Below are 219,414 nucleotides of genomic sequence, written 5' to 3'. Positions count from 1 at the left end.
GTCGTTCGCCTCAACGACAAGGTTGAACGTATCGGTCTCGGTGAAACCACCGAATACGTCATTACCGGTGTTGAAATGTTCCGTAAGCTCCTCGATGACGCTCAGGCCGGTGACAACGTTGGCCTCCTCCTCCGTGGCGCTGAAAAGAAGGACATCGTCCGTGGCATGGTGCTCGCAGCTCCGAAGTCTGTCACTCCGCACACCGAATTTAAGGCTGAAATCTACGTTCTCACGAAGGACGAAGGTGGCCGCCACACGCCGTTCATGAATGGCTACCGTCCGCAGTTCTACTTCCGCACCACCGACGTTACTGGTACGATCCAGCTCCCGGAAGGTGTTGAAATGGTTACTCCGGGTGACACGGTCACGATTCACGTGAACCTCATTGCTCCGATCGCTATGGAAAAGCAGCTCCGCTTCGCTATCCGCGAAGGTGGCCGCACGGTTGGTGCAGGTTCTGTAACCGAAATCATCAAGTAATCAGGATAAAAAATGCCTAGAGAACTCATCGTGCTTGAATGCACAGAATGCAATCAGCGCAACTATGATTGCGACAAGAACAAGCGTCTTCATCCTTCCCGCGTGGAATACAAGAAGTACTGCCGCTTCTGCCGCAAGCATACTGTTCACAAGGAATCCAAGTAAGGAAGTCCGAATAGGTCGATAGCTCAATTGGTAGAGTCACGGTCTCCAAAACCGTTGGTTGGGGGTTCGAGTCCCTCTCGACCTGCTCACTTCCCGGAGAAAAAATGCGTAAGGTTCAGCAATATGTATCAGAATCTGTCCAAGAACTGAAACAGGTTACTTGGCCCACCTGGGAAGAACTTAAGGGTTCTACTCTTGTTGTAATGCTTTTCAGCGTTATCATGGGATTCTATATTGCAGGGCTCGATTTTGTGCTCTCTTGGATTGTAAATTTCATTATGGGTAGAGGTTAATGTATGGCCATGCAGTGGTATGCAGTTCACACCTTTACCGGTCAAGAAAACAATATCAAGAAACGCCTTGAGCAAATGATTGAGCGCGAAGGCGTTCAAGATAAATTTGGACGTATACTCGTACCTATCCGCGAAGTTGTTTCCAACGTTCGCGGTAAGCGTCGTGTTAGCGTCCAAAATTTGTTTCCTGCATATATTATTATTGAAATGGAGCTGGACGAGCTCACCCAGCACCTGGTGTCCACCATCAATGGTGTCACCCATTTCGGCGGAATGACTCGCGCTTCTCGAGTACCTATTCCGCTTCGTCAGAGCGAGGTCGATCGTCTTCTGGGTGTTGATCCTGAAAACTCCATTGAAGGCGAGATCCAAATTCCGTACACAATTGGCGAAAATGTCTGCATCAAGGAAGGTCCTTTCAAGGGCTTTGTGGGCGTCGTAGATGAAATTATGGAAGCCAAGATCAAGGTCATGGTTTCCGTTTTTGGTCGTTCTACGCCAGTCGAACTCGCTTTTAACCAAGTCGAATCCGCCGACGCATAATTGATACGGTCTTTGAAACGGAGATAATACAGTGGCAAAGAAAATCACAGGTTATATTAAGCTCCAGATTCCCGGTGGCGCAGCTAACCCAGCTCCTCCGGTAGGTCCTGCCCTTGGTCAGAAGGGCGTGAACATCATGGAGTTCTGCAAACAGTTTAACGCTAAGACCCAGAACGACAAGGGCATGATTGTGCCGGTTGTCATCACGGTCTACGCTGACAAGAGCTTCACCTTCATCACGAAGGTCTCGCCGGTTCCGGCCCTCATCAAGAAGGCTACTGGCGTGCAGAGTGGCTCTGGTGAACCCAACCGTAAGAAAGTTGGCAAGATCACTCAAGCCCAGATCACGGAAATCGCCCAAAAGAAGATGCCGGATCTAAACACAATCGACCTCGAAGCCGCCAAGCGCATGGTTGCGGGCACTGCTCGTTCCATGGGTATTGAAGTGGTTGACTGAGGCAGGTAATTCACCGTTACGTATCTGACAGGAAAATTTCATGTTCAGAGGAAAAAAATACAAAAAGATTGCTGAATCTTTCGATCGCACCAAAGCGTACGATTTGAAGGAAGCAATCGAAATACTCAAAAAGTCCGAATTGAAGTTCGACCAGACGGTCGAAGTACACTTCAATCTCGGTGTGGACCCAAAACATTCCGACCAAGTGGTTCGTGGCACAGTCGTGCTTCCGCATGGTACCGGTCGTCAGGTCCGCGTCTTGGTGTTCTGCAAGGATAACAACCTTGAAGTTGCCAAAGCCGCAGGTGCTGACTACGCTGGTGGTGCCGACTTGGTTCAGAAGATTCAGGAAGGCTGGCTGGACTTTGACGCCGTCGTTGCTACTCCCGACATGATGCCGGTGATTAGTAAGGTCGCACGTGTCCTCGGTCCTCGTGGTATGATGCCGAGCCCCAAGGCTGGTACGGTGACTGTTAACGTCGCTCAGACCGTCAAGGAACTCAAGGCCGGTAAGATTTCCTACCGCGTTGACAAGGGCGCTAACGTCCACGCTCCGGTTGGCAAGCTTTCCTTCACTGCCGATCAGCTCGTTGAAAACACGAAGTCTGTTATCGACTCTGTTGTGAAGAACAAGCCTCAATCTTCTAAGGGCACTTACATCAAGAGCCTCACTTTGACGGCTACGATGGCCCCGGGCATCAAACTTGATATGGCACTGACGCGCTAGGAGAAACCATGAAAGCTGTAGTTAAAAAACAACAGACCGTGGACGCGCTCGTCGAGTCCTTCAAGGGCGCTACCGCCGTCTATCTGCTCAATTTCCAGGGCATCACTGTCGATAAGGACAATGCCCTCCGCAAGGCCCTCGCTGCTAAGGGTGTCAAGTACCACGCTGTGAAGAACACTCTTCTCAAGCGCGTGCTCGAAGCTCTCAAGGTTGAAGGTCTCAACGACTCCCTCACTGGCGCAACGTCTGTGATGGTCGGTTTCGAAGAAGACCCGCTCCTGCCGGCTCGCGAAATTGAAGCATTCCACAAAGCAAACCCTGATTTCTTGGTTGCCAAGAGCATTTACCTTGATGGCAAGGCAATGCCGGGCTCCGAAGTCGTGAACCTCTCTAAGATTCCGGATCGTAAGGGCATGATCGCAATGATCGTCTCCATCGCTCTCGGACCGGGCTCCACGATTGCCGGTCAGCTCAAGACCCTCCAGGAAAAGCTGGAAAAAGAATCGGGTTCCGAAGCAGCCCCTGCTGCAGCGGAAGCTTAACAACAAACCACAAACCAAAAATTTTAAACGGAATAATCGGAGAAACACATCATGGCAACTGATATCAAGGCATTGGGCGATCAAATCGTTGGTCTTACCCTTCTCGAAGCCAAGGCTTTGGCTGACTACCTTAAAGAAACCCACGGCATCGAAGCCGCTGCCGGTGGCGCTGTAGTTATGGCTGCAGCTGCTGCAGCTCCTGCTGAAGAAAAGACCGAATTCGACGTCATCCTCGCCGAAATCGATCCGGCTAAGAAGATGGCTATCCTCAAGGAAGTTCGCGCTATCACGGGTCTCGGCCTCGCTGAAGCTAAGAAGGTCGTCGAAACTGCCAACAGCGTCATCAAGGAAGCTGCACCGAAGGCTGACGCCGAAGCTCTCAAGAAGAAACTCGAAGAACTCGGAGCAAAGGTTACCCTTAAGTAATGCTTTTGCTGCATTAATTCTTCCTTACCAATTGCCTGCACGACAGTGCGGGCTTTTGGTGTTTTTTGACTATTATTAGGCTCTTCACCGGATGAGGTATTTCTAATGACGACGGAGCGAAAGTCTTATTCCTCCAACAAGTTCCACCTGGAACTCCCGTACCTGATCGAAGTCCAGAAGGCTTCGTACGAGCAATTCCTTCAAAAGGACATTCCGCAAGAAAAAAGGATGAACGTCGGGCTTGAACGCGTGTTCCGCGATATCTTCCCGATCACCGATGACAAGGATTTGTATTCCTTGAAGTATGAAGGATATTATTTCGGCATCCCGAAATACAGCATCCCCGAATGCCGTGAGCGTGGTCTCACGTATTCCATGGAACTTTTCGCAACTCTCTCCCTCCAGGTGTTTGAAAAGGACGGAGAAGAAAGCAAGCTCAAGGAAGAAATCAAGAACGATGTCTTGGTTTGCGAACTTCCTATCATGACCGAGAACGGAACGTTTATCATTAACGGCGCCGAACGCGTCGTCGTTTCGCAGTTGCACCGTTCTCCTGGTGTGAGCTTTGACGAAGAAATGCAACCCAACGGCCGCTCCGACTACAAGAGCCGTATTATTCCGCATCGCGGCGCATGGGTTGAATTCAACACCGAAGGCGACATCCTTTACCTCATCATTGACCGCAAGAAGAAGCTCGCCGCTACCGCTATGCTTCGCTGCATCGGTTTCGAAACGACTCAGGACATCTTGAACCTCTTCTACAAGAAGACCGATGAAATTGTCCTCGACGATGCCGCATTTAACGACTTTGACAAGGAAGGTGTCTGCACCCTCATCAACCGCATCATCTTCAATGATGTGATTGACGAAGAAACGGGTGAAATCATCCTCGAAGCCAACACTGTTATCGACGACAAGAAGCTCGAACGTCTCCGTGAAAGCAGTGTCGAAAAGATTACTGTGCTCTCGAAGGAAGAAGACAACCTCCTCATCCACTACACTCTCGCTGCCGACAAGACCAAGTCCCGCGAAGACGCTCTCAAGGCTGTCTACTCCGTGACCCACCAGCAGCAGGAAGAAGCTCCGAACCTCCAGACTGCCGAACGCTATTTCGACGAACTCTTCCTCAACGACCCGCACAAGTACGATCTTGGCGAAGTCGGTCGTTACCGCTTGAACGCAAAGGTCTATACCGCTGCTATTCTTGCCAAGGTTAAGGAAGTTGCCGAACGCTTCGATCGCGTCAACGAATTCAAGATGCCGTCTGTGACCCAGATGACGATGAGCAAGACTGACTTCCTTGCTATCATCGAATACATGGTCGGCCTCTTCAACGGCGACGAAGGCTATACTCTTGACGATATCGACCACTTGGGCAACCGCCGTACACGTTCTGTGGGCGAACTCCTTGCCGGTCAGATTTCCGTCGGCCTTTCCCGTATGTCTCGCGTCATCCGCGAAAACCTTTCTCTCCATTCCGAAGAAGAACAGACGACTCCGCGCGAACTTGTCAATACCCGCATGGTTTCTACTGTCGTCCAGGCATTCTTTGGCCAGAGCCAGTTGTCCCAGTTCATGGACCAGATGAACCCGCTTTCTGAACTTACTCACAAGCGTCGTCTCTCCGCTCTTGGTCCTGGTGGTCTTACCCGTGAACGTGCAGGCTTCGAAGTCCGTGACGTTCACTACACGCACTATGGCCGTCTCTGCCCGATTGAAACTCCGGAAGGTCCGAACATCGGTCTTATCAACTCCCTCGCTTCTTACGCCGTGGTGAACCACTTCGGCTTCATCGAAACTCCGTACCGTATCGTGGGTCTCGTTGAATTCAAGGACGCTCAGGGCAACAAGTGCTACTTCCCGGAAGAAAAGTGGCATTTCGGTATCTTCAAGGGCTTCGTTCATGATCCGCACCTCTTCGTGGAACTCGAACTCACCCAGAAGGAAATCGACACTGTTCGCTTGAACCTCGACAACCGCCAGCGCGAATTGTTCGAAGGCTTCGTGAACAAGGTCTTCCAGATCAAGGATGCCGACGGTAACGTTTCTTACAGCAAGAACGGTTTTGCTCTCGATGATTTCGACGGCACTCCGGACTACGTGCAGGTGGGCGACGTCGTGGAACAGATCGTTTCCGACTACATCAGCTATCTCACTGCTGACGAAGAAGACTCCTTCAAGGTTGCTCCGGCTTCTACCGAACTCGACGATGACAACCGCTTCAAGGGCGACATGGACGGCTACGTCATCGTCCGCGACAAGAGCGAATACCCGCACTTGATGAAGCAGGATTCCATCGCTATCGGCGACACCGAAACTGAACGTATCGACCTCATGGACGTGGCTCCGATGCAGATCGTGTCTGTCGCAGCAGGCCTCATCCCGTTCCTTGAACACGATGACGCTAACCGTGCTTTGATGGGTTCTAACATGCAGCGCCAGGCTGTGCCTCTGCTCCGCGCCGAAGCTCCGGTCGTGGGTACGGGTCTCGAACGCCGCGCCGCTCTCGACTCGGGTACGGTTGTCCGTGCTAAGCACGACGGTCGCGTGACCTTCGTTGACGCTCGCAACATTACTGTGCAGCGTGGCAAGATGGTGAACGGTGTATTTGAACCGCTTACCGGTCTCGGTGAAAATTATGAATTCCTCGGCAAGGATCCGATTGACGAATACAAGCTCCGCAAGTTTGAACGTTCCAACCAGGATTCCTGCATTAACCAGAAGCCGATTGTGAACGTTGGTGACTTTGTGAAGGTCGGCGACGTCTTGGCTGACGGTGTTTCTACTGACCACGGCGAACTCGCTCTCGGTAAGAACATCCTCATCGGCTTCCTCCCGTGGAACGGTTATAACTACGAAGACGCTGTCATTATTTCCGAAGAACTCGCTATCAAGGACACGTTCACTTCTATCCATATCGAAGAATACGAAATGGAAGTGCGTGACACCAAGCGCGGTCCGGAAGAATTGACTCGCGAAATTCCGAACGTCGGTGAAGACGCTCTCCGTAACCTCGACGAAAACGGCGTTATCCGCGTCGGTGCTGAAGTCGGTCCGGACGATATCCTCGTCGGTAAGGTTACCCCGAAGGGCGAAACCGAACTCACTCCGGAAGAACGTTTGCTCCGTGCAATCTTCGGCGAAAAGGCCGGCGATGTGCGCGATTCCTCTCTCAAGGCTCCTCCGGGAATGAAGGGCGTCGTGCTCGAAACCCGTATCTTCAGCAAGAAGGACAAGGCCGACAAGAAGAGCAAGGAAAAGGATCAGGAAACCATCGAAGAAATTCGTATGAATTTCCAGAGCCAGATTGACCGCATCAAGGATGCATGCCGTGAACACTTGTTCGACCTCCTCGCAGGCAAGTCTGCTGGCAAGGTCATGGACAACGAAACTCATGAACTCTTGATCCGCGAAGGTCAGACTTATAACGAACAGAACCTCAAGTTCATCGACGTCACGAAGGTTTCTCCGCTCTCCACGTTCGTTGTGGATGACGATGACCTCCAGGACAAGGTGCTCTCTCTCGTTCTCGTTGCCCGCGACAACCTCGATACCCTTACCCGCACGATGGAAAAGGAAATCGACAAGGTCACGAAGGGTGACGAACTCAAGCCGGGCGTTCTCAAGAGCGTCAAGGTCTACATCGCGAAGAAGCGCTGCCTCTCCATTGGTGACAAGATGGCTGGTCGCCACGGTAACAAGGGTGTCGTTTCGAGAATCGTTCCGGTCGAAGACATGCCGTTCACTGAAGACGGTCGTCCGCTCCAGATTCTTCTGAACCCGCTAGGCGTGCCTTCTCGTATGAACATCGGTCAGGTGCTTGAAGTTCACTTGGGCTGGGCTGCAAAGACTCTCGGCTTCAAGGTGACGACTCCTGTGTTCGACGGTGCTAAGTTCGAAGATATCTGCAAGGAACTCGAAAAGGCTTACCAGAAGAACCCGATCGTGAACTACGAAATGGATCCGGAAAACAACAAGATTATCGGTAAGGCCAAGCTTTACGACGGCAAGACCGGTGAAGCCCTCCTCAACCCGGTGACCATCGGTTACATGTACTACCTCAAGCTCGGTCACTTGGTCGACGACAAGATCCACGCACGTTCTATCGGTAGCTACGCTCTCGTGACGCAGCAGCCTCTCGGCGGTAAGAGTCAGTTCGGTGGCCAGCGCTTCGGTGAAATGGAAGTGTGGGCTATGGAAGCTTACGGTGCCGCATACACGTTGCAGGAACTCCTCACCGTCAAGTCTGACGATGTGCAGGGCCGTTCCAAGGTCTATGACGCCATTGTCAAGGGTCAGAATACGCCGAAGCCGGGTATCCCTGAATCCTTCAATGTTATGATTCGCGAAGTTCATTCTTTGGGTCTTGATATCGAGACCACTGGAGACAAGTAATTATGGCTGAAGAAATGACTGAACAGTTTGGCGACATTTCTATTCATCTCGCCTCTCCGGACCTGATCCGTTACTGGTCCTATGGCGAAGTGACAAAGCCGGAAACGATTAACTACCGTTCCTTCAAGCCTGAAAAGGATGGTCTTTTCTGCGAAAAGATCTTTGGACCGGTTAAGAACTGGGAATGCAACTGCGGTAAGTTCAAGCGCATCCGCTACAAGGGCGTTATCTGCGACCGTTGCGGCGTTGAAGTGACTCACTCCAAGGTCCGTCGCGAACGCATGGGCCACATCGAACTTGCTATTCCTCTGACCCACACTTGGTTCGTCCGTAACCAGCCGTGCGTCATTGGTGCACTTCTCAACCTCAATACTAAGGACCTCGACCATATCATCTACTACGAAAAGTACGTGGTGATTGATCCGGGTACGACCGACCTCGAACCGAACTCCCTGATCGACGAAGCTCAGTATCAGGACCTCGTTGCCGAAGGCCGTGAATTTGAAGCCAAGATGGGCGCATCTGCTATCAAGCAGTTGCTCGACCGTGTCGACTTGACCAAGCTTTCCGAAGAACTCCGCTTGCAGGCTACTTCCAAGTCCAAGACCAAGCAGGACGATGCCGTGAAGCGCCTCAAGGTTGTCGAAGCCTTCAAGAAGTCCCAGATGGAAAGCTTCCGCAGCTACTACAAGAATCCGGATCCGGCCCGCGACGCAAGCAAGGCTTGGCTCAAGGGTCTTGCCGAAGCTGTTGCCGAATTCAAGGTAGATTACGAAGCCAAACACTCTGACTTTGTGCTTGCCGACGCCTACGAAGAATTCCGCCACAAGTATCCGAACGAAGCTCGTTTGCTCGCTAACCAGCCGTCTTGGATGATTCTCGACGTTCTTCCGGTTATCCCGCCTGATCTTCGTCCGCTCGTACCGCTCGAAGGTGGCCGCTTTGCTACCTCCGACTTGAACGAACTCTATCGCCGTGTCATCAACCGCAACAACCGCTTGAAAAAGTTGATCGACATCCGTGCCCCTAACGTGATTCTCTGCAACGAAAAGCGTATGCTCCAGGAAGCTGTCGACCAGCTGTTCGATAGCGGCCGCCGCACCGCTCGTGCAGGTTCTGCACGTCCGCTCAAGAGCCTCGCCGAACTCCTCAAGGGTAAGCAGGGCCGCTTCCGTATGAACTTGCTCGGTAAGCGTGTTGACTACTCCGGCCGTTCCGTGATTGTCGTGGGACCGGAACTTCGCATGCACCAGTGCGGTCTCCCGAAGCGCATGGCTCTTGAACTTTACAAGCCGTTCATCATCCAGCGCTTGGAAGAAGAAGGCATTGTCTACACGCTCAAGTCTGCTAAGAAGTACGTTGACGCAGAACGTCCTGAAGTTTGGGACATTCTCGAACAGATTATTGAAGACCACCCGGTCATGTTGAACCGTGCTCCGACGCTTCACCGCTTGGGTATCCAGGCATTCTATCCGAAGCTCATCGAAGGTAACGCGATTCGCCTCCACCCGCTCGTCTGTACAGCATTCAACGCTGACTTCGACGGTGACCAGATGGCTGTGCATCTTCCGCTTTCTTTCGAAACTCAGCTCGAATGCCGCGTGTTGATGCTTTCTTCGAACAACATTCTTCACCCGGCTTCCGGTCAGCCGATTGCTGTGCCGGGCCAGGACATCGTGCTTGGTCTGTACTACCTCACTAAGCCGCGTCCGAACCGCAAGGGTGAAGGCATGCACTTCTACGACCCGGCCGAAGCCATCCGCGCTTACGAAAACGACGTCGTGGATTTGAACGCCAATGTTTACCTCAAGCTCCCGGCAGGTCGCAAGATCTATATGGGCGCTGTCGAAAAGGACTGCACCTGCATCCGCGAAATGGCCGACGACAATGGCAACATCGAAGTCCAGGTCAAGGCTGGCGAAAAGGTCAAGTTCCTTACCCTCAAGGAAGACAACGTCATCAAGACGACTGTCGGCCGTATCATCTTCAACGAATTTGTTCCGAACGCTCTTGGCTACGCCAACGAAACCTTCGGCAAGAAGGTGATTGCAAAGTCCATTGACGATCTCTATCGTCGTACCGGCAACCGCGTGACTGTCGACTACCTCGACGATCTCAAGGCCAACGGTTACAAGTGGGCAACGCGCGCTGGTTCCTCCGTGGCTATCGCCGAAATGGTTATCCCGAAGGAAAAGCAGGAAATGCTTGACAAGGCTGCCGAACAGGTTTCCAAGATTCGCGCCCTTTACGAAGACGGTGTCATTACTGACGGTGAACGTTATAACCAGACGATTGACGTGTGGTCCAAGACAACGTCCGACGTTGCTGCCAAGCAGTGGGACTTGCTCTCTCACGACCGTGACGGTTTCAACCCGGTCTATATGATGGCTGACTCCGGCGCTCGTGGTAGCCGCGAACAGATTAAGCAGCTGTCCGGTATGCGTGGTTTGATGCAGAAGCCGATCAAGCAGCTCGGTGGTCAGGAAGTTATTGAAAACCCGATTAAGTCCTGCTTCCGTGAAGGCTTGAACGTGATGGAATACTTCATTTCGTCTCACGGTGCTCGTAAGGGTCTTGCTGATACCGCTCTTAAGACGGCTGACGCTGGTTACCTTACCCGTCGTCTCGTTGACGTGGGCCAGGACCTCGTGATTACCGAACCGGACTGCGGAACTACCGATGGTATCGAAGTTTCTGCATTCAAGGACGGTGACGATACTGTCATTCCTCTTGAAGAACGTCTCCTCGGTCGCGCTCCGGTCGAAGACATCAAGCACCCGGTTACCGGCGAAGTGATTGTCAAGGCTGGCGAACTCGTTACCGAACGTGACCTCCCGAAGATTTCTGCTACAGGTCTCGAACACATCAAGATGCGTTCTGTGCTTACCTGTAACTCGAAGACAGGCGTTTGCGCCAAGTGCTACGGCCGTATGCTTGCTTCCGGTCGTCCGGTTGACCTCGGCGAAGCTGTTGGTGTGCTCGCTGCACAGTCCATCGGTGAACCGGGTACGCAGCTTACCCTCCGTACGTTCCATATCGGTGGTGCTTCCTCCCGTCTTACTGTCGAAAGCGACAAGAAGGCAGCAGTCGATGGCCACGTCGAACTCGAACAGGTCGAAACGGTGGACCACGAAGGCCAGAAGGTCGTCGTCTCCCGTATGGGCGAACTCGTTATCTTCGACAATACCGGCATCAACAAGGGCCGTTACCAGATTCCGTACGGTGCAATCTTGCACGTCGAAAACAATGCTACCGTCAAGAAGGGCGAAAGCATGTTCGAATGGGATCCGTATAACAGCCCGATTATCACGAACGTGTCCGGTACGATCGCATTTAGCAATCTTATTGAAAACAGAACTTACCGTATTGAACGCGATGAAATGACCGAAGTCGAAACTTGGATCGTCATCAGCGACAAGCAACACGGTAAGAACCAATTGCGTCCGGTCATCATCATCAATGATGAACGTGGCGAAAAGGTTGGCCACTTCATGTTGCCTGACGGCGCTATCCTCGCCGTGCATCAGGGTGACCGCGTTACTTCCGGTCAGGTTATCGCAAAGCTTCCGCGTGCAGCTGGTAAGACCCGCGATATTACCGGTGGTCTTCCGCGCGTCGCTGAACTCTTCGAAGCTCGTGTTCCGAAGAACAAGGCATTCATCGCACCGGTTGACGGTCTCGTCAAGTACGGTAACGAAGTGCGCAACAACCAAGAAGTTATTATTCAGCAGATGGATGGCAACGAAGTGAAAGTGCTGGTTCCGCGTGGTATCCATCTGGCGGTCAATGACGGTGACCGTGTCCGTGCTGGTCAGAAGATCAGCGAAGGCAGTGTGGACCCGCACGATATCCTCGACGTTCTCGGACCCGAGGATGTGCAGCGCCACTTGGTGAACGAAATCCAGGCAGTTTACCGCCTGCAAGGTGTGGCTATTGCAGATAAGCACATCGAATGTATCGTTCGTCAGATGATGCGTAAGGTCCGCATTTTGGATCCGGGTGAATCGGATCTCTTGCCGGGCGAAGAAATTTCCAAGACCCGTCTCCGTACCGAAAACGAACGTCTGCGCGCTCTCGGTAAGGCTGAAGCTAAGTATCAACCGATGCTCCTTGGTATCACTAAGGCTTCCTTGGCAACGGACAGCTTCATTTCTGCAGCTTCCTTCCAGGAAACCCAAAAAATCCTTACCCGCGCCTCCATCGAAGGCTGCGTGGATCCGCTCATGGGTCTTAAGGAAAACGTGATTATGGGTCGACTTATTCCGTGCGGTACTGGTGCCCGTCACTTGAGGAACGTCCAAGTGATCGATGCCGATGCCGACGAAATGGAAGAACGCTCTCGTTTGCAGAATGTACAGGCTGAAAATTACGAATCTGGTTCCGGAATCCAGCTCTTGGATAACGAAATCGGCTCTTCTGACGAGGAAGATTCAGATAATTAACAGCTAAGTACTTGAAATATTTGGAAATAAAACTATATTTGCACTCCAAAATCTAGGAGATTAAACAGTGCCAACTATTCAACAGCTCGTCCGTAACGGACGTGAACAGATCAGCAACAGGACCGCTTCCGTAGCTTTGAAGTCCTGCCCCCAGAAGCGCGGCGTTTGCACCCGTGTTTACACCAGCACCCCGAAGAAGCCGAACTCCGCTCTTCGTAAGATTGCCCGTGTGCGCCTCTCCAACAAGATGGAAGTTACCGCTTACATCCCGGGTGAAGGCCACAACCTCCAGGAACACTCCATCGTGCTCATCCGCGGTGGTCGTGTGAAGGACGTTCCGGGTGTTCGTTACCACATCATCCGTGGTACGCTCGATACCCAGGCAGTCAACGGCCGTCAGAACGGTCGCTCCAAGTACGGTGTTAAGAAGAAAGGTGCCGCTCCGGCCAAGAAGTAAGGAAGTAATCTATGTCTAGAAGAAGAAAGGCTCTCCATCGCTCCATCCTCCCGGATCCGCGTTTCCACTCCACGCTCGTCACTGAACTCGTCGGTGTCGTGCTCAAGCAGGGTAAGAAGACCATCGCTGAACAGATCGTCTACACCGCTCTCGACCTCCTCGACAAGAAGGTTGAAGGCAAGGAAACCCCGCTCGAAAAGTTCGAACTCTGCCTTGAAAACATCAAGCCGCGTGTCGAAGTCAAGTCCCGTCGCGTTGGTGGTGCAAACTACCAGGTCCCGATGGAAGTTGCTCCGGATCGCGCCAAGGCTCTCGCTCTCCGCTGGCTCCTCGATGCAGCTCGTAACCGCAACGAAGCCAACATGGCAGAACGTCTTGCAGCAGAACTCGTTGCCGCTAAGAACAGCGAAGGCAACGCAGTCCGTAAGAAGAACGATACGCACAAGATGGCCGAAGCCAACAAGGCTTTCGCCCACTTCCGTTTCTAATTCTTGCGCGCAAGCACAGAATTATCCTAGAGGAAGGTCCGCGACAAAATCGCGGACCTTTTCTGCTTTTGTTGGATAAATTTTGTATTTATGTTGTATATGAAGTTTCTACGAAATTTTTGTTTGCTGGCGGTGACGTTTGTAGCTCTCCTTTGCGGGTGCTCTGAGTCTAATGAAGATGATTTGAAAAGCGCAAAGCGGTTTGAAGAGCTGAAGGTTCTGCCTCTGGATACGGTTCTTTCGCGTGCGTTTGCGTTTTACGAGCAGTATCAGGCGACGAATGACACGTTGCTTCGCGATTCCATGGACGATTACAAAAGTCATTTCATTGCAAGGTGGAAAAGGTCTACGGATTCTCTTTGCGGAACGATTCCGGCAGATGATTCCCTGGCGGCTGATTTACGCGAAATCAATGAAGCGGTTTCGAAATATTTTTTTGAATATCATATTAAACACATGTATTGGTTTATGCTTGATACAGCAAAGCGTGAATCCCTTCTTGGGAAGGTAGATAGTACACAAAAAGTAGAACTGACGGCGCCTGGGTGGAGATGGGATACTAGGGAAGAAGATGAAGCGACGATTATGGGTATTCCGTTTGAAGAGGCTTTGTCGGTCTTGAAAAAGGATTCTACTAGTGTATTTAAAGTCGTTTATTTTATTCAAACGCTGCAGGTGCATTATGTTGATACTGTAGCCGCAGATATGAATGCTTTGCTGAAGATAAATCCGTTCGGTATAAAGCAGAGTGAAAGGAAAGAAGCGAAATCTGCCTGCATGGAAAAAACTCCGATAGGCCAGCAGGTTCTTGTTCTAAACAAGGAATATGAATCGCTATTGAACATTTTTATGAAAACGAAAGCCCATGGGGATCGCCGTTTTTTGATGTGGGAGATTCCCGTTTTGCCGTATATTGATGATGATGATGATTTTTTCTTTCACTCATACCCGGCCGTATCGAGTGCGGTATTTAACAAGGGCCGGGATATGGTAAACTTGAGTGTGAGTGACGGCTATGGCCGAGGAAGCTTTTACTACCTATCCAAGCAATCAGGAAAATGGGAAGTTGTAATGATTCGAAACGGCTGGATATCGTAAAATATCGATTTATCTCTTTTTGCCCTTAGAATTCGCCTTCATCTTCTTGATTCCCGCCTTCCAGGCGTTGACGGCATCTTGTGAGGTGTTGAGCGCCCAGTCGCCTTCGTAGTCTTTGCTTTGGCTGAACCACATCACGGCGAAAACGCGTGAGTAGTCGGTGCGGAAATGCTCGAACATGTCGGCAATCCATTTGGCCTTGCTGCCGCCTTTTTCGGAGCTGGAGATTTCGGCAATGAAGAGCGGCTTGTTTATATTTGCGAGAGCCTTGTAGGCATCGTCGAAGACTTGTGCAAAGGACTTCCAGCTGGACCAGCTTTGGCTCTTGCCCCAGTTGTACCCGTCAATGGAAATGTAATCCACAAATTCGTCGCCGGGATAGTTGCCCGTGAGCGTGGCGCCTTCGCCGTGGTTCGTGACGTTTGTGGTCCAGACCCACTTGACGTTCTTCACGTTTTCTTCGCGAAAAATCTTGACGATGCGGCGGAATGCTTCGGCAACATTTGCATCGGTATTCCCGGCGCCTTTTTTGCCCACGCCCCAGTCGTACCAGTCGCCGTTCGCTTCGTGCAGGGGGCGCAACCAGATTTCTTCACTGTAATTTTTGACGCCCTTTGCGAACTCTCGGATGTAGTTGTCCGTTTTACCGTCTACAATTTCTTGGGCGCTGTAGCCTTTGGGCATCCATGTGACGACTAGCGTCGATCCGTTTTCTTTTGCGATGTCTGCGTAAACTTGCACCCGCTTCCAGTCGTCCACGTCGAAAACTGCAAAGTAGCTGATAAGATCAAGATGAGCATCTTGCAAGTCTTGGAACGCCCGTACATTCTCTTTGGTGGGCTGCGGGGATTGTCCGGGGCCTCCGACCCAAGCGCCGATTTGGATCGCCATCGCTGCAACTGGCGCGGCGCAAAGAGACGTGAATAGTTTGTTGTTCATAAAGGCTCCGTTAAGTTTCTTGAACTGTTATATTTAAAAGATACTTTGAGCGCTTTCGAAGAGCCCGAACAAAAGCGCATAAAAAATTCAAAGTGTCTCTAGTGTTTGGCTTTGCGCGAGTTTGGTGCTGCGGAAAATCAGAATTATTGGTGATGTTCCCTTTTGCGTGCATACAAATAAAAAATCCCCACTCTAGCGTTTTGAAGGAGCTAGAATGGGGGTTGTCCAAGGAGTTTTATGAATAAGTTTTGTTTAGCGCTTCACGGATAACTTGTAAATGCTTCGCGTGCTTGCCTTGGGGGCGTCGATAGCGTGCACACCCGTGGTAAAGTGCTGCACCGGGCTCTGCCACAGGACGCGGCCCTGGTAGTCGAACTGCACGACGCTTGCCTTTAATGCTTTGCCGGTTTGCATGTAGAGCTTGCCGTCTTGCAGGCGAAAGGAACTGCTGGATGCCCTCCCGGCTGGCTTGATAGATGTGCTGCCTTCCAAGGCCTTCATCTTCGCGATGCCGGCTTTCCATGCATCAACTGCAGCCTGTGAAGTGTTGAGCGCCCAGTCGCCTTCGTTATCTTCCTTGCTCTGGCTGAACCACATCACTGCGAATACGCGGGAGAAGTCTGTAGCAAAGTGCTCGAACATGTCCGTAATCCATTCGGCCTTGTTACCGCCGAGTTCGGAGCTGGAAATTTCAGCAATGAAGAGCGGCTTGTTGATGTTCGCGAGTGCGTTGTATGCCTTCTTGAATACCTGCGAGAACGTCTGCCAGCTAGACCAGCTTTGGCATTTGCCCCAGTTGTAGCCGTCAATGGAAATGTAGTCCACGTATTCGTCGCCAGGGTAGTTGCCCGTAAGCGTGGAACCCTTTCCTGAGTTCGAAGCGTTCGTTGTCCAGACCCATTTGACGTTCGTAACGCCTTCTTCTTTGAAAATTTTCACGATATGGCGGAATGCTTCGGCGACATTTGCATCGGTGTTGCCGGCGCCTGCCTTGCCTACACCCCAGTCGTACCAGTCGCCGTTCGCTTCGTGGAGCGGCCTGAGCCAGATTTCTTCGCCATAGCCTTTAACACCCTTGGCGTAGTCGCGGATATATTCGTCGGCCTTGCCGTCCACCAAATCTTGCGCGTTATAGCCGTTTGCCATCCAGGTCACCACCAGCGTGGAACCATTGTCTTTCGCGACGTTTGCGTACTCTTCGGTTGCGTTCCAATCGTTGATGTCGAAGAGCGCAAAGTAACTGATGAGGTCGATATGTGTACCCTGCAAATCCTGGAATGCCTGCACGTTTTCTTGGGTGGGCTGCGGGTATTGGCCGGGGCCACCGACCCAGGCGCCGACTTGGAATGCTAAAGCGGTCATAGGCAAGATCCCCAATGTGAAGAGTAACGATTTGAACATGATAGCCTCGATTTTTGAAATGAGTTTTGTTTCCTTACATAAATTAGCTTACTAGGGGTTCCTTGTACCTGACATTTATGTATGTTTGTGCTATAGTGTATCTAGTGTTATATTTTTGAGGAGGGGGAGGTTTCCCCCTCGCTTCAGCCTTGCCCTGTGTCATCCTGAGCGAAGTCGAAGGATCCAGGGCAAGTCTTTCGCTACCCTCTCGCCTAAGGGGCTCCGCCCCCTAAAACCCCGGACGCATCAAAAAAATCGCACCCCTCACCCCCATTTATATATATTTACGAAACAAACTAACCCCCTCTCTACCTAGCGTTTTTATATGGCTATCAAGAAGAACGAACTCTACTCTTCTCTCTGGGAATCTTGTGACAAACTGCGCGGCGGCATGGACGCAAGTCAGTACAAGGACTACATTCTGACGCTCCTTTTTGTGAAGTACGTGACCGATAAGTTCAAGGGGCAGAAGTACGCCGATATCAACGTCCCGGCAGGTGGAAGCTTTGACGATCTCGTGGCACTCAAGAACAACAAGGACATTGGCGAAAAGATGGACAAGGCCATCGCGAAACTCGCCGAAGCGAACAACTTGACAGGCGTCATCGACAACGCAAAGTTCTTCGATAATTCCAAGTTCGGTAACGGCAAGGACATGGTCGACACCTTGACCGGCCTCGTGTCTATCTTTGAACGCCCGGAATTTAATTTCAGCAACAACAAGGCGGGCGGCGACGACATTCTAGGCGATGCCTACGAATACCTGATGCGTAACTTCGCTACCGAAAGTGGCAAGAGTAAGGGGCAGTTCTACACCCCGGCAGAAGTGAGTCGCATCTTGGCGAAAGTCATCGGCCTTGGGAAAGTCAAGAACAGAAACACTACCATTTACGACCCCGCGTGCGGTTCGGGCTCGCTCCTCATTCGCGCAGCCGACGAAGCCCCTTTCGACATCGCTATTTACGGCCAGGAAAAAGAAACCACGACGGCGGGCCTTGCAAAAATGAACCTGGTTCTTCACAACAAGGCAAGTGGCGAAATCAAGTCGGGCAACACGTTCTCGAACCCGCAATATTTGGACAACGGCGCGTTGAAGCGTTTCGACTTTGTCGTCGCGAATCCTCCGTTCTCGCTCAAGAACTGGACCGACGGCTTGCAGGAATTTGGCCGCTTCGACGGCTATGACGATCGCCCGCCCGAAAAGAACGGCGACTACGCCTGGCTTTTGCATATTCTCAAGTCGCTCAAGCCCACCGGCAAAGCGGCAGTGATTTTGCCCCACGGCGTGCTTTTCCGTGGCAACGCCGAAGAATCCCTCCGCAAAAACATCATCGACCGCGGTTACATCAAGGGCATTATTGGGCTCCCTGCGAACCTTTTCTACGGCACGGGCATTCCCGCCTGCATCATCGTGATGGACAAGGAAGACGCGGCTGAACGCCAGGGGAACAATGGCGGCATCTTCATGATTGATGCAAGCCATGACTTTGTGAAAGACGGCCCCAAGAACCGCCTGCGCGAACGCGACATCCACAAGATTGTGCAGACCTTCGTGAACCGCATCGAAGACGACCCCAAGTACGCGCGCTTTGTCCCGATGGAAGAAATCAAGGTCAAGAACGGCTACAATCTGAACATCCCGCGTTACATCGACAGCGGCGACGCCGAAGACGAGCAGTCCATCGACGCCCATTTGAACGGCGGCATCCCCGCGGGTGACGTGGATTCCTTAAAACGCTACTGGGATATTTTCCCGGGCCTCAAGAACAAACTCTTCAAGAAATTCCGTGCGGGCTATTACCAGCTCAAGGTAGAAAAAGACGAAATCCGTAGCGCAATCTTCAACGACGAAGAATTCAAGGCCTACGCCGAACAGATTGACAACGCCTTTGACACATGGCTCAAGAAGTCTTCCAAGAAGTTGATGAACATCGACGGCACGGTAGATGTGAAGAAGTTTATCATAGAACTTTCGGAATCGCTGATAGACGAATTCCGCCACATTGAACTCGTGGACTTTTACGACGTTTATCAGGTGCTGCTCGCCTATTGGCAAGAGACCATGAGCGACGACGTTTTCGTGCTCAAGTACGACGGCTACATGGCCGGTGCCGAAATCGTGAAAATCTTCAAGAAAGAATCTAAAAAGGACGACGGCAAGAAAAAGGCCGAGCCCAAGGAAATCGGCTGGGAAGGCAAACTCTTGCCCAAGACCGTCATCGAGCGCGTTTACTTTGCCAAGGAACAGGCCGAAATCGAACGTGCCGAACAAGTTGTCGCCGAAAGCGAATCCAGGCTCGAAGAATTCGTGGAAGAAAACAGCGGCGAAGGCAGCGTGCTGGCCGACTATGCCAAGGAAGAAAGCGAAGACCTGGACGCAAAGAAAATTGCCGTCAAGCTGAAGGAACTGAAAAAGCAGAAAACGACCGGCGAAGAATTTGAAGTACTCGCCAAATACACCGAACTTGCCACCACCGCGAAAAATCAGGCAGGCATTGTAAAGGAACTGAACAAGGCGCTGGACGAATCCGTCAAGGGCAAGTATGCAGAACTCACCGAAAAAGAAATCAAGGACCTGCTCGTGAAACAGAAGTGGAGCTTTGACATCTTTGAAGGAATCAAGAGCCTTTACGACACCACCAGCCACAAGATTGCAACCCGTGTGAGCGAACTCGCCGACCGCTACGAAAACACGCTCTCCGACCTAGAAACAACCGTCGCCGACTACGAAACCAAAGTCAAGAACCACCTCAAAGAAATGGGATTTGAGGTTTAAGTAGTATGAAAGAAACGAAATTCAAACAGACTTTGGTTCAGACGAAAAAAGGCTCTCGTCATTGCAAGCGTAGCGAAGCAATCCAGGGCGGTTTTAAAATGACCGAAATCGGGTTGGTACCGAATGATTGGAATGTTGCAAGCATGGGAATGTTGGTTGATTTTCAGGGAGGAAGTCAACCTGATTTAAAATATTTTAGATCTTCATATAAAGATGGTTATATTAGACTAATTCAGATTCGAGATTACAAAACAGATAAATATATTGTCTACATACCTGAAAGTATGGCTCGGAAGAAATGTCTCACTTCAGACATTATGATTGGTCGGTATGGACCCCCAATATTTCAAATTCTTCGTGGAATAGAAGGTGCTTACAATGTAGCACTTATAAAGGTTATCCCTAAATCTGACCGAATTAATCAGGAATTCTTATTTTATACTTTAAAAAGGGATGATCTATTTGCCATTATTGACAACCTATCTCGCCGATCCTCCGGTCAAACAGGAGTAGATCTTGTAGCTTTAAGAGAATGGCTCTTTGCATTACCCACAATCGAAGAACAACAACGCATTGCAAGCGCCCTCTCCGACGTTGACACCCTAATCGCAAACCTAGAAAAACTCATCGCCAAAAAGAAAAACATCAAACAAGGCGCAATGCAACAACTCCTCACCGGCAAGAAACGCCTCCCCGGATTCGGCTCAGACGAAAGAACGGGCTCACACCCTACAGACGAAAGACGAAAGGAGTGTCATTCTGAGCGAAGCGCAAAGCGCGAAGTCGAAGAATCCAGTGGCTACAAAATGACCGAACTCGGAATGATACCCAGTGATTGGGAAGTGAAGAAATTAGGACATTTGTGTTCTCTTTGGGGAAGGATTGGTTTTAGAGGGTATACTCGTGAAGACCTCGTTGAAGCTCATAAGGGCGCTATAACATTTAGTCCTTCAGATATACATAATCAAAAAATAGATCTTGAAAATTGTACTTATATCAGTTTAAAAAAATATGAAGAATCTCCTGAAATAAAGGTATTTAATGGAGACATCATTTTTGGCAAAACTGCATCTATTGGGAAATGCGCTTTAGTCGAGGGACTATCTGAAAAGGCTACTATAAATCCTCAGTTTGTTTTAATGAACAATTTTAAATGCAACAACCGCTTTCTATACTATCAGTTGATTGACAAGCCTTTTCAGACCAATATTTGGACTATATGTGGAGGAAGTACTATTCCTACAATGTCCCAAGAAAAATTGAAGCAGCAACAGATTGCATTTCCTTCTACATATGCCGAACAAACCGCCATCGCAAACGTCCTCAGCGACATGGACACCGAAATCTCGGCCCTCGAAACCAAACTCGCAAAATACCGCAAACTCAAAACCGGCATGATGCAACAACTCCTCACCGGAAAAATCAGGTTAGCGTAATTTTATTACCGCCCGATGATAAAAAAATCTATCTAGCTAGCCGAATAAAATATAGGTATCAATATGCTAAATAAAATATATCCTATAATCACAAAAGGTTTTGGTTGGCTAGGGGAAAAAATACAATCAAGAAAAACTAGAAGAGCTTTGTTTCAAATGTGGTTACAGTCTAAAATAAAAAAACCTTAAAATCCTCTTTAATCAAATTAATTATTAGCATATTGGCCGTTTACCTGGCAATTTCTGTGCCTTTCGGAAATCCCATATCCTTATGGGTATCCTCATTTTTGTTTATTGGTGTATTATTGTGGTCGTTTGTTGATTTTATCTATTTTCTAGTTGAATTCTATAAACTCCCAATAATGATTGTGCAAGAATGTAGTGTATCTAACGGAATAAGCGAATTCGTCAAGGCGAAATGGCCTAAAATAACTGGAGGATACGAAATCTTTCGAGTCGTTGGTCCGATATTCTCTTTCAAGTGTAAAGGCCTTCCTTCGATTAACGAAATGGTTCAAGATCTTGTGACCTATTTTGCAAAAGAAGCAATTCAACTTGTGGTATTTTTTTCTACATATACCTCTGTTGTTTATTATTTTTTAAAGCCACTCATTCTTGTAAAATATACAGGTTTAACAACTATGCAGATTTATCTTTTCCCGATAACGCAAATTTCGCAGGAATTAGGTTGATTAAAAAGGTCTATTGCTATGCAACTATGGAATAATATTGAAAAACGAAGTGAAAAACTAAAGCTCGACACCGTCTCGGTCAGTGAATTAATGGGAAATAAGTTTTATATTCCTGATTATCAGCGTGGATACCGATGGACTCATTTTGAAGTAACCAAGTTATTGGAAGACTTAAAGGAATATAAAGAAAATCGAACCAAGGATAGCAACAATTTTTATTGCATGCAGCCTCTTGTCGTTTTTTATAATAAAGAAAAAGAGGCTTGGGAGGTAATTGATGGTCAGCAAAGATTAACAACATTATATCTGATATTAAAATCCAAAATTAATAGTATTAAAGAGGACTTTCCCGAATTAGATCTCTACCAATTGTCTTATCAAAGTAGACCCGATAGTGAATCCTTTTTGCAAAGCATTGATGAACAGCAAAAGAACAGAAATATTGATTATTATCATATTTACAACGCATCCAAAACAATCACAACTTGGTTGAGCTCAAAAAGGTTAGGAAGTTCCTTTGTTAACGCCATATTAAATTATTCCGAATCAAGTGATGAGCCTTTAATAAAATTTATTTGGTATGATGTAACTGAGGAGATAGAGAACAGTAAAATATCTAGCGAAGAAGTTTTTTCTCGACTTAATGTAGGTAAAATCGGTTTAACCAATGCAGAATTGGTTAAGGCCTTGTTTTTAAACCAAGTCGATAAAGAAGTAGATCTTTTAAAAAAAGATGATGGGTCGGCACAAGACATTTCTGTAAAAAAACAAATTTCTACGCCTCTAAAAATCCGAATAGCAACAGAATGGGATTCTATAGAACACACATTGCATGACGGTGATTTCTGGTCATTTATTTACGGCAAAGACAATAACAAGTACGATACTAGAATAGAATTTTTATTAGATATTGTAAAACAAAAAAACAATAATAGCAATAGAGATGACGTTTACTATACATTTAATGAATATGTAAACGATTTTACCCAAAAAAGCCCTCCAAAAACCGTAGAGACGGCGTGGAAGGAAATTACCGATACATTTAATCTATTCAAAAACTGGCATGAAGACAGGCAAATATATCATTTAGTTGGATTCTTAAGATATAAAGGCGTTGATATATCAAGGATTTTTGCCATCCAAGATATGGCTGATACAAATGGTTACGAAGACTTTATCAACAAATTAAAAGAAGAAATAAAAAATGTTATGAAAGATCAGTTATCGGACATAGATGGATTGAATTATAAGGGAAACAGGAAAGCTATATTTGATGTTTTGCTCCTTCATAACGTAATGTCAGTTTATAACTGCAATGAAAAAAATGTTCGATTTTCCTTTAAGGATTTCTACGCAAACACCTTTGATCTGGAGCACGTTAGGTCGCAAACGCCTAAAGATATATCAGGAGACAAACGAAAGGATTGGCTTATAACCAACCTTGAATATTTTACTGGTGTTGAATATGACAAAATTGAAATTGAAAGGGGTTCTGCAGAAATATCAAAGAAAGAAGAAACCGTACAAAAAGATCAAAAGTTTCGCTCACTCGTCGAAGGGATGAAGGACAATCTTTCTGAAGAAAAAATTGATGACGAATGGAATTTGTGGGATGTCTGCTCTGATTTATTGAAATTGTGGGGCGAGCGAACAGATGTAACCACATCAAAAGTGTACAAATTATTGAGAGATTCCGTTTTTAAGGAATCTAGTTCATTTAGATACGAACATAGTATATCTAATTTAGTTCTTTTGGACTCTGGAACAAACAGAGGCTACGGGAATGCATTTTTCCCAGTAAAACGAAGAACTATTGCACAAAGAGAGAAAAATGGGGTCTTCTTTTTGCCCTGTACAAAAAACGTCTTTGCAAAAGCATACAGTTGTAAATTGTTAGATCTAATGAATTGGAATGATTCCGATGCAGAATCTTACATGAAGGAGTTGAAAGCATGTCTTTTAAACATCTAAGTTTCGTTGATCTTTTTGAACAAGAAGGATTGTGCGTTGAAATCCCTATGCTTCAACGAGATTACGCCTATGGTCGCGTTACAGAATCCGAAAAAAGAAAGGAGTTTCTGAAGAACATAAGAAAATATCTTTTATCAGACAATTCAAATCATGAGTTGGATTTTGTTTATGGATCGGAACAGGAACTTAATAGAAAAAAAACTTTAACTCTGCTTGACGGCCAACAACGCGTTACGACTCTTTTCTTGATGCACTGGTATTTTGCGTTGGCTGCTGGTGAAGAGAGTTTCGTTCGATTTAAGAGTATTTTGTGGGATGGGAGTCATTCCAAATTCTCATATAACACCAGATTTTCTGCTTCTGATTTTTGCGACAGTTTATTAAAATTAAGTAACAGAAGTTTTGATGCAGAAAATCAAGTTGTTGAGAACGATCGTGTAAAAGTTTTTATCGATTTAATAAAAAGTAATACAAAAAAGGGTTTTCTTTCATCGGCAATTCGAAATGAAAAATGGTATTTTTTGCATTGGAATAATGACCCGACAATTTTCAATATGCTGAACATGTTGGACTCAATTGCAGAAGAATTTCCATATGAAACTGCAAAAACATTGTTTGAAAAATTGGATAGAAAAGGTGAAAACGCAAGCATCACCTTTAATTTTCTCAATTTAGACGATTATAAGCTTACAAATGATTTGTATATTAAGATGAATTCAAGAGGTCGTCCTCTTACGCGATTTGAAAATCTAAAATCTAAAATTCTAAAAGAATTAGACCTAAGAAAAGATCAAGACGCGTATAAAAATGTTCTCAGGGAAATCAATGCCATAAGCGGGAAAGAGTACAATTCCTTAAGAGAATATGTCGGCTTAATGTTTGATACCAAATGGACCGATTTGTTTTGGAATTTAAATCAGCAGAGCGGGCTTGATGGAAATCCGCCTGTTGACGATATGATACTTAGCTTTATATGTAATTATTGCGTTTGTTTTGGCGCACTCCAATGCATGCAAGGCCAAATGTCAGTTACAAAAAACGGCGATGAACGTAAGTTTATCGATGGATTAATGGATCAGAAAAATTCTATTGAATATGAAACACTTATAGAAATATTATGCCATCAAGACGCTTCATGTTTGTACAATCTAATTAAAATATTTGATTCATTATGCGAAAAACAAAATTCAGAAATTACATTAAAGAAATATTTCAGTCCCTCTTTTTACATTTTTGATGAACTCAAGTCCTTTCAGAGCATTGCAAGGGATTATTGTACAGAGGGAAAAAATTATGATACGAAAGTACTGTATTTCGGCTACATGCTTTACATATCGCGCAGTCCTTACAATGGGGTAAACAATGCTCATTTTGAAGATTGGATGCGTTTTGTACACAACATCGTAATGAACAGTTATACATTAAGTAACGCGGGACATACTTTCTGCAATTCTTTGGCGGGCATTAATTATTTATTTGATTTAGATATTGAAACAGCCTTGCCACAGAAAGACATATCAAATATCTATACGTTAGATCGTTTCCAATTAGATGAAGAAATTTTAAAGGCAAAATTGAGTAAAAATATCTCGTGGAAACAGAGCCTCATAGACGCATCAACAAATTTAAAGTATTTTGAAGGACATCTCCATTATGTACTTATTGATTACTCGAAAGTTTTAGAATCAGATGTTCAAAATACTGCAGCTATTGATCGTTTTAATGCAAATGTTGCCAAGATGGTATCTATTTTCAATTCGAACGGATGTCTTTATGAGCCTGAGTTGATATGTGCTCTTTTATCCAAAGGCGATTATACTCCATTTTTTAATAGCAGCAACTCGTTGTTACAGAATTCTGGACGTGATACCAGTTGGAGACGATTCCTTAAGATGAGCCAGGAAAATGAAGGCGCTGATGATAAACGAAGGTTCTTCACTGATGTTATCTGTGACATTGATTTTGATGAACGAAATCCGAAGGACTCTCTAAAAAAGATTGCCGCAAAATATCCGCAAACAATTGACAATTGGCGTAAAAACATTATAGACTACCCCATTGCAATCGCCTATCTTGGTGCCGATCGATATATTAGGTGGAATGAAAAATCAGGGAGAGCTCATTCCAAAGTAACTCGAGATGACTACGAAATAGATTTATTGAAAAAGAAACAAATTTTCGGGAAGCATGCGGAACTATTTACTTATTGTCTATTCAATCAAATGAAGTCAAAAACCTTAAAAATAAGCCTTGATTATGAATATACAAAGTTAGAAGATGATCAACCTTTCATGAAGTGTTCTTTCATATCAACTCAAAATCCTTCATCAAAAATAGAGAGTAAGATTTTTTATGAGGATAAATCAAAATATACCATTCTTATTTATGTGCAAAACAAACCGATAGTTGAAAGAACGCTGTCGCAAAAGGGATTTTCTATCCAAGGAGATTATTACGAAAAGAAATGCGTTTCTGATGCAATAATTGAACAGGAATTAATCGGTTTGCAAAATACCTTGGAACCAATACTATAGTGATAGATGTACACTATGAAAAACAAATGCTATAGAGAACAGATTACTGAATACGATTGTGGTCCTACCGCTTTCGTGAATGCTCTGATTTATCTATTTAAGCGTAGTGACATTCCTTCACTGGCGATTCGTCATATCTATAAAGATACCTTAGATAGACCAGCATCATTTGGCACGTCTTTTGATGCTATGACAAAGTTGACGAAATGGCTTAGATCATACAAAAAAGAAAATTTTTCATTAGAGGCACAAATAATAAAAAAGGATGATGTAGTGTTTGAAGGGCACTTCCTGACAACCAAAGCATTGTGTGGAGTTCTTTTTGTTTATTTCGACCGTACATATGGGCATTTCATTACCGTTATTTATGAGAAGGGAGAATATATTTATTGTTTTGATCCTTATCTTAGGGTAGAAAAAAGGTCAAAAAACAAAGAATGGGAATGGCTTAACCCGCATAAATTTAATGGATGCAATTTAAGAATTAAACGTGATTATATCAACGAATTTAAATCGCATGAAACTTTTCGTGCAGGAAAATTAAGTGAACGATATTTTATATTGATTAGACGATGTAAAAAATAGTGCAGAGATTGGAATTAAAAAAGTGATGAAAGACGACAAAAAATACAAACGCGACTTTCTTAGGACAATTATCCTTTTGAAAGAAATTAAATTCTTCTCTGACCATTTATTCAAGGAACAATACAGATCAAATGATGCGGCAGCGATGCTGCAAAAGCATATAGATAATCAGATTTATCTAAAGTATGATTTTATACCTTTAAACCTGTTGAGGGAATCCCTTGATGGTTTTTCGATTTATTGCAAAAACAATCCTGAACTGACTGCGCAATCCAAGAAACTGAAAAAGGATTTAGACTTCGTTAATCATCTTAGGAATAAAGTTGGAGCTCATTTATCCGATGAAGCCTTGGATAAAATGATTCAATGGAATCCTGATATTTATGATGATAGGGCTAGAACGGATGTACTCTTTCAAGAATATCAGATTTATCGCGCGATGATGGAAGTGGCGATAAATTCGTATCTAGACACGAATGGGCAACAAAAGCAGTTTGGAACAGATTTAGATATAGAATTGGAAGCAAAAGTTTTTTATACCTATCTTTTAAATACGGTCAATTCGTCTATTCTTTTTTTAGAAAAAATCCAAAATGTCATTAGGCCCAACATCAAGTACATAAAGTTGTCTGAATCCACTGTACGTGAAGACGAACGGGAGGATTATTTCAAAGAGGCAATTCGGATAGCACTTGAAATTGGAAATGATTCGTCGAAAAAAGAAAAACTGCTTCCGCGGATGGCGGAAATTCTTAGGATGTTCGGTATTGATCCTGAACCGTATGGAGAAGCTGGCCATACAGATTTTAGATTTAAGACAAAACATAGGTGAAAATCGAATTTTTACCTACAATTACTGAATTCCGCCATAAAGGTTTCTGCCCCCTGACGTATGTCTTCCAAGATTTCCTTGTGCGACATCTTGGAATGCCGCAGGGAGTTGTATTCGCGCAATTTGCGGATGTCTTCTGCATCAAAGCGGCTACTTAAGTTAGGGAATTCTATGGTCATGTTTACTCCAGCGTCTCTTTTGTCCAGTACATTCCTAGCCTATCACGAATCAAATTCATTACGTCTTCAAAATTCAATGGATTTGTGTATTTGATTTTGTGCAAAAAGTTTTTCCAGAGTGCAAGTCTTGATTCGTCACGGGCGAATTTGGCGGAAAAAAGGTTTGCATTGGAAGAGTATTCTGTTTTTCTTGCATGGAATGTCGCCTTGATCGCAGACTCGAGAACATGATTGTCTATCTTGTGATTTGTCAAAATCTGATAGACATCAAAGAAATCCTTCATACGACTATTGCTTTCGTCGCGGGCAATCATGGCATGAAATTTTTCGGCGACAACCGATTCAATTGAATAGACGAAAATATTCGCTATGGGTAAATTATCAAGTAGTGTGGGGTACGACATCTCATTTACGCCAACAACCGAATCTCCGAAACCAACGTCGATGGCAACCCACTGGCGAATTGAATCCAGATTTGCTTGTATTTTCACATGAAGTCCGAGATATTCCTTGTCGTTCATGATGTCTTCAACTTGAATGGAATCGATGTCAAAAGTAATGCCATCTTCAGGACACGTTTGCGAACATATATCTGCAAACATGGAGCGGAGCAGTTCTGGCTTTGAAGGGAAATTTATGCCAAGCAAGTCCACATCCAAAGTCGGGCGTGCAATTATAGGATTCAAAGCGAACAGTAATGAACCGCCTTTCAAATAGAACGAAGACCTGTGCTTGCTTTTTGCGAGCCGATACATCAAGCGTTCATGAAAGAAGCGTATGAGAACCTGCTGGTAGTTCCCATGCGTTTTTCTTGTCTGCTCTAGTAGGCGATTCCGCACTGATTTTGCAATATCCTGAACCATCTTAAATCCCAATTTCCAAATATGTTTTCAGGGTTGCGGCGACTCTAAGTTTTTTTGCATATTCTATGAGTTTCGCGATGTTCCTGTCAGCGCGATGCAGGTATGCTTTAAGGATTTCGGCACATACATCCAGACCGATTTTGTTGCGGTATTTGATGGCGTCGCAGACGGAGCGTTCCAAGTCGGTGACGCGCACCTTGTGACCATGAACCTCCGCTGTCGTGGTTCCAAACTCCAGCAGATGATCTGACCAGTAGTAAAGCGTCACGGGAGGGAATTCGGGCAATACGAGTTTTCGTTTGCGTGGGATGGCGATACAAAATGCAGAAGGTATTTGCGTAGTGAGTTCGTAATGCTCCCATGCAGAATACATGCACAGTACACCGCCAGGCACAAGAACATCTATGTCGAGCATCGTATCTGCCAGCGCTGCAGGCTCCGCAAACACTCCGGGGCGCAGGCGAAGCAGTTCGCCAGACTGGACTTTTTGCAAGGCCTGATGATACTGATAGGCGCTCATGTTTTCGCGAACCATGAAGCCTTCGGTATTGCCTATTTCTTTTCCGTCGTATTTGGGCATGTTCTTAATATAATAAAATTACGGCAATTTTACAAATATGCCGTAGAATTTTAACATTTGGCAATGTTTTTTTCAACCAAAACATGCGTGTAGTGTGAAATTTGGTTTATATTTTGATAAAATTGGAATTAGACCATGGCCGAACCGAATATCAACATTCCCGAACGCAAGACGCAGGCAAAGGTAATCAAGTTCTTCAAGGACGAATTGCATTACGATTACCTGGGCAATTTGTGCGAAGTGGCGAATAAAAATATTCGCTATGATGATCTGTTTGCGTTCTTGGTGGGAAAGCAGCACTATTCGGAAACGGTTGCACGCAAGGCTATCGCAGATTTGCAACATGCGGCGGGCGACTTGCAGCAGGGTATATATTCTGCGAATAAGACTGTGTATAATTTGCTGAAGTATTCCCATTCTGTTTCTGATATGGATGGTGAAAACTTCAGCGTCTATTACATTGATTTTGATAATCCGGCCAATAATCATTTTGCCATTGCCGAAGAAGTGACAGTCAGTTCATCTTGCAGTACCAAGCGGCCTGACCTTGTCATTTATATAAACGGCATTGCAGTTGCGGTGATCGAACTCAAGAAGAGTTCTGTTTCTGTTGCCGATGGTATTCGTCAGAACTTGACGAATCAGAAGCCGGAATTTATCGAGTCGTTCTTTACCACGGTTCAGTATTGCTTGGCAGCAAACGAGAGTGAAGGTGTCCGCTACGGGACAATTGCCACTCCAGAAAAGAAGTATTTGACATGGAAGCAGGAGGCGTTTCGCGAACGCCTGCAGGAACTGGACGACAACGATTTGATTATCGATGATAAGAGTTCGTCGTTTGACGGCGTTCTCTTCGAGAGTCTTTATTCGCTGTTCAACAAGGTCCGCTTCCTAGACTTGATCCATAACTTTATCTTTTTTGATAATGGTATAAAGAAGGTCTGCCGCTACAATCAGTATTACGCGATTCACCGCACGTACAACAGGATTACCACGCAAAAGAAGGGCGGTATTGTATGGCACACGCAGGGCTCGGGCAAATCACTCACGATGGTCTGGCTTGCCAAGCGCCTGTTGCTGAACAATCCGAGTCGCAGAATTTTGATTGTCACGGACCGCGATGAGCTCGATGACCAAATAGAGCAGTTGTACAAGGGTGTGGAAGAAAAGATTATTCGCACCAAGAGCGGTCGTGATTTGCTGAATCGCTTGAATTCTACCGAAGGCTCTATCATTTGTTCGCTGGTTCACAAGTTCGGTCGCCGTGGCGGTGAAGTTACTGACGGCGATTACGAGAAGTTCTTGAAAGAAATCAAGGATTCGCTCCCGCCTAACTTTAGCGTGAAAGGTGATTTCGTCGTATTCGTGGATGAGTGCCACCGCACACAATCGGGCAAGTTGCACAAGGCGATGACGGCTTTGATGCCTAAGGCGATTTTCGTGGGCTTTACTGGCACGCCGCTTTTGAAGAAAGATAAGAAGACGAGTCTGGAAGTTTTCGGAAGCTACATTCATACATATAAATTTGATGAAGGTGTGCGCGACCACGTGATTCTTGACTTGCGTTACGAAGGTCGCGATGTCCCGCAAGATTTGCGCTCCCGTGAAAAAATTGATGAATGGTTTGACTTGAAAACGCGTGGCATGACGCCTGTCGCTAAAGCGAAATTGAAAGCCCGCTGGGCGAACATGCACACGGTTTATTCGTCTTACGACCGCCTGAAAGCGATTGCGAACGATATCATCCTTGATTTTGCAAAGGACGCCCGTTTGGCGGAAGGTCGCGGAAACGCTATCCTTGTCGCGGATTCCATTTTTACGGCTTGCCGCTTCTACGAAATTTTTCAGGCATTGGGTTTTAAGAAATGCGCTATCATTTCTTCTTACACGCCGAATCCGGGCGACTTGCGTACCGATACGGTTAGCCTCGATGAGGATACGGAAACTTTCAGGAAATACCAGATTTACTTGAAGATGGTTGGAGTCGAAGAAGGCGACGATACTTCCCGCATCGACAAGAAGGTGGAGGCCTTTGAAAAAGAGGCCAAACGCAAGTTCGTTGAAGAACCGGCTAACATGAAGTTGCTCATTGTAGTCGATAAGCTGTTGACTGGTTTTGATGCTCCTCATTGCACATATCTGTATATCGACAAAAAGATGCAGGACCATGGCCTGTTCCAGGCGATTTGCCGCGTGAACCGTTTGGATGACGAGACGAAGCCTTTCGGTATCATTATCGACTATAAGGAACTTTTTGACGATGTAACCGACAGTATGAACAAATACACATCGGGGGCATTCGAAGGTTACGATGACAGCGATGTCGATGGTTTGATTAAGGACCGTGCGACTGAAGCCGAGAAATATTTCAACAAGATTCTTGAAGAAATCGAGACGCTTTGTGAAGACGTGAAGCCACCTAAGGAACAGCCGGACTACATTCACTTTTTCTGTGGCGAAAATATCAGTTGGTTGAACAATCCGGAAGAATTTGAGGCACTTGCCCGCCTGCGTGAACGATTCTATTCGTTGGCGAGTAGTTTGGCGCGCGCGTTTGCCGAGTTGAAATCGCAAATTCTGTCGTTGCCCTATACCGAAGCCGAATGGAACGAAAAAGAAAAGCGTACCAATGATTACGTGAATTTGCGTCAGGTGATTATGCAGGCGAGTGGCGACTTTGTTGATTTGAAAGCTTGTGAACCCGATATGCGGCATCTCATTGACAACTACATTGCTGCCGGCGATTCCACAAAGATTATTGAATTTGATGACACGACTTTGCTGGATATCATTGAACTTTGCAAGTTTGATTTGACGGCTGGCAAAAAGAAGGTCCGTGAAAGTGCTGCCGAAAAAATTGAAAATAACATCCGCCGCAAAATCGTTGACCAGATAAATGTCAACCCTGCGTACTACAACAAAATGTCAGAAATTCTTGACCAGTTGATTGAAGAACGCAAGAATGGCTTGATTGAATACAAGAAGTTGCTGGAACGCTATATTGAACTTGCTAAGAAGGTGAATTCTTCGGCGGCAAACGAAGATTATCCGGCCTCCGTCAAGGGAAGTGCCGCAAAGCGTGCGATTTATGACAACTGCGGAAGTGATGAGGATTTGACAAATAGAATTTACGACGCCGTCATGAGCAGCATGCAAGCCGATTTCCGCAACAGCCCGGTGAAAATCAACAAGATTAAGCGAGCCTTATTCGATGTTCTGCAAGATGATGCCGAAGTTGACCGCGTCTATGAACTCATTAGCAAGCAGAGCGAATTCTAATGCGGATGCAAGTGTCGGGCATTACAGTTGCCGTTACAAAAAAGGATATCAAGAACATTCACCTCTCGGTGATGCCGCCCGATGGTGCTGTGCGAATTTCTGCACCGCTGAACCTTTCTGATGAATCCATCAAGATTTTCGTGCGTACCAAGGTTGCCTGGATTAAGCGCCAACAAGAGAAATTTGCAAATCAGGCTCGCTTGAGCGAACGTGAATATGTTTCCGGCGAATCCATTTTTATTTTCGGCCGTCAGTACTATTTGCGAGTAGAACATGACCGCGTAAATGGGTTTGTAATAGACGGGCAAAATGTGGTTCTGACTGTTCGCGAAGCAAGTACCGCACAACAGCGCGAAAACTACGTGAACGAAAAACTCCGCGAAATGCTTGTCGCCGAAATTGAAAAACGCTTACCCGCATGGGAAAAGAAAACGCACCTAAAGTGCAACGGCTGGCAGACAAAAATTATGCAGAATAAATGGGGCAGTTGCAACCCCGCAGGGAAACTCTGGTTCAATCTGCATTTGGCTCACACACCCATCCGCTGTCTGGATTACGTGATACTGCACGAACTCCTGCACCTGAAAGTCCGCCATCACAACAAAGATTTCATCGCCCTGCTCGACAAGTACATGCCCTTCTGGCAAGAAGTCCGCAAGGAACTCAACGACTTTGTCCTCATGCCGATGAAATAAATTAATTCCCCCGCATCTTCCTTTTGGTGATTCTTATAAATCCTATATTTCTTCTAAACTGTATCTAGTGTTATAAAAGAGGCGGGCGAGTTTTTATGACAGTCGAAGATTTTTGCAAGTGGATTGGATCGTCTAATTTCAAGGATGGGGACCGGCTCCCGTCCGTGCGCGAGGTGGCGGCGTCTTCGGGGGCGTCGACGTTCACCATTTTCCGTGCTTACAAGAAGCTGGCGTTTCAGGGGAAGATTTATGCAGAACACGGCAACGGCTACTTTTGGGGTGCAAAGCCAAAAATCGAGGTGTCTGCGCATGAACTCGAAACGGAACGCGTAGAGCGATTGCTGCTGGAGGACTGGAAGTCGGGAAAGATTTCGGTTAATCGCCCGCTTCCATCAATCAAGGACATGTGTCAGTCTTATGCGACGACGTTGGGGACCATGCGGCGTACACTGGAATCATTGCATGCAAAGGGAATTTTGGAACGCAGGGGGCAAGGGCGTTATTATTTTGTCGATGCCCGGTTGGCGGTTTCTAAGACAAAAGAAATCCTCCTGATTATGCGTTGCAACCCTAACGGGGATTTTAATTGTCTTGGCGAACGCGAACTTTCGTTTATGCAAAAAGTGTATGTGGAGGCGCATCGCAATAACTTGAACGTAAAGGCGCTGGGCTATTTCGAGGAGGAAGGCGCATTCCTGGATGCTAGCGGTAGCCGCATCAGGCTTGAAGATTGCCGTGAATGTTTTGGCGCGATTGTCTCGACGATGCTTGTGTTCAATATTAATAAGTTATTTGCAAAACTTGCGACAACGCGTTTTCCTGTGGCTGTGTGGTGGGAACATCCGCTGTACGACATCCCGCGTGCGCTAAAAAAAGAAAAGCGGTTTGCTTTTTTTAACCTCGCTTTTGGTGAATTTCCGGGACGCATTGTCGGGCGTTTTCTGAAGAAAAAAGGCTTGACGCGGATAGCCTTTGTTTCTCCGTATCACATGAGCATGTGGTCGAGGGACCGCTTGAAAGGTCTCAAGAATGTGGGGCTTGAGGTGTTCGAAGCGACTGATGCCTCGCATGCGAGCCCTTATGACTTTATGCAGGAACCGCGTGCACATGCCCGTTATAGACAAATTTTAATGTCGCTCGTGAAAAAAATCCCGCCTGTGGATGCGTGGGTTGTTTCTAACGACAGGGTCGGAGTCGAGCTTATTTCGCTTGCGAATCAGGGCAAGATTTTGCACCCGCCTTACATGGTTTCGTTCGACAATTCTACGGACAGCTACCGCAATCGTCTGGATTCCTTTGAGTTCAACGTGGAAACGCTTGCAGAACAGTCCGTGTTTCATTTGGTTTCGCCTGGAATTACCTTGTATAAAACAGGCGATTTCCGTGAACTCTCGGGGCATGTTGTCGAAAAGTAAAATTTTTTTGTTCTTATATGGTGTAGGTAAGATTATATTTGTAAATAAGGGAGAGATATTCCGATGGATTGGGAATAGTTTTATGAAACTTTGTAGTATTTTCATCTTTTTTATTGGACTTGCCTTGTACGCCTTTGCCGCCCCGGCGGGCGTTGCGGAATACTGTGCAGAAATCCTGAATGACAGTACGTATCGCCCCCTGCTTGTCAAGGACTTGAATGAACCGATAAAGGAATGGAATTATCCGAAGAAGATTCCTTGCGAGCAAACTCCGTGCGAAGCCAAATGGGAAACAGAAAGCAAGCTCTATTTTCCGAATGATATCCGTTGTCAGGATGGCAGGCTTGTTGGTGGCCTTTGTGGTGGAGGCGGAGGTATTAGCACCTGTATTCATTGCCCGTATCATCCGATTGAACTTGCACGAATCGAGAGCGTGAAGTTGTACGGAAGTAAAGTGGTTGGAGGCGACAGGTGCTCCGGTGACCGGTGGTATTTGCGCAACGCTCGTGAGACCTTGAAGGCTTTTTACGGCAAAACATTCAAGGGCGAGTGGACTGGAGAGTGGGAAACCAACGGAAATGCGGAACTCCCGCAGATGAAGGTCGATTTTTCGGCAAAGCTCGTGGGCGAGTGCAGCGAAACCATTCCCGCTCTGGACTATTGCGTGGCGGGCGGCAAGGATGCGGAACTTTATCTGTTGAATCGTTACGACAATTTGCCGGAGCCCCGTTTTGTCGAGAAGAACGACAAGATAGATTGCGAGGGGGCGATGCGCGTGGAAAAATCGTACGAGATGGATTTCGGCAAGTACGGGAAGCGCCTGCTTTCGCATTTTGTGGAAGAGGATACCTGCCATGCAACAAGCAAGATTGCGGTAAAGGTCTATATGCCTATCCCGCAGCATATCGATGCGCAAGCCCTCAAGGGAATACCTGCAAAGAGTTTGTACGGGAAAACGTTTTTCGTGACATCAAAAAACTCCCTGACCTGCAATTTCGATACGGTCGAGAGGAATGTGCGTTTTAGTGTGCGTGTTGTGGGCAAGTGCGGCAAACGCGACATGCAGGGCAAGAAAAAGCTGAACATCCTTGAACTAGAACAGGTCGAAGATGTTAAGGCTTATGGGCACTCTATTGCGGGATATTGGGAAAAGTGCGGTGAAGAATACGTCTGCCCGACAAACTGTATCGAAGTGAAGGACTTGCTAAAATGAAACGTCTAGGTGTCTTGTTCTTGCTTTTGGCTTCGGGAATCTCTTGGGCGAAGGGACCTTCGACGGCACATTTTTGCGTCCTGCATTTTTCGAAGACTGAAAACAGCTATGAAATGGTAATCTGGAATGTAGGGGAGGCTGTTGCCGATAGAAAATGGAAATGGCCCGATTCGCTTGCGTGCGGCAATGCTTTCTGGAAAAACGGTTTTGCGCTAGAATACAAGGGCGAACGGATTGAATTTAAGGGAGATTACAAGGATGCCCCTAGAGGGCGCGTCTGCAAGATTTGCACGGACGAAGCTCGCTTGCGGAACAGCGCCGTGCCGGCACCGTCTATGGATAAACTAAGCGCCTACGAATATTACACCTCGCACGAAATTTCCGAGAAAAATAAGCGACCAATCGAAAAGTCCTTTATCGAAGAACTTTACGGGAAAAAGTTAAAGGTGGAATGGAAAAGTTCGCTTTCATGTTCGTGCCCCAAGTATGAAGTTTCTACCCTGAAGACGAAGCTGAATGTGGTGATTGACGGGGAATGCGCACCTGCTGCCGCAGATTCGGTGGACAACGATGAGGGTGAATGGCTTGGAGGTTGCTCCTGCTCCGGGGGCGAGAAATGCGCTTCGGATGACGACGCGAAAGAAACGAAAAAGGACACGGTGCCTGCGCCGGGAATGTTCCCCTGTTATTCTTTTTATTCGACCTACGAACATCCAAAAGTAAATTATTACGGAAGCTCTAAAGTGATGAATATGGATGGACACCCCGAGGGAAGGGGAACGAGTCTGGGCTGTTTCAATATCCAGGGCAAAAACTACCTGGTGCTGGGTTCCAATGTGCCCGCTCAAATCCATACCGCCTTTGATGACGAGAATTATAACTATTGCTATGACAGCGTGAAAAATCTCAAACAAAAGAAGCGGGTGGAGACTCCGTTCTATTCTTGCTATGGTGGCAAGTCATCACCGAAGGGGTGCTTGCCTAGAGAAGATGGTTTCAATCTCGTATTCGATTCTAAGGGTAAATTTACCGGCAGGGAATACACCGGAAAAGAAATGAAGGATATCCTGTTGCCGGCGAACGTTTCGGAAAAGGTTCTGGCTGAAATCGGCGATGATGCAGCCCGTAAGACTGCGGGTATGGCGTTCTATTGCGGGGATGAGAGAGTCGGCTACAAGAAGTTTGTGCGGAATCAGTTGCATTCGCTGAAGGAAGCATTTGACGAATGCAATGCGAGGACGGATTCGGATGTATGTGACGCGATACGCGCGAAGAAGGATTCGATTTTGGTCGAAGAGGCCTTGCGTCAAAAAGAGTGGGAAGAAAAGCACCGCAAGGAAGTCGAAAAAATTGAAAAAGAGAAGAAGGCTTTCTACGATAGCGTGGAGGCTACCAAGAAACGATTGGAAAATGATTCCGCCTTTATCAAGTTGAACCAGGCCTACGCGATTTTCAAGCGCTATGAAAAATTGAAATATTGGGATTTGGAGGGCAAGGAGATTGCCAACCCCGATTCTGTCCATCCCCTTGAGATAGCGAAACGTAAATGGGTCGTAAGCATAGAGGATTCGGCGAAATATGCAAAGGTGATGGATTCCATCAAGACATTGAATAGTCCGTTCTTTGAGCGGATTCATGCACGGTCCGAGTCCATTTGCAAGGGAAGGCCCGCGAAGAAAGGTGTACAGAAGGAATTGAACGATTTACTTTTGGCATGGTACAGGAAAGAAGGCGGAAAGGATTATTTTGTAGAAAATAGGTCTGTTTCTTATACGACGGAACCCTGTGGAGTTGACAAGAATTTTTCGCAAACATTCGGTGTGGTTGTGGAGACGGGCTGCAAATATACGACAATCGATACCTTCTGCGTCGATACGAAGGGAGCGAATTTCAAGAGGTTGTTCTTGACAGGTGAAGACTGGGAAGCCCTTGACGTGTTTTCGGGTTGTGACCGCTGGACAGGGACCATGAAGCATGAAGAAGACAGATACAACAAAACGGAATTTTTGCCGATAGAAATCAGCTGGAATGAGTTTGATATGTGTTTTGATTATGGTGCGGATGGGCTTGGTGATATTTATCTGGATTTAGAGAATGGGGTGGCGACCGCGTCTTGGAATTGCTTTGAGCACCACTTCAAAAAGATAGACGGTGTCTGGAAATACGAGGACACGTCCGTAACGTGCTGGCATTGAATTTTTTATAAAGGATGTTTCAATCATGAAAGGAATCAAGAAATCCATCGTACTTCTATTTTCAGCTTCGTTGCTGTTCCTTGGCAGTTGTGCCAAGAACCATAACGATATCATTCTTCATAAGACAACGTCTTTTTGGACGGGGAGCCCGGTGATTAAATTGGATGTCCCGTATCCTGAACCGCTCACTTTTGAACTCCCGTCTGCTGAATGGGTGCCTCTTAAAATTCAAAAGAAGGAAGGTGTAAATACGCGGATAGAGCTTGCAGAAGGTGCGGCTGATTCGTATGTGAAGGTGGCGATTGATGGTCAGACTAAGAGCTTGTTCGAAAGTCTTGAAACCGAAAGCGGTGTGGATTTTGGCCAGTCGGATTCGTTGATTCTCATGGGCCTTTTCGGTCATTACAAGACGATGACTAAAGCTGAAAATTCCGATAAGCCGATTCAGTATAGCGAAACGAAATTCGAAAGGCAAGATGGCGATGCGTTTGCTTGGATGGTGACTTCAAATGGCTCTTATGGTGTCGCGTATGCGGTGCTCATGACGAAGAACAATAACTATTTCACGATTGAAGTCAATCAGAAAAATCGCGAGACGGATATTGAGAAAATTTTGATAGATATCGTGAAAAGTCACAAGACGTATTAACAATTGAATGATGAAAATGTGTTGGCTGCCGGTTCTATTGATGGCGATGTTCCTTTGCGGGTGCTCGCAATCCAATGAAGATGAAGTGCGAAAAGCAAAACGGTTTGAGGCGTTAAAAGGGCTGCCGTTGGACACGGTCCTTACGCGTGCGTTTAAATTCTATGAGCGGTTCCAGGCGACGGGTGATACGCTGTTGCGCGATTCCATGAACGATTACAGGGACCACTTTTTTGCGAGATGGGAATTGTCATCGGATTCTCTTTGCGGGACGGTTGCGCCGGACGATTCTTTGGCGGCTGAATTACGCGATATTTATGAAGTTGTGTTGGAGTTTAATGCTAAACGTATGTATCGCTATATTCTTGACAGGGAAAAGCGCGAAGCCTTTGAGAACACTGTATATGAAACGATAAAGAACACTAAGCATATTGACATTACTGATGTTCTTGCTGATATAGAAAAATGGAAAGAAAATCCGGACTCGATACGAGCGCTTCATAATCAACGAGATAGCGTCGAGAGTGCCGACATTTGGAGTATTCCGCTTGAAGAAACTTTGGCGGGCTTGAAAAATGATTCAAACAATGTTTTGAATCGTGTATATTTTGTTCAAACGATGGATTTGGTTTATATGGATACATCTGCTTCTGATATGAATGATTTGGATAGGATTAATTTCTTCGATATAGAGCAGAAAGCTTGGAAAAAAGTGAAATCTGCCTGCTTGAACAAAACTCCAATGAATCAGCAGGTTCTTGTTCTAAACGATGATTATGAACCTTTATTGAACAATTTTATGAAAGCGAATATCCATGAGAGCCGCCGAGAGCGAAATACGTTATTGCCAAATAAATACCCCTTCTGGTATCCGATGATTTCTGTTGTGCCGTGTCATTCAGGCGACGATTTTTATTTCAATTCGTTCCCGACTATATGGAGTGTCGTGTTTAACAAAACTCATGATATGGTAATGTTGAATGTAGGGGAGTCCTTCAATAATGGAGGTTACTACTATTTATCCAAGAAAAACGGGAAATGGAAATTGGTAATGCATAAGCATGGCTGGGTATCATAGAATGAAATTATTTTCTTTGTTCTTCATGTTAATGTTTGCGGTATGTGTTTTTGCACAGCCGTCTATGCAGCTTGTTGATGCGAACGAGCCGATTTTGCAGGACTCGTTGGTGACTGATTCGCTTTCGAAAATATCGTTATCGAATGATGTTGATACAAACACCATTGTCGATACGAATAAAGTTGAAAGTGTTAATGTCGGGTTTGAAAGGCGCAATTTCCGGTCAAAGGATTTTTTTCCGGACGGCTTTGTTTTTGAGGTTGGGTATCCGGCACTGACTGCGTTACATTTGTCCCTTTGGGGAATTAGGATGGATCCGTGGGATGATGGTCGTGCTTTGAAAAAATACAATTTTTTGTTCGGTGTCCCCATTGTATCTTTTGATGTAGATGAAAATATGGTTTCTGATGAAGGAATCTTGGCTTTGATACTCTTTTTTGCGTCTTTGGAAAGAAGCGAGTCTACGATGAAAACGTTATTCAAACTGGACTATCTGTTGTTTGGCAATACGTATTTTTCTTTATCGGATAATGGACAATTTGGCTTGTTTGAAAAACATCGCATTTTGGATTATGGAATTTATAGTTTGATGACTGATGGAAAACCTTGGGAGTTTGGATTTTCGGAGGCGCTCGGCTTGAGGCTTGTCTTGTCGAAAAATTATAAGGGTAGTGGGTATTATATTGACTTGGGCGGTCATGTGAGGATTACGAACCAGCGTTTTCGTTATGGCGTGTTTGTTCAATTGGGGGCGTTTGGCAGTGGTAAGTAAAAACCATTGGATCCTATCGGTCGCAAACAACTAACAACTAAATCTTCACATTTTTTCTTCTTACTGTCTACTGCTTACTTCCTACTTTTCTATATTTTTTACATCAAAATTTTCACTCTAAAACAAAAGGCTAAAAATGGCTTCTTTAATTAAATCCGTTGTTGCCCGCCAGATTCTTGACTCTCGCGGCAATCCCTCTCTCGAAGTTGATGTTACCCTCGAAAACGGTGTGACCGGTCACGCTGCTGTTCCGAGTGGTGCTTCCACCGGTGAACGCGAAGCATGCGAACTCCGCGACGGTGACAAGAGCAAGTTCCTCGGCAAGAGCGTTTACAAGGCCGTGGATAACGTGAACAAGAAGATTGCAAAGAAGATCATCGGCATGGATCCGTCCAAGCAGACTGAAGTTGATGATGCCATGATCGCTCTCGACGGCAACCGCATGCTCAAGAACAAGCTCGGTGCAAACGCTATCCTCGGCGTTTCCATGGCTGTTTGCGTTGCTGCTGCTAAGGATGCTGGCCTTCCGCTTTACCAGTACATCGCTAACCTCCACGGCACCACGAAGCTCACGCTCCCGTGCCCGATGTGCAACGTGATCAACGGCGGTGCTCACTCCTCCGCTCCGATCGACTTCCAGGAATTCATGATCGCTCCGGTTGGCGCAAAGACTTTCTCCAAGGGCCTCCAGATGGTCACCGAAATCTTCCACGCCCTCAAGGCTGTGTTGAAGAAGGCTGGCTTCGACACCACCGTTGGTGACGAAGGTGGCTTCGCTCCTGGCGTTTCTATCAAGCCGGCTAAGAACAAGTTCGGTTACGAAATCACTGGCGTTATGACCCTCGAAAAGGCTCTCGACGCTCTCAAGGCTGCAACGACCAATGCCGGTTACAAGTTCGGCACTGACATCAAGATCGCTCTTGACGTTGCTTCTTCTGAATTCTGCGACAAGAACACCAAGGCTGGCAAGCCGGAAACCTACACCTTCAAGAAGAGCACCAAGAAGACTGTCAAGTCTGCTGACATGGTCAAGCTCTATGAAAAGCTCATCGACAAGTATTCCATCTTCTCCATTGAAGACGGTCTCGATGAAGCTGACTGGGCTGGCTGGAAGGTCATGACCGACAAGCTCGGTGGCAAGATCAACCTCGTTGGTGACGACCTGTTCGTTACGAACCCGACCATCTTCGACGAAGGCATCAAGGCTGGCATCGCTAACGCTATCCTTATCAAGGTGAACCAGGTCGGTTCTGTTTCTGAAACCCTCGCTGCTATCAAGCGCGCTCAGGTTGAAGGCTATGCTCCGATCGTTTCTCACCGTTCTGGCGAAACCGAAGACACCTTCATTGCTGACCTCGCTGTCGGTACTGCTGCTGGCCAGATCAAGACTGGTTCTCTCTCTCGTACGGACCGCGTCTGCAAGTACAACCGCCTCCTCCGCATCGAAGAAGAACTCGGCAAGGCTGCTGTCTACGCTGGTGACCCGCGCAAGAACTGCAAGGCTGCTCCGGCTGCCAAGAAGGCTGCTTGCAAGAAGGCTTGCAAGAAGGCCTAATAAGGCGAGTGTCGCAGAAACAAGCTTGCTTGTTTCTATGACTGAGCCGCTTAGGACTGCGCTACGAAGTAGCGCAACGCTAAGTAATTAGCTTCTTTTAGAACAAAGTATCTAAAAAAGAGCCTCGGCGGAAGCCGGGGCTTTTTTGCTTTTGGTGATTTTCTTGCCCTAAAACTTGAAACGTGGATAGATTCTAACTATATTTGGCAATAACACAAAAAACAACCCTTCAATCAAGGCAAAAATATGTCAGATCGTTTTATCGTGACCGGTAACTTTACCGATGATCCGTTTGCCATCGACATGGCTCAGTACATCGGCCTCCGTGAAGATATCTCCGACGTGGTCTCCCTGAAGACTTTCGCCAACTCCGAATTCTGCCCCCGCTACATGCTGGATGTGGACGATATGGAACGTATCGGCCGCCGCTTGGAAGGCAAGATTGTCTTGATTTGCTCGGTTTCGAACCACGAACGCAGCCGTAACGACTACGCTATGCGTAACTGCATCCTCGCTCGCGCCGCTAAGGATAACGGTGCCGAACAGGTCGTTCTCGTGGAACCGGATTTGTTCTATAGCGCTCAGGACCGTGGCCCGCACCGCATTGGCGAACTTGAAAAGGATCGCCCGGACATCGACCTCAAGAAGTTCGACGGTCAGGCATTCACGAGCCTCCTTTACGCCCAGCTTTTGAAGACCGCTGGCGTCGATGCCGTTGTGACTTGCCACAACCACAGCATCAAGGTCCAGAATCTTTTCAACGACGTTTTCGAAGGTCACTTCCACAACTTGATTCCGACCGACGTTTATGCTCACTACATCAAGAACAGCAACTTTGTTCAGACCGGTAAGGATGGCAACAACCTCGTTATCGTTTCCCCGGACAAGGGCGCACGTCCGTTCATGAACGCTGTATACGATGCTCTCCAGCTTCCGGAATGCAAGCGCGTTGTTATGGACAAGGTTCGTACTGGTGAACGCGAAATTTCCATGACCTTCAACCCGGAACTTTCCGACATCAGCATCGAAGAAATCGAAGGCAAGGACGTGATCGTATTCGACGACATGGTTCGTACCGGTACAACGATCGTTCAGTGCTGCGAACACATCAAGAAGGGCCACCCGAACCGCGTTTGCTTCGGCGTGACGCACTTCCACACCAGTGCCGAAGCCCGTGAAAAGCTCAATAGCCCGGCTATCGACGAAATTCTCACGACCTCCACGCTTCCGGATATCATGAACCGTGACTGCCAGGGTCGTCTCCGCAAGAAACTCACTGTCTTGAAACTTGGCAAGTGGATTGCTCGCCACGTGATGCAGATGTACGGCATGGACGACGGACGTTTCGAGAAGGACTTCTACAAGATTGATATGTCCTCCAAGAACCCGCGTTGGCCGCCTGCATTCTTCTAATTTTGGCTGTATATGGGAATGAAATCCGGATATCGAAAGATATCCGGATTTTTTGTACTTTTTTCGGGAAATGTGGTTCGAAAATCGGTATAAAGTGTTGTTTGCCTTGACATATTTATTTTCGTTGGTTTGAAATATTGATGATAAAACGTATTATTTTTATAAGGTAGTTATGGTAAATGTTTATGGCTGAAAATTTGATTCCCTTGACGACAAATATTCTGGATGCTGTTGGCATCGGTCTTTGGGCTGTTGAAATCGATGAAGGTTGCGCCCCACGGATGATCGCCAACGAAACGATGCTGAAATTGCTCGGCCTTTCGGAAGGTGTTTCTGGGGAAGATATTTTTCATGCCTGGTTCGATAACATTGATCCGGAACATTTTGCCGAAGTGAAGGCGTATGTCGATAAGATGAGCGCTGGTCAGGCGGCTGAAATTCAGTACCCATGGCATTCTCCCGATGGTCGAGTTCGTTTTGTCCGTTGTGGAGGGAACCGTAATTTTGATTATAAAAAAGGTGTACGGCTTGAAGGCTGGCACAAGGATATTACCGAGCTTGCGTTAATCCAGAAAACGGCAGAAGATGAACTGCGTCAAGAAATCACGACGATGGACTTGGATACCAAGCGTGAGCGTTTGCAGAGTGCCCTGAACGAAAAGTTGTACGGAAAGGCAATTCTTGATAAAGCTTACAGTTATTTCAAGGTGAACCTTTCCGAAGGAAATATCTACCGGCCGTTTATTCAAATTGTCGAAGGAAAGTCGGTCGATGTGAGCGAATCGTTTGGCACTGATTTTCCGTCATACGATGCTGTTATACGAAAAATTGCAGATCAACTTGTCGATAAGGAATACAGGAAGGCTTTTGTCCAGCACCTCTCGGCCAAGACGCTTATTGACCAGTTCCAGAAGGGCGATTCAATCCCGGAATATACTTGCAGATTCTATTCGCCGCACATTGGCTGGCACTACAGCCGCTTTGTCTGCTATGTTTCAAAGAATGAAATCTTGAACGAGTACCAGGCAATGATGGTCGCGTACAACGTTTCGGAACAGCAAAAGCAAGATGCTGCCATTCGTGACTGTATCGATGTTCTTTATAAGGAAAACCGTTCAAGGGATGCTGTCGAGGAACTGCTTTCGACGCTTGCTTCTTTTTATGCGGCCGATAGAGCATACATTCTTGAAAGCGACAAGGAAAGGCAAACTCTTAGCAGTACGTATGAATGGTGCCGCAAGGGAATTAGGCCCAACAAGGCGGATCTTCAACGTATTCCGATAGTGTTCTTTAAACCATGGATAGATTCCGTGGGGGACATGGACGCTGTCTATCTCGATTCGCAAAATGACGAGTATGGCGTTTGGGATAGGTTGTATAAAGAATTGCCGGTTCAAGATGTAAAGAGTATAAGCGCCTCGACAATTGTTTCTGACGAAGAACGTTTTGGAGTTCTTGTTCTCGATAATCCGAAGGAATCGCAGAAAAATTTTGCAGTGCTAAAGCTAGTGGCCGGCTTTGCCGAAAACGAAATTAACCGCCGGAAACGCATGGATGAAGATGCTGCCGTGACATCTCTTTTGGCGTCGGATTATTCGTGCATTTTCTATTGCGATTTGGAAGCGGACTTGGTGACTGCACACAAGCTCAATGCGAATATCCAGAAAATGCTTGGCACTTCGCTTGGCGAAAAGACTTATAGCGGGGCCATTGATTTTATTGCAAATAAGGTTGTCTCTCCTGAAAATGTCGACTTTGTTATCAGGAAACTTTCTGTTAAAAATTTAAAGCCGCTTCTCCAGAAAAAAGGCGTCACGAGCTTTGAGTATGTCAACTATGCCGATCGGTTCTGTGAATGTAAGGTTGTTGCCGTAAACAAAAAGCAAAGGGCTTTTGTGATTGGATTTGCCGACAAGGATGAGCAAATCCGTACGGCGCGCATGCACCAGAAAAAGATTGAACAGGATCTTGAAATTATCGATATTTTGGCATCGGAGTATTCTTCGGTCTACTACATTGATCTTGAAAAAGATTCCATTACACCTTATTCCATGAACAAGGAATCGGAATCGCTTTTCGGTAGCCGCTTCCGCTCGGGTGTATTGTATTCTAAGGCGTTTGAAGAATATGTAAATGGTGTTGTCTGGGAACGCGACCGCCAGATGATGCGTGAGGCTGGCGCTATAGAAAACATTAAGCGCGAACTTTCCTTGAGAAAGACGTTTATTACAACGTATCGCGGTAATGTCGATGGTCGCCCGCATTATTGCGAAATGAAATTTGTAAAGGTCGGGAACGAACTCGATAGCCCCAAGGCTGTGGCGCTTGGTTTTGCCGAAAAGGATGATTTGATTCTCAAGGACTTTGTGAACGATATCCTTTATGACGATTACGTGTCCATTTACTTTGTGAATGTCGAGGATAATTCTTTCCGTACTATCAAGTCTTCGAATGTCTCGTGGGTGGAAAAACGCCCCCTGTACAGCACCTACTCCGGTGAAGTCAAGAAAATTAGCGGTCTCGTTTCGGATGATTTTAAGCAGGATTGGCTAAAGCTTTCGAACCTCTTCTATGTGCAGAAGTTCTTGAAAGATGCCGACCAGCGTGAACAGGAATTCAAGATTGAAAGTGGAGAATGGTTGCGCGCTAGGTTTACGACGATTGAGCGTAACGAAGAAAACGAAGTCGTTTCCTTTGTGCTTTCGTTTATGCTCTTGAGCGATGACCAGGTCGAAAAACTTGAACTTGATGCAAAGATTGCCGAGCAGAACGACTTGCTTGAAAAGCAACAGGTCATGTTGCAAAAGGCTCTTTCGATGGCGCAGTCCTCTGACCGTGCAAAGACGGCTTTTCTCTCGAATATGAGCCACGATATCCGTACGCCGATGAATGCGATTGTCGGTTTTACCGGGCTTGCGATGGCGCATATCGACGAAAAGGACGTTGTACTGGATTACTTGAAAAAGCTTGGACAAAGTTCGAATCATTTGCTTTCGTTAATCAATGACGTGTTGGATATGAGCCGGATTGAATCGGGCAAGATGATGCTTTCGGAAAATGCCGAAGATCTCGTTGATATCGTTGACACGCTCAAGGACATTGTGCAGGCTGATGTCGATGCAAAGCATCTTGAGTTTGAAGTGAAAACCGATATCCATAATTCGGGAATCATGTGCGACAAGCTTCGCTTGAATCAAGTGCTCCTGAATGTGCTTTCGAATGCAATTAAGTACACGCAGGCTGGCGGCTCCGTTATGATGCAGGTCGAAGAAAAGGAATCGTCAAAGCCGGGCTTTGCGATGTTTGTGTTCCGCATCAGCGATAATGGCATGGGCATGAACGAAGAATTCCTGAAGACCATTTACGAACCGTTTACGCGTGCGAATTCTTCGACGGTGAGCGGTATTCAGGGAACAGGCCTTGGCATGTCCATCACCAAGAATATCGTGGAAATGATGGGTGGCGATATTGAAATCTTTAGCGAAGAAAATAAGGGTACAGAAGTTATACTGAATATTGAATTCAAGCTCCACAATAAAAATAAAGGGAACTTGAAGAATCCTGTTGTCACGTCAGATTTTGCGGGTCGAAAAATTTTGCTTGTCGAGGACAACGAAATGAACCGCCAAATTGCAAGCGATATCCTTGCCGATTGTGGTTTTGTGGTGTTCACGGCTGAAAATGGAAAAGAAGCTGTTGAATTGATAAAGAAGTCGATGCCCAAGCAGTATGATCTTATCCTAATGGATGTGCAGATGCCTATCATGGATGGCTTTGCCGCAACACGTGCGATTAGAGAACTCCCGGCGCGTTACCAGTCCCGTATACCGATTGTTGCGATGACTGCAAATGCTTTTGAGGAAGATCGCAAGGCTGCGCTTGATGCGGGTATGGATGAACACATATCCAAACCGATAGACATTGATAAAATGAAGTATATTTTGTCCAAGTTCATTAAAAAGTGATGATTTGAAGATGAAGAATATTGATGGTGTCCATAATGAAAAACTGATGAATCGGGATCATCTGTTTTTTGCTGTTCTTTTACTTGTTTTGACAACTTTGGTATTCTTGTTTGTTTGCCAGAAAATATTGAAAATTGTCGAGGACGGTTGCTTTAACAGACTTCGTGAATATGCCGAAGTGGCGTCGAACGAATTTATCATGAGCAATTTGCATTACGGCGGAACGCTCCAGTTTGTGGCCGATGCCTTGGGTGAACGTGCCGACTACTCGACGGATAGCTTGCAGCCGAAACTAGACGAATTGCAGCCATTCTTGCGGGACCAAAAAATAAACATTCTTTTGCCGGGCGATACTGTAATTACGCCGGATGGCACCTTGATGAGTTCCTCAAAATTGGGAATTTCATTTGAAGAAGAGGCTACACCACAATCGCATGTGACTGTACGCCTTGAAAGCGATAAGTTCGAAGAAAAGCTGTTGTACCATTTTGTGCCTATCAAAAGTCATGACCGAGTTGTCGCAGTCGCTTTCTGGAATTTTAGTTTAGGTCTTATCCATCAATACTTGCGTAAGGATAAACGTTACGACCATAAGATGTACGTTTATGTTGTCAACCGTGATGACGGTCGCTTGATTGCCGACACGAAGCACGATTCCCTCAAGAGTATCCGTGACTACGTTAACGAAATGGATAACGAAAAGGGCTTGTTCTCGGCGCTTTTGGATAGCATGCTTGCGGGTGGCACGGGCGAAGGTTGTGTTGAAAATTATTGGGAAGAATCCAATTGCTTCTATTATAAGCCGTTAGCGGTAAATCATTGGAGCATTGCAATTTCATCTCCGAAAAAAGTTGCTTTTGCCTCAATCCATAAAGTCCGCTTTATTCTGCTTTGCTTTGGCTTGGCGGTGCTTGCCCTTTTTGTTGCTTATTATGTGTTGCTCCGTCGCGTGGCGGTACGTTGCTTTGCGGGCGAATCGGATCGTTCCAAACAGGATGATGTAGGTAAAGTCCGTTACATGCAAATGAAACTTCTAGGTCTTTTGTCCAAGAACTTCATTCATATTTACTATGTCAATCCGGAATCGGGCTCGTATGTCGTTTATCCGAGCTTTATGAACGATTTATACAATGAAATTCTCAGCCGCTTTGACTGCAATGTCTCGCTGTACGACATCATGAATAATGATGAACTCACGAAAATCCACAAGGACGATTTGGAACTTTGCCATAGCGTGTTTAACAAGGAAGCGTTCCTTGAAATGATGGGTTCGAATGAATCCCGAAAAGTGGTGGACATGCGCTGGTTCATCAATGGCAACTGGGTCTGGCTGCGCCATACGCTGATTGGTCTTGCCGATGGCAAGGGTGGCGGCTATGTGCTTATTGGTGTTGAAGACGTGAACGATGAAAAGGTCGCTATCGAAGCAGAACGTGAAAGACTTTCCGTGATCAAGGGCCTTTCGGAAGACTTCACGCTCGTGAGCTTTATCAACCCGTCCACACGCGAAGACCATCTTTATTATGTGAAGAAAAACAACTGGGCGGACAACCCGAATTGGCGGAAGGTCGGGAATTTTGAAGACCGCCTGAAGCTGATTGCGAATACGCTTGTGCATCCGGATGACCGTAAGATGTTCATTGACATGACCACTCGCGATGTGGTACGCGAAAAGCTTTCTGCAAAGAGCGCCTATTACGTCAACTACCGTATGATTATCAATGGCGTTGTTGAATATTGGCAGCTCAAGTTTGTGATGGCGGGCAAGGCTCCCGATGCCCAGGAACAGATTGTGGCAGGCTTTATCAGCGTCGATGAATCTACCCGTTTGCAGTTGGAGCAGAAGGAACAGCTCGAAACTCAGGCCGATGCGTTGAAGCAGGCGCTCTCGGCGGCGCAGGCTGCGAACAGTGCTAAAAAGGAATTCCTCAATAGCATAAGCCATGAAATCCGCACCCCGCTCAATGCGGTGATAGGTCTTACTTCAATTGCGACATCGCATTTGGAAGACCGTGAACGTGTTAAGGATTGCCTTGTCAAGATTGACCAGAGCTCGGATCGATTGCTCTCGATTATCAATGACATTCTTGATATGAGCCGAATTGAATCGGGCAAGTTCGACCTCAACGAAACGCCGACGCACTTGTTCGAAGTTATTCATGAAGTGGAACGCGATATCCGCAATGACTTGCAGGCGAAGGAATTGAAATTCGAACTCGACTGCGTCGACATCAATGATGATGAAGTTGTTTGCGACAAGAATCGCTTGCGCCAGGCGCTGCTCAAGATTCTTTCGAACTCGATCAAGTTTACGAGGGAAGGTGGCTCCATATCGATGAGTGTCAAGGAAACGCCGCTTACGAAGTCGAGCTATGCCGCTTACGAGTTCCGCATCAAGGATAACGGTATCGGCATGAGCGAAGAATTCCTCAAGACGGTTTATGAACCGTTCACGAGGGAATTGTCTGCTTCGAAGGAAAATCGCGGCATGGGTCTTGGACTTGCCATTACGAAGAACTCTGTCGAGATGATGGGTGGCCAGATTGAAATCGCGAGCCGCCTGCATGTGGGTACCGAAGTCGTCATGACGTTCGAATTCAAGCTGGTGCAATCCAAGAAGCGCGAAAAGGATGTCGAAAATCTTGCCGATTCGGGCTTTGCCGGAAAGAAAATCCTCTTGGTCGAAGACAATATCCTCAACCGCGAAATTACGATGGAAATCCTCCAAGACAATGGCTTTATCGTGACTGCCGTAGAAGACGGCGATGTGGCTGTGAAAATGCTTTCGAAGGCGACTTCTAGACCGTTTGACGTTATCTTGATGGACGTCCGCATGCCGGTAATGGATGGCTATGAGGCTACTAAACGTATCCGCGCCCTTGACAACAAGGATGTGGCGGGTATTCCGATTGTTGCTATGACCGCCAACGCGTTTGATGAAGACCGCCAGGCTTCTTTCGAAGTGGGCATGAACGAGCATATCGCCAAACCGGTGAGCATCGAGAAGTTGAAAGGCGTCTTGGCGATGTTCTTATAGCAGATTTGTAGTATTATTCCTATTTATGTATTACAATGGGTGTTATGCTAGAAATTTTTTGTAAAAGTTATCTATATTGAAAAACGTATGTCAGCACGAGTAACTAGCAGCGATAAAATTGAAGACATGTTTCCGGAAACCCCGGTACGTAAGATTATCACCCCGATTGAACGCCTGATGAAGGTGGAGACGACGGGCGGCATAGTGCTTATCATTATGACGCTTGCAGCTCTCATTTGGGCGAATCTCAGTCCGTCATCGTACGAGCATTTTTGGCATTTGCCGTTCGTGGTGACCATAGGCAGCTGGGTCGGCTCTGCTGACCTGCACTGGTTCATCAACGATGCCTTGATGACGATATTCTTCTTCAATATCGGTCTTGAAGTCAAGGGCGAAATGACCTACGGCGAACTCCATGACCCGAAGGCGGCGAGCCTCCCGATTATTGCGGCTGCTGGCGGTATGCTTTTCCCGGCTTTGATTTACTTGGCGCTTTGCCCTCCGGGAACTTCGCACGGATGGGGAATCCCCACGGCAACGGATATTGCATTTGTGGTGGGCTGCATGGCAATCTTGGGCAAGAAGGTGCCGCATGCGCTCCGCGTGATGATTTTAACCCTTGCTATTGCAGACGATATCGGTGCTATTCTTGTGATTGCCATTGGTTACCCGAGCGGTGACGGCATCAACTTTGCGGCTCTTGGCATGGCCTTTGTGCTTCTTGCCTTGTTCAACGTGTTCTTCCGCATCGGTGTCCGCAACATGTTGCTGCTCCATTTCACGGGTATTGCCGTGTGGGCGTTCTTTGTCAAGTCTGGCGTTCACCCGACGATTGCGGGCGTGCTCCTTGGCCTCTCCGTGCCCGCAAAGGCCGTGGTGGCGAAAGGCGTGGTGGCCCAGTTTGCAAGTGGCGTAGGCAACGTGCTTTCGGGCGAGACGAAGGACCGCAACGAACAATATGAAGTATTTACGATGCTCAAGCGCGGTGCAAGCGAAAGTGTCTCCTTGCAGGAACGTTTGTACAAGATGCTTGTGCCTTGGGTGAACTTTGCTATCATGCCGATTTTTGCGCTTGCAAATGCCGGTGTCGAAATCAAGCTTGGCGGTCTGGATGTCCCGGTGCTTGGCGCCGTGGCTCTTGCTCTCATTTTCGGTAAGCCCATTGGCATTTTCCTTTTCAGCCTCCTGTCTGTGAAGATTGGCGTTTCCAAGAAGCCGAGTTACTCCTGGAAAGTCCTTTGGGGTGGCGGCATGCTTGCCGGTATCGGGTTTACCATGGCTCTCTTTGTTGCGGGACTCGCTTTTGAAGATGGTGCGAATAAGGATTCCGCAAAACTTGGTATTTTGCTAGGAAGCTTTAGCGCCGCTATTCTTGGCACAATCTACATGAGCATCGTGTCTAAGAAAGAATAGTTGGTGGAGTTTAGAACTTAGGAATGTCATGCCGGCCTCCGAGCCGGCATCTCCATATACAGTTCAAATTGCGTTTTTCTAAAGGCTAATGACTAATGACCAATGACTAAAGCTCACTTCGTCTACATGCTCCGTTGCAAGGGCAATCGCATTTACACTGGCTATGCCGTGGATGTCGATGCCCGCTATGAGGAACATTGCAGTGGGCGTGGAGCGAGATTTACTAAATCGTTCCCGCCAGAATGTGTATTGCGCACGTTCGAACTTGAAACCCGCGAAAAAGCACTCCGCCTAGAAGCCCGTATCAAAAGGCTAAAGCGCCCGCAAAAGGAACTGCTTGCCGCAGGAGATTCTGCGATAGAAAGCGAACTGCGCGCAGGTCTTGGGGAAACGCTTAAAGCCCGTACTGCAAGACTCCGTCGCGAAAAACGCGAACGTGAAAAATTACTTCATCACTAGGTCAACAACGAGCGCGATCGCCATGCCGATGCTACAGACGCTGATGAATCGTTGGATGAACTTGTTCCCTTTTTTGCGCTGCGTAAAACTGCCGAGGTAACCGCCAAGCCAGGCGCCTGCAGCCATGATAATGGCGATGGGCCAGTCAATTTTCCCTGCGATGCCGAGTGCAACCGTGCTTACAATCAGGAATACGTTCGTGAGCGCATTCTTGATGGCGTTCACGTGAATCGGATCAAGTCCCGTGTAGCGCGTGAGCCCGAAAATTTGTACAAAACCCACGCCAACTTGCACAATGCATCCGTAAACCGCGATAGCGAAAAATCCGATGGCGCCTTTGACGGTAAGCTTTTCGGGAGGGGTCTCAGGAGGCTTTCCGAGAATGTCCTTGCGCAAGTTACTCATGACCACCACAAGGCAAATCACGACGGCAAGAATTGCTTGAAATAGCTTGTCACCAATGCGGACCAAGAAGCATGCGCCAAGGAGTGCACCGAAGAATGTCGGCAACAGTAGCTGCAAGAAAATTTTCTTGTTCAGGTAGCCGTGACGCGCAAGATTGAAAGCGCTGCTGAAATTCCCGATGATAAGTCCGATGCGGTTTGTGCCGTTTGCGACAGTCGCGGGGAGCCCGAGGAAAATCATGATAGGGAGGCTAAGCGTGGAACCGCCGCCTGCGATGCTGTTGATAAGGCTTACGACTGCACCCAAGATAAAGAATGCCGGGTACTGGGCGTAATTCCACCAGTCTGTCACTTGGCGAGTTCCTTTTCAATAAACTTTCTGTTGCTTTCGACTTTTTCGCGCTGCGTTGTTTCCGGGAATTCCGCAAGGCACTTGTCGAGCGGTGCAATAGCGTCGTTCAGCAATTTCTTTTTCTTTGCTTCATCCGTCTGCTTTAAGGACTTGGCAAAAATTTGCGATGTCGTTTTGCGCTGCTTGTTGCAGTATGCATCGGCAAGGACTATGTATTTTTCATTTGCTTCTTTGCGGTACTTGCTCGATTTGAGCTTATTCAACAAGTCCTTTGCTTTTTCGAACTTTTCGTTTGCAATAAGCGTGTCTGCTTGAGCGAGAGCCTTTTCGGGGTCGTTCTTTTCCCACATTTTTGCAGTTTCAGAATCGAGCGATTTTTCAAGTTCATCGACATGCTTCAAGAAATCTTGCACATGCAGCGTGTCTTCGAAATCGCGGTAACGGATGCGGAATGTCTCTGTCTGCTTGCGGGCTTCGGCAAATTGTGCCTTTTCGTCGGCCAGAACTTTGATTTCGTTAAATTCCTTTGTTGCTTTTTTGAGCGTGTTCGTATAAGCGATTTTCTTTTGCCCGGCTGCCCAGTTTGCGAGCGAATCGCCCGGAGCGAGTTGTGCAATCAAACTGTCGGCGGTTTCGGAAACCATGCTGTACGAGGCCTGTACACGGTTCATGTTTTGAATCTGGAGTGCCATGGATTCAAATTCTTTTGCTTTTTCTTCACGGCGCTTTCCAAAGTCGTTGCGCAATGTATCCGAGTAAGCTTGCCATTCTTGCCACATGGGGGCGATGGATGAGAAACTGTTTAGAATAACAGATGCGGAATCTGTTTGGCCTGCTCTGCTGAGCGTGTCGGCGTAGCTAAAAACGTAGTTTGCGAGTGCCGGGAATGCCTTGTACGGATCCATTGTCGTTTCGAGCGTGCAATGCGAAAAATGCGTCTTGTCGCACGGCGGCAACATCATCAAAACGGTATCGACTCTAGTTTGTACAATAACGGATGGCGTTTGGTCTTGGCTCGGGGCGGGCAAGTTGAATTGGTCGAGCAACTGCGTTGCGCTATCGCCAGTAACGACCTGCATTTCGGTATGTGTGCCGGTTTGCGTTTCTGCAGATTGAATGGTGTCTTGCCCTAAAATAATCGGCTTTTGTACGGGTGTTGCTTCTGGAGCCGGGCATTGGCTTGTTCCAATACATGCCGTGAGCGAAATCGCAGCGGTAAATGAAGCTATCTGAACGAAAATAGTTGATTTAGACATGAAACGCTCCGAAAAAGTTCTATCCAAAAGATAGAAAATTCCGGATGTTTTATTACGTCTTTTCTTGTGCCTGCTGACTGTATTTATATCCATTGTATATTAAAATAGGTAGCCCGATTAGCGTGCAAATGACGCCCATGAACGTCAACTTGCCGGCTTCTACAGCTTCGCCCACAGCATCGCCAATGCGTTCTTTGGATTTCTTGTTCGATTTGTCCTTGGATTCGTTCGGGCTTGTTGCAGACATGAAACACAAAATCCCGAAAACGGTGAGGCCACTTCCAAGAATTATGCCATCTTTACCGGGCTCGGCTTCTGTATCGCTACTTTTATTTGCAACGATATTTTTATAAAAATCAATGTTGTCGAATTTAGATTCGAACTTGGAAAATGTTGAGGAATTTTGTGCAGCATTTGCACTGCAAATGAGTGAACTTGTTAGTAAGAATACGAAAAGGATATTCTTCAAGAAATTCATTTTGGCTACCTCTTTTTTTAGGGTAACCAGAAATATATATGTAGAATTGCAGTACAATAAAACCCCCGTGATTCGTGTCACCGGGGGGCTTTATTTAGGTTTTTGTGGCTTAGGGCTCCGTTTTGCCTTTATTGAGCTCTAATGGCCATTTTTGTGAGAATAGAATGTAATTTCATTACATTTTCGATTATTCTATTCTGTATCAACTTCGATAGGAACAAATGCATTTTTGCTGTTGAAGTTTTCCGGCAAATCCCAGTCGTCATCCTTGGGCATGGCGGCTTGCGGCTTGGGCGGCTGAATCTCCTTGACCGTTTGCGGAACCGTAACGACTTGCGCTGTTCCTTGCTGCGGAGCTACGCTTGGCGCTGGGGTTGCGGGCTTCGGCTGTGTTGTGGCCGCTTCTTCTGTGGCGCGCTTGATAGAATCGGCCTTCATGACTTCGGAAACAGGCCTTGCATCAGCAGGGATTGCTTGCTGAGTCTGCTGGGCAGTAGCGGGCTGTGCCACGCTGGGAGCGGTTCCCTGTGCTTTCGCTGTGGAATCTGTTGCGGTTCCCGTTTGCGGAGGCGTGCTTGTTTGCGGCATCGGCAAGCTTACGACAATTCCCGACTTTGCAATAGTTTCTGCGGCAATCTTTTGCACTTGCGGCGGCGTGAATCCCGGAACGTCAAGCCACGGGAGCGGGCGACCTTTTTCGCCGTTCACCAAAGCTTCACCTGTCATCGGGTCAACTGTGAGTTCTCCGCGTTCGTTTGTCAGCATCAGCGGAACTTCGCCTGTGGCGAGCATCGAAATGTCTAGGAAGTCAATCTGTTTCGGGAGCCCGAGAATGTCCATTTCTTCTTTTGCAAATGCAGCCCATTGCGGAAGGCCACCCGAAGCACCTGCAATACGTGTACGTCCCGATTTCAAAGGTTTGTTATCGTCAAAGCCTACATAGCTTCCGATAGCAATAACGCTATCCAGTGCTACGCCGTTCTTTTCCTTGACGTATGTCGGGAGCGCGCCCAAGAAAGCCACGTTCCTGTAATCGTTTGTTGTACCCGTCTTGCCCATTACCGGGAAGCGGAGCTTGGAAGCGCCTTCGGGATTCTTGATGCTGAGTGCCGAAAGCTGGCTATGAGCCGTACCATTCGTAAATACGGAGCGCAACATGACGCCGACTTGAGTCGTTACAGTGTCGTCGAGCACAACTTTCGATTCCATCTTGTTTCTAAAGATGACGCGTCCATCGCGGTTGCGGATTTCCTTGATAAAGCAGGGTTCCGTCCAATCAGCATCCTTGCATTTGAAAATTTTACCGGTGAGAATGGTCTGGTAGGCGGTGCTGATTTCTGCAAGCGTAATGTCGTTTACGCCGAGCGGCATACTGAACACTCTTTGCAACTTTTGACGGATACCGATTTCATTTGCAAAGCGTGCGTAGTCGGCCATCGAGAGTGCACGGCGGTAATCCGGCCAGTAACGCAAATGAGCCATGTCGTAGTAATCGGCATCGCTGTCTACAGGCTCAATCATGGCGTTCAAGCGCTTAAAGTCTGCAAGTGTGAAGTTGTCTATAAGTTGCACGGAATCAAGCGGCTGCAAGTTTACAGATTCATCAGGGTCGAGTTCCTGAATTTCACGGGCGCGCCAAATTTCAGAATAACGTTTAAAGTTGTGGTTGACATACTTTGTAATCTTCGGGTCTCTCTTTGCTTGTTTTAGCCCGATGTCGTTGAACATGCCGTAACGCAAATTCTGCACGGCGCGAGCCTGCAAAATCTTGCCATCGTTCATGTAACGCTCTACAAGTGCGTCGCGTGCCTTCGTGAATTCGATTTCACGCTTGACTTCTTCTTTCATCATGAGACCGTACTTGTCGCGCAGTCGTTCAACAAACTTGATACGTTCTTCGCCAGGTTCGCGGGCAAAACCGTTTTCGCGGGCAACGTCCTCGAATTCCTTGTCGGAGAGTTTGTCTAAAAGATGTTCCAGAAGCCAAATACTTGCAATGTTTTCAGAACGCGTGGCAGCCCAAGCGATGCTTACAACGTCACCCTTGTTCTTGTGGTCCGGGCGCGGGAAGTAGAACTGGTTGCCGTATTGGAATGCGTTGAATTCGTTTTCGAGATTGTCGAGGTAGTTCCAGTGGTACTTGAGAGCTAGTGCGTAAAGAATCGGCTTCCAGCTAGAACCGAGCTGGCGGAGAGCCTTGAAGCTACGGTCAAATCCGGTGTTATGGAACCCGCCTTGGCTGGCGAGCACCTTGCCGTTCTGGATGGCGACCAGGGCGCCTTGCAGTACCGGTTCCGTTTCGATTTTGCACGGAGCGTAACCATCGATCGGAGTTTCGTCGATAATGCTCACGAGGAGAATGGCGCCCGGCTTGAGCTGGGTCGCGAGAATCTTGTTCACATCGCCGCCGGCGAGTTTTGCAAAATCGTTGACCGCCTGTTCCGTGACAATGCCCTTGAGCTGTCCGAAGTTGAGCTTGAGCGATTGGAGCCTGCCGGTAGTATCGTAGAATACGCTATCCACGGCGCCGTACAGGTAGTCGCCTTTGCGGGCGTTGCGGGCGCGGTTTGCAAATTGAGCCTTGGGGAGTACAAAACCGCCGAGTTGCAATTGCAGGTTGCTGATGTTTGTCTGCAATGCGCGCTTGGCAGCATCTTGCGACTTGGCATTCAAAGTTGTCGTGATTTCGAGCTGTGCCTTACGCCAGTCCTCGATGCCTTCCTGCTGGAAAAGTTCGTGGAAAAAGTCGCTGTCGAGGCGTTCTTCCAAGCGTTCGAGCGTTGTGCTCATGGTAAAGCGGAAGTTGCCGTGGTTAAATTCCAATGGCTTTGCAAGTGCCGCGTCCATGTCGGCCTGTTCGATGTAGCCTTCTTCGACCATGCGTCCGAGCACGTACTTGAGTCGTGCTTCTCCGCGTTCGAGAGCTTTCTGCCTGCGTTCTTCGGTGCGCTGGATGAACGGGTCGTAGTTGAACGGGCCCTTGACCGAGCCTGCGATGAATGCGCATTCGGCAAGCGTCAGGTCCTTGAGTTCCTTGTTGAAGAAGTATTGAGCTGCAATGGCAACGCCTTTACCCGTACCCGAAACGTGGAACTGGTTCAGGTAGAATTCCAGGATGTCTTCCTTGGAAAAATGCTTTTCCATGCGGAGCGCGTTCAAGAATTCCTTCAGCTTTTCCTTGACGCTACGTTCTTCGCGGCCAAAAATGTTCTTGACGGCCTGCTGCGTAAGCGAGGAACCGCCTTGGCTCATCCTTCCGGATTTGACGTTGTTGACCATGGCGCGCATGAATCCCTTGAGGTCGTAGCCGTTGTGGGTCCAGTAACGGGAGTCTTCGGCTGCAATAAGGGCGTTAATGAGGTTTACCGGAATATCGCCGTAGGGGACGTAAACACGGTGGTTTGCGTCAAAGAAGGCTCCCAACAGGTTTTCACCGTCTTCATAGAAAACGCGGGTTTCGCCCGAGAGCACCTGCAAAATGGTCGTGCGGTTGAAAAGGTTGTCCGGGTCGCGTTCGGGGAGGATTTTGAACACGACAATATAAAAGGGAATGTAGCATATCAAGGCTACGAGAAAGAAAGCAACTGTAATTTTGACAAACTTATTCATATTTTACGTAACTTATTGACTGTTAACGACTTACAAGATATAAAAGTTTTTGGGGTGTGTCCTGTGAAATGGGACTCATCATGTAAAAAATACGCTTATTTGCAAGGAAAAACAACGAAATTGGCTCTTACCCCTTGAAAATTTGCTGAAAATTTTTTAAAATTAGTGTCCCCAAGATGGGAAGATGGCCGAGTTGGCCGAAGGCGCGTCCCTGCTAAGGACGTATAGGACTTAATCCTATCGCGAGTTCGAATCTCGCTCTTCCCGCTGAAAAGCCCCGAGTCATTCGACTCGGGGTTTTTTCTTAACGTCCTTTTTTCATTTTGCTCTTGTCGATGTACATAAAGGTATCCGCGCGTTTGAGCACGTCCTTTACGCTTTCGTCAATTTGACTGCTGTAGTCTGCCATTCCCGCTGCAAACGAAATACGTTCTTTCGGGGATTTTGACTTGAGATTGACGGATGTTCTGAGCTTTTCGAATAATTCAGTACGTTGTTCGTATTGAGTATCGTAAAGGATGATGACAAATTCGTCGCCACCGATGCGGAATACGGGGCTGTGGCTAAACACATTGCAGAAAACCTTGCAACAATTCTTGAGGTATTCGTTACCCATGTCGTGTCCGAAGTTGTCGTTCATGTATTTCAAGTCGTTTACGTCGCATTCTACAATAGCGAACCTGATTTTGTGCCCTTGCTTAATTTGATTGTCGATAAGATTACATTTGACCTTGAATGCGGCGGCGCTCCCGATTCCTGTGAGCGGGTCCTTGTTCGCGATAAGCTTTGTATGCTGGAGGTCCTTTCTTAACTTTTGGGCGGTTTCTTCGAGGCGGTGTTCTTCTTCGACGTTCGTAATACCGACAATAAAAGCTTGTGAATTGCTCTTGTCGCTTGCAATTTTTAAGCGGTAGTGTTCCGTGCGTTCGTCAATATTTGCAAGGAATGGAATCGTGTAGTAAGGGGCCGTCTGCAAGATATCGATGCACTTGTCGAGGGTCGATTTTTCAATAAATTCGCTAAACTCGTTGGGAACGTAAATGCGTCTCATCAGGTCGTCAAAGCTCTTGGGATCCGATGAATTGCGGCCTTCCCAAAGAAGGGGGGCGAACTTTTCGCTCACCTGGAAATACTTGGCTTGTTTTTTGGCCGTGTTCACGTACACGACCAAGTCATAGTCGGCGGAGAGTCCGGAGATGATGACAGCCCTTTGCGAAAGGTCTCTGTTCCTGCTGATTTTTGAAATGAAGAATGCATAGATTGTGCAGCAACCGAGCATGAATCCGATAGAGTCGCAAGGAGCGAGGATATACACTTTCTGGAGCAGACCGCAAAGGACGGGGGCGAGAATAAATAAAAAACCCGCAGCGTAGTGACGTCGTGTGCCGACGTTTTTTGCACTCGCAATCCTGTATGCTGTAAAAAGACCGATGACGAAGAACGTGAAATATTGGCTGTAGTAGAGGAGGTTCCTGCCTGCACGTACAATATAAACGCCTTCGGCAGAAACGTCGAAAATGAACCTGGACCTGTAATTTATTACGAGTAATACAAGCTGGAACAAGACAAGCGAAATCGAAAGCATCTTGGCCGGGATTGCCTTGTCGCGTTCGATATTGATAAAATTGAGGATATAGCTCAGCCAGATGTAGGCGAGTATTGCCGCTGCCGCGTGTGAAATGGATGACGAAATGAAAAAGTATTCGATGTTGAAAATGGTGCCGCTACCGAAAAGGCCCCAAACGCCGTCTTGAAGGCAGAAGAAGGTCACCCAGTACGAAAGCCGTGAAAAGTCCTTGTCGGTTTTTTCGCTTTTGTCCAATACCAACTTGAACTGATTCATGAAAATCAGCAAGACGAGAGCACAAGTAAATGAAAGAACTGAATAAAGCGGATTGGCCATATGCACCTATAAACCCCACATGCAATATAAGAATTTTATAATCATTTTGCAATGTCATGCTGGAACCGTTATCCTTGACCTGTCATTCTGGAGCCGAAGGCGATAGAAACCATTATTTCTTGTATAAACATTTGGCGATAATGGCGATTTTTTCTCGAAAAAAAAGGCGTTTTTCTAAAAAATTCTTGACTTTTACGTTCTTAGAATGGATATTATTAGGTGGATTTAATTACAAGGAGTTTGACCATGAAAACGAATAGCTTTTTAGTCGGTGCCATTCTCGGTGCTGCTGCGACAGTTGCGATTACAAAGAAGTTTTTTAAGTGCTGTTCTTGCGATGAAAACGAAACTTGCGATAATCCGGTTATCAAGGATGCCGACGATGCCGTCGAAAAGCTCCGCAATTCCGTGGACAGCCTCCGCAAAGAGCTGAACAGCCGCATCGAATCCGAACAGACCTACGCCGCCAAGTGCGAAGACCTCAAGGATCAGGTGGCCAAGCAGAACGCAGAAATCAACAATCTCAAGAACATCTGCGAAATGCAGGACAGCCGCAACAAGAAACTCGAAGACGAACTCGCCAGCAAGAAGTAATTAGCGAACGTCCCTGCTAACGTCATTGCGAGGAGCAAAGCAAGCCTGCCACGAGCAAAGCTACAAACGTCATTGCGAGGAGCAAAGCGACGAAGCAATCTATGAAATTTGTCATCCTGAAACCCGTAAGGGTTGAAGGATCCAGTCACATTGTTTAATGAAAAGTCGGCCTCCGCCGACTTTTTTTGCATCTTGTCATGCAACACACTTTCTCATTGTCACCCCGCACTTTGTTGCGGGGTCACCATCTTGTAAAACGAAAAAAACACAATTTTATTTTACATACTAATTCATTTAGAACGTCACATCTCTTGAGTTTGATTTTGTAGGTTGCTTTTATAAAATCAATTTGGGAGGTGTTTGTATGAATATCTTGAAAACCGTAGTATTGTCGTTATATGTTATTTTATGCGTTGCATGCTCGGATAAAAATTCTAGTGAAGAAAAAGTATTGCTGACGGAATCCATTCCCGTGACGTTCTCCGGTATTGTGTATGGTGAACTTAGCGAAAATGGATTTGTAAATCCCATATATCCTAAAATACCATTGATGGATTCTATTCCCTCTGCTTTGGAAAGATCGACGCTTATAAATAGACGTTTGTCGAGAGTCATCAAGGCCTATGTGATTAAAAGTTCCATGACCGAGTACGACTCGTTGAAAATTCGCTTGTCTATGCGAAAAGAAGACAAGACTCCATACGATTTTAAACCGGTGAATTTCGTGCTTTATAGAAATGGCGAAGAAGATGGTTTTTATGTATTCCAGACGATGACAAATTCAAAAGGCAAGCCGTTGCTGTTTTCGAAAAACGAAAATGATATCGGAAATTTCGATGATGCCGTTGTCTTGTGCATTAAAAAGTCTACGGATAGATTTTACTATGATTTGCTCGAATAGTTGAAGGTTTGACATTGATGAATATCTTGAAAATAAAAATATCGATTTTATGTATTTTCCTTTGCATTGCTTGCTCATTGTTTTGTACAGCATGTTCAGATAAGGTGAAGTATATTTCTTTAAATCGCAGTTCATTAAAAGCCGAAACATGGCTCGAGGTCGAAAAGAACGATTCCCTCAAAATTTGCATTGATTCGAAAGTCCACATGTGGGAAACCTCGTTGGATACCGAAATTCTCAATGATTCGTGCCTGAAAATCCAGGTTCCGACGCTTGTCGGTGTCAACTCAATTAATGTGAAGTTTTTTGATTCTGACAGTGCCTATAAAATTAATCTAGTAGTCGGCATGAAGTATTTGAACTTCAAAAATGAAGAAACTTTATATGGTAATGACCGTCGTCAAATGCATGCGTCTGACACAAAGACGGTGTCTGTTACAGGAACTTATCTAGTAGATGAATACCCGGTTACCAATTGCGAAATCACTCAATTAATGTGGGATGAAATTCCCTTAAATCCAAAGGATCATCAGATTGAAAAAGAATGGTCAGAAAGAAAAAAGTCCAGCATGCGTAACGAAAAATGCGATGCCCATGATTCTGCGGCAAATATGATTTCTTTGTATATGGCAATGAAGTATGCCAATGCGCGCAGCATTCGAGAAGGATTGAAGCCATATTATAATTTTTCTGCGACTAAAGATAGATATATAAAAATAATTGAACCTGAATCAGGTGAATATGACGATTCAATAATCAATCCGCGATATCAATATGTTGCAATATACTATCGTGAGTCTACTAAACAACGCAAAGGGCCATTGCATCAATATATCATTATGTCTTATGATTTTTCCAATCATGAAGAAAAAGCAATTCATGTTAGCGCTGATTCAACTTCTGATGGTTACCGGCTACCGTATTATGACGAATGGATGATGCTTGCTCGCGGTGGAGAAAAAAAGGCCAAGCCTTGGTGCAATAATTCCGCTAAAATAAAAGACGTTACGAAATATGCAAGATTTGCCAAATATAAGGAACATGTAAAAACAGAACCAGTAGGTCAATTACTCCCTAATGGTTATGGCCTGTATGATGTTTTGGGCTTGGTGGAAGAACACGTTCTTTTAGAAGATCACAATTGGTTAAGACCTATTGTTGAAGGTTTAATGATAACAGTAGTTATAGATAATAGACATGAGGAAGATATAGAATGTTACCGAAACGACTGTCCATACTGTTTAAAAAAAGGTAGGGATTGTCCGTCTTGTTTGAAGGGTGGAGGCCTTTTTCACGATTGGAAAAGGATAAACTATAGTTATCGTTCTGAGGATCGATATACAGGTTATTCCGGCGGTTTCCGCCTCATCCGCAACATCGGCAATAACGCCAAATGGACCGATGTCAAGGCCGACAAGGAATAACTTTTACTTCCTTCTGCTCTGAAAACGAAAAAGTCGGCTTCCGCCGACTTTTTTTGCAACATGTCACCTCGCACGGGTTGTCTTTGACTACGCTTTCCCCAAATCCTTTGCGAATTCTACAGCAAGTTCTTCAAGCTTCGCGGATGACGTTTCGTCAAGTGCGGACTTGAGCGAGACCGTTGTTTCGCAGAATGTCACGTTCTTGAGCGTGTCGAGAATCTCGTGCATTTTCTTTGCTGCCATCGGAGCCCAAGTGCCGTTTTCGACAATGCCCACTTTGCGGTTGCTGTAGTTTTTCGCCTTGATGTGCGTGAGGAACTTTTCGGCAGCGGGGAAGAGCCCGGCGTCAAGCGTTGTCGCGCATACGGCGAGATGGCTGTAGCGGAATGCCTGTGCGACTGTTTCCGAAGAATATGTGCGGGCTAAATCCATAATCGTCACGTCAACGCCTTTTTCGCGGAGCGATTCGACGAGCTTCTTCGCGGCTTCTGCCGTGTGGCCGTAAACGCCTGCGTAGGCGACAAACACGCCCTGCGTTTCTGGCGTATAGCTGCTCCAGGTGTTGTACTTGTCAATGTAAAAACTTAAATTGTCTGTAAGAACCGGACCGTGCAATGGGCAGATTGTCTTGACTTCGATGCCGGCGAGTTTTTTCAAGACGTTCTGCACCTGCATGCCGTATTTCCCGACGATATTGATGTAGTAGCGTCTCGCTTCGCTCACCCAGTCTTCGCCGAGTTTACCGGAGAGCCCGAACGTGCCGAATGCGTCAGCGGAGAACAGAATCTTTTCGGATTCGTCATAGCTGAGCAAGACTTCGGGCCAGTGGACCATCGGGGCTGCGATAAACTTTAGCGTGTGCTTGCCGAGCGAAAGAGTGTCGCCATCCTTGAGCGTGAGCGTCTTTGTACCTTCCGGGAGTTTGACAAACTGCGGAATGAACGCAAGCGCTTTTGCTGATGCTGCGATAGTGGCGTCCGGGTACTTCTTGATGAAATCGAGAAAACCGCCAGCGTGGTCGGGTTCCAAATGGTGGACAATCAGATAGTCGGGTGTTTTACCCTGCAATGCATTTTCAACATTTGTCAACCATTCACTTACTTTGTGTGCGTCTACGGAATCCGTGACCGCAATCTTCTCGTCAAAAATCACATAGGAATTGTACGAAACTCCGTCAGGAACCTTGTACTGCCCCTCAAATAAATCAATCTCGCGGTCATCCACCCCAACGAACTTAATGCTTTCGCTAAAATCTGAAACAATCATTTTATTCCTCTTTTTTTAATCCTAAACTTGTCATGCCCGACTTGTTCGGGCATCTCCTTTTTCGGAGTTTTATACATAGTTAAAACCTTAATAATATATAACAAAAAATTACTTCTTGTTTTCGCGTTTCTTGAAGTCCGTGCCAAGGATGCGCAAAATAGTTTTTTTCTATATTTGCGTTCGTTTAAAAAACGATTAAAACAAAAAAGGAATATCATGCCAGCTTTTGATCCAAATGCGAAAAAGATGCTGATTTCGGGTAACGAAGCCATTTCCCTTTCCATGCGTCATTGCAATGTGCAGCTTGCCGCAGGTTATCCGGGAACTCCGTCCACCGAAATCTTGGAAGATTACTCTGAACTGGGTGGCTATGCCCAGTGGGCTCCGAACGAAAAGGTCGCTGCCGAAGTCGCTCTCGGTGCCGCTTTTGGACATGCCCGCAGTGTTGTCACCATGAAGATGGTTGGCTTGAATGTGGCAAGTGATGTTCTCTATACTGCAACTTACACGGGTGTCGATGGCGGCATGGTGTGGATTGTTGCCGATGACCCGGGTCAGGGCAGCTCCCAAAACGAACAGGATACGCGTAACCACGCTAAGGCATCCGTTTGCCCGATGTTCGAACCGTCCAACTCCCAGGAAGCCTACGACTTCTTCCGCATCGCCATGCAGACGAGCGAAAAGTTCAAGATTCCTGTCATCCTCCGCATGACCACCCGCGTGGACCATTCCAAGTCCATCGTCGTGCCGAAGGAAGAACTCCCGGCAATGGTGCCGAACTTTGAACGCAATATCGCCCAGCACGTGATGGTGCCGGGCTTCTCGAAGCCGGCTGGCCGTCGCCTCCGCGCCAAGATGGACGAAATGGAAGCCTGGAACGTTGCCGAAGGCCCGAACAAGGTCGAAATGCGCAGCGCAGACTTCGGTATCATCGTGAGCGGCATTAGCTACCACCACGTCCGCGAAGCCGCCCCGGAAGCAAGCATCCTCAAGCTCGGTATGACTTATCCGCTTCCGATGCAGCTCATCAAGGATTTCGCGAAGAAGTTCGAAGGCAAGCGCCTCATGGTCATCGAAGAAAACGACCCGTGGCTTGCTGAAAACATCAAGGCCGCAGGCATCCAGTGCGAAAGCAAGTTTGACCCGATTTTCCGCTTTGGTGAACTCGACGTGAACCGCGTCCGCCGCATTATCGCAGGCGACAAGAACCCGGATCCGGTTCCGGTCAAGGGTAAGCCGCCTATGCTCTGCCCGGGCTGCCCGCATCGCAGCTCCTTCGCAGTTCTCAAGGAACTCGACTGCATCGTTTCCGGTGACATCGGCTGCTACACGCTCGCCGCTCTCCCGCCCATCAGCGCCATGGACTACATGATTGACATGGGGGCCGCTATCGGTATGGGTATCGGCCTCCGCAATGTGCTCCCGCGCGAACAGGCAAAGCGCGTTGTCTCCGTCATTGGCGACTCTACGTTTGTTCACAGCGGCATCACCGGCCTTGTGGAAGCTGGTTACAACCGTCCGGAAACTGGCCATGTCGTTATCATTCTCGACAACAGCATTACTGCTATGACCGGTCAGCAGGAACACCCGGGTACGGGCCGTCACCTCGACCACTCTCCGGCATACAAGATTGACTACAAGGAAGTTGCAAAGGTCGCCGGTTTCGACAACGTCTACGAAGTGAACCAGGTCAAGGAACCGGAAGAATTCAAGCGCCTCGTGAAGGAATCCCTCGAAAAGGACGAACTCACTTTGATCGTCGCTAAGAGCCCCTGCATTCTCGCCCTCAAGAGCATTCTTGCCTGGGACAAGGCGAACAAGGAAAAGGCCGAAAAGGCCCTCGCCGAAGCAGAAGCCGCTGCCAAGAAGAACAATAACTTTTAATAGAGAGGTTGAATAATTATGAGCGTAATGAACGTTAAATTTGCAGGCCTCGGTGGCACAGGTGTTATCAAGGCTAGTGACGTGATGGCCGAACTCGTTTTCGAACAAGGTTACGATGTGAAAAAAGCCGAAGTCCATGGCATGAGCCAGCGCGGCGGTTCCATCGCTTCTGACGTGCGCTTTGCAAAAGATGAAGAAGTGCAGTCCCCGATGATCCCGTGCGGCGAAGCCGACTACCTCGTCGTCTTTGACGAAACGCAGGTTGTCGTGAACGAAGCCTACATGAAGCAGGGTGGCGTGCTCCTCACTCCGGCTGATATCGATGTTTCGAAGCTCGAAAACGTAAAGGCTTTGAATGTCGCCATGCTCGGCAAGCTCTCCAAGTACTTCGACTTCACTGTCGATCAGTGGACCGTCGCTTTGAACAAGCTCTTCGCTGAAAAGTTCCACGAAGGCAACAAGAAAGCATTCATGCTCGGCCGCGAAGGCTAAGTAACAAAGGCTCTCGCCTTTGCAATGTCGCCCCGGCCACTGTGCCGGGGTCGCCTTTTTTTAGCGTTATCCTGAACGAAGTGAAGGATCCAGTAACATTTCAAAAGGACTGCCCCCGCGCAGTCCTTTTTTCTTTATTGTGTTATTTCCCAAACAAATCAGCGTGTGTTCCTGTTGCGGTAGCGGAAAGGATTAGTTCGTCGTTGATTATTTGGTACATCAAAAGCCAATCGGGTTCAATGTGGCATTCTCTAAAGTCCTTCAGACTGCCAACTAGTTGATGGTCGTGGCATTTGGGAGGAAGAGGAATGTTTTTAGATAGTTTGTCAAGGACTGTGACGAGCTTATTTAAATCCTTGCCACGTTTTTGCATGGTCTTGACATCGTGCTTCATTCTGTTGGTGTATTTGATTTGGTACAAACTTAATCCTCCAGCATGGAGGCTACGGCTTCTTGTGCAGATGAATAGGGCCCGTGCAGATTTTCTTGCTTCCGTGTATCGCTAATTGCCTTTTCAAGAGATAAATCTTCAGGGGCGTGGCGTACATCGAAAGGTATGCCGTTCTTTTCGATAGCGAATGTCAAAAAAATGCGAATAGCGGTGGATGTGTCCAAACCCAACGATTGGAACAAGTCGTCTGACTTTTTCTTCAATTCATCATCTACTCTTAATTGCAATGTCGCCATGTTCGACTCCTTTTTTTTATTAAATATACTATAAATGTCATTACAAATCAATACTTTTGATATTGGCTGTAATGAATGTTTTGGTTATCTCTTGAAAATCGCTCCCTTGACTCCACATTAAAGGGATGATACTTTTAGTATGAGGAGTGCGTCTGTTATGAAAAAGATGAAATCAACTTTTGAAAGGGTTATGTCTGACCTGAAACAGAAGATGGCTTTTGAAAAGGAATACGCAGAATTTCTTCAGTCGGAAATTCAGCTAGAAGTGGAACGAAAGAAAATAGAAAATGACTGAAATGAGAGATCCTTTAACTTATGGACAAATTAAAGAAACAAAAGTTGGAAAAGAAAGGGTGGAAAGTAGGGGATGTTGACGAATATCTCGGATTGAGTCCTGCAGAAATGGAGCTTGTCACGAGGAAAATCGCCCAAATTCCCTCAAATTTCCGTGAAAACCCTAAATAACGTGCTTTTATATTTGTAATTTGTGTTTGTGGCACAATTTTTGCAGAACATAAAGAATGCTCTTGCGCCGGCATCTTGCCCGGCGACGTCTCGTTATGCGTCCCACGCATCTCGTAAAGCATCCCGCAAAGCTTCTCGCTTGTGGGGCGTTCTTGCTTGTGCCATTTTGGCGGTATTTTTCCTCGGTTGCGAAGAAATCGAAGAACCCAAACCTTGGATTCGCGTCGAGCGCCCGCAGATGCTCTTTACCGATACGACCCTTCTCGACAGTTACGACAAGGGTGTGCTCAACTGGCGCCTCAAAACCGCTTATCTCGAACGCTGGGCTGACAAAGAAATCGTGACCGTGCGTCCGGTGTTCGTGGACATTTACGATTCCATCGGCGAGCGTGTGGCGTTCTTGCGTGCGGACTCCGGCAGTCTCGACATGACGTTCACGTACGTTTACGCTTATGGTCACGTTTATGCATTGACTCCCAAGGGCGCTTCGGTCCGTGCAGATTCGCTCCTTTGGAACAAGAAAGATAATTTGGTCAGAACCGCTAGTTATGTGCGCGTCGTGTCCGAAGATGGCGACGTGTTGCAAGGGGTAGGTTTTGAAAGCGATGCGCAGTTCGACAACTGGAAAATTCTTTCGAATGTCACGGGCATTTTCCAGGATGCCGCCAAGCGCATGAAGGATGAAGACAAACGACAGGCCGAGGCTGAACGTTTGAACGCTCCGCCATCTTCTTCTTCGCAGGCAGCTCCAGTGGCTAAGCCTGCTCCGGCTGCAAAGCCCACTCCGGTCAAGCCCACTTCGTCACCTTCGCAGAGTCCGAAGCCTGTTGCTCCGCCACGTCCTGCAGCTCAGAATCCCGCCGCAATTCAGCAGAAGCTCCTCCCTAAATCAAATTCGGGAGCGGCCAAATGACGAAGCTTTTTAAACAGTTCGCCATCCTCTCGGCATGCGGCAATTCTCGTCGAATTTGCGCTGGCATCTCCCTTTTGTTGTTTACCGCGGCCCTTGCTTTTGCGCAGTCGTCGCCGCTTATCATGTACCACGCCGACAATCTCGAAGTCGCGCGCAAACGCGGTACGCTTATCTTGACTGGTAACGTCCACTTTGTTCACGATAGTGTCGCTTTCAGAACGCAGCGCGCTTCTTGGAACCGCAACAGCGAAACGGTTGAATGTGGCGGCGGATTCCTCTTCACGCACCCGTCCGGTTTTGTCCGTGCTAGGAATGGTTCTTACCAGAGAAAGAGCGAAATTGCAATCGCCTCCGGCGAAGTGAGCGCAGGTGATTCCGCGGGCAATTACCTCATGACAGGGCAATACCTCAAGTACGACCGCAAGGAGGACATCGTGACAATCCCGATGTCGCCACGCCTTTACCAGTACGAAAAGCAAAAAGACGGGAGCGTGGACACGGTGACGATTTCATCGCGTTCCCTTATTTTCGACAAGAAGAACAGTTTTGCGCAAGCCTATCAAGATGTGAAGCTCACGCAAAAAGACTTGGTCGTCACTTGCGATACGGGTTACTTTAATCGCAAAGATAACTGGCTCAGCATGAAGGGCCACCCGACTTGCGACATGAAGAATTATCACCTCACGGGCGATTCCATTTTCCTTGTGCTCGACGAAACGGGCAAAATGCTCAAGTCCGCACTTGTAATCCGCAATGCTCACGGCATCCAGAACGAAGCGCCCAAACGCGGTAATCCCGGCAACGTGACCGAAGCTTTTGGCGACACGCTCTACTGCGAATTTAAAAAAGGAAAAATTGAACGCCTTTACGTGAACTTGAACGCTAAGGGATTTTTCTACGAGACGGATTTAAAAGACTATCGAAATTTGATGGACGGCGACCGCCTAGATTTGTATTTTAAAAAAGGCCGCATGGATAGGGCTGTTGTTTCGGGCAAGGCGCAGAGCACTTACTTTTATGTGAAAAAAGATAGGACTGTTTCTGGCAAAAACGAAGCGACCGGCGATACCATCCATATCTTGTTCGATGCGCAGAAAAATGCCGTGAAGTCGCTCAGACTCATGGGTCGCAAAACGAACGCGAGCGGGCGATACATCGATTTGGAAAAAGCGAACCGCATCAAGGAAAACGCCAAGAGAGATTCTCTCGCAAAACTGGATTCGCTTTCGAAAAATGAACCGAATGCGAAAAAAAGTTCGATAAAAGCGGATTCGGCGGAAGTTAAAAAAGCGGTCAACGATGGAAAACTGAGAAACCTTTTCCGTCGTAAGAACAAGGCGAAGCAGGCTGAAGAGGCTGCGAAAACGGGCGAAACTGCGAAAACGGAGGAAGCACAGTGAAAAATTTGGTCAGCACAATACGCACCGACAAACTGCGCAAGATTTATGGCCACCGTCAGGTGGTGAGCGATGTCTCCATTCAAGTTTCGCAGGGCGAAATCGTCGGCCTTCTTGGTCCGAACGGTGCCGGAAAAACAACCACGTTCTATATGATTGTGGGCATGGTCCGCCCGGATGCAGGCCACATCTTTTTGGACGATATCGAGATGACGGACAAGCCGATGTACAAGCGTGCCCGTCTCGGCGTGGGCTACCTCCCGCAAGAAGCGTCTATCTTCCGCAAACTTTCTGTTGAAGATAACATTATGGCGATTCTCGAAACGCAAGACATGAAACGTGCCGAGCGCAAAAAGAAGTTGGAACAGCTCCTTGAAGAATTCAAGATTACGCACATCCGCAAAACAAAGTCTATGAGTTGCTCCGGTGGCGAACGCCGCCGTTTGGAAATTGCACGTGCACTTGCAAGCGACCCGTCGTTCCTCTTGCTCGATGAACCTTTTGCGGGCATTGACCCGATTGCCGTTGCCGACATCCAGTCTATCATTTCGGAACTCAAGGATCGCGGCATGGGCGTTCTCATTACCGACCATAACGTGCGCGAAACGCTTTCGATTACCGACCGTGCCTATATTATGTACAAGAGCCAGGTGCTTACCGAAGGTTCTTCGCAGCATTTGGCTGAAGACCCGGAAGCGCGTCGCATTTATCTCGGTGATTCTTTCCGTTTGGATTAGGAGTTTTTATGAATCTTGGAATGCAGGCAAATATTGGACAGACGCAGGAGCAGACGCTATCTCCTGCGCTTCTCCAGTCTGTGAAAATGCTTCAGAAAACTTCGCAGGAACTGGAAACCGCCATCAAGGAAGAAGTCGAAGTCAACCCGCTTTTGGAAGTGGACGATGGCGACTTTGACGATCAGGAAGTTCCCGTCGACAAGGACCCGGAAGAACTTGACCCGCGTGCGGATTCAGATGAATATCCTGATGATATCGAGGACATGGCTCGCGGTTCCTTGGACGATACCGCCGATGTCGATAGCAGTTACCTCGACGGCGAATCTTCGGATGTGAACTGGGATAGCTATTTGGGCGATGGCACATCGTACGATGATGCTCCCTTTAACGATTTGAATTCAGGCGGGAAAGATCCGGACGAAGATTGGGACCGCCCGATCAAGGACGTGGGCAAGAGCTTGCAGGAACAGCTCGAAGACCAGCTCCGCCTTTGGAACGGCACCCGTGAATTGCAGGAACAGCTTCAAGAAAACGGCGTGACCGAAGAGCATTTCCGCAAGTTGGTGCAGTACCTCATCAACTCGATTAACGATGATGGGTTCCTTTGCGATGTCAACCGCGACAGTGCTTCCGAAGCTATGGTTGTGAAGTCCGATGACAAGTACATCGACGAGATTGAACGAGTGCTCCGCGGAGAACTCAAGCTCGAAGACGCAAGTCTCCCGGTACGCGAGGCGGTTCACGTTTTGCAGTCCTTCAAGCCGAGCGGCATTGGCGCCCGCGACCAGCGTGAATGTTTCTTGATCCAGGCATACGCCATTCCGAATTTCCCGAGTCTTGCTATTCGCATTCTCGAAGAAGAATACGAGAATCTTTTGCAGCTCCGCTATGCAAAAATTGCAAAGGCATTGAACGTCTCCGCCGACGAAGTCAAGGCAGCTGTTGCAAGCCTCTCGCGTTTGCGCCCGCACCCAGGCTTCCAACTTTCACATTCGTATTCGCACATTATCAATGCGGATTTGAAGGTTGTCGAAAAGAAGGGCAATTACGAAGTTATTTGCTTCAAGACCAAGATGCAGAAGTCGCTGCGCATCAATCAGACGTACAAGGCGATTCTCATGGACCCGTCTGCATCGAAGCAGGACAAGGAATACGTGAAGGCGCAGCTTGCAAAGGCGAATGATCTCATCAAGGCTGTCGATAACCGCTTCTCGACGATTGAGCTTGTGATGCGTTCGATTGTCAAGCGTCAGCGCGGATTTTTCGAAAACGGCCCCGCATTCCTTAAGCCGATGATTCTCCAGGATGTCGCCGACGATGTCCATTTGGCGGTGAGTACGGTACAGCGTGCGACCGACCAAAAGTACGTGGAAACGCCTTACGGCATCTATGAACTTAAACAATTCTTTACATCAGGTGTGAAGCAAGGCACAGCTCCGGATGCCGAAGAAGTCGGTTCTGCGCAGATTATCGATGCCATCAAGACGCTCATTGACGAAGAAGACAAGTCCTCTCCGCTCTCCGACCAGGACATCAGCGATGAACTTTTGAAGCAGGGAATCAAGGTGGCTCGCCGTACGGTGGCTAAATACCGCGAAAAAGAGCTGAAAATACTGCCCAAAAATCAACGTAAACGGTAGTGAATATTCCAAAGTGGAACGATTATTTCTATAAAAATCAATTTAGTAGTGGACTTTTGTCGCAAAAAGATGTATATACTTTAATTGCGGAACGGAAGTTCCAAAATGTTTTTAAACGTAAATAAATCGTAACATTAACATACGGAGGTTTATCATGGATATTCAGTTTTCTGCTCGTCATTTTAATGCATCGGCTGGTCTTCAGGACCGCATTCAGGAAGAAATGGACAAATTGGCCAAATTTTACCCGAATATCACTAGCGCCTCTGTAATTCTTGATCATGAAGTCGAACACCAGCGTCACTGCGAAATTTCTGTCAATATTACAGGTTCCGTCGTGGTTGCTTCTGCCGATGAAGAAAACATGGGCAAGGCCGTTGATGTAACGCTTGAACGTATCAAGGTCCAGCTCAAGAAGGCCAACGACAAGCAGAACGATCATAGAGCTCAGCCGATTTCTGAATTGACGTAATGGCTGATAGGTTGAAAGATCTAAAAATCCTGCACCGGGAACGCTTCCCGGTGCGGGACTTTTTTATCCGCTACGGCAAAGATTTGCAAATGATGCAGCATTGTCCCGACGAGGACATGGAATCATGCATCGAAGAAAGCGGACTTCACCGCCCTGGCCTTGCCATGGCGGGTTTTACTAAAGTTTATAGTTCCCAGCAGATTCAAATAGTCGGCCACACGGAATGGAATTATCTGGAATCTGTCGGTCCAGAAGCTCGTGCGAAAATTTTTGAAAATTTGTCTGTATTCCGTGCCCCGATGTGGGTCGTGACGCATGCGCAGACTCCGCACGAAGAACTCAAGGCGATGTGCAACCGCTTGCATGTCCCGCTGTTCTCGACAACGCTTCACACTTTTGAATTTTTCAAGATGGCCCAGAGAATTCTCGAAGAATTCTTTGCACCGCACGCCATTATTCACGGAAGCCTCGTGGATGTTTATGGCGTGGGCATGCTTTACGTGGGCGATAGTAACGTCGGTAAGTCCGAATGTGTGCTCGACCTTGTTGAAAGTGGGCATCGCATGGTGGCTGACGATGTTGTTCATATTAGCCATGTGGGCAAGTCCATTATTGGTCGCCCGGACCCGCTGATCCGTCATCACATGGAAATTCGTGGCGTTGGCATTTTGGACATTCGCTCGATGTTCGGTATTCATGCAATCCGCAAGGTGAAAAAGATTGAAATGATTGTCGAACTCCAGCAGTGGCGCCAAGATGTTTCGTACGAACGCACCGGCCTTAACGAAATGGAAGAAAACGTCATGGGCGTGAACATCCCGAAGGTGGTGCTCCCTGTGGCTCCCGGCAAGAACATGACTGTGATTTCCGAAGTCATTGCGATGAATGCCCTCATGAAAATGAGCGGCCAGAACGTGGCAAAGGATTTCAACGAGTCGTTATTGCAAAAGATTAAGGCGAAGGCTAAGGGCGAATTTACCGATGATTTGCTAGATTTTAATCCGCAGAACTGGTCTTTCTATGAATAGTTTGCTGATTAAAATCAAGAAAAATTTTGTTGCAAGTTTAATCTTTATTATTCTCGTGGTCTCGTGCGGGCTTGCGGCTTATTATTTCCATCCGTCAAGCCCTTACCATAAACGCTACTCGTTTGTGGTCAAGTACGAGACTATCGGTACGCTTTCTCCGGGCAACCTTGTCCGTGTCCGTGGCATTGCTATGGGCGAGATTGTTGATGTGAAACTCACGGATGAAGCAGTCTATGTGAAGGCTCGTGTACTTGCCGATGCAAAAATCCCCGTGAATTCGGAATTCCGTTTGGTGACGGCTGGCCTTATGGGCGAACGCGAAATGAGCATCATCACTGGAAACTCTAGCAAGCTAGTTGCCGAAGGTGATACCGTCAGTGGACTTTACGACGAGGGAACTTCTGGAATTACGAAGAACCTTGCCGCCGTATTCGAGGATATTGACAACCTTCAACAAATGATTAATAGTTTTGTTGATTCGATTACTGTGGGCGAAATCGGAAAACGTGTAGACCGCGTTTCAAAAAAGGGTAAGAAACTTATTCGTGTGACAAAGGCCGATGTCCGCAAGTGGAAATCTAGCGTGGATTCCTTGCTCGATAGCTATCACGAAGTCGCCGAAAAAATGGAACATTCTTTGCAGGAATTGTCCGATCGCGGAGGCGAGAGTGCAACGAAGGCAAATGAACTCATTGATCGTGTGCGCGCTTTGATGGACCGAGCAAATGTTTCTAAGGAATCTGTTGTAGCGCTGGTGTCTAAGTTCGACGAAAGCGAAGGTTCGGCAAAATTGTTCCTCGAAGAGTCTTCCAAGGTAAAAGAAGACTTTGATACCTTGATGAAGGATTTCAAAGTGTTGCTTCAGGACCTGAAAAAGAACGGGCTCAAGCTTAACGTAGATATTTTTTAGCTAATAGGGATTAGTTTTTACTGATTCCGTTATCTTAGGTAAAGACTTGTCATGCCCGACTTGTGCGGGCATCTCCTTTTTTTTACCGACTTATCAACATTTTTTTTGAAAAAATAATATTTTAATTGTTCTTTTTTGTAAAAAAAAGATAATTTAAAGCGGTGCTTATCACAGTGTAACTCACAAAGAAGGAGTTTAATATGGCTGAGAAGAAACCCGTAAAGATGAGCGATGCTGATCTTAAGTTTTTTGAAGAGCTGCTTTTGGAAAAAAGACGTGAGCTTGTGACCGCCCAGAGCGAGTCCGAAAAGGCAAACGTGTTCCAGGGCCAAAAATCCCAGTCTGGTGATGGCGGCGATTCTGATGGCGCTGATTCCGCGACGGACTACAATTCGCTCGAAACCAACTTCTCGTTGGCTGCTCGCGAAGGTAAGTATCTTGTTTATTTGGAAGAAGCCCTCAAGCGTATCAAGAATGGAACGTTTGGTATTTGCAAGGTTTGCAACCAGCTGATTCCGAAGGCTAGACTTTTGGCCGTGCCGACGGCAACCAAGTGCGTGAACTGCAAGGAAGAAACAAAGAAAAAGGAAATTCTTGACAACCGCATGGAAATGGCCAAGATGTTTGCTGAAGCCCAGCGCAAGGAAATGCTCCGCAAGGCTGCTGGCCGCTAATCTTATAACAAGTGTGCAAAAAAGGCTCGACATTGTCGAGCCTTTTTTATATAGTCATCCCAGCTGTCATGCCCGACTTGATCGGGCATCTCCCTAACACCTTCTAAGGCAATTCCCCGAAGAATGCGTCGGCGAGTGCTGCCCTGAACGCGTGAATTCTGTCTGCGTTCGGTTCGCGGTGCGGGTAGGTGAAATTGCTGAGTAGCACGAGGGCACCCCCCTTGTCCGGGTCGGCGACGATGCTTGCGCCCGTGAATCCGGTTTTTCCGAAAGCTTGCGGCGAGACTTTTGTTCCCATGAACTTGCTTGCATTCAGTTCCCATCCAAGGGCGGTGCAGGCGCCAACGCTATCGGGGAGCGCGTTGTGGCTTACGATGTCCAGGATTCCGGCGGGGACGATTTGCTTGTCCTCGAACTTTCCGTCCATGAGAATCATCTTTATGAACTTGAGCAAGTCGGGCACGCAGCTGAACATGCCGGCACTGCCGACGGGGAATAGCTTTTGTAGGACCCAGGCGCTTTCGTCATGAACTTCGCCTTGGATTTCGCGGTGGCGGAACTCGCAGAGTTCTGTCGCCGCGATTTCTGATTTCGGGACGCGGGTGAGCGGGTCGTAACCCGAACGCGTCATGCCGAGAGGTGTAAAGAACCTCTCGTTTCCCTGCTCTTGCAAAGTCTTACCCGTAAGTCTTTGCAACAAAATCCCGAGCAGCACGCTGGCGGGGTTCCCGTAGTTGAAAACTGTACCCGGAGCGGCTTCAAACTGGTACGTGTAAAGTGCATCGAGAATCCCTTCCGGCGAAAGGGTTCGGAGCGTTTTCATCGGGACGCGGTAATCCAGACTGTGCGTGAGCAAGTGCGAAATATAAATCTCGTCACGGTAGTTTGTATTGAGTTCCGGGATGAAATCGATAACTTTGGCATCAATGGAAAGTTTGCCTTCGAGAATGTACGAAAGTGCAAGTGTCGAAGTGGGGCAGACCTTCGTAAGCGAAGCTATGTCAAAAACGGTATCTTCTGGGGTGTTCAGTGTGACAATGTTGCTTGTACCGTCAGGGAGTAAGTAGCCGGCAACAGCCTTGTCGAAAATGTCTTCGTCTTCTGCAGTTTTTAAAAGTTCTGATAGCTTCTCGGAAATTTCCATTTTTGCCCCGATAAATATTTGGCGCCGATAAAAAAGGGTAAAAAAAAGGGCATCTCCTACGGTGCGAACACTCGAAACTACTTATCTACAATGATAGCAGCGCCTCGGGGATTTGTTTTTCGCGTCAATGCGCGCCTAAACTGAACCACAAGAGCAACGAGCTGATTTATTCCTGTTAGATCGGGTGTAAAATCCGTGGGATGCCCGCTTATAATATATGTTTCTTATACTCCAAAAACAAGGGGATAATTGCAAAAAAATCTCGGTAAAAATACCGAGATTATGCTATGTGTATTAAATGTATTCGCTTGAGCTTAAACTTGGTTGTCGGCTTTAGGGAGCGCTTCGTCCAACTGGAGCGAAAGTTCCCTAATATCCTTGTCCATCAGGTCGTGATATGATTTGGCCTTGCGCAATTGCTTGCGCAACTCGACAATTTCAGAAGTGAGTTCCACAGCGAGTAAACAGAGCTGCTTCTTCAATTCCAGTTTAAATTTCGAGGAATTATCGAGACGACTTTCGATGAAATCGACGATTTCTTTCAAGTCCGTATCGGGCAGGTCCGTGCGGATGTGGATGCGTTCTTGAGCGACGTTAATGCTGACTGATCTAAGTGTCTCGTTTGCCATATTATTTCATTCCTACGCCGAATGGATCGTTATCCAACAACCACCTTAGCCGAAAAAACCGGGTTGCGAGCCTCCGTTGCTCGCGAACAGGTCTGGGTTTTCATCTTGCGGTTTATTCTCGGGCTGTGCTGCAGGGGCCTCGACCTGTTCTGCAGCCGGCTCGTTGAGATTGATTTCGGTGCCGAGTTCGTTCTCGATGGTGGAGAGAAGCTGCTGGAACTTGCTTTGTGCTTCGGCGATTTCGTTGCTCTGGCTCTGAACTTGATTATTGAGGTTGTCAATGATATCGTTCTTTTCGGCCACTTGACCGTTCAGGCAATCGATGATATTGTTCTTTTCGCTTATCTGGCCGTTAAGATCGTCGATAATGTTGTTCTTTTCGTTGATCTGACCGTTGAGGGAATCGATAATGCTGTTCTTTTCGTTGGTTTGGCCGTTGAGGGAATCAATGATGCTGTTCTTTTCGTTGACTTGACCGTTCAGGGAGTCGATGATTCCGTTCTTTTCGTTAATCTGGCCGTTCAAGGAATCGATAATACCATTCTTCTCGTTAATTTGTTCATTCTTGGAGTTGATGGCGTTTTCTTTTTCGGCGACTTGTCCGTTCAGAGAGTCGATGATTCCGTTCTTTTCACTGATTTGAGCGTTCAAGGAATCAATAATGCCGTTCTTTTCGTTAATCTGTTCGTTCAGGGAGTCGATAGCGCGGCTTTTTTCGTTGATGGCTTCGTCCTGAGCTGCGGCTTGGTTGGCTCTTGCATTGAGTGCGGCCTCGTAGTCGGCAATCTTTGCGTTGGTGGAATCCAACAGGTTCTTCTGGTCTTCGGTTTGAGCTTTGGCGCCTTCGAGCAGCTGCTTCAGCTTTGCGTTTTCTTCACGCAGGGCGCGGACCGTTCCAAGGACTCCTTCCACTTTCTGCGACAACAAGTTCATGCTTTCAAAATTCATTTTATCTCCATATTAAAATGTCGGGGGGTGCAATCTTACCTATGTAAGATATATAAAATTTTGATGTTGCAAGATTGTTAGAAAATGTAAAAACGCAGCAAAATTCTATCTTCTAAAAATCATGATCCCTGTAAGTGAACATATTGAGCGTCGACTGGCAGAACTCCCTCTTTTGCCGGGGGTTTACATCATGAAGAATGCTCAGGGGAAAATCATTTACATTGGCAAGGCGAAGGTCCTCAAGAACCGCGTGTCGAGCTATTTCGACGGGAGTGACCATGCCGGTCACCGGGCGGCCACTTTGATGCTCCCGTACATCCGCGACATCGAGTGGATTATCACGGAAAGCGAAACTGAAGCGCTCATTCTCGAAGCGAACTTGATTCGCAAGCATACGCCCAAGTACAACGTGCTATTGAAGGACGACAAGCACTTTCCGTATTTGGCGTTCTCCGTGAACGAACCTTTCCCGCGACTATTCCTGAGCCGTTCCGTGAAGAAAGACGGCTGCCTGTATTACGGCCCGTACATGAGTTCCCGCATGATCCGCCAGTTGCAGGATATTGCTGCTAGGTTGTTCAAAATCAGGGAGTGCAAACTCAAGCTCCCGATTAATCGCCCCGTGCGACCTTGCCTCAATTATCACATCGGCCGTTGCGAAGCGCCGTGTGCAGGTCTTGTAACCCGCGAAGAGTATCGCAAAAAAGTGGCGCAGACTCAAATGCTCCTGGGTGGTAAACGCGATGACCTGATTGATCTCTGGGAACGCGAAATGCTCGAAGCGAGCGAGCGTATGGATTTCGAAACCGCGGCAAAAAAGCGCGATGCCATTCAGGCGCTCAAGGCGACGAGCGCACACCAAAAAACAGACGTGTCCGATGCAAGCCTCAGCATGGATGTGATTTCGCTGAAGCGTAACGGCACGATGGCCGCCGCGGTGATTTTTGAATACCGTAATGGTGTACTTTGTGGGCGCCGCCACTATCGTTTGGAATGTAAGCTCGAAGATGACGAGACTGAAATTTTCAGCCAGATGGTTGTGCAATGGTACATGGACGTGGAATTCATACCCGGCGAAATTGCGACGGATGTGCCCCTGCCTGAAGATTTGGCGGAACGCGAATCGATGGAACAGGCGCTTGCCTCGAAGACGAATCACAAGGTCGTGCTCACGAATCCGCAGCGCGGCGAAAAGCTCGGGTTCTTGAAACTCGCTGCAGCGAATGCGGACATGATTCTCGTGGAAATGCGCGCCGAAGTGCAAAAGTATAGCGAAATCGATAGCAGCGTTTTTGAATTGCAAAAAGTTCTCGGCTTAAAGAAGACTCCGTTCCGCATCGAGTGCGTGGATATTTCGCATTTGTCCGGTACAAATACGGTGGCGAGTTTGGTTGCGTTTAAGAACGGTCGCCCCGACAAGAGTAATTACCGCAAGTTTATTATCAAGACTGTAACGGGTGTCGATGACTTTGCGAGCATGCGCGAAGTGATGACCCGCCGTATCCGTCGCTTGGAAGATGAAGGAATCCCCATGCCTGATTTGTGGGTGTGTGATGGCGGTAAAGGTCAGGTCGATGCCACAATGCAAATTTTAAAGGAACTCGGTCACGATAAGGATTTGCCTTTGATTGGGCTTGCTAAACGCCTCGAAGAAATCGTGTTTCCCGATGACCGCAAAAGTATTGTGCTGCACCGTACAAGCCCCGCGCTAAAGCTTTTGCAGAATGCTCGCGACGAGGCGCACCGATTTGCAATTACATACCAGCGTAGCAAACGCAAGAAAGACCTTGAAGTCGAATGGCTCAAGATGCCCGGCGTGGGGCACGAAACTCGCGTCAAGATTCTGAGCAAGTACAAGAGCGCCGAAGCGTTTATGGACGCCCCGCTCGAAGATATCGTAGAATTGCTTGGAAAAGTCCGTGGCACAAAGCTCCGCGAACAAGTCGCCGAATACTGTGCTAGTGGTGACGCGGCAGAAGATGTAATTTGACTTAATAGCTTCGGTTATTTAAATTTGTATTGATAGACAAAGGTTGTATTAAAAATGAAATGTTTGTTAAATAAAGTTGGTTTCCTGCTTGTAATTGTGGTTTCTTTCTTTATCTTGTCCTGTGCGGGGTATATCGGATTTACTCCAAAGGATAGACAATTAGCTTTAAGTGGGAAAATGGTTTCTGAAACTGAATTTGGTGGTGTGGAACGATGGTATGCTGTGGATAAGTATGGAGAATCAAGTAAAGTACGGTTTCAGGTGGGATATTTTAGGGATTGGCCGAGTTATGGATTTGTTTTGTTCGGAGGAGGCTCTCAAGGTGAGAAAGCGTATTTTTATAGACAAGGTTTGGATTTAAGATGGGATTGGGGGGATTATGCAATTATTATTCAACCTGATGGAACTTGCCTATACTATGATTTTTCATATCAGTCAAAAGGTGTAAAGCCTAAAGGAATTTATAAAGCTTATAAATTCTAAAAATTAGCATGAAAATTTTTGCCACAAATAATGTATAAGCGTTGTTTGTGGCTTTTTTATAGATAAAGCGGGAAGATTAGTTAAAGAACGACAAGTATTTTTTGTTGTGAGAATGAGAGCGTCGGCCAAGGATGGGGAGGGTGCAGGGAGGGGCCCGTGCGGCCTTCGCAACTCCGAGCTGGGGCCCCGCCCGCATGATTGCATAATAAATGTTGTAAGGATTTAAGGGCGTTAGCCTTTTCTGAGTAAACTTTTGTAAATGTAAAAATTCCTAAACTCATTTAAATTTCGTCAAGGCTTTTTTACTAAGTCGCAAATTTATTTTTAAAAGGAATAATCTATATTAGATTCGAATTTTCATTAAAGGGCCCAAGGTGGGCCTATTCTAAGAGGACTCAAATGATTGGACTGAAATCGATTGCTAGAACGGCCTTGGTGCTTTCGGCAACTGGCGCACTTTTTGGGTGCGGTAGCTCATCGCAAGACGAGCTCGCCAGCGGTTCTTTGCCGCGTCAGGAAACGCTCTACTTGTCTGGGCAGCAGAATGATGCTCCTGGTACGTTCAACCCCCTTGCAGAAAGCTGGATGACGACGTGGCCTGTGAGCGGTCGTTTCAACTTGATGTATGAACCGCTTTTGACGTACAACTCCCTGACGGGTGAAATTGAATCTCTCCTCGGCTCGCTCGTGAACAAGAACAACGATAGCATCGTTGTTGACTTGAACCCGGCTGCAAAGTGGAGCGATGGCGAAAAGGTTACTTCTCGTGATGTGAAGTTCATCTACACGATGGGCTCCATCAACACTAGCGAACAGATTTCCGCAATCCATGTTGATACTATTAAATCCGAACCGGCAGGTGAGGTGGAACGCATTGCTTTCCTTATCAACAAGAAGCAGCGTAATAACCCGCTTTCTGTGATGGACTTGTTGCAGGCCATCCGTATCGTTCCGGCTCACGTGTTTGAACCGCTTATCGAAAAGCTCGGCTCCAAGGACGAAGTGAAGAAACTTCCGATGGACCAGAACCCGGTTGTTTCCGGTCCGTACGCTCTCCGCAGTGCTGACCCGAACAAGATTATTCTTGAACGCCGTGACGACTACTGGGGCAACGCCGCTCTCCACGAAGGCAAGCTCCCTGCTCCGAAGTATATCGTTCACCCGATTTACAAGAACAACGAACATAACACGATCGCTATGCGTAGCGGCAACCTCGACGCTTCTCAGAGCTACATCCCGCGTATCAACCGCAAGGCTGGCGCTGGCGTGCACACATGGCTCAATGAACCGCCTTACTTCTTGCCGGGTGCAATGCCGATGCTCATCATCAACACGATGAAGGAACCGCTTAACGACAAGCGCTTCCGCCGTGCTCTTGCAACCGCTATTGACTACATGGCTCTCCGCAAGTTCGCTGTGTCCGACTACACGGACCAGATCAAGCCGGGCCTCATCATGCCGACCAATCTCGAAGGCAAGTACATTAGCGATGAAGACCTCGCTAAGTATGGTGTCAAGCTCACCATCACCGACGAAAAGGAACGCGTCGAAACTGTGAAGCAGATGCTTTCCGAAGCAGGCTACAAGTCTGTATGGAATAGCGACGGTACGCTCGACCACATGGAAAATGCCAAGGGCGAAAAGATTCCGACGATGTACATCACGAGCCCGAACGGCTGGACCGACTGGGAAGCTATGGTGACCATCGCTGTTGAAGGTATGCGTAAGGCTGGTATCGATATTCGTGAAGGCTTCGTGGACGGCGGTTCTTACTGGCCGGCTATGGGTCTCGGTAACTTCGACCTCATCATGCACAAGCCTGTTGCTGACGTGACTCCGTCTCTTCCGTGGAGCCGCTTCAACGAAATCATGGCAAGCCGCGATTGGCAGCCGCTTGGCGCCTGGGCTGGCACGAATATCGGCCGTTACAATCAGCCGGGTACCGAAGGTTTCCGTCCGGAAGTGGACAAACTCCTTTCTGCAATCCCGCTCATGAAGAACGCCGATTCTATCGCAACTGCTTACCGCGAATTGAACAAGATCTTCATGGAAGACCAGCCGTCCATTCCGCTGGTTTACTTGCCGGAACAGTTCTACGAATTCAGCGACCGCGTCTGGACGAACTGGCCGACCGCTGCTAACCCGTACGCTCCCGCTCAGCTTCCGTGGGTGGCTTCGGGCACGAAGACTCTTTGGAACTTGAAGCTTGCTAAATAAAGGATAAAGGACAACAAATGCTTAAACAATATCCTATGCTACGTTATGTCCTGCAGAAGGCGTTCTGGTACTTGCTGACCTTCGTCTGCGCAGTGGCACTCAACTTTGCGTTGCCGCGTCTCGGCGACAACAATCCGGTTGACATCATCATGGGTCAAGCCGGTAAGGGCCTTTCTCCGACTGAAGCTCAGAAGAAAAAGGCTGAACTCCTTGTTTCCTTCGGTATGGCCGAATTGGACAAGGATGGAAACGTTATCTATGAACCGGAAACGGACGCTAACGGCAATGTCGTGATGCAGAAGGTTCCGCAGCTCGACGCCAACGGCCAGCCGGTCGTGAACGTTGTCAAGGTTGTCGACGAAGCCGGTAATCCGGTGATGGTCGAACGCCAGAAGCTCGATGAAGCTGGCAACCCGGTGTTTGTCGAAAAGTCTTCTGCCGTAGAAAAAGGCAAGAAGGGAAAGAAAGGCAAGAAGGGTCATCACCATCACAAGATGAAGAAGGGCAAGAAGGGCGCCAAGGCTGCTGCAGAAGTTGCTGCTGCTGACAAGATTCCTGTCATGGAAAAGGTCCAGGCCGAACGCATCGATACCGTCATGGTCGATCAGCCGGTCATGAAGACCGATCCGAAGCTCTCCTCTGCAGTTTCTCAGTTCTTTAGCTATATCGGCAAGGTGTTCCACGGTGACCTCGGTCTCTCTTACCAGAACAACGAACCGGTGACAAACGTTATTAAGAAGTCCCTCCCGTGGACGCTCGCTATCCAGGCTCCGACGATTCTTCTCGGCTGGATTGTGGGTAACCTTCTCGGTGCTTTCGCTGCATACAAGCGCGGCATTTTCGACAAGGTATTCTTCCCGTGCGCCATGTTCTTAAATGGTGTGCCGTTCTTCGTGTTCGGTATGCTCTTGGTCGCATTCTTCTCCATCACGCTCGGCTGGTTCCCGGCTATGGGCGCTTATAGCCCGGACATTCCGGAACTCACGTTCAGCTGGTCTTGCTTCAAGAGCGTCAGCTGGTACTACGTGCTCCCGTTCTTCTCTGTGTTCCCGATTCTTCTTTCGGGTCAGGCAACGGGTATGCGTTCCATGTCCATTTACGAACTCGGTACTGATTATATGAAGTATGCAAAGTGGCTCGGTCTCCGCGAAGGCAAAATCATCAGCTACGTGTTCCGCAACGCTATGCTTCCGCAGCTCACTGGTCTTGCCCAGAGCCTCGGTGCCATGGTGGGTGGTGCTCTCATTACCGAAATGATCTTCTCTTATCCGGGTCTCGGTATGGCAATGCTCAATGCCATTCAGAAGAACGACTACGCAACAATTCAGGGTTGCACCTTGATGATTTCTACTTGCGTTCTCGTTGCAAACTTTGCAGTTGACGTTTTGATCGCTGTCTTTGACCCGCGTGTCAAGGCCGGTCTCCAGATGGGAGGTAAGTAATCATGGGTAAGCTTTTAAGAAACCTTCTCAAGTCCCCGATGTTCGTGATCGGCGTGTCCATCTTTGTGCTCACGCTCCTCATCGCCATCTTTGGACCTTTGTTCTATAACGTTGACACCCACGCCCGTGACATCGTCGCTGGCCCGTATGCAGGTTCTAGCTCTGCTCACTGGCTCGGCACGGACCACCTCGGCCGCGACTATGTGTCTCTCTTGATTGCCGGTCTTCGCAGCTCTCTCTATGTGGGCTTCGTTGCTGGTATCATTGCTACGACGATTGGTGTGCTTATCGGTTTGTTCGGCGGTTTCCGCGGTGGCTGGGTTGATGAAGTATTGAACATGCTCACCAACATCTTCATCGTTATCCCGCAGTTCGTGATTCTCGTTCTTATCAGCTCCGCTGTTAAGGATGGCCGTTCCCTCACTTTGATTGGTCTCATCATCGGTCTTACCGCTTGGAGCTGGTCTGCCCGTGCCGTTCGCGCTCAGGCATCTTCTCTCCGTAGCCGCGACCACATCGCCCTTGCCCGCATCAACGGTGCATCGACTTTGACGATTGTGATCAAGCATGTGCTTCCGTACTTGCTCTCGTACGTGTTCATGGTGTTCATCATGCAGGTGTCTTCCGGTATTCTTTCCGAAGCTTCCATCTCCATGATCGGTCTTGGCCCTGTCGATTCCACTAGCCTCGGCATCATCTTGAACCAGGCTAAGGACAACGGTGCTCTCTCCGACTCCATCTGGATTGCTTTCATCCCGGCAACGATCGTCGTTACCCTCACGGTGTTTGCTCTCTACCTGATCAATACTTCCATGGAAGGCGTCTTCAACCCGCGCCTGCGCAAGTAAGAGGTAAAAAATGTCTGAAAATGTTTTTGAAGTTGACCACTTGGGTCTTTATTACCTCGGCCGTTTTGGAGACAAGACTCACGCTGTTACAGACGTGTCCTTCTCCATGAAGCAGGGGGAAATTCTCGGTATCGCCGGTGAATCTGGTTGCGGTAAGTCCACGCTCGTTTCTGGCCTTATGGGCATGTGCATCCCGCCGCTTTACCCGGAAACGGGTGACGTTCGCGTCAAGAGCGGCGACAAGATGGAATCCCTCATGAACCGCAGCATCGAAGATGTTCGTGCTAACGTTCTCGCTCAGAAGGTTTCCATGATTCCGCAGGGTGCATTCAACGCCTTGAACCCGGTCCGCAAAATTAAGGATATCGCTGCCGACGTGATCGCTGCTCACCAGCAGCCCGGCAAGGCAATCGACATGAAGGAAGTCTATGACCGCCTTTGTGAACGCTTTGACTTGTTCGGCATGGACACGAAGCGCGTGTTGAACTCCTATCCGATCCAGCTTACCGCAGGTGAACGCCAGCGTTCTGTGATCGGTATTTCTACCTTGCTCAACCCGCAAATGGTTATCGCTGATGAACCGACTTCTGCTTTGGACGTTTCCACGCAGAAGGAAGTGATCAAGATGATTTTCGATCTCTTGGACAAGGGCATCTTCTCGACGATGATCTTCATTACCCACGAACTTCCGCTCCTCTACCATGTGGCAGACAACATCGCCATCATGTACGCAGGCGAAATCGTCGAAAAGGGTACCGCAGAACAGGTCGTCAAGGATCCGCGTCATCCGTATACGCAGGCTCTTATGGGTGCTATGCTCAGTACCGAAGCTAGCCAGCGTGGCCGCCATCCGGTGGCTATCGAAGGTGCTCCTCCGAGCCTCAAGAACAAGATTGTGGGCTGCCGCTTCGCTCCGCGTTGCAGCAAGGCATGCCCGGACTGCAAGAAGAATACCCAGAATCTCCGCATTGTCGGCGATCGTGACGTGAGGTGCGATTATGCAAAGTGATAAGCCCATTGTTTTTTCTGCCAAGCGCATCAGCAAGGACTTTGGTGCCGGCAAGAACCTGAAGACTGCCGTTAAGGACGTTTCCTTCGATATCTACGACGAAGAATTCATCTCCATCGTGGGTGGTTCTGGTTGCGGTAAGTCCGTGCTTGCAAAGATCATGCTCGGCCTTTACCAGCCGACTCGCGGTCAGTTCCTCTATCGCGACAAGCCGATCAAGAACTTGAAGGACCACTGGAACGAAGTCCAGTCCGTTTTCCAGGACCCGTTCGGTTGCTTCAACCAGTTCTTCACCATCCGTAGCCAGCTCGAAGACGCTCTCAACATCCTCAAGGACAAGCCGTCCAAGGAAGAAGTCCGTCGCCGCGTTGACGAAGGCCTCATGGCTGTGAACGTTACCCCGGCTGATATCGAAGGCAAGTATCCGTTCGAACTCTCCGGTGGTCAGATGCAGCGTATGCTTCTCGCCCGTATCTTCGCACTCCGTCCGAAGGTCCTTATCGCTGACGAAGCTACCTCCATGGTGGACGCTTGCGTTCGTGCAAACATCCTCGATTACCTCCGCAAGTTGAAAGACGAGCTGAAGATGACCGTGGTGTTCGTGACCCACGATATCGGTCTTGCAAACTACGTTTCTGACCGTATCTTCATCATGCACGACGGTAAGATCGTGAACCAGGGTACTCCTGCTGAAGTGCTCGACAACACGAACGAACCGCACACGCTCCGCTTGCTCGATGACATTCCGGAAGTCCACAAGACTGAATGGATCAAGAACAGCCATCGTTCTAAAAAGTAATCGAAAGGCGAGAGTCGCGAAAACAAACTTGCTTGTTTTTATGACCGAGCCGAAGATTACTGCGTTCGAAGAACGCAACTAATGCAATTGTCACCCCGGATTTATTCCGGGGGCGCCATTTGTGCGAAAAGCCGCAGCAACCGCTGCGGTTTTTCTTTTTTATAGTCGTTTTTTCATGGAACCTGTAGCTGCAATTTCGCAAAATATCCACCGCTTGCTCAACGCAACTTTTTGATTTTTGTTCTCGGAATCCAAAAATCTTTATCTCGTACAAATTTATCAAATGTTAACAACTTGTTTGTAGTATTGCGTAGTTTGTTTATTATGTGTAAATGAATTGAAAATTACTTTATCTTATAATTACTTTACTTGAAAGTAATTAAGTTGTATGAGAAAAATATTATTGCTGTCCTATAATTTGTGACAAAATACCCCGAAAAATTGCTAAACTAGATTTTATGATACAAAATGTATCATGAAAATAAATAATAGGAGTAATAAAATAGGAGTGTACTATGAATAAAAAAATGCTGGCATTGACAGCAATGGCGGTTCTTGTAGGAGGATCCGCTTCTTATGCAAAGCCGATTTCCAAAGACGCTGATGTCCTTGAAACGGAATTGGTGGGTGAATCTGCCGAATCCCGTATGGACAAGGGCGTCCAGAAATTCGTCGAAGCACAAAAGAAAAACAACCTAAAGCGCAGCGTTCCGGTGACGTCCGACTTGTTGGGTCGCCGTGGCGGCTCCCTCAAGGGCAAAGGCTCGTTGAAATACGAAATCAACGATTCCGATGTCCAGAAGATTAAGGTTGTCATTAGCGATATCAAGGTGAACGATGCCACTGTGCAAAACACAAATGGTCGATATGAATTCAATTCGGAATCGAATCAGAAGGTGTATTGGCTGAATGGTTCCAAGGTGAGCGAAAAGGATTACCTGGATAAAGCTGATAAGCGTAGAAAGAAGTACGATAGTTCTAGAAAATCCTTTAGAGCACCGCGTATTGCCTATTTGACGGCTAGCGAAATCGAAAAGGAACTTTCGAGCAACGAAACAACGTATATCTCGGAATACAAAAAGCCGAAGCCGCAAATTACTTATGGCGTGAACGAATTCTGGGATTACAGAAGAATCCTTGTGAAGTCTGGCGTGACGGCTTATGCGCACAACAACGGCATTAAGGGAAAGGGCGTTGGCGTCCATTACAATGAAGGTGGCTGCGTTCCGAGAAATTATATAAATCCCGGTTACTTCCAGCAGTTGGAACTTCCTTGCAATTCGTATTCTACCCATGCAATCGGTGTAATGAGAATCTTGCAGACAACAGCTCCGGAGTCAAAGCTTTATGGCTTGCAAGATGTTTATGGCCCGGCAAATCCTGCCAATTACACAACACCGATTCTGGTGGGCTCGAATTCCTGGGACTATGTCATTGAAAATGATGTAGGCGATTACACGGATGGCGATGCAACAATGGACAACTATATCTATGAAAATGGCGTGGTTGAATTTGTTGCAGCAAGCAACGAAGGTCGCGAAAGTTTCGTTGGTTCTCCGAGCAGGGCGCTCAATGCTATTTCCGTTGGCGCTATTTCTCCGGTAGATAACAAGTACGTGGATTATTCTTCTTCCAAGAATGGCCGTACTTTTAGCGACAAGCCGGAAGTTGCGAACTATACGAACTTCATTTTCCCGGATGATCCGTCGTACACAGCAAAACCGGGTGACACCTATAACGGATATTTCAACGGAACGAGTGCTGCAACTCCGTTTATGGCGGGCATGACTGCAAACTTGCTTTCTAACCATCCGTTCTTGTGGTGGCATCCTGAACTCGTCAAGGCAGTCTTGATTGTGGGCAGTAATCCTGTTCAGAATCCGGAATTCGACATTGATGGCACGAATGACTTTGAAGCGGGTATTCCGTACTATGGGAATTTTGCACAGGGTAAGGATAACCGTTGGAACTTCTGGGCTGGTAATAATAATTCCAACTTCGATTCTGATCGCGAAATCAAGTTCACAGAAGCAAATATCAAGCAGGGCAGACGTTACCGTATTGCAGTTTCTTGGTTGACTTCTGGTGAATTTGCCATGAGATATCGTAGAGTTGCGCAGGACCTCGACTTGAGCGTTTGGCAGAATGGCAAAAAGATTGCTTCTTCGGCTACGGCGTACAATCCGTTCGAACTTGTCGATTTCGTAGCTCCGACTTCTGATCCGCTGACGATCAAGATCAAGCGCTACAACAACCTTTCTAGCACGGAAAAGGTTGCTATCGGTTACGCATTTAACCGCGTGAACTAATTGAGTTCAGGGTAGAAACGTTTGTGAAATGTTAGGGGCCCGGCGGAAACGTCGGGCTTTCTGCGTTGATTTGATATATATTACGGGTATGAGTGTTTCTAGTTTTTTCAATTTGAGGGGTGCCGCGCATTTTGCGCATTCTGCACTTATGGTTATGTTGCTTGCCTTGCCGCAATCTCCTGTTTTTGCAGCGGGGCTCGTGAAACAGGATATCGACACGACCGACCACATGCTTACTTTAACGAATTACGACCGCGGATTCTACACACCGCAGGTATTGCATATAAAGCCTTCGGGCGGTAAGCCGATCGAAAAACCGTATAGCAAGCTTTTGCATTTGCGTGCCGAAATCTCGGAATTTAGTAGCCGTGCATGGCTTGGGATTGATACAACGGGTGGCAAGAAGGATACGACATGGGGCAAAAGCCAGGACCTCACGGAAGATGCTCTAGGCGTTTTGCAGACGACGTTTGACAATATCCGCAAGAATGGTGGGCACGTTATCGTGCGCATCTGTTATGACCCGTGGTACAATGGCCGTAGCAACGTGACACCGGAACACAAGTGGGTCCTCAAGCATGTGGAACAGCTCGCGCCGGTGCTTTCGAAGAATACCGATGTCATTGTCGCGCTCGAAATGGGCATGCACGGCGCCTATGGCGAAATGCACTCCGACACGAGCATTACTTATGACCGCGTTGCCGAAGCGACGAACCTGATGCTCCGCAGCACACCTCCTGAACTCAAGATTCTAACGCGAACAGGGAACTATTCGGCGAAGGTGCTTGGCTTTGACAATTGGGGCGTGGACTTCCATATCGACGGCGAAAAGTTTGCTGAAATCGCAAAAGCCAAGGGCGATACGATGTACCGTGTGGGAATGTTCAACGATGGCTACTTGGGTACGCAATATGATTATGGCACGTGGGGCGCGGATTGCAAAACATCCATCTGCCGCGAAGAAGGTGTTGCTTGGCTCGAAAAGTACGGTATCAACACGCCTTATGGCGGCGAGGCGCTTACGACTGCAAACGGTTATCAGGTCATCAATACGCCGGAATTCCTTGCATACGAGGGCTTCCGCACACATACGAGCTATTTGAATATCCAGTGGAACAACAACCTGATTGATAGCTGGAAAAAATCTCATTTTAAAGGGACAGATTTTGAGTACGATGGCACGAAAATTGATTCGCTTACGGGTTTCAAGTACATTAATGACCACTTGGGCTACCGTTACGTTCTGCGCGAATCTTGGCTGAGCGATACGGTGGGCTCTGATGGCATGTTCCGTGCGAAGTTGCGCTTTCAGAATGTGGGTTTTGGGAATTTGACGCGCAAGATGAAAACGAAGTTGGTCTTGTCGATTCCTCAAAGGCAGGGAAATTTGGATACCGTCCCTGCACCATTGGCAAAATATATTGAAATGTCAAATGTTGATTTTCGTGACGTCCATAGCCGTACAATTTCGGTTGCTGGCGGAGATACTGTAATGACGTTTGATGGCAACAATGAAATTTCATTTGACGTAAATCTGAGCGAACTTAAATATGGAGATTGGAGCGGTGGTAATATTGATGTTTACTTGAGCGTTTGTGGTGAAACGATAGGCGCAGACTGTATTCAATTTGCTAATAGATTGTCGGGCTATGGAGTCTACATCGGACGTTATGTTTACGATGAGAATAAGCACACGGCAAGGTTGAACTCAATCTCTAAGTCTGCACAAAAGCAAAAAGTTCCCTTCGTTGAGCGTACCCGCAATAACGTGATTATCCGCGATGGAGAACGCTCTTACAAGTTGAACGGCTCGAAACAATAGAACCTTACAAGAATTTTCACGAAAATGCGTTGTCATGCCCGCCTCCGAGCGGGCATCTTCATTTCAAAAACTTTGCAAGAAAAAAAACTCCAGCCAACGGCTGGAGTTTTTCACATTTGTTTTGCGGGCGGAGCCCGCCATTATTTAATTACTTGTTCGTCCAGCGGATGGAAGCCTTCTGGCTACCCTGGCGGACAACGAGCGTGTAGGAGCCGTTCGGGAGACCCTTGAGGTCGATGGCGTGGCTGCCCTTGCCGTAGACTTCGGACATCTGCTTCACGCTTGCACCGAGTGCATCGTAGATGTCGACCTTCACGAGACCGGTATTCTTGGTCGTGAACTGGAGCATCGAGCCGTTCATGCGGGCGTTGAGGCTGTTTGCAATCTTGTTGGTCGGCTTGATGGCTGCCGGCTGCGTGTATGCAATCCAATCGGCCAAGTTGACTGCGGTACCAGCGTCGCCAACGATAACCGTTACAGATCTTTCGAATTCTTCGTAGTCCGCAGTCTCAGCAATGTGAGCCGTGACAACGAAAATTGCGTTCTGGTTTCCGCCGACGAATGCGTTGCCGACCTTTGTCAAGTAAGGCGTGGTGGGCTGGCCGTTGAACGTGTAGGTCACTGCGCTGCCAAGCATTGCGTCCGGGAAGCCTTCAGTAGTGGTGCCGCCAAGAGCGATGGTCTGGTCCTTGAACTTGTTGTTCATGTTGTAGGAACCCTTCTTATAAGTAATTTCGAAGGTGTCCTGCATGGCGCGGAAGCCTGTAATTGCCGGTGCAGATGCAACGACCTTGGCTGTGCCGTACTTGTGGAAGTGCAACATCCAAACTTGCTGGTTCTTCTGAGAGTTGGAGCAGTTGTTGTTGGTGCACTTGGACTTGCTTACAGAAACGGTTGTCGGGTCAAGAGAAGTGAGGGTGAACTTGGAGCCTTCATTGGTTTTGTCGTCCATGGTGAGGAGGTAGTCCTTGACGCCGTCACCGTCGAAGTCGCGAGACATGCCGTTCTTGGATGCGGCAGTGCAGCTACCGGAGTAATTGCAAGTGATATCAGAGAGGTTCGTGATGGTCTGGCCTGCAACTTGCTTGACCGTCACGATAGACTGAGAACCGTCATTACCAGTGAGGATGGCGAAACCATAGTCGCCCACGACGATGTCGCTGCCAGAAGCGGAAGCAACCTTTTCGTTGCTGGAAGTGTAAGTACAACCGGACTTGAGGACTCCAGAAATCTTGCCGTCAGTCTGCTTGGCTGTTGTAGCCTTGAAGGAGCAGCTGCCGCTCTTGCCCTTGACGAGGGAGTCTGCCCAGGAACGTGCGTTCTTGGTGAGGTAGCTCTTGATGATATTACCCGAGGAGGTGAAAGTTGCTGCATCGAGGGCTGCGGCCGTGATGAGGGACTTTTCGCCAGCGAAGATGGCGGACTTTTCGCTCTTCTGGTCCACATCGGAAGTCTGCTGACGCAAGCTCCAGTTGCAGTTCGGAATCATGTTCTGGTCCATGAACTGAGTCCATTCGTTTGTTGCGCTGGAGTTCGGTTCGCCGTCACCGTCAGCGTTCGTGGTACCCCATTCAGAGATGAACACCGGATAACCGGCGCTGAGTGCGCTAGAGACGTTACTGCCGTAGCTACCCTTGGAGTGGCTGGAGGCGTAGAAGTGCAAAACGTAAGCAATGTTCGTGGATTGGATCGGGTCTCTTGCGCCCTGTTCCGGGTGCTGGGACCAGTTCGGCGTACCGACGATGATCAAGTTCTGCGTGTTGGTACGGATAGCCGGTACGACAGAGTTGGCGTAGTTCTTGATGGCACCCCAGTCGCCACCGCTACCGCTGACCGGTTCGTTGTAGATTTCATAGATGATGTTCGGGACATCTTTGTATTTCTGGGAAATCTTGGCGAAGAAATCCTTGGCGATGCTTGTTTCGAGGTGAGCTCTGTGGCTATGCCAGTCGATGACGATATAGACGTCGTTTTCGATAGCAGCCTGGACCATTCTGTCGATGGTGGAGAGCTGGCCTTCCGGGGACTTCGTATAAGAAACCTGATCGTCCAGCTTGTTCTTGGTGCCGCCATTGGAGTCGTAGTATTCGATACCCATGGCATAGCGGAACACGTCAATTTTGAGATTGTCTACAACCCATGAAATGACGGTCGGGTTATAGTAAGAAAGACCCGTTGCATCGGACCAGAAAAGGCTCACGCCGCGGAGCATGACCTGCTGGTTGTTCTTCGCGCCAATGATCTTACTGCCGCTAGTGTGGAGTGCGCCGTAATAAGATACCGGCCCAACTTTCTTGGGGGTTGCTGTTGATGCATCGGCTGCAAAGGCGGATATAGCCGCGCCTGCCAAGATGCTTGTCAGTAGCTTTGTCAATTTCATGAGTGTTGTTTCCTTTTGTTTTGACAAAAATTATCTTAATAAATCCAAGATAGTAAACATTTTAGGCTAATTTTTTGTTTACTATTGTAACACGTTGCTCGTTGAGCTTTTGTGTTTGGGTTTTACACCGTCACCCTGTTTGGTATTACTATATAATGTAGCTTTCTGCGGGCTAGAATGAAATACCCGTTATCGTAATAAAAAAGTTGCGTTCCATTTATGTGATAAAATACACAAAAGTAATTTGTAAGGAAATTTGTATGTACTTTGGCCGCTCGCGATGTGCTATATTACTAGAGAAAGGGCGGTTTGTATCTTCTAATGTAAATTTTTTTTTCAAATGGCTGTAAGTATGGCATTTTTGAAGAAAAAAAAATATATTGTTGTCCAAATCACCCAATTTGGGTAAAACAGTTAAAAAAGAGAGAGAATTATGAATAAGAAACTTACACTTGCATCGGCACTTCTCGCTGCCTCTGCTGTATTTGCTTTTGACACCTGGCTGGGCGATGCTCCGCAGGTCGAAACTGGTATTGGTAACGATACTAACACCTACGGTTACTGGTTCAGCTACGGCGACGACGGTGACGGTGGTGAATCCAAGGTTATTTGGCCGGTCGAACTCGGTAACGAATACTCTGCTACCGCTATGGACCCGGTTGTTGAACACTGCGGTGGTATCTGCGGTACTGCAGCTCTTGCCAAGGGTTCCTTGACCTATAACCCGTTCGTTGGTATCGGCTTCAACGTCGTTGGTGAAGGTGCTTCTGGTGATCCGGTGCCGGGTGACGCTTCTGCTTGGGGTGGCCTCTGCATTACTTATACTTCTGCTGCTGCTCCGTCTCTCGAACTCGGTCTCGGCGACGTTGACGCAACGATCGGTTACGCTAACCCGGCTGCTTCTCTTGCTAAGGCTGCTTCTGCCGCTGCAACGAAGTCCATTCCGTGGTCTGGCTTTACTCAGCCGTCTTGGTACAAGGGTACCACAAAGATGAGCGGTACTGACGCTGCTGCACAGCTCGTTGCTGTTAAGTTCAAGATCCAGGCTGCTGCTGGTAACTATGACTTCAACATCTGCGCTATCGGTCCGTACACTGGTGGCACCTGCCCGTCCGTCTGCGGTCAGACAAATGTTAAGGCTGTCCGTGCTTCTTCCTCTGTTAAGGCAAACCTCACTGGCCGTACCCTCAGCTTCTCTGGCGTTAAGTCCAACGCTACTGCAGAAGTCATGAACCTCCAGGGTCAGGTTGTTGCTAAGGGTGACGCTTCTAGCGCAATGAACCTCGCTGCTCTCGATGCAGGCGTCTACATGGTTCGCGTTGCTGGCAAGTCCGTCAACTTCTCCAACAAGATCGTGTTGAAGTAATTTCGGATTCCAAAGAATCTTTAGAGAAGGGTCGCGCAAGCGGCCCTTTTCTGTATTCTAAGCGTTGTCATTCTGGAGGCACGAAGTGCCGATAGAAACCATTATTTCTTGTTATACAATTGCGATAGGATCCATACAGTTTCGAATACGCTTGTATATTTTTAGTTCTTTTGCTTTGATAAAATGTTATATTGATTTGTGAGTGTTTGTTCTAAATAAGGAGGATTGCTATGAACAAGAAAATCATAATTGCATCGGCACTTCTTGCTGCCTCTGCTGTATTTGCTTTTGACACCTGGCTGGGCGATGCTCCGCAGGTCGAAACAGGTATCGGTAACGAATCCAACACCTACGGTTACTGGTTCAGCTACGGCGACGATGGTGACGGTGGTGAATCCAAGGTTATTTGGCCGGTCGAACTCGGTAACGAATACTCTGCTACCGCTATGGACCCGGTTGTTGAACACTGCGGTGGTATCTGCGGTACTGCAGCTCTTGCCAAGGGTTCCTTGACCTATAACCCGTTCGTTGGTATCGGCTTCAACGTCGTTGGCGAAGGCGCTTCTGGTGATCCGGTGCCGGGTGACGCTTCTGCTTGGGGTGGCCTCTGCATTACTTATACTTCTGCTGCTGCTCCGTCTCTCGAACTCGGTCTCGGCGACGTTGACGCAACGATCGGTTACGCTAACCCGGCTGCTTCTCTTGCTAAGGCTGCTTCTGCCGCTGCAACGAAGTCCATTCCGTGGTCTGGCTTTACTCAGCCGTCTTGGTACAAGGGTACCACAAAGATGAGCGGTACTGACGCTGCTGCACAGCTCGTTTCAGTCAAGTTCAAGATCCAGGCTGCTGCGGGTAACTATGACTTCAACATCTGCGCTATTGGTCCGTACACGGGTGGCATCTGCCCGGCAAGTTGTGGTTGTTGCGGTCCTGTGCCTCATGCAATTAAACCGGTTCGCGAAGCTTCCAATGCCAAGGCGACCCTTTTAGGGCGTAATCTCGGCATTACGGGTGTAAATACTGCTGCTACGGTCGAAATCAAGAACATCCAAGGCCAAGTTGTAGCCAAGGGCTCGATTGACAAGGTCTCCACGCTAGACCTATCTTCTCTCGATGCTGGCGTTTACATGGTCCATGTGACCGGTAAGTCCGTCAACATGGTAGACAAAATCGTGCTGAAGTAATTTCGAATCTGTCAAATTTTAGAGGGCTCGCACAAGCGGCCCTTTTTTTTGTCAAAAAATTATATATTAATTCATTAGTGTTTGTTTGAAATAGGAGGATTGTCATGAACAAGAAAATGCTAGCGGCTTCGGCGTTGTTCGCTGTTTCTGCCGCAGTTGCAGGTGAGTTCGAAACTTGGTACGGTGGATACGGGGAATCTCAGATTCAAACGGGTCTTGGTAATGGATCCGGTACTCATGGGTATTGGTACAGCTATAATGACAATGACGATGGTGGTAATTCGAAGGTTGTATGGCCGGTTGAATCTGACGAATTTAATTCCAATTCTGGGAGTGATCCTGTAATCGAGCACTGCGGTGGTATCTGTGGTTCGGCGGTTCTCGATAAAGGCATTTTGACCTATAATCCGTTCGTTGGAATCGGTTTCAACGTTGTTGGTGAAGACGCTTCTGGTAATCCGGTTCCAGGTGATGCTTCCGCTTGGGGTGGCCTCTGCATTACTTATACTTCTTCTGTTGCTCCGTCTCTCGAACTCGGTCTTGGCGAGTTTGACGCTACAATTGGTTACGCAAATCCGGCAACTCTTCTTTCGAAGGCGGCCTCAGCTTCTACATCCAAGGCTATTCCTTGGTCTGGCTTTACGCAGCCTTCCTGGTACAAGGGGACTACGAAAATTTCAGGTGAGGAGGCTGCAAAACAGCTTGTTTCGGTGAAATTTAAGATGCAGGCTCAGCCGGGGACGTATGACTTTAACATCTGCGCTATTGGCCCGTACGATGGATCTTGCCCGCAAAGCTGTGGCTGTTGCGGTCCTAGTCTACCTTATGATGCGATTAATTCAGTTCGAGGACCATCCAATGCCAAGGCAACCCTCTTGGGGCGTAATCTCGGCATTTCCGGCGTAAATTCAGCCGCTACGGTCGAGGTCAAGAACATCCAGGGGCAAGTGGTTGCCAAGGGGGCCATTGACAAAGGCTCTACGCTAGACCTTTCTTCTCTCGATGTTGGCGTGTACATGGTCCAAGTGACCGGCAAATCCGTCAATTTTGTGGACAAGATTGTGCTGAAGTAATTTCAGATTCCAAAAAATCTTTTGGCAAGGGTCGCGCAAGCGGCCTTTTTCTGCATGTTGAAGCTCGTGTTTGTGCTCACAAGTAAACTTGATTTTTGCTTGCGGCCTTTCCTTAAATGCTATATTTATATATATTACTTTGGCGTTTACCAGCCCCGCTATTTGGGGATATTTATTGAGAGGCTTTTATGGTTTGCAAAAAAATCCTGTTGCCTGTTTTGATTGGCTCAGCATTTTTCTTTGGCGCCTGCGGTGATGATGCCGCTCCGAGCGCTCCTAATCCGACCCCGAGTTCTACAGTTGTTCCGCTTCCGGGTTTGTCTAGCAGTTCCTTTGCCCCGATCCCGATGAGTTCTACTCCGGTACCGACTAGTTCTGCTCCGGTTCCGGCAAGCTCTGCTACGCCGGCTCCGATTGGAACTTATGCTCCGCTTGCAACTACGGCTAACCCGGCTTTTGCTGTTAACCATTATGCGTTGTGGAAGAGTTTCCACTTCACGACCGAAGAACAGGAAATGATCACGTACCCGACCCTTGCAACGGAATTTAACGTTGTGTTCCCGGCTGTATATATGCCGGCAGGCCGTGTCGTTTGGTCTAGCCAGACGGGTTATTACAAGAGCTACTGCTCTGATAACACCACTACGGTCCCGAACATGAAGACCCGTGCTTGCACGGTGTCGGAAGGTATCGGTTACGGTATGCTTTTGGCTTACTTCAATGGTGATGATGACACGTTCCTCCGCTTGTGGAATTACAGCAGAGCTTTTAGGGAATATTCCAACAGAAAGCTTATGCCGTGGATCACCCAGTCGTTCCACTGGACCGAAGTCGATAACTCCAGTGCTACTGACGCCGATGAAGATATCGCGACGGCTTTGATCCTTATGTATTTCAAGTCGGGTAACGCCTTGTACTTGCAAGACGCTATGAGCTTGATCAATGCCATTTGGGATGCCGAAGTGAACCCGGCTAACTTGCTCATCTACTCTGGTGACGAAGATATGTGGAAGGGCACAAATCCGGTTTACAACCTGAGTTACTTCTCTCCGGTGGCACTCCGTCTCTTTGCGATCGTGGACGTTGCTCATAACTGGACTGGCGTCTTGAATGCAATGTATGCTTACATGCAGCAGGTCCAGAACGCTGGTACGGGCGTGTTCCCGGACTGGAGCGATGGTGCTGGCAATGCAATCAAGCCTGCTAACGGTTCTGCAAACACGACTTACTGGCAGTTCAACAAGGAATCTGTACGTATCCCGTGGCGTATCGCTTGGGACTACTATTGGTACCAGGATGCTCGCGCTCTCGCAGTACTTTCCACTTTGAACTCCTTCATTTCGAAGAAGGCTAGCGGTGACCCGAATAACATGGCTCTTGCCGTCAACTACTCTTGGAATTTGGCTGTCGGTGCTGACTACACGAGCAATACGGTTGTTCCGTCGCAGTGGTACGGTGCTTGGTGCGCTACGGGCATTGCTGGCAATGCAACATGGCTCTCTACCTGCACGACGGGCTTGAACGCAAAGGTGCCTTCGCTTACGACGCAGAGCTACTTCTCGGATATCTTGCTCACGATGTATTCTGCCTTGCTGAACGGTTTGTTCGTTCGCCCGGCTGGAGTCTAGTCTAAATCTAGCTTAAATCTTTCTTTATCTGTCGCCCCGCATGTTGATGCGGGGTCGACTTTTTTTAGATGGAATTTGTATATTCTTTAATATGAAAAAGAACGCAAATACTAAGGCCGCGAAGCCTGTCAAGGCTAAAAAAGCTAAGGCTGAAGATCAAGAAAAAAATGCTGATTCGTTGCTTGTCGCAACACAAAAAGATTCGACGAATGTCCTTGCGGTAGAACCGGATAGTTCAAATGCTGGTAGTACTGCGAACGAACTCCAGCTTCCGACTCCGGAGCAGTTGGGGATTACTATTTCGACTGGATTTTCGGACGCTCCGCTTAAGGTGACTGTGGGCGATACGATTGATTTCCCGGTGACCGTCTCTTGGAGTGTTCAAGGTAGTGCCATTTTGGTGGTGCCGACGAGTTCTGCAAATGCGAAGGGCATTATGCAGTTGGGCGTTTCGCAGGAATCGAGCCGTACTGTTAAGGACGGCAAGGAACTGGCTCAGATTACGTTCAACTACAAGATTGTAGTGCAGGATACGGGTAACTTGAATATCCCGGCAATGCGTTTTGAAATCCCGACACCGATGGGACAGTCGCTAGACTTGCGTAGCGATTCTGTGCCGGTGCGTGCTGAAGCCCCTGTTAGTATGCTTCCGATCGCAGTGGGTGTTGTTGTCGCTTTGTGCCTGGTTTTTGCGGGTATTTGGCGCATGCGTCGCAGGGCGAAGGCGAAAAAGGTTCTTGAAAAATGGAGAGATTCTTTATCGGCAATTCGTGAACGCATGATTGTCTTGAAGCAACGTGTGATGGTGGCCGATAGTCGCGAATGGCTCTTGGAACTCGAAGGAATTTGCAAGGAATATGCAGCGCTCCGCTTTGGGGTCAAGGATGCTTCTACGATAAATCTCGACAACCTTGTGAAAACGGGTTCGCTCGAAGGCTGGGAACACCTTGTCGAAGAATTTGCCCATGCCCGCTATGGCGGCGGCATCCGTGACAGCTTCGAGAACAAGGAAACTTGGAAACTTGCCATGACCCTTATGGATCTGGAAGAAGAAGAGTAGAGCTTAGGAATGTGTCACCCTGAGCGGAGAGGCGAAGCCTCGAAGTCGAATGGGTCTAAATGTATGATTATTGATAAGGAAAAGGCGAAACATCGTGCAGCGGGGCTCGACTTATTTCGGGTGGTAGCTGCCATTATGGTGCTGCTGTTCCATTGCAATATTCACCATGAAAGCAGTTTTGGACCGCTGACGGGATTCGTCTCGATGAGTGCGATTTTCATGACCGGATTCTTTATGCTTTCCGGATTCGTCTTGTTCCGCACTTACCGAGAACGTGAACTTTTTCAGAAGGATGCACTCAAGAATTTTTACCTGAAACGCATTTTCGGGATTTTTCCTTTGTACTTGTTTGTAGCGGTGTTGTATGTCGTGACCTTGGGGCAAGAATCGATGTTCCAGAATCTAGTGCTGTTGCCGATTGAGCTGCTTGGATTGCAGAGCGTATTTTCGACGCTGTTTCCGGTGAGCCATAATGGTGGTACTTGGTTTATTTCTTGCCTGCTGTTTGCGTACTTGGCGTTTCCGCTGATGCAAGAGGTTGTAAAGCAGTGGGGGACTCGTGCGAAGATTGTTGCCATTGGCCTGAGCTTGTTTATTTTGTTCTGGTCTCCGTTGGTGGTGCATACATTTTCGACAGATTCCATTTATTCCAATCCGTTTTTCCGCGGGCTGGAATTTTTCATCGGCGTGGTTTTAGCGTCGCTTTCCGTGAATGTAAAGTGGTTCGCTACTTGGAAAGCGTTTGTCGTGGAGGCTGTTCTTTTAGTTGCAGGTGTTTCGATTGCGGTGCGGCTCAATCTTTTCGTGGGTAATTACATGCTTTACGATTGGATTGCGGTGCCGCTGTTTGGCTGTATGGCGTTGACGCTTGCGGGGCTCAAGTCACCGCATTTGCAGAACTCATCGGTGTTGCGGTATGCGAGTGCGGCGAGCTATGCGTTTTTCTTGGCGCAAACATTCAATACTGATATCGAAAATTGGCTGTTCGCAGCATGCGGAATCCAGAACAATGTATTACAAATTACGGTGTCGATTGCACTTTGTTCGCTTATCGCTGTTGCATTGCATGAGTTTGTCGAAAAGCCTTGTGCAAGGATGCTGAAAAAGAAATTGTCAAAGCTATCGTAGGGCTGTTTCAAGGATTAGGGCGAGTGCAACTAGCGTAAGCCCGTGCCTGGGACGGAGCTTTTTACTGATAGGATAAAATGCGTTTGCGATAAATATTATCGAGAAAAAGAGAATCCCTGTAGCAAGCATGTATGCGGGCGTTCCTGAGCAACTATGGGAAATCCCGTTGTATGTTCCCGAGATGAATGTGGTAGCGGCATCCACAGCGAGAAATGATGCGACACCAAGTGCAAATTTAAGATGGTTTTGCCAGTAGTCTCGTATTTTGTTGTCTTTTGTTAAGAAACTGAAAAAAAGGATTGCGCCTATAGGGATATATTTGAGATATGGCAGAATGGTTATTAATTTTAAATCGTGAAAGCCTGCGGTTCGGTTTGCGCTCATCGAACATCCAACTAGAGCAAAAAGGGCCATGCCAAAACCGAGTGCCATGCAGAATAGGTATGATAAAAAACCATCTGGATCGGGCATCGGTTGCGTGTTATTGCATTTGTCTATTTCTTCTTGCGTGATTTCGTAATTCGATGAGTCCTCGTTTTCGGTGTCTGCTTGTTCAGAACTTGGAACTGAAATTTGGATATCGTTTAAGTCTGGATTTGATTCGATAGGTTGCTTTGGAAATGTCTCGAACTGCGCGAAATTATGTTCGGTGTTTGTTTCGTCTATTTCGTCTTCTTCGCCTTCGATTTCTGCGATACGCGCTTTGACGATGTTTTGACGTTCTGGGGAATCGTCTTTCCTGATGATATCTAAAACTTCATAAAGTTCGTCAAGCGGCAGCTTGCGAATTTGTTCTTTATAGTCCTTGAAATATTCTTCAGTGAATTTTGTTATCATGCGGCATATAATATACAACAAATTGTGCTAGTAGAAAATTTAATGAGTGAAATAATGTATTTTGTAGTGAATGGTTTTGAAAATATAGGCCTCAGAAATCATCGAATGTGGTAATGTAGGCTTTATGATTCTGATGTTATTTGGGAGATAAAATGCCGAGTTCTGAAAAGTTCCGTGATTACGTCTTGGCGCAGTTCAAAGGTGAACTACGTGTGACGACCCGCAAGATGATGGGCGAGTACATCCTTTACGCTGATGGAAAAATATTTGGCGGAATTTACGATGACCGCTTGCTTGTGAAGCCTGTGGCTGCTGCAAAAGCGATGCTCCCGGATGCAAAATTGCAATTGCCGTACGATGGCGCAAAGCCGATGTTGCGTGTCACCACAGAACAAATTGCAGACAACGGCTTGCTTGTGCGCTTGCTTGACGCCATGCTCCCGGAACTACCCGCTGCGAAGAAGAAAAAGTAAGACCATTTTCCCGGCGTGGGGAAAATGGTCTGTTTGAGAAACATATTGGGTTATGTAAAATTTTTGTGTACCCCTTGCCAACTTTTTGATATATAGATACATTAATGACTGCGCATCTCGCTATACAAAGGCGAGGTGCGTTTTTGCTTTAATCATAATTTGATTTTGCAGGAACGCCTCTAATCATAAACTTGCCGCCAAAAGCGGCACCGCATAATGCGATTACATGGAGGCTATAATGAAGTCCGAAGAGATCAAGACTCTGTTCGAAAAGTTCGAAACTATTGCTTGCGAATACCAAGGAGTGGAATGTTGGAGTGCTCGTGACTTGAGTACGTTACTTGGATATACTAAATGGGAGCGTTTTAGTAATGCTATTGAAAAGGCGAAGGAAGCCTGTAAAAATGCAGGCGAAATTGTAGATGATCATTTTCCCGGCGCCGGGAAAATGATCCATCTTGCAAAGGGGGCGGTACGTGAAGTTGATGACTATATGCTTACTCGATATGCTTGTTACTTGATTGCACAGAACGGTGATTCTCGCAAGCCGGAAATTTCTTTTGCGCAGAATTATTTTGCCGTGCAGACTCGTGTGGCAGAAATTGTTGAAGACCGTATTCTTGAATTGGAGCGTGTGCAGGCGAGGGAAAAGCTTGCGCATACCGAAAAGGTCCTCTCGGGAGTATTGTTTGAACGAGGTGTAGATAGCAAGGGCTTTGCCGTTATCCGTTCCAAGGGCGATCAGGCGTTGTTCAATATTGATACGAATCTCTTAAAGCGTAAGTATAATGTTCCTACGAGTCGCCCGCTGGCGGATTTCTTGCCTACGGTAAGTATCAAGGCTAAGGATCTTGCTGCTGAAATGACTTCGGTTAAAACGCAGACGAAAAATCTTTTTGGTCAAAAGAAAATTGAGAAGGAACATGTGGATAATAATCGCGCTGTCCGCAAAATGCTTCTTGATCGTGGTATTGTTCCCGAAAATTTGCCTGCAAGTGAAGATGTTAAGAAGGTGGCGCGTCGTTTGAAAGCGACTGACGCGTCTCTTTTGAAATTTCAAAAAAAGAAAAAGTAATATCATTTTCCCGGTGTTGGAAAAATGATGTTTTTCAGATTGGGCAAGCACAGCTTGCCCAATTTGGTAAACGCCGTTTGCCAAATTCGTTTCTCCAGAGGGCGTTTTGTCATGCCCTTCTCAAATGTCATTCCGGGCTCCTTGTCACCCCGGACTTGTTCCGGGACAGAATCGCCTTCTTGTATGAATCGCCTGATGGGCGGTTGAAAATTGCCGATGGATTACGTTGAAACTTTTTGAATTAAAGCTATTTTATACGAGATGAATCGCTTGGCTTGTTTATTGGTTTTGATTGTGTCAGCAATGCTTGCTGGGTGCAGTTCTATAATGCGTCCGCCATCGGCTGCGGCGTTCATGAGTAGCTGCGAAAAAGATGCTGCTGTTGTAAATATGAGCCTTGCGTTGTATGGCGGCGATTTAGATAATAATGATGAGCATTACAATTACCACAAAGATATGAGCGAAAGCTATTCAGAGTGGGTACTTGATTTATCAGAAATTGTTTTTTGGAATAAAGAATTTTTTTCAATTGGTTTGGGCGCTCAATCAGTAACACCGTTTGCACAATTGGGATTTGTTTCTCCGTATTTTGGTCTTTCTGCATGGAGTTCTATTTATTCTCCTTTTAATATGGGTAACTATGTGAAGGATGATTTTTGGAAGGATGTTTCATTTGGTACAATGATGATTCAACAAATTCCTGTTGGAGCTAAAGCGAAGATTGGCTTAACGGAGCATTTTTCTAGAAATGGAGCTGAACGATATCTATCCGAATCAAAAGAGGGATTCATGGCGCTTTCTTTCCCTGAACCGCATCCGCTTTTTTATTATGAGGTAGGAGGTGGATTCTTTGCTTCGTATCAATTAGAAGGGGTCATGCTTGCTTTGGAATTTCGTTATGGTAGAGATTTAGATAATAAACGGAATCGGTTTGCTGTAACTTTGAGCGCTGTTGGTATGAAGGGTAAAAAAAGTGCGAATGAAAAAATGCAAGAAGAAGAGCGATTGAAAAATTTGGAAAAAGAAAAGGAAGAAGCAGAAGAAAGACGAAAGGCGAGAGAACTGCAGTCTTTGGAAGAGTACGAAGAATGGCAAAAAATGAATGTAGGTAATTGATTACCCGAAAATTTTCTCGATGATGAGATTGAGGATAACAGCAAAAGCGAGTAATGCTATTCCGTATTTAGGACGGAACTTTTTGCTTAGCGGGTAAAATGCGTTGATGATGTATGAAGTAGAAGAAATGAAGTAGCCTGTGGCGATGATATATGCAGGCAGCCCGGCTTGATAAAAGAATAATCCATTGTAATCTCCGCGGACAAATGTTTCAATGGAAAAGAAGAAAAAGTAAGAGGCTATGCTCAAGGCCATTTTAAAATGCCTGAGCCAATAACTGGGAATATCCTTGCCTTTTGGAGAATCTTTTTCTTCCCATAAATATGTTCTGAATATGGGAATGTATCTTGTAGACAAGAAAATGATTCCTATGGCGGGAATGTATTTAATGCTGGCTAAAAAGCGGCCGCTGAAGAAATCGCTTATATGAATATGGGGAATAAACTCAAGAAAAAGGATTAAGAAAGTTCCTGCGATAACGAGAAGAAATTGAAATAAGCCGCTTTTGTCGGACAATGGTTGTGGCGTATCGAGAATTTTTTGTTCGGCTCTAGCTTTTCTTCTTTCGCGTTTTTCGAGGATGGCAATGCGGGCTTTGATAATCTTTTTACGCTCGGATGCTTCGTCTTCTTCGGCTTTTAGCAGTTCTTGATATAGTTGGTCTAGAGGCTTTTCGCAAATTTCGGCCTCGTAAGCTTGGAGTTCTTCTTCGGTAAAAGTGGTCATAAGTCTGAATAAATGTAATATACAAAAGCTGAGTGTGAAAAAATCTGCTTTGGATGCACTATCGGGCCGAGGAGGTCGTTGCAATGAATAACGCATTTGTTTTTTTTCAAAGATTTTAGTATCTTAAAGAGCGAAAAAACTTAGAGGTTAAATAATGGATATTCAGGAACTTTCGGAAAAGATTAGACAGCAGAGTTCTTTTTGCATGAACTTGCTGCATGAAGTTGAAGATACGGTGATTGGCCAGAAGGCTATGGTCGAAAGCATTCTGACGGGCATTTTGGCAGATGGCCACGTGCTTTTGGAAGGTCTTCCGGGCCTTGCCAAGACAACTGCGGTGAAGGCTTTTGCAGATGCCGTGTCGCTCGACTTCAAGCGTATCCAGTTTACTCCTGATTTGCTGCCGGCAGACTTGCTCGGTACGACGATTTATAACGCCCGTGAAGCAAAGTTCGAAACGCGCAAGGGCCCGCTCTTTACGAACCTTGTGCTTGCTGATGAAATTAACCGTGCTCCGTCGAAGGTGCAGAGTGCTTTGCTCGAAGCTATGCAGGAACGCCACATCACGATTGGCGATGAAACGTTCAAGCTTGATGAACCGTTCTTGGTGCTTGCAACGCAGAACCCGATTGAACAGGAAGGTACGTATCCGCTGCCAGAAGCTCAGGTGGACCGTTTCCTCTTGAAGGTAAAGGTGAGCTACCCGAACAAGGCTGACGAAATGAAGATTCTCGATGCTGTTTCGGGTGCAGGACTCCGCCAGCCGAAGGCTGTTGCAACGAAGGAAGACATTTTGAAGGCTCGCGAGCTTGTGAAGCAGGTTTATGTGGACGAACGCGTGCGCGAATACATCGTGAACTTGGTCTTGGCAACGCGTGATCCGGATAGCATCAAGCGTAGTGACTTGGTGGGCTTTGTGGAAGTGGGCGCTTCTCCGCGTGCTTCTATCGGCCTTGCCCAGGCTTCGAAGGCTCATGCGTTTATCCAGGGCCGCGCTTACGTGACGCCGGAAGATGTGAAGGCTGTCGCGATGGAAGTGTTGCGCCACCGTGTGATTCTGAGCTACGAAGCTGAAGCAGAAGAAGTCACTGCCGAAACCGTCGTGCAGAAGATTTTGGATTCTGTGGAAGTGCCGTAAAGGCGAGCGTCGCGGACGTCGAGCTTGCTCGAAAGCCCATGACCGAGCCACCGGGCAGTGCGCTTGAAAAGCGCAACTGCTGTAAAGGCGAGAGCCGCGAGACTTTGTCATTCCCGCCTCCGAGCGGGCGGACAGCACTTGGAACTTTGTTCCATAGTGCGCATGGCCACTTTTAGGTGGGAATCTCCTTTTTTGACATTGAAAAAAAACAACGCCTTACGGGGCGTTGTTTTTTGCTATTGAACTATTCTTCGATGTCTTTGTAGGAGTGCTTGCCGAGGGAATTGCTTGGTGGATCCGCTTCTTTAGTCTTGGCTTTATTGCTTATGCTGTGTTTGATTCCTTCGACTTTGCAGATTTCTTCTTCGTAGGCTCTTTTGCCGCGTTCAAGTCCCTCTGTGGGGAGGTGGAACGCTTTGAAAATGGCGATGAGAGTGACGATGCCTGCGTGCCATGTATGGAGTAATATTGGCTTTAGTACGATTGAGTGATGAGTCCCGCATATTGGAGTTAGAAAAAGACTGCAAACTAGAATTGCTAAAAATGAGAGCGCGCAGATACCGATGGATAATGCGAGAATGACTTGCACCCACCAGGGCGAGGTGGCGAAAACTTGATAAAGTGTGCCGAAAAAATTTTCCATTGATTACTGTTGTTTGGATATGAGAACAACGGTGGTCTTTGCGATTCTATCACCAATTCTTTTCTTTGTAATTATGAATGCGAAAATTTCTATCCAGCTTAACAGCCAAGTGACGTTTCGGAGGATTCTTCTGCCGGTGGAAACGGGCGCCTGCGTTTCGATATCAACGACTTTCAATTTCATCACTTTTTTTCCGATGCTGCCGCCGCTTGGAACATCGCGGAATATGAGATACTGCATTGCGATTAATGATGCAAGTAAGGTCTTTGCCATTAGTTCCTTAGGTTCCATTTGCCCGTTCCTTTGAATCAGTGGTAGCATGACTAACAGGATGAAGGGTATGTTGCTTATTGCGGCTGCGATTAAAAAATCAATAAAGCAGGCGATAATTCTTTTTTGTTCCATAAGGACTCCTTTGTATGTGAATATACGAATTATTTCAATGAGTGTTGATGAAAATTATTCCGTTCATGGTAAATATTGCTCAAGAGTTTTTTATTTTATGTTCATGTGTTTTTGCGATTTAGCCATGAGAAGATTGTTTGCGTGTTTCCTTTTGTGCGTGGTTCTTGCGTCATGCTCGGATTCGCATGGGAATGGACGTGAAAATCCGGCTGTGGGTGTCGATTCGGAGTCGACTCCTGTAATCGTGCTGGATTCTCTTCGTGAAGGAATGATGAAAATTGTACCTAACGGGGCTTCTGTTTTGTTAGGCAAGAATCTTGTGCGCGTAAAGCTGGATTCCGCTTACTCGCTAGGAATTCATGAAGTGACATGCGCTGAATTCGATAAAATTGCCAAGGATGAGGACTGGTACTTTGCATTGGATTGTGCAAATGATAAGTTGCCTGTAACTAATGTGTCCTATTATGATGTTGTCCTTTTTGCAAATGCGTATAGCAGGTTGTTTGGATATGATTCGGTTTATGCGTACCATAGGCCCTTTTTTAATGCGAAAGGTCATTGCATTAATTTAGAAGGACTTGAAGTTCGTTCCGATGTAGAAGGTTTTCGTTTACCGACCGAAGCGGAATGGGTGATGGCCGCATCGCAGTCATGGAATCCTGAAAAGTATAGTTGGAATTCTACAAATTCGAATTTTGAACTCCATGAGCCGTGCATGTTCCCTGATTCGGTTGGCTTTTGTGATTTGGCGGGGAACGCTCTTGAACTGACAAATGATTGGTTTGGTTCGCTTGAAAAAGTCGTCAAGGGGGGTATGATGGTTCAGGCTCCTTCTGAAATGAATCTGAATACTCGTGGAGATGTTTATCCTGTAACTCCTTCGACGTTATCTGGGTATATAGGATTTCGTTTGGCGTTTGGAAAAATTCCTGAAGCCACTGGATTAGATGAGCAAAATGGTGTTGCAACAAATTACATGAAGATGATGGCTTTCTCGTCGGATGTTCGTGAGAAGGTGGGAACATACCATTCGAAACTTGCTTTTAGAAACAATGTGACAGGCAATTTGGTTTATATTGATTATGATGGCAGAAGTCCAGGTGCTATAGAAATTTTTGATACGGTTCAAGTATTTCATCCTGATATTTCGCCTGATGGAAGCAAGGTTGCTTTTTGCACGGGAATAGAAGGTGTTGATGGCCCCTCTTCGGTATATGTAAGAAACTTGGATGCAAATGGTGGTGGCCTTGTAAAGCTCGATGTTGAAAAGGCTGTGATTCCACGTTGGCATGTGAGTGAAGGTGGCGATACTTCGATTGTGTTTGTCGACAATGCATCCGATAATAGCGATGATGCGGAATTCTTGGCTCGCGGGACATGGATTGTTCCTTTTTCAAACGGGAAGTTTGGACAAGCGAAGAAACTGATGGATGGTGCGTACCACAGCGGTGTTTCGCAAAGTTTGAATCGAGCTGTATCGGGAGCGCGTAGGTTGCGCGTGCATGTGAATGGAAAAGATGATGTATGGTATAATGGTGAGCAGGCTTGCAATGCGTCACTTTCGAAGGATGGCTTGAATCAGACGCTGTTTTTGGATTTTGGCGGTTCTACAGGGAGGTCTTTTGCAAATGAAAAATACGGGGTGCATGAACGCTTGCTTGTTGCGGATAGCAATGGTAAAATGGTACAGGCAATTCCTGCGCCAAAAGGTTTTTCGTTTGATCATTCTGAATGGGTGAATCGCGATAATCTAGCTGTTGTATCGCTTGTTGATGTTCAAGGAGAACATGCAAAACTTGCGTTAGTGAATGTTCTTGATTCTAGCGTGACCGAGTTGGTCGAAGGCGAAGATTTGTGGCACCCTAATATGTGGGTGATGCCCAAGAATACGTTTGGAAATAAAGATCTTGATTTGGATAGTGCAGGCGTGTACTGGGACCCTATTTATCAAGGCGGTGAAAGAGCGGCAAGCTTGAAAATGCGCATGTTTTGGGACGAGCATGATTCTTTAGAAGTGATAGCCGTAGGAACATCCCGCACTGAAAGGGGATTTGACCCAACGCAGATATCAAAATCGGCTCTTAATTTTGGATACGTTGGTGGGAGTATTTGGGCATCACTCTATTTGATGGATAATTATTTTATTCCGCATGCTAAAAATTTAAAGTATTTGATTGTTGAAATATCGTATGATTTGATGCATAATTCTAAGGCTAGTAGAATGCAGAATGCGTTTGGACAGGCTCCGGGTTATTTTTATGACAGAAACCATAATTTTTGGAAAGAAGGTCTGCCTCAATCATTTGTTCGCTTTGTCGATGCCAATGTTGGCTATACAAGAGCCGATTCTTTGAATTATGTCTATATGAAGGGTTTGCTGGTGTTGGAACCCGGCTGTTGGAGTGACAATCCAGAGATTAAGAATGATTCTGCTATGCTCGCAAGTTGGCAGAAAAATTATGACAATAGTGTGGATAGCTTGACCGCCTTTATTGACAGCACGCAAAACAAAGGCTTTAAAATTATTGGGCTTGTTTATCCGCAGTCTCCTGGTTATGCAAATACGGGCAGTTTTGGGCGGCATGGAACAAAGCGGAGCCAGGCTTTAAAAACGGCGGCCTATTTTGATTCTTTAGCGCAAGTGTATCCGCATTTTATAATGGTGGACGAAAATAAATTTGGGATGCATGACTATACGGATGATATGGCAAATGATTGCGACCATCTGAGTTTTGTTGGTGCAAAACATTTGTCTACTCGTTTAGATTCGTTGATAAAAACGCTGGAAAAGTAGAGCGCCAAGTCACTCTTCGATGTCTTTGTAAGAATGTTTGCTAAGAGAGGGCTCTTTTTGAACGGGCTCTTTTAGCGCTGCCTTGCGCATAATGTGTTCTTTGATGTTTTCCAATCTTCTAATATCGTTTTCGTATTTATTCTTGCAGCGTTCAAGTTTTTTAGTCGGAATATGGAACGTTTTTAAAATACCAATGAGCAGAGTTATTCCTGCTTGCCATATATATAAAGTTGGCAATTGGGGTACACGTACTCCATACAATGGAATGAAAAATAAATCGCATAAAAAAACGGACAAAATCGAAAGGACGCAAAGTCCTATGGAAAATGCGAGTAAAATTTGAACCCACCAAGGGGAGGTTGCCAAAATGTCGCACAATGAATTGAAAAAGTTTTCCATTTTGTAACCTCCTTTCCCCTAAATATAAAACAAAGTATTACTTACAAAATAGTTATTTAATAATTACTTTACAAAGGGGTTTGTTGTCTTCCTTGAAATAAAAAAAAGCCCCCGTGAAGGGGGCTTGGAGAGAATTAGAAATCGTTTTACGGATTTTCGTATTTACGCAAGAACCCGTCGTCGAGAGCCTTGACCGGGATCTTAACAACATTGTTGTTTTCGTTCACGATAAGTACGAAACCTGCAAGGTAGTTAATCCAATAGTTGAAGTCAGGTGGCCAGTTGTCGTGCTTGTGGAAGCGGAGGTCATACTTCGAGTTTACTACGTCATCGTGGATTTGCTTGTTACTGATGGTAATGACAAACGGGACCGTGTATTGGTCATGTGAAATGGCCAAGGTGTACTTGTGCATTTGGTCGTAGGTGAAGTAGGTGTTGATGAAATCGTTAACTCTGTCAGCGATGGGGTAGAATGCATTTTCGCAGTTCTGACGGTTGCTGTTGTTATCGTATTCTTGATATGCAATTCTTGAGTAAGAGCTCCAGCCCCAGCTTGCGCTGCCTTTGCAGTTGCCGGCATTTCCGTTGGGTCTGATGTACCAGGATTCCTTCAAGTTCAAGTTGATTTCGCTAAGGCCGTCAATGCTATGTTTGTGCCAGTCGTTCAAGTTTGTAGAAACGTTTTGGCCTTTATTCACTGCGATGATTTGAGCGGTTTCTGCAGTGCGCTTGACGTTCGTGTACATGTAATAGAAGTCACCGAGGTTAAGTTTTTTCAGCTTTTCGCCGACTTGCTTTGCCTGCTGTCTGCCCACTTCGATGAGTCCGTCCTCGTCACCGTATTTATTGATGTCACGCTGGGCGTGGCGGAGAACGATAGCGACCTTTTCGTTAGAGAGGGTGCAACCGAGCACATCGTACAGGGAATTGAACACGTCTGTTTTAGCGCGGAGTGCTGTGCATGCTTCGCTGAGTTGTTCAACGCTTGAGCTAGAAGGAATCGGTTCGCTGCTGGAGCTAGATGCGATTTCGCTGCTAGAAGAAGCGATGCTGCTGGATGAAGGAAGGATGGTGTCCTTGCCGTTGCGGAGTTCACCGACCTTTGTATCGCCGCAGTAAACGTCGTAGCCGTTGATTTCAAGGTTTTCGACTACGGTGCAGGATTCGCCCGGATCGCCCTTTTCGCCTTTAACACCATTGTCGCCATCGTGGCCATCACTACCATTGCGGAGTTCACCAACCTTTACGCCGCCGCAGAGGATATCATAACCGTTGATTTCAAGGTTTTCAATGACAGTGCAGGATTCGCCTGGCAAGCCCTGTTCGCCCTTTTCACCCATATAGCCTTGTTCACCTTTATCACCCTTGTCGCCTTTATCTCCTTTTTCGCCTTGATCACCCTTTTCACCTTTATCGCCGGTGTCACCCTTGTCGCCTTTATCGCCCTTTTCACCTTGATCACCTTTTTCACCCTTTTCGCCGTCCTTACCGTCATTACCGTTACGGAGTTCGCCGGTCTTTACGCCGCCGCAGAGAATGTCGTAACCATTGATTTCAGCGTTTTCAACAACAGTGCAGGACTGGCCATCGGCACCAGCGTCACCTTTTTCGCCTTTAGCGCCATCTTCGCCATTATCGCCCTTTTCACCCTTTTCGCCGTTAGCACCATCTTTACCGTCTTTACCATTGAGGAGTTCGCCAACCTTTACGCCACCGCAGAGAATGTCGTAACCGTTGATTTCCTTATTAGCTGCGATTGTGCAGGACTCGCCATCGGTACCGTTCTTACCAGCTTTGCCAGTATCACCCTTGTCGCCCTTATCGCCTTTTTCGCCCTTTTCACCATTCAAACCGTTATGGAGTTCGCCGACCTTCTTGTCGCCGCACATAATATCATAACCATTGATTTCCTTATTTACTGTGATGGTGCAGGATTCGCCAGCATCACCCTTATCGCCTTTATCACCCTTGTCGCCTTTTTCGCCTTGAGCACCGGTATCGCCTTTATCACCCTTGTCACCCTTTTCACCTTTTTCGCCATCTTTACCGTTACGGAGTTCACCAACCTTCTTGTCGTTGCAGATAACATCGTAACCATTGATTTCTTCGTTCAGCGAAATTGTGCAAGAAACTCCATCGAGACCGTTTTCACCGTTGTCTCCCTTGTCGCCTTTATCACCCTTTTCACCTTTATCACCGGTATCACCCTTATCGCCGGTGTCACCCTTGTCACCTTTTTCGCCCTTTTCTCCATCCAGACCGTTATGAAGTTCGCCGACCTTCTTGTCGCCGCAGAGAACGTCATAACCATTGATATCCTTGTTAATCACTAAGGTGCAGGATTCGCCAGCATCACCCTTATCACCCTTGTCACCTTTTTCGCCCTTTTCACCGTCCAAACCGTTATGGAGTTCGCCGACTTTTTCGTCGCCGCACACAACGTCAAAACCATTGATTTCAGCGTTGACCTTCACGGAGCAGAAGTCACCCTTGTCACCCTTGTCGCCTTTTTCGCCTTGAGCGCCGGTATCACCCTTATCGCCCTTGTCACCCTTTTCGCCGTCTTTACCATCTTTACCGTTACGGAGCACGCCGACCTTCTTGTCGCCGCACATAACGTCGTAACCATCAATTTCAGTGTTTTCTACAACAGTGCAAGATTCGCCATCGGCTCCCTTGTCGCCTTTCTCGCCTTGAGCGCCGGTATCGCCCTTTTCACCTTGTTTGCCGGAGTCACCTTTGTCACCTTTATCGCCGGTGTCTCCCTTATCACCCTTGTCACCCTTATCGCCTTGGTCGCCTTTATCTCCTTTGTCTCCCTTGTCGCCTTTGTTTCCTTTATCGCCTTTATCACCCTTGTCGCCCTTTTCACCTTGAGCGCCATCTTCGCCGTCTTTACCATTTACACCGTCCTTGCCGTTTGCAAGGAAGCCGAGCTTTTCTTCACCGCAGAAAACGTCGTAACCGTTCTTTTCGGTATTCTTGGTCACGTAGCAGGATTCGCCATCCTTGCCAGAAAGACCATCCTTTCCGTTTTCGCCATCCTTGCCGTCTTTTCCGTCTTTACCGTTCAATACGACGCCTACGGAATCGCCTCCGCAGATGATCTTGACACCGCTATTGTCCTTGAGCGGTTCTGTGGTGCAGGCTACAGCCGAGGTCAGGTTTTCCTGGATCTCGTTTGCTGCTGCCTCGGTGGCTTCTTCAAAACAGCCGCTCAGCATCGCCAAGCAGAATGTTGATGATATTAGCAGAATTTTGGAATTCATGTAATGCTCCCTTTAGGGTTGTTGTTTTTATCTCGCGCCGCAAATTTAGAAAATAATCTTTTCTTTTTCTTACATTTGTTAGTTCGTTAGCATTGATTATTTGTCAAATTTGGGCTTTTTAGCGAAATTTAGGGCATTTTTCAATGTAAGATTTGACCTGTTTTAGGGGGCGAAAACTTTTTTTACGATAAAAGGCGTATTAATGGCGTTTGAAATGTGCTGTTTTTCACGTTTGTTTTGCTATAACGCTGTAGTTTCATTATATTATACCATAAGGAATAGGTGATTATGAGCATAGTTGAATTCGCGAATCACGTGTTCTTTTTTCCGTCATTGCTAGTAGGGAGCGTTTACCTCGCGACACTTGTCGTTTTGGGCGAAAAAAAGAAAATGAAAGAGGTCCTTTTTTGGGGCGTCGTTTTTTCGTTATGTCCGTATATGATTTTATCGGACTTCATTTACCATGGCGTGATGAGTGTGCTTTTTCATGTGTTTGGGGCTGTTCCGCTGTTGGTGGATGTAATTGTTGATTACACAAGCCGTGTGTTGTTGATTCCTGTTGCGGTAATTGTTTGTTATAAGCGTCTTTCGGTTCATTGGTCGCTGTCGCTTTTTATGATGACTTCTTTTGTGGGAATTGGCTATTTAGGTATGGTAGTCGGGAAAACCCAACTTATGGCATTTATTGTAGATGCTGTGGCCATTATTCTTTGGTGGGTATTTGTTTGGTACGAGATATTACGTGTTCGCGAAGCTCGAGCTTTTGTGCGTTTTGACTTTATCGGCTTTGTTACGGCGTTCAGCATGTTCGTGAACCTTGCTATGTATGTTTGCGTGCGCATGATCGAAGTGACGCCTGAGTTCTTGAATTATTTGGTGTTCGTAGCTAGCCTTTTCTGGCTTACGCTTACGATTGCTGTAAAGTTGATTTTCAGAGCAATCCGTTTGACGCAACAGGCCGAAATTGCTCGTAACCGAGATGAGCTGACGGGACTTCCAAATCCGTTGCTGTTTTCGAATTATGTCCAGGAACTTCTTTCTAAAGATACGCAGAGCCGTTTTGCGTTTGTCGTTTTTGATGTGGATAACTTCAAGGCGTTTAACGAAAGGTATGGTTTTAGCGAGGGCGATGCTGCACTCAAGGTCTTAGCTTCAACACTCCGGAAACTTTTTGGCGAACGTTATGTAACTCGTGTTTCGTGTGACATGTTCCGTGTGATTGGCGATGTTGCCGGGATGAATTTTAAAGTAAAAGAAATACACGATAAAATACACGCTTTTTCGAAGCAAGGTGCATTGGAAGTCAAGGCTGGCGTTTATGCGCAGCGCGAACCGAACGAGAATATCGAAAGATGCTTTATGAGAGCTCGCCTTGCCGAAACTTCTATCAAGGGCCGTTATGACGAGTATGTTGCTGTTTACGTTGACGAAATGAGTTCTCGTGAACGTTTGAAAATGTACTTGATTACGCATATTGACGAGGCAATCGAAAACGAACATATCAAGGTGTTCTTTCAGCCTGTTATCGATGTCAAGACGAATAAACTATGTGGATTCGAAGCACTGGCCCGTTGGATGGACCCTGTCCATGGTATGATTTCGCCTTTGGATTTTATTGGGGTGCTTGAAGAAGCCCATTTGATTCATAAGCTTGATGTATTTGTTCTAAAAAAAGTTTGTGAAGGGTATCGCAATGAGGTGAATTTAGGGCATAAATGTGTGCCTGTTTCGTTCAACCTTTCTCGCTTGGATTTTAAGCTGAGCGAAATCTATAAAGAAGTCAAACGCTTTACGGATATGTACAAAGTTCCGCACGAAATGCTTCATATCGAAATCACGGAATCCGTGTTGGAAGATGATGATGGCGGCTATATCAAGGAACAGATAAAGCGATTCCAGGATGAAAAATTTGAAGTCTGGATGGATGACTTTGGTTCGGGATATTCATCGTTGAATATGCTGAAGGATTATGATTTTGACTTTATCAAGATTGATATGGTCTTTTTGAGAAACTTTACCGAAAAGTCCAAAGTAGTTATCCAGTCGATGGTCGAAATGGCTAAACGCCTGCATTTGGGAACACTTGCTGAAGGTGTTGAAACGCAGGAACATTTGGAATTTCTAAAGGCAATCGGTTGTGACCGCGTACAAGGTTATTACTTCTCGAAACCGCTCCCGTATGACGAGGTGATGAAGGTGCTCGAAGAGAAGGGAATAAGCGCGTAAAACGACTTGTAGAATTTATTGAGGGTATGAAAAAAGCCGCAGCGGAATGCTGCGACTTTTTTAATTGCGTTTGGCAATGGCGATCCCGGAACGGAGTCCGGGATGACATGCGATTAAGCCTGGTGAGCCTTGAACCAGCGGATGAGACCGTTGGTGGAGCTGTCATGGTTGAGTTCAGCATCAGCCTTTGCAAGTTCCGGGAGGATCTTCTTGGCGAGCTGCTTACCGAGTTCAACACCCCACTGGTCGTAACTGTTGATGTTCCAGATAACGCCCTGCGTGAAGATTTTGTGTTCGTACATGGCGATGAGAGCGCCGAGCGTTTCCGGAGAAACGTAGTCCATCATGATGGAGTTGGTCGGCTTGTTGCCTTCGAATACCTTGTGCGGAGCGAGGAATGCGATTTCTTCTTCGGACTTACCATCCTTGCGGAGTTCTTCCTGAGCCTGAGCGAGCGTCTTACCGTTCATCAAAGCTTCCGGCTGGGCAAAGAAGTTGGAGAGGAGCTTCTGGTGGTGATCGCCAATCTTGTTGTGGCTATTGGCCGGGGCGATGAAGTCGCACGGAATCATCTTGGTGCCCTGGTGGATGAGCTGGTAGAAGGCGTGCTGGCCGTTCGTACCCGGTTCGCCCCAAAGGATCGGACCCGTCTGGTAGTTCACGCGCTTGGAATCGCGGTCAACGGTCTTGCCGTTAGATTCCATGTCTGCCTGCTGGAAGTAAGCGGCGAGGCGGTGGAGGTACTGGTCGTACGGGAGCATGGCGTAGCTAGAAGCGCCAAAGAAGTTGTTGTACCAAACGCCGATGAGAGCGAGGATAACCGGGAGGTTCTTGTCGGCCGGAGCGGTCTTGAAATGCTGATCCATTTCGTAAGCGCCCTGGTGGAGCTTCATGTAGTTGTCGAAACCGATGCGGAGTGCAATGGAAAGACCGATTGCAGACCAGAGAGAGTAACGACCGCCAACCCAGTTCCAGAATTCGAACATGTTAGCAGTGTCGATACCGAAAGCGGAAACGGCTTCGGTGTTGGTGGAAAGAGCAACGAAGTGCTTGGCAATGGACTTTTCGTCGCCATTGAAAGCCTTGAGAACTGCAGCCTTTGCAGTTTCGGCGTTCGTCATGGTTTCAAGAGTGGTGAATGTCTTGGAAGCAACGATGAAGAGCGTTTCTTCGATGTTCACCTTCTTGAGGGTTTCGGCCATGTGGGTGCCGTCGATGTTAGAAACAAAGTAGACTTCCGGAGAGTATTCGCCAGCAGCCGGCTTTTCAGCATACGGCTTGAGAGCTTCGGTGACCATCACCGGACCGAGGTCAGAACCGCCGATACCGATGTTCACAACGTACTTGATGGACTTGCCGGTGTGGCCCTTCCACTTGCCCGTGCGGACGAGCTTGGTGAATTCTTCCATGTGCTTGAGCACACGGCGAACTTCGGGCATCACATCCTTGCCATCGACGCAGATCGGATCGTTGCCCTTGTAGCGGAGAGCGGTGTGGAGCACAGCGCGCTTTTCGGTGGTGTTAATCTTTTCGCCAGCGAAATACTTGGCGCGCATGTCTTCGAAGCCAGCAGACTTCAGGAGGTCCTGGAGCTTTGCCATGGTTTCGTCGGTGATGATGTTCTTGGAGTAGTCGAGGAAAAGTCCGCAAGCTTCGACGCTGAACTTGTCAGCGCGAGTCGGGTCCTTTGCGAAGAGTTCCTTCATCTGCCAAGTCTTGGCGACTTCGGCATGGGCCTCGAGGGCCTTCCATTCCTTAGAATCAGTCAATTTAGACATAGATTATCCTTTCCGCACACGCGGGTTTTTGTTACGGGGGAAAATATAGAAATTAGAATGTGGTCTTTAGTCATTAGTTCTTGGTCATTAGATGTATAATCATGTTGTTGTCTTGGGTAAAAACCAACGACTAATGACCATTGACCAATAACTAGTAACTACTCAAGATTGTATATTAAACTTATAGCCGTGGGTGTTTTGCGGCGAAGGAGAAATATATGTCTAGAGTAAAAGAAGCTTTGGTGTTGGCAATTGCAATTCTCGGTCTTGGAGCTTTCCTCTATTGCGCCATGATGCACACGAAAGATAGGGACCGCGTTGTTTCTGTCCGAGGCCTTTCCGAACGTGAAGTTAAAGCGGATTTTGTGATTTGGCCTATCGTGTACAAGGAAGTCGGGAATGACCTCTCTGTAATCTATGATGCAGTGCAGGCGAAAAATGCAACACTTGGAAAGTTCTTGCGCGACAATGGCGTCGTGGATTCCGAAATCAGCTGGTCTGCTCCGGAAATCGAAGATGTGCAAGGCGAACGTTATGGCGACAACAAGCGCCCGTTCCGCTACATTGCGACTGTCGTGACGACGGTTGCATCGAAGAATGTGGACCGCGTCCGTGATATCATGGGCAAACAGGGCGACTTGCTGAAGCAAGGTATTGCGTTCAGTGGTGATGATTACCGCTACCGCAAACTTTACAGCTTCAATGGCCTGAACGAAATTAAGCCCGCGATGATTGATGAAGCAAACAAGAATGCCCGTGCTGCCGGTGAAAAGTTTGCAGCGGATTCCGATAGCAAACTCGGAAAAATCAAGACTGCATCGCAGGGGCAGTTCTCCATTAGTGACCGCGATGAAAATACGCCGTACATCAAGAATGTCCGCGTTGTTACCAATGTTCAGTATTTCTTAGAGGACTAATTATGGATACTTCAGTTCTCGATAAGGCTATTGTTTTTGCGGTCAAGGCTCATGCTGGCACGGAACGTCGCGGAAAAGGTTTCCCTTACATTGTCCACCCGATGGAAGCTGTCGAAATTGTCGCTACGATGACAACCGATCAGGAACTTTTGGCGGCGGCTATTTTGCACGATACCGTTGAAGATACGTCTGTTACGTTGGATGATATCCGTCGAGAATTTGGAGACCGTGTGGCAAAGCTTGTGGAAGAAGAGTCCGACGTGTTCATGGAAGGCGTGAACGAGTCGGATTCTTGGCATGCCCGCAAGCAGGCGGCAATTGACAGGCTTTCGTGTGCAAGTCGCGATGCAAAAATGGTGGCGCTTGGAGACAAGTTAAGCAATGCTCGAATTATCTATCGCGATTTTGTACAAAAAGGCGATGAACTTTGGAATATTTTCCATGTGACCGATATAAAAGAGCATGAGTGGCATTATCGTGGCTTGGCTGCGGCCCTGAAAGAACTTGAAGGAACTTTTGCTTATTCGGAATTTTCGGATTTAATTGAAAAAATATTTGGTGGTAGAAAATAATGGGCGAAGATTCTGTAGAAAAATATGGGTTGAATCCTGCTGAAACGATGATTCTTGAGGATTATCGCGAAAAAAAGCCAATTTATGAGCGGTTGAAAGTTTTTGTTTGTGATTTGCTCAAGAAAAAAGTGGCAGAGAATAACATTTATGTGACTGCCGTTGAAGCGCGAATCAAGGCAGAAGCGAGCCTTGCCGAAAAACTTGAACGTAAAAATGGCAAGTATAAGTCTCTGGCGGATTTGACGGACATTTTGGGTGCCCGCGTGATTGCGTTCTACAATGACGATGTGGACAAAATTGCGGCACTTGTTGAAAGTTTGTTCAAAATTGACTGGAAAAACAGCGTTGATAAACGTAAAATGCACGAACTCGATAGCTTTGGATATAATTCGTTGCATTTTATATGTACCATCCCGAAATCTCTGTACGAAGATCCGGAATGCCCTGAAATAAATGAAATTCACTTTGAAATTCAATTGCGCACGGCTTTGCAGCATGTGTGGGCGGTGCTTGATCACGATACGGGCTACAAGTCGGGTTTTGAAATTCCTCGGGAATACTTGCGCAACTTGAATCGCCTTGCGGGAATGTTGGAATTGATTGATGAACAGTTCAGCAAAATCCGTACGGATCTCAATAATTACAGGTTCCATGTGCAATCGCTGGTGCGTTCGGGGCGCTTTGATGAGGTTGCGCTGAATGGCGACTCGTTTACGAATTATTTGAAGTTGCGACCGTTTGATAAGTTGAACCAACGCATTGCGGCAATCAACCAGGCCGAAATTCATGAATCCTCGCTTATGCCATTCCTCAAGGCGTTAAAATTTTTGCGATTCAAGACGCTTGGCGATGTCGATAGGTTAATCAAGGATAATGCCGATGATGCCTACAACTTGGCGGCTTTCCAACTTGCGAGCACGGATTTGGACATTATTGATTCTTCGTTGGGCGTGATTAGTTTGCTTGCTGTGTTCATACTGAAAAAAGGTGGTGGCGTGGCGGGCATCCGGACTGTTTTGGATGATCTTTACGGTGAATCGGCGAGTCACGAAAAGTGGGCGAAACGACTATACGATAAGGCGTTGAAACTCTCGTTCATGAACCAGTAAAATGTATCTTTGGCTTATGAAACAGCCGATTCGAAATATTGCAATTCTCGCCCACGTTGATGCGGGCAAGACGACTCTTTCTGAGAGAATCCTTTTTGCAGCAGGCGAAATTCACCGCCCGGGACGTGTAGAAGATGGCCTTGCCACGATGGATTACATGCCCGAAGAAAAGGAACGCGGCATCACGATTGAAAGTGGCGTGGCGCATTTCGAATGGAAAAATACGTGGTTCAATTTTATCGATACGCCGGGACATGTTGATTTTGGTGCCGAAGTCGATATGGCGCTTACGGCTGTGGAAGGTGCTGTGCTTGTGGTGAGTGCCGCAAGTGGTGTCGAAACGCAGACGGTTGCCTCGTTCCGCAAGTTGCGAGAATCGCGTGTACGTACGATTTTATTTGTAAATAAACTCGATAATCCCGATTATTCGCTGGACGAAACGCTCATCAACATTGAAGAAACGCTTGGTGTGCGCCCGGTGCTCATGTCTGTGCCGCAATTCAAGAATGGCAAAATGCATGCCGTGCTCGATGTGTTGAGCCAAAGCCGTTTGGTGCATTCGGAATCGGGTGCAGAAGTTCTCGATGACGGTTGGGAATCGGATGCGGGTTCTGCGGAAGAGCGTGCGCTTTTGAAAAAGTATTATGCCGAAGCGGTGGAATTTGCAAGCAATTTTGACGATGAAATTTTGTCGCTTGCACTTGAAAATAAGCCGGTGCCGCCCAAGATGCTTTTGCGCGGGCTCAAGGCGCTTGCTGCAAGCGATGAATATGTGATTTGCTATGCGGGCTCTGCGCTGGAAGGTTTTGGCGTTCGTAGCCTTGTGACGGCGCTTTCGTTCTTTTTGCCGGAAGTCCCGACTTTTGGTGAAAACGAGTTGGGGCAAGTTGTGCGTTTGAGGCATTTCCGTGGGATTGGCGAGATTTCGCTGTTCCGCAGCCATGTGGATTTGTTGCGCCGTGATTGGCCGGCGGGCTTTGAGTTTTCAAGGCTCAAGGCGAATATGCTTTTGCCAGTGGATGAAATCCGTGCGGGCGATATTTATGCGATGGTCTCGCCGTTTGAAACAGAACTTGGGCAGGTGATTTATTTAGACGAGAGAGGCGAAAGTGCGGCGGGTACGTCATTGCGAGCCGAAGGCGAAGCAATCTATGAAGCTGCAGGAGATGCCGCGGAAAATGCCGCCGGAACTGCCGCGCCGTCGATCAGCGAAAATTACTTGCCGTTGTTGCAGACGCGTGTGGAATGTGTACGCACTGAAGATTATGCCCACGTGGAGCGTAGCCTCTCAGTGCTTGCGCGAATGGATCCGAGTTTCCGCGTGCAAAAGGACGATGGAGGTTTCTGGTACTTGCATACGGTGGGCGAGGTGCAGCTCGATGTGCTGCTAGCCCGCTTAAAACGTGAATTTGGTTGCGAAGTGAGAGCCGGTAGCCCCGAAGTGCGTTGGCAAGAACGCTTGTGCTGTGCCGTGGGACCTGCAGAAAATACGTTCCAGATTGGGCCGCATAAAATGTCCATTAGCATTTCGGCTTCTCCGCTAGAGGGTGATGCTCACGATATTCGTTTGTCTGCGGAGTTCATGGAAAGTGCCCCGCGTGAAATTTTGGCGGGTGTGCGTTCGGCACTCTTGGAATCGACCGAAGTCGGCGTGCTCGGCAAGGGCCCGCTTGTAGGCGTACGTTTTGAAGTCCATCGCTTTGAATGGACTGAAGGAGCGCTTCCGCCGATGATCAAGAAGTGCTGTGCCGATGCGGTGGCTAAACTCGTGAAACCTGCAGATGTGCAGTTGTACGAACCGGTGATGGAACTTTCGCTGGAATGTCCCGTGAATTTTGCTGGTCTTGTGACGGGCGATATCCAGGCTCGCGAAGGCAAGGTGAAGGAAATCGAAGGCGATGGCAAAACGCACTTTTTGAAAGCTGACGTGCCACTGCGAAAGATTTTCGGTTATGCTACGGGTGTCCGCAGTATAAGCAAAGGGACGGCGCTTTACAGCATGAAGCTGCTCGGCTACCGTCCTGCTTCTGTTTAATATTTTACAGTTTTAAATTTGAATGGAACGCTCGCTTTGGCGAGACGCGTTATTTACTGATTCCAATGCGTATGGCGCGTTCACCTTGCACGTGTAATACGTAAACGCCATTGCTAAGCGAGCTCAAGTCTACAGATTCATTTGCGGATACTCTACCCGACATTGCTGGGCGGCCGCGAAGGTCCATCACGGTGTATTTTAGGTTGTTGCCGCGAGTAACGATGAAGCTCAAATTGCCCTTTTGCATCTGGATTCCCGATGCGCGAGATGCAATAGTGTGCTTGCCGATAGATGTTGTCGAATTTGAGGAAGCGAGTTTAAACAAAAAATCAAAAACTTTTGTTTGTACTGTTTTTTCGTATTCGAGTTCGTCGTATACTTCGTGGGTTGAAGTGTTTGCGAAAAATGTTTCGTGCTCAATATTCTTGGCTTTCAAGATGGAGTCGATGACGTAGCTTCCGTAAAGTGTAGGGGTTTCGACAACAAAGTCGATTGCCTCTACAAGGGGTGCGTATTCCTCAGGTGCCATTCTCTTTAACATTCTTGCAGCGCCATCGAGTGGATGCCCGACTTTAAAGGGAACAGTTTTGTCTTCGGTTCCATGAATAAGAAGGACGGGAACCTCGCTGCTGCCGATGATGCTGGGGTCATGTGTTGCTCCCCACAAGAAAACACCGCCATTTGCATGGAAACCAACGCCTTGTTCGCCGTAGAGATTCAGTGGGCCGAGATCTGGTGCATCGCCGTAGTTAATGTAACTTGGGAATTCACTTTCGTTGTTTGTATAAATGTTTTCGATGGAAAGAATTGCTCCAGAACTGTTACCGATAAGGTAAATTTGGTTCGTGTCGATTCCGTATTTGTCTGCGTTTTTGCGCATGTAGCGCACTGCGGCGTTGATATCTTGTACTCCGCGATACACTGATCGTCCGAAATCAGCGCTGTCAATGCTGAGAGAGTTGCCTTCGCCTCTAAGCGATACGCCTGTGCGGTATCCCATGGATGCTGTCACGAATCCACGTGCTGCAAGAGAATCGCAATAGGTGATTGAAAGCTGGCTGAAATCGTTTTTGGAACCTTTAATCATGGCTCCACCGTGAGCAACGATAACTGCTGCGCGTTTTTTTTCTGTGTCGCCCTTTGGTGTGTAGATGTCCATTTTCATGGAACTGAGTGTTACTTCGCTTTCGCTTGTATAAAAGAAGATGCTGTCTCCAAAGGAAAACGTTAATTTCGCGATATCATGCAGTGAACTTAGTTTTGGAACTTTTTCTGCATAAGTGACATCTACTTCTTTGGAAACCTCGAATAAGCGGTCCTTATAGCGAGTTTCTGCTGCGTTTGTGGTAATGGCTAAAAGTGTGACTGTTGCGAGAACGGTCCAAAAAACTTTTTGGCCGAAAATGTGCGTATTCATGCGCCCCTCCAGATTGAAATTTTAGGAAAATATAGACAAATTTTAAAATATATTTAGAGTATGAGCGAAAAAATCCCCAATCCAAATACAATTTATCCGATTGCAGGCTATGAAAAGGAAATCTATGTCAAGCCTACGGTTAAAAATCCGAATATTATCGTCGGAGATTTTACGTACATCGCGGATTCGGAATTCGAAAGTCATGTGACGCACCACTATGACTTTATTGGTGATAAACTTATTATTGGCAAATTCTGTCAGATTGCGGCTGGTGTGGAATTTGTAATGAATGGCGCGAATCACCAGATGAATGCTGTTTCGACTTTCCCGTTCTACACGCTCGAAGGCTGGAATATGAAACCGCCTGCAAAAAGCGATTTGCCGTTCAAGGGCGATACCGTCATCGGGAACGATGTGTGGATTGGGCAAAATGCGGTGATTTTGCCGGGCGTGCATGTTGGCGATGGTGCTATTATCGGTGCGAATAGCGTTGTCGGAAGCAACGTGGAACCGTACACGGTTGTGGTCGGGAATCCGGCGGAGACAATCCGCTACCGCTTTGACGAAGAACTGACTTCGCTCTTGCTGAAGTTCAAATGGTGGGACAAATCCATCGAAGAAATCAATACGCTGATTCCGGTGCTTACGAATAGCGATTTGGAGTGGGTGAAAGAAGAACTAAAAAAGAGTATTCGCTCTGGAGCGGAGTTCAGAATGACAAGTAATCGGAACGACGAATAGAGGATTCTTTTTGTGGGATTGACTCGTTATTTAGACATCGTTTTCCTCAATTGGCTGCATTCGCTTGTTAGCGAAGATGTTTTGTTTTATGTGTTGTTTTTATTCCTTCCCGCATTGTTTTTGGTGGTGATTTGCAAATATAAGCCATGGAAAAAATTGCGGCGCGGAGTCACTTTAACTTTGCCAATAATAGTTTGCGTTTCTCCATTTGCTTTTTTGACGTGGGTATTTTGGAAAACTTTAAGTAATGGTGATGCTGATGATTTTATTCGTATTTCCGTTGCTCTGCTTATATATGCTTTCGGTGGCGTCGTTGGCTATTTCTTCAATGTTCGTAGGGGGCGACACTGGTTACTTCTTCTCGCGGGGTTGTTCTCTGCGTGTTCCGTATACGCATTTCTGGATTCTTATCCTCCGAAGTTGTTTTCTTTCGGTTCAATTGTTGATGAGTCTATTTCAGAAAAGCAGGACGACTTTGATTATGAAATTAGAATGGAACTTGCAAAAAAGAATATAATGATTGATGATTATATAATGATTGAATCTACAATTTATGATAAACGAATTGCTCAACTTCGTGTAAAGAAAGATTCTGCTTTTGTTTGTACGTCAAAAGAAATATGCGGAATTAAGGACACTACGGAAATTTGCGAGTGGATTGCTTTAAAAACGAATGATGACGCTGCGTCGATAAAAGGCGTTAATGATCAATTCTTTATAAAGATTGATACGATTTATCATTCTCCATTGAGAGGTGCCGACAATTTACGTCAGTTTTATGAATGTTGTGCCGAAATTTTGAAACCTTTCGCGTTAGAAATTCCGTTCGATGTGTCGCCAGAAAAAAGAACGGTTTCTCAAATTCATCTACTGAAAAAACTTGTTGAATCTTATAAAGAAGAAAAAGTTCCGTATGATATATGGGACGGCTACATGTTTGATATTACACTACTGGATTATCGCCACGGCGTCAAGCGCCGTATTGAAATCGGGAACGCCATGGCTGCGGAACCGCGGGATTTGTCGAATGCAAAACGCATTGACGAAATTGCCCGTGCGTTCTTGCCGATAACAAAAAACACGCCAATGGATTGGCGTGGTGAAAAGTGTAAAAAATAGATCCTTCGGCATGCTCAGGGTGCTTGGATGACGTGGTTTGTTTGCTGGATTATTTTTGCTCACAACCTCAAAGGGCGAAGCTCGACCCCATACTTCACGCTTACTTTACATCCTTGCGGCTTTCGCGCGTCGGCGGAAGTGTTCGATAAGCGGGGCGACGGTTTCCTTGAAGTCGTCGTGCGTCTCGATGCGGACAAAGTCGATCGACATGCGCTGGAAGAGTTCCTTGGTGGCTTTGCCTTGACGTTTGGCTTCGCGAGCGAATGCTTCGCGGAAGGCGGCGTCACCGGTGTCGATGAGGAGCGTTTCGCCGGTTTCTGGGTCTTCGAGTTCTACGAGGCCTGCAGGCGGGAGTTCCATTTCACGCGGGTCAACGACGGACACGGCGAGAACGTCGTGGCGCTTGCGCAACACGCGGAATGCATTTTCAAAACCTTCGTCCAAGAAGTCGCTCATCACAACGACCACGGCTTTGCGGTTCAATATCTTGCCGGCATATTCCAACGCAACCTGTGTGTTGGTGCCGTGGTGCTGCGGCTTGAAGTAAAGAATTTCGCGGATGAGGCGCAATACGTGCTTGCGGCCTTTCTCGGGCGGGATGAACAGTTCGACTTGGTCGGTGTAAATGAGGAGGCCGACCTTGTCGTTATTCTTGATGGCCGCAAAGGCGAGGAGAGCCGTGAGCGTTGCCATGACTTCACCTTTCATTTGCTTGCCAGAACCAAATTCGGAACTGCTAGAAGCATCGACCATGAGGAGCATGGTCATTTCGCGTTCTTCGATGAACTTTTTGACGTAAGGCGTGCCGGTTCGGGCGGTCACGTTCCAGTCAATGGTACGCACGTCGTCGCCTGGCATGTATTCGCGGACTTCGCTGAATTCCATACCGTTGCCTTTGAAGGAACTGTGGTAAGCTCCGGTCATCACGGTGTCGAGCGTGCCGCGCACAGAAAGTTCAATGCGGCTAACGGTCTTTAAAACTTCTTTATCAAGCAATTCTTTATCGGCCATCGTAATTCTTCTTTTTTTCGCTAAAGAATATACAAATATCGCACGGGAAAGACCATATGGAGGCGCTTTATGTAATAGGGAATGGCGACCCCGCAACAAGTGCGGGGTGACTGTATTGTTAAAACTCCGCTTTCGCAAGAATGCTTATATTGCGGCCTTTTTCGGGCATGACGGATTTGAGGCGCGAAAGGTGATTGCGGACATCGGCATTGAACAAGTTATCGCCACGAAGGATGATGCTGTAATTAGCGAGCGTGAGCGCCCAATGGAATTCTAGGAGCGTACCGAACGTGATGTAGCCGGGGGTGCGTTGTTCGTAGCGGTCTAGGCGATTTTGCGCGAGTGCAAATTCCGTGTTGATTCCTGCGCGGATGTGTTGCCAAATATAAGCCATTTCGGCATGAAAATGGAACGGCGGAATTTGTGGCATGTCGCTCCAGTTTTCGTTCTGGTAGAATCCACAAACATAACTTGCGCCTGCTTGGGCATAGAATCCCTGCTCTGCCGAAGTCTCAATGGATGCGTTTGCACCCATGAGAAGCGCGTCGTCGCCGCTGACTTGGTAAATCGGCAAAAGTTGTGACCAGTTGGTGTCGCCGGTGGCGCGTGGTGCTAGGTGGTTCAGGAACCATGTGATGTGCGTTGAAGCTCGCCAGTTGAAGTGCTCGCCGTAATCTCGAAATTCAAGTTCTGCTCCGTAACCGCTTTCGGCATCGAGTTTGTGATAGCCACGTTCGTAAGTGTAGGCGGCGAGATGCGGACCTTGGTTGTAGAGTTCTTCGATGGACGGGGCGCGTGTGGTGCGGAAAATATCAAGTGTCAGGAATTTCCCGGGAGCAACGATTTGTGAAAATTCGGCAGCGAATGCCCATAACGCAAAATTGCGGTCTTCAATAGCGTCTTTGTCTGCAACGATGCTTTCGCGTGGTCTGAAAAATGCTCCTCCAAGTCGTGCGGACAAGGTGATTTCTAAACCATCCCATCCGTTCAAGCATGCGATGGAAAATAGCGATGCAGCGTAAGAATTGGTGGGAGGCGTAAAGACATAACCGCCCATTTCGACAGAGCGGCTGTCGAGTTCTGTACCGAGACGAATACCGAAAAATGGACCGCTATTGGCGATGAATTTTTCAATGCGCAAGTTTGCTTGATTGACGGCGAATTCTGCGCCAACGTATTTCTTTGTCTCAAATTCCTTGTGGTGGTATTGATTGTAACGGAAGATAACGTTGAGTGTGTCAGGGCGTGCTGCTGGAATGTACAATCCTTGCAATGTGAAGTCGCGTTTGGATAGTTCAATGTCTACGCCGTTGGGGTGACCACCGATGAATCCGCCGGGGATGCCATAATCGGAATTGAAGGAACGGAATGAGGCTCCAAACTTGAATCGGTCGAGATTGTAAGCTGCGCCGATGGCAATACTCCTGTTTTCGATATCCGTATTTTTGAGCGTGCCTTTGGATGTTTCCATGTCGCCCATGTTGCGGGCGGAAACTTCACCTTTGAGCGAAACGCCGTGAACGCTTGCATTTGCGCTGATAACGGTTGCAAATCCCGGTTGGCCAGTTTCGGCGTAGTTCGCGATGTAGCCGTGGAAAAGCGAATCATCGTAGGGAATGTCATGGTGATTTACTTGAATTACGCCACCTGCGGTGGCGAAAGATTGTGCGAGAATTTGTGGTCCGCGCGTGATGCGCAATTTGTGTGCGGTCAGGACTTCGGATGCGACGGCGTGATCGGGCGATGTTGTACTCATGTCTCCGCAAAAGGAACCGTCTTCGGTAAGCGTGACGTGACTGCCTGAAAGCCCCTTGATGACAGGGCGTGCAGCGGCGGGGCCCATCGAACGGATGGCAATGTCGGGCTCGTTTTTTATAGTCTCTGCGATAGTTGTAGAAATTTTGCGGTCGAGCTTTTCGTCTTTTAAAACTTCGTCTTCGCGGAGGCCGTTTAAAATTGTTTCGCTAGAGTGTTCGGCGACAACTGTTGAATTGCCTAAATCTTGGATAAATTCTTGGGCAAAAGAAAAATGAAGGAAGCCTCCGCAAAGGAGGCTCCCCATGACAGCCCTAATAAGGGTGTTATTCATCATCGTCATCGTCCTGGAACGGGCAATCTTCTGCCTTCAAGGCTTTGTCGACAATGACGCGAATTTCCGGCGTGCGTGCGTCGGCGTGATCGTGGTGCTTGACCTTGAGCGTTAGCGTTGTTTCGCCTTCCTTGACGCCTTTCAGGTGGAATCCCCAGCTGCCACATGCTTCGATGTCGAGGATGGATTCGTCGCCAATGTTCCAGCCGAGAGAATGCTCGTCGTCCTTTGGTGCAGAAATTTCTTTCTTTTCGTCGTCGAGGAACTTGACGGTCAAATGTTCGCTAAGGCAGTTTGCATTGACGCGGAGCGTTTCGAGGCTCTTGTCTTCTTTGCCCTGGTAAACGCTATAGGCAAGTTTCCAATCGGGCCAGTAGAGGTTCCAGCCTTCGGCTTCGAAGTGTTCGTGCTGATCGGTGGAGGTGGAATTGCTGTCGCTGCAAGCGGCGAACACAAGAGCGAAAATGGCGAGTGCCAAGAATTGGAGTTTTTTCATTATAAATCCTTTGTTTTTTGCACAAGTGTGCGAAGAATGACAACGCTTCTAAACGCTTAGGGAGGTGTGCCTAAGCGCCTAGAAGGTTGCAAATGTTGTTGATAGGGTTTAACAACATTTTTTTTTGTACAAGTTTATGGAATTGTTTGGATTCTGATCCAGTTAAGTCTTGATGGCGGGAGGGCCGCGAGGGTTATAACGATGAACAAAAGTCTGCGGATTTTGCGAGGCGTACTGCACTTGTAGAATAAATAACAGAATCCAAAATACGACCGCGATAGGCGTGAAATTGTCTAGATTGTATCCGTCGTGAATCAATGCGCAAACGGGGCAGTCTTCGTGCTCCTCGAAATCATCGTGATGGTGTTGGGCAACTGCCAAAAGACATGCCGTAATCAGCACGATGATGAATTTGCGTATGTGTGATAGACGAATCATTTATCTAAAAAGTTTTGCGTTCTTGATAATTGGAAAGCCGATTCCATCTTCTTCTTTTTCAAATTCAAACGTGCCGATGATAGTGATGGAGGCACCTTCGCTTGGGTATTCACTAGGATACTTTCGAGGCTTTGCAGTTTCGAAGGCGAGCCCTTGTGAACAGCAGGCGAGTGCGTCCTTTATGATGCAACCGAAAAAGCGTCGCCCGGTTTCTTCGTCTTGATAGCTCGAAAAAGCGCCTTTCATTTTGACGCTCTTGCCGACAAACTTTTGCGGCTCGGTTACCATCTGATAAACCATGGAATAGACCATGGTGGCGCTCATGCGAGAAAGGTCAATGTCAACATGATTGGAGTGTTCCTTGGCGAATGTTGCTGTTGTGAATAGAAGCAAAAGTAGAATTGTTAATAATTTGCGCAAATCAAAATCTCCGATAAAAAATTATGGATCCTTCCCCTATCGCTACGCTTCTGGGTCAGGATGACGTTATGCTCTCCTGCAACGGATGAAATTTGTTATATAACAGACCAAAAACGCAGCGATGTCCATGGCTACAATCGTAGAACCGACGGGAGTTCCGGCCAAAATGGCAACGAGAATTCCTGCGAGGTAGCAGACTACCGAAATAACGGCTGCAGCAACGGTCACCGTGAAAAAACGCTTGAAAACGCGCATGGCAGAAAGTGCCGGAAATACGACGAGTGCGGAGACCAAAAGTGCGCCGACGAGGTTCATCGCAAGGACGATGATGACCGCGATAATAATGGCGATGATTAAATTGAATAAATTAACGTTTACGCCTGTAGCATGTGCAAAATTTTCATCAAAGGTGATGGCAAAAATCTTGTGGTAAAAAAGTACGAACGTTATGAGGACTACAATAGAAAGGGCTACGCAAAGATAAACGTCTGTCGGCTTGAGCGTAAGAATGGACATGGAACCGAAAAGCGTTGTACAAACATCGCCTGCGACATTTGCAGAAGCGGAGAAAATGTTCATTAGCAAGTAGCCGATGGCGAGAGCCCCCGCTGAGACCATTGCAATGGCTGCATCACCTTTGATTCTGGCGTCTTTCCCGCCGCAAAGGAGCAGTACAGCAACCGTGACAGTTATTGGCAAAATAATGAACATGTTATTTGTGACTTTCAGGACTGCGGCAATGGCGAGCGCTCCGAATGCCACATGCGAAAGACCGTCGCCAATGTAAGAATAACGCTTGAGAACAAGCGTTACTCCCAAGAGCGATGAACAAAGCGATATAAGCGTACCGACGATAATCGCGTAACGTACGAACGGAAAGTCGAGATAGAATAATAGAGTGTCGAGCATTTGAAATAGAAAGTGGAATTTTTTAATGTCATTCCGGCCTTGAACCGATAGAATCCAATGGAAAAAATGACTGGATTCTTCGAAGCGGTTCGCTTCTCAGAATGACGAGATGCATTGAGTGACCGTTTACAGATTAATTGTTGAACATGGTGTTAAAATCCAATACCCGCGTGGCGTACTTTGTTGCGGCTTCTACATCGTGCGTGACCATCACGATTGTCATTTTCTTTTGTTCGTGAAGTTCCTTGATGATATTATACATATTTTGTGAAGATTCAGGATCGAGGCCGGTAACCGGCTCGTCTAATAGCAACATGCGTTCGGCGGCGCAGAGCGCCCTCGCCAAAAGCACGCGCTGCTTTTGGCCACCCGAAAGCTCGCGGAAACACGCTTTCCGCAAGTTTTCGGTTCGGGTGAGCGCCAAACATTCGTTGGCGCGCTCCCGGAGGGCGCGACCGTAAAACGGGAGCAGCAAACTTTTACCCTGAAATGCCGAAAGCACAATCTCTTCGACGGAAGCAGGAAAATCCTTTTGCGTAACCGTAATTTGCGGCAAGTAACCAATATGCTTTCGCTGTAAATTGTCGCGAAGCTCGATTTTCCCCGCTTTGGGGCGCAATACGCCAGCAAGCCCGCGCAAGAACGTTGTCTTTCCGCAACCGTTTCTACCGATGATGCAAAGGTAATCGCCTGTGTTGATTTCGTAATTGAAACTATTGACTATGTTCTTGTTACCGTAACCGAGCGTAATTTGGTTGCATTTAATAAGAGGTTTATTGTTGCTCATTCAGCTTGTCATGCCCGATTTAGTCGGGCATCTCCTTTCTACTTGAACAATTACTTGATCGCTTGTTTCAGAACTTCAAGATTCGACTTCATAATTGACAAGTAACTAAAGCCTTCGGCAATTTGCTGTTCTGTTACCGATTGCATCGAATTGATGGTAAGAACTTGTGCTTCCTTTGAGCTCTTGCTTGCTTCGAGAATGGCGCGTGCGATTTTCTGGTTCCCTTTTTCGATGGTGAAAATGGACGGCAACGATAGAGAATCCATCTTCCCCGCAAGGAACGCAATTGTCTCAAAGCTCGCTTCGCTTTCGGCGGAACAGCCCACAAACGCAGCATAATACTTAAGGCCATAATCGTCCACCAAATAACGAAAAGGAAAACGGTCTCCGAAAAGAACTGTCTTGCGTGCTGCGCCGTCGACGGTAGCGCGGTATTCGTTATCGAGAGCCTTGATTTTTGCGATGTAGTCTTTTGCGTTTTCGGTGTAGAGCGTTGCGTGTGCGGAGTCTTTCTTTGCAAGTTCTGTTGCAATCTTTTGTACCAAAATTTCGGCGTTCTTCAGCGAGAGCCAAACGTGTTCATCGTTTTCGACTTCTTCTTCTTGGTCGTGATGATGGTGGTGCTCTTCGGCATGCTCGTCGTGATGTTCATGTTCTTCGGCGTGTTCCCCGTGCTCTTCGTGTTCCGCCTGCATCCCTTCGACAACTTCTTCCGCCTTGACGCGGTCTCCGAGAGCTTCCATCAAATTAATTTCGGAACGGCCTTTTTTCGGGGATGCTTCGAGCACATCCTTGATCCATTCATCCGATTCTCCACCCACGTAAACAACCATGTCAGCACTTGCAATCTTTGCAATATCCTGTGCCGTGGGCTTGTAGCTATGCAAATCAACACCGTTCTTCATCAAAAGCGTGAGATTTACAGAGTCTGCGCGTGAACCGAGAATTTCTTTAGTCCACGCGTATTCTGGATAAATTGTTGTGACGATGGAGAATTTAGTTTGTTCTGCTTTTTTGTTGGGGGAGTCGTTGCAAGCAACGAGTGAAAATATTGCTGCCGCAAAAACGGAAAGCAACAAAGAATAAAATGAAATTTTTTTCATTTTTAAATCCTTTTAAAATGTGTAAATAGAGGCTTTGAGCCGTGATTTTATTTGAATATTTTTTGCGTAAGCGCAGACGCTTATTGACGATAATTAGTCTAATTCAATAAAAGGATTTTTTGCGAAACGAGCGTAATCGGCCGCAGAACAATGACCGCGAACCGCACCAGTTTAAAAAGAAAACAACGGCAAATGAGCTCTATCGGGGCTTCGACGAGTTCAAAGCAAAATTCCGAAATAAGGTTGAGACAGTGGTGTATATGGTGACAAGTATGGCAGTGCTCGCCATGGCAATGATGGTCTATGTGGTGCTCTGTGTAGAGCAACGCCAAAGTGACCATTAGCTTGTCTAGAATATGAAACACGGTATCTCTCAAAAAGTAAACAATCTGAAATTGAGAATGATTCTCAATTTAAAAGATAATAAAAAAAGTAAAATTTGGCAATCAAAAAAAAGGCTCCCAGCAGACGTCGGGAACCCTTTTGTTGTTCTAAGGAGGAGTTGTATGAAAAAGGAGCTTATGAATTTTTTTAGGCGTTAGCCCGATTGCCGGTTAGGCAATCGTGATTTTGCGGGCTGCGGCCTGAGCTTTCTTGGTAAGGTCAAATTTCAAGATACCGTTTTCCAAGGAGACCTTGATGTTGTCGGTGTTAATATCGTCTGCCAAGCGGAAGCTGCGTTCGTAAGTGAACTTTTCGTCCTTGCGGGCGCGAGTGGCCTTGACAGTCAAAATATTCTTTTCAACTTGGATGTCCATATCTTCTTTCTTGACGCCCGGCAATTCAACTTCGAGAGCAAAGCCGCCTTCGGTTTCGTAGTAGTCAGCCTTCGGCGTGTAAGTGCTTTCGCCCTGTGCGTTTGCTGCGTTCAAGCTGTCAATGAAATTCTGGATACCATAGAAAGCGTTCGGAAGGATCTGTGTGTTCATCATAATTTTAACCTCTTTTTGTTGCGGGCTCGGCGTTTACCGTTGGCCCTTTTGTTTTACACCCTACCTTAAGCGAAAGCCGTGCCAACTTTTTTAAAAAGCGCGCTTCGCGCAGAAATTTTTATGGAAATTTGTGATTGCTGCTCCAAAAATGTCGAAATTCGCTCAAAAACAGCAATTTGGGGTGGGGTTAAATGCGAAAAATCTCGGGCAAAGGCTGTTTTTTGCGATTTGTTCAGCGCAGTATTTCATCGCGAAACGCCCCGTGTTTCGCGCGTGAAACATCCGGTGGATCAATTTGAAATGGGGTGGTTTTGGGGAGCAAAGCGACCCCTTGACGGCGCTTGTTTGACGGATGTAGATTCTTGTATTGTCAGTTAAACGAACGGTAAAGGAGAAAAAATGGACTATACATTTACAGAACAAGAAGCCGAAACAATGTATTACTGGGGACAAGTCTCTAACTGCGAATGCGGTTTTAAAGAACATGAACAAAAACTATATGATAAATTGGAACGGCTTCTCACTCCGTTGCTAAAAAGAAAAGGAAGAATCTGACGGTTTCTGGGTTTCCGTTGAAAATGCGAAACAGGCGCCGCAGAATACGACGCCTGTTTTGTATATTTTTATTGTCCGTTTAGCCAGATGTGAAATTTTCGCTGATTCTAGTCTGTTAGACGGATTTTTTTATTTGCGAGGATTGTTATTCCCGCGTCCACCACCGGAAGGACCTGTGCCTCCACCGTGTCCACGAGGCCATCCTGCTCCGTTAGGGTCGTTTTGTGGTTGGGCCATGATAGTGTCTCCTTTTAATAAAGTCCTGAAATGTGCCAGCCTTGACCAAAGGGGCATTTGTAAGTGTACATTCTGATCCCGGTAGCGTGGGTTCGTTCGGTCGCTACTTCGCGAGCTGCCGCTTCGGAATAATAGAGGTTCTTTTTTTGGCCATTTCGGCCTGTGCATGCACACATTATCTTTTGCTTCCCTGATATTTGGAATCCATCGGATTCATTTGGCGCGAACGGTTGTCCAACATGGCCTGATATTGCGCGTTGTATCCTGTGGTTCCCTTGTTGGCATTGCATTGGTTGGCATGATTATCAATGGGCTTCATATTTTACCTCTTTGATAAAACGAAAGCTGAATTACCTTCGTGCAAGAATCTTTTGCGAAGATTGATTGCAAAAGGAAAGATAGATTTGAATCTCTAAAAAAGTATGAATTGAGGAGGAACACAAAGACACCGTTTTTTCAAGTTGAAAAAACGGAAAACTTTTTCTTCAAATTTCAAAAAGTAGGTACAAAAAATTCAAGTTGTCGAATTTGTTTGGACCGTTTTTTCATTTGACCAAGAATTCGATAACCTCTGAATGGCTATGACAAGCAGAACAACTGTAAGAATATTCAATAGGTCTTTTAAGAATTCTGCATCAATATCGTTCGAGGCTATCAGAAACAAGTTCTTTTCATGATTTAAGCCTTGGGATATGATTAGGTTGCTTTCAAAGCCCCAAAGGGTAGGATTTTTAGTCCAGTCTTTAAGAATTCCAATATCGTCTTTTTCATGGTTTTTGAACGATTCGCAAAGAGATATCATTACAATGAGAGTGTTGAATTTTTTTGGTTCTTCTGCGGCCCATTTTTTTATGTGTTTGTTAGAAAAATCAAATTCGTTCAAAAAAGTATTCTTGCTTCGGTGCGACTCGGCTGCTTCTAGAAATTCACGACTTGGATTACTTTCATATTGTTCGTCAATCTCTTTACATTGCTTTTCGAGCTTTTCCCATTCCTTGTCGCTACATACTGTCGCGCAAACTTCAAACAGGGAAATCCTTTTGTCTCCCCACTCTAGCTTCCTTTGTTTTCTCTTTTTTTCTACAATTTCATCTAGACAAATCTTTTTTACTTTCTTTATTGTTTCGGGATTCGAAGTATTGTAAATCTGCTTGAAAGCCTTGTCTGTAAAACCTCGTTCCCCGTTAAAAAAATTGAACGTGTAAGAATGTATTAAATAAAAACGACCGAGAAGCCAAATGCTGTCTAGGGGATTCTTTAGAGCTGTTTGAACGGTTTTCCCCTGTATACTCGAAATGCATGCCTTTTTCCAAAACATGCACATCTCATTTATTGTTAAGTGTTCTGGAGAAAAGAAATAAAGGAACTTGTCAAAAAAATCAATGCTTTCTGGAGAGAGCGTTTTTAGCGCATCATGTAGTTCATCTGGAACATTTTGCGCTTCCTTACAATTGTAATCAATAGGAGACTTCTTTTCAGAAAGAATGAATAAAAAATTCTTTAGCTGGTTTATACGAGTGCTATCATCACGGCTTTCGAATAGTTGCCAAAGTCTTGCCACGCTCCAGGCAAACTTAAAAATGTTTGCGTATACGATATACTCCGGTTTAGTCCATTGCTCCTTGTTAGGTTTTGGGAACCATTCTATATACTCTGTTTTAATTTGAGTCCTTGGAACATCGGATTGGAATGATTCGATGAACTTTCGTATGCTTTCGCCGACCAAGCCGAGATCGTTTAGGTGGAACTTGAGGTCTGTTAGATATTCGTTAGCCTCTTTTTCTTTGTCCGGCTCTAGGCCCTTGTTTTCGCTATGGTTGAAAAATTTGAAAGCGTACAAGAAGGCGTTATGGGCGTTTGGCTCTGTTTGGATTAGATTCAACCAATACTTTAGAAATGGATGGTATTTCTTTATGTCCACACCCATATCGTCACAGGCGATAATCATCGCTTCCATATAATCATGGCAATCACGGTCTAATAGCGGATGTTTTAGATATGTCAACTCGTTCATGGCTGTCAATATACCAAATTCGTGTATTGTGGTGTGTGCGATTGATGTCAGTTTTCTTTTTTGCGGAGGAGAAATCTGTTAAAGTTCAGGCTATTGCATCTTGAAATCGGTGAAATTAAATTCCCTTACAGGGAAAAATAACATGTTCAACGCATCACTTTCATGGATTAAGAGCAAACAAGTCTTCCTGAAAATTCAGGCGGGCACGGGAGACAATTTGCAGCAAGAAGACATCCAAAAAGGATTTGTCGATTATTGTCTTTGGTCTACTTTCAAGCCGGAAAACATAGACATAGACGGGGAACTCGATATGGAATGTTTGGATGGCGGAATGGTTCTGTCCAAGGAGTATTTCACCCCGAAAACAGCGTTGGAATCATGTTACTACGAGGCATTTAGCCAGAATCACAACGAAGGAGATGTTGTTATTTTGATAGAAGAATCCAGTTAAATTAAAACAAAACTTAAGCAATTATTAGATCATTAATATATGGCCATAACAGGCCGGTTAGCTATATGAGAATTGAAATGGAACACAACACACAAAATGGTTTACGGCTATATACGCGTAAGCACCGACAGACAGACTGTCGAAAATCAACGCTTTGAAATAAAGCGATTTGCACAGCAACAAAATTTGCAAGTTGACGGTTGGCTTGAAGAAACAATCAGCGGAACAAAAAGCTATACAAAACGCGGACTCGGACGCCTCCTGAAAAAAGTCAGGAAAGGTGATTTAATTATTTGTGCAGAGCTTTCGCGCCTCGGACGCAGCCTGTTCATGATTATGGAAATCTTGAACATCTGCATGAACAAGGAATGCCGCGTATGGACAATCAAAGACAATTACCGTCTCGGCGACGATATTCAAAGCAAAGTTCTCGCGTTTGCTTTTGGCCTATCCGCTGAAATCGAACGGAACCTAATAAGCCAACGCACTAAAGAAGCGCTTGCCCGAAAAAAGGCCGAAGGCGTAGTTCTTGGGCGACCGAAAGGAAAAACGCCCACACCCAATCAGCAATGCGAAAAGAAACGCGAATGGATCCGCGAAATGCTGTCACAAGGCATGCCCAAGAGTGACATCGCCAAGAATTTGCACATCGCGCGCGGAACGCTTTATAGGTTCTTGGATGGCGGGATAACCTGAAGCCCAATCGATTCTAGATATTTGTAGGTGTTATCGTAAAATTCAGGTTGTCGCGTAGGGTCTTCCCTGTTGCCCTCAGGTACGCAGAGAATCATTCCTTGTCGGGCCCTAGTCAATAGAACTCGGTAAGCATTGATTTGATATTTCTGATTAATTTCCTGCCTATTCTTTTGCCATCTGTTGTTTCTGAATGTGTAATAATCCCAATCGCTTTCTTTATATCTCAAATCGCCATCCCACGCAACGCAAGCCCAATCTAATTCCAAGCCTTGAACGTCAAACTCCGTGGCGACATCTTCCAAAAAGAGCGAAGAGCGTAAATCACGTTCATCGTCCAAGAACCAATGAACAACATCGCATTCGCGTTTCACATCTATCGCCAAAGGGCGTAGACGTTCAGCTTTGGAACTGACGATGATGCCATAGCGCTCGCTACCCCTGGCCCTTTTTCGAAGCCAGTCTTTGGCTACATCGATATTGCGCGTTAAGCAAATAGGATAATTTGCCTTTATTTCCTCGTAAACCTTTTTTGCTTCGGGAACATTGCGCTCTAGCAGATGGTGTACGAATAGCGAAAGTTTTTCAGCGCGGAAAGAACGCATCGATACAGCCAAATGCAAATCAGACGAATAATTGATATTGGGGCAACCGCTCAGGATGTTTTTAACGTTCCCTTCGGCATATTCTTTATCGGTCAAATGGTCTGAAATATACACGTTCCAATTGGGGAACGACTCCTTTACGGCTCGCACCCATTCTCCGATGCCGGCTTCTCCATTATGAATTTCTTGACCGCCTCCGACAAGACAAACGATTACAGCCCAGTCCTTACGAAGATTTAAGGACCAGATGAGAAACTCGGCCTCGGACATCGGAAAATCAGGAACTTTTCTCTTATTGCCATAGCTACCGCCTCGCGCAAGCCAGTCCGCTAGCTTTTTGAGATTCCATGAACGCTGTGCCTCATCGAAAATAGCGATATGTTCGATTTCCGAATGTCCCGCATTTTCGTCAGCGATGGAAATCGTTTCGTCAATTTCAAGTTTTCCGCCGACAATTGGCGTCTTGATTTTATTCAGCATCTGTTCACGGTAATTGTAGATTTCCTGAATAAACAGCTTTACTTTGCGAACGGCATCGGTGTAATTGCCGCCATCGCGTTCTTTTTTATCCCTAGCAAGCGCCGCCGTGAGAACCTTTACTAAAGGCCCATTTCCGGATAGATAGACGGCCAAACTATCGTGCGTTTTTCTGGAGTTTCTCTTAGATTGCTCAATTGCTACATTTAGGCCGACCAATGTTTTTCCGGCGCCTGGAACTCCCGTGACAAAGCAGATGCTTTTCTCTTTTTTATTGCGAGTTTTTTCAATTACGTCTAGAATAAAATCGGTCGTTTTCTTTAACGTTTCGCCTGAAGCTTCCGTACGGGTGATATCTTCTACCGAGTGGTTCAAGTACAAGGCTGTGGCTGCTTCTATGATTGTGGGTGTCGGCTCGTATCGGCTTTTCTCCCATTTATCCACAAAATCAAATTGTGTAGGATAAGGGCTTTCCCTTTCCAAAACTTTATTTATAATCTGCGAAAGGTTAGAAGAATTGACGAATAACGGCTTGTAAACCCTATCATTGTAAACAGAAAACTTTAGGCAATGAGAAATTTCTATTGCCTCGGTAGCAATCAATATCGGAACAATGACTCTATTTTGACTTTCTTTATGGAAGTTCTTCAAGTCAAGAGCGTAATCCATTACCTGTTCTTCATCGTTTTGCAGATATTGAGTTTCACCAACTTTAAATTCGAGGCAAAAGACAATGTTGCGCAATAAAAGAACGACATCTATTCTCTTGGCCAGACGCGGAATTGTATATTCAAATAAAACTTGAGTTGCTTCGTTTTTCCACTGCGAAAGAATTTCTTTCAACAGCAGAATTTCCTCTTTCCAGGCATTTTCTTGTAAAGGATCTTTCCCGCCTGCATACACTAATTGCTTCAGAATTTCATGCGTGTCTTCTGTTAAAAATTCAGCGAAGGATTTCGAATAATATGCGTTGAGAGACATGGCATCCTTCTTGATAGTGTGTATTGGGAAAACGTTCCTTTTCTTTGAACACAAAAATAAATAAAAATACTGTCATTCTAGTGACAATATTTTCATCAAGAAAAGAAAAACCGGTCTCTTTGAATCGGTTTTTATGAAAAATTAATTGAGAATTGGTCAGTCGTAATAAATCTATTTTTTCTCAATGATTTCCCAATATCCGTTTTTGTTACTGCCGACCCGCTTCAGAACACCTAATTTCTGTAGTTTTGACATGCATTCGCTTACGGAAGAACGTTGAATTTTAAGAATGGTTGCCAGTTTCGCTTGCGTAATACTTGAATTTCTAGAAATTTCCGCGAGTATGGTCTGCTGTGTATCTGTAAGTTTTATTGTCGGGTTTATTGTCGGGTTTATTGTCGGGTTTATTGTCTCTTCATCCAGGATGATTTTCCCCTGTTTCTTTTCGGCATCCATATATTGCTTACTCGGCGGACAATCCACAACAAGGCCTCCCGAATTTTCTTCGGGGATAGGCAACTTTGCCTTGCGGAACTTGCATATGTCAGAAATATTCTTGTAGCCACGGCCCCAGCTTTCAACATAACCAGCCTTAAAGAACACATTTGCAATATTCGGATTGCGCGGTTCGGAAGAATGTGGCTTGAACAATTTTTCGACAGGAACATCAACAGGCATCTTGCCGATATTCCAAATGCGGATTTTATGGGCATACACGCGAATCTGAATCGGTGTAGGCCTCGTATAATCACGATGAATTACTGCATTCAAAAGTAATTCTCGAAAAGCTTCTTTCGGGAAGAAAAATGTTTCCTTACGATGAATGCCTTCGTAGCTTATAAGAGCCTTCATGTACTTCGTGTAGATAAGGTCCATCGTCTTTTCAACCTGCATAATAAGCGAACCATGGACTTCATCCTGATAAATAATGTCAGCATCGTTATCAGCAAAGAACCCAATCTTTGTGTAAGCACACGTGACCCATTTTTCAGGATCCGGATGGAAACACATAACTGCTGCCCTCGTCAAATAATCATTCTCATACAACCGCAAATTACGCAAAAGAACATCTGTCGGAACATCAAGCGCCTCGCGGTCAAGACGGTTGTGGTCAAGAGCCATTTTCTTGAAAATCTTGATAGAATTATTATCCAAGTCATTGACATCAACATTCGGCACGGGAACGCTATCCCATGTACGCCCTTGCACTACAAGAATCATCTTATCCAATTCGTTGCCCACAACCTCTTGCGTTGTCGAACCGCTACGCTTATAGTATTTCCCGTGATAACTGACTGGGAACGGATATTTTTCCACATCGATACGAAAATATTTCTTCCCAGCGGCATCAAGAAGCCCCACTTCGCAAATCAAGCCCATGGATTGCAAAATTTTGTTTGGAATATCCGTTGAAAGTTTGCGATAATCCTTTAATCCGCAAATTTCGCCATTATCCATTACGCCGATATACAGCGACCCACCATGCGTATTGGCAAAAGCGCAAATCCACTTGAGATATTCGTCTCGCCAGCTCTGCTTGAATTCAAGATCATGCTTTTCATCTTTATTGATTTTGATGATAGTCATTGTGGCTCCTTTGAAAAAAAAGAAAAACATTTGATAATCATCAAATGCCTTTCGGAGCCTACACTATTAGGAACCGCAGCAGAAATGTAGCATATATGCCAAAGTTGGCAAGGGCCTTAAGGAAATTTTACATAGGGCATCATTTTCCCTTTTCGATTCAAACAAGTGTTCCGTTTAAACGAACGTTTAAATGGGACAGAAAAAGCCTATTCGTGTATTGTCGCTGTTTTCCGGTTGTGGTGGTTTAGATTTGGGATTCTTAGGAGGTTTTTCATTCTCCGAGAAAAATTATGATCGATTGAATACTGATATTGTATTCGCAAATGATTTTGATCCAGATGCCGTCAAATGCTATAATAGCAATTCTCTTCTTGTTAAAGATTCCGCTCAATCTATTTGTAAAGATGTTAGAGATATAAAGGACGAGGATTTTCCTGATTTCGACATAATGATTGCTGGTTTCCCTTGCCAGCCCTTTTCTAATGCAGGGAATCGTAAGGGGGTAAATGACAAAAATGGCCGAGGTACTTTGTTTGAAGAATGTGAGAGAATTTTAAAGTATAAAATTTCTCAAAAGAAGAAACCCAAGGCATTCTTGTTTGAAAATGTTCGAGGAATCCTTTCATCTAAAATGCCTGACGGAAAAACGACCGTTCCGAACGAGATTAAAACAAGAATGGAAAAACTTGGTTACAATGTCTCCATGCAACTGGTTTGCGCAAGTGATTATGGAGTTCCACAAAAAAGATATCGTGTGCTTATTATTGGCGTGGATAAGAAAATAGGTTCGTTTGATTTTGAAAAGATAAAGGAACTCGTTCAAAAAGAAGACATTCCTTCGGAATCTTTTGGAAAACAGGAAAAATTGCTTCTTGGTTCTATTTTAAAGGACGTTCCTAAGGAAGAATTTTGGGAATATACAAAAGCCACACAAAATATGATTGAGAAAATCGGACCATGTGCTCATGGTGCAAGGGCCCTGAATTTCTTCAAAAAAGATTTTGATTACGACAAGATGCCTGAAAAATATCGTATTGGAAAATCGTGGAAGGATATTCCTCCAGAGGATTTAACGCCTCGTTTTAAGAAAATTTATGATGATCCTAAGAAATATCATTCGCCTAAATTTTTCAGAAGGTTTGCTTTTGGCGAAATCAACGGAACGATTACAGCTTCGTCTCAGCCTGAAAACTGTGGGATAACACATCCGATTGAAAATAGACGCTTTACCGTTCGTGAAATCGCAAGAATTCAGTCTTTCCCGGATAATTTTGATTTTAGCAAAATTCCTTTGCAATCAAGGTATAAGGTTATTGGAAATGCTGTTCCGCCGATTCTTGGATGGGTTGTTGCAAAAACGTTAACAGAAATTATAAAGGAGGGATAGTTGTATGTTTTTGTCAAAAGATAGTTTGAAAAAATTATACAGTAAATTGAATTGTTTAGTCCCGGAAAAAATGGTGGATGGAAAAACTATTGTTAGTGCTATAAGATATTTTTTAGCAACAGATGAGTTCAAAAAGAATGAACAACGTTCTTGTGATACAAATAAAAAGGAAGATGACGAAAAGTTTGTCAATTATGTTGGACACGTGGTCTTTCTTTCAAAAGAAGGCAAGTCTGCATCTTTATATACGAAAAATTTTGCTGAGCTATTAGGTACTGAAAAAGATTATAAGGTTCAGAGCAATTTTTTTACACAAGGACAAGTGCGAATTTCAAAAGCTACTAAAAGAGCGGAACCGTATCCTAGTGGAAGTGGAAACAACGCCCTTCTTGTTTGTGATGACGGCGTGGTTGATATAGCTAAAAATGGATATCAGGTTTTTGCGGAAAAATATCTTCAAAATGATTTGTTGAAATTTACACTCCTTTTTATATGGCTCAATCGATACACTGGTTTCAATTCTAGTGATACAATTTATGAAGATTTTTTAAACGAATTGCAAAAAAATTATACAAAAATATTGTGCGAAACCCTGCAATGGAACTCGATAAATGTAAAACAAACTTTTGATCAGGTGATATCTGAATATACATTTGAAGATGGTTGTTCGTATCTAGAAAAAAATGATATTGTAGATGATGAATTTACACAGCTGTTAAAGAATTTGGGGGCTATGCTGAATGAAGGGGCCAATAAAAATCGGCTGAACGAATTTCTTAAAACTGTAAATTTAGAAGAAATTGAAAAAGAGGATGAATCTGGTTCCGGTGACGAATGTCGTCATTCCCAAATCATCTACTACGGTGTTCCGGGGTGTGGCAAGAGCCATCAAGTTAATAAGAAAATTAAATCCATTCCAGACTACAATAAAATAAGAACTGTATTCCATCCGGAATATACAAATGCAGATTTTATAGGACAAATACTTCCCGAAGTGTGCGTTGATACGAATGGACATTCTGTTGTTGAATACAAGTTTAATCCGGGACCATTTACGGAAATTATTCATCGCGCCTATCTTAATCCCGATGAAGAATTTTTCCTAGTGATTGAAGAAATTAATCGCGGGAATGCTGCGGCAATCTTTGGAGAAATGTTCCAATTGCTAGATAGACTTGATGCAGATGAAAATCCTAAAGAAGTGTCTTCGGAACATATCTATGGGAAGGGCTGGAGTTCGTATGGCATAGACAACCCTGATATCAATGCGTATATCAGGAACCAGCTTGTAATTTCTTCAGAAAGACCTGAACATTGTTCAAAGGTTAGTGGGTCGGGTGAAGACGCTAATCCAAGACTTTATAAATCCATAGACATTGAATCTGGAAAAATGACGGTCACATGGAGAGAAAAGAACGGAAATGGTTTTACCCCTAAACCCAATCATCTCCATTTCTCGGCCAATACAGCGATCCGCCTTCCACCAAACGTTTCCATCTACGCAACGATGAATACCAGCGACCAAAACGTATTCACGCTCGATAACGCATTCCAACGTCGTTGGGATATGGAACTGATTCCGAACACCTGTAATTGGAACGATGTCGACCATAAGAATCAGGCTCAATTGTCTATCGGTAATACGGATATCTGCTGGGAAACCTTCCGCGAAGCCGTAAACGCAGAAATCTCTGGCGGTGATTTTTTCAATGCCGATGACAAACAGTTAGGATTGTTCTTTATCGAAGCCAATGGCAAGAAAATTGACGAGAAAAAATTTGCAAACAAGGTCCTGAAATATTTGTGGACCGATGTTTTCAAACGCAATACTGATAAAATTTTCAAAGCCGAGAACTTGAGTAAGGCCGTGGAAGATTTTACGGGCGCAGATGCATTCGACAAGGTATTTATAGAATCATTCGTTCAATCGCTGAAAGACGTCAACGAAGAAATAAAGAATAAATGAACGGGCTGCAAATCAATGTTGCCGGAAAGGGCTCGGACTTTGTTGGTCTGAACATCACATCTGATGCGAGATGCGTTACATTCCCTATGGGCTATGCGATTGCATCGTGTGTTAACGCCGACATTACGCCGTCCTTGCGTTCTGAAATCCTTTTACTGATTCGGAAAATCAGCGACTGCGAAAAATTGCAGGACGAACGAATTTGCCGCATAAACAAGAACAACCTCCGTCACGATTTCCCCATTGGCAGCATCCTGTTCTTGATAGAAGATTTCCTTAACCGTGGTTCCTATTACACCGAAAAAGAAAAGGTCAAGGGAAAAGGCTTACCCGGGAAAATTTCCTGGAACAGCACTATCAAAAGGATCAAGCCGATTGTCTCCGAGCGAGGCATTGCGTTCCTGGATTTTATAGTCCACAAGAGCCGCATAAAGCACGACCGCCTTATTACAGAACTGCACAAGTACTGCGTTTACAAGTCGTTTGAACTTTTTGGGTTCCTTTATACGTCTGCCTTGCCGGAGCTGGGGCTCATCAGCGAGGCTGACGTCAAGAAGAACAAGGCCTATTATGTTCGTTTTCTGGATTCGAAAATTTCGGAAACCCATCTGGAACAGAACGCCGAACTCTTCGTCCACATGAAAAATGTGATTCAGAATTTCGATAGCGAAGACTCGATAAGTTCAGCAACTTACGGGACGAATTCCTTCCATACGGTCTGGGAAAGCGTGGTGGATAAAGTATATGGAACAGTAAGCAAGTCGGAAATGGATAAATATTACCCCCGTTCTGGCTGGAAAAGGCCGATTGGGGAACTGCTAAAAAATAACGCACCTTTGCGACCCGACACCATAATGATTGACGACAGCATCGGAATTAAGTATTGCTTTATTCTTGACTCCAAATACTATTCATACGCCGCAATGACGAATAACGGAGCAGATGAGTCTGAAGATGACTCGCAGATTTCAGTTTCTGCCCATGGCTCTATCCCCGGAACGGATTCAATTCAAAAGCAAATCACCTATGCCGAGTTTATTGACAAGTCAAAGACTCCGCCTAAGAGCGAAAGCCTTGCAAAATACAAGTTTGATTCAGATAAAATCTTCAACGCATTTATTCTACCGGGAAAAGTTGATAACGAAAGCGGAATAAAATACATCGGTTTCGCTGAAGCCGATTGGAATACGCAGGCCACAGAAGGCTACCGAAAAATCCACGGATTTCTTCTTGATACAAAAACCGTGATGCAAAAGCATGTTTCGCCATCAGATGTGCGAAAGACGTTGGCGGGGCGTATTTTAACAGAAATCTCAAATATCCCTCAGCAATAAATCGATCGCGTTAGGGATAGTGACCCCTTGGGGCGGCGCTGTGGCTCCGTTGCAAGAGTGGCGCGGGCGCACTGGGTGCGCACGGGGCGCCTTGCAAAATAGCCCGACCCGGCGTGTGCACCGGGGAACACGCCCATAGGCTGTTTTTTTGAAAATATGATTTTGAGGTAGTGACCTCAAAAAAGAAAAAACTTGAAGTCGTCTAAAAAACTAAAGGAGATGCCCGCTCGGAGGCGGGCATGACAATCGCACGGGGTCGGGCATGACAGTGAAAAGGCGACGTTCTGTGAGTCTTGTAAAAAAAGAAAATGCCCGCTTTCGCGGGCGCTTCTCTCGAAAAAATTACTTCTTCTTTGCGGTGCTCTTTTTCGGGGCGGTGAAGTAGTTCTTCATGAATTCGTCGAATTCTTCGTCTTCGATTTTGTGCATCACGGAGAGTTTGTCGAAAATCCAGCAGAGTTGTTCATCGGTCTGGATGGCGATATAGCCGTCTTTGCGGAATACCTTGAGTTTCAAGAGGCCGCTATCCCAGCGGTTCGAAAGCTTGAAGTCTTCGAGCAAGCGTGCGTGTTCCTTGCAGATGGCGAGTTTGTCTGCAAAGGAGTAGATTGCCGGGTAGATGTTCGGGTTGCAGAGGTGCAAAAGGCCGTTGCGTGCATTGGCCGGGTTCTTGGCGAACTTCTTGGAGGCGAAGTCTTCGAGTTGTTCCTTGATTTCGGAGACGGTTTTGCCGCGCGTTGCTGCCGGGAGTGTCGAGAACTGGTTCAGGATTCCCTGCAAAAAGCTGAGGTCCCAATTCTTGGAAGATGTGCCGGTACCAGCTTTCCAGAGGCCTGCGTTGCCTTTGGCGGTGTTGGCGATGGCGTAGAGTGCGACTGCCTGTGGTGCGAATTCGCCGCCGTTGGCCGGGGCGGCGGGGATTGCTTCGACGGTTTCACCGAGGAAATTTTCTGCGAGGAACTGGTCGAATGCGTCGTAGATTGCTTCTTTGCCCGGGACTTTAAAACGGGGGGCGCCATTTGCTTTGAGTTCTTTAATTGTTGCCATTTTTCGTCCTTTGTTTATTTATTTACTATTTAAATATACACAGAAAAGAGGGCGTAGGTACAAAAGAATTCAAAACTATAGCGAAATTCCCGTATTGCGCTCGCTGACGGTGGTAACTGCGGCTTTGAATGTGTCGTCGTTTGCGATGATGGTGACGCTTTCCTTGGCGCGGGTGATTCCTGTATACAGAATTTGGTTTGTCAGTAGCGGGTGCCCGATTTTGGTCGGGAGGAACATGGTAACGTGTTTGTATTCGGAGCCTTGCGATTTATGGATGGTGATGGCGAATGCGGTTGTGAGCGAATCTTCGGGGAGAATCGAGAGCGGGTAAAAGACAAAGTCATCGCGCGTTTTTCCGGTAAGTTCGCTGTTTTGCAGGGGCGCCTTTTTGAGCATAAGGCAGGGGGTGTTGCCTTCGAATACGACTATGCCTGTGTCACCATTGTAGAGTTTGAACATTTCCTGATTTTTGGTGATGATGAGCAGTTGTCCTGGGAAGTAACCGGAGTCATCCCATTGGACTGTTTCGCCTTGCTTTTTCTTTTGTGCGCGCCAAAGGCTCTTGATTTTACTACAAACTTTTTTATTGATGTTTTCGATGCCGCGGAGTCCTCGGCGTTCGGCGCAGAGGATGCGCTTTGTCAGCGAGAGCTGCCAGATTTCATTACGGCGGGCGGTTTCGCTGTGGTCGGTGTCGCTTGCTTCGGTGCCGGTGCGCTCAGGGTGGATGTTTTCTGCAAGTGCGGGGAGTTGTGCAAAGTCGCGGGACCATTCGGCGATGAAGTTTTCAATGCGTTTGTCTTCTTCTTTTTTCGAAAGCGGTGTGGAGTCGGTTTCGAGTTGCTTGTAGAAAACCTTGTCCTTGAATGTCGCGGCGTTTCCCGTTTTGTCGGGAGTGGGCGCAATTTCGTTAACGGATGCATCGCTGCTAGTGAACTTGTGCGGAACAAACTTTGTGTTGTCTTTTGTTTCTGCAACGGTTTTGATTTCGGCAGCGAGTTTTCCGATGTTGGAACGGTCGTCGAATCGGTTGGATTCGTTGAGCTTGACAGAAAAGTTGCTGCCGCTTTCGTTCACTTTGAGGATTTCGCCGAGGACGGCTCCTGAGTCAACTGAGGGGAGCTGGAACGGGTCGCCGAGAATGAATATTCGTGCGCCTTCGGGAATGGCTTCGAGGAGGGCGGCGAACATTTCGATGTCGATCATGCTTGCTTCGTCAATGACGAAAATTGAATTTTTTGGGAATTGTTCTTCGCGGTTGAACGAAAAGCCGCCTTTGCTTTTGGAGAATCGGAGTAGGCGGTGTATGGTGCTACTTTCGAGTTCGTTCAGCTTGCGGAATATGGGTTCGTTGTTGGTCTTTTGTTCTTCGCGGATTCTAGCGAGACCATCGATGAGGCTTTCACGCATGCGGTCGGCGGCTTTGCCACTCGGTGCTGCAAGGTAAATGTTCCAATCAAGCATGTCGCTATGGCTTTCGAGTAAATTCCACAAAATGTAAAGGACTACTGTTGTTTTGCCAGTGCCGGGGCCACCTGTAATGACGAGGTTTTCTGTTTGCCCGCGGATGATGGCTTCGGCTTGGCGTTTTTTGATGAGGAATTGTTTGCCGTTGCCGAATGGCTTACACATGCTCGCGATTTTTTGTGTGCAGTTTTCGATTTCTTTGTCGGCGGGGGTGTGGCCGTTTTTGAATAAGATTTTTGCGGATTGTTCGATGACGCATTTGGCATCGAAGTGCTTGGTAAAGTAGAGGTGCGCTCCGCTTTCGCGTTTAGCGAGGACGAATGGACAACTTAATGCATCTTCGATGGAAGTTGTGTCAGTTTCGCGGCTTTCCATGATTGCAGAAAAGTCGTTTGTCAGAATGTCTTGAATGCCATCGCGAATAATGTGGGCGAAATCGGCGACACTTGCGAAATTGCTTTCATCAATGTCTTCTTCGACGGTGCTGATGCGGAGTGTGACTAGGCCGTTCCATTTGCGGGCCCACATGTCTGTGAACTGCGATGCATCTAGCGGAACGCGCGTGTTGCCGTCGTCAAGGAGCGACAGGCAGAGCGTTAAGAATTTTTGCGTTTGCAGAGGAACGTCTTTTTTGATTTCGAAAAGTAAATGGAGTAGATGTTTGTCAAGCGCAACGAGACCGCGCATTTCTGTGAGCGCGTCGATAAATTCGTCGAGGGATTCGGTGGCGATTAATTTATTATCCATTTTAATTTTCCTCCTTGATGTGGGAGGGCTTTACCATAAGGTCTTTAATTTTCTGGTAGGCGCGTTCGAGGTCTGCAAAGCTGTTCCATGTTTGTGCGTAAATGCCTTTGGGCGTGTTGCCTTCGGTGCCGCGAATGAATGCGTAATAGATACCACCAAAATGTTGTTCAAAAATTTCGGCTTCGCTTAAGTTTTCGGCAGTGCCTTCGCCGTAGAATTGCTTGAGCCATTGGATAAGGCAATAGCTGTAAAGAACTCGTTGGATGGAGTAGTCGTTATCGACTTTTTCTTTGAGCGCTTCAGGCGTGTAGGTGTTGTTTTCGAGCAGGTCCGATTTCCAGTCGAGAATGGAGTAGCGCTTTTTGCCGTTGACGCTGCGGACGAACAGCAAGTCGATAAAACCTTTGCAGAAGCGCTTGAGTAAATCGCTTTCGTCGCTTGCGTTTTGGTTGAATTGCACTTCGGGCTTGTGGTCGCTTTCGGGAATGTCTATAAGCGCGAATGTATCAGTTGTTTTAGAACTGCCCGCGATTTCTGGCAACCTTGCGTTTTGCGTGTTCCATGTATAGCGTGTGGCAATGTCGATCCAAGAGTCGCGATGATTCCAGATGGGGAGCGATTCGCGTTTGAATTCTTCTTCGATGATGTTTCTCGTTTGTGGATTGGCAAGTGCGTTTTCGAGCGTCTTGTTTTCCAAACCGAATTGATGGAACTTTGTACGTTCGAAAATGCGATGGAGGGCATTACCGGCGTGCGAACCGCGCGGGAATCTCTGCGCTGTTTCGTTGAGGTGCGTTTGGTAATCGAGCGATTCGTCAAATGCGATGGTGCAATCGTGCGCTTCGGTGTCAATATCCCGAATTTGTACAATTGGCGTACGCGCTGTCGCTATTTCGGCACCCTCTGGATTCAAACGGTCGCCTTCGTCTGTATCGACTACGGAATCGGCTTTGCCAGAAAGCGAACTGTAGGAATACTGCATGATGCTTGCATCGGTGAGCTTTTGCTGCAAGCGGACCATTTCGGTTTTTTGATTTGTAATGTTGTTCTTAATTTCGTCTGCGGTCAATGTGTTCCCGATTCCAGAAAGTGCATTGAACGGCTTGAGGATGCGTTCCTTGACAGTCTCGCTTAACTGTTGCGGATTCCAATTCTCGATTTTAGGTAAATGTGTTGTCAATTGCGGCGCTGTTTCAAGCAGGCCTCTAATAGAGCCTTCGAGGAATCTGTATTCTTCCTTGACGCCTTTGGTGTTTTTCCATTTTTCGTAGCGCGGCAACATCAAGATCGAAGATGCACGTGTGAAATCGACGTAGAAAAGTCGTTTCCATTCTTCGAGTTCTTCGCGTTCGCGAGTTGTTTTAGCTTTTTCGCTGAACCCGAGGCGAATTTCATCGTTGTCATGATAAAGGAACGGGCCTGTTCCCGGTCTTTTGCCTTTGAACCCTGCAACAGAAATCACAACCGGAAATTCGAGGCCCTTGGACGCATGAATGGTCATAACTTGTACGGCGTCATAGTCGCTGCTTTTTTCTACAAGGTTGCCGTCTTCATCATCGGCGTTGTCGCTGTAGTTTGCAAGCGCTTCTAGATGGCGAACAAGGTCTTCAATAGAGCAATTGTGATTGTAAAGGTATTCGATGGCGTAATTTCCGATTTGGCGGAGCCTTGCCAAGTTTTGCAATCTGGAAATTTCTGTGAGGCGTTCTTCGACTTGCGTATCACCGTAAATGCGTTCGAGCATTTCGGCGTAGCGGCGTCTTTGGGCAAGTTCGCGCCAGGCGTTCAATTGCAAACGCACAGAATTGTTCGGGTCGTCAAACGCACTGCTTTCGGCATAGTGAATGTCTTGCTTTGCGATTCTGAAAAAGTCCGTGATGAGTGCTTCGCTTAAAAGTCTTCGGTTCCAAGCGGAATAATCAGGGGCGTCAATGGCTTTAAAAATGGCAATCCATTCGGCGCATTCGCGGCAGCTGAAAAGGTTGCTGTCTTTGTAACGGCTGAAGGGTACGCCTGCAGAACGCATGGCATCTTCGATGGAATCCATTTCGGCACGGCTGCGTGCGAGTACGGCAAAATCCTTGAATGTAACGTTTCTGTATTTGGTGCAGTCTTTTTTGTCGAATACTTGCAAGGCTGTTTTTTTATCATCGATAAATGTACACCAGTCCACAATTTTTTGAACGGCCGCGCGTGCAAAATCTACTTCGTTAATGTCCTCGTCGCTAATCCAAATTGGGGCGATTTCTTTGCCGTTGATTTGAGGCGGTGCCTTGATTTGCGAACTATTTTGCGGAGGGAGCGATGGCTCAAAATCTACGAGCTTTGTTGCGCCTTCGTTGGGCGTGAAAAAATCGCCTTTGAAAAGTTCGTTGCAACCGTTGATGATTCCTGTAGTAGATCTAAAGTTTGTTTGCAACGACATGCCGTTTTTGATTTCGTGAATCGCTTTTTGATAGACGTTCACATCGGCGCTTTGGAAACTGTAAATGGATTGCTTGGGGTCACCGACGACAAATATCTTGTCGAATACGGCACTGAATATATCCCATTGCAATTGGTTGGTGTCTTGGAATTCATCAATAATGGCATAGGCGTATTGTGCGCGGAGCCTTGTCTTTAGCAGGGATTCGCCTTTGCTTGTTTCAAGCGCTGCACGATGAACCGATAGAATCATGTCGTTGAACGACTGGTATTTCATTTCGGTTTTATAGGATTGCCATTCGTCAAAAACGTTGGCGGCTTGCGTTATCAAGAATTTGTTCAGTAAAAAGCTGTTGATAGAACCGAGCAAATCTTTTAGGTTTTTAAACGCGATAAAGGCTTCGTATGCATCTGCTGGCCAGTTTGTTCTAATAAACTCGTTATCCTTGAACGAAACGGCTGAAAATAGCGAACTGCCTTTTTGCCATTGCTTGAGTATGTTCAAAAAGTCTTCGATGCAGTTTTTGGAAGTCTTGCTGAATTTTTCAGACGGATATTTTTCAAGTGTTGCATATGCTTCGTTAAATGCGGGAATGACGAGGATTTCGTCAAATTTGCTGACTGCTGCGATGGCGTGCAAATCCTCTGTGCTTAAAATCGTTTCGCCAATTGCAATTTCTTCGGGCTTGTCCAGTGGAATAATTTCGCGGTTGCCTTCGCTCCCTTTGTAAATGTTCGTGATGCTCTTGAGGCCTTCAGTGATTTTTCTTGTAATCGCTTGCGCAGAATCGTGCTTAATCAAGAACTGAAAATCTGAATTGTCGCTCCAACGGTCTCGAATAAATTGCTCGATGAGATTTTCGACTTCGGCATCGTCAATCATCGACATGTCAAAGGGCCTGCCTGCATCGTAGGCGTATTCCTTTAACGCTTTTTGGCAGAATGAATGAATGGTGAAAATGGCGGCGTTATCGACGTCTTGGTATGCTTTTGAAAAAAGTGCAAGTGTTTCGCTATCGAGTTCTTTTTCGCTTTCGTTGGTCTTATCCAGTTTTTTGCTGATAAGAACTTCGTCAATTTTTTTGCGGATGCGGTCTTTTAATTCACCTGCCGCTTTTTCGGTATAGGTGACGATGAGAATTTTTTTGAGCGGTGTCCCGAGGCTAATGAGTTTCGCCACCATCAATTGGATGGTGTATGTTTTGCCTGTGCCTGCAGAAGCTTCGATAAAAAGGCTTTTGGAAGGGTCGAATTTTTGGAGACTGAAATTTTCCATGATTATGCCTTCTTCTTTTTTACAGTTTTGCTAGCGGAACTTTCAGATGTTTTTGCCTTGGAGCCTTCATCTATCGTAAATTGCATAAGGCCGCGCATTTTTTGTGTGGCTTCTTTCCACTGATCTGTAAAGTTAATTGCGTCAAAGCCCACATCTGTGATGGGGTCGAATAGCGATTTTTTGTCGAAGTATTTCCAGGATTCGCTGAGCAGTTTTTCTTTAAAGGCGCGAATGTTGATGATTCCCGATGCGTCGAGCATGTTTGCGGGAACCGCCTTGGAATACGGAAGTTGTGATTCATCGCCAAATGCAGCCGTGTAAATATCTTGCAAGATTTCGTTTGCTTTGTGCGGTGTCATGGTAACGGTTGCGCTTGTCGCGTCTTTTGAAATGTCGCCGTTGTAGATTGTGATTTTAATAGTTTGTTCTTTTTCTGCGGTGCTTTCGTTACTTGCTCTTTGTGCAATAATGGCGAGCGCCTTGATGTAAGAAGGCAAGAACTTGGACAAGTTTGGACTCTTGTCGGACGAAGAAACCGAAACCATCTTGGTGATTTTATCGAGGTCGTCGTTGTCGCTCCAGTCAAGCGTTCCCGAAAGTGTCCATTTGCCGGTGGCGTTTTTGCGATTGAGCTGGATGTCCTGAATTTTAGCTTTGTAGCTCCAGGAATCCTTGATTTCGTTGATGAGCGAGTCGCCCATTTGCTTTAGAATTTGCGACTTGTTCGATTCTATTTCGGTAAGCAATTTTGTTCCGAAAATGCCGTCGGGCATGTTGCCTTGAAGCGTAGATTCTTTTTTGAATTTTTCAAGTTCATCGGACTTGTGCGAAAGTTCTGCAGCGACCATCATTTTGAGGAGTTCGCTTTTTTGCAATGCATCGAAATGGATGGGCTCGAACATTTCCTTTTCGGGATCGTCGGAATTGGAAGCGGCGAGCATTTGGCTGATGCGGAATTCGAACGGATCTTTTAAGAATTCGCTGAGCATGTATAGCGGAACGCGTTCGGGGCATTTGAAGTTGACGTTCTCTGTCGCGGTTTGCATGGCGCCCGTTTTCGGATTCACGTGTGCAAATCCGTCTTGCATCATGTTGAGGAATGCGCGCTTGTTGCGAAGACTTTTTTGCGTGAAAAGCTCATCGAAATTGCGGGTTTCGTCAAGCGAAATTTTGTTTTCGGGCCAAGCTTCTGACGGGCTGATTTTCGCGGCAGTTCCGGCTGCATCTCCCACGGCATTTGCCAAAAACTTGCGGATGTCGTTTACAACGGAGGTCGGGTAAAGTTCAGCATCCTTGCGAATATCTTGATTCACGTAGCTCACGTGGAAACTTTCGCTTGTACTCATGAGCTGGCAGAGGAACGCGTAACGGCGCTTTGCAATGGGTGAATCATCGCCTGGCCACGGGCGGCAAGATTTGCGGAGGTCGAGCGTGTTGTGCTGCTTTGCTCCCGGGAAGTTCATGGAATCGCCGCCGATAAAGAACAAGTGCTTTACGGGGATGATTCTGTTCGGGATAAAGTTCATGAACGTAATGCCGTTTACGAACAATGTACCGCAACTGTAAGCTGATGATTGCGCTGCTGTGAGAAGTGTTTGCTTGATGACTTTCCACGAGATGCTTTCGAGACCTGCGTCTATTTGATTGCGGAGTCCTTCGATGGCTTGCATGACGTTGCTTACGATAATTGTTTCGCTTGCGAATCCTTCCGGAGCGCCGGGCATCGATATCCATTCGTTGAGAAAATCGGTGAGCTTGTCGAGGTCCGTGACTTGTCCGGCTGCTCCGAAATCCATCCACTTTTTGAGCGTGTCGATGCAATCGACAAATTTGCAAAGAGAGCGGTTGTCGCTTGTTGCCATGTCGGAATACGGCATGAGAATATCGCTAGATGTCATGACGGGATTTTTCGTCATTTTAGCAAGGAGCAATCGACGTACGCCACCGAGCCAATCTTCTTTTTTATGTTCACGATCGCGATAGACGTTGGTGCCTTCGATCCAGCTTTCCCATTTACCAATGTCTTCTTCGCTGATGTGGCGTGTTTGCTGTACGACCGGATTGCGCAACAATGCAAAGAATGTAGGGCGTGTGATAGTCCCTTGTTCTAAAATCGTAAACAAGTTGTCCAAAACGTTCTCGGTTTGCGAACTTCTGGCAGGCGAGTCAACGATGGCAAACGGAATGTGCAAAAAACTGTCTTTATCGTTCTCGCTGGCGTATTTTTTCTTTTCAGGCGTTTGGTCAAAAATCGTCTTGATGGCAGTGCGGTAACCATCTAAATCGGGCGATACAACGAGAATGTCGTTCACGCGCGCACCTTGCTGCATGAGCTTGCAGATAGAAGTGTGCAATGCTTCGACTTCGCGAATTTTGGTTGGTGCAGCTGTTACGTCTAAAGAAGTATCTGTGCGCTTGCAATCGTCAGCGCTAAAGTCGGGCAATGTGTTGATGCGGTTTGCAATTGCGTATTGCACTTTGTGCAAAAGCGTGTCGTGCGGAAGTTCGCTTGCGTCGCTGATGGTGTCGCCTGCGCGGAAGTCAAAATCGTAATTGGCGGCTTGGCACCAGAGCTTGATGTTGTCGCGCCCTGAACGTCCCCAATTGCAAAGCAATGTATTTTCGGACTCTGCTTCATCGTGGGTGTATTCGGGAATGTCATCGACATCGTTGCTGTCGCCTGCTTCAGAAATATCAACGGACATCCTTTCGCGAACTTTGTTTATAGTCCCGGTGTTGTCGCTCCATTGCCCGTCTCGTGAGACCCAATTCCTGTGGATAGTCGCGCTTTGATTGTGGACGGTTGAAGTGTCTTCCCAGAATTCCATGCAGGGGTTTTGAATGTAAGCGTAAACGTCGTGTGTCTCGGCATATTTCTGCAAGATGACGCGGTAGAATTGCCCCATACCGCCAAGACCGAAAATGAATAGCGGTGTATTGCCGATATGCTCTGTGTGGAAGTTGACGTTGCCTGCATTGTCGTGACATGCAATGTACAAATACGGGATTGTCAAGTATTCTGTGCTTTCGCCATTTTTGCGTTTGGCTTCGTTTTCGAAAACTTCAGACAAAAGCGATTGTTTGCCATCGTGCGCATGGAAAATTGCGGAGTACAAATCGCGTTGCCATTTTTCGCGCTGCGAGATTTCTCGGTTCGAAAGTCCGAAAAATGATTCGAGCTTCCCTTGTTTCCATTTGTCGAGAATGCCTGGTGCAGAAGTTCCGTCTATGTGGCGGATAAAATTGCTCGGCCTGCTTGTCTCGTATTCCAAAAACAGCGAAGCCATCTTGCTTGCAAAATCGAAAAGATGCGTTTCGTCAAGTTTGCCGTCAATGACCAAGTAACGCTTGACTTCTTCGTCCATTTGCAAATAGTTCGGAGTACCGTTTGTTTCTTTGACGAGGTGCGCAAGGATGACGTTTCTCAGCATGTCGGAGTTTAGTTTTTTCTTGCGCGTGTCGTCGCCAATGAGAATCTCCATGAGAAAACGGTCAATCATCATGGAATTGAATCCGACAAGAGATTTCTTTTTTTGCACCCATTTTAACCTGAACCATTGCTCCAGTTTAGGATCCGGGAATAGAACTGCCGGTGCTTCAAACGGGCTTGTCCATGCTTTGGAAACGGTGTCAATCATTTCGTCGGCGAGGTTTTCGAGGTTCAGTGCAAATTTCAAGTACAGCATGAGTACAATATATCTTTTTGCAAAAACAGAAAGCCTTCGGCTGGTCGACCGAAGGCTTGTTAATCAAGGAATCATGAAAATCAAATGTATTGCGTTTTATAAAGTCTTAATCGCGAGGTTGACCGTTGTCGTGTTCTGGGCCGTGTTCGCCTTTGTGGTGCTTGTCGTGCTTCATGTGTTCGAACTGCATTGTCTTGAACTTTTCCAACTGTTCCTTGGTAAGAATCTTGTTGAAGTCCTTGACTCCCTTAATTCTGTGGTTGAGCAAAGCTTCTTGAGCCTTGAGAATTTCAGCTTTGGCGGCTGCAATTTTCTTGTCGTCGTTGGCATCGAGTGCTTCGCGGAGAGACTTTTCAGCTTCTTTCTTTTGCTTGCGGAGTGCCTTGAACGTAGAGTCCGTAACGCGACGCTGCTGTTCGAGTGCGGTCTTCTGTTCGTGGGTCACTTGCAATACAGAGTCCATGAAGGCTTCGCCCTTCTTGAAATCGAACTTCTTGTCGAAATCTTTGCCCTTGAAATTCGGATCGCGCGGCGGTTCACCACGGAAGTGGTCGCCCTTGTGGTGGTGTGGGCCTTCACCGAATTCTTGACCGTGGCGCATGCAGTGTGGGCATTTGCAATCCGGGCCGCAAGGGGCTTTCTTCTTGCAACAATCTGCCTTTTTCTTGCAGCAGTCTAAATTCTTTTTGCAGCAATCGCCAGGCTGGAATTCGCAAATTCCATTTTTAGAGCAAGGCGAGAAACCTGCGTTGTTGAATGCGAATGCTCCAATGAAGAAGCCAAGAGAGCAAGCGAAAATAATCAAGCTTGCAAAGAAGGTTTTAGTGGATGCGTTCATTATTTTGTCTCCTGTAATAAATAGCTGATGGAAGTGTATGTATCCAAATTTTCAAGTTCGTCATCGCTCGTTTCACCGAGTTCGCTGTACCACGAGACAAGTTCATCGGATGCGGCGTTCGTTATGAGGAGCGTTTCGGAGTCCATGCGGTTGAATACCGTAAAGACGGCGAGGAACGAGACAACTATAAGGCTTGCGGCGAGGGCGTACATGGTTCTCGCCTGGATGAATTTGATAAACTTTTTCTGGTTCGAAGAATCGAGTCTTGCGCAGACCTTTTCCCAAGAATCTTCTCTGGGCTTGATTCTATCGAGTTTTGAAAAATCGATTTGATCACGCATAGTTCACGTTCTCCTGTAAATAGTTCTTGACAACAGTACGTGCACGACTGAGCCTAGCCTTGATGGTTCCTTCGGGCATGTTGTAAATCTCGGATAAGTCCTTGATACCGAGGTCTTCGGCATCTTTGAGCCAAAGCATGCTTCGTGTTTCGGCAGAGAGCTTTGACAGGCCAATTTCCAAGAGTTCCGGGTCGTAATCCGTTTGTTCCTCGTGCTTGCTCCCGAGTGCGGAAACCGTCACGAGCTCGATATGTTCCTCTTCGAGTTCGGCGTGGCGCTTTTTGGAGCGTAGCCTCATCAGGCATTCGTTGACGGTGAGGCGGTACAACCAGGTGTTGAGTGCGCTCTCGCCGCGGAACTTGTTGATTTTCCCTGGAACTGAAACGAAAATGTCCATCAGCACATCTTCGGCCTCGTCGCGGTTTTTGAGCATTCTGAACGCCAGGTTCAGCACGTTTGTACTGTGGGCTTTCCACAGCATGCCAAGCGCTTCGCGGCTACCTTCTTTGATTTTCTGTATGATGACTTTTTCGTCCATTTCGTTATTTTTGATGCATGGGGGTGGGGGTAGGTTGCATGGGTTTTGAAATTTTTTTTGAAAAGGAGGTGCCCGCTCGGAGACGGGCATGACAAGATGAGTAAGAAATAAAATATATTTTAGAACGATGCAAAAAATCCTTTTTGAAAAATTAAAAGAGGCTTTTGCCTCCGTTTTGCCCATCACGCTTATTGTGTTGCTGGTTTCGCATACTCCACTTGTCTCTTTTTCGGTGAAGGAACTGGTTGTTTTTTCGATTAGCGCTGTTTTTTTGATTGTGGGGATAGGGCTTTTTAATCTGGGCGCTGACCTGGCCATGACGCCGATGGGGGCGTATGTGGGGTCTGGGCTTACCAAGTCGCGGCGTCTATTGCTACTAGTTTCGGTATGTTTTGTAATGGGTGTTCTCATTACGATTGCGGAGCCGGATTTGTCTGTGCTTGCAGAACAGGTGAAAAATGCCGTAAAACCGATTTTGCTCATTTCGACAATTGGTGTTGGTGTCGGTATATTCTTGTTGCTTGCGATTTTGAAGATTGTATTCAAAAAAGACCTTTCGCTGATTATCATTTTCTTTTACATGGTGTTGTTCATGCTCGGGATGCTTATGGTGTCTGTCGGGCGGAATGCGTTTGTGCCGCTCGCGTTTGACTCGGGTGGTGTGACGACGGGGCCGATTACGGTGCCGTTTATCATGGCTCTTGGCGTGGGTGTCGCAGGTGCGATTGGTGGTAAGAATGCATCGGAAAACAGTTTCGGCTTGATTGCGCTTTGCTCCGTGGGTCCGATTTTGGCTTTGATGGGCTTGGTCGTTTTTTCGAAGGGCGATTTGACTTATGAACTTTCGACTGCGGCGTATTCTATTGAAGCTAGCCTTGGCGAACACTTTTGGCCGGTTGTCTGGACGGTTGCAAAAGAGGTGTTTATTGCGCTTGCGCTGATTGTTGCCTCTTTCTGTGCTCTCCAGTTTACGGTTCTGAAGCTCCCGATGGCAAAACTTGTGCAGGTGGGCGTTGGAATTTGCTACACGTTTATAGGGCTTGTAATTTTCTTGACGGCGGTGACGGTCGGGTTCATGCCGATTGGTTTTGAAATTGGCCGTGAACTGGCTGCGCGTCCGCATGCGCTTGTGACGGCGGGCTTTATCATTGGTATGGTGGTCGTGCTTGCAGAACCGGCGGTGCATGTGCTCAACAAGCAGGTTGAAGAGGTGACGGGTGGCCTTGTGACCAAACGCTCCATGCTGATTGCACTCTCGGTTGGCGTGGGTATTTCGATTGGCCTTTCGATGCTTCGCATTATTATCGGATTCCCGATAATCTATTACCTCTTGCCGGGTTACTTTATTTCGCTGGGGCTTTCGTTCTTTGTGCCGAAACTTTATACGGCGATTGCGTTTGACTCCGGTGGCGTGGCAAGTGGTCCGTTGACTTCGAGCTTTATTCTGCCGTTGGCAATTGGCGCGTGCTCCGTGATTCACGACGGTGGCGATTCGATTTTGAATTATGCTTTTGGCATTGTGGCGATGGTCGCGATGACTCCGCTCATTACGATCCAGGTGCTTGGCTTCAAGGCGATTGTGGCAAGGCTTTGGCGCAATAGAATTATGATGCGTCGCTTGCAAGATGCCGATGATGAACAAATTATTGACTTTGTGTAGAGGCTGTTATGGTTGAAACTGTGAAAAAAGTTTTGAAAAGAAGTACGCCTCAGAAGGTTCATTCGAAAGTTTCGATGAATCGCTTGAAGATTCTCGTAACAACGGTGAACCGCGCAAAGGCTGACTTTTACATGGATTACATCCAATCTTTTGGCGCAAATATGCAATTCGTGTTTTACGGGCATGGAACTGCACCGCGTGAAATCATGACGGCGCTTGGCCTTGCTGATTCGGAACGTGCCGTGATTATAAGCATCATTGGCGAAGACCATGTGCCTGCTGTTTTGGAATGTCTTGAAGAAAAATTCAGGACGATTGTGAATGGAAAGGGGATTGCCTACACGATTCCGATGTCGAGTGTGATTGGCAAGTCCGTATTTAACTTTTTGAGCGACAACCGTTCTCAGGTGGGGAGAGGATAATCATGAAAGCGAATACACATGAATTAATTATTTGCATTGTGAATAACGGATTCTCTGACACTGTGATGGAGGCCGCTAAAGAGGCTGGTGCTCGTGGCGGCACGGTCTTGAACGCCCGTGGTACGGCGAACAAAGAAGCGGAAGCATTTTTTCATATCGCTATCCAGCCTGAAAAAGAAGTGGTGATGATTCTTGTGCCGCTGAACGTGAAAGATGCTGTGTTACATGCTTTGTACGAAAAAGCAGGCCTTGATACGATGGGGCAGGGAATCGCGTTTGCACTCCCGGTCGATAACGTGGTGGGGCTCACGCCGTGGAAGGTGGAGCACAAAGCACCAGAAGAGAAAAAGTAAGGGAACTTTTCGCGTTAATTATTCCAAAACAAATAAACCGTGATTTTGGCTATTCTCTTTATCAAAGCAACTTTCAATAATTGAATAATACGAATTATCATTGTGTACAAAATAACGGTATAGGGAGAAAGCTACTAAATCGGCAATTTGGATAGAACGAGATATCGATGATTCCAAAAATAATGGAACTTCAGCAAAATTATTTAGTTTTTCATTCCAGCGGTTCCCTAACGTTTGGTATATTCGTGACCAGTTCTGGTATTGATTTTCCCTTTTTGACTTATCAAAAATACAAAGACCCCTCGCAGAATCCCCATGCTTAATAAACTTTCTCTTTAGGAACTTGTCAAACCGACTCGTTAATTGCGAAAATAATTCCTCCGACACACTTTCTTTTTTGTTATTCACGACAGCTCCAAATAAAATAAACTGGCGAGGGTAATTCGCCTTTATGTAGCTAAGGCTTTCTTTTAATAAAGTTTCTCTTGTTTGCTTGGGTACGCTTCGCCAAAATCCTTTCCCGCTTCTTATTGGACTAGCGTGCAATTCAATATCGGCACGCCCTAGATATTTTTCCATAATGGTATCAATTTCTTTTTGAATCCAATATGTTTGGTTTTCGTATGTTGCAAAACCTGCTAATACGCTGTATTTGGCATTGGGATCAGAGGCGACTCCTGAATCATCTGCATACAACAGATACATCAGCCCTCCAAAATAAAAGAGAGCCAAGCAGGATAACCTGACGCACCGCATAAAGGCAGTACTCTTGACTCTGATATATTTAAGATAAATAATAATTTCATCAGTGTCAATGATGCAAAAAACATGCCAACAGAAAAATTGCCGTTTTCACGCGAAAAACGGCAAATTGCAATTTGCGAAAAAGTGATTAATCGATTTAATCACTGATTAATCAATTTATAATGGTTATGAAAGTTCGACGTTTTTTCCGTTACACTTTCACATTGAAGTATTCGATTTCGGGGTGGCTGATGTAGAGGCCGCTGACGGAGGCTTGCGGGTACATGGCGCCATTTTCAGTGAGGCTGATGCCTACGCTGCCAAAGTCGATGAGCTTTGCAATGTTGAAGATTTCCTTGATGTTCGGGAGCACGGGGTAGCCAACGGCCGGGCGGATGCCCTTCCAGCCGCTTGTGCGTTCGAGTTCTTGGCTCAAGTATTCTGCGCCTGCTTCGGCGAGGCGATCTGCAACGGTCTGCATGAGGAGAACGTCGTAGTCGCTGCCGCCCTGTTCGGCTTTCAGCTTTTCTAAACGCTTGACGAACGTGTCGCTCATGGTCACTGCAAATGCACCGACGATGTCGCGGAAAACGTCCTTGCCTGCGGGGGATGCGAAAACGCTTGCGGTATTTGCGTTTGCCGGAGCGATGTAGTCGCAGAGGGCAAGGCAAGTGCCTTCGGGATTCTGCTGGCGCGCAGTTGAAACTTCCACGAGGTCTTCATCGGTGCCTGTGCGGCCCGTGTTGAAGATAACGGATTTTTCAGTACCGGCGGCAGGGTAGAATGCTTGAACGGCGCGGAGTGCGTATTCGGGCTTTGTGAGCGACTTGATGAGCGCTTCGGCGTCGGCCTTGAGTTTTTTCGCCTCTTCTTCGTCCGGCTTGATTTTCCAAGTGAAGAAGAAGTATTCCCAGCTGATGAGCGGGATAATCTTTTCGATAGGAATCGGCGGGAGCTTGCTTTCGCCCATGAACGGCGGTTCTACTGGCTGGTACTTGCTCCAGTCGCATTTATAGCGGCGTTCTTCCGGTGTGGAGGTTGCTGCGGCCATGGCGTTTGCAGCCTCGGTCTTGATGCCGTTTTGCTTGTCGCGGATGCGTTGTTGCTCTTCGCGGTTTTCTTGAATTGTCTGTTCGCGGGTGGCGGGGTCGAGCAATTTCTGGGCGAGGCCCGGATTGCTTGCTGCGTCGCGCACATGGAAAACAGGGCCGTCATAGCATGGAGCGATTTTCACGGCGGTATGCGTGGGCGAGGTGGTGGCGCCTCCGACAATAATTGGAATGCGCTGACCGGCGGCTTGCATGGCCTTTGCGACCGTACACATTTCTTCGAGAGACGGCGTGATAAGACCGGAAAGGCTCAAGATATCTGCTTTGTTTTCAATCGCGGCCTTGACAATCACATCTTCAGGAACCATCACACCGAGGTCTACCATGTCATAGCCGTTACAAGCCATAATCACGGAAACAATGTTCTTGCCTATATCGTGCACGTCGCCCTTGACGGTTGCGATAACGATTTTACCGCGGCTCGATGCGTTTGCGTCCTTGCCCGCTTCGATGTAAGGCTGCAAAATTTCCACAGCCTTTTTCATGGTACGTGCGGTTTTGACGACTTGCGGGAGGAACATCTTGCCTTCACCGAAACGACGGCCGACTTCGTTCATGCCGTCCATGAGTGGGCCAGAAATAATGCCGACCGGGCTATCGCCGCGGTTGATGAGCTCCATCAAATCCGGTTGGAGCGTTGTAGATGTTCCCTTGAGGAGAGCTTCTTGCAAGCGTTCTTCGGGCGTGGTGGGCTTGGCGTCAGCAGCTGCGTTGCCTTCGTCAGAAGATGTGCTTGCGCCTGTGCTTACGGCGAAAATGGCTTTCGGATCGTACTTGGCGCCTGTTTCTTTGGCGGCTGCGGCGGCAGCGTTCATGCGGCTTGCAATTTCAATGAGTTCTTCGCTTGCTTCCGGTTCCGTGTTGAAGATGACTTCGGTAATCGCCATGCGGAGTTCAAGCGGAATCGTCTTGTACTTGATAATGGCACTCGGGTTCATGATGGCCATGCCCATGCCGTTCGGGATGGCGTAATGCAAGAACGTTGTGTGCATCGCTTCGCGCAAGTAGTTGTTGCCGCGGAATGCGAACGAAAGGTTCGAAAGACCGCCCGAGATGCGGACGCCGGGGAGGTTGTCCATAATCCAGCGGACAGCGCGGATAAAGTCAATGGCGTAGGCATTGTGTTCTGCCATGCCGGTAGCGACTGTCAAAACGTTCGGGTCGTAAATGATATCGGAAGGGTCGAAGTGCAGCTGCTTCACCATGATATCGTAAGCGCGGGATGCAATTTGTACGCGACGCTCGTAGTTGGTGGCCTGGCCTTCTTCGTCGAAGAGCATCACGATCACGGCGGCGCCGAGGCGCTTCACGGTGAGCGCGTGTTCGATAAACGCTTTTTCGCCCATCTTAAGCGAAATCGAGTTCACGATGCTCTTGCCCTGGATGCATTTGAGGCCTTCTTCGATGACTTCGAAGCGGGAGCTGTCGACCATGATAGGCACGCGGCTTACGGCCGGGTCCGATGCTATCAAGTTCAAGAATGTGCGCATTTCGGCGGTCGCATCGAGGAGGCCGTCGTCCATGTTGACGTCAATGACGTCGGCGCCGTCATCGACCTGCTTACGGGCAATGTCGAGCGCTTCTTCGTAATTCTTCTCGTTGATGAGGCGCAGGAACTTCTTGGAGCCCGCGACGTTGCAACGTTCGCCGACCTTCACGAAATCATCGGCATTGCAGCTGTCGGCGCCGTTGCTCGGGCGAACCTGTTCTCTGAACAACGGTTCGAGCCCCGCAAGGCGGAGGCGCGGGCTAGTGACGTACTTCGGCGCGGGTTCACGGCGCTTGTAATCGGCCGGGAGCGCATCAAGCATCTGGCGCATCGCGGCGATATGTTCCGGAGTCGTACCGCAGCAACCGCCAATCATGTTTACGAGCTTGTCGTCCAGATAAACGCGCATCAGGCGCACCATGTCTTCGGGCGTGTCGTCGTAACCGCCGAACTGGTTCGGAAGACCTGCGTTCGGATGGCAGCTGAGGTAGCACGGAGCGATGGCTCCCATGCGGCGGAGGTACGGCACCATGCCGTCTGCACCGAGACCGCAGTTTAAGCCGATGGAAAGCGGATGCATGTGCATCACGCTCACGGCAAATGCTTCGACGGTCTGGCCCGAAAGCGTACGGCCGGAGGCGTCGCTCACGGTCATCGAGAGCATAACTTCAATCGGCTTAATTTCGGCTTCGGGAGTGCCTGCTGCTTTTGCGGCTTCAATGCGCGCATCGTTTGCCTTGCTGTAAGCGCTGAGGGCTGCCTTCGCGTTCAGCGTATCAAAAATCGTTTCAATCAGGATGGCGTCAACGCCTTCTTCCATGAGCACGGAAATTTGTTCCAAGTACGCATCTTCGAGTTCGTCAAAAGTGATGGCGCGGCTTGCCGGGTCGTTTACGTCTTCGCTCATGGAAAGCATCTTACTTGTCGGGCCGACGTCACCTAAGATATAGACCTTGCGGCCGTACTTCTTGAAGCCTTCTTCGGCGGCCTGCTTTGCGATTTTCACGGAAGCGCGGTTCATCTCGGCGATGCGATGTTCCTGGTGGTATTCGTGTTGGCTCACGCGCTGGCTCGAGAACGTATTCGTGGTGAGGCAATCCACGCCTGCATCCACGTAACGACGCTGGATGTCGAGAATTATCTCGGGCTTTTCGATGGAGAGCATATCGTTGTTGGCGCCCTTAATCCCGTAAGTCTGGATAACAGAGCCCATGCCGCCATCGAGCAGCATCATCTTTGATTCAAACGCTTCGCGAAGAGTCATTTTGATTTCCGTGTTTAAAATTCGAATTTATGCGTATATTTGCTTTTATGCATAAAGATAGAAAATGCTCGGATTGCTGTCACGAGCCATGAACCCATAATACCCTAAATTACATATTCCTATTGAAATGGTATGTAGATTAATCGGTTGAATGATTTCAATGACGGCTGCGTGTGCTTTTTATCTAAAAGAAAAGTCTTTAAAAAGTTACAATGAAAAAGCGTTGCGGGTGATTTATAACTACTTAATTAGTATAGATTTGCACTCATGAATATCGTTATTTACGCGCTTTTTGCTCTCTCTGGTTTTGCGGGTCTCATTTACGAGGGGTCGTGGGCCAGGTACCTTAAACTTTTCCTCGGACATTCGAGCTATGGTCAGGTGCTCACGCTCTGCATTTACATGGGCGGGCTTGCGATTGGCAGTTTTGTCGCGGGCAAACTGGTGGAGCGCGTGAAGAGGCCGCTGCTCGGGTACGCGGCGGTGGAACTTGCAATTGGCATTGGCGGCATCATTTACCACCCGATGTACATTTGGCTCACGGATTACTTTTACGATTCGAATTTTGTGGCGGGGTTGAGTTCGCGCGGAGCGGAAATTCTGAAGGTGGTGCTGGCGACGGGTTCGACGCTCCCGATTGCGATTGCGGTGGGTATGACGTTCCCGTTCATTGCGGCGGGACTTATGCGAAAGAGTGGTGCCGAAGTTTCGCTCCCGATGCTTTACTTTACGAACAGTCTCGGCAGTGCAATTGGTATTTTGTTCACAAGCTACACGTTGATTCCTGTGCTAGGCAATCATGCAACGCTTTGTGTGGCGGCTTCGATAAACTTCTTGTTGGCGGCAGTGTTCTGCTATATCGGCTATACGGCGCCTTCGACGCATGAAGAAGAACTTGAAGAGGAGGGCGCTGGGGCGCTGGCAACGGCTGGCGGGGATGCGGCGAGTGTTCGCGAAATGCGCGCGGAACCGCTCAATGAAGATTATGTGGCGGAACACAAGCTTGCGATGCCTCCGAAGAACATGTGGTTCTGGATAGCGGGAATTACGGGCCTTACTTCGTTTGTCTATGAAATTGTCTGGATCCGTTTGCTTTCGCTGTTGATGGGATCTTCGAGCCACAGCTTTGACCAGATGCTTTCGGCATTTATTCTTGGCCTTGCGATTGGCAGTGCCGTGAGCGGAAAGCTCTTGAAAAAAGATTCGCTGGTGGTGCTTTCGCTCGCGCAGATTTTCATGGGATTCTTTGCGCTTTGCACTCTGTATTTTTACAAGCCGTTCTGGGAAGGCATGAACATTGCAAACCAGATTTTCAATACGACGAATGACGGTTATGTTTGCTGGAGCATTTTCAAGTACGTACTTTCGATTTTGTGGATGGTGCCGACGAGTTTCTTTGCGGGCATGACGCTCCCGCTGATTACGTTGATCTTAACGCGTGCGTTCAAGAGCGAGGCTCCGATTGGTAAGGTTTACGGCTGGAATACGGTCGGTTCGATTCTCGGTTCTGCCGGCGGTGGACTTTTGCTGTTGCCGCTTTTGCAGCTCAAGGGTTCGCTTGTGCTCGCGGCTGTACTCGACTTTATGATTGGCTTTGTCTTGCTTGTCATTTATCGCAAAAAGTTTCGCTATAGCGTGCTGTTCTACGTGATGACGGCGATTATGATTTTGCCTTCGTTCTTTGTGAATTTTGATCCGCACATGATTACGTCGGGTGCGTTCCGTGCGTTCAAGAATTTGCATCCGGATGAGAAGATTATCGTGCGTGACGGCAAGACGGCGACAATCAGCTTCCACGAATCCGACGTGCATTATTACGTGAAGACGAACGGCAAGGCCGATGCGAGCATGAGCAAGAATCGTGAACGCCCGATTGAAGGCGACGAACTCACGCAGGCGGCGACTGCATTTATGCCGATGGCCATGAAGGACAAGCCTTACGATGCAGCAATGGTCGGCTTTGGAAGCGGCATGGGTGCGCATTACTTGCTTGCCGACCCGCTGGTGCGCGATTTTGACTGCGTAGAAATCGAAGAAGAAATGATGAACCTCGCTCGCGGATTTTATCCGTGGAACGCTCGTGGTTATGATGACCCGCGAATTCACATTTTCATTGATGACGCACAGACGTTCTTCCTCACGAACCGCCGCAAGTACGACTTGATGATTAGCGTACCTTCGAACCCGTGGGTGAGCGGTGTCGCAAGCTTGTTCAGTCATGAATTTTACACCAAGATGCGCCGCTACATGAAACCGGGCGGACTTTGGGTGCAATGGATCCAGACATATGAATTCAATGACTTGCTGTTCCTCAACATCTTGAAGGCGCTCGACGTGACGTTCCCGTACGTGAGCTTGTACAAGGCTCCTGAGGAACCGGACATTATCATAGTCGCTAGTGACGAACCTGTGATGCAGCGTGCAATTGGGCGCTTCAGCACGGATTCAACGCTCGTGAAGGAATTCAAGCGCATCCACCGCGAACCGGATTTCTTTGGCGAACAGAATTTCCTCTTTACGTCGAAGATGATTACGTCGCTCCTGGATGGCGTGGAACCGAATAGCACGTTTATCCCGATTGTCGACAACAAGGCTGAAGAAGCTCGCTTCGTGCATTCGAATGCACGCATTGTGCAGGTGTTTGACAGCTGCGAAATTTGCTGGCCGGAATATTTGGACTCGGCAGATTATGCGTTGCGCCGCCCGATAAAGGTGCAATCCATGCTCAAGGCGGGTACGGACAAGTACCGCGAACGCGCTTTGCTCGCTTATATCAAAGAAGTGAAAAAACGCAAAAAGGCGTTCGATGGCATCTCGGCGATGCTTGACGCGAATGCTGACGATTCTAACAATGATGCGGATTCCGCGGCTGTCTCTTCTGCAGAGGTCTCTTCCGCTGCGGTTACGATGACGGTTGCCGGTGAGGAAAAAGCAGAAGATTCAGCGACGGCGGTGGATAGCCTCGTTCGCCCGAAATTCAAAGTGGATGAAACTTCCCCAGATTGGAAAAAATTCCGCGAAGAGTATGTGGAATGGATGCGTGGCGTGCCGATGGAAGCTCGCGACACGAACAAGGTCTATGTTAAGGTTCGCAAGCTTGTGAATGCGGGTGCATTGCCGGAATCGTTCGTGGATGAGTTCAACATCATGGAAGCAGCCCGCGCCAAGAATTACAGGCTCGCTGCGGAATATGTTGCAAAATTCTACGAGAAGTACGAAGTCGCTGCGATGGATGAATTCTTCTTGCGCAACGCAATTCTGATTGCTTTCCTTGCACACAACCCGACGCTTGCTAACGTGCTTTACAAGGAAGCGATCAAGCCGCACGAAGAATTTGCCCCGATCGAGAAACTCCTCATCCAGAAGGAAATCCCGAGACTCCGCCGAAAGTAAGTGCCCGTGTGGTGTCCTGGGCGAGGCGAGCGTTGTTCAGTTATAAAAAAAGGAAGCGTTTGACGCTTCCTTTTTTGCTTTTCATAGTTCTAACTATTGACTGGTGACCACTGGCCAATAACTATTCGATTAGAACAAGAATGCGATACCGACGTTGGTGTAGAACGTGAGGAGTGTCGAGTTCGCAAACGACTGTTCCACCGTCAAGCCTTGGTTCAGCAAGTTCGTAAAGCTCTGGACAATGCGGAGGTTCAAGTGAACGTTACGCGTGAGCATGTAGCCGCCTTCAAGAGCGAGGCCCACTTCCATATTCGTCGAAACAAATGTGTTGGTGCTCTTGTCTACGTTTCCGGTGACCACGCCGCCATTAGCTTCGGAGCTGAATTCTGTATCGCCCATTAGCTTAAGCCCGAGGTGCAAACCGGCGGCTGCAAAAAAGTCGTATTGTTCGAACGTGTAACGGAACATGATCGGAAGCTCAAATAGCATAATGTTGAGCTTTGCCTTGTTCGTGTAAACGCCCATGTTTTTTTCGTAATTGTACTGACGGTAGTTGAACGTAAGTTCCGGCACGAGGCTGAAGTTCTTCGAGAACATGGAAATCTTGATGATAAGACCTGCACCGGCGTTCCAACCTGCGCCCCACCCTTCGGAATTGGAACCGAGGAATGTGTTAAAACCACCCTGTAAACGAGCTCCCAAGAAAACAGATTGCGAAAAGCCTTCGCTACGCTGCTTACTGATTTCGGAGCGGGAAGTCGTCTGCGTCTTGTATCTTGCGTATGCGCTGGCATATTCTTCGTCGTTTGCGAATTCGCTGTCATTCGATCCGTCGTAAGAACCGGACTGTTTGTTTTCTGACCAACCCGAATTGTTGGAGTCGGCAGAGACCCATTCGTCATCGTCGGAACTTTGAGCGAATGCACTTGTGGTAAGTGCTAAAACCATGGACGCGAGTAAGCAAGATTTTCTTAAAAGCATGGCGAAATTATAACAAATCGTGGAGGTTCAACGAGTTAAAAATATTTTAATACGGCTGAAATAAAAAGAAAAAAATGTTTACAGAAGGGCGGAAATGCGCTATTTAAAGGGAATAAAGGCTAATTGGGATGAAAAGTCTCTATTCCACCTAGAGCCGTTCTCTTGTTTATCATATATTTTTGATAAAATTTTAAATAAAATGACGCTTAATGTGCTATTTTATCAAGTAGTATTTAAAAAGGAAGGGCCCTTTTTATGTTCAAAAGGAATCGTGTTTCTGTGCTGGCTATGCTGGCGTTTTTCTCGTTGTTGCCGTTCACGGCGTGCAATGACGATATCGTAAGCGGTCCGTTTCAGCCAATTGCGGAATCGTCTTCGTCGGAAACGGGCGCTGTGGAGTCGTCGGCTCAGGAGTCTTCTAGCGATGTGGTTTCGAGCAGCTCGGAAATTTTGCTGTTGGAATCGTCCAGCAGTTCAGAGCCTTTGCCGCTTAGTTCGTCGAGCAGTATCAAGTCTTTGATACCTGAATCATCGTCTGCGACTCCGGAATCTTCGTCGTCTGTTAAATCTCCGATTGACAGAGTATGCAATGATGAAAACGAAGGTGAAGTCGATTCTTTATGGACAGGGAATGACGGTAATCCTAGATTCCGTTTTGTGGGTACCGAGGAGTATTATCGTTGCGAAAAGGGCTCGTGGATTCATGGAGATAAGTGGCTCGCATGTGATACGACCGGACTTACGCCGGGGGCGGTTTGCTCCAAGACGGAATGGATGGCTGGATTAGGATCTACTGAGTATTTCTACACTTATGAAGGAGGTGGCATTTGGAGTACTTTGGGTGCTTTGAGTGATGTGCCTGGCGGTATTATGGACAGAAATCGTATAGTTGTGCCCAAAGAGTGTTCCGCTGAAAATGAAGGCTCGCTAGAAAAGATGACGTTGGGAAATGAAACAGGCAATGTGGTCATTCTTTTTAAATGTGTAAGCGGTACTTGGAATAGAGTAACCAATGTTGATTCGGGTGAAGATGCCCCGTAAAGTTTCTCTAGACTTGCAAATGAGCCTGGGCAAATGCCTGGGCTTCTTTTTTTCTTACAAATTTTTGTAAAAATGGTTTTTGAAATTGTGAGTTTGTATTTTACTGATAAATTTTGGAACATAATGGGAGTTGTTTTTATGTTCGGAAGGAATCATGGCTATGCGCTAGCGATGCTTGCATCTTTTTCGTTTTTGTCTTTTACGGCATGCAGCGACGATGTGGTGAATAACCCGATGCCCATGGCAACCGAATCTTCGGCGGCTGAATCTTCGAGCAGCGAAACCTTTTCAAATCCAATATCTTCTAGTGATGTGGCTTCGAGTAGTTCTGAAATTTCGAGCGCGTCAAGAATCGTGAATTTAACGCAACTTTCAAAGTGTGATGCGCACAATGAGGGCGCTGTCGATTCGATATGGAATGGTAATGCTAAATATGGCTTTACGATTAATTATTATAAGTGCGAAAAGGGCAATTGGTATGAGGCGGAGCCGGTTGCCGCTTGCGATACTGCGGGTGTATCTGTAGGGAGTCTTTGTAATGTGCATATTTCGGAGGGCGGCTTTTACTGCTGTGGCGACCGTTGGGGAAAATGCTATGAATATGCGGGAAACGGTAAATGGAATGAAAGCGATTGCTTAAAAGCACCTGCCAAAGAATGCAATGCTGAAAATGAATGGGATACTGGAAAAATTACATATTCAGATGGATATACGGAATACTATCAATGCTTGCGTAATGTGTGGGAACTCGTAGATGAAGTTGTTTATAACTGCACGACTAGTAAAATTGTTGAAGGAGATACTTGCTCGTTTGAATCTCAAGGCGAAATGCACTACTATCTATTTGAGGATGGCTATTGGCATGAAAGTAATTTTGACCCTAAATTGGGCGCATGCCCGATTCGTGAATACGCGTATTATAGACAACGTTTTAAAGAATCTGATGGTGCGTTCTATTATTGTGGTGAAGGTAAATGGAAACCCACAAAACTTATTCCGCAACAATATACGGATCCTCGGAAAAAGGGCTTGACTGACGAGGAATACGATGTTCTGGATTTGCCTAAAGAAGCTTCTGTAAATGATCGTGCTGCAGGCTTGCTTGAAGATTGCTGGGATAAGGATGTTCTCTTGGCGCAAAAGCTAGAGCATAATTATGATATCGGTTTTCAGTATAGTTATTGCTTGCCTCAGAATTATTATCGCTACCGGGAAGATGGAACTTGGACTTTGGAAACTACAGATGAAGAAATTGCTGACGAACTACTCCATAACACAGTGTGTAGCAAATCTGAAGACCCCCAAAGCGTTCGGGATACGATTCCTGCTAGTCGATATCGGTTAAGCCGTGTTGTTGGATGCAAGGATAATTCTATTGTGAGAATCTCCTTTATTTATCCAGAGAAAAAGGCACAGTAAAAATTGAAATTCTTTTTCGCTTACATTTATTAGAAAATGTGTCTTTTGATAAAATAAGTTTATATTTTTGGATAAAATTTTGGAACGTATAGGGAATTTTTATGTTCAAAAGGAATCATGCTTCGGTGCTAGCGATGCTAGCATCTATTTCAGTTTTGTCTTTTACGGCGTGCGGTGACGATGCCGTGAATAACCCGATTCCCGCAGCGACTGGATCGTCGGCTGTAGAATCTTCGAGTAGCGTGGCTTCTAGTAGTGAAACAGGCTCAGGTCCAGTATCTTCTAGCAACGAGGCTGTTTCAAGCCCTGAGTCTTCTAGCAATGTGGCTTCGAGTAGTTCAGTTCAAGAAATTGAACGCCCTTCGTTGGAAAAAATGAATGAAAAATGTAGAGAACAACATGATGCTGTTAGTATTGCTGCGTTTGACGGCGTGAAGACGGAGTATTTTTGTTTGCTCGAAGCCTATGGCCCTAAAATCGAAGAAACGTTTTCGATTTTGGACCATGCTGAAATTTCTCTTTATACCTATGCAGAAAATGGATGGCAAGAAGTAAAATGCAATGCCGAAAATGAAGGCCGCAAGGAACTTTATGCTTTTTTCAATACGCACTGGCCAGGCAACTTATATTACAAGTGCACTAACAATCAGTGGGTTAAAATTGGATATGAGGAATACCATAGTTTGTCTGAGTTGACGTGCTCCGCCGAAGAAGAAGGCAAGGTGGATTCTGCGTGGGTGGGTGCAAGCAATCCTAGATTCCATTATGTTGGACAAACAAAGTATTATAGGTGCGAAAAGGGGCTGTGGACCTTAAGAGACCGGAGAATAACCTGTGATACGACGGGTGTTGCTGTTGGTGACGTGTGCACTAAGGAAGAATGTTTTGTAGGTGTAGGATGCTCCCAGTATTCTTACACGTATGTTGGGAATGGTGCTTGGAGAGAAGCTTCACTTTCGCTCACGGATAAGGCACAAATAATCGCTAATTGCCAAAAAGAGGATACCGTTGTCGGCGATACTTGTTCTGTGGAAATGTCTGATGGCACGAAATGCTACAGGTTCAATGAGCAGAACGACTGGGAAGAATGTGAATCCTTCTAGATAATTTTCTAAATTTTGCCTCGAAAATTTAATGAGGTCGTGGCGGTTCCGTCGCGGCGTTAGAGGAATAAATAATGGCAAAGTATAATCCGCAAGAAATCGAAACCAAGTGGCAAGCCTACTGGGAAGAACATCAGACGTTTAAGACTGGCGAAGACAAGTCCAAGCCGAAGTATTATTGCTTGGATATGTTCCCGTACCCGAGTGGTGCTGGCCTCCATGTAGGTCACCCGGAAGGTTACACTGCAACGGATATCATTTGCCGCTACAAGCGCAGCCGCGGTTTCAATGTGCTTCACCCGATGGGTTGGGACGCTTTCGGCCTCCCCGCTGAACAGTACGCCATTCAGACCGGTACGCACCCGGCCATTACCACCAAGAAGAACTGCGACAATTTCCGCCGCCAGATCAAGCGCCTCGGTCTTTCTTACGACTGGAACAAGGAAGTCAACACCACCGACCCGAAGTATTACAAGTGGACGCAGTGGATTTTCAAGCGCCTTTACGGCACCTGGTTCGATGAAGACCAGCAGAAGGGCCGCCCGATTGAAGAACTCCCGATTCCTGCTGATGTCGAAGCCAAGGGTGCAGCCGAAGTCCGCAAGTACAAGGATTCCAAGCGCCTCGCTTATTACGCCGATGCTCAGGTGTGGTGGTGCAAGCACTGCAAGATTGTCTGCGCTAATGAAGAAGTCTTGAATGACGGTTCTCACGAAAAGTGCGGTACCAAGGAAGTGGAACGCCGTAACCTCAAGCAGTGGCTCATGCGCATCCCGCTGTATGGCGACCGCCTGCTGAAGGGCCTCGACAAGCTCGACTGGCCGCAGGGCGTGAAGGACATGCAGAAGAACTGGATCGGCAAGAGCTACGGTGCCGAAGTTGATTTTGCCATTGCCGATGCTGAAGGCAAGCCGACCGAAAAGAAGCTCCGCGTTTACACGACCCGTTGCGATACGCTGTTCGGTGCAACCTACATGGTCGTTGCTCCGGAACACGCTATGGTGCCGGAACTCACGACTGCCGAACAGAAGGCCGCCGTGGAAGAATACGTGCATGCCGCCGCTCTCAAGAGCGACCTCGACCGTACGGAACTCGCCAAGGAAAAGACCGGCGTGTTTACTGGTTCTTACGCTGTGAACCCGCTCACCGGCACGAAGATTCCGGTGTGGGTAGCCGACTACGTTTTGACCGGCTACGGCACCGGTGCCATCATGGCCGTGCCCGCCCACGATACCCGCGACTTCGATTTCGCGAAGAAGTTTAATTTGCCTGTCATCTGCATCATGGAACCCGATGCAAGCTGCCCCGAAGATGTTCGCCCGAAGGTTCTCGCTGGCGAAGCCTGCTGGGCTGCCGACGGCACCTACATCAACAGCGAAAATGCAACGCTCTGCCTGAACGGTCTCAACAAGAAGCAGGGTATCGCCAAGGTCATCGAATGGCTCGAAGCCAACAAGATCGGTAAGGCTACCGTGAACTACAAGCTCCGCGATTGGCTCTTCAGCCGTCAGCGCTACTGGGGTGAACCGTTCCCGATTATCCACTGGGAAGATGGCGAAATCTCTACGGTGGACGATGCCGAACTTCCGGTGCTCTTGCCGGAACTCAAGGACTACAAGCCGGGTGACGGCGGTCAGTCTCCGCTCGCGAACGCCACCGAATGGCTCCAGGTCACAGATAAGAACGGCCGCAAGGGTATTCGCGAAACGAACACCATGCCGCAGTGGGCTGGTTCTTGCTGGTATTACCTCCGCTACATCGACGCTTGCAACGGCGACGCATTTGTGGCAAAGGAACTTGAAAAGTACTGGATGCCGGTCGACCTCTATGTGGGTGGTGCCGAACACGCCGTGCTTCACTTGCTCTACAGCCGTTTCTGGCACAAGGTTTTGTTCGATCTCGGCCTCGTCTCTACCGACGAACCGTTCCAGAAGCTCTTCAACCAGGGCATGATTCTTGCCTTTGCATACGAAGATGCTGCTGGCTCCAAGGTCCCCACCGACGAAGTCGAAGAAAAGAACGGCAAGTACTTCAAGAAGGGTACGGACATCGAACTCAAGCAGATTGTGGCTAAGATGAGTAAGTCCCTCAAGAACGTCGTGAACCCGGATGACGTTGTCCGTGATTACGGTGCTGATAGCCTTCGCTTGTACGAAATGTTCATGGGCCCGCTGGACGCCGTGAAGCCGTGGCAGACCAAGGGCATCGAAGGCATGAACCGCTTCCTCGGCCGCGCCTGGCGTTCTGTTGTCGGCGACAGCGATGAAGCCCCGGTATTCGTTGACGAAGCCGCTCCGGAAGCTATCGAAAAGGTGATGCACCAGAGCGTCATCAAGGTCACGAACGACATTGAAAACATGAGCTTCAACACCGCCATCAGCCAGTTGATGATCTTCAACAACGAAATGATGAAGATGGACAAGCGCTACCGCGAACCGTGCGAAACGTTCGTCAAGCTCTTGCACCCGTTTGCCCCGCACATCGCCGAAGAAATGTGGAGCATCCTCGGTCACGAAGGCTCGCTTACGAACGTCGCCTGGCCGGAAGCCGACCACTCCAAGGCTGTGGAAAACACTGTCGAAGTCGTGTTCCAGGTGAACGGCAAGGTCCGTGCCAAGGCTTCTGTTGCTAAGGACTTGGACAAGGCCGCCCTCGAAAAGCTCGCCATGGAAAATGACCGCATGAAGGAATTCATGAAGGGTATGCAGGTTGTCAAGTCGATTGTTGTGCCGGGTAAGTTGGTCAATATCGTCGTGAAGCCAGCATAGTATTGAGCCTGCCCCGGACTTGTTCCGGGGTCGTTTCGGGCAAGCTCGTGAACATCTTGGTGAAGTAGCCATAAGCCGAGTGAAGCGACCGCGCTAGCATGGTCATTTCCGAGGCGTAGGCTACTGCGACAAAGTCGCAACTGACAATTACGTCATTGCGAGGAGTCGAAAGGCGACGAAGCAATCTATGATTATGTCATCCTGAGCGAAGGCGCGCCGCGCCGAAGTCGAAGGATCCAGTGATTTACAAGAAGACCGTAGCTTATTCGCTGCGGTCTTATTTTATTTCTTGAACAAATCGCTGTGCGAGCCCGTTCGCGCCAGTGTCAATATAAGCGTGTTACCTGAAATCTTATAAATCAACAACCAGTCCGGTTGGATGTGACATTCTCGAAAAGAAACCCAATCTCCAACGAGTGCGTGGTCGTGGTGACGCTCGTCAAGCTTTTTCCCTGCCGCCAAATCGTCTACTATCTTTTGCAGAAGGTCTATATTTAATCCCTTCTTTTTGGCTTGCTTAAGGTCTTTTCTGAATTTTGAAGTGGTTTTGATTTCCATCATTCGTCTAGAATGTCCTTAATCATTGCTTTGGCGTTCTTGTATGATTTGCTCTTGCGCTTACCGCTTGCAATTTCGTTTGCTTCGGCCATGGCGGCGATAGTTTCGTCATTGGGGGTGTCAAGTGCTATTTCGAACGGAATCTTGCGGAGACGAACAACTTGCTTCAAGAAAACGGTAATCGCTGTCGACATGTTCATCCCGAGTTCATCGAATAAATTTTCGGCTTGAGTTTTAAGCTTTGAATCGATTCTTGCGCTGATTGTATTCATTGTGGTTCTCATAAAGTACTCCTATTTTACTAAAAAATAGATAAACTTTAGTAAAATAGCGATACAATGTATTAAAAATTACCTGTTTTTTGCATGATGTAGAACATTAAAGATATGAAGATCTCCTTCGAAAATCATAAACGACTCTATAAAACCTCGATGCGATAAATATATAAACAGATAATGACAGAATGTGACATACTATGATGAGTAGCGAACAATTGCCATTTTTGCTCTAAAATATCATTCCCGCGAAAGAGGGTGAATCTTTTTTTCTCTCGTATTTATGTAATTTTAAGGTGGATCAAAATATTTAACAATTGATAAAACGAGAGCTTTTTATGGACGCAAGGGAAAAAGTAATACATCTTTTTCAGTATATACGTGAATTGAATAAGATGAGGTCAAAGAACATAACGAATTTTATTGCTCCAAATAGTTATGAATGGAAACTGTTTTTTTCAGAGATACCAGAATCTGCAGAATGGGTTTCTTTGTCATATAAAGATGTTGATGGCGAAGAACCCTCTAATATAATACTTACGGTTCGTAAACCGCAACTGCCTTTGTGTCCAGTTCCTGACGAGTGTTTGGATGGGTGGCTTTGTCGAGGTTACGATGATGCTCAATATAAGGGAGATTTGATATTAAAGAAGAAACCTAAATCAAAAAATCCCGATGAAATAGAATTTGAATTTTTTGGAGATTTTCCTGCTCGAGCGGAAGCATATAACAAGTGGTCTGTAAAAAGAGAAAAATGGGTTGAACGATATAACGAGTTAAAAAAAATACAAGATTTTTTCATTTTATTATATGGAAAATACGTTCAATTGGAACAGATGTCTGATTCGATAGAATTAGCTGTTGCAAATGGTTTTCTTTGTGATAAAGAAAATAATGAATTCAATCATCCAATTTTGTCTCGTAAGGTCAAAATTACTTTTTTGCAAAATGACGACGCTATTCAGATAACGGACCTTGATGATGGTGTTGAATTGTACGAATCTTTTATTCGTAGCATGAAAGACGTGTTCCTTGGCTATTTCCCCGATTTTAAAAATGAGCTGGATACAAAGGATATTCATCCGCTGAATAGAACTGAAGCTCAGGATTTTTTAAAAAGGTTTGTTGCGTCTTTGTGTCCTGACAACAGATTTGTTGAAGAAGAAAATCCAGATTTGTCTTCATATACAAATAGGTTGTTGTTATATATGAAGCCGGTGTTCTATATCAGAAAGAAGCGTGATGGCGTTTTGAACGCTGTTAATATGATTCTTAATGATTTGGAAAATGGGGGTGAGATACCGCCTTATTTGAAGGAAATTGTAAGTGGAGGCATTTCAGAAGAGGTTGAAATACATGAAGACCCTAGTTTAGAAGAATCCCTAGCGTCTGTTGGTGGTGAGGATGTTGATATTTTATTGTCAAAGGAAGCTAATAAAGAACAGTTAGAAATTGCGCAACGAATAGAAAAATACAATGCGGTTTTGGTGCAAGGTCCTCCGGGTACAGGAAAAACACATACCATTGCAAATTTGTTAGGCCATTTTCTTGCGCAAGGAAAAAAGGTTCTTGTGACAAGTCATACGAAGAAAGCCTTGACTGTTTTAAAAGATAAGGTTGTGCCTAATCTTCAAAGTTTATGTGTATCAATTCTCGATGATTCCAGAGAAGATATGGAACGTTCCGTTGACGGAATTACTGAATATATGTCCCGTAACGATTCGTATGGCCTCCAGAAGGATATGGAAAAAATAGGGAGGGATCGCAAGCAAATCATAAAAGATCTTGGCGAATTGAGAAAGAAAATATTTGGCTTAATTCAAAGTGAATGTGGTTCTATTAATATTTGTGGAGAACTTCTATCACCTTCGCAAGTCGCTAAATTTATTGTTGAAAATACGGGAAAATTATCATATATTCCGGGTAAAGTAACAACGAATGCTCCTTTGCCTTTGTCTTATGATGAATTGCGTGAGTTGTACTCCACTAATAAAGACATTACAAAGCAGGAAGAAAGAGAGTTTTCATATCATTTACCCTCATTGACTGACTTACCACAGCCGGACAAATTCGGTGCGGAAATTCAAACTTTACAGCAAGAATCGGACAAAATAAAGATTTTTGAACGTTGTTTTGGATGTAAAGTAAATAGAGTGTATGGTTCAAAATCACTGACTATTGCTAAATGTGGTTTGTTTAAAGATGTTGTCCTTGGCAGTCCTGACATTGAAAGTATTACTGCGTTAAGGAATATTTGTTCTAGTCTTAAAATGATGAAACGATGGCAGGTTGCTGCTGCTGTTGATAGAATGAATGGTGGCGCACTTGGGGAACGATGGGATACCCTTATAAAACAGATTAAATTGGCAGATGAAAAATGTGAAAAGTTTATTAGGATTTCGTTTGGTAAAGAAATCGACATTAAAGATAAAAATGTTAATTTGAAGCCAATTGTTGATAAAATGCTTCCAATCTATAGAGAGAAAGGAAGAATATCTAAATTCACGCGCTTCTTTAACAAGGACTTTAATTTGGTTTTTGATGGTGTGCTGATTGATGGCAGACCTTTCGAAAGTGTTGAAGATTGTGAACTTTTAAGCGAATACTTAGAATATTGTTTAGAAATAAATAGGTGCGGAGTTTATTGGCACGATTTAATCGCAGAGTATGGAGATGATTCTGAATTGATGGACTTAGGATCGCAATACCCAATAAAGGTGGCGGCGACATACATTCCACTGATAGAAAATTCTTTGGCATGGAATGAAAAATATCTAATTCCGTTAAAAAGTGCTGCGAATGAAGCAAAACTTCCGTTGTCTCTATTCTTAGATGACGTGGCGTATATCGATGAAAAATATGTCAATAGAGTCATAGAATCGGTAAAAACGATTGATTCTGTTGCTGAAATTATCATTTCTTCTGATAGATTGGCTACTACAGAACTAGCTATTCAGGCGATAAAGACTTCGCTAGGATTGAATGAACGAATTTATTCTGATATATGTAAAAATTTGATACAGGCAATTGGATCTGAAGATCCAGAAATGTATGCGAGCGCCTATGAAGACCTTCGATATGTATTGAATAAGAATGAAGTTCTTCAAAAGCGTAAAACGCTATTGTCGAAAATAGATGGAGTTGCTCCTGATTGGGCTGATGCAATCCGTCGTAGAGAAGGATTTCATGGAGAAAATATTGTCCCTGCAAATATTATGGATGCATGGAAATGGAAACAGGGGTATCAAATTATAGAGGATCTCGTTGCCGAACCGTTTGATAAATTGCAACGGCAAAGTATGGAATTGAGTAAAGAGTATCGAAAAATAACGGCCCAGTATGCGGAAAAAAGTGCGTGGTTCCATTTGCTACAAGAAACGGAGCGTAATATTGATTTGAAGCAAGCTTTGATGGGGTGGAAACAGATTGCGAAGAAAATAGGTAAAGGTACTGGAAAAAATGCACCACGTTATAGAGCTGAAGCTCGAAAATTGATGGCAAAATGTCAGACTGCAGTCCCGTCTTGGATTATGCCTATGAGTAAAGTCTTTGACTCGTTGGTTCCTGGAGTAAATACTTTTGATGTCATTATTATTGATGAAGCTAGTCAAGCGGATATTTCTGCTTTGGCTATGGTTTATATGGCTAAAAAAGCGATTATTGTAGGCGATGACCAACAAGTAAGTCCTATGGCAATTGGTGTGGATGTTAATCAATGCAATAATCTTTTAGATATGTATCTAAAAAATGTAGTGCCTAACTATAATTTGTATGATATGAAGGGCTCTGTTTATGATATTGCAAATACGACTTTCCATCCATTAATGCTTAGAGAGCATTTTAGATGTGTGCCTGAAATAATTGGGTTTAGTAATGCATTGTCTTATAATTGTAAAATTAAGCCTATGCGTGATGGAAGCGATAACAAACTCTTGCCTGCTGTTGTAAATTACCATGTTGCAGGTGAAACTCGCTTTGGGAAATGTAATGATGAAGAAGCGAAAACAGTTGTTGCATTGTTAAAGTCTTGTATGATGCAAGAAGAATATTCCGAAAAAACATTTGGCATAATTTCACTTTTAGGCACAGATCAAGTGAAAAAGATATTGTCCTATATGTATCAGTATATTGAACCTAAGGATTTGGAAAAGCATAAGGTTTTGTGCGGCGATGCAGCAAATTTCCAAGGTGATGAACGCGACGTAATTTTCTTAACGCTTGTTGATTCTCCAAATGAAGGTGGCCCTGTAAGAATGACTACAGAAGGCGTTGATGATGCTATGAAAAAAAGATATAATGTGGCCGCTAGCCGAGCAAAAAATCAAATGTGGGTTGTCCATTCGCTTGATCCTGCTAAGGACCTTAAGCCAGGTGATTTGCGTAAGCGCTTAATTGATTATGCGCAAAATCCAACAGCTGTGGCAAGGCAAATTATGGAAACCGAAGCGAAATCGGAATCGCCATTTGAAGAGATGGTTGCAAAGGCGCTAACTTCAAAGGGGTATTGCATTACGATGCAGTATCCTGTTGGTGCGTACCGCTTGGATATGGTCATTCATTATGGAAAACAAAAAGTTGCGCTTGAATGTGATGGCGAACGATTCCACAGTGGAGAAAATAAGATTCGAGAAGATATGGAACGACAAGCGATTCTTGAACGAATCGGTTGGAGATTCATCAGAGTTAGAGGTAGTGAGTATTTTAGCAATTGTACCAAAACGATTGAACGTGTTGTTAAAGAACTAGAAGAATTTGGAATATATCCAGAACAACAGGCGAATTCTCCAATGACTGCTCCCGTAGAATTATATGATAGAGTCCGTAATCAAGCGTCTAAATTTATTAGTGAATGGAGCACGAGTACTTTTAGTCAATCCACTATGAAAACGATAAAAGAGGCTCTAGGGCAGACGAATTTATTCGGGTGATATAGGAATAGACCGTAGCAATAAAATGCTGCGGTCTTTTTGTATGCAACCGCTCAACTAATTATACAGTTTTTTATCATAGTCTTTAATGTGACAATATTTGTCATATTGTTTTCATATATTATGCTCAAACAAGGAGTTAATATGACACTCGAAGAAAAAGTGAAGGAACTGTATAACGAACTGAAACCTAAGTGCCAAGCTGAGGGTCTGAACTTAAATTGGGAAATTCATAAAGCATTAAGGCGATTCCGCAAGGAACATCCCGATTTAGACGATCAGTGGGCTCGTGAAGCCGAGGGGTTGTAAACAGTTTGATTTTTTTTCGAAAAAGCGAAATTTTTGGTCGTTTTAACCCCTAAATGTGCTCCTCGCTCTAGCCCTATAACGTTCGGGCTTATGATAAACGACTCTTTTAACCTTAATCGCTTGTTCTATAACATATGGATTAAGTATATTGCGTTCTATGTTCAAAAAATATAAAGAGCCTTGTTGTATTGAATTTTATAACGCTTACGATTCCATATTGAAAAATATGGGATTTCACATACAATTCTTTTCCTTCTTCAAGACAAAATTTGAAGAAATTCAATCAATAGAACACGCTCATAAGGCTGTCGTTGAATCATTTATTGATTTTATAAAGTTTGAAAAATTTGATCCACAAATCATCTCTCCAGAAGAAACGAAAAAAAGAAGTTCTCTTTCAAAAAAAATTTTTGATTTTTGCTATCGTACTTTCTTTAAGGTCTCCTCAACACCATCAAATTCGAGCGAATTAAAGCAATCTTTATTTGAATCAGAACTCAAATGTCTTAAATTATTTGAAAACGTAAATCGTTGTTTGTTTTCAAAGGATTTTTCTTCAGATGATAAAAAACTGCTTCAATATTTAATTGAACAATTTATATTCGTTCGGACGTTTTCATCCTTTATATACAAATACAGAAGAATAGAGTCTGTAGAGTTTTTTAAAAGGTTCTTCTTTAATTATCCATACGATAGAGAAGACACCCCATGTGACTATAATAGGGAATGGCTTGAGAACCATAATCAAAAGTTCGAAACAATAAAAAACTATATAGATTCCCCAGCGGATGAATTACATAATGTTCGCGAGTGGTTTAAAGAACAATTGGATAAAGTTGATTTTGCCAAACTTAGCGAGGAAAATAAATCAATTTTCTTCAAGGAAATGTTTGTTGCCTTTGGTAATGTTTCCTCTGAAAAAACTGGAGACGTCAAAGGTTTTCGCGTTCCGTTGAATAATTTATTCTACTTAGGTCGATACTATAATGTACAGCTACTTCCATTGCTTTATGTAAAAAAAGAAAGAAGCACTTTGGAACTCATCGCCCACGAAACTTGGCGGTGTATCTGCAAACTAAAACTAACGACAAAGGATGAAATTGAAGAAGCGAAAAGAAAAAATATTTCAGGAAAAATGTCTGAACCGAGCGAAAAAGAACTTTATGGTAAGAAAGCTCCTAAAGTAGATATTAAACGTTTAATGACTCAATTTTCTAATCCTACACCAATAGAGCAGGACGATAATTACGAATCGTTAACGACAAAACTCGTTTCTGGCTTTGACGTTTCAAGAATCCCAGAAATAAAATCAGTTCAAGAAGTTCCAAGATACATTGCTGATACCTTAGGCGCATTAGGTGTAAATACGGAAAAGGTTAAATCTATTTCTAACTTAGGCAAAATAAAAATTCCGGAAATAAAATCTACGAAACAAATTCCAGAAAGTATCTTTGATATTTTTGATGCTATGAGCGAAAAGGGTTATGTTGATGCGGACTATAGAGAAGGTCTCAAGCGTGATCTTCTTGGTCCCAAAATCAACATCTTAAAAATAATGGGAGATGCAGGCTTTTCTCTCTCTGCAGTACTTTCTGTTCAAAAATCGGGAGTTGGCTTACTTACTCATTTTGACATGCGTGAACTACAAACTTCTCCAAGGGAAATGCAAAAGGTAGTGGAGGATATTGCTCGACGAATAGTCTAGTTTCGTTCATCATATACCCCCGTTTTTTTTCACATTTTTCCTCTATCCCCTCTTTTTTTCTTTTACCCCTTTTTTTTGAAAATTTCTATCGACTCGAATACCTTGTACTTCAAAAGCGAACAAGGTATTTTTGTTTTGCATCAAGGGCAATTCCGCCTAAGGTGAAAAAAGAGGAAAACAATTATGCCTAATAATGAAAGTGATCAGAAAAACGGAAACTGGGGTACGCGTGGAACGAATATAACCTGGGACAAGGTCCAAGGAAATCGTGGCAGGCAGATTCAAGAAACAAGGACGAGAAATGGAGGTAAATAGCCATGTGTACTTGTTGTGGTAAAGATGGTAAGAGAAAGAATCTTTATCTTACCGAATATGATGCAAATGCGGTTGCTAGTGAACGTCGGTTTGTAACGGGCATTACAATGCACGTTTACCGTTGTCCCGAAGGCGGCGGCTGGCATATAACGAGTAATCAAAGACAATGGTGAAATCAAATAAAAAATCCGCTTAACAGACAGGAATCAGCGAAAATTTCACATCTAGCTAAACGGACTCTGCAAAGATAGCTTTTTGATATCTTATGCGAAAATTAGGCGTTGCCATCGGCAACGCCTTCCTTCATTTCTTGTCACGCGTTTATTCGCACTTAAAGCCTTGCAGCTCGAGACCGGCGCGCATTTCGCCGTAGGTGGATGTGCGTTTCATGTCCATGGCTTTCATGAATCGGCAATCGTTGTCGATGTGCATTTGGAATCCGGCCATGGTCGGGGTGACTTCGCCTTTGCCGCTGGCTTGAATGTGGGCCATCATTTCTTCGCGCTTGTCGTACATCTCTGGTGGAACGAATACGTCTGTAACGATGTCTACATTTTTGATTTCGGTGTCGCCGAATACGAATGAAATTGTGACGAGGTTTTTGAGGCCATGGAATTGACCGTTTACTTTGCAGACAAGGTTTCTGTCTTTGCCGGTCTTTTTCGCAGGCTTCTTGGCTTGCTGCTTGACGGCTTTGGGCGTGTAATCGAGCGCCTGCAAGAGTTGTTCTTCTTTAACAACGCCGACGAGGCGGTTTACAATTTGTCCGTCTTTGATGAGGAAAAATGTAGGGAACGCTTGGATCGGGAGTGTGTTCTTTATTTTGTCTATGCCGGGCTCGTCAATGCCGACAGAGGCCACTTTGATGTCGCGGTAGTTCTTGGCGATGCCAATGAGTGTCGGAATCATCACGAGACACGGAGGGCAGCTGGTCGATGAAATTTCAAGGATGACCGGTGCTTTTGAGTGCAGAATTTCTTTTTCGAAATTGTTGTCATCTACTTTGACGATTCGAATGTCTTCGCTATCTGTGTTCTTTGCTTGTGCCTGCGAAACGCTACCTACGGCAAGGACTGCCGCTGTAGCAAATGCGATTGCGTTTGAGAAAAAGCTGTTTTTTAAAATGTTCATATAGACTACCTTTCCAGTTTTTGAAAATAGAAAATATTGCAGAGGAAAGGCAACTTGGTATAGTTTTTTCTTATAATCGAGAGCGGCTTTATTTTGTTTGTTCTTCTTTCTCTTTGGGGAGCACCAGGTTCAATGCTACGGCGAGGAGGAATACGACGGCAACGCAGTTTTCTGCGAAGATGGTCTGGATGGTTTGCGGGAAAATCTGGAACATCTTGGAGGCCGAAGTAAAGCCGAGGCCCACGCTGAGCGACATGCTGACGATAATCATGTTGCGCTGCGAGAATCCGCTTTTGGCGATCATGCCGAAACCGGCGAAGAGGATGGAGCCAAACATCATGATGGTGCAGCCGCCGAGAACGGCTTGCGGGATGGTCGTGAGGAGTGTGCCTACGGGCGGGAAGAGGCCGCCGAGGAGCATGATGCCTGCGCTTGTCGCAATGGCAAAGCGGTTCACGACGCCAGAGAGCGAGGCGAGGCCGACGTTCTGGCTGAAAGATGTAATCGGGGTGCAACCGAAGAGCCCGGAAATGGAACTGACAAAGCCGTCGCAGCTGATGGCGCCACCCATTTCGACTTTGTGAATTTGACGTTTGAGGGCGCCGCTGCAAAGGGCGCTGGAGTCACCGACGGTTTCCGTGGCGGACACGAGATAGATGGCGATGACGGAGAGAATGGCGCCCAAGTTAAATTCCGGGGTGAACGGGAGGAACTTGGGGAGTGCGAAAAAGCCGTTGTTTGTGATGCCCGAAAAATCGACCATGCCCATGCAGAGTGCGAGAATGTAACCGACAATGAGGCCGACCAAAACGGAGAGTGAACGCAAGAATCCTTTCGCAAAAATCTGCGTGAGCAAGCAGGTGAGGAGAGTGACGCTACCAACAATCCAGTTCTGTGCGGAACCGAAGTCAGCGGCGCCTTGGCCGCCCGCGAATGAATTAGCGCCAATCGGCAAAAGCGAAAATCCGATGGATGTGACGACCGTGGCCGCAACGATATGCGGGATGAGCTTGAGCCAGTATTTAGCGCAAAGGCCGAGCAAACCTTCGACAATACCGCCAACGATAACCGCTCCCATGAGCGCACCCATGCCCTGCGTGGTGCCAATAGAAATGGAAACCGAGAGGAATGTAAAGCTGATGCCCATTACGATAGGGAGCCTGGAACCGATTTTCCAGATGGGGTAGAGCTGGATGAGTGTACCGATGCTCGCGATAATCATGCAGTTTTGGATAAGCGAAGCGGTGATGCCCTTTTCGATCCCGACAACATTTGCAAGGATGATGATGGGCGTTATGTTGCTCACGAACATGGCGAGTACATGCTGTAAGCCGAAAGGTATCGCCTGCAAAAGCGGAACGCGTCCGTCAAGTTGATAAATGTTGTCCGAAGTCTTCATGCTTCACCTTAAATGCTTTGTTTTGCCATTGCGAACTTTGAATGTTTTATTTCGTCATTGCGAGCCCCGAATGGGGCGAAGCAATCTATGATTTTATTGTTCGCGGAACTTGATAAATCCGGTTTCGGGGTCCATGCTATCGACGATGGCAATAGATTCGAGGCGTATGCCTGCAGCACGGAGCTTTGCTCCACCGGGCTGCATGCCTTTTTCGATGGCAATGCCGACACCGACGAGCTCGGCGCCTGCTTGCTTCACGAGATCGATGAGCGCCTTGCTTGCTTCACCATCCGCGAGGAAATCGTCAACAATCAGAATCTTGTCGGTCGGCTTGAGGTAAGGGCGCGAAACGAAAATGTCGTTGAACTTTTTGTGCGTGAAAGAGTAGGCCTTTGCCACGTATTTGTCGTCGGTGCTGTTGACAGTCTGGCCTTTCTTTGCGAAAACGACCGGAACATCGTTGAGGTATGCGATGAACGCCGCGATAGCGATGCCGCTAGCCTCGATGGTGAGAACCTTGTTGAATTGCACGTCGGCAAAACGATGCTTGAATTCTTCGCCGATCTTGTGCATCAGGCGAATGTCAATTTGATGGTTCAAGAAACTGTCAACCTTAAGAACGTTGCCGGGCTTGACGACACCATCGGCAAGGATTTTCTGCTCAAGAAAGTTCATACCTGAAATCTAGCAAAAAGCGTAGTTTTTGCAAAGATTGTCCTATAATAATGATACGCTCAAAATTCCTTATAAATGGTCTATTTCTCTATATATATGCAAAAGATAAGGATTTAACGCCCGTTATAGCAAAAAATTATAAAAGTTTAGCCTTGACTAATTAGCCTCGGCTTATTAAATTTAGCTTTGTCTAATTAAATTAGGCGACGTTAACGTTTAAAGGATCATCAAATATGGAAAACAATCACGTGAAGCTCAGCCAGAGTCTCGAAGACTACTTGGAAATGGTGCACATGCTTCGCTTGGCAAACGGGATTGCCCGTGTCAAGGATATTGCCGCCGCCCTTTCTGTGAAAATGCCTTCTGTGGCTAAGGCGATTCTTGAACTTAAAAAGCTGGGTCTTGTGACTCAGGAACCTTACAGTGGCGTGGAACTCACGGAAGAAGGTCGCAAGGCTGCTGCCGATGTGCTGAACCGCCATATTCTTTTGAAGGGTTTTTTGATCCGTCTGGGCGTTTCCGAAGCTATTGCTGACAAGGACGCCTGCAGCATGGAGCATATTCTTTCTGCTGAAACTCTTTCGACAATTGAAGACTTCATGAAGAGGGGAAATGAAGGCGCTGTTGCGAAAAAGGCGAATGCTTTAAAGGCAAAAAAAGGAAAATAAAATGGGTTGTAATTGCGGTTGTGGAGGCAAAACCTCTACAAAGAAATGGAATCTTGAACCAAAGTTTTCTGACCTCAAGAAAGGTGATAAGGTGGAAATCCTTGGTTATAACGAGGGCGATGCCCGCTACAAGTCCAAATTGCTTTCTATGGGACTTGTGCGTGGCGTGACGCTTGAAGTTTTGCAGGTGGCTCCTCTCGGTGATCCGATTGAAGTCAGTGTTTTGTCGTACCGTCTGTCGCTTCGCAAGCAAGAAGCGAACGTTCTTAAATTGAAGAGGGTCTAATGGCTCCGAAGCTTTTTACTATTGCTATTGCCGGTAACCCGAACTGCGGTAAAACGGCTCTATTTAATGCTCTTACGGGTGCTCGCCAGAGTGTTGGTAACTGGCCGGGTGTGACTGTCGAAAAGAAAGAAGGCTTTTTTGAACTCGGTAACCAGCACATTCGCGTGGTGGACTTGCCGGGTACTTACGCTCTCTTTGCCAATGCCGAAGACGAACGCGCCGCTGTAGACTACTTGCTCACTCGCGAAGCGGACCTTATTGTCAATATTATTGATGCTTCGAACATTGAACGTAATTTGTTCTTGACGTCTCAACTTGTCGATATGCAGATTCCGATGGTGATTGCTGCAAACATGATCGACATTGCGGAAAAGCGCGGTTTGCATTTGGATTTGGATATCCTTGCTGAACGCTTTGGCGTGCCGGTGATTCCGCTTTCGGCCGTGAATGAAAGAAGTATCACAAACTTCATCAGCGAAATGGCTCATGTTGTCGCTGGCAAGAAGATGACTCCGAAGGCTATCCATTACGGCGAAAATGTCGAAAATGTCGTAAAGTATTTGGAACCGCAGGTTGAGCCGGTTGCAAAGCTTTTGGGAACGGATGCCCGCTGGGTTTCGCTCATGTACTTGGGCAACGAAAAGAGCTATGCGGACAAGTTTGCCGAAGCCAAGGTCAAGATTAACAAGGCCGAAGTGACCAAGATGCTGAACGAAGAAAGCGAATTTGCAATGGCAGATGCGCGCTACAGCTTGGCTCACGAAATTGCAGGCAAGACGATTCTTTCGAACCGTTCCAAGAGAACTTGGTCGGACAAGCTCGATTCTGTGCTTTTGAATCGCTGGGCTTCGCTCCCGATATTCCTCTTGGTGATGTACCTGGTCTTCTGGGTTGCAGTCACGATTGGTTCTGCATTCATCGATTTCTTTGATGTGCTGTTTGGTGCCATCTTTGTAGATGGTCTTGGCTACTTGCTCACGGATGTGTTCCATGCGCCGGGCTTTGTGTCCGCCATTCTCGCCGACGGTATCGGCGCCGGTATCCAGACGGTTTCGACGTTCATCCCGGTCATCTTCTTCATGTTCCTCTGCCTTTCTTTCTTGGAAGACTCGGGTTACATGGCGCGTGCGGCTTTTGTCGCTGATCGCTTTATGAGATTCCTCGGGCTCCCGGGCCGTGCATTCGTGCCGATGATGGTCGGTTTCGGTTGCGGTGTGCCGGGCATTATGGGCTCTCGCGTGCTCGAATCCAAGCGTGAACGTTTCCTCACGATTTTCCTTGTGCCGTTCATGAGCTGCGGCGCTCGCCTTCCGGTGTACGCACTGTTTGCCGCCGCATTCTTTGGAACGCAGGCAGGGACGGTCGTGTTTGCCCTCTACCTCGCGGGCGTTCTCTTTGCGATCGTGTACGGCTTGATTCTTCGTCGCTCCTTGTTTGTGGGTGAGGCTAGCAACTTTGTGATGGAGCTGCCACCTTATCACTTGCCGAAGTTCAAGTCGCTCATGATCCACTCCTGGCTCCGTTTGCGCGATTACGTTATCCGTGCCGGTAAGGTGATTACGATTGCCGTTGCCATTCTCGGCTTCCTCAACAGCTTTGGCTTTGTGGACAAGCTCTACACCGAAATCAATGGCGAAAAGACCGAAATCGTGAAGAGCGAAGAAGGCTACGCCATGGTGCAGGACGAAAAGGAAGTGCCGCTCCCTGAAGGTGTCGTGATTGACGAATCCAAGGTCCAGACGGAAAGCGAATTTACGGCGGGTAACAGTGATTCCGAAAACAGCTTGCTTTCTGTAATCGGTAAGGCAATTACCCCGGTTTTTGAACCATTCGGTGTTGAATCCAACAACTGGCCTGCATCTGTGTCGCTCTTCACTGGCCTCCTTGCTAAGGAAGCTGTGATTGGTACGATGAACTCGCTGTACTCTATGGTCGGCCCTGGCGATGCTGCTGAAGCTCCGAAGGCTGCCGAAGTTGCCGCAACTCCGGAGAAGCCCGTGGAAGTTGTGGCTGCTGATAGCTCTGAAACTCGTCATCCTGAACAAAGTGAAGGATCCAGTGAAGTTTCTGCCGCTGCTGACTCTGCTGTCGCGGATAGCGCGGTCGCTGTAGCCGACTCAAATAAGGTCGCTGAGCCTGCTGAAGCCCCTGCCGAAGAAAAGCCTCTCATCGCTGGCGTGGATGAATGCCCGGCCGAAGAAGAGGAAGAAGGCGGTGCTCCGGATATTCTCGGTGCATTCAAGGAAGCCCTTGGCACGATTCCTGAAAACTTGAGCGAAGTCTTTGGTTCTCTCACAGACATTCTCGGAACTTCTGGCGAACTTGAAGCCCAGAATGCTGCAGAACTCAAGAAGGTCACGCTCGACAAGATTCTTGAAGCCAAGGCGATTACTTGTGAAGAATATGCTTCTATCGAGACCTTCAGCGAAGATGAAGGTGCCGACAAGGCTCGCGAAGAGGTGTTTGCAAAGCTCGCTGCTGCTGGCCTCACGCTGAGCGAAGATGAAATCGGCGCTCTCGAAGAAGGTGACTTGAGTGAAACTGCTGACATCTATGCCAACCTCCGTTCTTACTTCCACAACCCGGACAAGAATGGAAATCCGGTAGACGGATTTAACTGGCAGGTGTTTGCGTTCTTGATCTTTATCTTGCTCTACGTGCCTTGCCTTGCTGCAATGGGCGTGGTCGTTCGCGAAATCGGCCTTGGCCTTGGTGTGTTGATGGCTGTAGTCCAGACGGTGCTTGCCTGGGCGGTGTCGATACTCCTCTACCAGATTCCGGTGGGCGGCGACAAGTTCTGGATTGTGTGCTCGATTGTTGTGCTTGTGGCGACATTTGCCTTCCTCAAGCTCTTCGGTATGAGTGCAAACAAGAAAGGTCGATTTGAAGATTAAAATCTAGATCCAGTTTCATTTGAGTCAAGAACCATTAAGGGCCGATGGTCCAAAAGCCTTCGGCCCTTAATTAAACCCCTTAACTTAGTCTAAACTAATAAAGATAGAGGAGGCTAAAATGATTGAATCAAATGAAGAACAGGAATGGATAGAACTTAAAAATAATTGGCACGCTCTTTGCTTCAAGAAGAGCAAAAGAGGCGAAAAGCCTAGAGTTTTGTAACACAAAATGTAAAAGTCTAGACGGGGTGTTACAAAAAAATAAAAAACCGTCATAGGAGAGTAAAAATGAAGACACGTTTAACATCCAATCTCTTGTTTGGTCTTGCTACTGCATCTATCCTTGCCGTTCCGGCTCTTGCTCAGGAAGCTGAAGCAGCATCTAAAGGCCCGGAAGTCAAGTTCTCTGGCGAAGTTGAATTTGACGCTTACACGGGTGATGTGATCAATGACGATACGCAGAGCCATAGCTACGCTTCTACATTTGATTTGAATGTTGATGTCAAATTTAACGAAAAGTGGTCTGCATCCGTACAGCTCGAAGCTGACGGCGAAACGACCGATCCGGCTGCCATTTACAATGGCGCATTTGTCCAGTACACGCATAGCGATAAGTTTGCTGTGAAGTTTGGCGACTTGACTTTCTCGGAAGGCGCTTTCCTCAACTTCTACGATTATGATGACCCGGCTGATAACGCCGCAGGTATGGCAGAACACGATATCCGAGGTTTTGAAATTGACTATAATGGCCTTGTTTTTGGCCTCGGCTTTGGTCGCGGCGACAACGACAATCAGGTGTGTGTTGAAGAAGGTGATGAAGAAGCATGCGTAGGCGTTGCTTATGACCTCCACCTCGCTTACGAACTTGGCGTTGGCGAACATGTGCTGCGTCCGTTCATTGATTACAAGTCCTATCAGGAAGCAAAGCACAATGAATTGCATGCCGGCCTCGATGCAAACTTGAAGTTCGATGCATTTACATTCCACTTCGTTTATGGATTGCATGTAGATGCACTTAAGGAAGATGATCCGAAGGCTACGCACGCACTCCTTGCTGAGCCGGCTTTGGATCTCGGAACGTTCAGCATCAAGGCTTCTGTGCTCTACGCTATTTTCGACGACAAGACTCCGACTGTTCATGGCGAAGAAATTCCTGAATACTTCTTTGTCTATGGTGAACCGAGCGTGAAGATTAACGATGCTCTTGCTCTTGGTCTTCCGTTGGAATACCACACGAACACGATTGATAAGGACGATGACGTTTCTACGTTCAACGTAGGTCTCCGTGCTTACTTCACTCCGGTCGAAGGCCTTGAAGTGACTGGCTTTGCCAAGTTCAATATTCCGGTTGGCGATGATGCTGGCGACGATACGGGTCTTGGCTTCGGTCTCGAAACTGTATTTGCTTTCTAATAAACTATTCTAATTTTTTGCCATAGGATGAAAATCCCGCCACGATGAAAATTGTTGGCGGGGTTTTTCTTTATGTTAGCTTTGTCTAATTTTTGGATTGTTTCAAGTCTATTTGGAGTAGCATTTGGTTGTATAGATTTCTAAAATAAGGATAAAGGAAATTTTGCCATAGAACCTCAGCTAGTGTATAAGATTCGTTACCTCATATATGCTGGATAGGTTATCCCGCCTACGGCGGAAGTCGTAGGCGGGATTTTTTTTGCTTTTTGCTTAGGTTGTTCATGATTGAAAATATCGATTCTCGCCTAGTTCGCCATTGCGCTCCGACGCTTGCCGGCCTTAAAACGGCAAATTTATTTTGCCTTGATGATGCGGATGGTGTTTTGCTTTGCAATATTTTGGCTCGCTGGAATCGCGTATTGAATCCTAAGGGCGTTTCGGCTCGCATTGTTGCTGAACGATGTGGCCGTTATTTTATATATGTCTACCGAAATAGTGCTTTACAGGAGTTGGGTAATTCTTGTGAGATTAGGGATTTTTTGAAAGGTTTTGGCTACATCGGGTTTGATGTAGAGTCGTTATTGAATTTTTTCCAAGTGCGCATGGCGCGTTCCGTTTGTTTCCCTCATGAAGTGGGAGTGTTTTTAGGTTACCCGTTGCAAGATGTGAAAGATTTTATTGCATATGGTGGAAAAAATTACAAGGTGATAGGGTGTTGGAAAGTTTATAACGATGTACCGAATTCGATGCATATCTTTGATGTTTACAAAAAATGTCACAAGATTTTCAATGAGCGTTTTGAACAGGGCGATTCTTTGGATGAATTGACTGTGGCAAGTTAACTAACCGATAACAAAAGGATAAAAATGAATAAAATTGCTGTTATTTATTGGACAGGAACGGGAAATACCGAAGTTATGGCGAATGAAGTGGTCGCTGGAGCAAAGGAAGCTGGTGCCGAAGTGACGCTTTTCAATACGTCTGCTTTTAAGGTGGAAAAAGCCAATGAATTTGACAAGTTTGCTTTGGGCTGCCCGGCGATGGGTGCCGAAGAACTTGAAGATAGTGAATTCCAGCCGCTTTATGATCAACTGAAAACGCAAATTTCAGGCAAAAAAGTGGTCCTTTTCGGCTCTTATGGCTGGGGTGGCGGCGAATGGATGAATCCGTGGAAAGAAGATGCCGCAAATGCGGGCCTCGTGCTTGCTGATGATCCGCTCGCTATTGAAGGTACTCCGGATGACGCTGGCAAGGAAAAGTGCCGTGAACTCGGCAAGGTTCTTGCTCTTTCGTAATTGTTGAGTTTCGATGATCCATAAAATGTTAGACTCTCTAACAAAATTAGAGAGTCTAACATTGTTAGAAATTCACTAACAATGTTAGCGCCAGTCGCGTGAAACTCAACTGGGACGCGGGGTCTCGTGAGTTATATATTTAGTTTATTTGTAATTTGCAATTAGAGGGGAGAGTATCTAATTTTTTAAAGCGGACAGGTGCTCCGCTGATTTTTCTTTAATAAGGAGAATGATATGTCTATGTTCAAAAACGAAAAATTCTGGCTCGTTGTTGCCGGTGCTGTGGGCTCTGCTGTTGCTAAGAAAGTGCTCAAGGCAAAGAAGACCCGCGAACTTGCTGTTCAGGGACTTGCTCATGGCATGAAGTTCACTGCTGACGCCAAGGCCGCATTCCAGGACATGAAGGATGAAGCTAGCGACATTTGCAACGACGCCAAGGCAGAAGCAGGTCTCGACAAGTAAGAAGCGAACGCTTATGAGATTCAGGATCGTTTACGACAGGCCGGGGCGTTTGCGTTTGCGTGCCGGAGCGTATGCTTTTGATCGTGAGTATGAAGCGCGTGTTCACAAGGCATGTGTTGGCGTGCCTTGCGTAAAAAGTGCCGTGGTGCATAGCGCCAATGGCGGGCTATTACTTGAATATGAGCCGCAGAACGGCGATTACGGCGCGAGTCGTAGCCTGATTCTTGAATTTGCAAAAACGCTGAATCCAAAATCGCTGCCGGAATGTGATGGCGAAACGGAATACCAGTTGCAATCTCTCGATGACGGCTTTAAAGCTAGCCTCATGGGGATGATTGCACGTCGTTATTTGTTGCGCTGGTTTGTTCCGTTCCCAATTCGCACGGCAATTACGGTGGTTCGTGGGTTGCGTTATGTGGCGCGTGGTGTTTCAACGCTCATGAGCGGAAAACTCACCGTTGATGTGTTGGACGGTGCCGCAATTGGCGCTTCGCTGTTGCAGCGCAATTACGAATCTGCCGGAACGGTCATGTTCCTTTTGGGCGTCTCGGGCTTGCTCGAAGATTACACTAAGGCGCGTACGCGTACTGCGCTTACAGGGAGCCTCGCTGTTAAAGTCGATAAAGTCTGGGTCGTGAAAGACGGCGTGGATGTGCTGATTGAACTCAAGGATGTTCAGGTTGGCGACTTGGTGCGTGTGCGTTCTGGGAGCATGATTCCTGTGGACGGTCGCGTCATGGAAGGCGAAGCGCTTGTCAACGAATCGACGATGACGGGTGAATCTAAGGCGGTGATGAAAACTCGCGGTAAGACGGTGTTTGCGGGAACCGTCCTGGAAGAAGGTGCGATTGTCGTGAAGGTTCGCGCGGTCAATGGCAACACGAAAATTCAAAAGATTATCGAGCTGATTGACCATAGCGAAGATTTGAAGGCGAGCGTGCAGAGCCGTGCCGAACATTTGGCCGATAGCATCGTGCCGTTCAGTTTCCTTGGCTTTGGGCTCACGCTTTTGTTCACACAGAACATCTCGCGTGCGGTTTCCATCTTGATGGTGGATTACTCTTGCGCGATAAAACTCTCGACTCCGATTTCCGTGATTTCTGCGTTGCGTGAAGCGGCGGATATGGACATGACGGTGAAGGGAGGCAAGTATCTCGAAGAGTTCGCGCTTGCCGATACAATCGTGTTCGACAAGACGGGAACGCTTACGAAGGCGGAACCGCGTCTTGAAAAGATTATTCCGTTTGGCGGTCGCAACGAAGACGAAATCTTGAAAATTGCGGCGTGCATCGAGGAGCATTTCCCGCATAGCATGGCTCGTGCAATTGTGAAGGTGGCAATGGAACGCAATATCAATCACGCCGAAGAACATGCCGATGTCAAGTACATCGTGGCACACGGTATCGCAACATCGCTCAAGGGCAAGCGTGTGGTCATCGGAAGCAAACACTTTGTCATCGAAGACGAAAAGGTCAATGTTTCTGAAGCGAACCAGGCGATTATTGACGAACAGGCGGGTGCTGCGTCCGTGATTTATCTCGGCATTGGCGGAGAGTTGGCGGGTGCCATTTGCATTGGCGACCCGCCGCGAGAAGAAGCGGTGGATGCCATTCGCGGGCTGCGCGAAAGCGGTATCAAGAATGTGGTGATGCTGACGGGCGATAGCTTGAATGCGGCAGAACGTGTTGCGGAACATTTGGGAATCGATACGTTCTTTGCGCAGGTCTTGCCAGAAGACAAGCACCATTATGTGGAAAAAATGAAGACCGAAGGCAAGCGTGTGATTATGGTGGGTGACGGCATCAATGATGCTCCTGCTCTTGCTGCAGCGAATGTCTCTGTCGCGATGAGCGATGCTTCGGACATTGCCCGCGAAACAGCTGATGTGACGCTCCGCCGCGAGAATCTCGAAGACCTCGTGGAACTGCGTCTCTTGAGCCAAAAACTGATGGAACGCATCTCCGAAAATTACCGCTTTATAGTTGTTTTCAATACAAGCTTGCTTGTAGGCGGTTTTCTCGGGCTCCTCTCGCCGACAACGTCTGCATTCTTGCACAACGTATCGACAATGGGCATTTGCGCAAAAAGCATGACCAAGCTGAAAGTGGAGTAATTGACATTCGTCATCCTGAGCAACGCGAAGGATCTAGTCAATTCTTGTTTTAAGTATTCCCTTTGCTTTTGGGAATACTTTTTTTACGTTTACTCGGTTTTAACCATTGAAAAATGTTTATTCTAGCCTTGCTTGGAACTTTGAACGTGCAAAGATGATGTAAAGAATCTATATTACTATTGACATATTGAATTAGAGTTGTACTCTTGTTCCGGTATTGAAAAGTCTGGTAAATTTTTCTTGAGCGAAAGCTCTGCTATCCGGGAATAAGACGAACACTCACACCGATCGGGTGTGGGTCGTTGGGCGTATGCCCGCGGTTTTGTTCAGTTTCTGAGACTGACAATTTCCGTTGTGCTTAGGATTGCGGGTTTACCAGAGCCTTCAATACATAAGCCGAGCGATACCATGCCTTTTTTGTTTTCCGAAAAAATGTATGAAGTTGCTTGGTTTGGTCTCTGGATTTTCCGAGGAGACTATGATTATTTGAACAATAGTGCTGCTCGTAGGCTGCCTTTGGCAGAATGGAGAAGACTATGAAAAAAGTAATTGCAGCTTTGACTATGACTATGCTTATGGTTGGATGTGGGGATGAAACTAATGTTTATGGTTATTCGGATGAAGATGTGCAAAATATGTTTGCTGTATTTAAAGATTCTATTGTGCACGATATAACAGATTCTCTTGTAGTGTCTTCGAAAGATACGATTTACAAAGTTTCAAAAGATACTATTTATAAAATAGAGAAAGATACCGTTTACAAGACATCAAAAGATACGGTTTATAAGATTTCTAAAGATACACTACGTCTTACTAGAACAGATACGGTGTATTCTGTAATGAAAAAAGATTCTATTGTATATGTTAATACAACAGATACCGTTTTCAATGTGATAAAAGATTCTGTGTTGATTAGGATTGTTGACTCCGTTTATCATCAAAGGGAATCTATAGTAAATGAAATTCCGAGAGATACGTCTATCACTCTATATGACACGTCTAAACAAGAATCTGGCATTACAATAAGCACTAAGACTTGGAATGGTAAGGTTTATAAAGGCGTGTTCTATGATACTTCGGCTTATGTAGCAGAATACCAGGGCTTCCCATCATATGCAATGTTGAGAAATGATCGAAATAACTCTAGTGTCAGTTACTTTTATTGTTTGCATCAATGCGGAGCAATGACGAAACCTGAAGGTACGGGGCTTTATTCGTCTTGTTGGAATGATAGAGAAAAGATGGGTAAACGTTATGATGGATGGCGTGTATTTAGTTTCGCAGATGTTTTGTCATTAGGTAAGAAAATAGAGTCTATCGTAGGAACTAATACAATATATTTTTATTCCGAACCTGATTTTATAGAATTCGGAGCTGGAGAAAGGACTATTTACCACAATATTTCATCGACTGGAGAAATTACATATTCTATTTACAGTGTGAAAGAAAGTATTTATAGTGATGTAAAATATTTGTGTGCTTATGATTTGAGTGAATAATACGAACGAATTTTTATTCCTTTTAGAAAAGAGCTTATGTGCTTGGACTTTTTTTCATAATGGAGAAAATAATGAAAATTCTATTGCTTGTCATGCTATTTGCTTTGCAATCATTTGTTCTCGCAAACCAATGCTATTTTCAAAGTCGTAGAACTTCCTATGATTCTGGAACATCTATAAAAAAGATTTCGTGTCAATGGTTGGAAAAGTCTCTTCAAAATATTGAATTTTATAATGGTAATGATAATTATGCTCCTTATTATGGGAGACGATTTGGTCAGGAAGGTAATCTTATTGAGGATGCCGATGGACTTATTTATATGACAAAATTTTATTATGCATTAGGAGAGTATCGTTATTATGGACAGATTATATATTATGGCGCGAATGTGAAAAGTTGTAAAACAACGACAAGTTCTGGTTTCTGTGACCAAGTCGAATATAACGATTTCGCAATGTATTTACGAGATTTTTTGAGTTCTTCTGTTCGGCAAAAGAAAAATGAAAAAAAGACGACTGTTGGTGCTTCAAAATCTTTTAGAGATCCTCGTGATGGTAAAACTTATAAAACAGTAAGTATTGGTTATCAAACATGGATGGCTCAAAATTTGAACTATGAAATATATGATGGCTATGGAAGTTGGTGTTATGATGATGATCCTAGCTATTGTCGAAAGTATGGTCGGCTTTATACATATAAAGCGGCGATGGTCGCTTGTCCAAATGGATGGCATTTGCCTTCTGAAGATGAATGGGAAACCTTATATTATAGTGTTGCTGGAAAGTGGAATTCTGGCGAGGCTGTTAAAAAATTAAAAACAAAAAAAGGATGGGGTAAACCTGAGGATGGAGGGAACGGAACAGATGAATTTGGCTTTTCTGCGTTTCCTGCTGGAATGCGCTATAAGGATGGATCTTTTATGGGATATGGCAGATTGACTTTTTTTAGGACCACAAACTCATCGACTGTAGCTGATTTTCCTATGGCAAGTAGTTATGGTGGGTTCAATTTTTATAGTCAAGAAAATGCTTATTCAGTACGTTGCGTAAAAGATTAAATGGATGCTTAGTGCAAATGAAAAAAGACAAAGAAGGTTGGATTGCGGACGATAATGCTGCTTTTTTATCATTAAAAACGGCTTTGCATGCCTATTTTGAAACCTATAGAGTTTCGTTTGAAGAATCTCAAAATCCAATTAAAATTTCCAAATTGGCCAAACCAGAAAAGTTTGATAGTAATCTATACAAGTCACTCTACTTTACAACAATAACTCATTTTCAGAATTTCTTTGAATTGATTTTAAAAGATTTTCTTAGAAAAATTGATGAATTACTAGCTGTGAAATGGAATGAAAAGTTTACATCATCTTTGTACAGGAAAATAAAAAGTAAAGAACTTTGTTCTGATGTCTTTTGTCAATCAATTGAGTTTTCTGAGGCGTTGAAAAGATTAAAAATTATTCAAAAAGAAAATCCGAAGGATGATGTTATCAAGAAAATAGAGTTTCTTTTGGTTAAAGAAAATGATGAAACTCTGGATTTTTTGAATGATTTAAGAAATCGTATATGGCATAGGGGCTTGTATTATCTTTTTTATCCAAAATTAGATTGTTTTATTTGCGGGAAAATTCTTCCCCTTGTTAAACAGGTAACGGACTTAGATTGGTATTCGGAAAATAAAGAGTGGATTTATAAGAATCTGAAATGTGGTGTTGATCCGATTGCTTCTTTGATTAATGAAATTGATAATCCTCCCGTAAATTACGAAAAAATAGCACTGTTGAAGGAAATGGGACGTGCTGCTTATCATAATCCAATAATTCAAATAGATGATAATTGTTCTATTTTAGAAAGGGGGGCCAAAGTAAATTGTAATTATGAAAAAATGAAGTTTGTGAATGCAAAAGTAGAGGGTGCTTGTAATGAATTATTGTTAAAAGTTTATGATTGTCCTGTTTGTGGGCAGAACACATTTTTGAAATATGAATTAGATGATACATCTTTTGATGAAAACGATTGCTATCCTCATTATATTCCTGAAAAGCTTAAATGTGAAACGTGTTCTTTTGAAATTAGGTCAAATATAGAGGATTTAAGTCTTTGTGGTATTAACTGCAAAAATTTTTGGAAAGATCATGATTGAAGAATCTTTTGCAAACGGTTGTTTGCAAAATGAACGATAATCTCTTTGACCTCTTGTTTTTATCTGTTTAGTTTTATACATTGATTTCAGCCGATTAAATGCGGCTGATTTTTATTATATCGTTATTTATATCCTTTGCTAAATGAAGTCTGAGTTTTTACTCAGGTGTTTGTGTTGATTCTCTTCTTGAGAAAGGAATTATATGAGCGAAGGAAATAATGTGACGAGGCGAAACCACGATCCATTTTTTCGTTGGCTGTTTTCTGATGTTGGACATCTTAGAAATCTGTTAGAACTTGCTAGCAAAGTAAATTTTGATGTTGGCGTATTCATATCGGCTATAAATATGGACACTCTTGTCCGTATTCCAGATTCGTATTCAGAGGTTGACGATACGGGTGAAGCGGATTTGGCGTTTCGTGTGAATGTGTCGACAGGTGCTCCGATTTTGGTAGGAATTCTGTTAGAACATAAATCGGGACGGGACCCAAATGTTCTTGATCAGATTGCTCGTTATGTGAATTCTGTGATGAAAATTTATGATAAGAATCATGTATTCCGCGGAATTCCAACGATGGCGATTATCTTTTATAATGGCCGAGAAAATTGGAATCCGCTCAAGAGCCTTGAAGATGGTTATCCAGAGTTTTTTCGTGGTTCTGTCTTGCCTTTCCATTGCGCTTTTGTGAATATGGCTGATATACCCGATAGCGATTGTTTGACTTGCGAAGACGTTGCTGCTGGAATGGGCGTTGTCGCAATGAAGTATGCGTACAATAAGGAAAAAATGTTAGATGTTTTGCCTAAATTCCGTGAAAACTTGCGAAAAATGCCACGCAACGAGGTGTCTTGTTTATTGCAGAAAATAAACATATATTTGAAGGAGTATGTTGATGAAGAACTTCTCAAGGAGCTTGACATGGCTTTTGTAAGTGTTGGACAAAAATACGGTTTTGTGAGTGCCGGTGATGTTTTTCGTCAAAGGCTTGCTGATGCTCGCAAGGAAGTGGATGAAGAACGGAAAAAAGCTGAAGAAGAAAAGCTTAAAACGGCTAGGGGACTTTATGAAGATGGGGTTCCCTTAGAGACTCTCGTTCGTAGATTCAATCTTACGGAAGAACAAATTCACGGAAAGTGATTTTTTTGTAGGGTTTATTAAGTCTATAGCTCTAAAATTCAAAAATGTTTACAAAAAGGTAGTCGAAAGACTACCTTTTTATGGAAATTTTTAAGAAAAAGTGGCGTAATGGTGGTGTTATACCACCTTTGCTGAAAGAATAATGGATTCCCTCCCTTCGGTCGAGAATGACGTCGGGGATGACATTGCGTTAGCGGACTTGCTTATTTGCGCTTCTCTTTTCCGTAGGGCTTGGTGACGTACACGAGAGCGGTGGTGAGCGTGTAGTCGGCAACGAGGGCGGCGGCAAGGCCGATGATGGAAAGTAATCCGACGTTGTGCAGTGCGCCCATGGGGCTGAAGATGAACACGAAGAACATCGCGCAGAGAATGAATGTCGTCATGCCCATCGTTTTACCGATTTCGCGGTAAGAGAGTAACAGCGCTTTTTTGTAACTGCCCGTGCGTTCGTAACCGTATTTGATGTGGTTATTCATGTGAATGGTGTCGTCAACGGCAATGCCCAAAATCATCGGCATTACAATCATCGTTATCATGTCGAGCGGCATTCCCGAATAGCCCATGACACCGCCGATTAAAAGTACGGGCGCGACGTTTGGAATCATGCCGATGAGGCCAGCCTTGATGCTTCCGAATGCGAGAATCATCATGATGGCGATAATGACAAATGAACCTCCGAACGAACGCAACAGTCCATTGACGAGCTTGCCGTTCATTTCGGCATAGTTTACGACTTCACCGACGATGGATGTTTTAGCGTCCGGGAAAATTTGCGCTGCGTACGATTTCGCGGAATCGAGGTCTTCAACGATTTTCTTGGCGTCGTACCCGGAGAGTTCTATGTGGATAAATGTTGTTTTATAGTCTTCGTCCATGCGTTCAAAGAGCGCGTCGGCATCTGAAATTTCGTAGAGGAACAGCAGTTGCGTGAGCATGTCTTGCGCATCGGGAATCTTGTAGTATTCTGTGCTGTCGCTGTTCAGCGTGCGGTTCATTTCTTTTACGAGTCGCGTGACGGATTGAACGCGGGGCTTGTCTCCTGAAATTTTTGTGAGCTGGAGCGTGCCGAGCTTTTGTTCTAGCGTTTCGATGCGCTTCATGTTGGCGGGATTTTTAAGCGCGTCGCTTTCGTTGAATTCAACCATCACGTTGAAATCGTAAAGGCTTCCGAGCTTGCCGCTGAGCATATCCATCAGTCTTGTGACGAACGGGATTTTTTCGCCCATTGTTTTTGTGTAGTCCATGTTCACGTCAATGTTCATCACGCCAGGGATTTGCGCTAACATTATGGCGGCGGAAATTGCGGCGATGATGCCGCTGTGCCTGCAAACTTTGCGACCGAAGAATTCAAAGAGGATGTCGGTTTTGGTGGCGCCGGCCGCTTTCACTACTGTCGGGTCGGGCTTTGCGTTTTTGCCGAAGCTCATAAGAATCGGAATCAAGATGATGACGTACAGATAGACCATGAAGACGATGCCTGCCGAAATACCGCCAATCCAGCGGATAGGGCGGATGCCAGCGAACAAGAACGAAATCAGCGAGGCTACGGTAGTGATAACAGTGAAGAGGATTGGCCAGCCTGTTTCTTCGACGGCGTTTATCACGGATTCACGGCGGTTGCCCGTGCGCCTAAAGTGCATGCGGAACGAATTAATGTAATGGATGGAGTAGCCGACCGAAAGTGCCATGCCCAAAAGTACGGGGAGTGCGACCATGCTTTCGTCGCCGACGATGCCGAGCCAAGCGTTTACGCCGAGCACTGAGGCGATTCCTCCGACGGTTGCTATGGCGGGGACGATGACTCCGCGCAAGGAACGTACGAATAAAATAAGGCATGCAAGCATGACGGCGAAGCCGATGATAATACGCATGGCGCATTCACGCGAGATGACTTCGTTTTCTTCCATTTCGGTGTAGCTCATGCCGGTTGGGAGCATCTCGAACTTGTCGCTTTTGAATTCGTCAGAGAGAATGACGTTGCGGGCGAAAGGTGCGATGCTGTCTTTGCCGAAATCGATGCCGCCTTCGTACGATTTCAACGAGAGAATAACCCATGTTTCTTTGGCGTCGTCAGAGACGATGTTGTTCACGAGCGATTCGCGGCTCATGATGAGCGATTTCTTGGCGGCGAGTTGTGCTGAATCTGTCGGGATGCCGCTTTCGAACGGGTCGATGACTTCAAAGCCCTCGTTGTTTGCGATAGGGATGGATAAGTTGTGCGTGAGTGAAACGACGCGGTCAGCGTAAGGGACTTCGTTTTCGAGGCGCTTGGAAAGTCGGTCAATGGCGCTTAAAACTTCAGGGGCGAAAACATCGTTAGCACGGACCATCACCATATAGCCGTCATCGCTGCCGAAAACGTCATTGAAGTGCGCTTGGTCGATTTTGACTTTGTCCCAATCGTCAAACCATTCTTCTTCGCTGCTGGTCATTTGCAGTTGCGGAAGCCCAAGGCATGCGGCGAGAGTCACAAGAATTGTTGCAAGTAAAATCAGCCAACGGAATTTAATTTGAAAACGCCCCAGACGGGCGAAAACTTTATTAACGCGAGAAACTTGCATGTTTCCTCCCCAAAATTTTGCCCGAAAATAACATAACGAGTTTTGTTTTTCTACTCCAATCGGACGCGGAAAAAACTGCAATGCTTATATATCTGTGCTAAAAGTTAAGCAAGGCTAAATTACGTCTAAATGGAGTAGATTTTTATAAAGAAATTTCTCTATTTTCGCTCAAAAAAGTATCCGCAATCGGAACAGTGTAAGGAAATGCCCGCTCTGAGGCGGGTATGACAATTTCGAAAGCGTAACAGGATCTTGAAAATGAGAACTACTGGTAAAAAATCTTCGAATACGCTGGTGCGTGACCTCGTGAACGTGGGCATTTTTGGTGCACTTTACCTTGTTCTTTCTGGACTTGGAGCGAGTATCGGTTTTATTCCTGCGTTTATTGTGGTTTCCACATGCGTAGTGAGCTTGGTGACGAGCGTCCCGCTATTCCTTTTCTTTTCGAAAGTCGAAAGACCTTTACTTTGCTGTGTGCTGCTTTGCACGCTTTTCGGCGTTGTCATGACAATCTCTGGTCATGGAATTTCTTTTGGTTTACTTTGTGTGATATATGGCGTTTTGGCGGGCCTTTGCTTAAAGCTGTTCCATAAAAATTTTGTCGGTTGCCTGCTTGCTAATGTGATGATAAGTTTTGTACCTTCTTCGATGATGATTCCGCTTTGGTCTTCGACCGAAGAATATTTGGCGTATTGCAGTTCTATTTGTGATAAGGCTTATATTGCTCATTTGGCGGAGCTTTCTAGCAGCTATTGGCCTTTGATTGGTCTTTTTGGATTTGGTGCCGCAGGTGCTGTGGTGGGTGGCTTTATTGCCCGTCGCATGATGAAAAAGCATTTTGAACGCATCGGACTTGCAAAATAGCGTCATTGCGAGGAACGAAGTGACGAAGCAATCTAGGAATCTTGCGTTTGCATTAGATCCGCGAACAAAATTGTTTTTAGCGGCGGTGGCAAATGGTATGATTTTTTCCGCTCCGCTTGTCTATAGCTTGTTGATGGTTGTTGTAGCGTCTGTTTTGCTGTTGCTTGAGGGAAAGTGGAAATTTGTTTGCGCTTTCTTTTTTGTTTATTTGACTGCTGGCTTTTTCTTTGATTTTGTGAAAAATTTGGATATTGGTACCTCGGGTACGATAATTCTTGCGTCGTTGTTTTTGATGTACCGTATTATGCCGGCCTGCGCTGTGCTTTATTATGTGATAACAACTACCAAAGTCAATGAGTTTTTGGCGTGCATGTCGCGAATGCATGTTTCGAACAAGGTGACGATTCCCTTGATTGTGATGATTCGATTTTTTCCGACGGTGTATGATGAATCCCGTGCGATTGGCAATGCCATGAGAATGCGCGGAATTCGCTTGTTCAGTTTGCGAACTTTAAAAAGTCCAGTGGCGTTTCTTGAATATCGGCTGGTTCCGCTTTTGGTTTCTGTTACGAAAATTGGTGATGAACTTTCGATTGCGGCGGTGACGCGTGGACTCTCGGCAGAAACAAAACGCACCTGCGTTGCAAAGATTGGATTCCGCTGGGTGGATTTTGTTGTAATTGCGTATTGTGTTGCTGTTGTTTTGTTTTATGTCATTCCCGGTTTAACCGGGAATCTCCCTTCCGTATAGCATTGAAAAGGAGATGCCCGCTTACTTCGGCTTTGCTCAGCACAGGCTCTGGCGGGCATGACAAGGTGGAAAAATGAACATCTCCCTAAAAAATATTTCCTTTTCTTACTCTGATTCCCTTGACGATGCGATTCTCGAGAATTTGAATTTGGAAATTCGTTCGGGCGAATGCGTTGTGCTGGCGGGTGAATCGGGATGCGGAAAGACGACGATTTCAAAGCTCATTAACGGTTTGATTCCGCATTACCATTCGGGAACGATGGATGGCGATGTGCTGCTCGGCGACAAGAATACTGCCGATATGACGCTTGCCGAAATTTCGAGAGTGGTGGGCTCCGTTTTCCAAAATCCGCGTTCGCAGTTTTTCAATATCGATACGGATTGCGAGCTTGCTTTTGGTTGCGAAAATTTGGGAATGGATCCCGAAGAAATCAAGCAGCGCGTGGAAAGTGTTGTCCAGGAATTTCATTTAGAGCATTTGCTTGGCCGTAGCATCTTTAACCTTTCGGGCGGCGAAAAACAGAAAATTGCGTGCGCATCTGTTTCTGCTACGGGCCCTGAAATTTTTGTGCTGGATGAACCTTCTGCGAATTTGGACCTCAAGACGATTGCGGATTTGAAGGAAATTGTTTCGCGATGGAAAAAGGCGGGGAAGACGGTCATTATCGTGGAGCATCGCCTTTACTATTTGCGTGATGTCGCCGACAGAATTTGTTATGTGAAGGATGGGCAAATCGCAGAAGAGTGGATGCCTGCGGAACTCGAAGCGAAAGGCCCGGAATATGCGGCAAGCCTTGGACTCCGATGCATGAATCTGGAAATGTTGAATTCAGTCTGTCATCCTGGAGCCGAAGGCGATAGGATCCATTATCTCTCGTGTTCACAATTGCGACGGGATTACCAGCCTTGCGACGTCATTGCGAGCAAAGCGAAGCAATCCATTATATTTACCAATCTCACTTTCTCTTACCATCGCAAGCATCCGATTCTGGATATTGACCGTCTTGAACTCCCATGTGGACAAATTACGGCGTTGATTGGTCATAATGGTGCAGGCAAATCGACGCTTGCTCAAGTGTTGTGCGGATTGCAAGGCTCGTGGCGTCAAAAACGAGCTGCCCGCAAGCGTGGCACGTACTTGATTATGCAAGACGTGAACCACCAGCTTTTTACCGAAAGCGTTCTGGACGAAGTCTTGCTCGGCATGAAACCGCAAGACGAGAACTTGGCGCTTGAAATTCTTGAAGGGCTCAATCTCAAGCAATATGCGGACAATCATCCGATGGCTCTTTCGGGCGGGCAAAAACAGCGTGTCGCTGTAGCGAGTGGAATTTCAAGCGGCTGCGAAATTGTTGTTTTCGACGAACCCACAAGCGGTCTTGACTATAGGCAAATGCTTGCTGTTTCTGCAACGCTTAAAAAACTTGCTGCAAGCGGAAAAACTTTGCTCGTAATTACCCATGACCCTGAATTTATTTTGAATAGTTGTCAATCCGTGATACGCATGGAACGCGGGAAAATCGTAGAACAGTATCCGCTGTTAGGGAATGAGAAACAGCTTGTCAAGGCGATGGTGAAATGAGAAACGGATGCCGAGTTTTCGACATCCGATTTAGCGTGAATGCGTAATGTTTTTTTTTATCGCACCGCCCTACACCCAATAATTTTATTTCTTGAGATACACCGTATTCACAATGTGTCCTTGAATCTTTTTACGTATAACATAGTGCCCTTGCGGAAGTCCTTGCGTGGTGATTCCCAAATAATGACCATTCATGTCAAAAATCCCAATGGTGGTTGCAGTCCCGGCCATGCGTGGCATGGTTGCGATACTAGTGGTACTTGTGTCAGGCTTGGTTATTGCTATGTACTTGTCCCAACCAGGCATGTCTTCGAGAGTAATGATACGCTCGTCATTCATGTTGCTTTTCCATACACCATCTTTTGTTTGGCCGGGCCAAGTTCCGCTCCAAGTGCTGTACCACGGCATCCACCAACTCCATACGGCTTCGTCGGTATGCATGTTGTTCACATCGGGAATGGGACCATTTTCGCTGAGTGCGATAATTTTCGTGCTTTTCGATGCGTTTTTGAATTTGTCAAAGGCGCTTGCGTTACTGGAATGGTCGTTTGCGCTATTGTAGATGTCGATGGAGAGAATATCATAGTATTCGTTACCCGGATTCCAAGAGGTGACAGTGCTTCCTTCAGGGTTATAGACCCAAATCATGTTTTTTACACCCTTGACTTTGACCATGCGGTCATAGACGAGGCGATAGAGGGCTGCAAACTGTTCTCCAGAATTAATACTCCACCAGAACCACTTTCCGCCAGCTTCATGCAAGGGGCGAAAGATTCCCGCTACACCTTCTTTCTGCAATTCAAGGAAGTAATCGGCGATGTGGTCAATGTCGGCTACGATTCCTTTGTAAGCAGCACTTTCGGTATTCCATTCAGTGGTGCCTGGCTTGAAACCTGTAGAAAAATCGAAATCGGTGTATTCGCCTCCGTTTGCTGCACTTTGGATATAGAAGGCGTCTTTTTTGTCTAGCGGATCTTTCCAGTGCCAAGTGAATGCCGGGATGCCGCCCGCTTTCCAAAGGCCTTTCGCGATGGAAATTGCCTTGTCCGTGTATTCCTTGTTCCAACTTTCGTTTGCCTTCGGGCCGCTTGCAAACAAGAAATCTAAACCGACAAGGGCCGGGTACTTTCCCGTACGAGTGAATGTGTATTTTACATCGTCGTGCGTCTTAAAATCGGCTCCCATGGTGTAACCGCTCATATCGCCGGTCATCATGCCGCTAATCGTTTTTTTGCCAAAGTTCTCGCGCAAAAAACTGTAGAGTTTGACGGCGCTTTCGGTGGCGTTCGGGGTAACCGGTGTTGCGGATATTTTGAAAGGGGAGGATTGATAAGGTTCGACATCGATATAGTCCACGCTAATCCAGCCCCAGTATTTCTCGATAGAGATTGTGTTTGTCCCGGCTTTAAGTGTAGCGACTGTCGTGACATCCGCCCATGAAGTGGTGGCGTTAAAGTCGATGGTGCCTGCGGTTGCGCCGTTTACTTTCAAGTAGTTTGCTTTGAAATCCCCGGCCTTGTAATGGATGGTTACTTGGTACTTGCCCGCACTCTCTGCGGTGACTCCATTAAAAGAAATATTTCCTTCTTGCAAGTCGGCATAACCCGTTCCCGAAACTCCGGATGCGTTGACATTTTTTGCTCCTCCGGAAAGAGTCGCTGCTTCAGCTTCGTACTTAGTTGCAAATGCCATACTCGAAAGAGCAAGAATCAAAATAAGGAAGTTTTTTCTTTTAATCATAAGGGTTCCTCCATTTTACGAAATTATATTCCCCAAGTATATTTATCAATTGTTTTTTTTCGAATGGTGTGGACAAAAATGTCCACGAAATGTATAATTTTTTTACGAGACGCCAGGAAATGAAACGATTTTTCAAATAGGGTCATTTTATATCTGGCGAGACGCTTTATGTTTGCAAAAAACAAAATCAACATCTACGACTATTCGGACTACTGCAAGTTCCTGCAAGATTGTAGAAGCCCTTGCGGGCGAAGATTCCGCATTCATGAGCTGGTCGCCGGTCGATTTTGCAGACACCTCGGTTCAAGAAATTGCATTGTTGCCTTCGGCATCGCTCATTGTACGTACCGGTGTTTCGGCCCAAGAAATCGAAGGCCTGTTAGAAAATGTTCAACTGGAATCGACCCCCTATTTTGCAAACCGCTTCGGTAGCGAGTATGTGTTTGCGCATGTGCCGGCAGGGTCCTTTACTATTGTTGCTGGAGATTCGACCGTCGCAGAAGTGGCGCTTGCACCAAATGAATCCGCAGATACGCTCGTTCCTGTTCCAGGAAAGTCTGTTGAGTATGTTTTCGAAGACTTTGACGATGGAGATAGTTTGAATAACCTCGCCAAAACTTATCCTAACTACGGATGGTATTTTAATGCTGTTGGCAAAGCGAATTTTGCAATACCTGATAGTGCTGAAAGTTTCTCATCCGTATTAAAAGAAGATAAAGATCATGGAAAGTATCTCGCTGTTAAATTCGCAATAGATACAGGCTTCGTTTTGCTCGGAACACATCTAGGACTTGATACAGGATTTTTCGACCTGAGCAATCTCACGGCGATTCGCCTTACGGTAAGAGGCGACTGTGAATTGAATATCGCTTTGGAACATTACCGTGAAGTTGGAGAAAATACCTTTAAAAAATCGTTATGGAAGGCCAAAGCGGCTGAAAACTGGAATGAAATCATCTTGCACCCCGGTAGGGAAGTTCTTGAAGAAAGCTCCTATCAAGTGGAGTGGAAAGAGATTTCTCACGAAATCGGTCTGTTTAGCATTTTTATGAGAAGCGGAACTTATCTAGAAGTTGACAAAATCGTGTTTGAAGGAATTGATTTCAAATAAGATTTTTTGTCCGTATTATTCCAAATAAACAACTTCGCCCATTTGCGGCATAAGCACGGGCTTGCCCGATTCCTGAGCGGCCCGTTTCGCATTTTCGAGCGGTTCGAAGTAAGTATGGTAAGCTAAGCAGAACTTAGAATGATGAACCGTCATGTAGCGGTTTGCATTCAGGTCCAGCATTTCTTTGCTGAGCTGTTCGGGCAAGGCATGAATTTGGTTCCAATCTTCATTGTACTGCCCGTTTTCCAAAATAGCCAGATCGATATCCGCAAATTTTTCACCAATCTTCTTAAAATGTTTACCATAGCCGCTATCTCCGCCAATCCAAACGGAACGCTTTGGCGTCTTGAATACAAACGAAGACCACAACGTTTTATTCGACCTTATCCCACGACCCGAAAAATGTCTTGCCGGAGTCGACGTCACATTAAAACCTTCACTCAGATCGGTAGAATCCCACCAATCGAGTTCCACAAGTTTCTCGACGGGGTATCCCCAGTATTCAAAATGTTCACCCACACCAAGCCCCGTCACCACACGCTTTACGCGCGGTTCGAGTTCCTTCACGGCCTGATAATCCAGATGATCCCAATGATCGTGCGAAATAACTAGGCAATCGATATCCGGCATGTCAACAGGCTTGTAAACATCGGTTCCCTTGAACATCTTGTTCACAAAGCTTGCTGGCGAACCCTGATAAAATACGGGATCCACAAGAATCTTCTTCCCAGATAAGTTCATCAAATACGAAGAGTGTCCGAACCAGACAATCCAATCCTTATCGGCAGGGAGCATTTTCAAATCCGTCTTGACGACTGTTAGCGCTGTATCGGGAACGGTTTGCGATCTTTTGCCGAACAAGAATTCAAGCGTCGTTTCAAACAAGTTCTTATCGCCTGTCATCATGACGGTCTTTTCGTCATTCACGAACTTTTGACCATCGTAATGCGGTGACTGTTTGATGCGTTCAAGACGATCGCCTTGAGGAATACGCCCAAATTTTGCCTGGTTCAGGAATAGCACGCCAGCGGCTCCTAAAATAAAAAGGGTCGAAAGTGCGATAATCATAATTTTCTTTTTCTTCGTTAATTTTTTCACGTCTAGCCTGTTACCATACCTAAAGTTAGCTCTAAGTCAAAATAAAAAAATCCATTCTCCCAAAGATTACGCTCTCTCGGATTACCCGAGAGAGCGTTGTTTTGGCTTTATGTCCGTTTATTTCACGAAAACGGCGAGAAGTTTATGCGCCTCGTCGTCTTCGACAAAACGGATTCCACCTACGTTATGGTACTCGAATCCCGAGAACTGCTGCAATTGCAGTGCCGCAAATTCGCGGTCCTGCGAATAGCAAAGATTCAGCCGGTAGTTTCCATTGTCGCTTGTTTTAGGGTGGCCAATTCTTTGAATTGTCGCCTCCAAATCACTTGAAGGAGCCCCGACAATCGCCTGGATTTTTTGCCCTTCCGTGGGGCTAAACTCCAGGCATATTCCCACAACGGGCGAATTCGTCTTAGTGTAGGTGACATTGGTTTTGAAACCGAAAAACTTCTTTTCGGTCTTGATATAGGGTTTATTGAAGAGGGCGTTAGCCATCTCCATCTTGGAAATGTTTTCCATGTTCTTTCTCTTTTTTGAAATGAATGTTATCGCGAGCCCCATCAGGGCCGCAGCCATTTACTAGTGTTTAAGGCTTGGAGAAAGAACTTGCTAACAGAGCATTCGCTCTAGCGTGTAAACGTAATATTCTTTAGGTTTTTGATAAACTAGCGGTAAAGGGAAGCCGCAATGAATGCAAATAGTTGACCGTGCGATTTTAGTCGCAAATGGTGTAGCCTGTTTGGACGTTGCCGAACTGCGCCCACCATAGCCTTGAAGGCTACCGCTTCGCGATGTCCGCAATGAAACCTGCCGGCCCGACCTGCGCGTAAGCAGTGTTGCATCAGCTGTTGATTCTCGAGACAGGTATAACGGATTATCGGCAAAATCGTGAGCAGTGAAAACTTTCTCACTTTCTGCAACCTGACCAAGTTCAGCGCCGTAATCGTAAACAAAAGAACCCTCGACAATAGCAGAAAGAATCGCGAATAACGCGACTGCAACCATCAAAAGGATGTTTTGTTTAACAGGCTTCATTGTACTAATAATGTACAAATCTACGCCTTCATAAGTTTCGCCACATAATGCACCGCGACGGCGAACAGCACGACGATGGCGATATAGTCCGCGAAAAAGAGGGCGTAGCCGCGTTCCGCATCAAAGAAGAAAAACGGCTGCTGCAGGAACAAGTATTTCCAAAGCCCGCGAATCACAAAGGCGTAAATTCCATAACCCGCCACGAGAGCGGCAACCATACGAGTTGCGACAAGTGCCGCCTTTGACTTGAATGCGCCCGCAAGTCCCAAACGGTTTGCAATCAGGCTCACATGCAGCCCGATGTGGAGCGACATGAACACGTAATACCAATGGCTAGCGAGCAGGTGTGCCGTGCGGGCAAAACTTGCACCCGATTCAATCCCGAGCCAGGCGAACACATGGCTCGAAAGCATAATGCCGCTCACCATCAAGAAAATCGCGCACAAAAGAATCCCGCAATTCACGATCGCCTGCAAAATGCGGAATGCGTTGTAGCGGCCCTTGAGCAGCGAAAGGAAAAATCGCCGGTTCAGCGTGATGTGCACCGCCCACAAAGCGAGCAGCACCACGCCCAGAATCTCGTGAACGGCAGTCGATTCAAAGAAGTAATTGCCGCCCATCAGCACGAGCGTCGCGACCGTCATCGCGATATCAAGCATCATACGGATTTTGGCGGAAATAGGCATATCAGGGAATATACATTATTTCGTCTTCACGCCGTTTTTCTCGAGCCACTTGGCCACATCTTTCGAGAGGCTCGAACCGCCGGAGTAATGCACCGAAAGGCCTTCGCCGATTTTTGCGTTGGGCGCGAGTTTCGCAATCGCGGTGATGCTCTGGCCAAAGCGCCCGCCACCATGGGAGCAGAACGGCAGAATCCGCTTGCCCGTAAAGTCGTAACTTTCGAGCAAAGTCGCAATAGGCATCGGGATACTCGCCCACCAGTTGGGGTAACCGATGATAATCGTTTCGTAATCGGCCCACTTCTTTGCGTCAGGCTTTTTCTTGAGGGCAGGGCGCGCCTGTTTGTGCTGGTCGTTCTGCGCCTGTTTCAAGACGGTGTTGTAATCGTCGGAATAGGGCTTCACGAGTTCAAGTTCCACCATGTCGAAACCGGTCTGTTTCTTGATTTCGCGGGCCACGCCACGGGTATTCCCGCTCCAGGAATAGAAAACGATCAGTGCGCGGGAAGCCCCTTTCGTGTTCGACGACGCTTGCGACTTTTCGCCCTTAAAGCCCGCCGCTTCCTGGGTCACAAATGTTCCCTTGACTCCTGCACCCGCATTCATGGCGATCCTGAGCCCAACATTGTAACTCTTGCTGGATTGCTGCATGGCCCCGCGATAGGCGCTGCGGAGGTTCTTGCCGAAATCGTTCCAGCCGCCACCGCGATGCACGCGTCTTGTGCCCGAAGGTTTGCCCGCCGGATCAACCGTCACGCTTGTCGAACCCGCAGAAACACCGTAATCGCCGTAAAAGTCAAAGCACCATTCACCCACGTTCCCGTAAATGTCATAAAGCCCAAAGGGATTAGGCTTGAATTTGCCCACGGGGAGCGTGTTCCCGCGGTAAACACCGGGACGGGTTTCCAGGACCTCGTCGTTGAAATAGTTCTGCTCGATTTGATACGGATAATGCCCGTAAAAATTCACGTCGTCGGCACCGGGTGCCTTCTTTGTGTAGAACGGCGTGGTCGTGCCGCCTCGGGCCGCGTATTCCCATTCCGCTTCGGTGGGGAGCCTGTAGCCGTTCGCCTCGCGATTCCAGCTGACCGCATCGCCTTCGATGGCGTAAACGGGAGTGCGTCCGTCGCGTTCGCTTAACTTGTTGCAAAAACGCGCCGCTTCGAGCCACGTGATGTTTTCGACAGGCAAGTCGTCACCCTTAAAACTGGAGGGATTTTCGCCCGTCACTTCGCGGTAAAGCTTTTGCGTCACCTCGTATTTGCCCAGGTAAAAATCGGAGACCTTCACCTTATGCAGCGTCTCGTCGTTGACGCGCCAATCCTCGTTTGCGGGGCTTCCCATGTTGAAAGTCCCGCCCTTGATAAGCACGAAGCCATCGGGCGCAGATGCCGCAAAAGTTCCTACCGTCATAAGGCCAAGAAATGCACAAACGAGAATTCTGGCAAACATTATTTCAACTTCCCGTAGTCTTCGTCGCTCACGGGCTCAAGCCATTCGTTGCTTCCGCCTTCACCAGGGACTTCGATTGCTAAATGCTGGAACCAGGAATCCGGAGCCGCTCCGTGCCAATGCTTGACGCCAGCCGGAATGTTCACCACATCGCCGGGCTTCAGTTCCACCGCCGGCTTGCCCCATTCCTGATAGTAGCCGCGGCCCGCCGTCGCGATGAGAATCTGGCCACCGCCCTTCTTTGCATGATGAATATGCCAGTTGTTGCGGCACGCCGGTTCAAAAGTCACGTTCCCGACACCCACCTGTTCCTTGCTGATCATGTCGAGATAGCTCTTGCCCACGAAATACTTGGCGTAGGCGTCGTTCGGCTTGCCCACCGGGAATACACTCCAGTCCTTGCTTGGCATGGATTTTGCGTCCGCCGCGACCTTCGCCTCAGCCACCGCTTCCTTGAGCAGTCGCAACGCGTTCAGCGTGCGCGGGTATCCGCAATAGGGCAAGCAGTTGTAAATCGCCTGTTCCACGTATTCGGCCGTGCGAATCTTGAGGTTCGCACCGATATGCGCCTTGAGCTGCGGCTCCGTTCCCAGGTTCACGAGAATCGCCATCGTCAAAAGTTCGCGGGTATTCAGGTCGAGCCCCTTGCGGGTGTAGTAATCGCCAAAGCAGTTGCTCGCAAGGAAGTAATTGATAGTCGGCATACCGCTCTTGCCGTTCTTCGCCATATCGCGGAAACTCTGGCCGAACAGCGTTCCCTGCGCGTCTGCACCCGCCTCCAGGCGGGACTGCGCCGTCACCGTCCCACGGTTTTCGTCCACCTTCACGTTCTTCGCCTTGAACACGCTGCGGGCAATTTCAACCGCATCCACCGTCCGCGGGAACCCGGTGTAGGGAGCGCACTGGTAAATCGCCTCGAGAATCTCTTCGGGAGTAAGCCCCTGCGCAAGCGCCGTCGCCACTTCTTCTTGCAAAAGAGCGCCCGACTGCTGCGTCACAAGCGACACCAGGCGAATCAACTCCACCTCGCGCTTTTCCACAAGCGGAGTCGCCGCCGGAACCTCGTTCTGCGTGAAGTTGTCCATTACGGCACGCAGTTCCTTGTCCTGCGATAGCGCCTTTGCCTCACCCTGCGGGCAGCAGTCACACGCGGCAAGCACCGCACCCATACCAAGCATCGTCATAATCGTCCCTAGTTTCATGGTTTATTCCTTTTTTTCTACGCCTTTAATATAAATAAATGCGCAAACCCCGCAAAATACCATTTTTTCATGCTCAGTATGCACAAAACGCATAGTGAGGCCCGCCAAGGGGATTGATTGTCCTAAAAAGAAAAGACTGCCAAGAGTTTCCTGGCAATCTTTCTAAAACATTCCGCCCATAAGGCGCAATCAGCCTACTTCACCCACTTATCGACTTCTTTCTGGGCCTTGTCGCGTTCGTTCTGGGCCACGTGTCCGTAGATGGCAAGGCCGGGGGTCACATTCGCGCCGGTCACCTTCTTGAGGCGGGCTACACCCGAAAGGCCGCTGCCTTCGTGAGTCACGAACGGGTGAATCGTCTTGCCCTTCAAATTATACTTCTCGAAGAAAGTGAACATGGGCATGGGCATTTCGCCCCACCACACCGGATAGCCGACGTAAATCTCGTCGAATTCTTCGGGGTTCACGTTCACCGGCTTGATGGCCGGGCGTGCATCTTTTGCTAGTTCCTTCTTGGCTACGTTGATGCACTCGTTGTAGTCTTTTGGGTATTCTTTTGCAGGTTCCACGTGCAAGAGCGTACCGCCCGTCTTTTTCGCAATCATCTCGGCAATGATTTCAGTATTGCCCTTGGTGATTGTTCCGACTTCATAATTTTCATCGGCACGGGAATAGTATGCGACGAGGATTTTCTTTTCTGCTGCCATAGAGACTCCTAGAAGAAGTGATAAAAGAATCAAGGTGATTTTTTTCATGAGATCCGCCTTTTTCGTAAAAAATTTCCTTGAACCGGTTGCTTATAATATAAATAAATTCAGCACGGCCGCAAAATGCGTAATTTTCATACCCACTATGCGTGTTGCGCATAGCGGAAGTAACCATCTGCTCTTGAAAAAAAAACAAATAATCTATTTTCGGGCTAAAATTCCATTTGAACTGGCGCAAATTTAGAGCTTTCCCCACCTATGCCTTCAAAGCATATCTTTTATGCGAAATAAGTATTTGGGTTTGTTGCGGGATTTGGTTATTTTTAGGGCATGAGGTGGTTCAGTTTCTTGTTCGTTTTCCTGTTCATGGCGTGTTCGAGCGATGCTGCGTCGCAGGCTATGCCGAAAGTTTCGAACAAAGGAGATTCAATCGTGCAGAATAGCAAAGGGGCGGCCCCAACGGTCAAGTTGAATTCGGGTTTCGATATGCCGGTTCTCGGGCTTGGCACTTGGACTTTGCGCGGCAAGGTGGCTGAAGACGCTGTCTATGTCGCCATCAAGAACGGGTATCGATTGATTGATACGGCAAAATATTACGACAACGAAGAAGCCGTGGGTAGGGGAATCCGCCGGGCAATTGACGAAGGGCTCGTGAAGCGCGAAGATTTGTTCGTGACGTCGAAACTGGTGCCGTGGAGCAACTCCTTGGACGAAGACATCGACGACTCACTCGAAAGGCTGGGGCTCGAATATATTGATTTGATGCTATTGCACCAGCATGGGAGCGACGCCGAAGACAAGGCGGTTTACAAGGCTATGGAACGTGCTGTGAAGGCAAAGAAGATCCGTTCCATCGGCATTTCAAACTACTACACCGAAAAGACGGCGAAGCGCTTTTTTGCCGATTTCGAAATCAAACCTGCCGTGGTGCAAAACGAGAACCATGTGTTTTACCAGAACACGGAATTCAAGGAATACGCAAAACGATACGGCGCTGTGGTGGAATCTTATTACCCGTTGGGCGGGCGCGGCCACACCGAAGACGTCTTGGGAAACAAGGTTGTCGCAAAGATAGCGAAGGCTCACAGGAAATCGGCCGCACAGGTGGTGTTGCGCTGGCATGTGCAATCGGGCTACATTGCCATTCCGGGCTCCAAAAACCCTGACCACATCGCAGAAAACATATCGATTTTCGACTTCGAGTTGACAGACGAAGAAATGAAGCAAATCGCCGCCCTCGATACGGGACACCGCTACGAGAACTGGTGAAAATCGTCAAAATTTTAGTCAAACTGGATAAAAGAGTGCATTTTTTATCCAATACAGTGTATTTATTGAATAAAAAAGCTATTTTTATGGGTAAAGGACGGTTTCCCTATGAAGATAGCCATACAAAACCAGCGCAAGGAACGGGACAGACTTCTCAGCCTGCCGTATATTCCCCGTCAAACCATATACAACTTTGACGAATTGCTGAATAGCCCGAACATCAAGCTTTTGACGGGGCCGAGGCGTGTCGGAAAATCCACCCAGGCCCTTTTGATGTTGCGGGGCAAGAACTTTGCCTACCTGAATTTTGACGATAACGAACTATTGAACAAGTGGGACGAACAGCAGGCCGAGATGTTGCTTGGCGAAATTTATCCGAATTACGAGTACTTGCTGCTGGACGAAGTGCAGAACATTGACGGCTGGGATGTCTGGGTAAATAAACTATACCGCCGTGGCGTAAATTTGGTCATAACCGGCAGTAACGCCAAAATGCTTTCTGGAGAAATGGCAACCGTACTAACTGGCCGCTACCTTGAAATCAACATGCTGCCATTTAGCCTTGCCGAGGCATCGCAGTTTGCTAGCCGCTTGGGTAATGCAGAAAAAATACAAGACGACTTCTTGAAAAACGGCGGTTATCCGGAGACTTTTACTCAAAGATCTATTACCCAAAGTTATTTACAGACCCTTTTCGATTCTATTCTATACAAGGATATTGTCAGAAGACATAAGATCAGAAACGCAACCGACCTGAACAATGTAGCCATGTTTCTTTTGTCCAATTTCACGGGAACATTTAGCTACAACGACGTGGCAGATGACCTAGGGCTCTCTAGCGTCACCACAACAAAAAAGTTCATGGATTACTTGCACGAGCCGTTTCTGTTTTATTATCTGGACAGGTATAACAACAAACTAAAGCTGATGAAAAAAGCGCCTCGCAAGGTGTATGTGGTTGATAACGGTTTTGTTGCATCGAAGGCTTTCAATTTGAGCGATAATCTCGGAAAACTGCTGGAAAACCAGGTCTTTGTGGAGTTGCTCCATCGCGGGTACGACACCGAAAAGACTTTGTTCTACTATCATTCCCGAAACGACAAGGAAACCGACTTTGTACTTCGTGAAGGCAACAAGGTCAAGGAACTTATCCAGGTTTGCTACGACATGTCCAAAGAAAAGACTATAAAGCGGGAAGTGGACAGCATCGTTGAATGTGCGGGAGAACTAGGCTGCGACAACCTGACTATTGTGACATGGAACGAGGAAAGGACTATCGAAAAAAAAAGCTACACCATCAAAGTTGTGAACCGAACCCCGAAAGTTGGACAGTTTAAAGTTAGGATAAAATTGAGTTATGAGTCCGGTATTGTACCGGGCTCATTCCTTTTAGGCGCAGTT

Annotated in this window: 171 protein-coding genes and 2 tRNA genes; 111 read left to right on the top strand and 62 right to left on the bottom strand. The window is 46.6% G+C overall.

Features of this window, described 5'->3' with window-relative positions:
- From BUA34_RS12250 to BUA34_RS12185, 14 genes are all read left to right on the top strand, one after another.
- The coding region (locus BUA34_RS12250) for an EF-Tu C-terminal domain-related protein (protein WP_254794461.1) at positions 1-480 on the top strand (480 nt) is incomplete at its 5' end.
- Positions 481-492: 12 nt separating this feature from the next.
- Positions 493-645 (top strand): 50S ribosomal protein L33, encoded by a 153-nt coding sequence (gene rpmG / locus BUA34_RS12245; RefSeq protein ID WP_014545993.1) that lies wholly within the window; start codon positions 493-495, stop codon positions 643-645.
- Between the two features lie 12 nt (positions 646-657).
- Positions 658-730 (top strand) — tRNA-Trp (locus tag BUA34_RS12240).
- Between the two features lie 19 nt (positions 731-749).
- The gene (gene secE, locus BUA34_RS12235; protein WP_014545992.1) at positions 750-938 is read left to right on the top strand and encodes a preprotein translocase subunit SecE; all 189 of its coding nucleotides are present in this window, start codon (positions 750-752) and stop codon (positions 936-938) included.
- Positions 939-941: 3 nt separating this feature from the next.
- Positions 942-1,481 (top strand): transcription termination/antitermination protein NusG, encoded by a 540-nt coding sequence (gene nusG / locus BUA34_RS12230; RefSeq protein ID WP_072829995.1) that lies wholly within the window; start codon positions 942-944, stop codon positions 1,479-1,481.
- Positions 1,482-1,512: 31 nt separating this feature from the next.
- Positions 1,513-1,938: a 50S ribosomal protein L11 gene (gene rplK, locus BUA34_RS12225; RefSeq protein WP_014545990.1), complete on the top strand. Its 426-nt coding sequence runs from the start codon at positions 1,513-1,515 to the stop codon at positions 1,936-1,938.
- A 40-nt stretch (positions 1,939-1,978) separates the two neighbouring features.
- On the top strand, positions 1,979-2,665 hold the full coding sequence (rplA, locus tag BUA34_RS12220) for a 50S ribosomal protein L1 (RefSeq protein ID WP_014545989.1): 687 nt from the start codon (positions 1,979-1,981) through the stop codon (positions 2,663-2,665).
- 8 nt (positions 2,666-2,673) lie between these two features.
- Complete coding sequence (rplJ, locus tag BUA34_RS12215) at positions 2,674-3,207, top strand: 50S ribosomal protein L10 (protein ID WP_014545988.1); 534 nt, start codon at positions 2,674-2,676, stop codon at positions 3,205-3,207.
- 51 nt (positions 3,208-3,258) lie between these two features.
- A complete protein-coding gene (gene rplL / locus BUA34_RS12210) occupies positions 3,259-3,633 on the top strand; it encodes a 50S ribosomal protein L7/L12 (protein ID WP_015731969.1) in 375 nt (124 codons plus the stop codon).
- Positions 3,634-3,738: 105 nt separating this feature from the next.
- Positions 3,739-8,028, top strand: coding sequence for a DNA-directed RNA polymerase subunit beta (gene rpoB / locus BUA34_RS12205; protein WP_072829993.1), 4,290 nt, complete (start codon positions 3,739-3,741; stop codon positions 8,026-8,028).
- A gap of 2 nt (positions 8,029-8,030) precedes the next feature.
- On the top strand, positions 8,031-12,470 hold the full coding sequence (rpoC, locus tag BUA34_RS12200; protein ID WP_072829991.1) for a DNA-directed RNA polymerase subunit beta': 4,440 nt from the start codon (positions 8,031-8,033) through the stop codon (positions 12,468-12,470).
- Positions 12,471-12,537: 67 nt separating this feature from the next.
- Positions 12,538-12,927 (top strand): 30S ribosomal protein S12, encoded by a 390-nt coding sequence (gene rpsL / locus BUA34_RS12195; RefSeq protein WP_015731968.1) that lies wholly within the window; start codon positions 12,538-12,540, stop codon positions 12,925-12,927.
- 11 nt (positions 12,928-12,938) lie between these two features.
- On the top strand, positions 12,939-13,415 hold the full coding sequence (rpsG, locus tag BUA34_RS12190; protein WP_072829989.1) for a 30S ribosomal protein S7: 477 nt from the start codon (positions 12,939-12,941) through the stop codon (positions 13,413-13,415).
- Between the two features lie 99 nt (positions 13,416-13,514).
- Positions 13,515-14,513, top strand: coding sequence for a hypothetical protein (locus BUA34_RS12185; protein WP_072830025.1), 999 nt, complete (start codon positions 13,515-13,517; stop codon positions 14,511-14,513).
- Between the two features lie 9 nt (positions 14,514-14,522).
- On the opposite strand, the gene BUA34_RS12180 is transcribed toward BUA34_RS12185, so the two are convergent.
- Positions 14,523-15,452, bottom strand: a complete 930-nt coding sequence (locus tag BUA34_RS12180) for a glycoside hydrolase family 26 protein (protein ID WP_083579786.1) — start codon at positions 15,450-15,452, stop codon at positions 14,523-14,525.
- 252 nt (positions 15,453-15,704) lie between these two features.
- Positions 15,705-16,853, bottom strand: a complete 1,149-nt coding sequence (locus BUA34_RS12175) for a glycoside hydrolase family 26 protein (RefSeq protein WP_072829987.1) — start codon at positions 16,851-16,853, stop codon at positions 15,705-15,707.
- 325 nt (positions 16,854-17,178) lie between these two features.
- On the opposite strand from BUA34_RS12175, the gene BUA34_RS12170 reads away from it, so the two are divergent.
- The 6 genes from BUA34_RS12170 (at position 17,179) to BUA34_RS12140 (ending at position 27,679) form a co-directional block, all read left to right on the top strand.
- A complete protein-coding gene (locus tag BUA34_RS12170) occupies positions 17,179-19,629 on the top strand; it encodes a type I restriction-modification system subunit M (RefSeq protein ID WP_072829985.1) in 2,451 nt (816 codons plus the stop codon).
- A gap of 5 nt (positions 19,630-19,634) precedes the next feature.
- Positions 19,635-21,065 carry a restriction endonuclease subunit S gene (locus BUA34_RS12165; RefSeq protein ID WP_072829983.1) on the top strand — a complete coding sequence of 477 codons (1,431 nt, stop codon included), beginning with the start codon at positions 19,635-19,637 and terminating at the stop codon, positions 21,063-21,065.
- 710 nt (positions 21,066-21,775) lie between these two features.
- A complete protein-coding gene (locus BUA34_RS12155; protein ID WP_072829979.1) occupies positions 21,776-23,728 on the top strand; it encodes a DUF262 domain-containing protein in 1,953 nt (650 codons plus the stop codon).
- Positions 23,710-26,262, top strand: a complete 2,553-nt coding sequence (locus BUA34_RS12150; RefSeq protein WP_072829977.1) for a DUF262 domain-containing protein — start codon at positions 23,710-23,712, stop codon at positions 26,260-26,262. The genes BUA34_RS12155 and BUA34_RS12150 overlap by 19 nt, the downstream gene beginning before the upstream one ends.
- Positions 26,263-26,277: 15 nt before the next feature.
- On the top strand, positions 26,278-26,847 hold the full coding sequence (locus BUA34_RS12145) for a hypothetical protein (RefSeq protein ID WP_072830023.1): 570 nt from the start codon (positions 26,278-26,280) through the stop codon (positions 26,845-26,847).
- Positions 26,848-26,869: 22 nt separating this feature from the next.
- A complete protein-coding gene (locus tag BUA34_RS12140) occupies positions 26,870-27,679 on the top strand; it encodes a hypothetical protein (protein ID WP_139255939.1) in 810 nt (269 codons plus the stop codon).
- A gap of 11 nt (positions 27,680-27,690) precedes the next feature.
- Here the strand turns inward: BUA34_RS12140 and BUA34_RS15945 are convergent, their stop codons facing one another.
- From BUA34_RS15945 to BUA34_RS12130, 3 genes are read right to left on the bottom strand one after another with little or no spacing between them, the layout of a single operon-like run.
- The gene (locus BUA34_RS15945) at positions 27,691-27,858 is read right to left on the bottom strand and encodes a hypothetical protein (RefSeq protein WP_175545459.1); all 168 of its coding nucleotides are present in this window, start codon (positions 27,856-27,858) and stop codon (positions 27,691-27,693) included.
- 2 nt (positions 27,859-27,860) lie between these two features.
- Positions 27,861-28,721: a nucleotidyl transferase AbiEii/AbiGii toxin family protein gene (locus tag BUA34_RS12135; protein WP_083579784.1), complete on the bottom strand. Its 861-nt coding sequence runs from the start codon at positions 28,719-28,721 to the stop codon at positions 27,861-27,863.
- A gap of 1 nt (position 28,722) precedes the next feature.
- Positions 28,723-29,301 (bottom strand): type IV toxin-antitoxin system AbiEi family antitoxin domain-containing protein, encoded by a 579-nt coding sequence (locus BUA34_RS12130; protein WP_072829971.1) that lies wholly within the window; start codon positions 29,299-29,301, stop codon positions 28,723-28,725.
- A gap of 135 nt (positions 29,302-29,436) precedes the next feature.
- On the opposite strand from BUA34_RS12130, the gene BUA34_RS12125 reads away from it, so the two are divergent.
- The 14 genes from BUA34_RS12125 (at position 29,437) to BUA34_RS12060 (ending at position 52,436) form a co-directional block, all read left to right on the top strand.
- Positions 29,437-32,580 carry a type I restriction endonuclease subunit R gene (locus BUA34_RS12125; protein ID WP_072829969.1) on the top strand — a complete coding sequence of 1,048 codons (3,144 nt, stop codon included), beginning with the start codon at positions 29,437-29,439 and terminating at the stop codon, positions 32,578-32,580.
- A complete protein-coding gene (locus BUA34_RS12120) occupies positions 32,580-33,275 on the top strand; it encodes a M48 family metallopeptidase (protein WP_072829967.1) in 696 nt (231 codons plus the stop codon). Before BUA34_RS12125 ends, BUA34_RS12120 begins: the two co-directional genes overlap by 1 nt.
- A gap of 95 nt (positions 33,276-33,370) precedes the next feature.
- Positions 33,371-34,690, top strand: coding sequence for a GntR family transcriptional regulator (locus BUA34_RS12115; protein WP_072829966.1), 1,320 nt, complete (start codon positions 33,371-33,373; stop codon positions 34,688-34,690).
- An 82-nt stretch (positions 34,691-34,772) separates the two neighbouring features.
- Complete coding sequence (locus BUA34_RS12110; protein WP_072829964.1) at positions 34,773-35,903, top strand: hypothetical protein; 1,131 nt, start codon at positions 34,773-34,775, stop codon at positions 35,901-35,903.
- Entirely contained in the window at positions 35,900-38,098 is a 2,199-nt protein-coding gene (locus BUA34_RS12105; RefSeq protein WP_072829962.1) for a hypothetical protein, read from the top strand. The genes BUA34_RS12110 and BUA34_RS12105 overlap by 4 nt, the downstream gene beginning before the upstream one ends.
- 25 nt (positions 38,099-38,123) lie before the next feature.
- Entirely contained in the window at positions 38,124-38,747 is a 624-nt protein-coding gene (locus tag BUA34_RS12100; protein ID WP_072829960.1) for a hypothetical protein, read from the top strand.
- Positions 38,748-38,754: 7 nt separating this feature from the next.
- Positions 38,755-39,822 (top strand): hypothetical protein, encoded by a 1,068-nt coding sequence (locus BUA34_RS12095; protein ID WP_072829958.1) that lies wholly within the window; start codon positions 38,755-38,757, stop codon positions 39,820-39,822.
- 1 nt (position 39,823) lies between these two features.
- A complete protein-coding gene (locus BUA34_RS12090) occupies positions 39,824-40,594 on the top strand; it encodes a hypothetical protein (protein ID WP_072829956.1) in 771 nt (256 codons plus the stop codon).
- Between the two features lie 136 nt (positions 40,595-40,730).
- Positions 40,731-42,149 (top strand): phosphopyruvate hydratase, encoded by a 1,419-nt coding sequence (gene eno, locus BUA34_RS12085; RefSeq protein ID WP_072829953.1) that lies wholly within the window; start codon positions 40,731-40,733, stop codon positions 42,147-42,149.
- A gap of 246 nt (positions 42,150-42,395) precedes the next feature.
- Positions 42,396-43,562, top strand: coding sequence for a ribose-phosphate diphosphokinase (locus BUA34_RS12080; protein ID WP_072829951.1), 1,167 nt, complete (start codon positions 42,396-42,398; stop codon positions 43,560-43,562).
- Between the two features lie 185 nt (positions 43,563-43,747).
- The gene (locus BUA34_RS12075; RefSeq protein WP_072830020.1) at positions 43,748-47,527 is read left to right on the top strand and encodes a PAS domain-containing hybrid sensor histidine kinase/response regulator; all 3,780 of its coding nucleotides are present in this window, start codon (positions 43,748-43,750) and stop codon (positions 47,525-47,527) included.
- A gap of 10 nt (positions 47,528-47,537) precedes the next feature.
- Entirely contained in the window at positions 47,538-50,564 is a 3,027-nt protein-coding gene (locus BUA34_RS12070) for a response regulator (RefSeq protein ID WP_072829949.1), read from the top strand.
- An 87-nt stretch (positions 50,565-50,651) separates the two neighbouring features.
- Complete coding sequence (gene nhaA / locus BUA34_RS12065) at positions 50,652-51,977, top strand: Na+/H+ antiporter NhaA (protein ID WP_072829947.1); 1,326 nt, start codon at positions 50,652-50,654, stop codon at positions 51,975-51,977.
- Positions 51,978-52,079: 102 nt separating this feature from the next.
- Complete coding sequence (locus BUA34_RS12060; protein WP_254794460.1) at positions 52,080-52,436, top strand: GIY-YIG nuclease family protein; 357 nt, start codon at positions 52,080-52,082, stop codon at positions 52,434-52,436.
- On the opposite strand, the gene BUA34_RS12055 is transcribed toward BUA34_RS12060, so the two are convergent.
- The 4 genes from BUA34_RS12055 to BUA34_RS12040 all read right to left on the bottom strand — a co-directional run bounded on the left by BUA34_RS12055 (position 52,422) and on the right by BUA34_RS12040 (position 58,535).
- Complete coding sequence (locus BUA34_RS12055; RefSeq protein WP_072829945.1) at positions 52,422-53,192, bottom strand: sulfite exporter TauE/SafE family protein; 771 nt, start codon at positions 53,190-53,192, stop codon at positions 52,422-52,424. The two genes, BUA34_RS12060 and BUA34_RS12055, sit on opposite strands and share 15 nt — an antisense overlap.
- The gene (locus tag BUA34_RS12050) at positions 53,189-54,448 is read right to left on the bottom strand and encodes a hypothetical protein (protein ID WP_072829942.1); all 1,260 of its coding nucleotides are present in this window, start codon (positions 54,446-54,448) and stop codon (positions 53,189-53,191) included. Before BUA34_RS12050 ends, BUA34_RS12055 begins: the two co-directional genes overlap by 4 nt.
- Positions 54,449-54,500: 52 nt before the next feature.
- A complete protein-coding gene (locus tag BUA34_RS12045; protein WP_072829940.1) occupies positions 54,501-54,926 on the bottom strand; it encodes a hypothetical protein in 426 nt (141 codons plus the stop codon).
- A 192-nt stretch (positions 54,927-55,118) separates the two neighbouring features.
- Complete coding sequence (locus BUA34_RS12040) at positions 55,119-58,535, bottom strand: transglycosylase domain-containing protein (RefSeq protein WP_072829938.1); 3,417 nt, start codon at positions 58,533-58,535, stop codon at positions 55,119-55,121.
- A gap of 178 nt (positions 58,536-58,713) precedes the next feature.
- Between BUA34_RS12040 and BUA34_RS12035 the strand changes: the two genes are divergently transcribed.
- A tRNA-Ser gene (locus BUA34_RS12035) sits at positions 58,714-58,802 on the top strand.
- Positions 58,803-58,839: 37 nt separating this feature from the next.
- Here the strand turns inward: BUA34_RS12035 and BUA34_RS12030 are convergent.
- The gene (locus BUA34_RS12030) at positions 58,840-60,438 is read right to left on the bottom strand and encodes a GGDEF domain-containing protein (RefSeq protein WP_072829936.1); all 1,599 of its coding nucleotides are present in this window, start codon (positions 60,436-60,438) and stop codon (positions 58,840-58,842) included.
- 246 nt (positions 60,439-60,684) lie between these two features.
- On the opposite strand from BUA34_RS12030, the gene BUA34_RS12025 reads away from it, so the two are divergent.
- The 3 genes from BUA34_RS12025 to BUA34_RS12015 all read left to right on the top strand — a co-directional run bounded on the left by BUA34_RS12025 (position 60,685) and on the right by BUA34_RS12015 (position 63,357).
- Complete coding sequence (locus BUA34_RS12025) at positions 60,685-61,032, top strand: hypothetical protein (RefSeq protein ID WP_072829934.1); 348 nt, start codon at positions 60,685-60,687, stop codon at positions 61,030-61,032.
- A gap of 364 nt (positions 61,033-61,396) precedes the next feature.
- Positions 61,397-61,933: a hypothetical protein gene (locus BUA34_RS12020; RefSeq protein ID WP_072829932.1), complete on the top strand. Its 537-nt coding sequence runs from the start codon at positions 61,397-61,399 to the stop codon at positions 61,931-61,933.
- A gap of 17 nt (positions 61,934-61,950) precedes the next feature.
- Positions 61,951-63,357: a formylglycine-generating enzyme family protein gene (locus tag BUA34_RS12015; protein WP_072829930.1), complete on the top strand. Its 1,407-nt coding sequence runs from the start codon at positions 61,951-61,953 to the stop codon at positions 63,355-63,357.
- 87 nt (positions 63,358-63,444) lie between these two features.
- On the opposite strand, the gene BUA34_RS12010 is transcribed toward BUA34_RS12015, so the two are convergent.
- On the bottom strand, positions 63,445-64,623 hold the full coding sequence (locus tag BUA34_RS12010) for an FprA family A-type flavoprotein (protein WP_072829928.1): 1,179 nt from the start codon (positions 64,621-64,623) through the stop codon (positions 63,445-63,447).
- 216 nt (positions 64,624-64,839) lie between these two features.
- On the opposite strand from BUA34_RS12010, the gene BUA34_RS12000 reads away from it, so the two are divergent.
- Entirely contained in the window at positions 64,840-66,507 is a 1,668-nt protein-coding gene (locus BUA34_RS12000) for a thiamine pyrophosphate-dependent enzyme (protein WP_072829924.1), read from the top strand.
- A gap of 18 nt (positions 66,508-66,525) precedes the next feature.
- A complete protein-coding gene (locus BUA34_RS11995; protein WP_072829922.1) occupies positions 66,526-66,999 on the top strand; it encodes a 2-oxoacid:acceptor oxidoreductase family protein in 474 nt (157 codons plus the stop codon).
- 142 nt (positions 67,000-67,141) lie between these two features.
- Here the strand turns inward: BUA34_RS11995 and BUA34_RS11990 are convergent, their stop codons facing one another.
- The gene (locus BUA34_RS11990; RefSeq protein WP_072829920.1) at positions 67,142-67,420 is read right to left on the bottom strand and encodes a type II toxin-antitoxin system YafQ family toxin; all 279 of its coding nucleotides are present in this window, start codon (positions 67,418-67,420) and stop codon (positions 67,142-67,144) included.
- Between the two features lie 2 nt (positions 67,421-67,422).
- Positions 67,423-67,686, bottom strand: coding sequence for a type II toxin-antitoxin system RelB/DinJ family antitoxin (locus BUA34_RS11985; RefSeq protein ID WP_072829918.1), 264 nt, complete (start codon positions 67,684-67,686; stop codon positions 67,423-67,425).
- Positions 67,687-67,843: 157 nt separating this feature from the next.
- Here BUA34_RS11985 and BUA34_RS15940 point away from each other — a divergent pair, with 157 nt between their 5' ends.
- From BUA34_RS15940 to BUA34_RS11945, 9 genes are all read left to right on the top strand, one after another.
- The gene (locus BUA34_RS15940; RefSeq protein WP_175545458.1) at positions 67,844-67,981 is read left to right on the top strand and encodes a hypothetical protein; all 138 of its coding nucleotides are present in this window, start codon (positions 67,844-67,846) and stop codon (positions 67,979-67,981) included.
- 210 nt (positions 67,982-68,191) lie between these two features.
- Positions 68,192-69,064, top strand: a complete 873-nt coding sequence (gene lptC / locus BUA34_RS11980; protein WP_254794458.1) for an LPS export ABC transporter periplasmic protein LptC — start codon at positions 68,192-68,194, stop codon at positions 69,062-69,064.
- Complete coding sequence (locus BUA34_RS11975; RefSeq protein WP_254794457.1) at positions 69,061-70,464, top strand: hypothetical protein; 1,404 nt, start codon at positions 69,061-69,063, stop codon at positions 70,462-70,464. The genes lptC and BUA34_RS11975 overlap by 4 nt, the downstream gene beginning before the upstream one ends.
- Before the next feature lie 5 nt (positions 70,465-70,469).
- On the top strand, positions 70,470-71,198 hold the full coding sequence (gene lptB, locus BUA34_RS11970) for an LPS export ABC transporter ATP-binding protein (protein WP_014545959.1): 729 nt from the start codon (positions 70,470-70,472) through the stop codon (positions 71,196-71,198).
- 8 nt (positions 71,199-71,206) lie between these two features.
- Positions 71,207-72,838: an RNA polymerase factor sigma-54 gene (gene rpoN / locus BUA34_RS11965; protein WP_072829916.1), complete on the top strand. Its 1,632-nt coding sequence runs from the start codon at positions 71,207-71,209 to the stop codon at positions 72,836-72,838.
- A gap of 154 nt (positions 72,839-72,992) precedes the next feature.
- On the top strand, positions 72,993-73,310 hold the full coding sequence (gene hpf / locus BUA34_RS11960; RefSeq protein ID WP_072829913.1) for a ribosome hibernation-promoting factor, HPF/YfiA family: 318 nt from the start codon (positions 72,993-72,995) through the stop codon (positions 73,308-73,310).
- Positions 73,310-74,338 carry an HPr(Ser) kinase/phosphatase gene (hprK, locus tag BUA34_RS11955; RefSeq protein ID WP_072829911.1) on the top strand — a complete coding sequence of 343 codons (1,029 nt, stop codon included), beginning with the start codon at positions 73,310-73,312 and terminating at the stop codon, positions 74,336-74,338. The genes hpf and hprK overlap by 1 nt, the downstream gene beginning before the upstream one ends.
- Complete coding sequence (locus tag BUA34_RS11950; protein WP_072829909.1) at positions 74,331-75,248, top strand: MlaD family protein; 918 nt, start codon at positions 74,331-74,333, stop codon at positions 75,246-75,248. Before hprK ends, BUA34_RS11950 begins: the two co-directional genes overlap by 8 nt.
- Positions 75,249-75,448: 200 nt before the next feature.
- On the top strand, positions 75,449-75,922 hold the full coding sequence (locus BUA34_RS11945) for a TraR/DksA family transcriptional regulator (protein ID WP_072829907.1): 474 nt from the start codon (positions 75,449-75,451) through the stop codon (positions 75,920-75,922).
- 103 nt (positions 75,923-76,025) lie between these two features.
- On the opposite strand, the gene BUA34_RS11940 is transcribed toward BUA34_RS11945, so the two are convergent.
- The 3 genes from BUA34_RS11940 to BUA34_RS11930 all read right to left on the bottom strand — a co-directional run bounded on the left by BUA34_RS11940 (position 76,026) and on the right by BUA34_RS11930 (position 78,643).
- Positions 76,026-77,066 (bottom strand): serine hydrolase domain-containing protein, encoded by a 1,041-nt coding sequence (locus BUA34_RS11940; protein WP_072829905.1) that lies wholly within the window; start codon positions 77,064-77,066, stop codon positions 76,026-76,028.
- Positions 77,067-77,380: 314 nt separating this feature from the next.
- The gene (locus tag BUA34_RS11935; protein ID WP_072829903.1) at positions 77,381-77,695 is read right to left on the bottom strand and encodes a hypothetical protein; all 315 of its coding nucleotides are present in this window, start codon (positions 77,693-77,695) and stop codon (positions 77,381-77,383) included.
- 45 nt (positions 77,696-77,740) lie between these two features.
- Positions 77,741-78,643, bottom strand: coding sequence for a coiled-coil domain-containing protein (locus BUA34_RS11930; RefSeq protein WP_072829901.1), 903 nt, complete (start codon positions 78,641-78,643; stop codon positions 77,741-77,743).
- Positions 78,644-78,764: 121 nt separating this feature from the next.
- Here BUA34_RS11930 and uvrC point away from each other — a divergent pair, with 121 nt between their 5' ends.
- The 9 genes from uvrC to BUA34_RS11885 all read left to right on the top strand — a co-directional run bounded on the left by uvrC (position 78,765) and on the right by BUA34_RS11885 (position 91,562).
- Positions 78,765-80,633, top strand: a complete 1,869-nt coding sequence (gene uvrC / locus BUA34_RS11925; protein ID WP_072829899.1) for an excinuclease ABC subunit UvrC — start codon at positions 78,765-78,767, stop codon at positions 80,631-80,633.
- A 54-nt stretch (positions 80,634-80,687) separates the two neighbouring features.
- Positions 80,688-81,116, top strand: a complete 429-nt coding sequence (locus BUA34_RS11920; protein WP_072829897.1) for a hypothetical protein — start codon at positions 80,688-80,690, stop codon at positions 81,114-81,116.
- A 399-nt stretch (positions 81,117-81,515) separates the two neighbouring features.
- Positions 81,516-83,333 carry an ABC transporter substrate-binding protein gene (locus tag BUA34_RS11915; protein WP_072829895.1) on the top strand — a complete coding sequence of 606 codons (1,818 nt, stop codon included), beginning with the start codon at positions 81,516-81,518 and terminating at the stop codon, positions 83,331-83,333.
- A gap of 17 nt (positions 83,334-83,350) precedes the next feature.
- A complete protein-coding gene (locus tag BUA34_RS11910; RefSeq protein ID WP_072829893.1) occupies positions 83,351-84,775 on the top strand; it encodes an ABC transporter permease in 1,425 nt (474 codons plus the stop codon).
- Between the two features lie 2 nt (positions 84,776-84,777).
- Positions 84,778-85,623 (top strand): ABC transporter permease, encoded by an 846-nt coding sequence (locus BUA34_RS11905; protein WP_072829891.1) that lies wholly within the window; start codon positions 84,778-84,780, stop codon positions 85,621-85,623.
- Positions 85,624-85,633: 10 nt separating this feature from the next.
- Positions 85,634-86,632 carry an ABC transporter ATP-binding protein gene (locus BUA34_RS11900; protein WP_072829889.1) on the top strand — a complete coding sequence of 333 codons (999 nt, stop codon included), beginning with the start codon at positions 85,634-85,636 and terminating at the stop codon, positions 86,630-86,632.
- Positions 86,622-87,431: an ABC transporter ATP-binding protein gene (locus BUA34_RS11895; RefSeq protein ID WP_072829887.1), complete on the top strand. Its 810-nt coding sequence runs from the start codon at positions 86,622-86,624 to the stop codon at positions 87,429-87,431. Before BUA34_RS11900 ends, BUA34_RS11895 begins: the two co-directional genes overlap by 11 nt.
- Before the next feature lie 515 nt (positions 87,432-87,946).
- On the top strand, positions 87,947-89,740 hold the full coding sequence (locus BUA34_RS11890) for a S8 family serine peptidase (protein ID WP_072829885.1): 1,794 nt from the start codon (positions 87,947-87,949) through the stop codon (positions 89,738-89,740).
- An 88-nt stretch (positions 89,741-89,828) separates the two neighbouring features.
- Positions 89,829-91,562, top strand: coding sequence for a DUF4832 domain-containing protein (locus tag BUA34_RS11885; RefSeq protein WP_083579782.1), 1,734 nt, complete (start codon positions 89,829-89,831; stop codon positions 91,560-91,562).
- Positions 91,563-91,710: 148 nt separating this feature from the next.
- Here BUA34_RS11885 and BUA34_RS11880 read toward each other — a convergent pair whose 3' ends face one another.
- Positions 91,711-93,942: a cellulase family glycosylhydrolase gene (locus BUA34_RS11880; protein WP_072829883.1), complete on the bottom strand. Its 2,232-nt coding sequence runs from the start codon at positions 93,940-93,942 to the stop codon at positions 91,711-91,713.
- A gap of 433 nt (positions 93,943-94,375) precedes the next feature.
- Between BUA34_RS11880 and BUA34_RS11875 the strand changes: the two genes are divergently transcribed.
- The 6 genes from BUA34_RS11875 to BUA34_RS11850 all read left to right on the top strand — a co-directional run bounded on the left by BUA34_RS11875 (position 94,376) and on the right by BUA34_RS11850 (position 101,381).
- On the top strand, positions 94,376-95,308 hold the full coding sequence (locus BUA34_RS11875; protein ID WP_072829881.1) for a T9SS type A sorting domain-containing protein: 933 nt from the start codon (positions 94,376-94,378) through the stop codon (positions 95,306-95,308).
- 230 nt (positions 95,309-95,538) lie between these two features.
- A complete protein-coding gene (locus BUA34_RS11870) occupies positions 95,539-96,492 on the top strand; it encodes a T9SS type A sorting domain-containing protein (protein WP_072829879.1) in 954 nt (317 codons plus the stop codon).
- 104 nt (positions 96,493-96,596) lie between these two features.
- Positions 96,597-97,565, top strand: a complete 969-nt coding sequence (locus BUA34_RS11865) for a T9SS type A sorting domain-containing protein (RefSeq protein ID WP_072829877.1) — start codon at positions 96,597-96,599, stop codon at positions 97,563-97,565.
- 188 nt (positions 97,566-97,753) lie between these two features.
- Positions 97,754-99,193 carry a glycosyl hydrolase family 8 gene (locus BUA34_RS11860; protein ID WP_072829875.1) on the top strand — a complete coding sequence of 480 codons (1,440 nt, stop codon included), beginning with the start codon at positions 97,754-97,756 and terminating at the stop codon, positions 99,191-99,193.
- A gap of 91 nt (positions 99,194-99,284) precedes the next feature.
- A complete protein-coding gene (locus BUA34_RS11855) occupies positions 99,285-100,253 on the top strand; it encodes a DUF4381 domain-containing protein (protein ID WP_072829873.1) in 969 nt (322 codons plus the stop codon).
- Between the two features lie 63 nt (positions 100,254-100,316).
- Positions 100,317-101,381 (top strand): acyltransferase family protein, encoded by a 1,065-nt coding sequence (locus BUA34_RS11850; protein ID WP_072829871.1) that lies wholly within the window; start codon positions 100,317-100,319, stop codon positions 101,379-101,381.
- Here BUA34_RS11850 and BUA34_RS11845 read toward each other — a convergent pair.
- Entirely contained in the window at positions 101,373-102,218 is an 846-nt protein-coding gene (locus BUA34_RS11845) for a hypothetical protein (RefSeq protein WP_072829869.1), read from the bottom strand. The genes BUA34_RS11850 and BUA34_RS11845 overlap by 9 nt on opposite strands.
- Positions 102,219-102,370: 152 nt before the next feature.
- On the opposite strand from BUA34_RS11845, the gene BUA34_RS11840 reads away from it, so the two are divergent.
- The 3 genes from BUA34_RS11840 (at position 102,371) to BUA34_RS11830 (ending at position 104,882) form a co-directional block, all read left to right on the top strand.
- A complete protein-coding gene (locus BUA34_RS11840; protein WP_072829867.1) occupies positions 102,371-102,691 on the top strand; it encodes a TfoX/Sxy family protein in 321 nt (106 codons plus the stop codon).
- Between the two features lie 238 nt (positions 102,692-102,929).
- Complete coding sequence (dinD, locus tag BUA34_RS11835; RefSeq protein WP_072829865.1) at positions 102,930-103,766, top strand: DNA damage-inducible protein D; 837 nt, start codon at positions 102,930-102,932, stop codon at positions 103,764-103,766.
- A 270-nt stretch (positions 103,767-104,036) separates the two neighbouring features.
- Complete coding sequence (locus BUA34_RS11830) at positions 104,037-104,882, top strand: hypothetical protein (RefSeq protein WP_139255938.1); 846 nt, start codon at positions 104,037-104,039, stop codon at positions 104,880-104,882.
- Here the strand turns inward: BUA34_RS11830 and BUA34_RS11825 are convergent, their stop codons facing one another.
- Positions 104,883-105,608, bottom strand: coding sequence for a hypothetical protein (locus tag BUA34_RS11825; RefSeq protein ID WP_072829861.1), 726 nt, complete (start codon positions 105,606-105,608; stop codon positions 104,883-104,885).
- Positions 105,609-105,762: 154 nt separating this feature from the next.
- Between BUA34_RS11825 and BUA34_RS11820 the strand changes: the two genes are divergently transcribed.
- A complete protein-coding gene (locus BUA34_RS11820) occupies positions 105,763-106,746 on the top strand; it encodes an AAA family ATPase (RefSeq protein ID WP_072829859.1) in 984 nt (327 codons plus the stop codon).
- Positions 106,747-106,990: 244 nt separating this feature from the next.
- Here BUA34_RS11820 and BUA34_RS15785 read toward each other — a convergent pair whose 3' ends face one another.
- On the bottom strand, positions 106,991-107,389 hold the full coding sequence (locus BUA34_RS15785) for a hypothetical protein (RefSeq protein ID WP_139255937.1): 399 nt from the start codon (positions 107,387-107,389) through the stop codon (positions 106,991-106,993).
- A gap of 3 nt (positions 107,390-107,392) precedes the next feature.
- Positions 107,393-107,794 carry an RDD family protein gene (locus BUA34_RS11810; RefSeq protein ID WP_072829855.1) on the bottom strand — a complete coding sequence of 134 codons (402 nt, stop codon included), beginning with the start codon at positions 107,792-107,794 and terminating at the stop codon, positions 107,393-107,395.
- 124 nt (positions 107,795-107,918) lie between these two features.
- Between BUA34_RS11810 and BUA34_RS11805 the strand changes: the two genes are divergently transcribed.
- A complete protein-coding gene (locus BUA34_RS11805) occupies positions 107,919-110,588 on the top strand; it encodes a TIGR02171 family lipoprotein (protein WP_254794455.1) in 2,670 nt (889 codons plus the stop codon).
- A 9-nt stretch (positions 110,589-110,597) separates the two neighbouring features.
- On the opposite strand, the gene BUA34_RS11800 is transcribed toward BUA34_RS11805, so the two are convergent.
- Positions 110,598-110,987, bottom strand: coding sequence for a hypothetical protein (locus BUA34_RS11800; protein WP_072829853.1), 390 nt, complete (start codon positions 110,985-110,987; stop codon positions 110,598-110,600).
- A gap of 146 nt (positions 110,988-111,133) precedes the next feature.
- The gene (locus BUA34_RS11795) at positions 111,134-114,256 is read right to left on the bottom strand and encodes a histidine phosphatase family protein (protein ID WP_072829851.1); all 3,123 of its coding nucleotides are present in this window, start codon (positions 114,254-114,256) and stop codon (positions 111,134-111,136) included.
- Between the two features lie 288 nt (positions 114,257-114,544).
- Between BUA34_RS11795 and BUA34_RS11790 the strand changes: the two genes are divergently transcribed.
- Positions 114,545-116,482, top strand: a complete 1,938-nt coding sequence (locus BUA34_RS11790; RefSeq protein WP_254794454.1) for a putative bifunctional diguanylate cyclase/phosphodiesterase — start codon at positions 114,545-114,547, stop codon at positions 116,480-116,482.
- Positions 116,483-116,595: 113 nt separating this feature from the next.
- Here BUA34_RS11790 and pgi read toward each other — a convergent pair whose 3' ends face one another.
- The gene (gene pgi / locus BUA34_RS11785) at positions 116,596-118,260 is read right to left on the bottom strand and encodes a glucose-6-phosphate isomerase (RefSeq protein ID WP_072829849.1); all 1,665 of its coding nucleotides are present in this window, start codon (positions 118,258-118,260) and stop codon (positions 116,596-116,598) included.
- A 218-nt stretch (positions 118,261-118,478) separates the two neighbouring features.
- Between pgi and BUA34_RS11780 the strand changes: the two genes are divergently transcribed.
- From BUA34_RS11780 to BUA34_RS11765, 4 genes are read left to right on the top strand one after another with little or no spacing between them, the layout of a single operon-like run.
- Positions 118,479-119,177, top strand: a complete 699-nt coding sequence (locus BUA34_RS11780; RefSeq protein WP_072829847.1) for an SIMPL domain-containing protein — start codon at positions 118,479-118,481, stop codon at positions 119,175-119,177.
- A 2-nt stretch (positions 119,178-119,179) separates the two neighbouring features.
- The gene (locus tag BUA34_RS11775) at positions 119,180-119,749 is read left to right on the top strand and encodes an HD domain-containing protein (RefSeq protein ID WP_072829845.1); all 570 of its coding nucleotides are present in this window, start codon (positions 119,180-119,182) and stop codon (positions 119,747-119,749) included.
- Positions 119,749-120,858 carry a GTP pyrophosphokinase gene (locus BUA34_RS11770; protein ID WP_072829843.1) on the top strand — a complete coding sequence of 370 codons (1,110 nt, stop codon included), beginning with the start codon at positions 119,749-119,751 and terminating at the stop codon, positions 120,856-120,858. Before BUA34_RS11775 ends, BUA34_RS11770 begins: the two co-directional genes overlap by 1 nt.
- Positions 120,859-120,874: 16 nt before the next feature.
- Positions 120,875-122,893, top strand: a complete 2,019-nt coding sequence (locus BUA34_RS11765; protein ID WP_072830005.1) for a GTP-binding protein — start codon at positions 120,875-120,877, stop codon at positions 122,891-122,893.
- Positions 122,894-122,942: 49 nt separating this feature from the next.
- Here BUA34_RS11765 and BUA34_RS11760 read toward each other — a convergent pair whose 3' ends face one another.
- Positions 122,943-124,310 (bottom strand): carboxylesterase family protein, encoded by a 1,368-nt coding sequence (locus BUA34_RS11760; protein ID WP_072829841.1) that lies wholly within the window; start codon positions 124,308-124,310, stop codon positions 122,943-122,945.
- A 60-nt stretch (positions 124,311-124,370) separates the two neighbouring features.
- On the opposite strand from BUA34_RS11760, the gene BUA34_RS11755 reads away from it, so the two are divergent.
- The gene (locus tag BUA34_RS11755; RefSeq protein ID WP_072829839.1) at positions 124,371-125,051 is read left to right on the top strand and encodes a CatB-related O-acetyltransferase; all 681 of its coding nucleotides are present in this window, start codon (positions 124,371-124,373) and stop codon (positions 125,049-125,051) included.
- A gap of 12 nt (positions 125,052-125,063) precedes the next feature.
- A complete protein-coding gene (locus BUA34_RS11750) occupies positions 125,064-126,170 on the top strand; it encodes an MFS transporter (RefSeq protein ID WP_072829837.1) in 1,107 nt (368 codons plus the stop codon).
- 105 nt (positions 126,171-126,275) lie between these two features.
- On the opposite strand, the gene BUA34_RS11745 is transcribed toward BUA34_RS11750, so the two are convergent.
- The 11 genes from BUA34_RS11745 to BUA34_RS11680 all read right to left on the bottom strand — a co-directional run bounded on the left by BUA34_RS11745 (position 126,276) and on the right by BUA34_RS11680 (position 137,161).
- Positions 126,276-127,181, bottom strand: a complete 906-nt coding sequence (locus BUA34_RS11745; protein WP_072829834.1) for a DUF58 domain-containing protein — start codon at positions 127,179-127,181, stop codon at positions 126,276-126,278.
- Positions 127,182-127,299: 118 nt separating this feature from the next.
- Positions 127,300-129,273, bottom strand: coding sequence for a TonB-dependent receptor (locus BUA34_RS11740; RefSeq protein ID WP_072830003.1), 1,974 nt, complete (start codon positions 129,271-129,273; stop codon positions 127,300-127,302).
- Positions 129,263-129,766 (bottom strand): hypothetical protein, encoded by a 504-nt coding sequence (locus BUA34_RS11735; RefSeq protein ID WP_072829832.1) that lies wholly within the window; start codon positions 129,764-129,766, stop codon positions 129,263-129,265. The genes BUA34_RS11740 and BUA34_RS11735 overlap by 11 nt, the downstream gene beginning before the upstream one ends.
- Positions 129,767-129,928: 162 nt before the next feature.
- Positions 129,929-130,204, bottom strand: a complete 276-nt coding sequence (locus BUA34_RS11730) for a hypothetical protein (RefSeq protein WP_072829831.1) — start codon at positions 130,202-130,204, stop codon at positions 129,929-129,931.
- Positions 130,205-130,624, bottom strand: coding sequence for a hypothetical protein (locus tag BUA34_RS11725; RefSeq protein WP_072829829.1), 420 nt, complete (start codon positions 130,622-130,624; stop codon positions 130,205-130,207).
- A gap of 66 nt (positions 130,625-130,690) precedes the next feature.
- Positions 130,691-131,533, bottom strand: a complete 843-nt coding sequence (locus tag BUA34_RS11720; protein ID WP_072829827.1) for a metal ABC transporter permease — start codon at positions 131,531-131,533, stop codon at positions 130,691-130,693.
- Positions 131,534-131,666: 133 nt separating this feature from the next.
- A complete protein-coding gene (locus BUA34_RS11715) occupies positions 131,667-132,320 on the bottom strand; it encodes a metal ABC transporter ATP-binding protein (protein ID WP_072829825.1) in 654 nt (217 codons plus the stop codon).
- 50 nt (positions 132,321-132,370) lie between these two features.
- A complete protein-coding gene (locus BUA34_RS11710; RefSeq protein WP_072829823.1) occupies positions 132,371-133,423 on the bottom strand; it encodes a metal ABC transporter substrate-binding protein in 1,053 nt (350 codons plus the stop codon).
- Positions 133,424-133,977: 554 nt separating this feature from the next.
- The gene (locus BUA34_RS11695; RefSeq protein WP_072829817.1) at positions 133,978-134,355 is read right to left on the bottom strand and encodes an Hsp20/alpha crystallin family protein; all 378 of its coding nucleotides are present in this window, start codon (positions 134,353-134,355) and stop codon (positions 133,978-133,980) included.
- A 967-nt stretch (positions 134,356-135,322) separates the two neighbouring features.
- Positions 135,323-135,466 (bottom strand): alpha-amylase, encoded by a 144-nt coding sequence (locus BUA34_RS11685; protein ID WP_072829813.1) that lies wholly within the window; start codon positions 135,464-135,466, stop codon positions 135,323-135,325.
- A gap of 195 nt (positions 135,467-135,661) precedes the next feature.
- Positions 135,662-137,161 (bottom strand): hypothetical protein, encoded by a 1,500-nt coding sequence (locus tag BUA34_RS11680; RefSeq protein ID WP_139255936.1) that lies wholly within the window; start codon positions 137,159-137,161, stop codon positions 135,662-135,664.
- Positions 137,162-137,303: 142 nt separating this feature from the next.
- Here BUA34_RS11680 and BUA34_RS11675 point away from each other — a divergent pair, with 142 nt between their 5' ends.
- On the top strand, positions 137,304-137,612 hold the full coding sequence (locus BUA34_RS11675) for a hypothetical protein (protein WP_072829809.1): 309 nt from the start codon (positions 137,304-137,306) through the stop codon (positions 137,610-137,612).
- A 96-nt stretch (positions 137,613-137,708) separates the two neighbouring features.
- Positions 137,709-138,308, top strand: coding sequence for a master DNA invertase Mpi family serine-type recombinase (locus BUA34_RS11670; RefSeq protein WP_072829807.1), 600 nt, complete (start codon positions 137,709-137,711; stop codon positions 138,306-138,308).
- Here the strand turns inward: BUA34_RS11670 and BUA34_RS11665 are convergent.
- Together BUA34_RS11665 and BUA34_RS11660 are read right to left on the bottom strand one after the other, a co-directional pair.
- On the bottom strand, positions 138,278-140,368 hold the full coding sequence (locus BUA34_RS11665; protein WP_072829805.1) for a DNA/RNA helicase domain-containing protein: 2,091 nt from the start codon (positions 140,366-140,368) through the stop codon (positions 138,278-138,280). The two genes, BUA34_RS11670 and BUA34_RS11665, sit on opposite strands and share 31 nt — an antisense overlap.
- 171 nt (positions 140,369-140,539) lie before the next feature.
- Complete coding sequence (locus tag BUA34_RS11660; protein ID WP_072829803.1) at positions 140,540-141,955, bottom strand: RNA-binding domain-containing protein; 1,416 nt, start codon at positions 141,953-141,955, stop codon at positions 140,540-140,542.
- 190 nt (positions 141,956-142,145) lie between these two features.
- On the opposite strand from BUA34_RS11660, the gene BUA34_RS11655 reads away from it, so the two are divergent.
- From BUA34_RS11655 to BUA34_RS11645, 3 genes are read left to right on the top strand one after another with little or no spacing between them, the layout of a single operon-like run.
- Positions 142,146-143,342, top strand: coding sequence for a DNA cytosine methyltransferase (locus tag BUA34_RS11655; protein ID WP_072829801.1), 1,197 nt, complete (start codon positions 142,146-142,148; stop codon positions 143,340-143,342).
- A gap of 4 nt (positions 143,343-143,346) precedes the next feature.
- Complete coding sequence (locus BUA34_RS16020) at positions 143,347-145,308, top strand: AAA family ATPase (protein ID WP_072829799.1); 1,962 nt, start codon at positions 143,347-143,349, stop codon at positions 145,306-145,308.
- Positions 145,305-146,642: an LlaJI family restriction endonuclease gene (locus tag BUA34_RS11645; protein ID WP_072829797.1), complete on the top strand. Its 1,338-nt coding sequence runs from the start codon at positions 145,305-145,307 to the stop codon at positions 146,640-146,642. Before BUA34_RS16020 ends, BUA34_RS11645 begins: the two co-directional genes overlap by 4 nt.
- 342 nt (positions 146,643-146,984) lie before the next feature.
- Here BUA34_RS11645 and BUA34_RS11640 read toward each other — a convergent pair whose 3' ends face one another.
- From BUA34_RS11640 to BUA34_RS11610, 7 genes are all read right to left on the bottom strand, one after another.
- Positions 146,985-147,689, bottom strand: coding sequence for a hypothetical protein (locus BUA34_RS11640; protein WP_072829795.1), 705 nt, complete (start codon positions 147,687-147,689; stop codon positions 146,985-146,987).
- 75 nt (positions 147,690-147,764) lie between these two features.
- Positions 147,765-149,903, bottom strand: a complete 2,139-nt coding sequence (locus tag BUA34_RS11635) for an ATP-dependent DNA helicase (protein ID WP_072829793.1) — start codon at positions 149,901-149,903, stop codon at positions 147,765-147,767.
- A gap of 1 nt (position 149,904) precedes the next feature.
- Complete coding sequence (locus BUA34_RS11630) at positions 149,905-153,603, bottom strand: UvrD-helicase domain-containing protein (protein WP_072829791.1); 3,699 nt, start codon at positions 153,601-153,603, stop codon at positions 149,905-149,907.
- Between the two features lie 2 nt (positions 153,604-153,605).
- Positions 153,606-157,289: an exodeoxyribonuclease V subunit gamma gene (locus BUA34_RS11625; protein ID WP_072829789.1), complete on the bottom strand. Its 3,684-nt coding sequence runs from the start codon at positions 157,287-157,289 to the stop codon at positions 153,606-153,608.
- A 106-nt stretch (positions 157,290-157,395) separates the two neighbouring features.
- Positions 157,396-158,127: a Spy/CpxP family protein refolding chaperone gene (locus BUA34_RS11620; protein WP_072829787.1), complete on the bottom strand. Its 732-nt coding sequence runs from the start codon at positions 158,125-158,127 to the stop codon at positions 157,396-157,398.
- Positions 158,127-158,468, bottom strand: coding sequence for a hypothetical protein (locus BUA34_RS11615; protein ID WP_072829785.1), 342 nt, complete (start codon positions 158,466-158,468; stop codon positions 158,127-158,129). The genes BUA34_RS11620 and BUA34_RS11615 overlap by 1 nt, the downstream gene beginning before the upstream one ends.
- Complete coding sequence (locus BUA34_RS11610) at positions 158,461-159,006, bottom strand: RNA polymerase sigma factor (RefSeq protein WP_072829783.1); 546 nt, start codon at positions 159,004-159,006, stop codon at positions 158,461-158,463. Before BUA34_RS11610 ends, BUA34_RS11615 begins: the two co-directional genes overlap by 8 nt.
- Positions 159,007-159,133: 127 nt before the next feature.
- Here BUA34_RS11610 and BUA34_RS11605 point away from each other — a divergent pair, with 127 nt between their 5' ends.
- From BUA34_RS11605 to BUA34_RS11595, 3 genes are read left to right on the top strand one after another with little or no spacing between them, the layout of a single operon-like run.
- On the top strand, positions 159,134-160,666 hold the full coding sequence (locus BUA34_RS11605) for a DUF1538 domain-containing protein (protein WP_072829781.1): 1,533 nt from the start codon (positions 159,134-159,136) through the stop codon (positions 160,664-160,666).
- A gap of 8 nt (positions 160,667-160,674) precedes the next feature.
- The gene (locus BUA34_RS11600) at positions 160,675-161,088 is read left to right on the top strand and encodes a hypothetical protein (RefSeq protein ID WP_072829779.1); all 414 of its coding nucleotides are present in this window, start codon (positions 160,675-160,677) and stop codon (positions 161,086-161,088) included.
- 2 nt (positions 161,089-161,090) lie between these two features.
- Entirely contained in the window at positions 161,091-161,441 is a 351-nt protein-coding gene (locus BUA34_RS11595; protein WP_072829777.1) for a P-II family nitrogen regulator, read from the top strand.
- Between the two features lie 18 nt (positions 161,442-161,459).
- Here BUA34_RS11595 and BUA34_RS11590 read toward each other — a convergent pair whose 3' ends face one another.
- A complete protein-coding gene (locus tag BUA34_RS11590) occupies positions 161,460-162,146 on the bottom strand; it encodes a DUF3800 domain-containing protein (protein ID WP_072829775.1) in 687 nt (228 codons plus the stop codon).
- Between the two features lie 250 nt (positions 162,147-162,396).
- The gene (gene metH, locus BUA34_RS11585) at positions 162,397-166,047 is read right to left on the bottom strand and encodes a methionine synthase (RefSeq protein WP_072829773.1); all 3,651 of its coding nucleotides are present in this window, start codon (positions 166,045-166,047) and stop codon (positions 162,397-162,399) included.
- A 267-nt stretch (positions 166,048-166,314) separates the two neighbouring features.
- On the opposite strand from metH, the gene BUA34_RS11580 reads away from it, so the two are divergent.
- Positions 166,315-169,440, top strand: coding sequence for a fused MFS/spermidine synthase (locus BUA34_RS11580; protein WP_072829770.1), 3,126 nt, complete (start codon positions 166,315-166,317; stop codon positions 169,438-169,440).
- A 129-nt stretch (positions 169,441-169,569) separates the two neighbouring features.
- On the opposite strand, the gene BUA34_RS11575 is transcribed toward BUA34_RS11580, so the two are convergent.
- Positions 169,570-170,388 (bottom strand): outer membrane beta-barrel protein, encoded by an 819-nt coding sequence (locus BUA34_RS11575; RefSeq protein WP_072829768.1) that lies wholly within the window; start codon positions 170,386-170,388, stop codon positions 169,570-169,572.
- 288 nt (positions 170,389-170,676) lie between these two features.
- On the opposite strand from BUA34_RS11575, the gene BUA34_RS11570 reads away from it, so the two are divergent.
- The 4 genes from BUA34_RS11570 (at position 170,677) to leuS (ending at position 176,752) form a co-directional block, all read left to right on the top strand.
- Positions 170,677-171,462: a hypothetical protein gene (locus BUA34_RS11570; protein ID WP_072829766.1), complete on the top strand. Its 786-nt coding sequence runs from the start codon at positions 170,677-170,679 to the stop codon at positions 171,460-171,462.
- Positions 171,463-171,600: 138 nt separating this feature from the next.
- Positions 171,601-172,881, top strand: coding sequence for a hypothetical protein (locus BUA34_RS11565; RefSeq protein WP_072830001.1), 1,281 nt, complete (start codon positions 171,601-171,603; stop codon positions 172,879-172,881).
- A gap of 101 nt (positions 172,882-172,982) precedes the next feature.
- Entirely contained in the window at positions 172,983-173,984 is a 1,002-nt protein-coding gene (locus BUA34_RS11560; RefSeq protein ID WP_072829764.1) for a hypothetical protein, read from the top strand.
- A gap of 74 nt (positions 173,985-174,058) precedes the next feature.
- Complete coding sequence (gene leuS, locus BUA34_RS11555; RefSeq protein ID WP_072829762.1) at positions 174,059-176,752, top strand: leucine--tRNA ligase; 2,694 nt, start codon at positions 174,059-174,061, stop codon at positions 176,750-176,752.
- 282 nt (positions 176,753-177,034) lie between these two features.
- Here the strand turns inward: leuS and BUA34_RS11550 are convergent, their stop codons facing one another.
- Positions 177,035-177,313: a type II toxin-antitoxin system YafQ family toxin gene (locus tag BUA34_RS11550; protein ID WP_072829760.1), complete on the bottom strand. Its 279-nt coding sequence runs from the start codon at positions 177,311-177,313 to the stop codon at positions 177,035-177,037.
- Positions 177,310-177,594 (bottom strand): type II toxin-antitoxin system RelB/DinJ family antitoxin, encoded by a 285-nt coding sequence (locus BUA34_RS11545; RefSeq protein WP_072829758.1) that lies wholly within the window; start codon positions 177,592-177,594, stop codon positions 177,310-177,312. The genes BUA34_RS11550 and BUA34_RS11545 overlap by 4 nt, the downstream gene beginning before the upstream one ends.
- 329 nt (positions 177,595-177,923) lie before the next feature.
- Here BUA34_RS11545 and BUA34_RS11540 point away from each other — a divergent pair, with 329 nt between their 5' ends.
- The 4 genes from BUA34_RS11540 (at position 177,924) to BUA34_RS15930 (ending at position 185,015) form a co-directional block, all read left to right on the top strand.
- On the top strand, positions 177,924-182,513 hold the full coding sequence (locus BUA34_RS11540; protein WP_072829756.1) for an AAA domain-containing protein: 4,590 nt from the start codon (positions 177,924-177,926) through the stop codon (positions 182,511-182,513).
- A 144-nt stretch (positions 182,514-182,657) separates the two neighbouring features.
- A complete protein-coding gene (locus tag BUA34_RS15935) occupies positions 182,658-182,822 on the top strand; it encodes a hypothetical protein (RefSeq protein WP_173387921.1) in 165 nt (54 codons plus the stop codon).
- Positions 182,823-182,979: 157 nt separating this feature from the next.
- On the top strand, positions 182,980-184,527 hold the full coding sequence (locus tag BUA34_RS11530; protein ID WP_072829751.1) for a hypothetical protein: 1,548 nt from the start codon (positions 182,980-182,982) through the stop codon (positions 184,525-184,527).
- A gap of 317 nt (positions 184,528-184,844) precedes the next feature.
- The gene (locus tag BUA34_RS15930) at positions 184,845-185,015 is read left to right on the top strand and encodes a hypothetical protein (protein WP_175545457.1); all 171 of its coding nucleotides are present in this window, start codon (positions 184,845-184,847) and stop codon (positions 185,013-185,015) included.
- A gap of 148 nt (positions 185,016-185,163) precedes the next feature.
- Here BUA34_RS15930 and BUA34_RS11525 read toward each other — a convergent pair whose 3' ends face one another.
- The 3 genes from BUA34_RS11525 to BUA34_RS11515 form a co-directional block, all read right to left on the bottom strand.
- Positions 185,164-185,973, bottom strand: coding sequence for a thioredoxin family protein (locus tag BUA34_RS11525; protein ID WP_072829750.1), 810 nt, complete (start codon positions 185,971-185,973; stop codon positions 185,164-185,166).
- Positions 185,974-186,061: 88 nt separating this feature from the next.
- On the bottom strand, positions 186,062-187,372 hold the full coding sequence (locus BUA34_RS11520; protein WP_072829748.1) for a nucleobase:cation symporter-2 family protein: 1,311 nt from the start codon (positions 187,370-187,372) through the stop codon (positions 186,062-186,064).
- A gap of 93 nt (positions 187,373-187,465) precedes the next feature.
- Positions 187,466-188,047, bottom strand: coding sequence for a xanthine phosphoribosyltransferase (locus BUA34_RS11515; RefSeq protein ID WP_072829746.1), 582 nt, complete (start codon positions 188,045-188,047; stop codon positions 187,466-187,468).
- 233 nt (positions 188,048-188,280) lie between these two features.
- On the opposite strand from BUA34_RS11515, the gene BUA34_RS11510 reads away from it, so the two are divergent.
- The 12 genes from BUA34_RS11510 to BUA34_RS11455 all read left to right on the top strand — a co-directional run bounded on the left by BUA34_RS11510 (position 188,281) and on the right by BUA34_RS11455 (position 201,958).
- Positions 188,281-188,715: a metal-dependent transcriptional regulator gene (locus BUA34_RS11510; RefSeq protein ID WP_072829744.1), complete on the top strand. Its 435-nt coding sequence runs from the start codon at positions 188,281-188,283 to the stop codon at positions 188,713-188,715.
- A gap of 1 nt (position 188,716) precedes the next feature.
- Positions 188,717-189,001 (top strand): FeoA family protein, encoded by a 285-nt coding sequence (locus tag BUA34_RS11505; protein ID WP_072829742.1) that lies wholly within the window; start codon positions 188,717-188,719, stop codon positions 188,999-189,001.
- The gene (gene feoB, locus BUA34_RS11500) at positions 189,001-191,895 is read left to right on the top strand and encodes a ferrous iron transport protein B (protein ID WP_072829740.1); all 2,895 of its coding nucleotides are present in this window, start codon (positions 189,001-189,003) and stop codon (positions 191,893-191,895) included. The genes BUA34_RS11505 and feoB overlap by 1 nt, the downstream gene beginning before the upstream one ends.
- A 288-nt stretch (positions 191,896-192,183) precedes the next feature.
- On the top strand, positions 192,184-193,308 hold the full coding sequence (locus tag BUA34_RS11495; protein WP_072829738.1) for a hypothetical protein: 1,125 nt from the start codon (positions 192,184-192,186) through the stop codon (positions 193,306-193,308).
- 281 nt (positions 193,309-193,589) lie between these two features.
- A complete protein-coding gene (locus BUA34_RS11490; RefSeq protein WP_072829736.1) occupies positions 193,590-194,150 on the top strand; it encodes a DUF3793 family protein in 561 nt (186 codons plus the stop codon).
- Positions 194,151-194,174: 24 nt separating this feature from the next.
- Positions 194,175-194,603 (top strand): flavodoxin, encoded by a 429-nt coding sequence (locus tag BUA34_RS11485; protein WP_072829734.1) that lies wholly within the window; start codon positions 194,175-194,177, stop codon positions 194,601-194,603.
- 234 nt (positions 194,604-194,837) lie between these two features.
- Positions 194,838-195,065 (top strand): DUF1490 family protein, encoded by a 228-nt coding sequence (locus BUA34_RS11480; protein ID WP_072829732.1) that lies wholly within the window; start codon positions 194,838-194,840, stop codon positions 195,063-195,065.
- 13 nt (positions 195,066-195,078) lie between these two features.
- Positions 195,079-197,178, top strand: coding sequence for a heavy metal translocating P-type ATPase (locus BUA34_RS11475; RefSeq protein WP_072829730.1), 2,100 nt, complete (start codon positions 195,079-195,081; stop codon positions 197,176-197,178).
- Positions 197,179-197,714: 536 nt separating this feature from the next.
- Entirely contained in the window at positions 197,715-198,677 is a 963-nt protein-coding gene (locus BUA34_RS11470) for a hypothetical protein (protein WP_072829728.1), read from the top strand.
- 71 nt (positions 198,678-198,748) lie between these two features.
- Positions 198,749-199,735: a fibrobacter succinogenes major paralogous domain-containing protein gene (locus BUA34_RS11465; RefSeq protein WP_175545456.1), complete on the top strand. Its 987-nt coding sequence runs from the start codon at positions 198,749-198,751 to the stop codon at positions 199,733-199,735.
- A gap of 17 nt (positions 199,736-199,752) precedes the next feature.
- Positions 199,753-200,820, top strand: coding sequence for a hypothetical protein (locus BUA34_RS11460; protein ID WP_072829724.1), 1,068 nt, complete (start codon positions 199,753-199,755; stop codon positions 200,818-200,820).
- Positions 200,821-201,022: 202 nt separating this feature from the next.
- Complete coding sequence (locus BUA34_RS11455; RefSeq protein ID WP_072829722.1) at positions 201,023-201,958, top strand: Rpn family recombination-promoting nuclease/putative transposase; 936 nt, start codon at positions 201,023-201,025, stop codon at positions 201,956-201,958.
- Positions 201,959-202,161: 203 nt separating this feature from the next.
- On the opposite strand, the gene BUA34_RS11450 is transcribed toward BUA34_RS11455, so the two are convergent.
- A complete protein-coding gene (locus BUA34_RS11450; protein ID WP_072829720.1) occupies positions 202,162-204,519 on the bottom strand; it encodes an efflux RND transporter permease subunit in 2,358 nt (785 codons plus the stop codon).
- A 258-nt stretch (positions 204,520-204,777) separates the two neighbouring features.
- Between BUA34_RS11450 and BUA34_RS11445 the strand changes: the two genes are divergently transcribed.
- The 3 genes from BUA34_RS11445 (at position 204,778) to BUA34_RS11435 (ending at position 207,716) form a co-directional block, all read left to right on the top strand.
- Complete coding sequence (locus BUA34_RS11445; protein WP_072829718.1) at positions 204,778-205,383, top strand: MptD family putative ECF transporter S component; 606 nt, start codon at positions 204,778-204,780, stop codon at positions 205,381-205,383.
- Between the two features lie 19 nt (positions 205,384-205,402).
- A complete protein-coding gene (locus BUA34_RS11440; protein ID WP_072829999.1) occupies positions 205,403-206,134 on the top strand; it encodes an energy-coupling factor transporter transmembrane component T in 732 nt (243 codons plus the stop codon).
- Positions 206,135-206,207: 73 nt separating this feature from the next.
- Positions 206,208-207,716: an ABC transporter ATP-binding protein gene (locus tag BUA34_RS11435; protein ID WP_072829716.1), complete on the top strand. Its 1,509-nt coding sequence runs from the start codon at positions 206,208-206,210 to the stop codon at positions 207,714-207,716.
- 84 nt (positions 207,717-207,800) lie between these two features.
- Here the strand turns inward: BUA34_RS11435 and BUA34_RS11430 are convergent, their stop codons facing one another.
- Positions 207,801-209,456, bottom strand: a complete 1,656-nt coding sequence (locus BUA34_RS11430) for a glycosyl hydrolase (protein WP_072829714.1) — start codon at positions 209,454-209,456, stop codon at positions 207,801-207,803.
- Positions 209,457-209,628: 172 nt separating this feature from the next.
- On the opposite strand from BUA34_RS11430, the gene BUA34_RS11425 reads away from it, so the two are divergent.
- The gene (locus BUA34_RS11425; RefSeq protein WP_254794451.1) at positions 209,629-210,567 is read left to right on the top strand and encodes a hypothetical protein; all 939 of its coding nucleotides are present in this window, start codon (positions 209,629-209,631) and stop codon (positions 210,565-210,567) included.
- Between the two features lie 15 nt (positions 210,568-210,582).
- Here the strand turns inward: BUA34_RS11425 and BUA34_RS11420 are convergent, their stop codons facing one another.
- The 7 genes from BUA34_RS11420 to BUA34_RS11390 all read right to left on the bottom strand — a co-directional run bounded on the left by BUA34_RS11420 (position 210,583) and on the right by BUA34_RS11390 (position 216,744).
- Positions 210,583-211,665, bottom strand: coding sequence for an MBL fold metallo-hydrolase (locus BUA34_RS11420; RefSeq protein ID WP_254794450.1), 1,083 nt, complete (start codon positions 211,663-211,665; stop codon positions 210,583-210,585).
- Between the two features lie 117 nt (positions 211,666-211,782).
- Complete coding sequence (locus BUA34_RS11415; RefSeq protein ID WP_139255934.1) at positions 211,783-212,184, bottom strand: hypothetical protein; 402 nt, start codon at positions 212,182-212,184, stop codon at positions 211,783-211,785.
- Between the two features lie 90 nt (positions 212,185-212,274).
- Positions 212,275-212,700, bottom strand: coding sequence for a hypothetical protein (locus BUA34_RS11410; RefSeq protein ID WP_072829709.1), 426 nt, complete (start codon positions 212,698-212,700; stop codon positions 212,275-212,277).
- Positions 212,701-212,720: 20 nt separating this feature from the next.
- Entirely contained in the window at positions 212,721-213,386 is a 666-nt protein-coding gene (locus BUA34_RS11405) for a DUF4405 domain-containing protein (RefSeq protein WP_072829707.1), read from the bottom strand.
- A gap of 15 nt (positions 213,387-213,401) precedes the next feature.
- Entirely contained in the window at positions 213,402-214,835 is a 1,434-nt protein-coding gene (locus tag BUA34_RS11400) for a flavodoxin (RefSeq protein WP_072829705.1), read from the bottom strand.
- On the bottom strand, positions 214,835-216,037 hold the full coding sequence (locus BUA34_RS11395; RefSeq protein ID WP_072829703.1) for a carboxymuconolactone decarboxylase family protein: 1,203 nt from the start codon (positions 216,035-216,037) through the stop codon (positions 214,835-214,837). Before BUA34_RS11395 ends, BUA34_RS11400 begins: the two co-directional genes overlap by 1 nt.
- A gap of 194 nt (positions 216,038-216,231) precedes the next feature.
- Positions 216,232-216,744, bottom strand: coding sequence for a flavodoxin (locus tag BUA34_RS11390; RefSeq protein ID WP_072829701.1), 513 nt, complete (start codon positions 216,742-216,744; stop codon positions 216,232-216,234).
- Between the two features lie 330 nt (positions 216,745-217,074).
- On the opposite strand from BUA34_RS11390, the gene BUA34_RS11380 reads away from it, so the two are divergent.
- On the top strand, positions 217,075-218,013 hold the full coding sequence (locus BUA34_RS11380; protein WP_254794449.1) for an aldo/keto reductase: 939 nt from the start codon (positions 217,075-217,077) through the stop codon (positions 218,011-218,013).
- Between the two features lie 108 nt (positions 218,014-218,121).
- Positions 218,122-219,414: ATP-binding protein (locus BUA34_RS11375; RefSeq protein ID WP_254794448.1), on the top strand; the 1,293-nt coding region annotated here is incomplete at its 3' end.

Source organism: Fibrobacter sp. UWB12 (assembly GCF_900142485.1).
Classification (GTDB): Bacteria; Fibrobacterota; Fibrobacteria; order Fibrobacterales; family Fibrobacteraceae; genus Fibrobacter.
This window is presented reverse-complemented; position numbering and strand designations above follow the sequence as displayed.

Bases quoted from the DNA above. Each gene is read 5' to 3' on its own strand.
- BUA34_RS11795 (WP_072829851.1), bottom strand. From the start codon at position 114,256: ATGAATTCCAAAATTCTGCTAATATCATCAACATTCTGCTTGGCGATG.
- BUA34_RS11495 (WP_072829738.1), top strand. From the start codon at position 192,184: ATGAAGACACGTTTAACATCCAATCTCTTGTTTGGTCTTGCTACTGCA.
- BUA34_RS11575 (WP_072829768.1), bottom strand. From the start codon at position 170,388: ATGGTTTTAGCACTTACCACAAGTGCATTCGCTCAAAGTTCCGACGAT.
- BUA34_RS11920 (WP_072829897.1), top strand. From the start codon at position 80,688: ATGAAATGTTTGTTAAATAAAGTTGGTTTCCTGCTTGTAATTGTGGTT.
- nhaA (WP_072829947.1), top strand. From the start codon at position 50,652: ATGTCAGCACGAGTAACTAGCAGCGATAAAATTGAAGACATGTTTCCG.
- BUA34_RS11740 (WP_072830003.1), bottom strand. From the start codon at position 129,273: ATGATGAATAACACCCTTATTAGGGCTGTCATGGGGAGCCTCCTTTGC.
- BUA34_RS15930 (WP_175545457.1), top strand. From the start codon at position 184,845: ATGTGTACTTGTTGTGGTAAAGATGGTAAGAGAAAGAATCTTTATCTT.
- rplL (WP_015731969.1), top strand. From the start codon at position 3,259: ATGGCAACTGATATCAAGGCATTGGGCGATCAAATCGTTGGTCTTACC.
- BUA34_RS12145 (WP_072830023.1), top strand. From the start codon at position 26,278: ATGAAAAACAAATGCTATAGAGAACAGATTACTGAATACGATTGTGGT.
- BUA34_RS12095 (WP_072829958.1), top strand. From the start codon at position 38,755: ATGATGAAAATGTGTTGGCTGCCGGTTCTATTGATGGCGATGTTCCTT.
- BUA34_RS11810 (WP_072829855.1), bottom strand. From the start codon at position 107,794: ATGGAACAAAAAAGAATTATCGCCTGCTTTATTGATTTTTTAATCGCA.
- BUA34_RS12185 (WP_072830025.1), top strand. From the start codon at position 13,515: ATGAAGTTTCTACGAAATTTTTGTTTGCTGGCGGTGACGTTTGTAGCT.
- BUA34_RS11580 (WP_072829770.1), top strand. From the start codon at position 166,315: ATGAATATCGTTATTTACGCGCTTTTTGCTCTCTCTGGTTTTGCGGGT.
- BUA34_RS11865 (WP_072829877.1), top strand. From the start codon at position 96,597: ATGAACAAGAAAATGCTAGCGGCTTCGGCGTTGTTCGCTGTTTCTGCC.
- BUA34_RS11995 (WP_072829922.1), top strand. From the start codon at position 66,526: ATGAGCGTAATGAACGTTAAATTTGCAGGCCTCGGTGGCACAGGTGTT.
- BUA34_RS12175 (WP_072829987.1), bottom strand. From the start codon at position 16,853: ATGTTCAAATCGTTACTCTTCACATTGGGGATCTTGCCTATGACCGCT.
- BUA34_RS11770 (WP_072829843.1), top strand. From the start codon at position 119,749: ATGGGCGAAGATTCTGTAGAAAAATATGGGTTGAATCCTGCTGAAACG.
- BUA34_RS11405 (WP_072829707.1), bottom strand. From the start codon at position 213,386: ATGCCTATTTCCGCCAAAATCCGTATGATGCTTGATATCGCGATGACG.
- BUA34_RS11915 (WP_072829895.1), top strand. From the start codon at position 81,516: ATGATTGGACTGAAATCGATTGCTAGAACGGCCTTGGTGCTTTCGGCA.
- BUA34_RS12125 (WP_072829969.1), top strand. From the start codon at position 29,437: ATGGCCGAACCGAATATCAACATTCCCGAACGCAAGACGCAGGCAAAG.
- metH (WP_072829773.1), bottom strand. From the start codon at position 166,047: ATGACTCTTCGCGAAGCGTTTGAATCAAAGATGATGCTGCTCGATGGC.
- BUA34_RS11825 (WP_072829861.1), bottom strand. From the start codon at position 105,608: ATGACCACTTTTACCGAAGAAGAACTCCAAGCTTACGAGGCCGAAATT.
- BUA34_RS11660 (WP_072829803.1), bottom strand. From the start codon at position 141,955: ATGACTATCATCAAAATCAATAAAGATGAAAAGCATGATCTTGAATTC.
- BUA34_RS11455 (WP_072829722.1), top strand. From the start codon at position 201,023: ATGAGCGAAGGAAATAATGTGACGAGGCGAAACCACGATCCATTTTTT.
- BUA34_RS11715 (WP_072829825.1), bottom strand. From the start codon at position 132,320: ATGAGCAACAATAAACCTCTTATTAAATGCAACCAAATTACGCTCGGT.
- BUA34_RS15940 (WP_175545458.1), top strand. From the start codon at position 67,844: ATGAAAAAGATGAAATCAACTTTTGAAAGGGTTATGTCTGACCTGAAA.
- BUA34_RS12030 (WP_072829936.1), bottom strand. From the start codon at position 60,438: ATGGCCAATCCGCTTTATTCAGTTCTTTCATTTACTTGTGCTCTCGTC.
- BUA34_RS11450 (WP_072829720.1), bottom strand. From the start codon at position 204,519: ATGCAAGTTTCTCGCGTTAATAAAGTTTTCGCCCGTCTGGGGCGTTTT.
- rpoB (WP_072829993.1), top strand. From the start codon at position 3,739: ATGACGACGGAGCGAAAGTCTTATTCCTCCAACAAGTTCCACCTGGAA.
- BUA34_RS11910 (WP_072829893.1), top strand. From the start codon at position 83,351: ATGCTTAAACAATATCCTATGCTACGTTATGTCCTGCAGAAGGCGTTC.
- BUA34_RS12170 (WP_072829985.1), top strand. From the start codon at position 17,179: ATGGCTATCAAGAAGAACGAACTCTACTCTTCTCTCTGGGAATCTTGT.
- BUA34_RS12090 (WP_072829956.1), top strand. From the start codon at position 39,824: ATGAAATTATTTTCTTTGTTCTTCATGTTAATGTTTGCGGTATGTGTT.
- BUA34_RS11940 (WP_072829905.1), bottom strand. From the start codon at position 77,066: ATGGAAATTTCCGAGAAGCTATCAGAACTTTTAAAAACTGCAGAAGAC.
- rplA (WP_014545989.1), top strand. From the start codon at position 1,979: ATGTTCAGAGGAAAAAAATACAAAAAGATTGCTGAATCTTTCGATCGC.
- BUA34_RS11845 (WP_072829869.1), bottom strand. From the start codon at position 102,218: ATGATAACAAAATTCACTGAAGAATATTTCAAGGACTATAAAGAACAA.
- BUA34_RS11800 (WP_072829853.1), bottom strand. From the start codon at position 110,987: ATGGAAAACTTTTTCAATTCATTGTGCGACATTTTGGCAACCTCCCCT.
- hprK (WP_072829911.1), top strand. From the start codon at position 73,310: ATGGCTGATAGGTTGAAAGATCTAAAAATCCTGCACCGGGAACGCTTC.
- dinD (WP_072829865.1), top strand. From the start codon at position 102,930: ATGAAGTCCGAAGAGATCAAGACTCTGTTCGAAAAGTTCGAAACTATT.
- BUA34_RS12050 (WP_072829942.1), bottom strand. From the start codon at position 54,448: ATGTCTAAATCAACTATTTTCGTTCAGATAGCTTCATTTACCGCTGCG.
- BUA34_RS11510 (WP_072829744.1), top strand. From the start codon at position 188,281: ATGGAAAACAATCACGTGAAGCTCAGCCAGAGTCTCGAAGACTACTTG.
- BUA34_RS12080 (WP_072829951.1), top strand. From the start codon at position 42,396: ATGTCAGATCGTTTTATCGTGACCGGTAACTTTACCGATGATCCGTTT.
- BUA34_RS11520 (WP_072829748.1), bottom strand. From the start codon at position 187,372: ATGAAGACTTCGGACAACATTTATCAACTTGACGGACGCGTTCCGCTT.
- BUA34_RS11930 (WP_072829901.1), bottom strand. From the start codon at position 78,643: ATGAATTTTGAAAGCATGAACTTGTTGTCGCAGAAAGTGGAAGGAGTC.
- BUA34_RS11620 (WP_072829787.1), bottom strand. From the start codon at position 158,127: ATGAACGCATCCACTAAAACCTTCTTTGCAAGCTTGATTATTTTCGCT.
- BUA34_RS11530 (WP_072829751.1), top strand. From the start codon at position 182,980: ATGTTCAAAAAATATAAAGAGCCTTGTTGTATTGAATTTTATAACGCT.
- BUA34_RS11640 (WP_072829795.1), bottom strand. From the start codon at position 147,689: ATGGCAACAATTAAAGAACTCAAAGCAAATGGCGCCCCCCGTTTTAAA.
- BUA34_RS11820 (WP_072829859.1), top strand. From the start codon at position 105,763: ATGGATATTCAGGAACTTTCGGAAAAGATTAGACAGCAGAGTTCTTTT.
- BUA34_RS11475 (WP_072829730.1), top strand. From the start codon at position 195,079: ATGAGATTCAGGATCGTTTACGACAGGCCGGGGCGTTTGCGTTTGCGT.
- BUA34_RS11430 (WP_072829714.1), bottom strand. From the start codon at position 209,456: ATGATTAAAAGAAAAAACTTCCTTATTTTGATTCTTGCTCTTTCGAGT.
- BUA34_RS12130 (WP_072829971.1), bottom strand. From the start codon at position 29,301: ATGCCCAAATACGACGGAAAAGAAATAGGCAATACCGAAGGCTTCATG.
- BUA34_RS11760 (WP_072829841.1), bottom strand. From the start codon at position 124,310: ATGAATACGCACATTTTCGGCCAAAAAGTTTTTTGGACCGTTCTCGCA.
- BUA34_RS11470 (WP_072829728.1), top strand. From the start codon at position 197,715: ATGAAAAAAGTAATTGCAGCTTTGACTATGACTATGCTTATGGTTGGA.
- BUA34_RS11625 (WP_072829789.1), bottom strand. From the start codon at position 157,289: ATGCTGTACTTGAAATTTGCACTGAACCTCGAAAACCTCGCCGACGAA.
- BUA34_RS12135 (WP_083579784.1), bottom strand. From the start codon at position 28,721: ATGGTTCAGGATATTGCAAAATCAGTGCGGAATCGCCTACTAGAGCAG.
- BUA34_RS11855 (WP_072829873.1), top strand. From the start codon at position 99,285: ATGAAAAAGAACGCAAATACTAAGGCCGCGAAGCCTGTCAAGGCTAAA.
- BUA34_RS11525 (WP_072829750.1), bottom strand. From the start codon at position 185,973: ATGAACATTTTAAAAAACAGCTTTTTCTCAAACGCAATCGCATTTGCT.
- BUA34_RS15945 (WP_175545459.1), bottom strand. From the start codon at position 27,858: ATGACCATAGAATTCCCTAACTTAAGTAGCCGCTTTGATGCAGAAGAC.
- BUA34_RS11860 (WP_072829875.1), top strand. From the start codon at position 97,754: ATGGTTTGCAAAAAAATCCTGTTGCCTGTTTTGATTGGCTCAGCATTT.
- BUA34_RS11745 (WP_072829834.1), bottom strand. From the start codon at position 127,181: ATGGCCGATAAAGAATTGCTTGATAAAGAAGTTTTAAAGACCGTTAGC.
- BUA34_RS11885 (WP_083579782.1), top strand. From the start codon at position 89,829: ATGAGTGTTTCTAGTTTTTTCAATTTGAGGGGTGCCGCGCATTTTGCG.
- BUA34_RS12025 (WP_072829934.1), top strand. From the start codon at position 60,685: ATGAAAACGAATAGCTTTTTAGTCGGTGCCATTCTCGGTGCTGCTGCG.
- BUA34_RS11675 (WP_072829809.1), top strand. From the start codon at position 137,304: ATGTTCAACGCATCACTTTCATGGATTAAGAGCAAACAAGTCTTCCTG.
- BUA34_RS11665 (WP_072829805.1), bottom strand. From the start codon at position 140,368: ATGTCTCTCAACGCATATTATTCGAAATCCTTCGCTGAATTTTTAACA.
- BUA34_RS11400 (WP_072829705.1), bottom strand. From the start codon at position 214,835: ATGTTTGCCAGAATTCTCGTTTGTGCATTTCTTGGCCTTATGACGGTA.
- BUA34_RS11390 (WP_072829701.1), bottom strand. From the start codon at position 216,744: ATGGCAGCAGAAAAGAAAATCCTCGTCGCATACTATTCCCGTGCCGAT.
- BUA34_RS11840 (WP_072829867.1), top strand. From the start codon at position 102,371: ATGCCGAGTTCTGAAAAGTTCCGTGATTACGTCTTGGCGCAGTTCAAA.
- hpf (WP_072829913.1), top strand. From the start codon at position 72,993: ATGGATATTCAGTTTTCTGCTCGTCATTTTAATGCATCGGCTGGTCTT.
- BUA34_RS11680 (WP_139255936.1), bottom strand. From the start codon at position 137,161: ATGAACGAGTTGACATATCTAAAACATCCGCTATTAGACCGTGATTGC.
- BUA34_RS11950 (WP_072829909.1), top strand. From the start codon at position 74,331: ATGAATAGTTTGCTGATTAAAATCAAGAAAAATTTTGTTGCAAGTTTA.
- BUA34_RS11505 (WP_072829742.1), top strand. From the start codon at position 188,717: ATGGGTTGTAATTGCGGTTGTGGAGGCAAAACCTCTACAAAGAAATGG.
- BUA34_RS12000 (WP_072829924.1), top strand. From the start codon at position 64,840: ATGCCAGCTTTTGATCCAAATGCGAAAAAGATGCTGATTTCGGGTAAC.
- feoB (WP_072829740.1), top strand. From the start codon at position 189,001: ATGGCTCCGAAGCTTTTTACTATTGCTATTGCCGGTAACCCGAACTGC.
- BUA34_RS11600 (WP_072829779.1), top strand. From the start codon at position 160,675: ATGGTTGAAACTGTGAAAAAAGTTTTGAAAAGAAGTACGCCTCAGAAG.
- BUA34_RS11850 (WP_072829871.1), top strand. From the start codon at position 100,317: ATGATTATTGATAAGGAAAAGGCGAAACATCGTGCAGCGGGGCTCGAC.
- BUA34_RS11870 (WP_072829879.1), top strand. From the start codon at position 95,539: ATGAACAAGAAAATCATAATTGCATCGGCACTTCTTGCTGCCTCTGCT.
- BUA34_RS11490 (WP_072829736.1), top strand. From the start codon at position 193,590: ATGATTGAAAATATCGATTCTCGCCTAGTTCGCCATTGCGCTCCGACG.
- BUA34_RS15935 (WP_173387921.1), top strand. From the start codon at position 182,658: ATGACACTCGAAGAAAAAGTGAAGGAACTGTATAACGAACTGAAACCT.
- BUA34_RS12010 (WP_072829928.1), bottom strand. From the start codon at position 64,623: ATGATTGTTTCAGATTTTAGCGAAAGCATTAAGTTCGTTGGGGTGGAT.
- BUA34_RS11410 (WP_072829709.1), bottom strand. From the start codon at position 212,700: ATGAAGCCTGTTAAACAAAACATCCTTTTGATGGTTGCAGTCGCGTTA.
- BUA34_RS11480 (WP_072829732.1), top strand. From the start codon at position 194,838: ATGTCTATGTTCAAAAACGAAAAATTCTGGCTCGTTGTTGCCGGTGCT.
- BUA34_RS12120 (WP_072829967.1), top strand. From the start codon at position 32,580: ATGCGGATGCAAGTGTCGGGCATTACAGTTGCCGTTACAAAAAAGGAT.
- BUA34_RS11605 (WP_072829781.1), top strand. From the start codon at position 159,134: ATGCAAAAAATCCTTTTTGAAAAATTAAAAGAGGCTTTTGCCTCCGTT.
- leuS (WP_072829762.1), top strand. From the start codon at position 174,059: ATGGCAAAGTATAATCCGCAAGAAATCGAAACCAAGTGGCAAGCCTAC.
- rpsG (WP_072829989.1), top strand. From the start codon at position 12,939: ATGTCTAGAAGAAGAAAGGCTCTCCATCGCTCCATCCTCCCGGATCCG.
- BUA34_RS11610 (WP_072829783.1), bottom strand. From the start codon at position 159,006: ATGGACGAAAAAGTCATCATACAGAAAATCAAAGAAGGTAGCCGCGAA.
- BUA34_RS11720 (WP_072829827.1), bottom strand. From the start codon at position 131,533: ATGCTCGACACTCTATTATTCTATCTCGACTTTCCGTTCGTACGTTAC.
- BUA34_RS11895 (WP_072829887.1), top strand. From the start codon at position 86,622: ATGCAAAGTGATAAGCCCATTGTTTTTTCTGCCAAGCGCATCAGCAAG.
- BUA34_RS11630 (WP_072829791.1), bottom strand. From the start codon at position 153,603: ATGGAAAATTTCAGTCTCCAAAAATTCGACCCTTCCAAAAGCCTTTTT.
- BUA34_RS11900 (WP_072829889.1), top strand. From the start codon at position 85,634: ATGTCTGAAAATGTTTTTGAAGTTGACCACTTGGGTCTTTATTACCTC.
- BUA34_RS12075 (WP_072830020.1), top strand. From the start codon at position 43,748: ATGGCTGAAAATTTGATTCCCTTGACGACAAATATTCTGGATGCTGTT.
- BUA34_RS11735 (WP_072829832.1), bottom strand. From the start codon at position 129,766: ATGAAAAAACTCCAATTCTTGGCACTCGCCATTTTCGCTCTTGTGTTC.
- BUA34_RS12105 (WP_072829962.1), top strand. From the start codon at position 35,900: ATGAAACGTCTAGGTGTCTTGTTCTTGCTTTTGGCTTCGGGAATCTCT.
- BUA34_RS12165 (WP_072829983.1), top strand. From the start codon at position 19,635: ATGAAAGAAACGAAATTCAAACAGACTTTGGTTCAGACGAAAAAAGGC.
- BUA34_RS11595 (WP_072829777.1), top strand. From the start codon at position 161,091: ATGAAAGCGAATACACATGAATTAATTATTTGCATTGTGAATAACGGA.
- BUA34_RS11765 (WP_072830005.1), top strand. From the start codon at position 120,875: ATGAAACAGCCGATTCGAAATATTGCAATTCTCGCCCACGTTGATGCG.
- BUA34_RS16020 (WP_072829799.1), top strand. From the start codon at position 143,347: ATGTTTTTGTCAAAAGATAGTTTGAAAAAATTATACAGTAAATTGAAT.
- BUA34_RS12015 (WP_072829930.1), top strand. From the start codon at position 61,951: ATGAATATCTTGAAAATAAAAATATCGATTTTATGTATTTTCCTTTGC.
- BUA34_RS11880 (WP_072829883.1), bottom strand. From the start codon at position 93,942: ATGAAATTGACAAAGCTACTGACAAGCATCTTGGCAGGCGCGGCTATA.
- BUA34_RS12110 (WP_072829964.1), top strand. From the start codon at position 34,773: ATGAAACTTTGTAGTATTTTCATCTTTTTTATTGGACTTGCCTTGTAC.
- BUA34_RS11890 (WP_072829885.1), top strand. From the start codon at position 87,947: ATGAATAAAAAAATGCTGGCATTGACAGCAATGGCGGTTCTTGTAGGA.
- BUA34_RS11435 (WP_072829716.1), top strand. From the start codon at position 206,208: ATGAACATCTCCCTAAAAAATATTTCCTTTTCTTACTCTGATTCCCTT.
- BUA34_RS11775 (WP_072829845.1), top strand. From the start codon at position 119,180: ATGGATACTTCAGTTCTCGATAAGGCTATTGTTTTTGCGGTCAAGGCT.
- BUA34_RS12155 (WP_072829979.1), top strand. From the start codon at position 21,776: ATGCAACTATGGAATAATATTGAAAAACGAAGTGAAAAACTAAAGCTC.
- BUA34_RS11460 (WP_072829724.1), top strand. From the start codon at position 199,753: ATGAAAAAAGACAAAGAAGGTTGGATTGCGGACGATAATGCTGCTTTT.
- BUA34_RS11570 (WP_072829766.1), top strand. From the start codon at position 170,677: ATGTTCAAAAGGAATCGTGTTTCTGTGCTGGCTATGCTGGCGTTTTTC.
- BUA34_RS11905 (WP_072829891.1), top strand. From the start codon at position 84,778: ATGGGTAAGCTTTTAAGAAACCTTCTCAAGTCCCCGATGTTCGTGATC.
- BUA34_RS11590 (WP_072829775.1), bottom strand. From the start codon at position 162,146: ATGTATCTGTTGTATGCAGATGATTCAGGAGTCGCCTCTGATCCCAAT.
- BUA34_RS11935 (WP_072829903.1), bottom strand. From the start codon at position 77,695: ATGGCAAACGAGACACTTAGATCAGTCAGCATTAACGTCGCTCAAGAA.
- nusG (WP_072829995.1), top strand. From the start codon at position 942: ATGGCCATGCAGTGGTATGCAGTTCACACCTTTACCGGTCAAGAAAAC.
- BUA34_RS11780 (WP_072829847.1), top strand. From the start codon at position 118,479: ATGTCTAGAGTAAAAGAAGCTTTGGTGTTGGCAATTGCAATTCTCGGT.
- BUA34_RS11645 (WP_072829797.1), top strand. From the start codon at position 145,305: ATGAACGGGCTGCAAATCAATGTTGCCGGAAAGGGCTCGGACTTTGTT.
- BUA34_RS12070 (WP_072829949.1), top strand. From the start codon at position 47,538: ATGAAGAATATTGATGGTGTCCATAATGAAAAACTGATGAATCGGGAT.
- pgi (WP_072829849.1), bottom strand. From the start codon at position 118,260: ATGTCTAAATTGACTGATTCTAAGGAATGGAAGGCCCTCGAGGCCCAT.
- BUA34_RS11755 (WP_072829839.1), top strand. From the start codon at position 124,371: ATGAGCGAAAAAATCCCCAATCCAAATACAATTTATCCGATTGCAGGC.
- BUA34_RS11975 (WP_254794457.1), top strand. From the start codon at position 69,061: ATGACGAAGCTTTTTAAACAGTTCGCCATCCTCTCGGCATGCGGCAAT.
- BUA34_RS12020 (WP_072829932.1), top strand. From the start codon at position 61,397: ATGAATATCTTGAAAACCGTAGTATTGTCGTTATATGTTATTTTATGC.
- rplJ (WP_014545988.1), top strand. From the start codon at position 2,674: ATGAAAGCTGTAGTTAAAAAACAACAGACCGTGGACGCGCTCGTCGAG.
- BUA34_RS11685 (WP_072829813.1), bottom strand. From the start codon at position 135,466: ATGAAGCCCATTGATAATCATGCCAACCAATGCAATGCCAACAAGGGA.
- BUA34_RS12180 (WP_083579786.1), bottom strand. From the start codon at position 15,452: ATGAACAACAAACTATTCACGTCTCTTTGCGCCGCGCCAGTTGCAGCG.
- BUA34_RS11465 (WP_175545456.1), top strand. From the start codon at position 198,749: ATGAAAATTCTATTGCTTGTCATGCTATTTGCTTTGCAATCATTTGTT.
- rpoC (WP_072829991.1), top strand. From the start codon at position 8,031: ATGGCTGAAGAAATGACTGAACAGTTTGGCGACATTTCTATTCATCTC.
- BUA34_RS11670 (WP_072829807.1), top strand. From the start codon at position 137,709: ATGGTTTACGGCTATATACGCGTAAGCACCGACAGACAGACTGTCGAA.
- BUA34_RS15785 (WP_139255937.1), bottom strand. From the start codon at position 107,389: ATGGAAAATTTTTTCGGCACACTTTATCAAGTTTTCGCCACCTCGCCC.
- BUA34_RS11445 (WP_072829718.1), top strand. From the start codon at position 204,778: ATGAGAACTACTGGTAAAAAATCTTCGAATACGCTGGTGCGTGACCTC.
- BUA34_RS11805 (WP_254794455.1), top strand. From the start codon at position 107,919: ATGAGAAGATTGTTTGCGTGTTTCCTTTTGTGCGTGGTTCTTGCGTCA.
- BUA34_RS12115 (WP_072829966.1), top strand. From the start codon at position 33,371: ATGACAGTCGAAGATTTTTGCAAGTGGATTGGATCGTCTAATTTCAAG.
- BUA34_RS11565 (WP_072830001.1), top strand. From the start codon at position 171,601: ATGTTCGGAAGGAATCATGGCTATGCGCTAGCGATGCTTGCATCTTTT.
- BUA34_RS11615 (WP_072829785.1), bottom strand. From the start codon at position 158,468: ATGCGTGATCAAATCGATTTTTCAAAACTCGATAGAATCAAGCCCAGA.
- BUA34_RS11380 (WP_254794449.1), top strand. From the start codon at position 217,075: ATGAGGTGGTTCAGTTTCTTGTTCGTTTTCCTGTTCATGGCGTGTTCG.
- BUA34_RS11695 (WP_072829817.1), bottom strand. From the start codon at position 134,355: ATGATGAACACACAGATCCTTCCGAACGCTTTCTATGGTATCCAGAAT.
- BUA34_RS12040 (WP_072829938.1), bottom strand. From the start codon at position 58,535: ATGAATAAGTTTGTCAAAATTACAGTTGCTTTCTTTCTCGTAGCCTTG.
- BUA34_RS12150 (WP_072829977.1), top strand. From the start codon at position 23,710: ATGTCTTTTAAACATCTAAGTTTCGTTGATCTTTTTGAACAAGAAGGA.
- BUA34_RS11515 (WP_072829746.1), bottom strand. From the start codon at position 188,047: ATGAACTTTCTTGAGCAGAAAATCCTTGCCGATGGTGTCGTCAAGCCC.
- BUA34_RS11945 (WP_072829907.1), top strand. From the start codon at position 75,449: ATGGCTGAGAAGAAACCCGTAAAGATGAGCGATGCTGATCTTAAGTTT.
- BUA34_RS12045 (WP_072829940.1), bottom strand. From the start codon at position 54,926: ATGAATTTCTTGAAGAATATCCTTTTCGTATTCTTACTAACAAGTTCA.
- BUA34_RS11395 (WP_072829703.1), bottom strand. From the start codon at position 216,037: ATGAAACTAGGGACGATTATGACGATGCTTGGTATGGGTGCGGTGCTT.
- BUA34_RS11540 (WP_072829756.1), top strand. From the start codon at position 177,924: ATGGACGCAAGGGAAAAAGTAATACATCTTTTTCAGTATATACGTGAA.
- BUA34_RS11790 (WP_254794454.1), top strand. From the start codon at position 114,545: ATGAGCATAGTTGAATTCGCGAATCACGTGTTCTTTTTTCCGTCATTG.
- uvrC (WP_072829899.1), top strand. From the start codon at position 78,765: ATGATCCCTGTAAGTGAACATATTGAGCGTCGACTGGCAGAACTCCCT.
- BUA34_RS11415 (WP_139255934.1), bottom strand. From the start codon at position 212,184: ATGGAAAACATTTCCAAGATGGAGATGGCTAACGCCCTCTTCAATAAA.
- BUA34_RS11485 (WP_072829734.1), top strand. From the start codon at position 194,175: ATGAATAAAATTGCTGTTATTTATTGGACAGGAACGGGAAATACCGAA.
- BUA34_RS11730 (WP_072829831.1), bottom strand. From the start codon at position 130,204: ATGATTCGTCTATCACACATACGCAAATTCATCATCGTGCTGATTACG.
- BUA34_RS11560 (WP_072829764.1), top strand. From the start codon at position 172,983: ATGTTCAAAAGGAATCATGCTTCGGTGCTAGCGATGCTAGCATCTATT.
- BUA34_RS11635 (WP_072829793.1), bottom strand. From the start codon at position 149,903: ATGGATAATAAATTAATCGCCACCGAATCCCTCGACGAATTTATCGAC.
- BUA34_RS11545 (WP_072829758.1), bottom strand. From the start codon at position 177,594: ATGAGAACCACAATGAATACAATCAGCGCAAGAATCGATTCAAAGCTT.
- BUA34_RS11550 (WP_072829760.1), bottom strand. From the start codon at position 177,313: ATGATGGAAATCAAAACCACTTCAAAATTCAGAAAAGACCTTAAGCAA.
- secE (WP_014545992.1), top strand. From the start codon at position 750: ATGCGTAAGGTTCAGCAATATGTATCAGAATCTGTCCAAGAACTGAAA.
- BUA34_RS11985 (WP_072829918.1), bottom strand. From the start codon at position 67,686: ATGGCGACATTGCAATTAAGAGTAGATGATGAATTGAAGAAAAAGTCA.
- BUA34_RS11655 (WP_072829801.1), top strand. From the start codon at position 142,146: ATGGGACAGAAAAAGCCTATTCGTGTATTGTCGCTGTTTTCCGGTTGT.
- BUA34_RS11710 (WP_072829823.1), bottom strand. From the start codon at position 133,423: ATGAAAAAAATTTCATTTTATTCTTTGTTGCTTTCCGTTTTTGCGGCA.
- eno (WP_072829953.1), top strand. From the start codon at position 40,731: ATGGCTTCTTTAATTAAATCCGTTGTTGCCCGCCAGATTCTTGACTCT.
- BUA34_RS12060 (WP_254794460.1), top strand. From the start codon at position 52,080: ATGACTAAAGCTCACTTCGTCTACATGCTCCGTTGCAAGGGCAATCGC.
- rpoN (WP_072829916.1), top strand. From the start codon at position 71,207: ATGAATCTTGGAATGCAGGCAAATATTGGACAGACGCAGGAGCAGACG.
- BUA34_RS11875 (WP_072829881.1), top strand. From the start codon at position 94,376: ATGAATAAGAAACTTACACTTGCATCGGCACTTCTCGCTGCCTCTGCT.
- BUA34_RS12100 (WP_072829960.1), top strand. From the start codon at position 38,124: ATGAAAGGAATCAAGAAATCCATCGTACTTCTATTTTCAGCTTCGTTG.
- rpmG (WP_014545993.1), top strand. From the start codon at position 493: ATGCCTAGAGAACTCATCGTGCTTGAATGCACAGAATGCAATCAGCGC.